The sequence below is a fragment of the Streptomyces cadmiisoli genome (assembly GCF_003261055.1).
GTDB classification, from domain to species: Bacteria; Actinomycetota; Actinomycetes; order Streptomycetales; family Streptomycetaceae; genus Streptomyces; species Streptomyces cadmiisoli.
Genome location: NZ_CP030073.1, coordinates 461,372 through 692,057 on the forward strand (window position 1 = coordinate 461,372; position 230,686 = coordinate 692,057).

The window sequence follows — 230,686 nt, forward strand, 5'->3', positions numbered from 1 at the left end:
TCGCCTGTTATTTCCCGGCGGCCGGGAAATTCTTGGGCTTGAACGCTCAGCTTCACACCCCGCTGTTACCGGCGACGCATGTGAGCGCGGGAACGGATACGGACACTAATCCGGGGTCAGCACATCTCTCCTTCCTTCGTGGCTTTCCCACTTAACGTGTGCGACTTCGTGTCGCACTTTGAGGCTGTTAATCACGCGGCAAGGTCAGTCATGGCCCGAACACGGGTGGCAGATGCCGTCAAGTCCTACTTGACGCACGCCAGGAACTTACCCTTTCCCCGCACCCGCACCCGCACCCGCACCCGAACCCGCACCCGCACCCGCACCCGCACCGGGCGACGTCCGGTCCGCGAGGTAGTTGGCCGACCCCGCTTGCCCGCCCCTGCTGAAGCAGGAGCGAACCGCATGTCACAGACGCGGCAGGCGACGTGTCTTATAGGTATGGGAAAAGTTGCAACACGACGCGTACTTCTCGGCACTCTGGTGTTCGCCTGTCTGGGGCATGTATGGGCCTACTTCGCGCCTGAACTCTGGTACGAGACGTTTCCTCACATCGGCGCGCCATGGCAGACTCGCCTCGGTCCGTACAACGAGCATCTGGTCACGGACATGGCCGCGTTGTACATGGCCCTAGCGGTCGTGACAACCGCGGCCATGCGTTTTGCTGACAGCGACCGGTTCGTCACCACGGTTGGCTCGGGCTGGCTCACCTTCTGTGTCTTCCACTTGATCTACCACCTCCAGCACCTCAGCATGTTTACCACGGGTGAACGCGTCGCCCTCTTGACCTTGCTCTCTACACAGACACTGGTATCCGCCGCGCTGCTGGCTCCGTCACCCAGGAAGTAGGCCGGTTCGCGTGCTGGCACCGATGCTTCTTCGATGCAGTGACCGTGCCGACGGGAATCTGATCTCTCGACCGCCTCGAACTCTGGAGATCTCCCATATAGCCCGCCCCAGAGCGAAGTTGGCTCGGTGGTCGTGTTCGTAACCGACCAGGCTCCGGTATCCAATCACGCTGTGTGGGCGGTACGTGTTGCAGAGGCCGGAGCTTCGGGTCGTGATCCGCAGGCCGACTTCGGTGCGGGTGACGAAGGTGTGCCGGTGGACGCACTCTCCCTTCAGCGCACTGTTGAACGTCTCGCTGACGGCGTCACCGGTGACAACGACGAGCCCTGACACGCCGACACCTTCGTCACGCCGACCCGGTCTGTCACGACGGTTCGTCCATCAGGCGGCGGACGACGCCGTCCAAGTCCAGGTGCTGCTCTTCTTCTCCCGGGGGCACTACCTGGTGGGTCCGCTCGACGAATGTGTCGATCGCTCTCGCGGAAGCCGCCAGGACCTCCATCTCCGCCCCCGACCGCAACGAAATGAACACCACCCCGTCGAGTATCTCGGAAGGCCAGACGCGAACATCGCCCGCACCGCTGAGCTCGTGTCGGCCGGCCGACATCAGGTCGCGCCCGAGTACCCACTCGACGGGCGCATCGGTGTTGACGTTGAACAGCACGGACACCGCGTACGGGGCTGTGCTGTCGTAATGGAGCTGCGTCAGGACACGCGAACGCCTGCTTGCCCTGATCAGGCGCATGAGCGTCCGGCACGTCACCGATCTACGCCGGGCGATTACGGGTCGCATGTCGTCGACCTTTCGGCTTCTGTCACCCGCACGATGGGACCAGTGCTCGTCATGGGTATCGAAGGCCTCCCTGCCCGTCAATTTGTTCCTCCCATATTCCTGCCGTCCAATGGCAATCTTCAGGTCTGCATTGATCTGCGCGTCCGCCTGGAACGGCTGCGTGGCAAATGGTTTTCAACCAGTCAGGTCCTTGCGCATCGACCGACAACCGCGAAGCGCACCTGCCTGTCACTCAATTGACCGCGACGGCACGGTCAGATGTGACAAAAGCCAGCGTGTGACACATGTCTCCTTTACCAATTCTTTGCCAGGTCCAGAAAAGCGTGACCAGGGCCTCAGGAACACTGCGGCGCGCCGCCTGGCGCAAACGCAACGGCCAGGTCATGGCACCGCGCCCCACCGGGCTCAGCAGATCGACAGCCACGAGATGCGACCACCGAGCACCTCACGTCGCCCGCATCTGGCCCCATTGGGACAAGGCCCGATTGGGCCAGCCGAAAATACGCATTCCGACCCCTGGCCTGAACCTATAATTGTCTGGCCGACAAGCCGCCCTCTCCGCACAGTTGTGCGGAAATGACGTACGGCATATGCAGAAGGTTCGAAGGTCCTTTCCACTCGGATCACAACCTGATGATTTTCTCGAACCTGCAGGAGTTGCCCGTCCGGGCGCTTGTGATTGGCGACCCTAAATCGGTCGAATGGAGCGGGCGGTCGCCCACCTAAGTGGGGTGCCGCTCGATTGGCATTTCCCCAACGGTGGGTACGGTGCGCATGCCCGGCCACCCGATACAGAATGGATCAATGTTGCCTTCCGACACTGCCGCCACACCATCGCCCTGGCATGCTTTGCCTGCAAGTGACGCGACGGGCCGACTCGTTGTCGATCCCGATGCGGGGCTTTCTTCGGACGAGGCGGCCAGGCGGCTGGCGGAGCATGGGCCGAACCAACTCAAAGAGGCTCCGCGTGAGCCCCGGTGGCGGGCTTTCCTCCGACAGTTCCAGGACCTCCTGATCATCATTCTGCTGGTGGCCGCGCTGGTCAGCCTTGTGGTGTCCCGGGAGTGGGAGACACCGATCGCGATCGCTGTGGTGGTGCTGCTCAACGCGACGATCGGGTTCGTACAGGAGTCCCGCGCCGAAGCGGCTTTGGACGCCCTGCGTGAGATGACGGTCACTCACGCCACGGTCCGCCGCGACGGCCGCCTGATGCAGCTGGCTTCCAGTGAACTCGTCCCCGGGGACGTGGTCACCCTCGCGCCGGGCGACCGGGTACCTGCGGACGGACGGCTACTGACGTCGTTCTCCCTGGAGGTGCAGGAGTCCGTCCTGACCGGCGAGGCGCAGGCTGTGTCCAAGGACGCGGATGCCGAGGTCGCGCAGGACGCCCCGCTGGCCGACCGGCTGACGATGGTGTTCATGAACACCGCTGTGACGCGCGGGCGCGGCGAGGTCACGATCACCGCCACCGGTATGGCCACCGAGACCGGCCGTATCGCCGACATGCTGCACTCGGCCAAACCCGGTCCGACACCCCTGCAGCGTCAGATAGACGCACTCAGCCGCACCCTCGCTCTGATCGCCGGGCTGGTCATCGCCCTGGTGTTCACCCTCGGCTTGGTGCGTGGGCAGGACTTCGGGGAACTGTTCATCAGTGCCGTGTCGCTGGCGGTCGCGGCCATCCCCGAGGGGCTGCCCGCAGTGGTCGCGTTCACCCTGGCGATGGGCACGGGCCGGATGGCCAAGAAGGGGGCGATCGTCAAGAAGCTCGCGTCGGTCGAAACCCTCGGCAGCACAACCCAGATCTGCACGGACAAGACCGGCACGCTGACACTGAACCAGATGACGGCGCGGGAAATGCTGCTGGCCGGCCGTCGGCTCACCGTCTCCGGCGAGGGGTACTCCTCCCAGGGTCGTATCTCCCCCACCGACGAACAACCCCTGCCGCAGGCCCTGGATCACGCACTGGCGGCGATGGCCTTGTGCACCGACGCCGTGATCCGCGACGGCGAGGTCGTGGGTGACCCGACCGAGGGCGCCCTGGTGGTCCTGGCCGAGAAGGGCGGCATCGACGTGACCGGACTGCGGCAGGAACGGCCGCGGCGCCTTGAGGTGCCCTTCGACTCCGACTACAAGTTCATGGCAACCTTCCACGACTGGACGGACGACTCCGGGCGCGCAGTGGTCCGGTGCTTCGTCAAGGGTGCCCCGGACGTCCTCGCAGACCGCGCGGACCGTCTTGTCGGCGAGGAGGGCATCCTGCCGTTCGACGACGCGGCCCGCCGTCGGTTCGAGGGGGACAACGCCGCGCTCGCCGAACAGGGCATGCGGGTCATGGCGCTGGGCATGAAGGATTTCCCCGCCGAGGGCTTCGAGGCTCCCGACGAGCCGAAGGATCTGCTCGACCGAATCGTGCTGACTGCCATGGTGGGCATCGTCGACCCGCCCCGGCCCGAGGCACGCACGGCGATCGCCGAGTGCATCGACGCCGGAATCAAGGTCCGCATGATCACCGGTGACCACGCGGTGACCGCCGGCGCCATTGCCCACGAACTCGGCATCCCCGGAGACGCAGTGACCGGCGCCGACCTGGACCGTATCGGCGACGAAACCGCCCTCGCGGAGCGGCTGGACGAGGTGGGCGTCGTCGCCCGGGTGTCCCCCGAGCACAAGATGCGCATCGTCAAGGCGCTGCAAGCCCGCGGTGACGTGGTCGCCATGACCGGCGACGGTGTCAACGACGCCCCCGCGCTGCGCAAGGCCGACATCGGGGTGGCGATGGGTGTCACGGGAACGGAGGTGACCAAGGAGGCCGGCACGATGGTGCTGACCGACGACAACTTCGCCACCATCGTGTCCGCGGTCCGCGAAGGCCGCGGCATCTACGACAACATCGTGAAGTTCACCCGGTTCCAGGTCTCCACCGCTCTGGGCTTCGTGGCCACCTTCCTGATCGCCTCACTGACCGGTTTGGCCGGCGGGGCACCCTTCACCGCCCTGCAGATCCTGTTCGTCAATCTGGTCATGGACGGCCCGCCCGCCATGTCTCTGGGCGTCGACCCGGTCAGCCCGGACTCGATGAAGCGCGCTCCCCGCGCGGCCGACGAACGGATCCTCAGCCGGCAGCGCCTTGCCCGCGTCCTGCTGGGGAGCACGGTCATGGCGGCCGGCACGCTGGCGGTGCTGGTCTGGGCACCCGGTCCCGAACCGGAACTGGGCGAAGCGACCGTTGCGGGCACGATGGCCTTCGTCACCTTCGTGTTCTTCCAGGTCTTCAACCTGCTCAACGTGCGGCACGACACCCGTAGCGTCTTCAGCCGTGCATCGCTGCACAACACCTCCGCGTTCGTCGCCACGGGCGCGGTGATCGCCCTGCTCATCGTCATCGTCGAGACCGACGCGCTGCACGGCTTCTTCACCACCACCGACCTCACCCCTGGTCAGTGGCTGACGTCCATTTCCGTCGGCTCGGCGATCCTGTGGACCGGCGAGATGACCAAGGCTGTGCTGCGTGCACGCACACGCCGTACGCACGGCACCGTCTCGCAGCAGCCGACGTCCCGGCAGGCGGCGTGACCGCCATGCCCACGGCGGTCCGGTCGGACTGAACGTGACCCCGTCGGGAGACCAGGTGTTCCCCGACGGGGTGTGCCATCCGCCTGCATACTGGGGCTGTTCCGCAGACGTCCGGTTGAGACGGTGAGAGGGCCGTCCGACTGCCGGCCAGTTGAGGCGGTGAGGGGCCGTCCGACTGCCGGTCAGGTCCATGGGCAGGGCGGGCTGTCCAAGGCGCCGGAAGCCCGGAGTGCGCCGCACCGCCGGAAGCGGCCCCTGGGTACGGGCCAACGTGACGCGTGCAGGCAGCGGTAGCGTGCACAGACTTCGTGCCGATGATGCCATCGGCGGCCGCGCGCGCCCGGCAGGGTGCCGCGCGGCCGCACCGCTTGGGCGCAACCGCTCAGGGAGCAAGTTCAGGCGAACTTGACCGGCAGAGCCAGTACCTCGCGCGCGGCATCTCGTACCACCGCGTCCTCATCTGCCGTGAGGCGTTCCAGCGCGGCTCGGGCCTCGGGGGCCGGCCTTCGAGCCAGTGCCCAGGCAGCCCAGTACCGGACCCACCGATCCTGATCGCCTGCGCGGACCACCAGGATGTCGGTGACCATCTCATCGCGCACCGAGCTGAGGGCTCCCACAGCAGCTCTCCTGACCTCCGGCGCGGCATCGGAGGTGCCCGCGATCAGGATGGCCCGGGCCCGCTGGGGATCGCCCGAGCCGAAGATGGAGCCGAGGGTGCTCATCACGTCTGCACGAACCTGAGGGTCCGGGTCGTAGGCCGCGCCGGCGATCAGCTCGAAGTGCCTGGTCCCACCGAAGTCGAGGATGCTCAGGCCCCAGAGACCGACCCGACGCGTCCTGGGCTCGTCCGAGTCGGTGCAGCCCAGAACCAGCCGCAGCGAGGTCTCGGGCCACGCCTCGAACAAGCCAAGAACGTCCAGTTCCATTGTGTCGCCGTCGTCGTTGCGATCTGTCTCTCTCGCCCGCAGCAGGGCGGGCAGAGCGGCTTCGCCACAGGCACCCGCCAGGACGTGGGCTATTCGGTCTCGCGCGAAGGAATCATCGGCGTCGACGTGACGGGCGAGGCGGTGCTCCAACTCGGGTTGCAGGAATGCGGCTGCGGTTGTCCGCAACTGTTCCACCAGAAGCCCGCACCGACGACGTCGTCCGGACCCGCGCTCGGCGTCCCTGGCGAGACACGCATCCAACTCGCTCAATACATCACGCAGCGCCGCGCGCTCCGCCTCATTCTCTGCCCGATCAGTCCCTGCCATGTTCTTCACCCTATGGGCGATGGCGTCACCACCATCCTGCATCAGGAGCGGCCGGGCCACTCGGCGGTCAAGGCAGTTGCGGGGACACCCGACTGTGTTCGTCTCCTGATCACGCTGCCTCGGGCAAAGGGAGTCCCGGTCCGCGGCTCCCCTGACGGTCCGCGATGCCGCCAAGACCAGCTGCCCCAGCAGGCGACCAGTCCTTTGACCAAGAGAAAAAGTGGGAGACGTCGCTCCAGCCGTCGACTAGCCTCGCAAGGTTCTGCTTCGACCTGTCAGGAGGAAGCGTCATGACCCAGCCCTTCCCGTCCGTCGAACCGTATGCCCACGGCCTGCTCGATGTCGGCGACGGCAACCAGATCTACTGGGAGACCAGCGGGAACCCCGATGGGAAGGCAGCGCTGTGCGTCCACGGCGGTCCCGGCAGCGGAGGGCGCCGCGGCAGTCGCGAGATGTTCGATCCCGAGGTCTTCCGGATCGTCCTGTTCGACCAACGTGGCTGCGGCGAAAGTCGGCCTCACGCCTCCGACCGGTCGGTCAGCCTCGATCACAACACCACCGACCACCTCATCGCCGATATGGAGCGGCTTCGGGAGCACTTGGGTATCGAGCGATGGCTCCTCTACGGCGGCTCCTGGGGCTCGACATTGATCCTCGCCTACGCTGAGCGCCATCCCGAGCGGGTGTCGGAGATCGTCATCGCCGGCGTCACCATGACGCGTCCAGAGGAGATCGACTGGCTCTACCACGGTGTCGGACGTCTGCTGCCCGGCCCCTGGGCGGCGTTCCGCGACGCCCTGCCGGGGGAGGAACGAGGCGGCGATCTTGTCGCAGCCTACGACCGGTTGTTGAACAGTCCGGACGAGGCGGTCAGGATGAAGGCGGCGCAGGACTGGTGCGCCTGGGAGGATGCCGTCATCGCCCACGAGGTACTTGGTCGCCCGGGCACCTACAGCGACAAGCCTGACGACGCGCTGTTGGCCTTCGTCCGGATCTGCGCGCACTACTTCGCCAATCATGCGTGGCTCGAGGACGGACAACTGCTCCGTGACGCGCACCGGCTGGCTGGTATCCCGGCCGTGCTGATACACGGGCGACTCGACCTGGGCAGTCCGCTGAAGACCGCATGGGAGTTGTCAGAAGCCTGGCCGGACGCAGAGCTGATGGTGATCGACGACTCGGGGCACACGGGCAGTCCCACGATGCAGGTCGCGATCCTGGAGGCGATCGCACGGTTCGGCAAGAGCAACCGGTGACCGGCTCCACCGTGCCCTGGCGCGTGAACGCGGGGAAGAAGGCGCCATCTGCGACGGACCCAGGAACGTAGGTCGTCGTGCCGGCCCCGCGACCCGCGCCGGAACGTCGTGGCACGGCTCGCCCAGAACCACCGGGGTGCTGCCGTCCCGGCGCGCGGTGCCTCGCTGGACCCGCCCGAAACGGTCGCCTGCGCTCGCAGAGCCTGGGTGGCCGATCGGTGCGGCCGGATGCAGCGACGCTGCCCCGGCCGTACCGACAGCCCTGAGGTTCGACGTGGGTCCTGGTTCGAGCCGGTCAGCGGCGGACCGGCTCGAACTGGAGGTAGTCGAGGTTCCAGTTCTGGTAGGCGTCCGCGGGAAGGTTCACCCGGACGGTGTGGCGTCCTGCGGTGAGGTGCCGGGTCACGCCGCTCGGCTGCAGCACCTGCTTGTTGTGGCTGGTGGTGTTGCGCACGGCGACGCGGTCGCTTTCCGCGCCACCGTCGAACGAGAGCGTGTACGTGCCGGCGGGCGAGTACGGGGACGAGACCCGGGCGGAGACGGCATACGTTCCGGTGCGCGGAACCGTCACCTCGTAGCTGAGCCACTCACCACCTCGCATCCACGAGACCCGCACGTTGCCGTCGGCGTCGCTGAGGTCGACGCCCTCGCCGGGACGCATCCGCAGTCCGCCGGCGTTGGCCGTGTCGTTGTCGTGGTAGCCGATGCCCTCGCCGGGCAGGAAGTCCTCGGCCTGCACCCGTACGCTGCCGTGCGGGACCGGGTCGCCCTCGCCCGTGCGCAGCCAAGCCTCCAGCTTCTCCACGTCGTCGGTCTGGAAGATGCTGGTGTGGAAGCCGCGCACCAGGCCTTCCCAGCCGCGCAGCGGGTCGATCAGCGAGGCTTCGTCGGTCATCCGGTCAGCCAGGCCGTTCCACATCGTGTTGCTCCACACGCGGCTGTGCCGGGCGAGGGAGTCGAGGAACGGCTTGCGGGCCACGGCATCGGCGATGCTGCCGAAGTTGACCTCGTAGGCGACCGGCTGGTCGTCGCCGAACTCGGTGACGTGGGCCAGGTTGTCGTCGTTGATCATGTGCATGTAGACGGCGCCACGGTGGGTGGCGAGAAAGCCCTTGACCTCGGCGACCGGTGCAGAGCTCTTGTATATGCCGTTGCGGACCGTGTCGGTTTCGGCCAGCACGTGCCAGATCTCCTCGCGGAACGGCCAGCCCTTGTCGAGGTTGACCAGCCCGCGGTCCTTCACGAGCGTCATGGCTTCTTCGAGGGTCGGGACCTGCTCGTCCGTGACCGCCGCCTGCGAGCCGCCCAGGCCCTCCTTGAGCCGGAGGCCCTTGACCTGAGCGAGCGTCAGGTCTGCGACCCTGCCGGAACCGTTGGTGGTGCGGTCCACCGTGGTGTCGTGCATCAGAACGGGCACGCCGTCCTTGGTCAGCTGGATGTCGATCTCGGCGATCTCGGCGCCGTGCTGGAAGGCGGCCCGGATCGCCGGCAGCGAGTTCTCGGGGGCGTCGCGCCACTGTCCCCGGTGGGCCGCGGTGAGGATCTTGGCATCACGGCTGTGGTCGAGCAGGTCGCGGTAGGCGCGCTCAGCCGACGTGTGCCCGCCCTTGCCGCCTCCGCCGTAGATGTGTGACACGTCGGGGCCGCCCTGGGCCAGGGCACCGTCCTTGTCCGCGGCCAGTCCGATCCCGGACGAGGGGCCGTCGTCAGACAGGCCCGCGCCGACCACCGCCCCGGTCAGGGTGAGACTCAGTGCGGTCGCCACGAGCGCGCTCCGACGGAGAATTGATCTAGTCATGTCGCGAAATCTAGAGGGATGGCATTGGTCACTACGACGTATGAGTGACCGAAGGACATCCGCCGGCTGAACAATCACCGGAACGAAACGGCGTCTTAGGGACTGGACGGCACGCGGGGCGGAACTGGAACGCATGGAGGAGGTGGCGGAGGGTTTCCCGGTCGGGTGTCCGCGTTGGTCGACTCCGGACCGCTCGGTATCGGATGGCGCCCCTGTCTACGAGACCCTGGACAACTCGTCGGCCCGCGAGGGCAACGAGATCCGGCGCTGGGCGAGGAAAAACCGGGGCGAGCTGCACTTCACCCCGCCCTACGCGTCCTGGGCCAACCAGATCGAGGGTCCCTCCGGGCTCCTACGGCAGTGCACTGTCGCGAGACGGACGAAGGGGGCCGCGTTCCCACCGAAGTGCGTATGGACGCGAGTTGGAGCCAACCATGGGGGTGAGACTCCGGTCCCGAGATGAGTGCCCGGGCCGTGTCGCGCGCCTCGGCCGATGATCATCGAGACCTATTTGTGACCAACCTCATGTCCTCCAACTGAGCGTAAGCACAAGTTATGTAGAGATGACTGATCACAATGTCCCTGGGGCTGGCCTGGGGACGACCCGACGGCGATAGACGGCCATGGCGCGCCAGGGCACAGACGGAGGACCGTGGACACGCAAGGCGGCAGGAACATCGACCCCGCGGACCAGTGGGTCCTCGACCCGCAGACCGGTGAGTACCGGCTGCGGCTGGACGCAGGGGACGTCCCGCCCCCCTCGGTTCCGCAGCAGGGCGGACGTCGGGCGCGCCGCGAGGAGCAGCAGCAAACCGACCCGGATCGTCGTGGCGCCCGCCGCGGGAGAGCGGCGACGCCCCGCAAGGCAAAGCGGTCCACGAAGCGGAAGGCGCTGCTGTGGACGGCCGGCACGCTCGGCTTCGTGCTTGTCGCCGGCGGCAGCGGCGCGTACCTGCTGTACCGGCACCTCGACGGCAACATCACCACGGTGGACATCGGGACGGCCGGCGACAAAGGCGGGGGCAGCGGCGGCGCGCTGAACATCCTGGTCATCGGCACCGACAGCCGGGCCGGCCTCGACGGCAAGTACGGGGACTCCGACAATGTCGGCCACGCCGACACCACGATCCTCTTCCATGTGGCGAAGGACCGATCGCACGCGACCGCGATGAGCATCCCGCGTGACATGGTCACCGGCATCCCGGACTGCCCGACCAAGCAGAAGGACGGTTCGACCAAAGTCATCCCCGGCACGCCACAAGAAAAGTTCGCTCCACGCTTCAATGAGAGCCTCGGTCAGATCGGCCGGGACCCCGGCTGCACGATGCGGACCGTCACCGAGCTCACCGGCCTGCCGGTCGACCACTTCATCCTCGTCGACTTCGAGGCGGTGAAGACCTTGTCCACGGCGGTCGGCGGGGTGCCGATATGTCTCACGCACGCCATCCACGACACCGACTCCAAGGGTGAGGGGTCGCATCTGAACCTGCCGCCCGGCCCGCACACGGTACAAGGCGAACAGGCCCTGGCCTTCGTCAGAACGCGGCACTCGCTGAAGAACGGCAGCGACCTGGACCGCATCGATCTGCAGAAGCAGTTCCTGGGGTCGATGATCCGCCAGATGAAGTCCGGGGACACCCTCACCGACCCGCAGAAGCTGTACAAACTGGCCAACGCGGCGACCAAATCACTCACCGTGGACACCGGCATAGGCGGCGTCGGCAAACTCACCGATCTCGCCAAGGACCTGAGCCGTGTCGACGCCGAGCACATCGCCTTCACGACGCTCCCCGTCAAGGACAACCCGGCAGAGGTCGGCTACCACGCGACCGTCGTCATGGACGAGACCAAGGCACCGCAGCTCTTCACGGCGATCAAGAACGACGTCTCGCTGACCGAGGTCAAGAAGAAGCCCAAGACCGGCGACTCCAAGCTCCGGGGCGTCAAGGCGGACCCCTCCGAGGTGAGTGTCCTCATCTACAACGGAGGCGGCCCCCAGGGTGCGGCCCAGCTCACCTTGAAATGGCTGCAGAACACCAAGGGCGTCATCCACTCGACCAATGGCGGCAACGCATCCAGCGGCAAGCAGGACCGGACGACGTTGGACTACGCTCCCGACCAGGCCGATCAGGCCCGGGCCCTCGCGGCGATAATGGGTCTGCCCGCCTCGGCGCTCCGTCCCGGCAAGAGCGACGCGGGGAACGGAGCGGACATGATCCTCACCTTGGGCCGTGACTTCCAGGCCCCGGGAACCCCGATCACCGCCGCGGACGAGGCCCCGATAGACATACCGAAGGCGACAGCCGACAAGAAGGAATGCGTCGGCTGAGGCCGACGACGAGACGTGCCCTCGATCACCGCTGACGGCCGGCGCCTGGCGGCTCGCTTCTGAAGGGGCCTGGGTGCCTCGCGCAGCGCAGGGTCGGCGAGATGGTCGTCAACAGCCGAGCAATGCGGCGCGGCCCGGGCTCGGATGCATGTGATGGGGGGCCAGAACCCTTCGCAGCGATGACGTGCGCCGGCGCGTCCTGAAGGCGAGCTGCGGGGCGGCCGCGCGGAAGTGAGCCAGGAGGACCTGGGCCGGCCGGCTGTCCGCGTGGAAGAACTGCATGGTCAACGCGGGTGGCACTGCGATGCCGTGCATACGGACCTCATGGCACTTGAAACAGAACGCCGCCTCGAACGGGGCCAGGTCAAGAAAGTCCTGGTAGCCCCGGATGGTCCAGCCCGGCGAGAAGCCGCACCGGTGCTGTTCGCGGAGAGCGGGTTCGGCCCCGCTTCGAAGCGGCAGGTGCACGCTTTCAGCGAGCGTTGTCAGGGCCGGGTTGGCAGGGTGCGGATGGGGCCGAGGTGGATGGTCTCGGCGCAAAGCGCCGGCCGGGGTGGGCCCCGGATGCATGCGGCACTTGGCGGCGGGTGTCCGGCGTGGGGTAGAACGGTTGCGGGCCCTGTTGGGAAGGGGCCGGAGCATGCCCGGATGAAGGGCTGTTCCTGGGCATGAACGAAGGGTTTGTTTGATGGCCAGCGGCACTGTGAAGTGGTTCAACGCCGAAAAGGGCTACGGCTTCATCGCGCAGGACGACGGAGGTCCCGACGTCTTCGCGCACTACTCCGAGATCACGGGCAACGGGTACCGCGAGCTGAAGGAAGGCGAACACGTCACCTTCGAGATCGGACAGGGCCAGAAGGGGCCGCAGGCACAGAACATCGTCCGGGGCTGACCCGACGACACAACCACCGATGAGGCGGCTGCCGGGTCCGGCAGCCGCCTCGCCGTTTCATACGCTGCTGACCGTCCGTGGAGTGTGCGGAGACCGTCGGGGCTTTGCTCCCGGCTGCTGCGGACTTGCGCGGCGCAGGGCGATGCCGCCGTCTCGGCGTTCCTCGGCGAGTGGGCGGCGCTGTGGGCGGCCGGCGTCAGTCGGCCGGCCAGGAGGCGAGGGCTTGGTCGGCGACACGGTACAGGTCCCCACGGCTTGCACCGTCGGCGGCCTGCACCGAGATGCCCTGCCCCACCGCTGTCAGGTAGCGGGCCAGGGCGTCCGCGTCGGCCGAGGACGACGGATCGCCCTCGGCTTGGGCGCGCTCTAAGCGGGCGCGCAGGGCGCCGATCCCGGACTCCCGTCGGGAGGCTGGTGCCGCGGCAGGCAACGTTTGCCCGTCAAGGAGCGGCGTTCGGTGCGTGCTCTCGGTGTGCCGGCCGGAAGTCCTCGTACTGGACGTACTCGGGCTTTCGGCCGGTGCGGCGAGTGGGGGCACCTCCCACGCCTTTCAGGCAGTGGGGGAGCGTGCCGGGCGTCGCGACGGGGCGAACGTTGCCTGCCGCGGCACTAAGTCGCGGCGGGCCGGCTCGCCCTCCGGGCCGCAGGCCAGCGCCGACTGAACCAGCAGGCAGCCGCGTGTGGTGTAGGCGTCGGCGCAGCCGTGCAGCATCGTCTCGGCAACCGCTCGGGCCGTCGGCTGCTCCAGTTCTTCGGCGACGAACGCGCCAGGGCCTTCGAGGTAGCGGTCGACGGCTTTGCGGAACAGCTGTTCCTTGTTGCCGTACGCGGCTTAGATGCTGCGCCGGTTGATGCCCATGGCCTCGGTCAGCTCATTCAGCGAAGCGCCCTCGCAGCCCTCGGTCCAGAACAGCCGCATCGCCTTGTCGAGGGCCTCGTCCGTGTCGAAGGACCGGGGCCGTCCAGTCCTGGCCATCGAAGCCTCCCCTGGCCGGCACCTTCTGGCCTCTCGGCGGCGCCGTCGACGTGAAACTCCCCGGTCACCGGCGCCGCCGTGCTGCCCGCGGCCCTGCGCCCTGCACACCCCAGTGACCACCACCGGCGAGTACGGCCAGAAGGCCGGTGGAGGCGGGCCGCCCCGGCCCGCCTCCACCGGGCCGGCAGCGCTCGGGAAGCCTGCGCACGCCCAGGTGAACTGCGCCGTTCAGGTCGAGTCGCCCGCGCTCGTTCGACGCGGCCCGCACGATCACGGACGAAGAGCGGGTGTCACTGCTGGAGGCTGCCCGGTAGGCCCCCTCCGCCCGCAACTCGCAGCCGTGGCGCTTCCTGGTCGGGCGGCGCCACGACACGACGTACCGGCGGATCTTCGCCACTCTTGTGCCCGGCAACCAACGGTGGGCGGGAAACATTTCGTTGCTGGTCGCGACAGTGGCGGTGGAGCGCCTTGAAGACGGCACGCCGCACCATCGCGCCGCACACGACACCGGGCCGGCAGTCTCCCAACTGTCCCTCCAGGCACACGCCCTGGGGCTGCATGCCGCATGCGGAACTGACGGTGCATCTGGTCCATGACAGCGACTGACCAGCCCTGGACCTCTCGTGCAGCCGTATCGTCCGAGTGCGTGCGTGGACGTGTCCTGGGCGGCGAGGGCACGGTCATCCAGACACCGGGCGGAACCCAGCGGCCTCGGCTCCGGCCCTACAGCCCCGGTCTGGTCGACCGCACCTGGTACGGAGCCGGCAGCCGGCGCTCGGCTCACTGGGCGGGCAAGCAGGGGCTGAGCCTGCTCTGCGGGAACATCGTCGCAGGCGAGGGCACCGATGACTTCTCCACCGCGCAGCGGACACTGATCCGCGAGTACCGTCGCCTGGTGGGACCGGACCGGCCGGGACGGGTGGCGATCGGCCGGGTGATCGTGCCCTTCGACACCGCGGACGCGGCGACCCGGCGGCGTTACGGCGCGTACGCGGCGGGCCGTCACAAGCGGACTCTCAAACCGCAGAGCGAAGGACGACCATGTTCGTCCCCGACCTGGTGGGGACATGGGAGGAGATCGTGGGGCTGTTGAGCGCCGACGCCGCGCTCGCGGAGGTGTCGGAGCTGCTCCTGGGACTGCCGTACGAGTTCGAACGGCGACTACGAGCAGACCCTGCACGTCAGCGCCACCACATCGCGCCCCGGCTGGGCTGGCAGCCCAGGGTGACGAACTCCCTGAGCAGGTGGTGGCGGCCGCCTGGGCCGGACTGGTGTTTGGTCCCCGCCGGGCGCGGTCCCGTCAGGGCCTGTCCGGCGGAGCTTGCCGGACAGGCCCTTGGTCCCGGGGAGGGCTCAGCGCTTGAGCGTGAAGGTGAAGTCCCCGGAGGTCTTGCCGCTCAGGCGGACTGCCGAAACGAGTTTCCCGTCAGTGATCAGTCTCTCGACCTCGGCCCGTGAAAGACCGCAGCCTTCGGCGATCAGCCGTACCGGACGGACAGGGATCCGCGCCGCAAAGCGGACCGAGACATCGATCACCTCGCGGTCCAGGTGAGCCGATCCGCCGGTGTCGAGGCGCCAGGCGTCGTCCCAGTCGAGGGCGATGCGATTGCGGCGCTGCAGGAGCGGATCCTGGAACAGTTCGGCTGTCAGTCCAAGGTCGTTGTCATGCAGCCGGTCCAGCAGCTCGGGTCGGACGGTGCGCACGTGCACCCGCTCCAGGACCGTGAGCTTCGCGGTTTCCCCGCACGCGGTACAGAGCACGAGGAGCCAGGCGTCGATGAGCTTGTGGTTGGCGTTGACGCGGAATTTGCCGCCGGCCCGGAAGCGCTCGCAGGCGCATGCGTGGCAACGGCGGAGAACGAGCGGCAGGCAGGTGGGCACGACCAGCCAGTTGTTGTGCACAGAAGTACACCGGTTTCAGTGAGAAGTCCGCAGCAAAAAGCAGCGCGGCGCGCATGCGCGACGCGCGACAGATCAGCGCTCGGGGGGTCTCACACGGTGTACAACGGCACGTCCTTGCCCAGACGACTTGGTTCGGCAGCACGGTAGTGGCTTACGGCGGCGCCGCTCCACTGGTTTTCGAGCGCCTTGTCGCCAGGGCCGTCCGGCCGATCCTGGGTGGAGCCGGAGCCGGAGCCGTGACGGCGACGTGGTCCGGCGCGTCGTGGTCCGGGAGATGGTCCCCCGTCAGGTCGGCGTGACGGGAACGGGGATGTGCCGCTCGGGCAAGACCCCTGATGGCGACCGCCGCACTGGCCCCCCTCGCCGGTGTTCAGCCAAGAAGCTGTGTCGTCAGTCGGATGAGAGAAACGGCGTGGGGTAGAACGGTTGCGGGCCCTGTTGGGAAGGGGCCGGAGCATGCCCGGATGAAGGGCTGTTCCTGGGCATGAACGAAGGGTTTGTTTGATGGCCAGCGGCACTGTGAAGTGGTTCAACGCCGAAAAGGGCTACGGCTTCATCGCGCAGGACGACGGAGGTCCCGACGTCTTCGCGCACTACTCCGAGATCACGGGCAACGGGTACCGCGAGCTGAAGGAAGGCGAACACGTCACCTTCGAGATCGGACAGGGCCAGAAGGGGCCGCAGGCACAGAACATCGTCCGGGGCTGACCGGACCACATGACCACCAGTGAGGCGGCTGCCGGGTCCGGCAGCCGCCTCACTGTTTCGACAGGGAAGTCGGCGGCAGCCACTGCCTCCCGAAGCAGCGGCGCGCGGGAACCGCAACGGCGGTACCGAGGCCATGGACGAAGGCGCACGCCGGGTGTGCGCCCCGGCTCGGCGCCCCCTTCTCAGGTGTGGTGTCCATCACGGGGCTCGCCGACAGGCGCGCGCCGCCGCAGCCGCCGAGGGCTTGGCCGGGCCGGACCTGACGCCGAGGGCGGCCCCGGCCACCCCATCTCGTGCGTCCATCCCTCGTCTCACCTGTCGAGATCCGCTTGCCATTAGGCGATCTTATGGAAAATAAAAGAGATACTTGGCCACGGATTCACGATCCGTGGCGATCCAGCCCTGCTAGCCGAATGAGTACCGCCGTGTCCGACTCCGCCCCCCTTCCGCCTCGCGACGACCCGAGGGAGAAGTGGGACCTCTGGTGTGCCGAGCGCCGCCGCGCGCTCACCTCACCGACCGGCAACCTGGCCCTCGTCGAGACGCGCTGGCTGCCTGCGGGCGCGGAAGCCGACCCCGACGCAGCCCGCGCCGGGCATCCCGGCTCCGTGACGGTCACCACGTTGAGGCGCACGGACCTGGTCACCGGCGGTATCGAGCACGGCCTGCGCTTGTGGGACGCGGACGCTCCCGCCATCCGTCACTTCGAGGGCGTGGACGTCTTCCCGTACAACCCGGCCTGGGTCCTGGAAGCCACCTACACGCCGGTCCCGGGCGCCCGCCGCATCCCCTTCGAGCACGTCCGGGACAACGGCGGTACCCGTGATCTCGTCGTCCCCGGCGACATCGCGCTCACCGTCGACGATCACGACTACACCCTCAGCGCCTTCGACGACGAGGGCACCCTGCTGCTCGTCTTCGGCGACCCCACCAACGGGACGACCACCTACGGTGCCGGCCGCTTCCTGTTCGTCCAGCGCACCGACGACGACAACCGGGTCGTCCTCGACTTCAACCGGGCCTTCGTACCGCCCTGCGGCTTCTCCGATCAGTACAACTGTCCGATGCCGCCGCGGCAGAACCGCTTCCACGTGCCTGTCCAGGCCGGCGAGAAGCGCCCCGTCTTCCGCGACGGCTTCCTCGCACAGCACTGACCGCGGCACCGACCGCAGCCTTCCTCCCGACGCTCGAAAGTTTCCTCGCGCCATGAGACTGAACAAGCCTGCCCTGTACACCGCCGCGACCACCGCCACCCTCGCGCTGGTCCTCACCGCCTGCGGCGGCTCCACGACCGGCGCCACCGGCGGCAGCTGGGACAAGAACGCCACCGTCGACATCGGCTCCCTGTACGAACCGCAGAACCTCGACAACACCGCGGGCGGCGGCCAGGGCGTCACCGAGGCCCTCAACGGCAACGTCTACGAAGGCCTTTTCCGTCTGACGGACGACGGCAAGGTCGAAAAGCTTCTCGCCCAGGACTACGAGACCAGCGCCGACGGCCTCACCTACACCTTCACCCTGCGCGACGGCGTCAAGTTCCACAGCGGCGAAGAGCTGACCAGCGCCGACGTCAAGTACAGCCTGGAGAAGGTCCTCGCCGACGATTCGCAGTCCGCCCGCAGGAGCAACCTGGAGGTCGTCAAGGACATCGCGACCCCCGACGCGCGCACCGTCGAGGTCACGCTGTCCAAGCGGTCGATCTCCTTCGTCTACAACCTCTCCTACGTCTGGATCATCAACTCCCAGGCGAAGGACCTGAAGACGACCGAGGACGGCACCGGCCCGTACACCCTCGGCAAGTGGACGCGCGGCTCCGCGCTGAGCCTGAACCGGTTCGCCGGCTACTGGGGCGAGGCAGCGGCGAACAAGGAGGTCGTCTTCCACTACTTCAAGGATGCCTCCGCCCTCAACAACGCCCTGCTCACCAACGCCGTCGACGTGGTCACCAGCGAGCAGTCGCCGGACGCCCTCGACCAGTTCAAGAGCAACCAGAACTACAAGGTCAACAGCGGCAACTCGACCACCAAACTGCTGCTCGCCTTCAACGACAAGGCCAAGCCCTTCACGGACGTCAAGGTGCGTCAGGCCGTGTCCGCCGCCATCGACGACAAGAAGCTGCTGGAATCCGTCTGGGGCGGCTACGGCAAGCTCATCGGCTCCATGGTTCCGCCCACCGACCCGTGGTACGAGGACCTCACCTCCGTGGACATCCACGACGTCACCAAGGCCAAGAAGCTGCTCGCCGAGGCCGGTTACGCCAAGGGCTTCTCCTTCACCCTCGACACCCCCAACTACGACCCGCACCCCACCGCCGCCGCCTTCATCAAGTCGCAGCTCGCCAAGGTCGGCATCACCGTCGAGATCAACACCATCACGCCCAACGAGTGGTACACGAAGGTCTACAAGAACCGCGACTTCACGGCCACGCTCCAGGAGCACGTCAACGACCGCGACCTGGTCTGGTACGGCAACCCCGACTTCTACTGGGGCTACGACAACAAGCAGGTCACACAGTGGGTCGAGCAGGCCGAGGAGGCCACCACGACCGCACGGCAGAACGAACTGCTGAAGAAGGTCAACCGCAAGACCGCCGAGGACGCGGCCAGCGACTGGCTGTACCTCTACCCGCAGATCGTGGTCGCCAGCACCAAGCTGTCCGGCTACCCGCTCAACGGCCTCAACTCCCAGTTCTACGCCTACGACATCAAGAAGACGGGCTGATGGGGCGCTACCTCCTGCGCCGTCTCACCTTTCTCGTGGTGTCGCTGGCCCTGGCCAGTGTGGTGCTGTTCGTCCTGCTGCGCCTCCTGCCCGGCGACCCGGCCAACGCGCTGACCTCGGTGGGCGCGAGCCCGGACCAGATCGCCGCGGCCCGCCACTCGATCGGATCCGACCGGCCGCTGCCCGAACAGTTCACCCGCTGGCTCGGGCAGCTGGTGCGGGGTGACCTCGGCACGTCCTTCGTCAGCTCCCTGCCGGTCGGTCCCGAAGTGACCGCCCGCCTGGACCTCACCCTCCCGCTGACGCTCGCCGCCTTCGTGCTGGCCGTCGTCATCGCGGTACCCGTCGGCTTCGTCGCTGCCCACAAGCGGCACACGTGGTACGGCGCTCTGCTCAGCGGCATCTCACAACTCGGCATGGCCGTACCGGTGTTCTGGCTCGGCATGATCCTCATCGCCCTGTTCGCGCTGAACGCCGGCTGGCTGCCCTCCGGCGGCTTCCCCCAGGACGGCTGGGACGCACCCGCCGAGGCCGTGCGCTCCCTCGTCCTGCCCGTGGTCACCATCGCCCTGGTGATGAGCGCCTCACTGACCCGGTACGTCCGCTCCGCCACCCTCGACGTCGTCAACAGCGACTACCTGCGAACCGCCCGCGCCCTCGGCGCCTCCCTCCCGGCCGCCATGTGGCGCCACGGTCTGCGCAACGCCTCCGTGCCGGTCGTCTCCGTCCTGGGCATCGAACTCGCCTCGACCCTGCTCGGCGCGGTCGTCGTGGAGTCCGTGTTCGCGCTGCCCGGCCTCGGCTCCATGCTCGCCACCGGCATCGCCCAGCACGACTACCCCGTGATCCAGGGAGTGCTGTTCGCCTCCACCCTCGCCGTTCTGCTGATCGGCTTCGTCGCCGACCTCGTCCAGCGGATCATCGACCCGCGGCTGCGCGACCGGCTCTCGGGAGTCGCCCGATGACCGCGACCGACGTCCTGCGCCAAGCGCAGACGCCCGCCAAGCGCAGACGCCGCTCGGTGGCCCTGCTCGCCGGCTGCACCCTCACCGGCCTGATCCTGCTGCTCGCCCTGGTCTCGCTGGTATGGCTGCCGTACGCCACCGACGACACCTCCGGCGGCCGGCTCACCGGGCCCGGCGACGGGCACCTGCTCGGCACCGACAAACTCGGACGGGATCTGTTCACGCAGTTGATGACGGGCTCGCGCATCGCTGTCGAGGCAGGACTCGGCTCGGTACTCATCGCCGCGCTGATCGGCGTCACCCTCGGAGTGCTCACCGCTTTCGCCCACGGCTGGCTCGACGACACCCTCGCGGCATTCCTCGACATCCTCATCGCCTTCCCGACCCTGCTGCTCGCGATGCTCGTCGTCGCCGCCCGTTCCGCCACACTCGGCTCGGCGGTCCTCGCGATCGGCCTGGCGCAGAGCACAGTGGTCGCACGGCTGATGCGGATCCTGGTCAAACGCGTCCTCGCACAGGACTACGTCACCGCCGCGCGCACCTCCGGCACCTCCTGGCCACGCATCGTCGCCGGGCACGTCCTGCCGAACATCTGGCCCACCCTCGTGGTCAACCTGGCCCTCCAGTTCGGCCTGGCCGTGCTGGCCGAGGCGGGCCTGTCCTACCTCGGACTCGGCGCGCCACCCCCGAACGCCTCGTGGGGCCGCATGCTGCAGGAAGCGCAGGCCACCTTCATGACCGCACCGGCCGGCGCCCTGGCCCCCGGCGTCCTGCTGGTCCTGCTCGTCGTCGGCGTCAACCTCATCGCCGACGGACTGCGCGACACCCTCGACCCGACGGCCCGGGGAAGGCGGACATGACCCTCCTCGACGTACGCGGCCTGACCGTGCGCACCGCCGGCGGACGCCCCCTGGTCGACGACCTGTCCTTCAGCGTCGAGGCGGGCGAACGCCTCGGCCTGATCGGCGAGTCCGGTTCGGGCAAATCCCTGACCACCCTCGCCCTGCTGGGCCTGCTACCGGACGGGATGACCGCCGAAGGGGGCGTGGAACTGGCCGGCACACAGATCATCGGCGCCACCGAGAAGCAGCTCAGAACAGTTCGCGGACACCGTGCCGCCGTCGTCTTCCAGGACCCGCTGACCGCCCTCGACCCACTGATGCGGGTGGGCCGCCAGATCGCCGAGCCCCTGGCCCGGCGTACCGGTCTCCGGGGCAAGCGACTGCGCACCGCGGTCGGTGAAGCCCTCGACCGGGTGCGGCTGCCCGAACCCGAACGGATCGCCCGCGCCTTCCCGCACGAGATCTCCGGCGGCCAGCGCCAGCGCGTCGCCCTCGCGATGGCCCTCGCCTGCCAACCCGACCTGCTCATAGCCGACGAGCCCACCACCGCACTCGACGTGTCGGTCCAGGCCGAGATGCTCGACCTGCTCGACACCCTCGTGCGCGAGCGGGGCATGGCCGTGCTGTTCGTCAGCCACGACCTCGCCGTCGTCGCGCGGGTGACCGACCACGCCCTCGTACTCAAGGACGGGCGGGCCGTCGAACAGGGCCCCGTCCTGGACGTCGTCGGCGCACCGAAGGCCGAATACACCAGGACGCTCGTCGCCGGCGCCCGCAGGCTGGAGGCCGCCCTGGACCTGAGGAGCACACGATGACCCCCGTACTGCAACTCACGGACGTGACCGTCCGCTACCGGGGCGCGGCCACCGACGTCGTACAGGGCGTGTCCCTGGCCGTCGAACCCGGACAGTCGCTGGCCCTCGTCGGCGAGTCCGGCGCCGGCAAGACCACCCTGCTGCGCCTCCTGCTCGGCCTCACCCGCCCCACCAGCGGCACAGTCCGCTTCGACGGCGAGCCGCTCACCCCGCGCGACCGGCGGCAGATGCGCACCTTCCGACGCAGTGTGCAGTGTGTGTTCCAGGACCCCTACTCCTCCCTGGACCCGCGGCGGCGCGTGGCCGCGATCGTCGCGGAGCCGCTGCGCTCCCTCGGCCTCGACAGCCGTAAGACCGCCGCGCCGAAGGTCGCCACCGCGTTGGAGCGCGTCGGCCTGCCCGCCGACACGGCTTCCCGCTACCCGCACGAGTTCTCGGGCGGCCAGCGGCAGCGCATCGCCATCGCCCGGGCGATCGTGTGCGACCCGCGCGTCCTGCTCGCCGACGAACCCGTCAGCGCGCTCGACCTCACAACCCGGGTCAAGGTCGTCGACCTGCTCGCCGAGCTGAAGCAGGAGCGTGACCTGACTTTGGTGATGGTCTCGCACGACCTGTCCGTCGTCGCCTCGCTGTGCGAGCGCACGGCGGTGCTGGAGCGCGGTCGCCTCGTCGAACAAGGCGCCACCGAGCAGGTGCTCGGCGCGCCGGAACACCCGTACACCCGACGGCTGATCGGCAGCGTGCCCCGCCTGCCCGTCTGACCTGAGCCTCGACGAGGCTCGTCCGAGCGAGAGCACCGCCCGCAGCGAAGCTTGTCGACGTCCTAACCCTGCGAGGGAAACGCCGCCGCACGCCGCTCACTGCGTGACACCTGAAGGACCGCCTTTCCGGACACCCGGCGCCCGTGGAGAGCTTCGGCGGCCTCGGCAAAGCGGTCCCAGGAGCCCTGCCAGCCGATCTCGACCGAGAGGGCACCCTCAGCGGCCAGCGCGGCGAGAACAGCCAGGTCCGGGCCGGCATCGCCCTCGATGACGAAGGACGTCAGCGACTTGGCCGGACCGATGGTCGCGTACGGCGGGAAGACCGCCGGCTCTCCGGAAGTCCAGCCGACGCTCTGCACACTGCCCCCGGGGACGAGCAGACTCCATGCCGCGACCAGTCGAGGGCCGCCGACGCTGTCGATGACGACATCGACGGGTTGCTCAAGTCCGTCCAGGCCGATCAGCACCTCGTCGGCGCCGATGTCGACCAGCCCTGCCCCGCGGGACGTCGAGCCCACGGACGCGATCACGTGGGCACCCGCCCGTGCCGCCAACTGGACGGCGAACCGGCCTACCCCGCCGGAGGCACCGGTGATCAACACTCGCTTGTCCGCCCCGAGCCCGGCGGCGCGCAGCGAGCGCAGCGCGGCCACTCCGGCAACCGGCAGCGCGACCGCCTTCGCCAGGTCCAAACCCTCGGGCACCTCGGCAAGCCCACCCACACCGATCGCGACGCGCTCAGCGAACGCCCCCGAGGCCAGGGCCACAACTCGGGTGCCCACCGCCGGGCCGGTTCCATCCGGGGCAGCCTGCACCACCACCCCGGCGGCATCCGATCCAAGCACCGCTCCCACGGGCACCCGACCGGAGCGAGCGTCGTTGAGGTCTCCGTGGTTCAGGGAGTTATGGGACACGTCCACCAGGACCTGGCCCGGTCCGGGCACGGGGTCGGGAACCTCGGCGAGGCGGACAGCGGCGGGTGCGGACGGATCGACGACGAGAGCACGAACGGACATGCTGTCCCCCTTGGTGCACGACCTGCAACAGCACCCATCATCGGTAACCTTGCTGCCACGCGGAAGGAGGCACATCCATGTCACGCAGTCACACTCATGTTGCGGATGCAGTGAGGGACGAAGCCTGCCCGGTCACCGAGGTACTCGACCGCGTGGCCGGGAAGTGGAGCATCGGGATCCTGATCGCCGCCGCCCACGGCCCGGTCCGCTTCACCGAACTCGAACGCGCCATCAACGGCATCAGCCGGCGCATGCTCACCCTCAACCTGCGTCGGCTGGAGCGGGACGGTCTGCTCATCCGCACCGTCCATCCGGCCGTGCCGCCCAAGGTCGAGTACAGCCTCACGCCCATGGCCCGAGAACTCCACACCTCGCTGACCGGACTGGTGGGCTGGGCCGAGCGCCACCGGTCCGCCGTCGCCGAGGCCCGCGCCGCCTACGACACCGCGGCGAAGCAGAAACCTGACACCGACTGAACCAGCCCGGACCGGATCCCGAGCCCCCAGCCATCAGCCTCTGCCCAGCAGGACACACACGACACCAAGTTCCAGAAGGACCTGACGGAGCACCAGAGGGAAGCGGGGGAAGTAGTGGCGGAATGCAGCAGGTCTCCGGGGGCGGCAAGCGCACTCCTGCTGGTGGCAGTCGTGGTCACCGGCTGTGCCGTCAGTCCCGTCGCCGACGTGAAGGCCGAGGCTTCAAAAGCCCTCGAGATACACACCGACACCGAACCGCTGGCCGAGCGCCTGCCGAAGCTCGGCCGGATCGTCTCGGCACACTGGCAGCAGGAGACTCCCGGCGGGGACAGCCGAGTTCCCGGGCCTACGGACTATCGCGTCAGCGCCCTCATGCGGCTCGCCCCCGGTTCGGTGGCCGACCTGACGGCGTCCACGCAGATGCAGCCGGCGACCGTCGGAACCGCGCCCCAAGGCATCTCCATACCGGCCGCACTCTCCGAGTTCGCACCGCCGGGCGCGCAGTGGGTCCACAGCGGAGTCCTCGACAAGAGCTTGGTGCGCGCCGACTCCGCACAGCTCTGCTTCGACCCGGCCTCGGACACCGTCTACCTCTCTGCCACCAATGTGGACCGGCCGATGGACGTCACGGTCCCGGCCGGTCCGGACGGCAATTAGGACTTGTCGCCGAGGCCGTTCGTCAGGCGACGTGCATCCCCGACCACGACTCGGGTGTGGCCCGGCTGCCGGGTCCCGTTGCCGGGACCCGGCCCGTGCCTCTACGGCTTGGTAGCCCGTAGATGCCGTCGCTCGGCCAGTTCGTCCGCGCTGACCAAGGTCAGAATCGGGGTACCCGGAGGCGCGAACATGGTCAACACCAGCTGGGACTGCGCGTCCGGAAGATTGTTGGCGCCCTGATAGTGGATCACATCGCCTCCGGGCTCGAAGAGAACGTCGCCGGCCTTGAGGACCCGGGGCAGTTGTCCCTCGAGCTCGAAGAGGATCTCGCCCTCGCTGACATAGCCGAAGATCGGCCCAGGGTGGCGGTGCGGCGGCGCGCCGGGATCACCGGGGGAAAGGGTGACGCGGATGCTCCTGGCCTCGGCATCAGCTGGAATCATCGCCGTTGCTTCCGGCCGGGTCGCGATCAGCTCAACACCAGGAGGTAGTTTTGCGTGCTCTGCGCTCATGTGTTCCTCCTCATAAGGACTACTCGCAGTAGAGACCGGACGGCCTCCCCGTCTGTGACAGGTCCACACCGACAACACGCGCCGCGCTGTGCCGCACTGGTGACGGGCAACCCCCTTGTATTCGGGTGGTGCCCGTGTCACAAAGCGCTGCCGGACCCTGTCTAGCTCTATGACGCGGACACGACTCGCCTTGAGCGCGGTTTGACGGAGCGTCAGCAGAATCGGGGATCGCCCGAACGCTCGGCCCGTGCCGGGTGCACACACCAACAGGAGCCCAGGTGCGCAGAGAGCTCATCTTCGCCACCCTCGCCGCCGCTGCGGTGAGTGGTGCGGCAGCGGCGCTGTACGCGGTGGCGTCGGACAGCACCGACCGGGACACCGGCACACCGCCCGGTGGGGACCTGCGGGTCGGCGGCGTTTGCTCGGCCGACTTCACGTTCTCCACCGAGGTCTCCTGCGGCCTGGTGGGCTTCGGTGACGTCCGCTTCCACTGCCGCGACGACGCAGACGCCGCACCCTGCCCCAGAACCCGGTCTGTCACGCTCGAGAACACGGGCAGCACCCGTGTCCGACTGGTCACGATCAGCGGTTCACGACCGGGCGAGCGGCACGAAGCGGTGTCGCAATCCCTGTTCCCTGGCGCCCGCACGATCGTCGACCCCCACGCAGGCGACACCTACCTCTACGACATCGTCCTGCGCACCCCCGGCGGCAGCGCGCGCGTGGAGATCACCGCCGTCTCATGACTGGGCGCCTTCCCCGTGCGGACGCCCGACCGGCATGAACACGAAGATCGCCGCCCACCCGCGCAACCTCACTCTCGCGACGTGACGAGAAGCCCCCGAACCAGGCCCTGACCAGCGAGAACACGCCCTGTGTGCGCGATGATCGCGCCGCCGGGGCCTCGGGCGTGGGCTGCGCGGCGTACCGGGAAGGGGCCGCGGCCCACGTTTCCTGCCGGGCAGCCGCCAGGGCGGCGCGCATCTCCACATCCAGTGGTCCAAGGTCCTTGTTGCGAGACCCGTGGTGTGAATGTGAGCCTGGAATCGGGATCACAGTCACCCTCGAGACAACTCGGTCCGTCCACCCAGAGAGCGACGAGGGACGCAAGATCGTTCGTACCGGGCGGATTTTGCGGAGGTGTGGTGCATGTCGGAGAGGAAATCAGCACACGGGGCCGGCGAGCACTCGTTGCCGCCCGAGGTCAAGGTGCTGCAGGACGTCAAGCCGCCCTTCCTGCCCGAGGGCGCCTCGGGCATGACCATTCTCGTCGAGTGGCCTCCCGGTCACCCTGGGGCCGCTCCGCACCGCCACTCGGGACCGGCGTTCGGCTACGTGATGGAGGGCGTCATCCGGTTCGAGCTGGAGGGTGAGCCGGAACGCGTGATCAAGGCGGGTGAGACGTTCTGGGAGCCGGGCGGGGACGTGATCCACTACCAGGACGGCAACGCCCTGTCGGACGCGCCGAGCACGTTCATCGTGACGATGCTGTGCGCGCCGGGCCAGCCGATGCTCATCTTCGTCGACGACGATGAGCTTGCGCAGCGAGCGCACTTGCGCGCCCCGCGTCCCACCACCTCGTCATAGCCGTTGCTACCAGGGTGGGCAGCATGAGCACGGCGGGTACGCAGCGAGGCCGGGCTTCACCTGACGCGCGACTCCCCGTCCGCGGACGGCACTGCCCCCCGGGTAGGGCGGCATGTGGATCTCAGGAGTTGATCGATCAGATCGGTGGTCTGCGCTGTCGCGGGATCCGTGCCGGCAACAAGCAAAGGAATCCACCATGAAGGTCGTAGTGATCGGCGGAACCGGGCTGATCGGCTCGAAGCTGGTCGGCCGACTGGCCGACCAGGGGCACGAGGCGATCGCGGCGTCGCCCAGCACCGGTGTGAACGCTTCGACAGGTGAGGGCCTGGCCGAGGTCCTTCAAGGAGCCTCGGTCGTCGTCGACGTGTCCAACGCGCCCTCCTGGGAGGAGGAGGCCGTCATGAGCTTCTTCCGCACCGGCACCACCAACCTGTTGAAGGCGGAGGCCGAGGCCGGTGTGCAGCATCATGTGGTCCTGTCCATCGTGGGCACTGAGCGGCTCCAGGAGAAGAACTCCTACATCCGGGCCAAGCACGTCCAGGAGAATCTGATCAAGACGTCCGGGATTCCGTATTCCATCGTCCGCGCCACGCAGTTCTTCGAGCTTCTGGGCATGCTGGCGGAAGCAGAGGCAAGGGACGACGGCGTGCACGTGGCCCCGGTGAAGATCCGGCCCATCCACGCCGACGACGTCGCCGCCGCCATCGCCTGCGTCGCGGTCGGCACGCCTGTCAACGGAACGATCGAGGTCGCCGGCCCCGAGGAGTTCCGGTTCGACGAACTCATCCGCGAGACCCTCTCCGCCAAGAATGACTCCCGCACGGTCGTTCCGGACCCCGGCGCAGGGTACTTCGGCGCCCCGCTGGAGGAGACCACGCTTCTGCCGGCCGCCGGCGCGGGCTTCGGGGAGAACCGGTACGCCGACTGGCTCGCGCAGCAGAAGTAGCTTCGTACGTGGCGATCATGACGCGTCCAGGGCAAGTTCGGCGTGCCGGAACGCGGGAGGCCCCGCCGACTTGGTGATCCTTTGTCGCGACAGTCCCCCATTCGCGTCATAGGAGCGTCATTCGCGGTCCCCAGCGCCGTCCCATGCCGGATGATGCTGCCTCGATCGCATCCATCTTGGGGGACACCATGCGCATCCGTGTCGCCGCAGCCACTCTCGTTGCCGTAGCCCTGCTCACGCTCACGGCCTGCCAACCTGCGGACGAGAACAGCTCCAGCAAGCCGGATTCAGCGAGCCAGGACACCAACGACCAGGCGCAGACGGACACCGAGACGTCCGACACCACCGACGCCGACGACACCGATCCCCGCGCCTCGGTCACCGGAACACTGCCCGATCTGAGGGGCAAGGACCTTCAGGCGGCCCAGGACGCCGCACAGGCCGCCGGCTTCTTCCTGCTCACCTCGTCCGACGCCACCGGCCAGGACCGCATGCAGATCCTCGACCGCAACTGGGTGGTCTGTTCCCAGACGCCGGGACCGGGCAAGCACCCGACGTCCACAACCGTCAACTTCGACTCGGTCAAGGACGGGGAGCCCTGCTGACCCAGCCTCGCCGACCGCCGAGACGGTCCGCAACGGCGGATCTCGCGCTGGTTCCGGCCGACCGGGATGTTCAGCCTGCCTCGGACGATCCCTCGTTCAACTCCCCCGGGTCCGTGGCCTGTCGGCCGTGCTCGGCGCGCGCGGTCTCCAACAGACGCCGCCAGGAGGTCACCGTCGGGCGGCGTCGCAGGAGCGCTCGCCGTTCCCGTTCGGTCATGCCGCCCCACACGCCGTGCTCGATACGCTGATCGAGGGCGTGGGCGAGGCATTCGGTGCGCACCGGGCAGCCGGTGCAGATGGCTTTGGCCCTGTTCTGGGCCGCGCCCACGGCGAACAGTTCGTCCGAATCAGCGGTTCTGCAGACCGCTTGCGTACCCCAGGTCTCCTGATCGTTGTTGACCACCCCGACGCCGTCCTCTCCCCGGTCCGGCCCGCCGCACTCCCCTGGGCGGGCGCAGTCCGCAAACGGTACGGCAACTACGCGGGGCAGGGGGCACCGTCATCCTGCGGCAAGCTCTTTCGGGTGAAAGGGCCTTGACGAGTGCGTCGGATCGCGGACGGGCTCGCTCGGCACGCTGACCGCCCCGTTCGTCCGCGCTCACGCGGGGGTTTCACCCCACGCCGACTGCGCAGGGCCGGGGCGAGTGGCGGCGTCGTGGAAGGCTCGGCGGACTCCGGCAATACCGTCGCCGACGCGCGTCGGATGGACTCGGTTGGTGAGCAGCACGGCGTAGCGCCCGGTGGGGGGATCCATCCACAGGCTCGTACCGGTGAAGCCGGTGTGCCCGTAGGAGTCGGGACCGAAGGCGTCGCCGACGGGAGATCCAGTCGGGTCCTGCCCTTGCCAGGCGAGGCAGCGCCGCAGTGCGAGACCGTCCGTGTGAGCGGCCGTCATCTGCGTGCAGGTGTCCGCGCTCAGCAGTCCACGACCGCCTGCGGCGAGCGCGGCGCCGAGCAATTCCATGTCCCTGAGCGTGGAGAACAGTCCCGCGTGCCCGCCCACACCGCCGAGTACGGCCGCGTTCTCGTCGTGGACCTCACCGACGATGAGCCGGTCGCGCCAGGGACAGTCCTCGGTGGCCACGGCCCGTGCGCGCCACCGTGCACCCGGGCGGAAGAAGGTGTGCTTCATTCCGAGCGGTTCGCAGACCAGGCGGTTCACCAGCGAGTCGAGGGGCTGTCCGCTGGCGGCCTCGGCGATCAGGCCGAGGACGATGAAGCCCTGCGAGGAGTACTCGACACGGGTGCCGGGCCGCGTGGTCACGGGAAGCAGGCGTACCGCGTCGAGCAGTGCCGAACGGGTGGGGTGGTCGCGGTACAGCGGCACCTGACCGGGGATGCCCGAGGTGTGGGTGAGGAGATGGCGTATCGTCAGGTCCTCTTTGTCGCCGCGGCGGTAGGTGGGCAGGTGCGTGCCGACGGTGTGGTCCAGGGTGATCACGCCGCGGTCCACCAGGGCCATGACGGCGAGTCCGACGATCGGTTTCGTCACCGACGCGAGGTCCCACAGGTCCGTGCCGTCCAGGTCCGGGCCGTTCCACGAGCGGGTTCCCGTCCAGCCGCGTTCCAGGGAGCCGTCCGCGTCGCCGACCGACCAGGCGGCGCCGGAGTAGATCCGGGCCTCGCGTCCGCGGGTGAGCACTCGGCGGGCGCCGCTCATTCCTGTTCACCCTTCGGCGCCGTGTGCATCAGGCTCAGCGAGGATGTCGGCGCGCCGAGGCCCGCGGAGACCGTGCGGGCGGCGGCGCGCACCATGGGCCCGAACACCTCCAGGCTGTCTGAGTCCATGGTGAATACCAGCCCGGAGACACCGATGGCGCCGACGACTTCGCCGTGGGCGTTCAGCACGGGTGCGGCCACCGACCGGACATCGGGCTCTTCGTACTCGTCCTCCACGGCGTATCCGCACAGCGCGGCCCGGGCCAGTTCGGCTCGCAGCGCGGCGGGCTCGGTGAGGGTGTGGGGTGTGCGGGCCACCAGGTCGGACGCGTGCAGCGCCGCGGAGGCTTCTTCCGGTGGCAGCGCGGAGAGCATGGCGAGCCCCACTCCGCTGGCGTACAGGGGCGAACGGCGGCCGGGCCGTGCGGCCATCCGGTACTCGCGGGCCGGTTCGGACTGCTCCAGGTACACCGCGTCGGCGTCGTGCCGGACGGCGTAGAACGCGATGTGGCCGGTGCGCCGTCGCAGGTCGTCGAGGACGGGGCGGGCGAGCGCGAGGGCGGTGCTGTCGCTCAGGGCCGCGGCCGCCAGGCCCAGCAGGCGCGGTCCGGCGCGGTAACTGCCACCTTCCGTGGGTTCGGCGAAGCCGTGTTCCGCCATGGTGCGCAGATGGCGGTGGACGGTGGGCTTGGTCAGTCCTGTCCGTCGGGCGATCTCGCCCAGGCGATGGGGGCCGCCGGGCTGGACGAGTGCTTCGAGCACCTCGATCGCCTTCTCGACGGGCCCCTTGGCGGGCTCTTGGTCGACCGATCGGGTGTTGACCGCTTTCACCATGTCGCTTAGCTTAACCCAACCGCATTCCATCTGACGGAACGGAGGTGTTGTTCAATGGAACAAATTCGTCTGGAGCGCACGGCGGACCGGAGTCTTCCGTCTCGGCGCGGCGTCCTGCGGACCGGTGGTCTGCTGCTCGGTGCGCTCACCGCTCCCGCACTGCTGAGCGGGTGCGGCCCCGCTGCGGCCGACGGCGCCGGAAACGTCCTGCGGGTCTCCCAGCCGGGGGACCCCACGACACTGGACCCGCACAAACAGGGCGACATGGTGTCGATGAACGTCCTGATCAACATGTTCGACACGCTCACCACACGAGGGCGGGACAACCAGCTGCACCCCCGTCTCGCCCTGTCGTGGAAGGCCATCGACGCGCGCACCTGGCGGTTCGCCATACGCCCGGGCGTCACCTTCCACAACGGCGAAGTGTGCGACGCACAAGCGGTGGCCTTCAGCATCAAGCGCCTGCTCGACCCCGCGACACAGTCACCGATCGTCGAACTGCGCTTCGTCGAGGACGTCACCGTCGCCGGCCGCCTCACCGTCGACGTGCACACGACCGTGCACGACCCGATCCTGCCGGCCAAGCTCTCGCTGTTCGGCGGTGTGATCGTCCCGCCCCGCCATCTCTCCGAGGTCGGCGACGACGGGTTCGCCGAACGCCCGGTCGGCACGGGCCCGTTCACCTTCGTCAGCTGGCAGCGCGACCACGAGCTGCGTATGCAGGCCTACCCCGACCACTGGAACGGCCGTCCCGGCGTCGACGGCCTCGTCTTCAGCCCAGCCCCCAACGCCTCGTCGTCCCTGGCCGCCCTCCAGAGCGGCGGCGTCGACCTCGTCGCCGGGCTCACTCCGGACGCCGCCCAGCAGTTGGAGGGCTACTCCGGTGTGACACTCGACGGCTACACGGGCATCCGCACGGCCTATCTCTCGCTGAACACGCTGGAGCGGGGCCCGCTACAGGACCGGCGGGTGCGGCAGGCACTCAACCACGCGGTCGACGTGCCACTGCTGATCAAAGCGGTGCTCGGCGGCAAGGCCACCGAGACACCCGCGCTCGTCCCCCGCGGTGCCTTCGGATTCGACCCCTCCGTCAAGCCGTTCACCCGCTCGGTGAAGACCGCCCGCAGACTGCTGGCCGAGGCCGGCCATCCGAACGGCTTCTCCACCACGCTCACCGCCTCCAACGCCGACTCCAACGTCGCGGAGGCACTCTCGGGACTCCTGGCCCGGGCGGGCGTGCGCGCCCGCGTCGATCTGCTCGACCCCGGCACCTACTCGGCCCGTCTCACCTCCGACAACCGGGGCGCGCTCGGCCCCATGTACCTGGCGGCCAGCACCGTATGGACACTGGACGGGCAGAGCATCGTCCAGTCGAACGTACGCAGCGACCGGCGCCAGAGCCGCTGGCACTCCGCGGAGGCCGACCGCCTCATCGACGCCGAGGAACTCTCCGAGGACCCCGAGAAGCGCAAGCAGGCGTTCTCCGACCTGCAGCGGCTGATGCGCGAGGAAGCGCCCTTCGTCTTCCTCTACCAGATCGACAACATCTACGCCCGCAACGAACGGCCCCGCTGGAAACCGGGATCCGCCGGTGTGCTGGCCATGGAGAGCGCGGAGGTCTCCCGATGAGCCTCACCCTCGACAAGCCGCCCGCCCCGGCGGTCTCCCGCCCCTCGCGGAGCGGCGGCGGTCCACGGCTGCTGCGCATGGTTCTCCACCGCCTCGGCACCGCCCTGCTCGTGCTCTTCTGCACGGCGACGGTGGCCTTCTTCCTCGTCCGTCTCTCCGGCGATCCGGTCAAGATCATTCTGCCGCCCGACGCCACGGCCGAGCAGGAGAGCACGCTGCGGGCCTCCCTCGGTCTCGACCGGCCGCTGCTCAACCAGTACCTCGACTTCCTGTGGGGGATCTGCCGCTTCGACTTCGGCGACTCGCTCATCTACAACCAGCCCGTCAGCGAGATCCTCCTCGACCGGCTGCCCGCCACCATCGAACTGGCCGCCGCGGCACTGGTGGTGACCCTGGTCATCGCGATCCCCGCCGGAATCTTCGCCGCCATGCGGCGCGGCCGCGGCTCGGACCACACGGTGATGACCGGCGTCCTGATCGGCCAGTCCACCCCGCCCTTCTGGGTGGGCATCCTGCTCATCCTGGTCTTCGCGGTCTGGCTGCACGCCCTGCCCGCGTCCGGGTACGGAACCTTCGCCCACCTGGTCCTCCCGGCGGTCACCCTCGCCGTCTACTCCGTCGCCGTCGTCGCGCGACTGCTGCGATCCTCACTGATCGACGTCCTGTCCTCCGACCACATCCGCACCGCCCGCGCCAAGGGCTTCGGCCCGCTGAAGGTGGTCCTCACCCACGGCATGCGCAACGCCTCGCTGCCCGTGGTGACCGTGATCGGCCTGGAGGTCGGGAACCTGCTGGGCGGCGCGATCCTCACCGAACGCGTCTTCTCCTGGCCGGGCGTCGGACAGCTCACCGTCGAGGCGATCTCCAACCGCGACTTCCCCCTCGTCCAGGCCACCGTCCTGTTCTTCGCCGCCACCTTCGTCGTGGTGAACCTGCTCGTCGACCTCTCCTACAGCTTCCTCGACCCGAGGGTGAGGACGTCTCGATGACCGTCATGTCACCTGTAGCGACCGACAAGGCCCCCGCACAGGCACCAGCAGGCGACTCCCGGTCCGCCATGCTGCGCGCCCTGCTGCGCAACAAGCTCGCCGTCGCCTCACTCACCGTGCTCGCGCTCCTGCTGGCGGCAGCCGTGCTCGCGCCCCTCGTCGCGCCCTACGACCCCAACACGCAGAACCTACTGCTGCGCCTGCGCCCGCCCGCCTGGCACGACGGCGGCAGCACCGCCCACCTCCTGGGCACCGACCAGCTCGGCCGCGACCTGCTCTCGCGGGTCGTCCACGGCGCACGCGTCTCCCTCCTGGTCGGCGCCGGAGCAGCCCTCCTGGCCGGCGTGATCGGCACGATCGTCGGCCTGTCCTCCGGATACTTCGGCGGCTGGGCCGACCGCACCCTGATGCGGCTCGCCGACGTCCAGCTCGCATTTCCCTCGCTGCTCCTCGCCCTGGCCATCGTCGGCTTCGTCGGCTCCGGTCTGTGGATGGTGATCCTCGTCCTCGGCTTCACCGGCTGGGTCTCCTACGCCCGCGTCGTACGCTCCGAGGTGATGTCGCTGCGTTCACGCGACTTCGTCACCGAGGCCCGCGCCATTGGCGTCACCGACGTCACGATCATGCGCCGGCACCTGCTGCCCAACGTGATGGCGCCCCTGGCCACCATCGGCACTCTGCACGTCGCCGCCGCGATCGTCGCCGAGGCGTCCCTCAGCTACCTCGGCCTGGGCGTGCCCAAGGAGACGGTCACCTGGGGCGGCATGCTCTCCGACGGCCAGCTCTACCTCGGCACTTCCTGGTGGGTCGCCGTCTTCCCCGGCATCGCGCTCATGCTCACCTCCCTCGCCATCAACATCACCGGCGACGCCCTGCGCGACGTCGCGGACCCGAAGGCCTACCGCCGATGACCACGAACCGACCGACCGCCGAACAGAGCCGGCCACCGGCTGCCGGCACACCGCTGCTCGAGATCAAGAACCTCAGTGTCGACTTCCGGCTCGAGACCTCCGTCGTGCACGCCGTCCGGGGCGTCTCCTTCGACGTCCGCGCCGGTGAGACCCTCGCCGTGGTCGGGGAGTCGGGCAGCGGGAAGTCCGCGACCGCGCTGTCCGTTCTGCGGCTGAACCCCAGCCCTCCGTGCATGTACACCGGCGGTGAGATCCGCTTCGAGGGACGCGATCTGCTCAAGCTGTCCGAGAAGGAGCTGGGGCGGATCCGGGGCCGCGACATCGCCATGGTCTTCCAGGACCCGATGACCTGTCTCGACCCTCTGCAGCGGGTCGGAGCCCAGGTCGCCGAGGTGCTCAGGCACCACACCGGCATGTCCCGGGCCGCGGCGAAGGAGGCCGCGCTGGCCGCCCTGGACGAGGTCGGCATCCCCGACCCGGCCCTGCGCTACCGGCAGTACCCCCACGAACTCTCCGGCGGACTGCGCCAGCGCGTGATGATCGCCACCGCGCTGGTCGCGCGGCCCCGGGTGCTCATCGCCGACGAGCCGACCACCGCCCTCGACGTCACCGTCCAGCGGCAGATCCTCGACCTGCTGGTCACCCTCCAGCGCAAGCACGACATGGCCGTCGTCCTCATCACCCACGATCTCGCGGTGGTGGCGGAGACCGCCGACCGTGTCGTCGTAATGAACCAGGGCAGGGTCGTCGAAACGGGCGACGTCCTCGACGTCTTCGACCGTCCGGCCGACGACTACACCCGCAAACTGCTCGCCGCGACACCGCGATTGGAGGCGGCATGACCACCGGCACCGTTACCCGGACGCAGGCGACCACCCCGGTCCTGCTCGAACTGGTCCGCCTGCGCAAGGAGTTCGGCACCGGCGAGGTCAACGTCGCCGTAGACGACGTGTCGCTGGAGGTCCACGAAGGCGAGACCCTGGCCCTGGTCGGCGAGTCCGGCTGCGGCAAGACCACGCTGACCCGCCTGCTCCTGAAGCTCATCGATCCGACGGCGGGCAGCGTGCGCTTCGACGGACGGGACCTCGCCACGCTCTCCACGGCCGAGATGCGCGGCGTCCGCCGTCAGATGCAGGTCGTCCTTCAGGACCCGTACTCCAGCATGAACCCGCGCATGCGCATCAGCGACATCGTTGCCGAACCCCTGGTCACACACGACCCGGCGGCGCGCGGACGGCGTGCCAGGGCCCGCAACCGGGAGCGGGTCGGGGAACTGCTGGAAGCCGTCGGCCTGAGCGCCGGCATCCAGGACCGCTACCCGCACGAGTTCTCCGGCGGCCAGCGGCAGCGCGTGTCCATCGCGCGGGCCCTCGCCCTCGAACCACGCCTGCTGGTACTGGACGAGCCGACGAGCGCCCTCGACGTCTCCGTGCAGGCCACCGTCCTGGACCTGCTCGCGGACCTTCAGCAGCGCCTGGGGCTCACCTACGTCTTCGTCTCCCACAACCTCGCCGTCGTACGCCAGGTCGCCGACCGGGTCGCGGTCATGCGCCGCGGACGCCTCGTCGAAGTCGGCAACGCCGCGACGGTGTTCCGCACCCCCGAACACCCCTACACACGACAGCTGCTGGACGCGGTGCCGGTGCTCGACCCGCGCCGGGGCCGCCGCGCCACGGAACGCGTGCCCGCGACGGGCGAAGAGAGCCGATGACCGCGCCCGTGCTACCCGTGCGACAGCACCAGCCCGGCACAACCGAGCAGCGCGACATCGTCGACGGCCGCGGTACTGACCAGCACCCGCGGCTGCTCGGCACCCGAGAACGCGACAGCGGCCCGCAACCGCTCCTCGACGACCGTACGGAAGCCCTCCCCGCCCTCACGCGCCTCGCCGTGCAGGATGAACAGCCCCGGAGCGAACAGCTGCTGGACGTTCACCAGCCCCAACGCGAGGTTCTGCGCGTACTCCTCGACCACCCGGTCGGCCGCCCCGTCCCCTCGGCCCACCAGCGAGGCCAGCGAGACGTCGTCCCCCAGACCCTCGGCACGTGCCCGGGCACCCAGCCAGCCGGTGGTGGCGACCGTCTTCCAGCAGCCCCGGTTCCCGCAGGTGCAGCGCTCACCGCCCGCCGACACGGTCATATGAGCGCCGCTGCGGCCACCGGGCGGCGCCATCACGTCGCCGTCGTACAGGACACCCACACCGAGGACCTCGCCGGTGGAGACCGAGGCGAAGGTCCGCCGGCCCCGGCCCGCCCCGAACCAGCGGTCGCCCAGCACCTGCAGGCGCGCCCGGTGCTCGACCCGTACGCTCGCGCCGGTGAGCGCGCCCAGGCGCTCCGTCACGGGATAGCCGTGCAGGGCGGGAACGTCGTTGACCTCGCGGATCAGACCCGTCAGCGGGTCGACCAGTCCGGCGGCGGCCACCCCCACGCCCCTGAGGTCCCGCCCGGCGAAGACCGTGGCCGCCTCGGCGAGGGCGGTGTCGATGTCCGCCGGGGTCGCGCCGGACGCGTCGTACGCGGTCTCGACACGTTCCAGGATCCGGCCCGCCCCGGACAGCACCGCCGCCCTGACACGACCCGGCACCAGTTCGACGGCTCCCAGCGTCTGCGGCACACGGGGAGCTGCCGGTTGCGTCTCTGCCTCGGTGACCAGTCGCAACGGAGAACGTTTGTGGACCATGCGCCGACTCTGCCATGGGCCCGATTCGGAGAGGTAGCACCGTGAGCCAATCGAGACTCAGCGAACTGACCTGGCACGAGGTACGCCGGGCCGGCGAGGACGCCGTCGCCCTGCTGCCGATCGGATCGCAGGAGCAGCACGCCGCGCACCTCCCGATGGGCACCGACACACTCCTCGTCGAGGAAGTCGTCGACCGGGCGCTGCGCATACTCGCCCAAGAGGCGTCCGGGCCCGACGTGGTGCGGCTGCCGGTACTGCCTTACGGGCACAGTCCCCACCATCTGTTCGCCGCCGCCGTCTCGCTGTCCGCCGCCACCCTGGGCGCGGTCCTGGAGGAGGTCCTGGACTCGCTCGTGACCAGCGGCTACCGCCGCGTCATGGTCGTCAACGGGCACGGTGGCAACGACGAGATCATGCGGCTCGCGGTGAAGCGGTTCGCGCTGCGTTCCGAGGTCACCGTCGCGGCCTGCTCCTACTGGAACCTCACCACGGGCGATGACGACGCAGGCCGCCCCGACGTCACCCCGGGCCACGCCGGATGGTTCGAGACATCCCTCATGCTGGCGGCCCACCCCGGCCTGGTGCGCACACCGGTACCGGCGCGCACCACCGTGGAACCGCCGCCGCTGTTCGACCGCCCGCCGTATCCGGGCCTGACCGTGGAGCGACACGGGGAGTGGGCCCGGGTCGGCGGTGCCACGGACGACCCCTCCGGCGCCGACGGCGTCCCCGGAGAGCAATTGCTTCAGGACAGAGCCCGCGGTCTGGCCCACGCCATCGCGGCCTTCGACGCGGCCACGCGCTGACGACGACGGCGGCCCCCGCACTGCCGGACGCCGCGCAGACCACCACCCCGCACCTTGCAAGGAGAGAAGATGAAGATCACCGATGTCGACGTGTGGGTGGTCAACCTCCCACTGGTCAATCCCTTCACGAGTTCCTTCGAGACCAAGACGGGTGAGACCCGCACCGTGGTACGCATCCGCACCGACGAGGGCGTCGAGGGCTGGGGCGAGACGATGTGGGGCAGGCCGGTGGCCGCGATCGTGCGGACGATGGCCTCGGACCTGATCGGATCGAGCCCGTTCGCGCTGGAGAGCTTCCACCGCAAGCAGCACATGGTGCCGTTCTTCTACGGCTATCTCGGCTACGCCGCCATCGCGGCCCTCGACGTCGCGTGCTGGGACGCCATGGGCAAGGCCACCGCGCAGTCCGTCACCGACCTGCTGGGCGGGCCCGTCCGCGACGAGGTGCCGATCACCGCCCTGATCACACGGGCCGACGCGTCCGGCGCCGAGCGGGCGGACCTGCCGGACGCCATGGCGGAGCACGCCGTGCGCGTGGTGGGCGAGGGCGGCTTCCAGGCCGTCAAGCTCAAGGGAACCCGGGACGCCGAGGGCGACGTCGCCATCCTGCGCGCGGTACGCGAGGCACTGCCCGAGGTGAACCTGCGCGTCGACCCCAACGCCGCCTGGTCCGTGCCGGACTCGGTACGCGCCGGGATCGCGCTGGAGGAGCTCGACCTGGAGTATCTGGAGGACCCCTGCGTCGGCATCGAGGGTATGAGCCAGGTGAAGGCCAAGGTGCGGATCCCGCTGTGCACCAACATGTGTGTCGTCCGCTTCGAGGACTTCGCGCCCGCCATGCGGCTGAATGCCGTGGACGTCATCCACGGCGACATCTACAAGTGGGGCGGCATTGCCGCGACAAAGGCCCTCGCAGCACACTGCGAGACCTTCGGGCTGGGCATGAACCTGCACAGCGGCGGCGAACTCGGCATCGCCACGGCCGCACACCTCGCCGTCGTCTCGAGCACCCCGGTGCTCTCCAGGGCGATCGACAGCATGTACTACCTGCACGCCGACGACATCATCGAGCCGCTGCACCTGGACAACGGCAGACTGCGCGTACCCGCCGGCCCCGGTCTCGGAGTGACCGTGGACGAGGACAAGCTGCGGCACTACGCCGCGGTCAACGAGCGGGAAGGCGACCTGACCGGATGAGCGAGCCGACGGTCAAGCAGGCAGTTCACACACCCACCGCACCGCGTCCCGCGGGGGCCTACTCCCAAGGTGTGGTGGCGGGCGGATTCCTCTACACGGCGGGCTTCGGCCCCCAGGACCCGGCCACGGGCGAGACACCGAACGGTGTCGCCGCGCAGACCGCCCAGGTACTGCGCAACATCGGCGCGGTGCTCGCCGAACACGGACTGACGATGCGGGACGTCGTCAAGGTCACCGCGCACCTCCAGCACCTGCAGCGGGACTTCCCCGAGTACGACGCCGCCTACCGCGCCTTCTTCGCGGAGCCGTACCCGGTCCGCACCACCGTCGGCTCGGACCTGATGAACATCCTCGTCGAAATCGACGTGGTGGCCGTCCTGCCCGGTCGCTGACGATGCGCCCGACACAACCCGTGTGCGCGTCGTACGCTGAGCAATGATCGAGACCGTGTGGCGGCACTGTCACCGGGTGGCAGTGCCCCACCGGTCCACCGAGGAGACCGAACACCATGCCGCTACTGGAGCCCGAGCCGGCAAGCCTGCGACCCGAGGCGGTCCGCTCCGCAGCCCACGACCGCGTCCCCGACGCCCAGGCCGGAGGCACGCCCCGACAACTCCGCGCGGAACTGACCGACCTGCTGGGAGCGGAAAAAGTCCGATGGAAGGTGTCCGACCTCGTCAAGTACGCCTCCGACGCCAGCCCATACCGGTTCCTCCCCCAGGTCGTCTTGCTCCCCGAGAACGTCGACGACATCGCGGCGATCATGGCGTACGCGCGTGCCAACGGCCGCCAGGTCGTCTTCCGGGCCGCCGGCACCAGCCTGAACGGCCAGGCGCAGGGCGAGGACATCCTCGTCGACGTCCGCCGCCACTTCACCGGCATCACGGTCCTGGACGACGGGGCGCGGGCACGGATCCGCCCGGGCACCACCGTCATGCGGGCCAACGCGACACTCGCCCGCTACGGCAGGCTGCTGGGTCCGGATCCCGCCAGCGCCATCGCCTGCACCGTCGGCGGTGTCGTCGCCAACAACGCCTCCGGCATGACCGCCGGAATCACCCGCAACTCCTATCGCACTCTCTCCTCGCTGACCTTCGTCCTGCCGAGCGGCACCATCGTCGACACCGCGGATCCCGGGGCGGACGAGATGCTCGCACGCGCCGAGCCGGACCTGTCCGCCGGGCTCATGGCACTTAAGGCCGAGATCGAGGCGGACACCGAACTCACCGCCCGTATCCGCGCCAAGTACGAGATCAAAAACACCAACGGGTACCGGCTCGACGCCTTCCTGGACGGTGCCACGCCGGTGCAGATCCTGCGCGGGCTGATGGTCGGCTCCGAGGGCACCTTCGGTTTCATCGCCGACGTCGTCTTCGACACGCTGCCGCTGGACCGCAAGGTCTCCACGGGTCTGCTGTTCTTCCCCACACTCACCGCGGCCGCGGCCGCCGTGCCCCACTTCAACACGGCGGGAGCGCTCGCCGTGGAGCTGATGGACGGCAACACGCTGCGGGCCTCGGTGAGCGTCAAGGGAGTGCCCGCGGACTGGGCCGACCTGCCTCAGGAGACCGCGGCACTGCTCGTGGAGTTCCGTGCTCCGGACGACGCGGGGCGGCAGGCGTACGAGCGGGCCGCGGCCGAGGTCGTCACGGGACTGGACCTCGTCGCGCCGGTCGCCTCCGTGACGAACGAGTTCACCCGTGACGCCCGGACCATCTCCGGCTACTGGAAGGCCCGTAAAGCCTTTGTCGCCGCCGTCGGCGGCTCACGTCCGGCGGGCACGACACTGATCACGGAGGACTTCGCGGTTCCCCCGTCCCGGCTGGCCGACGCCTGCGCGGACCTGCTGCGGCTCCAGGCCGAGCATGGGTTCGACGCGGCCGTCGCGGGGCACGCGGCCCACGGCAACCTGCATTTCCTGCTGGCCTTCGACGCGTCGAAGGCCTCCGACGTCGACCGGTACGCCGCGTTCATGGACGACTTCTGCCGGATGACCGTCGAACGCTTCGACGGCTCACTCAAGGCCGAGCACGCCACGGGGCGCAACATCGCCCCGTTCCTGGAGATGGAGTGGGGACCCAAGGCCACCGAACTGATGTGGCGGACCAAACAGATCATCGATCCCGACGGCGTGCTGGCACCGCGCATCGTCCTCGACCGCGATCCACGGGCCCATCTGCGGGGACTCAAGACCATCCCGCAGATCGAGCGGATCGCCGACCCCTGCATCGAGTGCGGCTTCTGCGAGCCCACCTGCCCCAGCCAGGACCTGACCACCACCCCACGCCAGCGCATCGTGCTGCGCCGGGAAATGCTGCGCCAGCCCGGCGGCTCGCCGGTCGAGGACGAACTGCTGAACTCCTACGGCTACGACGCCGTCGACACCTGCGCCGGCGACTCCACCTGCAAGATCGCCTGCCCGGTGGGCATCGACACCGGCACCATGATGAAGGACTTCCGGCACCAGCGGCACTCCGAACGTGAGGAGCGAATCGCGGCGGCCACGGCGAACCGGTTCAAGACCGTGGAGTCCTCGGCCCGCCTGGCGGTCGCCGCGGCCGACAAGGTGGGCAACCGGCTGCTGAAGTCCGCCACCGGCCTCGCCCGCAGGGCCGTACGGCCCGACCTGGTGCCCGAGTGGCTTCCCGAGATTCCCGGCGCGGCGGCCCGCACCATGCCCCTCACCACCCGTGACGGTGCGAGCGCCGTCTACTACCCCGCCTGCGTCAACCGGATCTTCGGCGGTTCAGGAGGCGACGGAACCCGCTCTCTGCCGGAGGCCGTGGTCGACGTGTCGGCCCGGGCCGGGAAACCGGTATGGATCCCGAACGACGTGAACGGAACCTGCTGCTCCACGATCTGGCACACCAAGGGATACGACGACGGCAACACGGTGATGGCCAACCGCATCGTCGAGGCCGCCTGGCGCTGGACCGACGGCGGGCGCCTGCCGCTGGTCGTCGACGCCTCGTCCTGCACGCTCGGCATCGAGCACGAGGTCGTCCCGTATCTCACCGACGCCAACCGGGAACGGCACGGCCGGCTCACGGTCGTCGACTCCGTCGTCTGGGCCGCCGAACAACTCCTGCCGCACCTGACCATCCGGCACAGGACCGGCTCTGCGGTCCTGCACCCGACCTGTTCGATGCAGCACCTGGGCGACGTCGAGCAGCTGCGCGCCGTCGCCGAGGCCGTGGCGGAGGAGGTCGTGATCCCCGACGACACCGGGTGCTGCGCCTTCGCCGGCGACCGCGGGATGCTGCACAAGGAGCTGACGGCGTCGGCGACGGAGAAAGAAGCCGCGGAGGTCACCTCCCGTGAGTACGACGTCCACCTGTCTGCCAACCGCATGTGTGAGATCGGCATGGACCGGGCCACGGGCCGCACGTACTACTCGGCCCTGATCGAGCTGGAACGCGCGACCCGTCCGTGAAGTCACCGAGGCAGGCGGCCCCGCCTTGCGGGCACGTCGTGCACCGGGCGCCACCGGAACGAACCGAATGGCCTCGCCACGGACAGGGGGATGCCGGGCCGACAACGCCTTGGCCCGGCTCAACGCCGGACCAAGCATGGCAAATGCTTCGATTAACCGTCATATGGGCTAATCGAGCGTACTTCGCGCGTGCGACTCCGACGGACAGGGCATCCATGGCCCGTCCAGCCGAACAGGTACCTGATCCACAGGTCAGACTCACTACCTGGAGTTTTGCATGGAACCAGAGTCCACCGCACGGTACTGCGCATTCGACTTTGCCGAAGCCCTTGAATTCGATCCGACGCTCAAGCAACTCCTGGACGCGGAGACCATCAGCCGTATCCGGCTGCCCTACGGAGAGGGTGAGGCCTGGCTCGTCACCCGCTTCGAGGACGTACGCACGGTGACGACGGACCGTCGTTTCAGCCGTAAGGCCATCATCGGCCACAACTTCCCGCGCATGACTCCTGAGCCGATCGTCCAGGACGAGGCGATCAATGTCATGGACCCGCCCGGCAGCAGCCGACTTCGCAGTCTGGTCTCCAAGGGCTTCGCTCCCCGCCACATGGAGAGCATGGAGAGGCGGGTCCAGCATGTCGTGGACGATTTGCTGGACCGGATGGCGGAACACGGTTCACCGGCCGACCTGATGGAGCACCTGGCGGGGCCACTGCCGCTGACCACCATCTGCGAAGTCCTCGACATCCCCGAAGCCGATCAGTCACAACTGCGCGCTCATGCGCGGACCATGATGGATGTGGGCCTCGACAACAAGGACAACGCGGTGAAGGCGAAGGCGGAACTCCGCTCCTACTTCGCCACGCTGACGGCCCAGCGACGAAAGAACCCCGGCGACGACCTGATCAGCACGCTGGCCACCGCCCGTGACGGGGACGAGATCCTCAACGACCAGGAACTGACCGTCATGGCCATGGTCCTGCTCATCACCGGGCAGGACACCACCACCTACGAGATCGGGAACATCGTCTACACGCTGCTCTCCCGGCCAGAAGAACTCGCCAAACTGCGCTCCCGCCCTGAACTGTTTCCGCAGGCCATCGAGGAGATGCTGCGGTTCATCCCCTTCCGGAAGGGGGTGGGCATTCCCCGGGTGGCCCTCGAGGACGTGGAACTGGGCGGCGTGACGATCAGGCGAGGAGACATCGTCCACGTCTCCTACCTGACGGCCAACCGGGACGACCGGAAGTTCGACCGGCCCGATGAGCTGGATCTGGAACGCGCCACCACCCCGCACATGACGTTCGGCTGGGGTGGGCACCACTGTCTCGGTGCCCCTCTCGCCTCCGCTGAGATCCGGATGGCCGTCGGGTCGCTTCTGGAGCGCTTTCCGGACCTGAAGCTGGCCAAGCCCGCCGACGAGGTGCGCTGGAACACGACTTCGATCTGGCGGTATCCGCTGGCACTGCCCGTCGCCTGGTGACGACAACTCGTGCCGGGGCCGACGGCTCCTGCCAGTCGATGCCTGGCAGGAGCCGTTGCGGTCGCCTGCCCCGGACGAGGTCGCAACGGGGCGGCAGGTCGAGCCGCGGCGAGGGAAGGACTTCAGCCCTCCGCTAGGGAAGGACTTCAGCCCTCGGATTCGGATTCCGAAACCCAGGTTCCCAGCGACATCTCTGCGGTGATGCCCGGACCAAAACCGGCCATCAGACCTCGGTGTCCGTCGAGAGCCGATCCCTCGTCGAACATGCGCGACAGGGCGTCGAGGACCACCGCGCTCGCGATGTTGCCGTACTCCGTGAGCGTGGCCCGGCTGAAGCGAAAAGCCTCGGCCGGCACGTCGAGGAAGTGACTCAGGTCATCCAGGATGCGCGGACCTCCGGCGTGGATGACGTAGAAGTCCATCTTGCTCGCGTTCCAGTCGTGCTCGTCCGCGAGAGCACACAGCACCGGAGCCAGTGGCTCCATGGTCCCGGGCACGCGCTTGTCGAGCTGGAAGTGGAACCCCGTGGAACGCACCGCGTAGGAGATCCAGTCCTCCGTGTTCGGGATGAGGTACGAGCCGTTGCGTTCCAGTCGCACCCCGGTACCGCCGCTCCCCCGGACCACGACGGCGGCGATGCCGTCACCGAAGAGGCCGTTGGACAGCAGCGATCCCACGTCCAGGTCGGTGGGCTGGTAGCACAGCGAGCAGAACTCGCAGGCGATGATGAGGACGTTGGCCTCGGGGTAGGCCTGGCAGAAGTCGTGGGCGCGGTTGACGGCGGCGCCTCCCGCGGCACACCCGAGCTGGGCGATCGGCAGCTGCCGCGTCTCCTGACGGAAACCCATCTTGTTGATGAGCCACGACGTCATCGGCGGCATCATGAAGCCGGTGCAGGAGACATAGACGATCAAGTCGATCTGCTCGGCTTCCAGTTCGGCCTGCTCGAGCGCCTGGCGTACCACCGCGGGTACGCGCTCCTTGGACTGCGCGTCGTAGACGGCGCTGCGGGCATCGAACCCCGGATGTCGCAGCACTTGTTCGATCGGCTGTATCAGATGTCGTTTCTGCACCCCTGTGTTCTCGATCAGGCGGAGCGCCAGGTTGATCTGCGGATGGTCGCCGTGCAACCTCCGCGCCAACTCGAGGGTTTCCTCATTGGTGATGACGTACTCGGGGACCGCGATCGCTGGTTTGCACAAAACCGCCATTGACTTCCTCCTAGCGGAGAACGGTCACACCATGCGGGCCTGGCCGGAGCCGAGGGACAGACCTCTGCCAAATGGCAACCGCACACCGCCACAACACGTCGTCCCGCGTGCAACAACCACAAGCGGGATCCATCAATCCGACGTCAATTTCCTGGGTACGGGCGCGGGTAGACCTGTCATACGCTGCAGTTTCTTCGTTTAGTCGGAATTCTCCTTCGCAGCGCCGGATTCACATTACGGCGGCCGCGAGTGAGCCGCATGTCGAACAGATCGCCATGCAGATGCGCACCACGGGTCGCGCACAATTGCCCGACCCTCCTGCCGCAACCCGTCAATTCCTGCAACTTCACCGCCGATATATCCGGCCGAACCACCCCAATGGGCCAACATATGTTTCCATGCGGCAGCCATTTAGCTATTGAGGCATTTCCGATCCGGTTGAGCAGCCGAGGGCCGACATCGCCACATCGCCCATCCGCGGACGCGTCCCCGTTCACGCGGCTGTTCGAGTGATATCCGAACATAAGTTCCGAACTGGTGATCTTCTACTGTGACTGCGCATCAACTGGGCGCCGACCCTCTGAGCAGCAGGAAATCCCCGTCGCTTTGCTTCACGGCTTGCGCGCTGACACACCTACGCCCAGATCGCCGTACGGCCACCGCCGCACATAGCGGTGGCCGTAGTGCGACTGGCCGCGGTCCAGATGAACCGAACCGCGATCGCATTCCAGGGAGGGCGGCGCGGCAGCGTCAGGCCGTTGCCGGAGTGGCTGCCTTCACCCCGAGGCGGGCGAGCACGTCCGCGACCAGAGGCGCCGTTCGGTCGTCCAGATAGAAGTGCCCACCGGGAAAGGAGCGTGCGACGAAGGTCGACCGGGTCACCGCGGACCAGGCGTTCACCGAGTCCTCATCGATCTCGTCGTCCTGGTCCCCGTAGTAGGCATAGACGGGTAGGTCCAGAGTGGGCGTCGGGACGGACGCCGCATACCGCTCGATCAGGCGGTAGTCGGCTCTCACCGCCGGAAGGAACAGTTCCCGGAGCTCCTCATTGGCGAGGGCCTCCGCGGTCGCGCCGCTCATTGCGATCAGATCCTCGACCAGCTTCTCGTCTGTCGCATCGGCGAGATCCCGGTGACGGTTCCTGCCCGGCCCTGCCCGGCCGGAGACGAACAGCGCCTCGGCCCCGGCGGCACCGGGCGTCCTCGCCAGGCGAACGGTGACCTCGAACGCCACTGAGGCGCCCATGCTGTGACCGAACAGCGCCAGTGGGCTGCCGGTCAGGGTCGCGCAGGCATCCGCAAGCGGCTCCGCCAACTCCTCCATACGTTCAGCGGGCGGTTCGAAGAGTCGGTCTTCCCGCCCCGGATACCGCACTGCCAGAAGTTCCACGTCATCAGGCACAAGATGAGCCCAGGAACGGAAGGAACTGGCCGCACCCCCGGCATGCGGGAAGCAGACGAGACGTAGCCGCGGGTTTCGGCTACCGCGTATCGAACGGAACCATTGGGAAGCGCGCGCCCCGCCGACCGACTTTTCCACCATCGCTCTTCTCAGTTGTGACCGCGAACCAGCATTCTCACCCCAAGCGTTCGGGTAGGCATCCTCAGGGGAGACTCTGCCCAAGGCCCCAAGGCCCCCAAAACGGCCGTAGCGGCCGGACGACCGGCTCGGCACGGCCAACTCGGTGTCCTCGCTGGGCTCTCACTCACCGGCACGAAGGCTGCTCACCCTCCCGTCGTCACCAGGAGGATCCGGACGTGCTGGGGCGACGGAAGCGACCGTACAGGTGGACTCCGCCAATGGCCAGTTGTGCAGTCCCCCGCCCCCGGACTCATGTAATTCCGCCGCCCTGGATTCACAGGTAATCAATCAATGGTTTCCCGGGTCGCCTCCGACTGTTATGAACACCACCGGATCATGACGCACGATCCTGACGCGTTGCCGGGCAGCCCTTCGAACGACTCAGCCATCCGTCCATCGGCCGCCCGCGTCGCACCTGGCCGGTGGTCAACAACGTGCGAAGAAATCACTCGCCGCCCGGGGCGGTCAGCGTGTCTGTTGACTGACCGCGGATGACCGGCCGACGCCGCCGCGGCGTGGCGGCCCGCGTTCGGGTGCGGCACCTGGCCGACGCCGGCCCGCTCACTCCCTCGTTCAAGGTGCTCAAGAGTCAGATGTTCACACGTGCTGGCTTCACGTGACTCGGCACGCGACACCTCCACGCCCCAAGAACGTCAGTTGCGCCCGGGATGCTGCCCGCGTCGGAGACAGTGATATCAAGAGGCAGTCGCTGCCCGAGCTTCCCGACATCGCTGCGCACGTCGGCCAGGCTCGCACTGATCCGAGTGCTTGAGGAGGGATCAGAATTCGCGACCGGCTGGGTGCACAGTGCCGACGCCGACCAATGGCGCCAGGAGGTGCGGCAGATTCTCCAGGCGCTCGAAGCATCCACGCGTCACTGACCGTGCCGCGGAAAGCGACGCCGAACCGGCCAAGGTGAACGACGTCGGCTGACCCGGACGAACCGGGGTCAGAAGTGACGGTGACACCCTCGTCGGCAGTCGTCGCGTCTCGGCCGACCGGACCAACCGCACCGTCAGGCACCGTCCCTCCGACCGCTACCTGATGGTGCGGCTCGGAGCCGCGCCCTACCGGCCGACGTGGATGTGCGCAGCCCACAAGCGTGGTTGGTCGGGAAACGTGGCCCGCATGTGACACACGGCATCGTGCAACGCATACGGAGCTCGCCGTAGATCCTGCGGCAGGGCCGAATAGAAGGCCGCGGTGAGCTGCGCCGCACCGAAGTCGATGATCGGCCACAACGTACCGATGACTTGGCGGTAGCCGGCCAACACGAATGCCGACGTGATGTGCAGGGACTCGTCCAGCAGCGGCATTCCGGACTCCATCGTGCTGCATGCCGACAGGAACGCCAGCTCCGCATCGGCCAGGTGCAGCCGGGAACCTCGATCCGCCAGTGCACGGGCACAGCCGCGTCGCGGGCGGATTCTTCGAACAGGGTGGCTGCCTCAGCGAGGATGGCGGTGTCGCCGGTACGCCGGCCGATCTTGGTGAGAATCCGGCCCAGGTTGGAGCGGTACATCGGCGCCTCGTAGAAGCTTGCTGGGACGGACGCCATCGCGGTGCGATTGGCCTCGAGGGCCTCCTCGAGCAGGCTCACATTGTCTTCGGTCTGTTCACTCAGCAGCTGCAGAGCACCGGAGAGATTGGACAGCGCCCGCGCCCGGTCGATGGCGCCTGCCGACTCTGACGCCGCTTCCCTGCCCACCTCCACAGCCTCTTGGAGGCGCGCCAGGTCGCGCGTGACCTCGAAGAGGCTCATCAGCATCCCGGAGAGGTTGGCCAGCCGCAGGCTCCGGGCGTCGCCCTCGGAGACGGCGAGTCTGCCGTTCTCCACCGCCTCAACCAGCAGTGCTGCGTCCTGGGTCCGCTCGCCCAGCAAACGCAAGCCGTTCGCCAGGTCGGCGGCGATCCTGCCGCGTCGGCGGTCGTTCTCCGTACAGGCGGCCAGCGCTTCCCGGCCCAGCTCGACCCCTTCGGCGAGCCGACGCAGGTCGCCGGTGCGCTCGTACTCCATGCGACGCAGGACACCGGCCGCTGCCAGGGCTCGCGCTCGCCCGTAATGTCCTGACGGAAGCACGGTTGCGATCGTGCGAACGAGGGTGATCGCCTCCTCGATCAGGCGTACGTCGTTGGTCTCCTCGAAGGCAACTCGCAGCTCTTCGGCCAGGTTGAAGGCATGCAGGGCATAATCAGGATGGTTCACTGGGAGGGTTGCCAGCAAGGCGCGGAGCCGGTCGAGGGCCGCCATCCGCTGTGCGTGGTCGCCCGTGAGCGTGGCCAGTTCGAACAGATTGTTGGTGTAGGCGCTGACCAGATTGGGATACATCGGGTCGTCGGCCGGGACCGTCTCCAGCAGCTGCCGAGTGCGATCAACGGACTCGATCAGCAGGTCCGCGTCGTGTGTGGCCGCGCCCAGCATGCGTAGGCCGATGGTCAGGTTCGTCTCGTGCGCGGTGTGCTCTTCGGTACCGCGCTGGAACGCGGCCTTCCGGCCGGCCTCCACGGCCTCGGCCAGAACAGTGAGGTCGGCGTCTCGTTCGTACGTGCGCAGCAGCATGACGGTCAGCAGGGACCAGGCCTTGGACAGTTGTGGAGCGTGGCCGGTCGCCTCGCGGGCGGCTGCTATTGCGCCGTCGAGGCTGCCCGTGTCGTTCGTGCGGGTGTATTGGCGCAGCAGGGCGCGCGCCAAGGTCAGTTGGGCGTGGGTGGCAGCCTCGGCCGTTCCCCCGGCTACCGCGACAGCGCGTTGAGCCCAGGCGACCGCCTCGCCGTGCAGCGCGACATCTGCGTCGGTTTCGCCTGCCAGGCTGGTTGTCTCTGCGAGGTTGGCCAGGTGTGTCGACAGGTCGGGGGACTCTGCGCCTGCCGCCCTGACGGCTGCCTGCGCCGTGTGCACGGCTTCGGTCAGGTAGCGGCGGTCCCCAGTGATGTCGTGCAGGCGGATGAGTTCGGCCACTCGGGCTGAGTGCTGTTCCGCTGAGCCGTCCGGAGGTCCAGGGGACCTGTCCGCTTCGGTCCGCAGCTTTTCCGCGGCCAGCAGCACCTTGGTGCGGCTTGCGTGCTCGCTGTGTCCTGGCGGGGTGCCGGCGACGGCGGCCCGGGCTGCCTGGACCGCCTCGGCTGCCTCGGACGGATCTCCGCTGCGCTGGTACGACAGCTGCAGAAGCTCGCTGAGGATCACGCAGAACCGAGGTCGGTTCGGATCCTGCTCGTCCGCCGAGCGGACTGCTGCCCGCGCGGCCCGGACCGCTTCGGCCAGTACCTCGCCGTCCTGCGAGGCGAGGTAGAGGGTCCGGAGGGCGAGACTGTAGTTCGACACATATCCCGGGTACTCCGGGTGCGTATGCTCGGTGAGTCGGACAGCATCCCCGCCCGCCCGCGCTGCCTCCACGATCAATTCGATCGAGGCGGTGACGGTGCCCAGTTGCAGCAGGGCCAGCTCAAGGTTGGAGAGCAGTCGGCCTCTGCCCGGGCTGTCGTCGGTCAGTGCCGCGACGGCCTCGCGTCCGACGTCGACGGCTTCCCGCAGCACCTCGACGTCACCGTCTGCCTGGTACATCGCGCGCAGTGTGATGCCAAGGTTCGAGAGTGTGTTGGGGTCGGCCGTGACGTCCCGGGCCTTCCTCCCTGCATCCACCGCTTCGAGCAAGGCGTCTCTGTCGCTGGTGCGTTCATAGAGCTCGCGCAGCGTCATGCACAGGTTGGACAGCGCCGGACCGCGTAGCCTGTGGTTTTCGGGAACGGCGGTCGTCGCTTGGCGGCACACGTCGGCGGCCTCGCGCAACGTGTGGACGTTGTCGTTGTAGCGGGAGAGTTCCCACAGGGCGATACCCCGGTCGGACTCCCAGGCAGCCGCCTCGACCGAGCCTCGCTGAGCTGAGCCTGCCGCCCTGTTGAGAACCTCGACGACCTCCTCCAACCAGGAATAGTCGGCCGTGCCGCGGTGCAGGGCCCTCAGCACCGCACAGGTCACCACAGGGTCCAGAGGCTCGTGCCCCGGCATCACCTCGGTCAGTACACGTTGTACCTCCGGAAGCAGCTCATGAGTGGACCGTGGAGTCACCGGATCAGGCACGGAACCGATCAGCATGTCCGATGTGAGCATGCCGCTCGGGGCAAGCAGCTCCGCCGCGAGCTGCGCATCCTCGGCGGTGGCCCCGGCGCTCGATACAGCCGCGGTCCGGAGGCAGAACAGGCAGCCAAGTACATGACTGGCGAACGCCACATCGGCAGCGAGGAACGCGTCGGCCGAGGAAGCCAGTTCCTGGCCGTGCAGCGGCTGAGCCGACTGGGCCCGCACCGCTTCGTGGAGTCGAGCCAGGACAAACGACAGCGCATCGCCGCTCATGGAACCCCCTGACGCAGCAAACTGAGCGTCACAGTCTAAACTCGTAGCGTCACCTCACGCCGGTGAACCGGGTAATGGCAACGGCCGTAACGGCGGCGCACATTGCCGCGACGGCAACCGCTGCCACCGCAGACCAGTTCGGGGGCGCCGCACCACCCGCAGCCCACCACCACCCCGTGCTGGCTGCGAACCAGCCGAGCGGAGCGCCCAGCAGGACGGCACCAACGGCATACCGCCACCGGATCCTGCGCGCGGGCCGCTCCCCGCGTGGCCAGTTCAGCACCCCTGCGGGCAACACCAGAGCCACCGCGGCCAGTAGACACACGAGAGGCGCGAGCAGCGGCTTGGCCAGCGGCACCTGGTACGCCAGGCCCTGAATCGCGGCTAGCGCCGTTACCATCGCCCCCAGCAGCGATGCCTGGATAAGGGTCAGTGCCTCCTGCCTGCTGCGCCGCCGCTCGTCCAGCACGGTGGCGGCAAGTCGGGCCAGGTCGTCGGCTCTGCGCCGTGAGGATTCCAGATAGGCAAGCTCGATGCCGAGTTGTTCCTCGAGCCAACTGCCCGCAGCCCGATCCATGTCCACCGGACCGCCGGACGTGCAGTCGTCAACATCCGCCAGCGCAGCATCCATGTTCCGGCGCGCTGCGCGCACCGTCTCCACCATGTCCGCTGCGTCCGCCGCAGCAGCTATCAGACCACCTTGCTCAGCCTGCACGGTGGCCAACGCGCGTCCTGCCTCCAGCAGTTGCCCGAGTGGCGGATCCCCGGAACGCAGCAGATCGACGAGCGTGTCGCAGGCCTGCTCTGTCTCCTCGATGGCGGCGCGGAGCCTCGGCATCGCTGAGACCAGCACATGCTCCTGACAGCGCAGTTTGGTCGAGTGCAACAGATAGCGGGTCAGCGGCGGCAGCGCCCGCCCATCGGTCAACCATGTCCACCTGTCCATGGCTGCCTCGTCCCGCATCTGCCCCATGAGTACCAGACGCCGTGTCTCCCCCGGCGGCAACTCCCCCAGATGAAGTCCATTGCCGGCTCGGCACCAGCCATCGACGTCCGGATGCCCCGGCAGGTACCTGGACACCTCGCTGTGATCCCATCGGGCCGTGTCCCGCCACCGGCGCCAACTACGATCGCCCCGCAACCCGAGGAAGACCATGGCGCCGCCGAGCGCTTGAGCCGGCAGCGGTACGGCCCACTGCTCAGCGAGATCGCCCCAGCCGACCTCGTCATCATTGGGCGCGAGAAGCAGGCTGATACCCACGACATCGTGGGACCGGTAGGCGAGCGCCTCATAGACCGCACCCGGCACCACCCGCCGACGCGCAGCAAGCAGGTCGAGATGATGTCCGCCCACCCCGTCGACCGACCGCAGCTCAACAGGCCGACGCCCGATCGGCTCATCCAATCCGAGCCGCCCAACGGCTTCCCACAGGCTCCCCCAAGCGGCCGCCGCCTGCCGATCAGCCCGAAAGAACGTGTGGGCGACCAACGCGGGCCTAACCGGCGCCGCCGCCACGCGGCTCCCCACCGCCCCCACTGCCTGAATGGCCGCCCGCCGTACCATCAGCCGACCGACCCAGCCGACGCAGCAAACGGTTCACCAGCTCACGAGTGGGCTCAGGAACCTGACGAGGCCGCTGCGCATCAAGCACGTCAGCAAGCCCTTTCCGGACCCGACGTGGCCCGGCCATCAGAAGCTCCCCCTCGGCGCGTGGCAGCAACTCCCCCCGACCACTGAGCGCCAGATCCAACAGCCCCAGCGCCGTGTCCACTCGGCGCCAGCCACGCTCCGGCAGCTCCCAGAGCACGACGCTCTCAAGTAATCCGACGAGTCGTTCCTCACCCATCCTGCTCCTCCCCCGAGGCGAATCGAGACTACGCCATCCACACACAGAATGCCGCCGGCTGCCCAGAGCGGGTTGCCCGAAGGGGAGTGCACCGGACCGCAGTCCCTCGGGCCCGCGCACCGGCCAGTCACGCGTCACACAGGGGTGGGCACAGCCCTCAGGGAATGACGACCACATACGACCGGCGCGGCCGCCGATCCCGCTTCTGGGAACGGCGAAGGCGGCGTGGTCGGGTTCGAACCCCCGGACTTCCCGAGAGCTGGTTGTGCCGCGCTCAGCCCCAGGGGGCTGAACTGACCGGTCGCCATCCGAGCTGGTCGCGGTCTGTTCAGCCCCCTGGGGTGATGAGTGCGGTGTCAGCGGCCGGGGAACCGCTCGGTGATCTCCTGGAGCACCCAGCCGTTGCCGTCGGGGTCGCGGAAGGTGGCGTAGGAGCAGTAGGTGGCGCGGTCGGGGTGGGGGCCGGCGAGGCGCTCCTGGCCCGGGAGCTCGTGGGTGACGTCTCCGGCGTCGTGGCCGTGGTAGAGCACTCCGTTGGCGTCGTGGAACACCTCGCTGACGTCGATGCCGCGGCCGGTCAGCTCCGCGCGGGCCTCCTCGATGTCGGAGACGATGAGGTACAGGCCCTGGGTGGAGCCGGGCGTGGCGGTGGTGAGCCCGGTGCCGAAGATGATCGAGCACTCGGAGCCGGGCGGTGTGAGGTGCACCGCGCGCCAGTCCTCGTTGGCGTTGACGTCCAGGTCGAGGCGGAATCCCGCCTTCTCGTAGAAGGCCTTGGCCCGGTCGACGTCGGAGACGGGCAGCACGATCAGTTCGAGCTTCAGTTCCATGTCAGTTTCTCTCTTTCGTGAGGTCGGTGAGTCGCGGCAGTCGCGAGGCACCGGTTCCATAGGTGTCCAAGTCGGTGAAGTGACAGGTGTCGCCCACCGGCTGGGTCATGTGATCGGGAGGGTGTCCGCCGTCCCGAGTGAGGGAAAACCGTGGCCGGGACCGGCGCTTCGTACCGCGCGTGGGGTTGTTCCGGTCAATCCCTTTGGGGAGTCACGGTGATGGGGGTATGCACTGTCGGCCGGGTCGGGGGACGCTGACCGAGTTGTGCTTGTTCAGTGGTCCGTCGCGAGCGGGCTGCTCAGTCGTGGAATGCCTTCGGCCCTGCTTGCAAGGCTGGTTGCGGCGTTTGCATTCCCGACGACCTCGGGCGACGGCAGCGCATCGACTTGCGCTGGAAGAGGGGCTGTAGGCAGTGGTGGGTGTCCACGACGCTGTGACACGACCGGCCTATGGTCTGCGGGCCCCGTCCTTGCCGAGCCAGCCGACGGCCGACTACGCGTTGGGCTCCGGGTAGTCGAGCTCGAAGGCCGAGCGGTGTTCAGTGATGAACTCCTCGACCGTCGTGAGCGGCTGCCCGTTGATGCGCGGGGCCGTGTCGGTGATGCCCGCCAGGCGGCCCTCCCGCTGGTCGAGGGTCACCGCCTCGAAGTGCTTGAGCTTGGTGATGTCATCTCCGATACCGAGCATCTCGAGGAACGTGACTGCGGTGACCTGCTCGAACGGAAGGCTCTTGTCCAGTACTCGGCTGACCTCGGCCGCGAGCTCTTCGTGGCTGTACTCCACAGGGCCCGTCAGCGCGTAGATCTGCCCGCCGTGCTCTGCGGGCGAGGCGAAGACGTTGGCTGCGGTCAACGCGATGTCGCGGCCGGCGATCGGGGCGAAGCGGCTCTCCTTGTCGAACGGCATCACATAGCGGCCGTAGCGGATCAGTCCGGATATGTAGAGCAGCCACTGCATGAAGAACGTGACCCTCAGGTGAGTGGTGGGGACTCCCGACCAGTCGAAGATCTGCTCGGAGAGCCAGTGGTTCTGCGTGGTCTTGCTGTGTGCGTGGGGTCGGGACTGGTAATGCGACATGTTCACGATGAGCTCGAGGTCCCGCTCCTTGGCGGCCTGAGCGAACATGACCGCGGCCTCGACGAGTCCTTCACCGATCGGATAGTTGAAGTAGGCGCGCTGGACGCCCTCCATGGCCTTACGAACGTCGCGGAAGTTGAGCAGGTCGCCGAATACGACTTCGGCGCCCTTGTCACGCAGTCGCTGTGCCCGCTCGTCGTCCGTGCGGACCATGGCGCGCACGTGGAAGCCTTCGGTGAGCAGGTAGTCGACCATGGGCCGGCCGGTCTCGCCGTTGGCTGTCGTGATCAGAATCGTGGTCATTGCTTCCTTCTTCTTCGCTTTTCTGGTGCTGCCGGTGCAGGGGCCTGGTCTCCTGGCGCTGTGCCTTCCGGGAGGGCCGCAGAAAGCGGGAGCGCAGGAATGGACTGGGTGCGGTGCGTCCTTCCGGTGGGGATGAGATGTCCCTCTCCAGAGCCGGCCGATGCGTCACCCGGTGGGTATCACTGCCGGCGCCGAGCCGGCGCCTGCATTTAGATTACGAGTGACATCTAAAAAGGGCAAGGGCCCCCGCCCCCCTTTTTTTTGCGGCGGCACACGATCAGCCGGTCGCCGACAGCGCCTCGTGTGCGGCTTGGAGGATCTCGTCGGACAGCGGGGAGTCGTGCGTGGCCCGAGCGAGGAGCAGGGCGCCCACCATGGTGGCCAGGCGGACCAGACCATCGCCTTCACCCTCGGCGCCGAGCCACTCGGCGAAGTCACGCACCCCGTCCGAGTACACCCGATGCGCTGCCGGGTTCCCCGGATCACGGGCCATGTCGACCGCGAGCCCGGCCGAGGCGCAGCCGTCGGCCGCGTCGTCGCGATGCTCGGCCGACAGGTACCAGTCGATCAGTGCCCGGCGGGCCGCGTCACGCTCCCCACCGTGCTCATCGTCCGCCTGCGTGCGACGCCCCTCCAGCTCGACGAAGGCTCGGGCGGTGGCCTCACCGACCAGCGCTTCTTTGGAGGCGAACTGCTTGTAGAACCCGCCGTGAGTCAATCCGGCCGCCTGCATCACGTCAGCAACGCTGATGCCGGTGCCCTTGTCCCGAAACAGCCGGGCAGCGGTGGCCACCACACGCTGCCGATTCTCCTGCGCCTGAGCTTGCGATACACGTCCCATCGGATCCCCACATTCAAATAGATTTCGAGTGTCACCTATCCTAGACGCCTTCTGGTCGGCACGGACCCGGCACCGCACTGCCCGGTGGACGGCATGCCACTGCGCGAACGAGCCTCAACGAGGGGTGTCGTCCATGTCCCGTCGAGGACGGGGCGGTCCCCGGGGGCGTAGACACGTGAACCCTGGCGTGCGAGTGGGACCAGCGGTCTACGCGGCGGGACCTCTTCCCTGTCGGCGTGACGCTGCAGATGGAGGGCAATGGGGCAATGGCTGCCACTGTGCGCCATCGCTTGCTCGCTCTGCTCGATCCGGGGTCGGCAGGTCCCGGTCGGCTTCGGCTCCACCGAGACCCCGCCGGGCCACCGCCGCCGCTGTGTACAGGTCCTCCGGCGGTCCGTGGTCCTCGTAGCAGGACGGTTGCTCGCCTACGGCGCGATCTCCTCGATAAGCTGCGGGCCATTGTTGCGGACGCTGTTGACCGCGGTGGAAACGGGCCGGGCGTCCAGAACGCCACCCGCGGGCTGGGTCAGCAGCCCTCGCAGGTCGCCCGGATCCTGGCGCTCGGGGTCCAGCCAGTCGTCGTAATGGTCGGGGCTGAGTGCGAGCGGCATGCGGGGGTGGACGCGGCCGGCGGCGTCAGTGGCGTCCATGGTGATGATGGTGCACGTCGTCAGCCAGGCGGCGGGGTCGTCGTCCTTGATCTCCGGGTTGCGCCAGTACTCGTAGAGGCCGGCGAGCGCCATGACCTGATCGTCGGTGGGGTGGATGAAGTAGGGCTGCTTACGGACTTTGCCGGTGGCGGGGTCCGTGGCCTGCTGCCATTCGTAGAAGCCGTCGGCCGGCAACAGGCAGCGGCGCTTGGCGAACGCGCTGCGGTAGGCGGGCTTCTCATGCACGGTCTCCACCCGAGCGTTGATCATCCGCGCGCCGATCTTCTCGTCCTTCGCCCAGGACGGCACGAGGCCCCAGCGCAGCGGCCGCAGCTCTCGCCCGACCGTCGCAGCATCGTCCCCATCGCGCGGGGTGCGTTCGAGGACGGCCCACACCTGGTCCGTCGGGGCCACGTTCCAGCTCGGCGCGAGAGTCTCCTCGGCTTGCCAGTCGGTGACCTGGAAATGCTGGACCAGGTCTTGAGGACTGCGGGTGGATGCATAGCGGCCGCACATGCAGCCACTCTCCCACCGCCGCGGTGCCCGCCGCCGCGCCGACGCGCGTGCCGGCCGCGCTCGGTGGGCGAGTGCGCACAGGTCAATACTCTGCGCAGCCGGCTCCATCCGGCGCCGGCTGCGAAGGCCGGAACGGTCCCCCACGAGGTGCTGGGCCCTAGCGGTCGGGACGCCATCGCGGCTACGTCAGCGGCCTACCCTCGGGCCCACCAGGCTGCCGCCAACTTCCCCTGGACACAGGGGAGTTGGCTGGGCAACATAGAGGCGCCACTGCTGTCTGCGTCGGCTGAAAGGTCACGGGAACCCGGATGGACGTCGGCCCTGAGAACGTTCCCCGTGAGTACCGGATCAGCCGGACCCAGGTACGCGCCCTGGTCACCGCGTCCGTCGGTGGTGCGATACCGGTCCTGATTCCTCTCTGGGTCCTTGACGATCTTCCGCTCCTCGCAAGGACCGTCTGCAGCATCCTGCTGGTCACGCTCCTCACATGGCTCATATGGAGTGCGCGGCGTTGCGCGACGATGGCGGACATCAAGGCGTTGAGGGTTCGCGGCGTTCTCCTGCGTCGCAACCTGGCCTGGGAGGACGTGCAGGAGCTGCGTATCGAACCCAACCCGGGCGCGCTTACTCAAAGTAACGCGCCGAGCGTGGTCGTCTGCGCCTACGGACGAGACGGACGCAGGCTTCTCCTGCCTTACATCGACGATCACCATGTGAACGTCGAGCGCGAGTTCGCGACGCTTCAAGCGATCTGGTTTCGGCTGCGCGGCTCCGACTGGGCACCCGACCCGGCTGCGGCCGTTCTCATCGACCGCTCCGACGCACGGCAGTCCGCTCTCGGGTGCGGAATCGGCGCGATGTTCCTGTCGATCATCCCGGTCACTCTCATAGCGCTCCTTCCCCTGTTCGTCGACATGCCGGAGATCCTGAGCACCCTGGCATGGCCCTGGGCCTTCCTGATCGGTCCTCCCGCTGTCTTCTTGCTGACCATGTTCACCGTCTACCGCCGGAGCCTGCGGCGAGTCCCACCCCGGTGAGGACAGGTCATCGTTGCTGCCGGTGGGGACGGCACATGAGGGCCCAAGTCAGTCAGCGTCTGATCCGTCGGGGGCCCGGACTCCCGCCGACGGCGGGCAGCCGGGCTGTGCCGGCGGCTGCGGCCTTTGCGGGACGCTCAGGTGGTATCACTGGTATCGTCAATACCATGTCGGATCCTAAAGCGATGAGTCTGCGCTTCCCGGACCCCGCGCAGCGGGCGGCTATCGCGGCAGCCGCCAAGCAGGCGGGCGTCAGCATGCAGGAGTACATCCTCTCGGCCGCCTACGATCGCGCGACCGCCGTGGAGCAGCGGTTCATCAAGGGATTCCGGGCATCCATGGCCCGTAGCGGCGCGGCTTTCGCGGCCGAACCCGGCGGTGCGGATCCCAGCGCTGAGCAGCGGGCGGCCGAACAGGAAGCGCAGCGGGAGCTTGAGCACCAGAAGCGAGGCCACGCCGCGTGACCGAGCAGGAGCCGCTTCACCCTCTCGACGTCACGTTCCTGCTGCATGCCGCTGAGCTGCTGGACGGCGATCCGCAGGTCGACGACTACGGGCCGCTCTACGCGGCTGTCGCCCGTGTCAATGCCAGGGCGCTGGAACACGACATCTACGGATCCGTGTACCTCAAGGCCGCCGCGTTGCTGCAGACCTTGGCCAAGCTGCCGTGTCTGGAGCACTCCAACGAAGCCTTCGCCTGGCACGCGACCGAGGCCTATTTGATCCTCAACGCCCGCGACCTCGACTATCCGCCGAAGGCGGCCGTCGCGCTTGTACGCGATGCGGCCTCCGGAGCACTCGGCGTCGCCCGGATCGGCCGGCAACTGCGCGACTGGGCCGTCGCCTGATCCGAATCCACCGGGCGACGTGCACCAGCGCCAGGGCATCGTGGTTGCCAACTCCGCTTTGAGCCCGCATCAGCCAGGACGGCAACCGATCACCGCTGCGTCGAGTCCGCTGCGCCGGAGGCGTTCACATTCGCGTGCTGCTCATCGATGGTTCTCTGTCGGTGTGGGCCGCAGAGCATGGCGAACCGGCCCTCAGCCGAGCTCAACAACGATCTTGCCGGGGATGCCGCCGGCCGCCATCGCCCGCTGCGCTTCGGCCGCGCGGTCCAGCGGGTAGGTGGCGCCGACACGGACAGTGAGCCGGCCGGACTCGGCGAGGTGGACGAGCGCGACGAGGTCGGAGCGGTCGAGGCGGCAGAACACCGAGTCGACGCCGGGCACGCCGGTCTCGGCGACGGATGCCGCCCGAGCCCCGGTGCGAGCAGCGGTCGCGTTCCTGGCGAGCGTGCCACCACCCACGGTGTCGAGGACGGCGTCCACTCCCTCGGGAACAAGGTCCCGAACGCTCTCCGCGGCACCTGTCCCGTAGGAGACCGGTTCGACTCCGAGGGTGCGCAGATGGTCGTGGTCGCGGGGGGAGGCGGTGCCGATGACGCGGGTCCCACGTGCTTTCGCAATCTGTACGGCGAGGGAACCCACACCGCCGGCCGCTCCGTGCACGAGCAATGTCTCGTCCGGCTGGACGTCCAGGATGTGCACCACGGCCTGATAGGCGGTCAGTCCCGCCAGGGGAAGTCCGGCCGCCTCGGCACATCTCATGTTGCGGGGTTTGCGGACGAGGGTACGCACGTCGGCGGAGACCAGTTCGGCAAGCCCGCCGTGGGCGCGCTGCACATCGCTGCGGACGTAGCCGATGACTTCTTCCCCCACAGCGAACTCCGGGGCCGCGAGGCCGGGACGTTCCACGACCCCTGCGATGTCCCAGCCGGGTATCACCGGGAAGTACGTCTCGACGGCGCCGTCGAGTGCCCCTGCCTGCAGCGCCAGATCGGCGGGGTTGAGGGCTGCCGCCCGTACCCGCACCAGGACGGAGTCGACGTGCGTCTTGGGTTCGGGCAGCTCGGCCGGTTCCAATACCTCCGGTCCGCCGTAGCGGCGGTAGACCATGGCCTTCATCGTCAGTTCCCCGGGACCGCTATCGGCATGTCCATGAGGACGCGATGGTTGACGATCTTCCACTCGCTGCCGATGCGCCGGAGGTCGGTTTCGTAGTAGCCGGACTCGACGGGCCGCACCGTCCCTTGGGCCCCGAATGCCCCCGCAGGCCAGCCGTGAACCGGACGCGGAGAGGCTTGAACCGCGAACACGACGAACTGGGCGCTGAGACGGGCGCTGTCGCCGTTGACCTCGATGATGTGATCAGAGGTGGTGTGATGGCTGGATCCGCCCTCCGGGTGCGAGGCCATCAGATGCGTGACCGCGTACTCCACGCCCGCCCCGCCGATCAACGGCTCTCCGAAGGGCTCGTAGTCGGATCCGGTCCTGACGAAGATCTGGACGACCGCGTCGTCGGTGAACAGAGCACCTTGCGCCTTGCCGTCGCGCCGGTCGGTCGCCCGAACATACCGGGCCAGGACCTCTTGAACCCTTCGCTCGTCGCTCATCGAACACGCTCCATTCCTTATCGGTTCCGGGCCCCTCGGTGGCGGGGTCCGGGCGGAGGCGGCTGCGAGGAGGGAAGTGCCCCTGCCGGCCGCCACACACAGTGGATCAGGAACGCGACTCGGGAACCATGACGATTCCGATCTGGGACGATACCCTGAAGGTATGGATCGGCTGGAGACCCGGGAACTCGTGTACTTCGTCACCGTGGCTGAGGAGCTTCATTTCAGCCGGGCCGCGCAGAAACTGGGTATCGCGCAGCCGCCCCTTTCCCGGGCCATCACCCGGTTGGAGCGCCGCATGGGAGTCCGTCTCTTGGAGCGCACCAGCCGCCGGGTCGAGCTCACCGAGGCGGGCCGTGTCTTCCTCGACGAGTGCCGCGGCCTGCTTCAGTCCTTGGACGCAGCGGTGCGTCGCACGCAGCAGGCGGCCCTACCTCCCCGGCTTGTCCTCGCGGTCCGCCCCGGGACCGGGTCCGGCGTGCTCGCGCAGCTACTGCGCGCCCATGAGGGTGCCGATCCCGACCTCGTCTTCACCCACGACCGGGTTGCCGCGCTGCTCGAGGGCACCGCAGACGTCGCCTTGTTGTGCGCCGGCACCGACGACCTGGCTGGCTTGGAGACCTGTGAAGTGGCCCACGAAGGCCCCATCGCTCTGCTGCCTCGCGGCCACCACCTGGCCCACCGCGCCACCGTGACCACGGCCGAACTCCGGCAGGCCCCCGCCTTTCGCGAGCAGTGCCCGCCACTGGGCCTGGACGAGATCCTCGATCGGGTCGCACTCGGCCAACTCGTCACCGTGGTCGGTTCGTCGGTCGCCGATCGGCTCGCACGCGAAGTGACAGCTGTCCCGGTGACGGATCTGCCCACCATCACGCTGGTCCTGGGCTGGCGACGACAGGCACTGCGACCGGAGGCCATTTCTTTCATCCGCACCGCCCAACGGGTCACGACCCGACAGGCCCGCATCCCAGACACCGCGTAGGTTCCGCGGGCGACCGGAGGAGAACCACCCCCAGCCGTTCCGCCCGCCGGCACCTCTGCGCGGGTCCTGCGGTCCGCCTCCCTCACCCCCACCTGCCTCGGTGGGTGGACTACGAGGCGCGGCGGAAAATAGCGGCCGGGCCGATGATGCGGGAGCCGAACTTGTCCCGGACCCGGTCGACGGCCGCTTCCGCCACCAGTTGTGCTTCGCGGGCGTCGTCGAGGCTGATCTGCTGCGCGACCTGCCCTGCGTCGACGAGGTCCTCGCCCTTGAGGGCGAGTCCGGTCAGACGGCCCCGTTGCAGGCCGGCGGCATCCATCAGCTGGTAGGCGAGGGCGCGCAGGTCGTCGTCGTGCGCGGACGGCTCCCGCAGACGGCGGGTCTTCTCCCATCGGGTGCCGCCGGCGAAGCGCAGGGTGAGGGTCAGGGCGCGAGGCGCCTGACCTCGGCGGCGCAGCAGCAGTCCGAGCTGGACGACGAGGTCGAGCAGGGTGGCGCGGACTGCGGCGCCGTCCAGGATGTGGTGGTCGAAAGTGTGGCGGACGGTCGCGGCCGGCGGCAGGGTGCGGGGGACGACGGGGCGGGGGTCGATGCCGCGGGCCCGGTCCGCGGCGGTACGGCCGGCGCGGCCGCCCAGAAGCCGCTGGACCGTCGCGGGCGGGACGGCGGCGAGCAGGCCGACGCGGTGGATGCCGTAATCGCGCAGTATCTCGGCCTGGCGCGGCCCGATGCCGTGCAGGGCTTCGACGGGCAGCGAGGCGAGCCATTCGACGGCCTCGCCGGGCTGGACGGCGAGGATGCCGCCGGGGTGGTCGATCCGGGCGGAGGCGGTGGCCGCGACGGTGATCGAGGGCCCGATCCCGACGCGCACGTCGACTCCCAGGCGAGAGAGCGTGCGTACCCGCAGGACCTCCGCCAGGCGGCGACCGTCGGCGCCGTGGTAGCGCAGGGCGCCCTTCAGCTCGACGAGCGCCGCGGTCGGTGGCAGCGCCTGCACGACCGGCGACAGCTCCGCCAGCAGCTCCAGGACCTGCCGGTAGGACTCCTCCGGCAGCCGGTCCGGACACCGCACATGCATCACCGTCGGCTCCTGGCCTGCCGGAACGTCCGCAGTCACGGCGCTCACCTCCCACACCCACGATATCGAACATAAAATCGAACACGCGAGGGTGCGGCGAGTAGATCATGAGCGCGGGCTGAAATCGGGCGGTCGCGGTCAGCCGGGCATCCGGCTGCGCAGCCTCGACCGGTCGCCGCGCGAGGTCCCGGGATCCCGGTCAGTTCTCCGACGGGATGCCGGCAGCGATCTCACGGGCCAGCCGGTCCGCCTCCGCTGACACCTGGCCGTCCTGCAGCACCATCGTCTGCAGAAGCCACAGCAGGTCGTGTGCCTCTTCCACGGTGAGCCTGGCCAGGCACTCCACGGTGTGTTCGGCGGGCGCGAAGTCCATGTCGTCCAAATCAGGGGGCTCGTAGTCGTCGTTCATGGTCTGGGCAACGTACCCGTGCGACGGCCGGTCACGCGCCCCGAACACGCCGCCTCCCAGGGACGGCGAAGGCACCGGCCGGAGCTTGCGGACGAACGTCCGTGGGTCGTGAAGGGCGGTCGCCTACGCGGCGAAAGGCACTGCGGGGCTTCAGCCGAACGATCTTCCCCGCAGGCAATAGGTGAGGCCCGGGGACACTGTCCCCTCCACGACCACGTAGGCCACAACACCCCCGGGGCGCCGGTTGTTCCCCCGCCCGTCGCGACCGTTCGCCCGGCCCGTTCGAGGTACGCCACGGGGTGTGCACCGGACGCGGCCCACAAGTGGCACGGTGTGATGCGCGGGCGTGGAATAGAGGTGGCGGGGGCGGAAACGTGGAGGCGCCGTGGGTGTGACACCGCTGACCCAGATTCTCTCCGGGCCATTCACCGAGCGCTACGCCGTACCGGCTATCAACGTCTTCAACGACCTCACGCTGGAGGCCGTGCTGGCGGCCGCGGTGGAGAATCAGTCACCGCTGATCGTTCAGACCTCGGTCAAGACGGTCAAATCCATCGGCAGCGACGTGCTCTACGCCATGTGGACCGCGATGACCGCCGGCATCGAGGTGCCCGTCACCCTGCACCTGGACCACTGCCCCGAACGCGAGGTCATCACCGAGTGTCTGCGACGCGGGTGGAACTCGGTGCTCTTCGACGCCTCCAAGCTGCCGGTCGAGGAGAACATGCGACAGACCGTAGAGGTCGTCGCGGAGGCTCGTGCCCACGGGGCCGCCGTCGAGGGCGAGATCGAATCGATCACCGGTGTGGAGGACGGCATCGGCAGCGACATCGCCGCCGAGCAGCAGGACCTCGCGGTCGCGCTGGAGTTTCTGCGGACCACACAGGTCGACGTCTTCGCACCGGCGATCGGCAACGCCCATGGGTCGTACAAGCAGGCGCCCGTGCTCGATGCGCAGCGCGTCTCCGACCTCGTGGCGGCCTATCCGATCCCGATCGCACTGCACGGCGGTAGCGGATTGTCCGACGAGCAGTTCCGCGACCTGATCTCCCGAGGGTGCGCGAAGGTCAACATCTCGACCGCCCTCAAGGAGACGTTCATGAAGTCGAATCTGGCCTTCCTCGAAACCGCGGCGGAGCGGCAGAAATGGGATCCGCCCTCGCAGTTCAGGGCGGTCCGTCAGGATGTCGTCGAGTTGGCCGGTTCCCTGATGAGGCTGTTCGGCAGCGCCGGGCGGGCGGGCTGAGACCATGCCCGCGCTCATCTTCGACTGCGACGGCGTCCTCGCCGACACCGAGCGCGACGGCCATCTGCCCGCGTTCAACAAGATGTTCGAGGAATTCGGGCTGCCCGTGCGGTGGAGCGAGGCGGAGTACGCCGAGAAGCTGAAGGTCGGTGGCGGCAAGGAGCGGATGCGGACACTGCTGACCCCTGACTTCATCGCTGCGGCCGGGCTGCCCTCCGAACCGGACGCACTCGAGGAGCAGGTACTCGGCTGGCACCGGCGCAAGACCGAGATCTACACCCATATCATCCGCAGCGGAGACATTCCGCCGAGACCCGGCGTGCGGCGGGTCGCCGCGGAAGCGTACGAGGCGGGGTGGACGCTCGCGGTCGCCTCCACCTCGGCGGAGGCCTCCGTCCGCAGCGTGCTCGAACTCGCCATGGGTTCCGAACTGGCCGGCCACTTCGGCGTGTTCGCCGGAGACATCGTCCAGCGGAAGAAGCCGGCCCCGGACATCTACGCCTTGGCCGTGGACCGGCTCGGCCTCGACCCGAAGAACGTCGTCGCCATCGAGGACAGCCGCAACGGGATGCTGTCCGCGCTCAGCGCCGGGCTGACCTGCGCGGTCACGACGAGTTCCTACACCGAGGAGGAGGACTTCACCGGGGCTTCCCTGGTGGTCAGCTCGCTCGGCGACCCGCCACCGGACGAGACCGTCACCCGGGTGCTGAACGACCCGACCGGTGCCCACCCGGGGTCATGGGTGGTGCTCGCGGATCTGGCTGCCCTGCTAGCCGCCGGCGGCGCAGGCACCACCTCATCAAACCCGCCCGCGGCCGCGCCGCCCGGTCCGGATCCCCGTTCCCACTGACGTCGCGGCAGTCAGGAGAGCCATGTCATCGCCATCGACACCCGTGGGCGACCTCGCCTTCGTCGTCCGGACCGTCGCGCGGACCGCGGTCGACAACGAAAAGGCATTCGGCGACCTGGACGCCGTCGCCGGTGACGGGGACTTCGGGTACTCGCTCGCTCGCGGATTCGAGATCGTGCTCAGCGACTGGGACACCCTCGTATCGGACTCGCCGGCCGAATTCCTGAAGAGGGTCGCTCTGGTGATCTCCAAGCGGGTCGGCGGCACGTCGGGCCCACTGTGGGGCACAGCCTTTCTGCGGGCGTCCACCGCCGTCAAGGACCGGCAGGAGTTGAAGGCCGAGGATGCGGTGGCCATGCTGCGGGCCGCGGCCGAGGGGATCAAGGCACGGGGCAAGTCAGACCTCGGCGACAAGACGCTGCTCGACGCGCTGATACCGATGACCGACGCCCTGGAGCAACGGCTGACCGAGGACGGTGCGGGGGCCGGCCCGGCGGAACTCGCCCGGCTGGCCGCTACGACGGCACGGACCGCGGCCGACGCGACGACACCCATGCAGGCCCGACGCGGCCGCCAGAGCTACACCGGTGAGCGCAGTATCGGCTCGCCGGACCCGGGCGCGGTGGCGATCGCGGTCATGGCGGAACGCGTCGCCGCCGAGTGGGACGCACGCGACTGACGGCGCAACCGGACCTGGCACTCGCACCGCCTCCCGGCACCGAACCGGCACCACGAAGGAGTGAAGGGATGAAGAAGTTCGTCAACGACCCGAAGGACTACGTCGCGGAGATGCTGGAAGGGCTGGCCCTGGCCAACCCAGGCACCCTGAAGTACGTCCCCGAGTACAACCTGATCATGCGCGCCGACGCCCCGCAGGAGAACAAGGTCTCCATCGTTCAGGGCTCCGGGTCCGGTCACGAACCAGCACACGTGATGACCGTCGGCAAAGGGATGCTCGACGCGGCCTGTCCCGGCGACGTGTTCGCCGCGCCCCCGGCCGACTACGTCTACGAGACGGTCAAGCTGGTCGCCTCCCCGAAGGGCGTTCTGCTCCTCGTCAACAACTACACCGGGGACCGGATGGCCTTCGAGATGGCCGAGGAACTGTCCCAGGCCGAAGGGGTGACCGTACGGACTCTCTTCATCGATGACGACGTGGCCGTCCAGGACTCGACGTACACCGTCGGCCGACGTGGTGTGGCCGGAAACTTCTTCGTGATGAAGGCCGTCGGCGCCGCCGCCGAGCGAGGTGCGGACCTCGACGAGGTCCACCGGATCGGCGAAAAGGTCAACTCCGTCACCCGCACCATGGGTATGGCGCTCACCGCCTGTACACCGCCGGCGAAAGGTTCACCGCTGTTCGACCTGCCGGACGACTCGGTCGAGATGGGCGTGGGTATCCACGGCGAGCCGGGCCGCAAGCGGGAGAAGCTCCAGTCGGCGGACGTCATGGTGAGCGAGCTCGTCACCGCCGTGGTGGACGACCTGCCGTACTCCTCCGGTGACCGCGTCGCGCTCATGGTCAACGGTCTGGGCGGCACACCGATCGGCGAGCTGTACCTCGTGTACGGACGGGCCCACAAGCAACTGACCGAGCGAGGGATCGAGATCGCGCGCAGCTACGTGGGCGAGTACTGCACCTCGCTCGACATGGCGGGCGCCTCCGTCACCCTGGTCCGGCTGGACGACGAGATCTCGGATCTGCTCGCCGACCCCGCCGAGATCCCGATCCGGGTGTTCTGACCGTGTTCTGCTGGGCCAGGACCCGGGAGCGGGAGCGTGCCACGGCCGCCTGACACGTCCGCGGACTCAGGTCGTCGGAGCGAAGCGTCAGCCGGCCCGTACGGCATCGGTGGGTCGCGGGCCCAGCGGTCAGTGGTGCCGCATTCCGAGCTGGTTCGCGGCTGCGTCCACGGTCTGCGCGAGCAGGACGGCGATGGTCATCGGCCCGACCCCGCCGGGCACCGGAGTGATCAGACGAGCCCGAGTGACGGCGGTGTCGAAGTCCACGTCACCGACGTTGCCCGGGTTGTATCCGGCGTCGATCACCACCGCGCCGGGTTTGACGTCCTCACCCCGGATCAACCGGGGCCTGCCCACGGCCGCCACGACGACATCCGCTTCTTGGACGATGCCCGACAGGTCCGCCGTGCGGGAGTGGCAGTACGTCACCGTTGCATCCCGGGCGAGCAGGAGCATCCCCACCGGTTTGCCGAGAATCGCGCTGCGGCCGACCACGACGGCGCGCTTGCCGGCGAGGTCGACGTCGTACGCTTCGAGCAGTCGCATGATCCCGCCCGGAGTGCAGGACACAAAGCCCTGCAGCCCGAAGCTCATCGCGGCGAACGAACGCATCGTGACCCCGTCGACATCCTTCTCGGGAGCGATGGCCTCGAACGCCGCCCGCTCGTCGATGTGCGGGCCGCAAGGATGCTGAAGCAGGATCCCATGCACTTCCGGATCCCCGGACAGGCCCGCGAGGGTGTCGATCAGCTCGGCGGTCGTGGTGGTGGCGGGCAGACCGATGTGCCGGGACCGGATTCCCGCTTTCGCGCACCGCGCGCGCTTCATGCGGACATACGTGACCGAAGCGGGGTCCTCTCCCACCAGCACCGTTGCCAGACACGGACTGGTCCCCGCTCGTCGTGAGATCTCCGCTGCCTTGGCTGCAGCCTCTCCGACGATGCGTTCGGCAAGGCCGGTACCGTCCATGAATTGAGCTGTCTGAGTCATGGACACGGTTGCCCTCCAGGCGTTGCTGACCTTTCGCCCAGGCGCACGGCAACGACGTCTCGTCAGACCGCTCCCCGGTGGTACTCCACCTCAGCGCCAGTCACGGCCCGCACCGACTGTAGTAGACGCAGCGAACTCCCAGCAGTCCATGTCCGCAGCCGAGGGGCAACTCGTCGCTGCCCGCCCCCGGTGCTCACCTCCGGCCGGCCTTCAGACGCTGGGCCGCCGTGTCGCCGCGGCGGCCGACCGGTACGACACCTGTTGCGGCACCGAGGCCGTATGCCGGCATGTCGACGTACACCGTTTCGTAGGAGCCTGCCGGAACGATGAATGTCTCGTGCCAGATGCCCACATGGCCCTTGCCGGCGCGTGCCCGTCGGTTGAAGGCTGTCCACGCGGGGCGGTGCTCCATGTCCTGCTGATAGGCATAGGCCAGGAGCTGTTCCTTGCCGGCCCAGTACTGGACGATATAAAAGTCCCGAAGGCTACCGAAGAGCACTTTGTAGCCGAGCAGCCCGCTGCTCCTTTCCTTGGAAAGCTCGCGCAGCATTCGCGGCATCGCCATAAAGGCCGGCAGCCAGTCGGACACTGCGCGCAGACGATTGACCCGCAGCCCGATATGGAAAACGACGACATCACCTTCGGCCGCTGCAGTATTGCGACCCGGGATTACTTTCCTGGACATGTTTCTCCTCTGCCGACCATACGGAGATACCTGGAAGCTGTGATGGTGACATCATCCGCGCTCGATACTGCCACTACCCTGCGTAAGGCGCCTGCGCTACTCCGCCGGAGCACACTTCAAGGGCTCACGCTCCCGGTGCGGCGCCGGCCGGAGGCTGGATCCGTTGCAGCATCTGCTCCATGACGGGGATGGGCAGCGCCGGACCACTACAAGACCTCAGCACCCCTACGGCATCGGCCGTACCCGGGATACGGCACCCTCAAATGTACCTCTGAAGGCCGCCCGGCAGGCTTCAACCACCGTTGCCGACGGGCACACTCCTGGCACATGGGGCCCGCCGGCACGGGGGCGGCGGGCACCAGCTGAGGGGGTGTCACTCCATGACCGCAGCCGGGAGCGTCCGGGGGACGCCGCACGAGATCGCGCTGCTGGCCGGCGGTCCGCGGGCCGCGGTCACGGTGGCCGTCGTCGCCCTGCACCTGCGGGGCGCCGTGGAGGCGGGTGCCCCGGGCACGATACTGATAGCCGACGAAGGCGCGGGGCAGGACCTGCCCCCGCTCCCGCAGGCGGGCTTGCCTCTGGATACGCCGGCGGACTCCGTCGAGGGCCAGGCACCGACCATCACGGGTGCTGTGCGGGCGTCGTACCTGGAGAGCGCGGTGTACCACTGCCTGGACGAGCCGTCCGACATCAGGGAGTTGGTCCGGCACCCGGATGTCCGCTGGGCGCTGGCCGAGGTGCGGGTCGGTCTCGCGGACGCGGGGATGCTGCGGTACCCGCTGCTCCGTCCGAACAGGGCCGCCCGACGGCGGCTGAAGATGCTGCGGAAGGCACACCCGTTGCCGCCGAGCCGACGCGGCCTGCCGGACCACGACAAGCTGATCGCCATAGCCCTGCACGGTGTGCCCGCCCTGCGCGTCCTGGTGCCGCGTTTCGCCCTCCGGGCCGGCCTGACCGACCGGGTCAAGATCACCGAGAAGAACTGGCCTCGGCACTCGCCGCGCGGCGACACCTACGGCGGCAACGGAGGCTACTTCTACTGCGGAAGCGGTGGAGGCGGAGGTGGTGGAGGCGGCTCGGACTGAGCACACACACGGCCGCCGTAGCAGCAGGCGCAGCACGTGCAGATTGCTGTGCTGTTCGGGATCTCCTCGGCGGCCGCGTCCAGCCCTCAAGGCGTGAGACCTGCGGCGGGTACCGGAACATCGCGCGTGTGGCGAAGCGGGGAGCAGAACACGAACCAGCCGGCCGCCCAAGAACCGACGAACGCCATCCCGAGTGCGGGCCGCACGCCGATCAGCGTGCCGAGTGCCCCGCCGAGGATGCCGCCGAGCGGCAGCGTGCCCCATACGACCCAGCGGACGGCCGCGTTCATGCGGCCCATCAACTCCGGTGGTGTCACCGATTGCCGGTAGCTGACCTGCGCGACGTTGTACACCATCCCGGCGAAGTAGGCGATCCCCCGGCCCAGCGGGAACAGCAACACACCCCAGCCTTGCCAAGCGGCCGGGGCGATGACCTGCGGTGCACTGAACACCGGCATCGAGACCCAGATGATCCGCGCCGAGCCGATCTTCTTGGCGAGCCGGCCGGCGAACGTTGCCCCGGCGATGCCGCCGACGGCCGCGCCCGCCATGATCAGCCCGGTCAGCGCGGGACGTACGTGCAGCACCCGGATAAGGAAGACCATTGCAAGTGCCGAACTCATCCCGAAGGAGGTTCGCGGTGCCCGTGCACGCCACGACCATCCGCAATATCTCTGCAACAGCGACGATGTAGAGCTGAAGCCTCGTCAATGTGCCGACGGCAGCGGCCACCGGGAGTGAGCCGGTGATCAGCAGGCGGAGAATGTCGCACACGATCATGATGGACCGCTTGCGACCGCGGTCCACGAGCGCGCCTGCGGGCAGTGCGATCACCGCGAACGCCGCTGTGGTGGCGGCGGTCAGCAGCCCGACCTCGAACGTGCTCGCGTCGAGCACGACCACCGCGAGCAGTTGTGGCCTGTCCTTCTGAACCGGAACTGAACCGGGTCGAGACCGCCTATCGGGCCTGAATCAGCTGATTCGTGGGCTGAGATCCGTCCAACAATCCGTGCTGCGCGGTGATGATCGGCAGTCGGCTCACCAGCGAGGAATCCAGGAGATCGACCTGGGCAAGCACAGCGGCCTGGTCCCAGTAGATGTGCTCGTACGAAATCGCGGTCCCTTCGAATCCCACAATACCGATCACTGGGATGATCACGTGCTTCCCGGTGGCTGGCACACCCGGCAGAATCCAAGGCACTTCGATGTCATGCGTGAACGAGACGAGCATTTCGTCCACGATCGTCACTTCGCCGACCGTTCGGCTGATCGACTGAATCTCCAGATCAGCGGGATTGTGACCCACGAACCAGGTGGTGTAGAAACTGCGGACGCCGCCCAGTCCTACCCCGCCCATACCCGTCGGCAGATGCAGGACCGTCGGATCATCAGTCATGGTCCGCATCGTGGCGTCCACGTCCTGCGTCACGAACTCGGCGGTTGTATGGGCTTCCCACTGGCGCACCATGGCATTCCGATCCGCCATCTTTGCCTCCACCGTTATCCGCAGCGTTTTCCCACTCGGGCCTGAATTGCTGTGAACGGTAACACGTGGGAGTGGTTATCAACGGCCAGGCCGACCTGTTGTCATACGCGTCCTGCGGGTGGTGGCGTGGGGCGAAGAGGCTGTCGAATGTCGTGCTGGATGCGACCGACACCCGGAAGTTCGAGTTCCAGGTGATCGCCGGGGCGCAGCCAGATGCCTTGTTCCATTCCGCTGCCTCCGGTCAGGGTACCGGTGCCGAACAACTCGCCGGGCAGTAGTTGTTCGCTGGCGGAGGCGTGCGCGATGGCTTCGCCGAGGGTGTATTTCGCTCCTTCGGCGCTCGGGCCGGCGACCCGCTCGCCGTTGATCCGGACGCTGCCGGCGAGTTTCTGCCAGACAGGGAGGACCTCTTCAGGTGTGACCGCCGTGTCGGACAGGGAACTGACGAAGTGTTTCGACTTCTGGGGTCCGAAGCCGCTCCTCATCTCCGGGATCTGGACGTCACGGGCTGAGAAGTCGCAGAGCAGGACCAAGGCTCCGATGGCTGCTTCGGCCTCATGCGGGTCTGCGTCGCGCACAGGCCGGTTCAACACAAAACCGATTTCGAGTTCGTAGTCCAGAGCCTGAGAGTAGGAAGGAAAGGAGACCGGGGTACCACTTGGTACGAAGGTGACAGCGTTACTCATGTAGTAGATCGGCTCTTTGTACCAGAGAGGCTTGGGGAGGTAGGGCTTGAAGGTCCGGCCCGTGACCCTTTCTACAGCCTTTGCGAAGCTGGACAGGCGGGGCTGAAACCGTCGAGTGTAACCGCGTGCCGCGTCGATGTTGTGCTGCTCGTAGAACATGAAGTCGCGAAAGGACAGCGGCTGAAAGGGCAGTGCCGCGCCGCCGTCCTGGACCTTTGCGCGCGCGGCGCATTCTGCTTCGTACTCGGCAGTGAATGGGGAGCGGTACCCGAGGGGAGCGGGGTCTTCTGTCACACGCCACGGCCTTGCTGCGTCCTCACGGATCTCCGTGCGCAGGCCGGCCCGTCCGGCGTTGATACGGCGAATTTCCACTGCTCCCTCTTTCCGGTGACGATGGACTGCACTCTTGTGGTGGCCCGTTCGGTGTGGTCAGACGTGGGTGGCCATGGGGCCTCCGTTGAGGGTGATCACATCGCTCCAGGCCTGCTGGATATCGATCGCCTGTCCTGTCCGGTCCGCGTAGGCGCGGTGCAGGTTGAGCACGATCCGCTCCGCGTCGGGCAGGCCCGCGAACTCGTCGAGTGAGACACGGCGGGCAACGGCCAGGGGTGGGAGTCCCTCACTCCTGCCGTTGTCCGCGCTGTTCCGTACGAACTCGTAGTACCGCCGGTGGCTTTCCAGCACGCCGGGCAGGGCGTCCGCGTCAATGACAGGCCCATGGCCAGGTACGACGTGGGCGGGGTCGAATTGCGCGATCCAGTCCAGCGCTCGCAGCGCGCCTTCGAGTTCACCCGAGAGAATCAGGGGCGTGACCTGGTGGAACAGGAGGTCTCCTGTGAACAGGACGCGCTGGTCGGGCAGCCATACGACGAGGTCGCCCGCGGTGTGGGCCGGGTACCCGGGATGCAGTACCTCGATCCGCAGGCCTCCGTGGTGGAGCGTGAGCCTGTCGTCGGTGGTCAGGAGCGGCGGACGGAGCGTGACCTTCCCCCAGCTCGGCATCGGTGACCAAATGGGTGGGCAGGCCTCGAGGAGCGTGTCCTCGCACATCCCGGTGCGCGTGTGCTCATGCCCGATGATCATCGTTTGCTGCGGCAGTAGGCTGTTGCCGTAGGTGTGGTCCCCGTGTGCATGCGTGTTGATCGCCGCCACGATCGGCCCGCTCCGGGTCACCGAGTCGACCGCGTCGAGCAGGGAACGGGTGCGCGTCTCGGTGGCGCAGGTGTCGACCAGGATGACCCCGTCGGCGGTCTCGATCACGCCTGCGTTGTTCATCCACCAGGATCCATCCGGTTGTACCCAGGCGTGGACGCCATCGGCGACCGCGCTGAGAGAGGCCTCGTAGCCGTTCATCAAGTGCCCTTCCATACGTGTGCGTTGAGTGACGACCGCTCCCTGGACGTCATTGGTCCGGCAGGGCGATGACGACGACCGCCCGAGGGCTCCGGCACGGTACGTGCCACGCCTGACTTGAGGAGACGTGGCCGACCATGCAAGCGCCGGGAACTTCGGACGCTACGCGGGTGAAATGATGTGGGAAGCAAGCAACTGCCACCCCTGCGGTGGAGTTCCCGGCAGCCTGCGCCCCTCCTTGGCGACGCGTTCCAGGATGCTGGTGGCGCTGGCATCGGCGGCACCGAGCAGCTGCGGGAGGTCCACGCCGACGAGTGCGCCGTCACGCTTGACGAAGCGGCCTGCGATGAGGACGTGCCGGACGTCCTGGGGGCTGGTCTGGAAGACGACGGTCCCGGCCGGGTTGAGTTGCGGGTGCTGGGAGGTCCCCGGTCCACCGATGACGATGATGTCGGCGTCCAGACCGGCGCTGATCCTGCCGACCCGGTCAGCGAGCCCCACAGCATCGGCCGCGTTCACCGTCGTCCACTCCAGCGCTGCGTCGGCGCTGAGCGTGACCTGTTCGGGACTGACGCCGCGGAGATTCATGTCCTCGGTTTCGGCCCAGCGGTGAAAGCCCAGCCCGAGACGCATCTGTGTGAAGAGGTCCCCGCTGTTGAACGAAGTGATGTCGCACGACAGGGTCGGCTTGATCCCGAACCGCTCCACGGCTCCGAAGACGGGTCGGCCCATTCCCATGTTGAGCTCGGTCTCCGGCGAAATGGACACCTTGGCGCCGTGGTGCGCAAGGAGTCGCCAATCGTCGTCACTGAGCGTGTTGCAGTGCACATGCACCTGGTCCGGGCCCAGGAGGCCTGCCGCGGCGAGATCGGCGATCCCGGTGGGCGCTCCCCACACGCATCCGGTGTGGGTGACGATCAGAGCGTCGTGCTCGCGGGCGGCGAGGATTTCGGCGCTCACGCTCTCGAACGGGACTATCTCCGGTTCGGTGAGTGCTACCCCGAGGGTCAGCAGACAGTCCCTGCTGGGGAACCACTCGCCGGCAACTCTCGACAGATCGGCCAGCCGCTCGTCATGCGTCGAGAAGTGAGGCGGGGCCGCGGGGTTCGACTCGTAGAAGCCGTACCCGAACACGGCCCTGATTCCGGCGTCGCGCAGGCCCGTGACCGCCGCGTCCGCGTGCTCGGGACTGTTGTTGCAGTGGGAGAAGTCCAGGAGCGTGGTCACCCCGGCGTTGATGGCGTCCAGGGAGCCGAGCCGGTTGCCGAGGTACACGTCTTCCGCGGAGTAGGCAGGGGACACACCGAGCCGCACGCCGAAGATGTAGTCGATGAGCGTCCAGTCCGCACAGAGACTGCGCAGCTGCGTCTGCCAGGTGTGGCGATGGGTGTCGATCATTCCCGGCATCACGATGTGGCCGCTCACATCGACGATCTCAGCGTCGGCCTCTATGTGAGGAGCGACCTGCAGGATCCGGCCGTCCTCGATCAGGATGTCCGCGGACGGCAGTGTGCCGTGCCCGGGATCCATCGTGATCACGGTGCCTCCGCGGAGGAGTGTTCGCTGCAATGGCATGAGGGAACCCGCCTTGTGACGTGGTAGTGCGATTCCCTCAAGGCAACCACTCCGCGGCCGTCGCATCATCAGCGAAAAGTGTTGCGATCACCGACCGGGCACCGGCCCGCCGCCGCAACCTGCCTGCAGCCGCCACCAGGAACTCCACGCGCCGATCGCGCTCGTCCCGGACAACCTGAACGTGCGCAGGACGCCCGCCTCCAGGTGTTCATCGACGGCCAGGGAGGGGTCACCTGCCACGTCGTGTCATACCTTCAACGGCACCCGCAAAGCCCCTGCTTCGAATGCCTTGCGGTACCGCAGAAACCTCGTCGAGGGTGCATTCCCGAAATGAGCCTGCCCCCGGCGGCATCACGACAACAAGGCACTACCGGCCGTCACGCAAGGCATGCGAAGTGCCGAGAGCAGGCGCGCGGACTGTCGCACGGTCTCCGTCACGGGTCGCCGATCCGCTGCGCGGGTGGCGACCGCGATCTCGCACGGCGCCCCGTCCATGGGTATGAAACGCACGTCCGGGTGCGGATAGAAGCGGGCCGCGGCAGCGGCATGCAGAGCGAACCGCCCTGTTGCCGCGACGGCATCCGGCAGCGCGGCGGGAGTGCGGACCGGCGGGGTCTCCGACGGAGCCGAACCCCAGCGGCCCGCCCACGGGGAAGGGCCCGCGTGAGGACAGGCCACGGACACCCACCGCTGGTGATCAAGGTCCTCGACAGACAGGTGTTCAGCGTCAGCAAACTCCGACTGTGCGGGGACGACGGCTACACGAGGGCTGATGAGCACCCGCTCGAAGGCCAGGCCTTCAACAGGCCCCGTGTAGTGCACTACGCCGGCGTCCACCCGGTTCTCACGCACGGCGTCGTACTGGTCGACGAAGTCGAGGTCCTCGTAGACAAAGGCACATGAGGGCAGCCGGTCACGAACAAGGTGCACGAAGCGGGGCCAGAGTTCGGCCAGACCGAAGCCGAGGACGCCAATGGTCAGGGCGGGTTCCCGCACATCCTGCGGACGTCCCGCCTCGGGCAGCGCGTCGATGGTGGCCAGGATCGATCGCGCCTGACTGATGAACCGCTCACCGGCCGCGGTGACAGTGACCCGCCTGCTGGTCCGTTTGAACAACAGGACGCCGACTTCGCGTTCAAGGCGTTGGATGCGACGGCCGAAGGGCTGCGCGCTGATGTAGTGACGTCGCGCCGCGCGGCCGAAGTGGAGTTCCTCGGCGAGCGTGACCGCGAACCGAAGCTCTCGGATGTCCATCCCTCACCTCCCTCGATCTGGGGAGTATGACTCAGACGCTCGGCACCCGCCATTTCACGATCACAACCGATTCGGCTCATGATCTGCTGAAGTGGCTGTGCTGAGAGGACGCCCTCCGGCCCTGTCACGTCACTGCGGAACAACGTTTTCCTGAGGCGAGCAGCGCATCCTCCATCCGAGCGGATGCCGACTACGCGCCAGAAGTCGGACGACACCGCGAGCGGCACATTGCTCATGGGTGATGACCAATGCCTGACGGCGGCCGCCGGTTCTTACACCGGGCACGCTCGGCCCGTGAACACCGTCAACTTGTAAAGCCCGCCCTGAGGACTGGACTCGGTACGAACCACGCGGACCTGTCCACTGGCTTCGCAGTACCTTCCGGTCCCCCCGGTGATTGCCAGGAAGTACGGAGGCTGCGCCGACCGGGTGGAGTGCTGCCAGGTGATTTCGCCCCTGCCCGTCAGCACGAAGGACCCGTGGCACGCGGTCGTGCTGGGGTTCCTGATGATGACAGTGCAGTCACTCGTGGCGAAGCCGACCCGCTTGCCGCGCTGGTCGAACAGGTTTGCGGTGAGATCGGGGAACGAGCCGCCGGCCCTCTTTGAAGCCAGTGTGATCTGCTCGGTCCCGCCATTTCCATGGCCCTGCGTCGACGTGTTCCCGTATGCGGACGGAGTGCTGAAGACGAGTGCGAGCGCAGTCAGTGCGACGAGCGGCGAGGCCTTGGATGCCTTCATTGCAGTTCCCTTTCCCACTCAGACGAGGGAGATGACCAGGCCCAGACAGGCAGCATCAGCCGGCGCCGAACAAAGTGTCCGCCAACCGATTCCCCGCTACCTGATGGCGGCTGGCCGGTGAGTTGGTACGTATCATGATTCCTATCATCGCTTCGGACTGACGCCGCAAACATTGCACGGTGTTGCGAGCGCGTACGCCTTTCGGCCGAGCAGCCCGTCTTGAAAGTCGGTGTCAGGCCAAGGCACCGACAGGCCGTTGAGCCGTCACCGCCGCTGGACACATTCGCTGATCCAGCCCGTGCATTGACTCATTCGGAGGCGATCCTCAGAAAAGTACCCCTCCCATGGCTCATCCAGCCTCAGCCATGCGGCAGGCTGGCCGTCCTCCGGTGCCAATGGTGTTCTGCGATCGATGACGGCGACGAATGAAACCCCCATAGTGGGCGACCAATCGGAATGATACGAACGAACGGTGACAGCTGCGGGTGTTGCGAGAATTTCTGCCCTGACCCCGGTTTCCTCGAACAGCTCCCGCCTGGCCGCCTCGCGCGGCGTTTCTCCCGGATCTACTTTCCCACCGGGCGGTACCCATCCCCGCCAACGATGGCGCACGAGCAGAACATGAGTCAGGGCGTTGTCAAACACCCACACCTCACTGGCCAGGGGGCCACTCCGTGGCGCTTCGGGTCTGAGGAGCCACTCCAAGGCATTGTCGTGTTCGATCCGAGCTTGACGGGCATCGCGGATCGCAGCTTCGAGGGTGCGTGGCTCCACCGGTTGGCTTGTCATCGCTCGAACCGTACGGCGAGCCACTGACAGTCGCACCGCGGGAAGGACCGTCCTCACGCCCGACAGGGCTGGTGGTGAGCACCGCTATTCGGCGAGCCTAGCGGCCAACGGTGCTCCAGTCGGCGGGGGCCGGCGGCACTGAGCGGCCCGCGGCGTGTTCGTGGAGGCGCCGGGTCAGTTCCGGCAGGTCGTAGCCCGGGAAGCTCACCTGGAGCAATCGCAGACCGAACCGCGACGGGAGCTCCTCCTGGAACATCGCCGCGTCCATCGGCTTGAGCTTCACGTCCCACGCGTCTGGAGCCGCCCAGTGCGTCATCCGCACATAGAACGCGTCCCGCGGACCGGCGTTCGCCACGGCTGAGAGGAAGGCGAGTCCGCTGTCGACCGGGAAGTCGATGAGCATCCAGCCACGTCGGGACTCCACCCACTCGGCCATGTGCGGCAACTTCTCCGGCCAGTCCGCGTTGCTCTCGGCGAGGTCCTGACAGCAAGTGAATGTGTCGAAGCCGCACTCCCAGATCGCCTGGATCGCGGGTGCGAGCTGCTCGTCGATCTGGGCGTGGCGGCTACCCACCCGGACGGGAGCGGTGGGATGTGTTCCTTCGAAAGACGTCATCCCGGGAGCATAGAAGCGGGATACGACATCGGGTCAGGCAGTAGTTCCTCCTGGGGATCGCTGGGCATGCTCGCTGAGGACGGCTGGAACGGGCATCGGCCGACCGAAGGGTGATGTCAGAAGGGCGGATCGTCGGCGAACCCCTCAGCACTGGGGCGGGCGTCGGTGGGGGTGTTCGCTTCCCGCTGGAAGGGTGTGGTGTCCTCGCCCCAGGCGGCGAGTGCGCGGACCGCGTGGCGCCGATATGGGGTGTCCTCCGTCGCAAGAGCCAGGACGGTGTCACGCAGCTCTGCTCTGTGGTGGGCCAGTTCTGGTGCCGCGAGCAGCGGGAGCAGAGCGGCCAGGGCAGCCTCGCGGATCTCTCGATCGCGGTCTGTGAGGAGGGGCCGTATGGCGTCGTGAAGGGCGGGCCGAAGAGCGCGGAACGCCTCGATGTCGGCTTGGAGGCCGCCGGGTGATTCATCGTTGGCGTCCGCAGCTGTGCTTCTGAGCCAGTTGAGTAGACCTACGCGAAGGAGGAATCGAGGCTTCTCACCGCGGTGAGCGACTTCCCACGGAGTCTGGTCGGTGACTTCGGCGAGAGTCCGGGGGTGCGCGAGAATCGCCGCGACGAACGTCGCCGCCGGGGCCGTGGCACTGTAGAAGGTGTGCTGATGCGTGACGGCTTGATACAGGTTGCGGAGGGCGGCGCCCTGCTTGCCGGTGTCGTCGTCCAGAAGGTGCCGCAGTATCACCGGCGTCGCCGGCGCATCGTTCGGGCAGCAGTGCTCCACCGAGTGCCAGTCCGTGCGCAGCAACGGCTCCTGCGGATCGACGAAGCCCTCTTGTCGGTTCTCCATGCTCATCGAGGGAGTGTGTCAGCTCGCCGGGACAGCAAAGATACGCCGCGCGCGAATCGATCACTGCCCCCGGCAACTTGGGGAGCCGGCGTATGAAGATGGCGCACCACGCCCCGGGAGGCGGGACTCCTGGCGTCACCTGAGCGAGGACGGGTTCGGTTGTGGGTGCGCGAGAATGTCGCGGTGATCTTGCTGCGGTGCTGTGGAGGTGGCTGGTGAACGTGGGCCCTGAGCCGAGGTTGATCCTGCTGTGCGGGCTTCCCGGCTCCGGGAAGACGACGCTCGCCAAACGCCTGGCGAGGGATATCCCGGCAGCGCGGCTGTGCCCGGACGAATGGCTGTCGGACCTCGGCATCGACCCGTTCGACGAGCGGACGCGCGACCGCCTCGAGAGGCGGTTCTGGACTCATGCGCAAGATCTGCTGAGACTCGGACAGACTGTGGTCTTGGAGTTCGGCTTCTGGGAGCGCTCGTCCCGGGACGAGAAGCGATTGGCGGCGCGCGCGCTCGGGATCCCCGTGGAACTGCGCTATCTCGCCGTGTCGATCGATGAATTGTGCCGCCGCCTCGAAGTCCGCGGTCGGGATGGTGAGCCGGGGACTGTTCCCGTCAACCGCGAGTTGCTCGAGGAGTACGTGCAGCTCTTCCAGGCTCCGGACGATGACGAGCTCGGCCTCTTCGACGAGCCGCCTCCGCGTCCGAGTGAATGACCGGTCGTTCCCGACGCGGGCGCGCCCGGACTGTTTGCCGATCTGCCGTTTCTCCCCGAAGTGACGCCAGTGAGACAGCGACCTGCCCCGGGCACAGCCAGGCCCGGACGGGCGCTGCCGCTGTCGCATTGAACGGCTCCGCGCGAGGCGCTCGGCTGGACGTCCTCAGCCGAGCGCCTCGCAGGACTCCTGATCGGAGCCGGTTGATCATCATGTTGCAACCGCCCCCGGAAGTCGCGCGGCTTCGGGGGCAGCGGTGTCCACTATTCGACCGTGTGGTACGCCCGGTCGATCGTCTGGGTCAGTGTGTTCCCGTCGCTGTCGGTGAGCTTGGCCCGGAGGGAGACACTTCCGGGTCGCTCGGGGTGCACCAGCGACAGGTGGGTGCCGTTGGCCGCTTCGGCGGGGGCCCAAGTGCTGCCGTCGTCGTAAGAGACCTCGAAGGCGAGCTTTCGGATGGTCTGGGCCGTGGCGGCGCCCTCCACCGTGAAGGGCACCTGGAACCGCTCGCCCGCCTTCGCGGTGGCGGAGGCCGACAGCTCAGGGGTGAAGCGCACTACAGAGAGCGGCAGTCGGGTCCACTCGTTGTCGGGCGTGTGCTGGGAGCGGAAGGTCCAGTGCGCTCGTACATGCGTACTCACGGGGTGCTGCTGGGGATCTCTGGTGTCTTCCATCACGAGGTCGTAGCGACCGTCGTGTGCCGGGACTTCGTAGCTGACGCCGCCGTAGAAGCTTGTCGGGCTTCCGGTGAGTTCCTGCCCGTCGACGTGGAGCGTGGTCTCAGGGCCTCCCCACCTGTAGGCGAGGTGTCCCTGGCCGTCGCTGAACAGCGGGAGTTCCACCTTTATCTCGTTGCCGCGACGGGCGGCTCCGGCGTTGTTCCAGCCCGGTTCGACATCGGTGGGACGCGCAGGAAGCGCTGGGCCGAAGACGCCCACGTTGTAGCGCTCGGTGTACGTCCGGCCCGGGCGGTAGACCGCGTAGTCCCCGAGGAGGGACACCCCGTCGGTGTGCACCGACGTGAGCCACCTGACGCCGTTGGCGAGGACGTACTCGGTCGTCCGGCGAGGGAGTGGGTGCTCTCGGGGCGTGCTGAAGTCCGCCGCCGGCCCGTCGAGGGGTGGTTCGGGTGCCATCGCTATCTGCGCGGTCGCACCGGCTGTCGGGCTGCCGGCCGTCCAGTCGATCTTGGCGAGCTGCTTCGTCTGGACGGAGGTGGTGAAGGCGCCCAGCGTGCCGGTACGGTTCCACGCCAGACGGTAGTTGACGTCCGTTCCACCGGCGGGAGCGCTGCCTGCCGGCCGGGTCCAGAAGCCGCTGTACTGGGCGTACGCCTCATTTTCCGGCGCTACCGGCCCGAGGTGACCGGTCTTGAAGCCGCTGAAGTCCGTGAAGTTGTACAGCGACACGGAGGGCCGGCTTCTGCCGGAGACGGTGTATCCCACGACCAGTTGCGCGTGGTGGTTCACCGCTTCCGTGTCCGGAACGGTGATCCTCGTGTGCTGCGCCTTGCGCGCGTCCACGACGACGGTGGTGTCCTCGGTCAGCTCGAAGGCCGGCGCCATCACTATCGACAGCGGGTCCGGGGAGACGTCCTCTCCGCCGACGAACCCGGTCAGCGCATAGCCGCCCTTGGGCAGCCGGACCGTGACTTCACCGTCCTCGGCGTCCGACACCGTCGCGAAGAGGTCCGAGTCGCGGCCTTCGATCATGGTGGCCCCGTTGCCGGCCGGCTTGCCGTCGTCGCCGATGTGCCTGACGGTCAGGTCGTACGACTCCTGCTCGTGCTCCACACCTATCGCCGTGCGCACGGAGACCGCGCTGTCGGCTTGTACGGCCGTGACCGCGCCGCCGTAGGAACCTGTCGCGTCGGTGACGCGGGTGTCCGCGGTGACGTCGGCCTTCGCCTCACCTCCTGCGGGGACGGTCAGGCGGCTGGGTGACACCGTGAACAGGCCCTCGGGTGCCGGAGTGCCGTCCGAGCGAACGGCCTCGGTGGCCAGGTCGAGCACCACGGGTCGGGTGCCCACGTTGCGGTAGACGACCTCCTTGGTCACCGGCTCGTCGTCGTGGTGCGGCCACCGCTGCACACCGAAGCTGAGCGGTCCGCCCTCGGTGACGACGGTCTGCTCGATCGCCCGGGAAAGGTCCGTGCGGCCGGTGCCCTGCTGGTAGGCGCTGTACGGTCCCGGCTCGGCCGATCCGGTCAGCGCGGCCTTGATCCGGCGCCCGCTCCAGTCGGGATGCTGCTGCGCGAGCAGCGCCGCCGCGCCTGCTACGTGCGGGGTGGCCATGGACGTGCCGTCCAGCGACTCGTAGCCGGGTTCGGCGGACGGGTCGTCGGTGTCCAGCACGCTGCCCGGGGGAACAGCGGCCGTGATGCCCACACCCGGGGCTGTCAGGTCCGGTTTGACGCCGCTGTCGCCGACGCGGGGGCCACGGCTGGAGAAGTCGGCGAGCACATCCTGCTTGTCCACCGCGCCGACCGTCAGGGCGCTCTCGGCGCTGCCCGGTGAGCCGATGGTGCTCTCGCCGGCCCCGCCGTCGTTGCCGGCCGCGATGACGAACAGCGTGTTTGTGTCGGTGGAGAGCCGGTTGACCGCCTGTTCCAGGGGATCGACGCCGGGGGTGTCCGTGCCGCCCAGGCTCAGGTTGACGATCCGCGCGCCCTCGGCGACCGCCCATTCCATACCGGCGATGACACCGGAGTCCGATCCGCTGCCCTCGTCGCTGAGCACCTTGGCGTCCAGGATCCGCGCTCCCGGCGCGACTCCCTTGAAGCCGCGTCCGGACGCTGCCCCGGTGCCGGCCACCGTCGAGGCGACATGGGTGCCGTGACCGTAACGGTCCGCGTTGTCGGCCGACTCGGTGAAGTTCCGCTCGGCGATCTCCTGTCCGACCAGATCCGGGCGGGTCTGGTCCACACCCGTGTCCAGCACGGCCACCGTGACGCCCTCGCCGTCGAATCCGGCTTCCCAGGCGGTCGGCGCGCCGATCTGCGGGACACTGCGGTCGAGGGAGGCGCGGCGCTTGCCGTCCAGCCAGATCCTCGTCACACCGGTGGCTTCCGTGAGACGAGCCGTCCCCTGTCCGCCGTCAGCACCCTCGGTGACCTTGTCCCAGAAGGTGGCGCCGTCTTCCTTGTCCGCCTCGACCGCGACGCCGGCCACGGAGTGCAGTTCCCGGCTGACCCGCGCTCCCGCGCCGCGCAGGGCCCCCGTGTCAGGCAGCGACCCGCGTGGGCCGGTGACGATGAGCGGGAGGTCGGCTCGGGAGGCGTCGTCGTACCCGTCGGCGAGGAGTTGGGTGATGTCGAACAGCCGGCGGTCGAGTGTCCCGCGGGCGACCGCGGGTAGTGCGTCGACCGGGATGACGTGGTGGTGGCCGTCGATCTCGCGAACCGAGAAGGCTGCCTTCTCGCGGCCCTTTGCCCGTTCGATCCCGGTGACCGAGCCGTCCACCGCCGCGGTCACCTTGTCACCGGTGATCAGCGTCACGGTTTTCACCTGGTCCCGGACGGTTGCCGAGAACCGTGCCGGCACCGCGTCCGACGCTTCGACAGGGACGGTCGCCCAGGCCGTGCCCGGTAGTTGAGTCGAAGCAAGTAAAACTGTCATGGCGAGGGCGCCCAGCGGGGCTCCTGCTCGCGTTCGTCTGCTGCCCATGTCTTCCGATTCCAGTGGGAGAGTTTTACGGGTCATCGGTGTCCGGCGAATTCATCCGAACGCCGTGATGATCAACAGCAGTGAACTAAGCAGCTGTCAGGTTCCGATGAGGTTTCCGTGAAGGCTCCAACTGGCGATGCGGACGGAGACGGTGGCCGTCGCAGTGGGCCGGCATCCCTGTCGCGGCCACCGTCCACCGGTGCTGCATCCCTGCCGGCCGTGCCCGCGGCAGGGTGGTGTCCGGCTCTTCTCGGATCGGCACTCCCCGGGCCGCACTTGGCGGTTGGTCCAGCTCGCGAGGTGGGTGCCGCTTCAAGTCGCCCGTCTTGTAGGTTGATTCACCGTGTCGCGGGTCAGCGTGCCGGGAGTCGGAGCAGTCGGTATTCGGCGACCGCGGTGAAGCCCATGCGGTCATATACGGAGGCGCCCGGACTGCTGGCTTGGAGCGTGCCGATGCGCGCTCCGCGGGCTCTGCCCATGGACAGGGCAGCCGCTGTGAGGGCGGCACCGATGCCCTTCCGGCGGTGGGATTCGAGTGTGGTCACGACATAGACGCCCGCCACTGCGTGGGCGTCGTACAGGAGGGCGGTGCCCACGGCCCGGCCGTCGAGCCGGCCGATGAGCCGCACGATGCGCGAAGCGTCCGGCCTCCCCGACTCGACGCGCAGGATGTCGTCGACGAGGTCGGGTGCGAAGCTGAACGAGGGTGTGTACACGCGCACCCACTCGGCGAGTGCGTCGGCGTCGTCGACCGTTTGCACCTTCAGCCCCGTGGGCCCGTCGGGATCGGCGAGCCGATCGATGTCGACAGCCATGATCGGTACTGAGGCCACCTGGACAGCACCGTGCCCGATGAGACGCTCGGCGGCATCAGGGGCGCTGTCGGGTCCGACCCACCACATCCACGGCACTCCCGCCAGACTCTCGCCGGCTTGGTGCATCGCTCCTTCGACATCATGAGTGCTGCGCAGGCGCAGCACTCCGTTGAGTTGTGGATCGGCCAGCCCGCTGCGGAAGTGGCTGAGGCTGTCGTCCAGCCTGGCGTCGGCTCCCCAACCGAGCCAGTAGTCCCTGCAGTTGGCCACCTGCGGCATCAGATCCGTCATGGAGTTCACGGTCATCGGTCTCACCTGCCTCCCGCACACTCGGGGAACCTGTCGAGCGCCTTCTTGCGTGTCCCGCACATCGCCACGTCGGCGACCTGCGATCGGCTGGCTGCCGCGGCCGGCAGCTCCGCCTCGTGGGTGACGGGCTGGGTCGGAACCGGTCCGCGGATGCCGTCCGGGGTGGGATCGGCTGCCGGCTCCGACCGCTGCGGCTTCTCGTCCGGCCCGGAGGCAAGGGCGGCGGCGAGGGTGGCGTGGACCGGGATCATCGTGTCGAGCGCGGTCAGCTCCAGAAGGAACCTGATCCTCCCGGCCGGGCACACCAGGCGCACCCTGCCGCGTCGTCGGTGGGCGACGTGATGGGCGCGTACCAGCGCACGCAGTCCGCCGGCGTCACAGAAGCGGAGCCCCGAGAGGTCCAGAACGATCGTGAGGGGTCGGTGGTCCGCCGTGATGGCGTCGAGGTGTTCGTCCAGGAGACAGGCGCTCGCGAAGTCGAGTTCGCCCTTGACCTGGACGACAGACCAGCCGTGCCGGTGCTGGGAGGAGACCGTCAACATGTCCATGGGGTCAGCTCTCTCGGCCGTCTGCGGTGCTCGCCGCTTTGGTCTTGTCGTGGGTGGGTGAGCCGTGGGCTACGGCGTTGCGGTGCACGTCGGGGTTCGCTTCCGGTCCGAATTCCGTGGCAGGAGAGGGAGGGAGCGGCGTGGCCGTGAAGTTGCCGTCGGGGTCGAAGCGGGCCTTGGCGGCCAGGAGACGTGCGGTGTGGGGACCGTAGGCGTCCGCGATCTCGGCGTGTTGACGGACGCCGAGCATGTTGGGGTAGCCGCCGGGCAGTGCGTTCGCGGCCAGCATGTCGGCGACCGAGTCGGCCCAGGCCTGGTGCAGGTGGGCGTCCGAGGGTTCCCACGCGGCGACGATCTCCGCCATCAGGTGCTGTCGGCGCGTGCCGAACGCGGTGCTCTCGACGGCCACCCGGGCTGCGGCGCCGTGGAAGTGGTGCAGCAGGATGCCCGACAGGGGGCTGGTGGCGGAACCGATGCCTTCGAGGAGGGCCCCGATGACGTCGGGGGTGAGGGCGGCGACCGACCGTGTGCGGGCGGTGTAGTGCCGTTCGGTGACCTCTCCCTGAGCGGCGTTGAGGTTCAGTAGTTCTTCCGCGCTGGTGAGTCCCATCTGGGTGAGAATCGGGGTTCCGAGCCGTTGGAGGCGGTCGATGTGCGCTTCGCCGGCAGCCGGGTCGCCGTTCCACGCCACCGTCAGGACCAGAACCGGTGCCCCGTCGGTGCCGGTGAGCAGGCCGGTGTGCACGGAGAGGGAGTCCGGCGCCGCCGCCAAGATCGGAGCGAGGCGGGCAAGGACTGTCCCGGCGTGCGGCCAGGGATAGACAATCCGGCCGGCGAGCAGTCCCCGCAGGGTGTGCAGGCGCACCCGCATGGATGTCACGACGCCGAAGTTGCCGCCTCCGCCGCGCAGAGCCCAGAACAGCTCGGGCTCGTGTTCATTGTCGACCGTGACCACCCGGCCGTCCGCGAGGACGAGGTCGGCGCCGAGCAGGTTGTCCAGTGCCAGGCCGTACCGGCCGGTCAACGGGCCATATCCGCCCCCGAGAGTCAGGCCGGTCATCCCGACGCTGCCGACGGTGCCGGTGACGGCGGCAAGACCGTGCGGTGCCAGCGCGCGAACGAGGTCGGCTGCCGTGGCGCCTCCGCCGACAGTGGCCACGCGCGCAGTCGGGTCGACGGCGACCTGTCGCATGTGCGTCAGATCAGTCACCAGCCCGTCCTGGCGCAGGCTGCGGCCGGGAATGTCGTGTCCGCCGGCGCGTACCGAGAACGGCAGGCCGTGTCGGCGGGCCGCGACCACGGTGGCTCGGACATCCTCACGGGAGTGGGCGTGGACGACGAGGGCCGGCCGGGTCCGTGCAGCTGCGTTCCAGATGCGCCGCGTGGCCTCGTAAGCCGGGCCGGATACCGCCACCGTGCCTGGTGCGAGCTGCGCGTTCAGTTCCTGAGCTGCGGCGATGGTCTCGGGTGCTGTGGTCATGATGCGACCCCTTGAAGGTGAATCCCCGAATATCAGAGTGTCACTCCAACAAACAGGCTACTGCTCTAATTCCCAGAGGCAAACAACTTTGAGTAGAGCTGGGCTGTACACTGGGCCACATGAGCCCGCGCAGCAAACCCACCCCCGGCCGGACGCAGGCGAGCGGCCGGCCTTCACGCAGAGCGGAGTACGCGGAGGCGACCCGGCGTGCCGTCATCGACGAAGCGCGGCGGCTTTTCAGCGAACGCGGCTACTTCGCGACGAAGGTCGACGACATCGCGGCGGCCGCACGCGTCTCACCGGCGACCGTGTACGTCGTCGGTGGCAAACAGGGTCTGCTGCGGATTCTGGTCGACCTCTGGTCCGCCGCCCCCGAGGTCGACACCGCCCGCCGGAGCCTCGAGGAGGCGGAGGACGCGGCGGAGATCCTGCGCATCGTCGCCGACCTGACCCGGCGGATGCGCGAGGACTACGGCGACGTCATGCGGGTCGTGCTGAACACGGCCCCCCACGACACCGCGGCCGCGGAAGGCCTCGCCATCGCGACCCAGCGCTACCGGGACGGCACAGCGGCGGCCGCCCGACGCCTGGCGGACCTCGGGGCGCTGCGGGACGGCATCGACGCCGAACGGGCCCTGGACATCCTCTGGTTCTACTTCGGCTACCAGGGCTTCTTCACCCTGATCGACGACAACGGATGGTCACACGCTCAGGCTGAGGAATGGCTCCTCACCGCAGCACGCCAGGCCTTGCTGCGGTCCTGATGTCGCGCGGCGGCGGCGCGAGCGCAGTATCGCCGCCACGCTGAGTGCTTGATGCAAGCATCACCGGCTGCGGACGGAGTGGCGCCTTCCGCGCACGGCTCGCCGCGCGCGGAAGGCGGTCCGTCAGATCCGGGTCAGCACGTGGACCAGGTCGGCAGCCACCTGCCGGTCGATGGGTGCGGGGACTGCCTGGGTGCCGTTGACGAGAGACAGGGCCTCACCGGTGGCGATCGCGGCGAGGCTGCGGGCCTGAAGGGTCAGGCCCAGGTCCATGGCCTGGATCGGGTTTCCCTTCGCGGCGGTCAGGTTGATCATCTTGGTGTCCGCAAGAACGGTGATCTCCCTGCCGTCGTGCAACTGATGCACGCTGCGCTCCTGCCCGCTGGCTCCGGAGCGGCGGACAGAGGTGGTCTGCTCACCGAGGGCGCGGCTGTCCAGCTCCCAGGGCATGTGGCCGACACCGGCGATGAGGGTGCCGTCGCGCAGCGCTTCGATCTCAGTGGAACCGATGACGTCGGGATGGCCGGTCGCCAGGAAAAGGAGCTGGGTCTGAGGAAGGAGGTCGCGCAGGTCTCCTACACGGTGGCCCGCCATGACGGCTTCCAGCGCCCGGTACGGGTCGGTGTCGGCGACACTGACGCGGGCACCGAGCCGGGCGAGGGTGTCGGCGACACCACGGCCGCAGGGGCCGTAGCCGACAACCGTGGCGTGGGCGCCGGGGAGCATGAGGTTGGTGGCGTTCATGAACCCTTGGACGACGCTCTGCCCGACGCCGAACTCGTTCTCGACGAGCAGCTTGAGACGGCTGTCGTTGATGACGATGACCGGAAAAGCCGGCGGGGAGTCCCAGGAGCGGATACGCAGACCGCCGGTGGTGGTCTCTTCCGTGGCTCCGATGAGACCGGGCAGTCCGCCGCGGGCGATGACGGCCTCGATCAGGTCGGCACCGTTGTCGAGGATGAGGTCCGGCTGGGACTCGACGACCTGCTCGATGTTCTTGCGATGCTGGTCGAGGGTGTCGGAGCGGTGGCCGACGACTGTGACGCCGAAGTCGCGCAGAGCGTCGGCGGTGTCCTCCTGCGTGGTGCCGGGAGACCCGGTGATCACGACATCGGCGCCTGCCTGCGCCAGATAGGAGACCAGCACCGCGGTCTTGGGCTCGATGTGCAGACAGATCCCTATCCGGCGACCGGCGAACGCCGCTCCGAACGTCTGCATGGTCGACGCGAGCAACGGCATGTGGCGCGCGGCCCACTGAGTGCCGTCGTGGGGAATGACGCTGCGGGCAGGAGAAGGCTGTGGCATGGCGAAGTTCCTTGGCTGAAGTGAGAGAGAACGCAGTCGTCAGGGCACACCTGTGCCCTCGAGGAGCCGGGGGCGGAGCACACGTGTCCCCTCGCCCAGGCGTCTCGTCAGCCGTAGAACTCGCTGCGGTACGAATGGTCACCGAAGAGGTAGCGGCTCCCCTGGTTGGTGTTCATTCCGGAAGCCTCCTCTCCTGACTCGGCGACGTATCGCAGCTGGCCCGGTGAGGTTATACGCATAACCCAAGGCAGGCAAGGGCGCGGGGCCGCTCGCACGGTGTCGAAGGCAGCGCCTCTCGGGCACCGGGCCCCCAACCGCGGCAGGCATGGGCCGTCGACAGCATGCGGCACCACTGGAAGCGGCCCACCGATCACGCAGAGCGCGGCCGGCCCGAGTGGGGCCAGGTCGGACCGTTGAAGGTCGTCTCGGCACTGGCCCCCGACTCGAACAGGTCAGCGGCCACGAGTCGGACGCAGAGCCTCGCCCTCTGCGCAAAAATTTCTGCCCGCGTCGAGAAAAGAGACGTGGTTCATGGTCACAGGTGACGTCTGCCGCGGATTACGCGTGGCACATTTACGAGTCACAGCTACTCTTAGTGAATATGTGGCCCGCACTTACCGCACCGTCGATGCCTGGCAAGCCGCACGACGATTACGCAGTGAGCGCCGAGTTCTACGACATTCTGCAGGCCCCGAAGGATGCGCTGACGGTTCATCGTCTCTACAGCCATGATGTCGCCCGCGCCCATGTCGGAGTGCTGGACGTCGGAGCCGGAACCGGATGCGTGACGGTGATGAGCGTCGTGGAGTCCCGAGTCGACGTGCACGCTGTCGAGCCTGCTCGTGCCATGCGCGCACCGCTGATGACGCGCCTGGCCTCCCTGCCCGTGGCGCTGCGCGAACGCGTCACGGTGCACCCCCAGATGCTCGCCGAGGCACGGCTGACGGCAGTCGCGGACATCGCGGTCTGCCACAACACGATCGCCTGTATGACGCCGCAATCGCGACGTACTCTGTGGCCGGCGCTCGCCCAGGCACTCGTTCCGGGCGGTTCCCTGCTGCTGCAGCTTCCGCCTGCACGTCTTCCCGACAAAGAAACGGCGCGGGCCTTTCCCGAGCAGAGAGTGGGCCGGCACGAGTACGGCGGCCGAATGGTGATGTCGGCCGACCACGGGCGAATACGCACACGCTTCGAGTACTGGGTGAAAGGGAGAGAAGGTGTGTTGAGAAGGCACACCGAGACCTTTTGGATGTGGCCGGCCCTTCGTGCCGAAATAATTGCCGACCTGACGACATGCGGATTCGTGCCGCGGCCTGGGCAGGTTGATTCGTCGGTGCTCTCGATGCACCTCGGGTAAGCACGGAACGACGGGTAGCGGACAGACAGTTCACCGCTCCAGCCCCGGTAGACATGGAGCGCCCGTTCGCCGGCCTGGCCGCTGTCGCCCGGGGTGAGCAATGCGTACGACATCACTCTTCGGCGCGGCGAGGTGAGCGCGGTGCCGTCTACCAGCGGTACCAGACCGCTTCGGGTGCGTTGTCGCGCGTGTTGGAGTGGTCGTCTCCCGAGACGAAGAACAGGGCCCAGGACACGACGCGGTCCCCGACGCGCTGGGCGCCGAGTTCGAGTTGGAAGCCGTCGCAGGAGATGTCTCCTGTGGGGCTGAACCGCAGGTCGGTGTCGTGTTTGGTCGCGTGGGCTTCCATCTCCTGGGCGAGTTGCGAAGGGGGGCGGCCGATGAGCCGGATTCCTTCGCAGGTCACCTGGGGGCCGAGACGTCCGTCGACCTGGACGTAGGCCAGCTCTCCGTCCGCGTAGAAGTAGCACTCCAGCGCCGCCTGGCTCAGGGGGGAGCCTTCCTTGGCGAAGCGCACGGGGTCCCACCCTGGGCTGTATCCGTCGGTTTTGGCGGTGAAGCCGTGCGTGGCCAGAGCCGCGATGACCTCTTCCTGGTGCATGTCCATGCGCAGGGGCCCCAGGATCCGCCCGGGAAGGTAGTTCCACTGATCCCGTTCCGTGTCCGGGAGCACCGGCCACATACCCGTATCCATCTCCATCGCACGATGATCGCCCACCAGGTGAGCGACACGCATCCAGCGCTGCACCGAACGCGCACTGACCCGCAGGTCGTTCGCGACGACCACGTTCTCATGCCCTTGAGCAAACCGGTCGGCTGCCTCGAGCGGGCGATCGCTCCCGGAACGCTGGGCGTTCGGCGGGGGGCCCGCCGTCCTGCGCGTACCTCATGCATGCCGCATGCCGCATGCCGCACGCCGCACGCCGCACGGATCATGAGCCGTAAGCCCTCTACAACGCCACGCATTCAACCTCAGTAGCTGGCTTGTGTGGCGAAGGGGCCGCCGGAGCCGAACGCGTACCGCGCGAAGTTCTCGCCGATGCGGCGGTGTCCTTCGGGATCGGGGTGCAGCCCGTCAGGCAGCGGGGCTTCGGCGTAGTCCCTCTCGCCGTACAGGTCACGGCCGTCGAGGTAGTGCAGGTTGGGGTCGTCAACTGCCCGCTGTTGGACGACGCGGGCGAGTGCGTCGCGGATGATGTTGAGCGTGAGGCGTCCGGCTGCGCGTTCGGCCGGATCGCCCATGGCCTTGAACCGCAGGCTGTCCCCGTCGGGGTCCGGCGCGAGGGGACCTGGGGTGTCCTCTTGGACCGGGCACAGGATCGGGGACACGACCAGCAGCGGTGTGACCGGATGCCCGTCGCGGATCGTGTCGAGGAAGCCGTGGACCGCGGGGGTGAAGGCGCGCAGGCGCATCACGTCGGCGTTGACGATGTTGATGCCGATCTTGACGCTGATCAAGTCCGCGGGGGTGTCCCGCATGGCACGGGCAGTGAACGGGTCGAGCAGCGCGCTGCCGCTGAAGCCGAGGTTGACCAGTTCCACGCTGCCCTCCGCGGCTGCCAGGGCGGGCCAGATGGCGGTCGGGTGGTCGGCGTTGGAGCCGTGGCTGATGGAGCTGCCGTGGTGCAGCCACACCCGGCGCCCGATGTCGGTTGCCGGCTCGACCGGGGCATCGGTGCGCAGGGCGATCAGCTCGGTGATCTCCGTGTGCGGGAGCCAGATCTCGACTTCTTTGTCGTGCGCCGGCAGACCGGTGAAGCGGGCGGTGCCGGCCGTCCCTTCGCGCAGTTCGGAGGCCTGGGTGATCATGTCGGTGATCGTGCGGACGTTGCCGCCGGCCACGGTGGCCTGGGCCGCGAGACGGCCGTCGACCAGAAGGTCGTAGACGCCGTCCGCCGGGGCCGGGAAGCCTTGGTAGACGCGCTTGGTGGGCAGCGTGTCCAGTTCGACGGCCGTGGCGCGGGTGCGGAAGGCCAGCCGCACGCCGGACGGCTGAGCCTGCGCGACGGCCAGTTGCTCGTCGGGGATCTGCCGGCGCGCCGCAGCGGGCAGCCGGTGCGGGAGCAGGCCATGTGCGGTCTGCTCCAGGTCGAGGAAGCCGCGCAGGATGTCCGCGGTGACGGGTGTGGTGGTCCAGTCGTGCTCGGTGTGCATGGTCCCTGCCTGTTGATCAGGATGTACGGGTTGTTCGGATGCGCGGGTGGGCGGCGTTGCGGAGCGCGTCCGGTGGTGCGGCCCGTTGCCGGTCACGGCGTGCTCCGGTTCCGCGCAGGGCGTCTAGGCCGTCCAGGATCCATAGCCAGGACGCCTGCGAGTCGACGCCGGTGTGGCTGAATCCTCCGGCCGTCTCCAGGCTGACGGAGCCGTGGAAGACGCTGCCCAGCATCCGGACCGCGTGCGTCCGGTCCGGCTCCGACAGGTCGTAGCCGCGCAGGATGGCACGCGTCATCCGTGCGTGGCGGACGCCGGCACTGGCGGCCGCGGTCTCGGGATCGAGTCCGCGCTGGGCGGCGTCGTAGCGACCGGGGTGCTCGCGGGCGTAGTCGCATCGGGCGTCCGCGAAGGCGACCAGGGCGTCCGCGCCCGCACGTCCGGCAAGGGCTGCTGCGACCCGGCCGGCGAGTTCCTCCAGCGCGACCAGGGCGATCCTGGTCCTGAGGTTTTGTGAGCTCGTCACGTGCGAGTACAGACTCGCGACCTTGATGTCGAACCGCCCGGCGAGGGCCGACACGGTCACCTGGACGGAACCGGCCTCGTCGGCCAGTTCCGCGCCGGCCCGGGTCGGCCGCTCCGGAGTCAGCACCGCTCGTGCCATAACCTACCTCCCATCCGGCGATGGTCATTATTCACTTGCCTAAGGGCTTTAGGCAAATTAGCCTGCCGTTTATGAAGCCACTGACCGAGCAAGAGATCCGCAGCGCGTTCGTGAACTGCACCAAGGGCGAGGCGAAACGCCTGTCCGTCCCGCGTGACCTCGCCGAGCGGCCGTGGGACGACCTGGACTTCCTCGGCTGGCGGGACCCGCAGGCCCCGGACCGGGCCTACCTCGCCACCGAGATCGGCGGCCGCCCGACGGCACTCGCCCTGCGCTGCGCCAATGCCGCCTCCTGGCAGACGCGGCGCAGCATGTGCTCGATGTGCATCACCACCCACACCGGCGGCGTCACCCTCATGGTCGCCCCCAAAGCCGGCAAGGCGGGCCAGCAGGGCAACACCGTGGGCGCGTACATATGCAGCGACCTCGCCTGCCCGCTGTACGTGCGGGGCAAGAAGGACGCGGGCATGGGCGCCCGGCTCCACGAGACGCTCACCATGGAGGAGAAGATCCAGCGGACCGTCGCGAACCTCACCGCGTTCATCGCCCAAGTCACCGCGTGACGCAACCCGGCGGGCACGTCACACCCGCCTGTACCGGATGCGACGCCGCGGGAGGGACGCCTTCGCCTGACGCGATCACCCGTCCGACGGCCGGCCACGTCGTAGCACGAGGTCGCCCCAAGGTCGCTGAAGGTCAGTCGGGAAGCAGGCCCGTGCGGAGCTTGGTGAGGGTGCGGTTGAGAAGGCGGGATATGTGCATCTGGGAAAGGTTGAGTTCGCGGCCGATCTCCGCCTGGGTCATCTCCTGTCCGAAGCGCATCTCGATGATGGCCCGTTCCCGGTCGTCGAGTTGCTGCAGCAGAGGGCCGAGCGTGTGCAGGTCCTCGAAGAGGTCCAGGGTCGGGTCGACATCGCCCATGGTGTCCGCGTACTTCAGGCCGCCGTCGCCGGATTCGTCACCGGCCGGGGTGTCGATCGAGCCGGCGACATAGCCGTTGGAGGCTACGAGGCCTTCGATGACCTCGTCCTCGGTCAGGTCCAAGTGGTCGGCGAGCTCCTTCACCGTGGGCGTGCGGCCCAACTCTGCGATCAGGGCGTCCCTGCTCTTGGCGAGGCCGACTCGGAGTTCCTGCAGGCGCCTGGGCACATGGACGGCCCAGGTGGTGTCGCGGAAGAAGCGTTTGATCTCGCCGACGATGTACGGGATCGCGAAGGAGGTGAACTCGACCTCGCGGGACAGGTCGAAGCGGTCGATGGCCTTGATCAGGCCGATCGTGCCGACCTGGATGATGTCCTCCATGTCGCCGCCGCTCCGATTGCGGAAGCGGCGTGCCGCGAAGACCACGAGTGAAAGATTCATCTCGATCAGCGTGTTGCGAGCGTGCTGGTACTCGGGGGTCCCCTCCTCCAGCACCTGCAGCCGGTCGAGGAACAGCTTGGACAGCACGCGTGCGTCCTTGGGGGCGATCTTCCCGCCGTCTTCGATCCACGGCAGGTCGTCCAAGACCTCCGGCGTTCCTGTGTTGCAGGCATCTACTTCGGGGGCGTTCGTGGAGGACGTCACGGTGCCGCCTTAAGTGGAAAGCAAGGTGAGCGTCTCATTCCCGCTCTGAGCCCATGCATGTCCACGCTGGCCCTGCCAATCCGTCCGGGTCCGCAAACGGCCGGCTCGGTTCCGGTACGACCGCCCGCGCGTCTCGAGATGTGATGCCGGGATGCAGTCCGCTCGCTGCATCCCGGGCCCGGACCGGGTATCGCGACTCCCCCGTCTCCCGGGGGCGCCGGCCGGGTGACGTCACCTCCCGTACGCAGTAGGAGAGAACCGGGACTGCAGTACCACCGGCAACAGCCGCTGCGGCGAGGACGTGAAGGCCGCCACGCTGATCTGGGAGGGACGCTGGAGGCCGCGCGCTGGGCTGCAGCAGCCGCGAGAGGCCGCCGTCTGGTCCGTCCGTCGCCTTCGTGTCCGTCCGTCACTGTCGCGCTCTGCAAATCCGGCACCCGTTGTCTGCCACGCCGCCGTCACACAACCCGTTCCACGCAACGCATCCGAATTCCCGGGAATCACGGAAACACGCATCTACGTCTTGAGGGCGTGAAGGAGATTTCGCGGGGCACCTGAGTGTGCGGAGGTTGATAATCATGGTTCCCATACTTCTCGTTCTGCTTCTTGCACTGATCCTTTTCGGTGCGGGGTTCGCCCTCAAGGCGCTCTGGTGGATCGCTGTCATCGTCCTGGTGGTCTGGCTGCTGGGGTTCGTGGTCCGGCCCGCCGGCCACGGCGGCCGCAAGGGCCGCTGGTACCGCTGGTAGACAACTCCCTTGCGAAGGGCCCCGTCGGTCACGGCCGACGGGGCCCTCAGCGCACGGCCTCGGTGCACGTGTCCATGGAATTCCTGATCCGATTCCGTTGGCGGAGCATTCGCGGGGCAGAAGTGACTGTGCGGCCGGAGCGGGCGGTGTTCCGCAGGGAACCTTGCGCCTCCAGCACCATCCGTTCCGGCCGCCTTTCTCGACCGGTCCGTACGGCGTCGTTCCGGTGCTGGACAAGGAGTCTCTCCAGTTCGGGGAACGCCGCGATGGGAGTGTCCAAGACCTGCTCCTCGCCGCGGGTGCGCGGATAGCCGCCTGCAATGGGGCATCTGCATTCAGACGTGGAGGTCGGGCGGAAATCCGGTCCAGCGAAGTTCGGCAGGAAGGTGGCCGGTGTCGTTGAAGAAGAGCACAGCCGGGGTTCGGCCGGGCGCATAACGGATGACGGTCAGCGCGGCGTTGGCGTGGTTTATGCCCGTCCAACGCCACTTCGGGGCGTCGAGGGCGGCCCGGATGAGCCAGCCGATGAGGAAGTTGTGAGTGACGACGAGCTCGTGGCGTGGCTCGACGCCGGCGACGGGTCCCGTGAACTGTGAGAGGGCCTCCTGTGCCAGCCCTGGGCCCTGTTCGCGGTCCGCGGCCGGGAACTGGGCCAGGTGGCCGAGCAAGGAGCCGGCCGATTCCGGCGGCAGCTCCTCACGCCGAGGAATGTAGGGGATGTAGTCGCCGGCCGGAGCGGACCGGTGCAAGGCGACATCGTTGAGCTGCCGGCCGATCAGCTGCGCGGTCTGCTCTGCTCTGGGGAGCGGGCCGTGGAAAATCGCCGTGAGAGGGGCCGTGCGGAGCCGCTTCCCGAGCAGAACGGCCTGACGGCGACCGCTTTCCGTCAGTGCGCTTTCGTCCGATGAGGCCTCACCGTGGCGGGTGAGGTACAGGTAGCGGGCAGCTGTTCCCGTCATGGGCGGGTCCTCCGTCAGCATTCATGATCTTGCAGACGTCTGGACGGACGTCGACATGAGCCATGTGGTTCCGCAGTGAGGAAGCCGGTGGCCAGGACAGCACGGCCGTCGGGGGCCAGAGTGCTACCGCAGTGGCGAGGGAGACCTGGCCCAGCTCACTCAAGCCCAGGATCAAGTCTGCTCTCCCACGGCACGGACGGCTGCCGATACGGCGGAGCAGCGACGTGCACTGCTCTACAGTTCCGTAGAAGTCTCTTCTGGCACCGAATCGCGCAACAGGCACGCTATCCGGTCTCGTCGGCCGGGAGAGCGGCACCGTGCGAGGGAGCAACACAGCAGGATGCTGGACCACCTTGAGCCAAGTGACGCACCGGCGGACACTTCCCTTCGGCGGCAACTGGCGAGTCGCTGCCGCGCCATCACGGAAGCCCCTTGGTTCGCCATTGCCGTCTTCGCGTTGATCCTGTTCAACGCTGCCCTGTTGGGCGCCGAGACCTACCAGGGGCTGGTCGCCGAATGGCACCGCTGGTTACGGCTCGCCGAACACGTATGCCTCGCCGCCTTCACCGTCGAGATCCTGCTGCGCCTCGCCGCTCATGCCGATCGGCCCGGGCAATTCTGGAAGGACCCCTGGAACGTCTTCGACCTGGCCGTGGTGCTGTGCGCGTTTCTGCCTCTCGTTCGCGAGAACACCACGGTGCTGCGGCTGCTGCGCCTCGCTCGCGTGCTGCGAACCGCACGCTTCCTGCCCCAACTCCGCGTCGTACTGACGGCGGTCGCGCGCAGTCTGCCCGGCACGCTCAGTTTCCTGCTCGTCGGCACCCTGCTGCTGTATCTGTACGCCATGGTCGGCTGGGTCTTCTTCAGCAGCCACGACCCGGTGCACTACGGCTCCATCGGTCGCGCCGTGCTCACTCTGTTCCTTCTGATGACGCTGGACGGCATCGGCGACGCGGTCCGTGCCGGCTTGGAAGTCTCCCGCTGGAGCCTGCTCTACTACGGCTCCTACGTTCTGCTCGCCTCCTTCGTGCTCGTCAACGTCCTCATCGGCGTTGTCCTCACCTCCCTGGACGAGGCGCGGCAGACGGAGCAGGACGAGCCTGAACATGCGGCGAGCGCGCCGGACTCCCGACAGCTGAGGGAACGGATCACCGCAGCGCGCCGTGCCCTGGATGCCCTGCAAGCCGAACTCGAGCGCTCCGACCAGCCGTACGCCGAGCCGGCACAACGAGCCGCCATCGATGCGAACGGGCACTCCCATGCCACCAGCGATCAGCGGTGACCAGCGCTCACGGTGAGCCCAGGCGCGAGCAGCACGGAGCATCGCGGCGCGGTGATCGGTGCCCTCGGCCGACTCGTGCCGGGCCGCCGCCCCGCAGCGGCCGATGTGGGCTCCGGCCGCGGACCGCGGCGCCTCCCGGCCCATGACGTCGCGGAACGCGTCACAACCCCGGTGTCCGAAGCAGCATCGGCAGTGACCGGCGGAACTCCCGTGCCCAGTACGGTGGGGAGTGGGTACCGGCGTAGAAATGCGTGGTCACCGGGGTCCCCAGCGAGGCCAGTCGGGTGGCCAGGGCGCTCGACTCTCGCGGCATCAGCGTTTCCGTCGGAGAGATCGCGTTGTCGGGGAACGGCTCGGACGGGTCCTCCAGCCCGGGGACGTGCGGGTCCGGTTCGGTGCCCGGTGGGTCGAGTGGGCCGGCGGTGCCGTCTCCGCTGGAGAGGTACACCGGCAGGGTGCCTAGGCGGGCGGTGAGGTAATAGGGCTCGTGGGCCTGCCAGGTGGCGCGCTGGGCGACCGGGTCGCCCCACAGGGCTTTCCAGACCAGGCCGAGGAAGCACCTCCTTCAGATGGAAGCTCTCCACAGCGGGCGGGCCACCCCGGCCGGCGTTGTGCCAGTCGGTGCAGAAGCCGAACAGCGGCATCTCCGGCATGACGACCAGTACGTTCCGCAGCTCGTGCAACTCCGTCAGGCCGACCGGGTAGTCCTCGGGCCAGGCCTTGTGGTTGCCGTCGCCACCGACCAGCAGATACAGCGTCGGCCAGCTCTGGCCGGGCCTTCGCTGCTCCCAGCCGTCAGGGGTGAGCAACCGGACCGTGGCCGTGCGTCCCAGCGCGGGCGAGTCGATGGTGAGGTCGACGAGCCGGTCACCCGCGTCCTGCGCCAGGAGGACGCACGCACCGTGCGGTGGTGAGGGTGTCGTTCGGGCGTCCGTGGCGGACGCGGTCGCGAGCAGCAGGAGGTCCGCGATCACCAGGGCGAGCAGCAGCCGTGAGCGAGCAGGACTCCATGGCATGACATGACCCCTTTCCTGGTGGCTCAACTGCGGTTCGTCCTGTGTCGACTGCGTTCACAGGTCCCATGCGCGCAGTGCGCCGGCCGCCAGCAGGAGCAGGACCGTGGTTCCGGCCGCCACGAGCATCAGGGAGGGCCACGCGCCGAGACTGCCGACCGTCTCCGAAGTCGCGTCCGAGGTCTGGGTGAGCTTTTGGAGTGCGGCTGTCGGGGAGACTCCCGCGACCCAGGGCTGGGCGTCGCCGAACAACGGGCCGATGAGGGAGGGAAAGAGCATCACGCCGATCACGGCGGTGACGGCGCCGGCAGAGTGCCGTACGAGGGTGCCCACCGCCAGTCCGAGCAGTGCGGCGACGGTGAAGGACGCGGCGATGCCGAACAGGGCGGGCAGCGGCTCTCCTTGGGCGTACCGGCCTTTGTCGAGCAGCGCGCCGCCGACGGCGTAGGCGAGGGTGCAGGACAGCAGCGCCGAGGCGTAGGTCAGTCCAATGAGCAGCGCGGCTTTCGCCGACAGCACGGTGGTGCGGCGCGGGGTGGCGGCGAACGTTGTGCGGATGGTGCCGCTGCCGTACTCGCCGGTGATGACGAGTGCGCCGGTGACGGCCGCCAGCAGTTGGGCGACGACGGAGAGGGTGAGGCTGCCGCCCAGTATCGTGTCGTCCGGTCGCAGGCTCCCGGTGGCCGCGACGAACACGGCGCCCAGGACGGGCACGACGGCGGTCGCGGCGGTCGTCCACACCAGCGAGCGCAGACTTCGGAACTTGATCCACTCGTGGGCCAGGGACTGCTGGAAGCCGATCGTCCGTGTGGTCATCGGGTGGCCTCCTGGCGTTCCTGGGTGCGGAATTCGGACGCTCCCCCTGCCAGGGCCGTGTAGACGTCCTCCAATGAGGAGCGCGCCGGGGTGAGTTCGTGGAGGGCCAGTCCGTGGTCGCGTGCCAGGTCGCCGATGGTGGCGGCGTCCGGGCCGTCGACTCGCCAACCTCCGCGTGCCTCGGGCCGTACAGTCGCGCCCCTGGCCTCCAGCAGGCCGCGGAGCCTTTCCGGCTCGGGGGAACGGACGAGTGTGTGTGCCTGGGAGTTGGCCTCGATGAAGTCGCGCACGGTGGTGTCGGCCAGCAGCCTGCCGCGGCCGATCACGATCACGTGGTCGGCGGTCAGTTCCATCTCGCTCATCAGGTGGCTGGAGAGGAAGACCGTGCGGCCTTGCGTGGCAAGGGTCCTGAGCAGCGTGCGGATCCAGCGGACGCCCTCCGTGTCCAGGCCGTTGACGGGCTCGTCGAGGAGCAGGATCTCCGGGTCGCCGAGAAGCGCGGCGGCGATGCCGAGCCGCTGGTTCATGCCGAGCGAGAAGCCTTTCACCCGGTGGTCGGCCACGTCGGTGAGGCCGGTGAGGTCCAGGACGTCGTCGACTCGGCCGCGCGGGATGCTGTTGCTCGCCGCGAGCCCGGCCAGGTGGTGGCGGGCGGTGCGGCCGCTGTGGGTGCCCCCCGCGTCCAGCAGGGAACCGACCGTGCGCAGGGGGGCGGGAAGTTCGGCGTACGGCCGTCCCGCGACCGTCACCGTGCCGGAGGTCGGGGTGTCCAGGCCGAGAACGACTCGCAGTGTGGTGGACTTGCCGGCGCCGTTCGGGCCGAGGAACCCGGTCACGCGGCCGGGCCGGACGGTGAAGGTCAGCCGGTCGACAGCGGTTCTGCCGCCGTACCGCTTGGTGAGAGCGTGTGCCTCGATCATGCAGGCGACGGTAGGCCACCGGGGCGAAGTGGACATCTGCTGCTGGGAGTCGGCTGCTACTCCCGCGGGAGTAGCGGGGCCTGCTCGCCGGGCCTGACCAGTCCGGTCTCGAAGGCCAGTACCACCAGTTGCGCCCGGTCACGGGCCCTCAGCTTGGTCATCGCGCGGCTGACATGGGTCTTCGCGGTGAGCGGGCTCATCAGCAGCTCGCGGCCGATCTCCTCGTTGCTGAGCCCCGCCGCGACCAGCCCCATCACCTCGCGCTCCCGCTCGGTGAGCGCGGCCAGCCGCTCGGCACCGGCCGCCTCGGGACGCCTGAGCCGGGCGAACTCCTGCACCACAGCGCGTGTGACGGCGGGCGCGAGCAGACTCTGTCCGGCCGCGACCGTGCGGATCGCTTCCCGCAGCGCATCCGGCTCGACGTCCTTGAGCAGGAACCCGGCCGCTCCGTGCCGCAGCGCCTCGAAGACGTACTCGTCGATCTGATAGGTGGTGAGCATGAGGACGCGTACGCCGTCGAGGTCGCTGTCGGCGGCGATACGGCGGGTGGCCTCGATGCCGTCGACGCTGGGCATGCGGATGTCCATCAGGACCACGTCGGGACGGGTCAGCCGCACCGCCTCGACGGCCTGCGTGCCGTCGGCCGCCTCGGCGACGACGACCAGGTCCTCCGTGAGGTCCAGCAGGGCGCGGAAGCCGGCGCGGACTACGGTCTGGTCGTCGGCCAGGACGACACGTACGGTCACGATCGCTCCTCTTCCAAGCTGCCGTCTGCCGGGAGCACCGCCCGCACCCGGTATCCCCCGCCGTCCATCACCCCGTGCTCGAGTGTGCCGCCGGCGGCCATCGCACGCTCGCGCATCCCGAGCAGTCCGAAGCCGCCGGGCATGCCGGGGGCCTGAGGCGGGCTCCCGTCGTCGCGGATCTCGACCGAGAGCCCGCTGCCCTGCCTGTTCACCGATACGACCGCGTGCCGGGCGCCGGAGTGCCGGACGACGTTGGTCAGCGCTTCCTGCACGATCCGGTAGGCGGCCAGCTCGACCACGGGTGGCAGTCCGTCCGCGTCGGCCCCCTGCCGGAGGGTGATCTCGACGCCGCTGCCCGCGAACCGGCCGACCAGCCCGGGGAGACGCGCAAGACCCGGCGTCGGCTCGATCGTGTCGTCCTCCCGCTCCCGCAGCACGGTGACGGTGGCCCTCAGTTCGCGTACCGCCTCCTTGCCGGAGTCCCGCACCTGCCGCATGGCCTGCCGGGCCACTGCGGGTTTCACCTCGAAAGCCTCCAGGGCCACGCCTGCCTGGACGGTCATCGCCGTCACGGTGTGCGCGACGACGTCGTGCAGCTCCCGGGCGATGCGCACCCGCTCCTCACGCACCCGGCGCACGGCCTCCCGTTCCCGGTCCTCCTCGGCGCGGGCGGCTTGGGCGGCGTACTCGGCCAACAGCTGCCGCCGGGTGCGCACCGCTTCTCCGAGCAGCAGCGGAACCAGCGGCCAGAGCATCTCCAGGACCGGCAGTCCCTGCGGATCGACCACGTCGTGGCCGATCCGCAGAGCTACGGCTCCCGACGCCAGGGAGGCGACGAGGCCGGTCCACAGGGTGCGCCGCCGGTCGCCCTGGACCGCCACGGTGTACAGCGCCACGATCGTCGGCAGGTTCAGCAGCTCGCCGATGTGTCCGTACAGGGCCCAGGCCGCGCAGGCCGCTCCTGTGACCGCCGCGACCTGCACGGGCCACCGCCGCCGCCACACCAGCGCCGGCAGCGAGACGGCGAGCAGCAGCCAGGTGAACCAGTCCGCCTGCCGGTACGGCGGTTCGTTCACGGCCACGTCCGGCCCGGTGAACAGCGCGACCGCGGCAACGACGAGGAGGTCCGTGGCCATCGGTGGCAGGGTCCGCAGCCGGGCTGTCTGCCGGTCGTAGAACGTCACGCACTCACGGTAGGAGCGTGGGGCTACGGCTGCATACGACAGCGGGAGTAGTCGGCTCCGGCGGACGATGCAGGGCCCGGCCCCGTACGTGACCCTGAGATGTCCCCCATCCCTCCCTGATATGTGTCAGGAATCTTTGACAGGTACCGGCGAGGCCTGTCAGCCTTTTCTTACAGGTACGACGAAAGGGGCCGCGATGCCCGAGGTCCCGCCTCCGGCACCGACGGGCGACGAGTTGCTGAGAGTGCTCTCCGCACTCGGCAACCCGCACCGCATGCGCATCGTCGCGGCGCTGCTGGAGCGCCGGAACTACGTCAGTGCACTGGCTCGTGAGATCGGGATGAGCCGGCCGCTGCTGCACATGCACCTCCAGCGGCTGGAGGCGGCAGGACTGGTCGTCGGCACGCTGGAGCTCGCTGAGGACGGCAAGACCATGAAGTACTTCGATGTCGCGCCGTTCTTCTACGAGTTGACACCCGAAGTCGTCGCGCGCGCGGCCGCGACACTCACCGAGGCCGAGAAGACCCAGGCCGGGAGAACCGAGGCCGAGAGGACCGAGGCCGAGAGGACCGAGGCCGAGAAAGAGGAAGCGAAGTGAATGCGGAACAGGTGACGCTCGCCGACAGCGCCGAAACCGTGGGCGCGCTGGTCGGGGCCGTGGGCGCGGCCGGGCTCTTCACCCTGCTGATCGTGATCGTCTGGCAGTTCGCCGCCACCTGGCGGGCCCGGATGCTGGCCGCGCGCGAGCAGCAGTACAAGGATCTCGCGGCGAAGTACGCCGAGCTCCTGGAGGACACCGTGGAGCTCCAGCGCCGAACGGCCGAGGAGCAGCGGCAGACCCTGGACGAGCTGACGCGGACCCGGCTCGCGGTGACCTCGATGGAGAAGATGATGCGCGAGATCGAATAGCACCCCGACAGCATCACCGCACGCGCTCGAGACGCGAAGAAGCTCGTACGGCCGGGAGCGGCAACTCCCGGCCGTACGAGGGAAGAACACACCCCTCGGACACACCCACCCGACACCACGGCAGGTCGTCACACCTGCAAGCGCCGTGGTGCGGGCCCGTGCGCCCTGATGCCGGTCGGTAAACGGCCGGCGGCGCGCTCCCTACACAAGGAGACTACTCATGCGTGCGCTGCTCAAGCGCGTCGCCCGTGCCCCCGGCGGGCAGCGCGGCAAATGGCTGGTCCTGGCGCTCTGGCTGATCCTGGCCGTCGCCCTCGGCCCACTGGCCGGCAAGCTCGGCGACGTCGAGGAATCCGGCCCCAACGCCTTCCTGCCGCGCGGCTCCGAGTCCGCGCGGGTCAACACGGAGCTGGAGAGGTTCCGCACGGACACGGTGATGCCGGCCGTCGTCGTGTACGCCGGCGACGGCGCGCAGGCCGCGGCGGCGGCCGACCGTGACGCCTTCGCACGGTACGTCCCTGCCGGTCGGGAAGTGTCGCGGCCCATCCCGTCCGAGGACGGCAAGGCTCTGATGACGATCGTTCCGCTGGACAGCGAGGACGACATCACCGACAAGGTCGACGAGCTGCGCGACCTGGCCGGCGCCAACGCCCCGCCCGGCCTCGACGTCGAGGTCGGCGGCCCCGCCGGATCGCTCACCGACTCCGTGGCGGTCTTCGACGGCCTCGACACCACGCTGCTCCTGGCCACCGGCCTGGTGGTGGCCGTCCTGCTGCTGCTCACCTACCGCAGTCCCGTCCTGTGGCTGCTGCCGCTGCTCTCCGTGGGCTTCGCGGCCGTCCTCACGCAGGTCACCACGTACTTGCTGGCGAAGCACGCCGGACTCCCGGTGGACCCGCAGAGCGCGGGCGTGCTCATGGTCCTGGTCTTCGGTGTCGGCACGGACTACGCCCTGCTCCTCATCGCCCGCTACCGCGAGGAACTGCACCGCCACGAGGACCGCCACGACGCGATGCGGATCGCGCTGCGCCGCTCCGGCCCGGCGATCCTGGCCTCCGCCGCCACCATCGCCGTCGGCCTGTCCTGCCTCGCCCTCGCCGACATCAACTCCTCCCGCTCGCTCGGGCTGGTCGGAGCGGTCGGCGTCATCTGCGGCTTCGTCGCCATGGTCACCGTGCTTCCGGCGCTGCTCGTCATCACGGGCCGCTGGGTGTTCTGGCCCTTCGTCCCACGCCACGGCACGCCCGTCCGCGCACCGCGCACCATCTGGTCCCGTGTCGGTGCCGCCGTGGCCCGGCGCCCCCGCTGGTCGTGGCTCATGTCGGTCGCCGTCACCGGCGTGCTCGCGCTGAGCGCGGTGAGCATCAACATGGGTCTGACCCAAGCGGAAATGTTCCAGGACAAGCCCGAGTCGGTCGTGGCACAGGAGCGCATCTCGCTGCACTACCCGTCGGGCTCGACCGACCCGGCGGACATCGTCACCCGCACCGACCAGGCAACCGCGGTCAGGTCGGCCGCCGCCGGGGTGGACGGCGTGGCCCGCGTCGAGGACGCCACCGACCGCACCCCGGACGGCGAACTCACCACCGTCTCCGTGGTGCTGAAGGACGCGCCGGACAGCCAGGCCGCCAAGGAGACGATCGACGAGCTGCGCACGGCAGTGAACCCCCTGGGCGCCCTGGTCGGCGGCACCACCGCCGAGATGCTCGACACCCGGCGCGCCGCCGACCGCGACCTGACGACGGTCGTCCCGATCGTGCTCCTGGTCGTCCTGGGCGTACTGATCCTGCTCCTGCGGGCCCTGATCGCCCCGCTTCTGCTCCTGGCGACGGTCGTGCTGTCGTACTTCGCGGCCCTCGGCGCTTCGAACCTGCTCTTCGAGCACGTCCTGGGCTTCGCGGGCGTCGATTGGTCGATCCCGCTGATGGGCTTCGTCTTCCTCGTCGCCCTCGGCATCGACTACAACATCTTCCTCATGCACCGCGTGAAGGAGGAGACCGGCAGGCTGGGTTACGAGCGTGGCGTCCTGGAAGGACTGACCAGTACCGGCGGCGTCATCACCTCGGCCGGTATCGTCCTGGCGGCCACCTTCGCGATCTTCGCGGGACTGCCGCTGGTGACGATGGCCCAGATGGGCGTCCTCGTGGGCATCGGCGTCCTCCTGGACACCTTCCTCGTCCGCACGGTCCTGGTGCCCGCCCTCGCGCTGGACTTCGGCCGCTGGTTCTGGTGGCCCGGCCGCCTCTTCCGCGACCAGCCCCCGGGCGCCGCAGCGGGAACCGCTTCCAGCGCAGCACCCGAACGGACCCACGAGGTGGCGTAGACCGCATCCGACCCGGCGCTCTGCGCCGGGTCACACTTTCCCGTCGGGGTCGGGGTCCGTCCAGGTCGGCTCTCCATGCGTGGGCTCGCGTCGTATGACGAACGAGCCGCCGGGCTGCAACCCATGGCCGTGGTGGACGGTGCCGGCACACCAGGCAACCATCTGTGGTCTCTGCGCCAGGGCCGGCAAAGTGTGTCTCACCTGGTATCCAGGAGTACGGGAAGAGCCGTCTGACTGCCACCTTCGTCGGCTCACGGAGGCGTTCGGTCAACGGCGTTGCCTTCAGGTCTGCTGCGGTCAGCCATCCTTCCTTCCGTTCAGGGTTCCGCTCGCCCTCTTGGCGCGTGACCTCCCGGAAGCAGATCCGGCTGCCACGCCGTACGCGGAGCCTGCTCCGTTCCCCGGCTGATCCTGCAGGCGCGAGGGCCGGCAGGCCGTCAGCGCAGCGCACCAGGGACACCGGGGCGGAAGGGGTGAGATGGTCGAGCTGTGTCCCGTCCTCGAGTGAGAGTCGGACGACGGCCTGTGGACGCTTCCTCCACTCGGACCGGACCAGACCGACCCGGGCCGATCGCTCATCCGCGGCGATGACAAGATCCCGACCGCCTTCGCTGTCCTGACGACAGCCAGCACTCAAGCTGGACCTCGTCGAGCGTCGCCAGGATGCTGCCGTCGGACAGTTGCTCGACCGCGCGGACATGGCCCCGCGGATTCCAGTCCGTACTCAGCGAGGAGACCGTCCGGCAATCAAAGCGGTACAGCGCCGCCTACTCCGCATACCTGCCGGCACCGTGAAGTCCCGCCACCACTACGCCCTCAACAGCGTGCGAGCCACCGCCGCGAGGCCCGCCTACCGGGCTTCCCAGTGGCAGGCGACGGCACCTTGGGGAGAAGGTGAGCGGAAACGCGGGACACCGGGTGTCAGCACCAGGCGGCTCCGTCATGGCTGGCCGTGACGTCCAGACCGTAATCGCCGGGGCTGTCGCCGAGATCGCTGGGGAACCACACGGTGAGGTGTGCGGTCGTGCCCGCGACAGGCTTCTCGAAGCAGAGCGCTGACGTGTCGATCGCGAGGCTGCCGGGCGCCGGGGACGGCGAGGAGTCGGCACTCTCGAGTCGCCAGCCGTCCTCCTCGGCAGCCTGGCGATAGAAGGCCAGCACGTCGGCTCGGGATGTTGTGTACCGGTAGTACTGCCCGGCGTAGGCGAACCCGTCATCGTCGTCGCATCCGGAGTACCGCTCGTCCTCGGGCCGCGTCCGGCTCGGGTGCGCGTCGAGGATGGGCAGGGACGCCAGCGTGGGAGCGAGTTCCCGGTCAGCCTTCGTGCAGCCGTAGAGCCCACCCGACAGCGCCCACACGCCTGTTGCCGCGACGACGGCCAGGCCGCCTGCTCCGACGAGCAGCGGCGTGACCGCTCTCCTCGGCTTCATGGCGCGCAGCCGAACGCGTTGGATCTCGGGCGGGGCGTGCGCACTGCGAGGACAGGTGCCGCCGTGTCGGAGTTCACAGCAGCGCCGCCGCGATGTCCTCGACCGTCGACACCGGTACGAGCGCCGACTCCTCGGGGGTCCGCACGTCGTCGTCGGCGTACCAGCCGGAACCGTGGACCACCACGTCGCGGCCCGCTTCGACCAGCCCGCGGTCGATGGCGTTGCACACACCGGTCAGTGCCATGACCAGCGACCACTCGCGCAGGGCCCGCGGATCGTCCGGCAGCGGCCGCGCGTGGTCAGCGACCAGCTCCCGCAGCGCGGGGTAGCGTTCGAGGCACTCGTGGCGCGAGACCACGATGCCGTCGCCGCCGTGCCGGGCGATGATCGCGTTCATCGCCGGAGAGGTGGCGGGGCGGTGGGTGTAGAAGGTCGGGTCGAGGATCTCGTCCACCTCGTCGGCGACGCCCGGGAAGTTGGGGTCGGTCCGCTGCCTCCACAGTCCGTCGTCGCCGCGCTCGTAGCGCGGCAGTCCGGCCCGGTCGAAGCTGCCCCGGCGCAGGCTGAGCACCATGTCCGGGGTGCCCAGGTGCTGGACGAGCAGGCTCGCCGGGCGGCTGGCCGGACGAGCCTCGCCCGCGGCTTCCAGCACGTCCCGGCCGGCGTGGTAGCCGAGCAGTCCGAACGCGCTCGACACGGCGTGTGCGTGCAGCCGCGGCCCGGCGGCGCCGGTCGGATCCGCGTCCTGCTCGAAGAAGGCCCGTGCGGTGTCGGCCACGAGGTAGTTGCGCAGGTCCAGCGAGAACCACAGGTTCAGTCCGTGGCGTCGTTTGAGGTCGGCCGCGTGGGCGTCGGTGAACTGCCGGGCCAGCGTCTTGACGTCCTCGGCGCGCTCGCCGTCGTACACCATCAGCGGGTTGCGGGCGCGCAGTTCCGCGTCGTCGGTGAGGCTTCCGGCGCGCAGCTTGGACCGGCCGGAGGCCGGGGCCAGCGTGGCGATCCGCAGTTGGTCGGGGGTGGCCAGCCCCGCGGCCAGTGCCCGCGCCACGGCGTCGCGGAGAGCGGTCCCCTTGTTCGCCGAGGTGGGTGTGAAGATCATGACCGGTTCGCCCGTGCGGCGGATGTACTCCACGGCGCGGGCGACGATCAGCAGGGAGGGGAAGGTCTTGGTGGTGTGCGTGCCGGGGTTGCCGGCCAGGTCCAGCATGACCAGCCGGTGGCTGCCGTACTTGCCGAGTTCCCGCCACTGGGCCCGGGCCGGCTCGAAGAAGTCGCGGACGCCGGCGTCCGGTTCCGGCAGCGTGAAGCCGGGTGAGAACGCGCCGGGTTCGGTGACCGGCGCCGGGTCGTCCACCAGGGCCGCGACGACCTGCGGCAACCGCTCGTAGTAGTCGAGGATCAGGTTGCGCTCGGCGACGAGTGCGGTGGTCATGCGGGTCCTCCCCGGTCAGCTGCCCGATGGGCCGGCGGATCGATCCAGTGGCGCCGACGCCGGAACGGGTAGGCGGGCAACGTGCAGACCCGTCCCGGGCGGTTCTTGAGGTAACTCGTCCAGTCGGTGTCCTCACCGCGCAGCCAGGATTCGGCGGCCGCATGCAGCTCCGGTCCTGCCGCGGCCGGCAGCGGTGGCCTCTGCGGTCCCGCCGCGGCCCGTCGCAGCGCCGCAGCCGCCTCGGCGGGTTCGTGGGCGGCGATCGCCGCACGGTACGGCAGGACCCGGCGGCCCGTGGCAAGGGTGTAGGCGAGATCGGCCAGGTGCGTGCCGGGGCCGGCGGTCTCCAGATGTTCGGCCAGCCGCCGGCAGGCCTCGGCGAGGGCGGCCGGGGAGTGCGCGGAGAGCGGCAGCAGGTGCCAGCCGGCCGTCGATGCCGGAGCGGGCCGGGCCGCCTGTTCCAGCACCACGTGTGCGTTGCTGCCGCCCAGTCCGAACGAGCTGACGCCGGCCAGTCGGCTGCCGTCGTGCGGCCAGGGCCGCAGCGTCCGCGGCACAGCGAACGGCCCGGTCTCGATCCCGAGTTCCGGGTGGGGCTCGTGGAACTGCACATGGGCGGGCACGGTGCCCTCGGCGACGGCGCGGACGGCGGCCACGAGTCCGGCGATGCCCGACGCCGCGTCCAGGTTGCCGATGTTGGCCTTGACGGTGCCGAGCGCGCAGGACCCGGCAGGTGCCGCGCCGGCCGTCCGCCAGACCTGGTGCAGAGCGGAGAGTTCGATGGCGTCGCCGACGACGGTGGCGCTGCCGTGCGCCTCCAGATAGCCGACCTCGTGCGGGCTCACGGCGGCACGGGCGAGTGCCTCGGCGATCACTGCGGCCTGCCCGTCCGCTCCCGGTGCCTCGAAACCGGCGCGGTGGGCGCCGTCGTTGTTCACCGCCCAGCCGCGCAGCACGGCGTGGACGCGGTCGCGGTCCGGGTCGACGTCGGCGTAGCGCTTGAGGACCACCGCGGCGGCTCCGGTGCTGTATCCGGTCCCGGCGGCCGCCGCGTCGAAGGCCCGGCACCGCCCGTCGGGTGAGACCAGTCCCTCGGGCGTGTGCCGGTGGCGAGGCAGCGAGACGCTCGCGCCGCCGGCGACGGCGAGGTCGCAGGCGTAGTCGAGGAGGCTCTGCGCCGCCACGCAAACGGCGGTGAGCGAGCTGGAGCACGCGGTCTGGACGGCCATCGCGGGCCCGCGCAGTCCGAGCCGGTACGCCACCTGGGCGGGCAGGTAGTCGGCGCCGGGCCGGGTGGCGAGCTGCGCCTCCCAGTCGTCCGGGCGGCCGTCCGAGGCCGCGGGGTTGCCGAGCAGGTGAAAGAGGAAGTAGCGGTTGGTGGAGATGCCGGTGAACACGCCGACGTCGCCGTCGTACCGGCGCGGGTCGCAGCCGGCGTCCTCCAGCGCCTCCCAGGCCGACTCGAGGAACAGCCGGTGCTGCGGGTCGAGCAGGGCGGCGTCGGGGGCGTCGAAGCCGAACAGGTCCGCGTCGAACCCGGCGATGCCGTCGAGCGCTCCGCCGGGCAGTACGCCGCCGGAGCGCACCAGCGCCGGGTCGTCCAGCAGCCCCGGGGCGATGCCGAGTTGGCGCAGTTCCGCCTCGGTGTAGTCGTGGACGGCGTCGACGCCGTCGCGCAGCAGCCGCCAGAGTTCCGGCACGCTGTCCGCGCCGGGGAACCGGCCGGCGAGGCCGACGACGGCGACGCGGTCGTCGTACTCGCTCACCATCGCCCCTTCCCTTCGCGGCGGGCCCGGCGGGCGGCCCGTTCGGTGACCCGGCGCAGATCGGGCGCGGCGGTGGGGGTGGCGTGGCCGTCGAGATGGCGGGCCAGCGCGGCGACGGTCGGATGCCGGTACAGGTCCACCATCTGCACGGGTACAGCGAGGCTGTCCTGCAGCAGCTGTTGTACATCGGCGAGCAGGAGCGAATTGCCGCCGAGGTCGAAGAAGTTGGCGTCGGTGACGACGGCCGGTGTCTTGAGGACCGTGCACCACGCCCGGGCTATCGCCTCTTCGGTCGCGGTGCGCGGCCTTGGGCCCTGTCCCGCGGGCCGGGGTGCCTGCGGAGCGGGCAGTGCCCGGGTGTCCACCTTTCCGGTGCTGGTCAGCGGTAGGGCGTCGAGGACGGTCAGCAGGCGCGGCACCAGATGCTCCGGTACCCGGGCCGCCACTCCGCGGCGCAGCTGGGCGGGATCGAGGAGGGTGCCCGCGACGGGCTGCACGTAGCCGAGCAGTTCCGTGCGGCCGGTGTCGTCGGGACGGGCGACCGCCACTGCCCGCAGCACGCCGGGCTGTGCCGCGAGGTGGTACTCGACCTCGCCGAGTTCGACGCGGATGCCGCGGATCTTCACCTGGCGGTCCAGCCTGCCCAGATACGCCAGCCTGCCGTCCGGGAGCCGGCGTCCCAGATCGCCGGTGCGGTAGCTCGACATGCCGTGTCCGGTGCCGTCGCCGCCGCCGAACCGCTCGGCGGTCAGTTCGGGTGCCCGCCAGTAGCCCGGCGCGACGTACGGGCTGTGGATGACAATCTCCCCCTCGTCGGCCGACGGCTCGTCCCCGGGGCCGAGGAGCGAGATGGTGTATCCGGCCAGCGGGTAGCCGATGGGCAGGACGTCGTGTTCCAGCGCGGCGTCCGGCGGCAGATGGTCCTGCACGGCGAAGCTGGCCTCGGTGGCCCCGTACCCGTTGACGAACACACAGTCCGGCGCGAAGTGCGTGCGGCAGCGCAACGCGTCGTGCCGGGTGACGGTTTCGCCGCCGAGCACGACCGCGCGGATCGTGTCCAGGCGCCGCTCGCCGAGCGCGTCGACCAGATAGCGGTACACGGTCGGTGTGGAGTGGAAGACCGTCGTTCCCCGGTCGGCCAGGGCCTGTGCGAGGTGGGCCGGGCCGTGCCGGCGCACGTCCACGACGACGGTGGCCGCGCCGGCGAGCAGTGCCGCGAAGGTGTCGGTCACCGCCATGTCGAAACTGAAGGAGGACGCCACACTGAGCCGGTCGGCAGGTGTGATGCGGAAGTTCTCGATGTGGTTGGCGACACCGTGCAGCACGTTGCGGTGCGTCTGCGGCACGCCCTTGGGCCGGCCCGTGGAACCGGAGGTGCAGAGCAGATAGGCCACGTCGTCGGGACGGGCCGGCTGTTCGTCGAAGTGGACGTCCGGGTCTCCGGGGGCGGTCGGCTCCGGCGGCGGCACGACGCGCAGGGGTTCGGCCCGCAGCCGGTCCACCGGTCTCGCCGCGTCGGCGATCACGACGTCGATACCGGCCAGCGCGACGAGTTGGGCCAGGCGCGGTTCGGGATGGGCGGGGTCGAGCGGCACGTAGCAGCCGCCGGCGAACAGGACGCCCAGGATCGCGGCGACGGTCTGCGGTGAGTGGTCCAGCAGGATGCCGACACGGTCACCGTGCCGGACGCCGGCGGACCGGAGTGCGGCCGCGGTCCGGTCCGCCGCGTCCGCCAGCATGCGGTACGTCCACGGCTCGCCCTCGCCGAGCACCGCAACGGCGTCGGGTTGCCGGGCGGCCTGTGCCGCGAACGCGGCCGGGATCGTCCCGTGGCGGGCGGGCGGGCTGTAGCCGGTCTGCTGCCGGTGGTGGTCGGCGAAGGGCACGGGCGGTGCGTCGTCCGGTTGCCGAGGGAACCGCCGGTCGCGCGGAGTCGTTGCGGTCATCTGGCCCCACCGTTCCCCTCGGGTACGGCGGGCTGCCCCACCGGTGTGCGGCGCAGGCGCCCGCGCAGCTCGAGCAGCCGACCGCAGACCTCCGGGATCCGCTCGGCCGGGAACTCCTCGTCCTCCCAGCCCGGTTCGGCCTCCGCCAGCGCCGCCGTCGCGGCCGGGGCGAACCTGACCCGCCCGCTCTCGACGACGATGCCGTCGGCCTGCGACCACCGCTGGTTGGCCGCGACCGCCTCGGCCCGGCTCAGTCCGGCCGGCAGCCGCAGGGTGAGGCGGCCGTGGCTGATCCGCACCGGGTAGCCGCCGGGCAGTCCGGCCACGCCCGGCAGGCTGGTGTCCAGCTCCGAGCCGCTCGCGAGCGCGTCGATGAGCATCGCGCCTGCCTGTCCGGTCACCTGGTTGAGGGCCGGACGGTCGCAGGCACGCTGACCGGCCAGCGCCGCGGTGACTCCGTCCAGCGGCTCGTCGTCCAGCCAGCCGAGGGCCTCGCCCGCCGGGCCGGGCGGGTTCAGGTGCACATGGTGGCCGACCACCCGCAGTCGGCGCTGGTCGGGCAGGCCGAGCCGGGCCTGCAGACTCGCGGCGAGCAGCGCCACGTTGCCGATGCCGCACAGCACCGGCACTCTCAGCGCGGCAAGCACCGGGTTGACCGCGTCCGGGAAGCAGGCGTTGACGAACCAGGAGCCGCATTCGGCCGCGGCCCGGCCTGCCACCAGGGCGAGATCCGCCTGCAGCGGGAGCGTCAGCCCGAAGCCACCGCGCCCGAGCAGGGCGGTCCAGGCCGAAGGTGCCCCGCGGCGCTCCCACGGCGACTGGTGGGAAGCGCACAGCAGCACACCGTCCGGGGCCTCCTCGCGGATCACCTCGGGCAGCGCGGCCCGCAGGTCCGGGCCGGTCGTCCGGGGCCGGAACTGCGCGGCGCGACCGGCCAGCGCGGCACGTGTGCCGGCCAGCTCGCACAGGTGGCCGACGCTCTCCCCGCGGGCTGCCACGATCACCCGCAGTGGCGGTCCGGCCGCCGTCGCCAAGCCTGCGCAGACGGAGGCGGCGAGGGAGCCGCTGCCGATGACCACGACGGTGGGCACCGCCGTCATCGCACCGACGCCCGTCCGTGCGGTCTCGCGGTCACGAAAGTGATCTTCGGTATCGGCACGGCTGGATAGTAACCCCTCACCGGCCGCGCGGGAGGGCTCCGCGGCAAGGTATTCGAACACTTCCCAAGCACCGACGGCGTGGTTAGCATGCCCACTCAGTGCTAGATCAACTAAGCCCTGTCCAGCCGGTGTTCCTGGCGGCGGTGCGGTGCCGGCGGCGAACCACCGGACACCTGTGGGCGTTTTCCGGGGGGAGCTTGGCTTGAGGATGTCGCTGACGTCCACACCGGCCGTGCACGAAACCGGCCAGGAGCCGGTCGCACTGGCCGACCTGCCCGGAACCCGCTGGCAGGTGTGGCGCGACGCCGTCCTGCGCTCCACCGGATTCCCCGCCCAGGGCCTGCGCGTCTTCGCCTCCCCCGCCGCCGCCTCGGCCGCCGAGGCCCGTCTTGCCGGAGACATCGACGACGTCGGCTACCGCGCGGCCTTCGCAAAGGCCGCCGCGGTCATCGGCACCCAGCTGTACGAGATAGCGGGCGACCCCCTGTTCCGCGAGGCGATCACCTGGCAGAACCCCGATGTGCTGGCGTTCCTGGACGGTCTGCGCGCGGCCGGCCCCGACGCCGCGCCGGACCGCAAGACCCGCCGCCGGCAGGCGGTGGTGGCCCGCTACTGGCAGCGCTACTGCGCCAAGAACGACACCATCGGCTTCTTCGGCCCGGTGTGCTGGGTCCGGCTGACCGACGACGACGCCGTGGTGACGGCCCGTCCGGGACCCGGCCTGGTGACCGGGCGGCAGGTGTACTTCGAGTGGTGGGCCCTGGCGGCGTTCGCGGACCGGCTGGCCTCCGACCCGCGCTTCCGGCCGCACCTGCCCGTGGCACTGCAACCCCAGCTCTCCGTCCGGGCGGGGATGTTGCACCGCCCCGTGGAGCCGCCCGTGGAGCTCACTCCCGCCGAGGTGTCGCTGCTCGGCCTGCTGACCGGCCCGCGCCCGGCCGCCGGGGTGGTGGCCGAACTCGTCGCGGACAGCGGCAATCCCGTCCGGCGCAGCGCGGACGGTTTCATGCTGCTGGAGCGCCTCACCGAACGCGGGGTGCTGCGCTGGGGCATCGACCTGCCGCTGAACCTGTCCGCCGAAGCGGCCCTGCACGCGGCGATCGACGCGATCGGCGACCCTGCCGCCCGCGAGGCCGCTCGCGAGGAGTTCGGCCGGCTGGACGCCGCCCGCTCCGCGGTGGCCGCCGCGGCCGGCGATCCGGCCGCCCTGCGCGCCGCGACGGTCCGGCTGGACGAGGTGTTCACCGAGCTGACCGGGCTCGACAGCCGACGCAGGGCGGGGCAGACGTACGCCGGACGCACGCTGTGCCACGAGGACGCCGTACGCGACCTGGAGCTGTCGTTCGGCCGGCCGCTGCTCGAGGAGTTGGCACCGGCACTCGGCGTGCTGCTCACGGCCGCGCGCTGGCTGAGCCACACGCTGGCCTCGGCGTACCGGCAGGCACTGCGGGAGGTCTACGCCGATCTGTGCACCGATCTCGGTACCCGGGAGGTGCCGATGGGCGATCTGCGTTATCTCGCGCACGGCTTGTTCTTCGGCGCTGGCCGGCGGCCGGTCGACGACGTCGTGGCCGCCTTCGCCGACCGGTGGGCCCAGCTGACGGGCGGGACGGAACGCGCGCCGGACACGCGCCGGGTGCGGCTGCGCTCCGCGGAACTCGCCGACCGTGCCGCCGAGCTGTTCGACGCGCCGGGCCCCGGCTGGTCCACCGCCCGTATCCACAGCCCTGATCTGCAGATCGCCGCGCCCAGTCTGGAGAAACTGGCCGCCGGCGACTACACGGTGGTGCTCGGCGAGCTGCACGCGGCGTATCTGACGCTGTGCACCGGCGTGTTCAGCTGGGCGCACCCCCGGCCGGGCGCTCTGCGGTCCGCGATCGACCGGGATCTCGGCACGGACCGGGTGCAGCTGCTGCTGCCGGAGGACTTCCCCCGGATGACCGCCCGGGTCGCCGACCTGCTCTGGTCGCCGGACAACTGGCAGCTCGGCTTCGCACCGGCGCCGGGCGCCGAGCACTCCCGGCTGCTCCCGGTCACCGCGTTGACGGTGACCGAGCGGGACGGCGACCTCGTGGCGCGGCACGCCGACGGGCAGGAGTGGCCGCTGCTGGAGCTGTTCGCCGACTTCCTGTCCATGCACACGGCGGACGCGTTCAAACTGGTCTCGGCCGGTCCGCACACCCCCCGGGTGGCGATCGACCGGCTCGTCGTGGAGCGCGAGACCTGGCGCAGCACGGTCGGGGCGACCGGCCTGGCCACGGCCAAGGGCTATGCCGAGCGGTATCTCGCGGCCCGGCGCTGGGCAACGGAACTCGGCCTTCCGGACCGGGTGTTCATCCGCCTCGGCACCGAACTCAAGCCCACCTACGCGGATCTGACCAGCCCGCCGCTGGTGTACTCGCTCGCATCCATGGTGCGCCGCGCCGGTCTGGACGGGGGGCCCGACGTCGAGGTGGTGGTCACGGAGGTGCTGCCGCTCCCCGAGGACACCTGGGTCCCGGATGCCGACGGCCGCACCTACTACTCGGAGTTGCGCGTGCAGGTCCGCGATCCGCTCGTTCCGCCGCACGCCTCCGGGAGCGCCGATGACTGAGGCCGTGCCCGAGGACTGGGGCAGAGGAGAGTCACTGGCCGCGGCAGCGCCGACCGTGCCGCACGCCGTTCTGGCGGCGGCGCGACGGTATCCCGACGCGATCGCCGTACGGCAGGGCCGCCGTGCGGTGACCTACGCCGAACTGGTCGCCTCGGCCGGTGAACTCGCCCGGACGCTGCGTGAACTCGGCGTCGGCCCCGAGGTCACGGTCGGTGTGTCCGGCCGACGCCGACCGGACACGATCGCAGCAATGCTGGGCATCATGCTCGCGGGCGGCGCCTATGTACCGCTGGACCCGACACACCCCCGTGACCGGCTGCTGGCCGTTCTCGACGACGCCGGTGCGGAACTCGTGGTCGTCGACGCCGAGGGCCGCGCGCTGCTCGCCGACGCGGCGCCGGACCGGCTGTTCGTCACCGCGCCGGCCGGCAGCCCGTCCTCCTCGGGCAACCCGGTCCACCCGGTCCCGGAGGCCCTGTCCCCGGACAACCCGGCGTACGTGATGTACACCTCCGGCTCGACCGGCGCCCCGAAGGGCGTGGTCGTCACCCATCGCAGCGTGTCCGCGTTCCTGACGGCCTCCGCGCACCGATTCGGGATCGGTGCCGACACCGTCGCCCTGGCCACCGCGTCGTTCGGCTTCGACGTGAGCGTGTTGGAGGTCTTCACCACGCTGGCCGCCGGCGGCACCGTCGCCCTGGTGCCGGAGGCCGACCGCCGTTCACCGGAGCGGCTCGGCAGCTTCGCCGCCGCACACCACGTCACCTGGGCCACCCCGCCGGTGTCGATGCTGCCCTTGCTGGACCCGGCCCAGTTCGCCGCGCTGCGGGTGCTCGTGGCCACCGCCGAACCGGTGGCACCCGATCAGGTGGGGCGCTGGGCGGGCACCGCCGAGGCGCCGAGGCTCCGCTTCATCAACGCGTACGGCCCGACGGAGACCACGGTCGAGGCCACCGCCCATGACGCCGTCGGCGAGTGGACCCGGCCGGTGCCGATGGGCCGCCCACTGCCGAACCAGCGCGTGTACGTGGTGGACGCGGCGCTGCGCCCGGTGCCCGTCGGCGTGCCGGGCGAGCTGTTGGTCGGAGGCACGGGACCGGCCCGCGGCTACCTCGGACAACCGGGCCTGACCGCGCAGCGGTTCGTCGCCGACCCCTTCGACGGGTCGGGCGGGCGGCTGTACCGCACCGGCGACCTCGCGGCCTGGGAACCCGACGGAGCCCTGCGCTACCTCGGCCGTGTCGACCGGCAGCTCAAGGTCCGCGGTCACCGCATGGAGCCCGGGGAGGTGGAGGCCGCTCTGGCCGGCCACCCCGACGTCCGCCAGGCGGTCGTCGACCTGGTACCGACCACCGCAGGACCCCTGCTGACGGCGTTCCTGACACCCGCGCGGGCGCCGTCGGACACGGCCCTGCGCGAGCACTGCGCCCGGCTGCTCCCGGCCGCCATGGTGCCCTCGCGTTTCGTCCGGCTCGACGCGCTGCCGCGCAACGCGTCCGGCAAGACCGACCGGACGGCACTGCACGCGCTCGCGTCGCCGCCCACCGCGGAACCCGGCTACGGCTGGCAGCCGGACAGCGAGGAGGCGGCCGTGGTCGCCCGGGCCTGGGCCGACGTGCTGGGTGTACCGGCGCGCTCCGGCGACGACACCTTCTTCGACGCCGGCGGCCACTCCCTCGGCGCGATGCGGCTGGTCGCCCGGCTGCGCGCCGACATGGACCGGGACGTACGGATCGAGGACGTCCTGCGCGGCCGTACGGTCGACGGCATCGCCGCCGCGCTGGCCGTCGCCGCGCCGGCCGGACCGGAGCTGACGCGCGGCAACCCGCCCGCGCTGTCGGCGGCGCAACGGCGGCTGTGGTTCCTCGACCAGCTCACGACGGACAGCGGTGCCTACAACATCGCGCTGGCGCAACGGCTGCGCGGCCCGCTTGACCCGGCGGCGCTCCGGTCCGCCCTGACCGAGGTCGCCCGGCGGCACGAGGTGCTGCGCTGGCGGATACCGACCGTCGACGGCGCCCCGACCGTGGTGCTCGACCCACCCGCCGACATCCCCCTGCCGGTCACCGATCTGACGACGCTGCCGCCGGCGGAGCGGGCCGGCGCCCTGGCCGCGCAGCTCGCGCAGGCCGCCGAGGCCCGCTTCGACCTGGCCGCCGACCGGCTCTGGCGGGCCCGCCTGCTCCGGGTCGGCGAGGACGAGCACGTGCTGGCGGTCACCGCCCATCACGCGGTCTTCGACGGCTGGTCGCAGGGACTGTTCCTGCACGACCTGGGCACGGCCTACGGGCGCCGCGCCGCGCCCCTGCCACCCGCGGCGGCCTCGTTCGCCGACTACGTCGCCTGGCGGGCGGACCGGGCGAACCGCCGCGCCGACACCGATCTGCGCTGGTGGCTGGAGCACCTCGACGGCGTGCCGCCCGTGCTGGAACTGCCCGGCGACCACCCCCGCCCGGCCGAGCAGACCTTCCGGGGCGGGCGGGTGGAGACGCTCCTCGATGCGGCGACCACGGCGGCGGTGCACGCGCTGGCCCGTGACTGCGGGGCGACGCCGTCGGCGGTGCTGCTGGCCGTGCTCGGCCAGCTCGCCGGCCGGCTCACAGGCCGGGACGACCTGGTCATCGGCACCCCCGCGGTGGACCGCCGGCACCCCGCGTTCCTGGATCTCGTGGGCTTCTTCATCGAGGTGGTGCCGCTGCGGCTGCGCCCGGCCGCCGGCCGGAGCTTCCGGACGCAGGTGCGGGACACTCGCGACGAGTTGCTCGACGCCCTGGCCCACCCCGAGGCACCCGTCGAGCGCCTGGTGGAGGCGCTGCGACTGCCCCGCGACGCGTCCCGTCAGCCGCTGGTCCAGGTGCTGTTCAACGCCTACAACTTCCCGCAGCCGCGGCTCGAGATGCCCGGACTGGACGTCACGGCTGAGCCGGTACCGGTACCCGGGGCCCCGTTCGACCTGACGCTGTACGCCGCCGAGGCCGACGGGCACTACCGGATCGAACTCGTCCACAACACCGATCGCTTCACGACCGCCCGCGCGGAGCGGCTCCTGGCCGCCTACGTACATCTGCTGAATGGTTTCCTCGGAGCGCCGGACCGCCCGGCCGGGGAGATCGGCCTCGATCCGTACGCCGATCTGTTCGAGGGCACGACAGCCGGGCCCGCACCGGCCGCGCCGCCGGCCCTCCCTGCGCTCCCCAACCCCGGCGGCGGCACCGAGGCGGCCGTCCTGGCCGTCTGGCGGCAGGTCCTGGAGCGCGACGACATCAAGGTCACCGACAACTTCTTCGATGCCGGCGGAACGTCACTGCTGCTCGTCACCGTGCGGCAGCGACTCGAGAAGGCGCTCGGCCGGGAGCTGCGGGTCGTGGACCTGTTCCACCACCCCAACATCCGCGCGCTCGCCGCCCATCTCGACGGTGCCGCACCGGCAGCCGGTGCGGACCGCGGCACCGACCGAGGCCTCGCACGCCGCCGCCGCGCCCCCGCCCGCGCGGTCCGGCGGCGCGGGCCGAACTGAACAACACCGCCCCGCTTCCGGACTCGGAGAGGCAACAATGACGACCCCGCAGGACATCCCCGGCGGCGATGGCGACGTCGAACCGATCGCGATCGTGGGAATGGCGTGCCGCCTACCCGGTGCGGCCGACGTCGACACGCTGTGGCGCAACCTGGTCGACGGTGTGGTGTCGACCCGCACCCTGCCGCGCACCGAGCTGCTCGCCGCGGGAGTGTCCGCCGCGGAGATCGACGACCCGTCGTACGTGCCGGTGGTGTCCTCCCTGGACCACCCCGAGTCCTTCGACTACGGCTACTTCGGAATGACCCGCCGTGAGGCGGAGCTGGCCGATCCGCAGATCCGTCTCTTCCTCGAGCTGGCGAACACCGCTCTGCAGCACGGCGGTTACGACCCGACGCGCTTCGACGGGGACATCGGCGTCTACGGCGGGGTCGGGCCCACCCGCTACTACTGGCGGCACCTCGGTGCCAACCGCGCCGTGACCGACGCCCTGGACGGCTCGATGGCCCTGTCCAACGCCAACCTGGCGGACTACGTCACGACCACCACCTCGTACCACCTCGACCTGCGCGGACCGAGCATCAGTGTGCACACGGCCTGCTCCACCTCGCTGGTCGCCGTGCACACCGCCTGCGAGTCACTGCGCGGCGGCGAATGCGATCTGGCCCTGGCCGGCGGCGCGTCCATCGAGCTGCCACTCAACCACGGCTACCTGCAGACGGACGGCGGGGTGGAGTCCGCCGACGGCCGCTGCCGCCCGTTCGACGCCGGCGCGACCGGCACGGTGTGGGCCTCCGGCGGCGCCATGGTGCTGCTGAAGCGGCTGTCCGACGCCCTGGCCGACGGCGATCACGTGCACGCGGTGATCCGCGGCAGCGCCGTCAACAACGACGGCGCCGGCAAGGTGGGCTTCACCGCGCCCAGCGTGGAAGGACAGGCCGCCGTGGTGTCGACGGCCCTGTCCGTGGCCGGCATCGACCCCCGGACGGTGGGCTACGTCGAGGCGCACGGCACAGCGACGAACCTCGGCGACCCGATCGAGGTGCGGGCGCTGTCGCAGGCGTACGGCCGGCAGCCCGGCGACCGGGGCTGGTGCGGCCTGAGCTCGCTCAAGTCCAACATGGGCCACCTGAGCCAGGCCGCCGGGGCCGCCGGACTGATCAAGGCGGCGCTGGCGCTGCGCCACGGGATGATCCCGCCCAGCGTCGGCTACGAATCGCCCAACCCCGCCATCGACTTCGACACCAGCCCGTTCTACGTCAACGCCACGCTGGCCAAATGGGACACCGACGGCACGCCGCGCCGTGCCGGGGTCAGCTCGTTCGGTATCGGCGGCACCAACGCGCACGTCATCCTCGAGGAGACGCCGACCCCGGCGAGCACCCCGTCGGAGCGGTCCGCGCACCTGCTGCAACTGTCCGCGCGCACCCCCGAGGCCCTGGCCACCGCCGTGGACGAACTCGCCGCGCACCTGGCCGAGCGGCCCGAACTGGCCGTCGCCGACGTGGCGCACACGCTGCGGGTCGGCCGGCGCGAGCACCGGCACCGTACGGCCGTCGTCGCCGCCGACAGCGCGGCGGCGGTGGCCGCGCTCAGGGCGGGCAAGCGCCGGCCGGCCGGTGAGGCCGCACCGGAACGTCCCCGGCTGGCGTGGCTCTTCTCCGGCCAGGGCGCCCAGTACGCCGGTATGGGCGCGACGCTCTACCGCGCCGAGCCCGTCTTCCGCGACGCCGTCGACACCTGTGCCGAACTGCTCGCCCCGGAGCTGGGTCTGGACCTGAGATCGTTGCTCTTCGCCGACGGCAGCGGCCCGGACACCGAAGCGGCGCAGGCCGAACGGGACGCCGCCGACGAGCAGTTGCGCCGCACCGTCCACACCCAGCCGGCACTGTTCACGGTGGAATACGCGCTGGCCGTGCTCTGGCGTTCGTGGGGCCACTCCCCCGACGCGATGGTCGGCCATTCCATCGGCGAGTACGTCGCCGCCACCCTCGCCGGGGTGTTCGAACTCCCGGACGCGCTGCGCCTGGTCGCGCTGCGCGGACGGCTGATGGACGCGCTGCCGGCCGGCGCGATGCTCGCCGTGCAGCAGGCGGCGGAACAGGTGGCCCCGCGGCTGCCGGACGGACTGTCGGTGGCGACCGTGAACGGGCCGGGCGTGTGCGTGGTGGCGGGCCCGGCGGACGCGGTCGCGGACTTCGCCGCGCAGTTGGAGGCCGACGGCGTCCGCAGCCGCGAGCTGCGTACCTCGCACGCCTTCCACTCGGCGATGATGGACCCGATCCTCACCGAGTTCACCGCCGCTGTGGCCGCGGTGCCCCGGCAGGCGCCGCGGTTGCCCTTCCTGTCCAACGTGACCGGCACATGGTTCACCGCGGAAGACGCCGCGGACCCGGCGTACTGGGCACGGCACCTGCGCGGCACCGTCCGCTTCGGGGACTGTGTCGGCACGCTGCTGGCCGACGGCGAGTGGGCGTTCGTGGAGTGCGGTCCGGGCCGGCAGCTCGCCGGACTGGTGCGGATGCAGACCGGCCGTGACGCGCTGGTGCTGCCCAGCCTGCCCGGACCGACCGAGTCCGCCGACGACCCGACCGTCTGCTACACCGCCGCCGGCACGCTGTGGACCCGTGGGTTCCCGGTGGAGGCGGAGTCGTTCGGGCAGCAGGCGGCCCGGGTGCCGCTGCCGGCCTACCCGTACGAGCGGGTCCGCTGCTGGATCGAGCCGGATCCCCCGGCGACCGTGGCCGCGCGGACCGAGGACCCCGCAGGCGCGGGCGCCGACGACCTGGTCCCGGCCGATCCGGCCGACTGGTTCCAGGTACCGGTGTGGCGGCAGCTGGCCCCCACCCCTGCGGACCGGCCCGCCCCCGTCTGCGTGCTCTTCGACACCGAGGACGGCACGGACGGCCTGTTCGCCGCGCTGACCCGGGCCGGAACGGCGGTGACCCGGGTGCGCCCCGGCAGCGGCTACGCCCGCGACGGCGCCGACGTCCACACCGTGCGCCCCGCCGAACCGGACGACTACCTCGCCCTGGTACGGGCCCTGCTGGCCGACGGGGTCCTCACCGAGGGCGTACGGGTCGTCCACGCCTGGTCGGCGGCCCCCGGGAACGGCGAGGGACGTGTCGCGGCCGCCTGGTCGGCCCAGGAGCACGGCTATCTCAGCCTCGTCTGCCTGGCCCGGGCCCTGGCCGCCGAGGCCGCCGACGTCCCCCTGCACCTCGATGTGGTCACCGCCGGGGTGCACGACGTCGTCGGGGGCGACGGGCGGCGCCCGGAGCACGCGACCGTGGCCGGAGCCGTGCTCGCCGTCAACCGGGAGCTGCCCGCCGTCACCGCCCGCCACCTCGACCTCGACGCGGGGCGGACCGGTGCCGACCGGTCCGCCGACCGGTCGGTCGCCGCGCTGTGGCGCGACCCCGGCCACGACCGGGACCGGCCGCTGGCGTTGCGCGGCGGACGGCTGTGGGTACGCGGCTTCGACCGGGTGCCGCTGCCGGACGCCGGGGACGGCCCGTGGCGTACCGGCGGCGTCTATCTGATCACCGGCGGCTACGACGGCCTGGGACTGGCCGTGGCGGAGGACCTGGCCCGCCGCTTCCGGGCACGGCTGGTCCTGCTGGGCCGCTCCGGACTGCCGCCGCGGGACCGGTGGTCCGCGCTGCGCGGCACCTCCGGCCGGGCCGGCACCGCGGTCGCCGCCGTGGAGCGGATGGAGGCCGCGGGCGGGGAAGTGCTGCCGGTGGCCGCCGACGTGTGCGATCCGGCCGCCCTTCGGCGGGTCCGCGAGGAGCTGCTGGCACGGTTCGGGCGGCTGGACGGCATCGTTCACTCGGCGGGCCTGCCGGGCGACGGCATGCTCGAGGTCAAGACTCTCGACGCCGCTCGCTCGGTGCTCGCCCCGAAGCTGGCCGGAACACTGGCGCTGCAGGACGCGTTCGGGGACCTGTCCCTGGACACGGTGGTCCTGTTCTCCTCGGTGTCGTCGGTGGTCGGCGGCATCGGCGACACGGACTACACCGGCGCCAACGCCTTCCTGGACGCCTACGCCACCTCGGAGCACGGCTGGTCGGCCCAGGTGCTGTCCCTGGGCTGGGGCGCCTGGGGGCGGATCGGGATGGCCGCCCGCTCCACCGCCCGCGATCTCCTGGGACGGTCCGACGCCTCCGGCGCCGCGACGGCATCCGCGGCGGCCGGCCGGAGCGGTGCCGTACCGATCACCCACCCGGTGCTGACCGAGCTGGTGCCGGCGTCCGGCGGCGACCCGGCGTACTGCCGCGGCACCGTCTCGGCCGCACAGCACTGGCTGCTGGACGAGCACCGCATCGGCGGGGTGCCGGTGGTGCCCGGCACCGGTCAGCTCGAACTCGTCCGCGCGGCGGTGGCGGCCTGGCGGCCCGCTCCGGACGGGGAGAGCGAACTGGAGCTGTCCGACGTCGCGTTCACGGAGCCGATCACGGTCGCCGACGGCACGCGGACGGAGGTCCGCGTAGCGCTGCGCCCGGACGCCGACGGGGTGGAGTTCACCGTGTCCAGCGTGCACGGCGAGACCGTGCGCACCCACACCCGCGGCCACGCCGCATGGGTTCGGCCGGACAGCACCGCGCCGCTCGACCTCGCGGCGGTCCGCGGGCGGTGCGCCGAGTCCGCCGCGGAGGCCGAGCGCTTCCAAGAGCAGCTCGACAGCAATCCGTTCCTGACGTTCGGGCCGCGCTGGCGCTGCCTTCGCGAGGCGTGGATCGGCGCCGACGAGGAACTCGTCCGCCTGGTCCCGGCCGAGGCGGACGGCACCGACTGGCCGCTGCATCCCGCGCTGCTGGACGTGGCGACCATGCCGGTCGGGCCGGGCGGCGGCGGTACCCGGCTGCCGATCGGCTACGGCCGCGTGCGCATCCACGCGCCGCTCGACTCCGCGGTGTGGGTGCACCGGTGGCGCGACGGCGCGCACGACGACACCGCGGCGGTCGTCTCCTGGGACTTCGTGGTCACCGATGACGGTGGACGGCCGCTCGTGACGGTCGCCGACTTCATGCTGCGCGCCGTCGATCCGGACGCGATTCGCGCGGCGGTCGCCACGACGCCGGAGCCCGCCGCGCCGGACGCCGGTCCCGCGGACCCCTGGGCGATCCAGCCCGCCGACGGCCTGGACGCCCTGCACCGGGTGGTCGCCGCGGCGCCGGCGGCACACGTGCTGATCACCCCGGGCCGGTACGACGCCATGCTGCGCGGCAGCGCCGAGCGGGCCCGGCGGGCCCTGGCCGTGCTGCGCGGTGAGACCCCCGAACCGGTCGCCGCCGGACCGTCCGAGCGGGGCACGTCCGGCGGCGACGACCTGACGGCCACGGTCAGCCGGGTCTGGTCGGCGGTCCTCGGCGAGGAAGACATCGCCGACGACGACAACTTCTTCGAGCTGGGCGGGAACTCGCTCGTGGCCGTGCAACTCGTCGCGCAGATCCGCAAGGCCACCGGGGTACGGCTGCCGATGCGGACGCTGTTCGACGCCCCCACGGTCGCGGGCATGGCCGCACGCATCGCCGAACTGCGGACGGCACAGCCGGAGTCGGCGACCGTGCCGGCCGCGCCGCAGGCGACGACGATTCCGGTCCTGCCGCGCCCGCGCCCGAGCTGAACGGGGGCGGGCCTGCGGTCAGGGCCGGCCGGGCGGCTCCGGATCGATGATCTGGAGCCGCAGCTCGGAGGAGTACCGCCGGCCCTGCCCGTCGGCCAGCCAGGCGTGCTCGGCCGTGGGCAGCGCCTCGGTGACGATCACCTCCACGTCGTCGCCGCCCTTGGCGCGGGCCCCGCGCAGCATGGTGCAGAGCAGGCGCACGTACACCGGGCTGGTGAAGTCGACGAACTGGGGCTTGATGTCGGTGGCGACCCGGACGTAGACCTGCTCGGGCATGTCCTCGGCCCGCCGCCAGCGGCGGGCCGCCACGAACCGCTGCTGCTCGCCGGTGACGTCGGCCAGCCCGCCTGCGCCGATCGTGGACCGCCAGGTGCGGCGGACGAGCACGAGGTCGTCCACCGTGATCCGCGGCGTGTGCCCGTCGGCGCCGGCCAGCTTCCAGGTGTCGAACGCCTGGAGGCCCAGCATGTTCGCGAAGACCTCGAGGATGGGCCACTGCCGGCCGTCCTCCGCCCGGGCGACGAGCCCGTCCGGGGTGTCGGTGACGGTCAGGGCGGTGACCGGCACGAGCCGGTCGGGGTCCGCCCCCGGGGCCGGGACGAAGCCCAGTTCCACATCGTGCGGCCCGTTCATCCAGTACGCGTTGCGGGAGCAGTGCCGCGGCCAGTCGTGCGGCAGCAGCAGCCGGACCCGGCTGTCCGGCAGGTCGGCGGCGAGGGCCTCGCGCAGCACCTGGGGTGCGGGGTGCCCGAGGGCGAAGAACTGCGTGTCGAACGCCGCGGAGGCGATGTGCAGCTCGCCGAGCACAAGGGTGTAGTCGCCGCGGGCGAGCGCCTCGGCGTCGGTGGCGCACAGGTGGACGTCCGGGCTGTGCACCCGTGCCTCGGACCAGCCCGGCCGGTCGGCGGGGAACGCCTCGGCGGCCCGGGCGCCGAGTTCCTCGGCAGTGAACCGCAGTTCGGCGGTGCCGGGGCCGACGTCCTCCAGGCCGAGCACGGCAGTCCACCGGCGCAGGAAGTCGGCGACCACCGGGTCCGCGGGCCGCTCGTCGCCGAAGACCAGCGCCTGGGCCATGAACCACAGCTCCCGCAGCGGCACCTCCGCTCCCCCGGCGTCGGCGGCCAGTTCGCGGTACAGCTCGGTAAGCGCGGCAGTGTAGGCCGCCGCGATCCCGGCCGACAGCCAGCGCGCCGACTGGAGCAGCGGCGCCAGGCCGGCCAGCCGGGCCAGCACGTCGCCGCCGACGGTGACGTCCAGGTCTCGGACGCTGTCCAGGTGGCAGAGCGTGCGGCCGGCGTACGTCTCGCCGGGCCGCCGCCGGGCGTCCTGGCCGGTGATCCGGGTGAAGGTGTCCTCCAACACGGCCATGGAGTTGGCGAGTTCGTCCGGGCCGTCGGCGGCGGCCACCGCGTCACGGGCGTCGCACAGCCGGTCCATCGTCGCCAGCGCCCGCTCCCGGGCTTCCGCGTCTCCGATGCCGTCCAGTTGCTCGCGCAGCAGCCGTTCGGCGCCGAGGTCCATCGGCAGGTCGAAGCCGAGCCGCAGGATTCCCGCGGCGGCGAGCTCGTCGAGCTGGGCGTACACGTCGGCCGGGCGGCGGAAGGTGCCGGCCGCGGTCAGACCGGCGGCGAGTTCACCGGCCCGCCGGCGCCCGTCGCAGCGGGCCACCAGCTCGGCGGCGCCGGCCGGCAGGTCCTGCGGGGGCCGGTTCGGCCATACCAGCCTGCGGCCGTCGAGCCGCAGCTGCGGCTGCCTGGCCACGGGCAGCCAGGGGCGCAGCCGTTCGTCGGTCGCCAGGTGCGCGGCGAGCGCGTCGAGCGCCCACCACTCGAAGTGCACCGCGGTGTCCCGGACGAGCGCCGGCCCGTGCCGGACCTCCAGTCGCGGGCCGCCGTTGTCCACGGTCGACCAGCACATCGGACCGAAGAAGCCGATGGTGTCGTTCTTGGTGCAGTACCGCTGCCAGTACTTGGCGACGATCTCCTCCCGGCGCCGGCGGCGTTCGTTGCGCCGCGCCGCGGGCCCGTCTCGCAGCACGCCGGCCACGGAGCTGAGCGCTCCGGGGTTCTGCCAGGTGACCGCCTGGCGGAACAGCGGATCGGCGCAGACGTCGTGGACGGCGCGGCCCAGCCGGGTCATCGCGTCGGCGAACGCGGTGTCGACCCGGGCGGCTTCGTCGGCGTCTTCCAGGTACCGGTCCACGGTCCGGGCCAGCTCCGGCGCGCAGAACGCGGCGACGCCGTCGGCGGGGAAACCGGCGGAGCGCACCAGGGTGTGCCGCCAGACATTCCAGGTGGTGCCGGGCAGGGGGACGAGATGGTCGGACACGTTGGTCACCGGCTCCTGATCAGTGAATGCTGCGGGTGAAACGACGTACGGCCCAGGCGGCCGACAGACTCCCCACGACGACCACGATCACCAGGGCCCGGATCACCGAGGGGTCGCTGTAGGTGCCTGCGAACACCGCCCGGGAGGCGACCACCGCGTGCTGCACCGGGTTGAACTCGGAGACCAGACGCAGCCAGTCGGGGGCGTAGGCGACCGGGATGAGGATGCCGGACGTCAGCATCAGGGGCAGGTTGATGATGTTGGCCAGGGCCGCGAGGGACATCTCGGAGCGCACGACGGTCGCCAGCGCGTAGGACAGCGAGGTCGCCGCCAGGGCCACGAACGCCATCAGCACGAACGTCAGCAGCAGCGGTCCGGCCCGCAGCGGGAAGCCGAACGGCACGGCGAGGGCCACCAGGACCGAGGCCTGGACGAGCAGCATGAAGATGTCCCGCGCGCACCGGCCCAGCAGCAGCGCCGTCCGGCTGACCGGCGTGACCCGCATCCGCTCCAGCAGTCCCGCGTGGATCTCGCTGACCAGGCCCACGCCGGCGAAGATCGTGCCGAACACGGCGATCTCCACCAGGAGTCCGGGCAGGAACACCGAATAGGACTCGTCGCGCGACATGCCCAGCGAACGCTCCCACAGCGGCCCGAACAGCACCACGAAGTACACGGGCGGAGCCAGCGCGACCAGCACCATGAGCGGTTCGCGCAGGCTCAGCCGCAGGGACCGGGTGAAGACGATCCAGATCTCCCGCGCCAAGGTGATCACGCCGGGCCTTCCTCGTCGGCCAGTGAGCGCCCGGTGTGCGCCATGAAGACGTCGTCGAGGCTGGGCTGGTGCAGTTCGATGGCGACCGGTCTGGTGCCGGCCTCGTGCAGCGCGCCGAGCAGCCCGGGAATCGCCGTGGTGCCGTCGGGTACATGCAGCCGGAGCCGCTGCCGCCCGGCGTCGACCGGCTGCAGTCCCGGTTCCTTCGCCAGCACCGCGGCGGCGGTTGCCGCGTCGGTCCCGTCGGCGAACCGCAGGGTCACCACGTCGCCGCCGACGGCCCGCTTCAGTTCGGCGGGCGAGCCGACCGCGACGACGGTCCCGTGGTCCATGACGGCCACCCGGTCGCACAGTGCGTCGGCCTCGTCCAGGTAGTGCGTGGTGATGAAGATCGTGGTGCCAGCGGCGCGCTGCCGGCGCACCTCCTGCCACACGTCGCTGCGGCTCGCCGGATCGAGTCCCGTGGTCGGCTCGTCGAGGAACAGCAGCACCGGTTCGTGCACGATGCCCAGGGCGATGTCCACCCGCCGCCGCTGGCCGCCGGAGTAGGTGCCGCACTGCCGGTCCGCGAAGTCCGCCATGCCGAGCGCGTCGACGACCTCGGCGGCGCGGCGTGTGGCGGCCGCTTTCGACATGCCGTGCAGTCGCCCTTGCATGACCAGTTCCTCGCAGGCGGTGACGAGCCGCCAGGTGGCCGGGCCCTGGGCCACGTAGCCGATCCGCCGGCGCACCTTGCGCGGGTGCCGGCGCAGGTCGGCGCCGGCCACCGTGGCCTCGCCGCCGTCCGGTGGCAGCAGCGTGGTCAGCATCCGCATCAGGGTCGACTTGCCGGCGCCGTTCGGGCCCAGGAAGCCGAATATCTCCCCTTCGGCGACGTCCAGGTCGAGATCGCGCACCGCCGGAACGCTGACCTTGCGGCCGCGGTAGGTCTTGCGCAGTCCACGGGCCTCGATCACGACGTCGGCCCGGCATCCTCCATCGACCGCACCAGGCTCAGGGGCCGCATGTCCGTCCAGTGCGTCTCGACGTAGTCCAGGCAGGCCTGGCGGCTGTCCTCCGGGTGCGCCACCGTCCAGCCCGCGGGCACCTCGGCGAACGAGGGCCACAGCGAGTGCTGGCCCTCGTCGTTGACCAGGACCAGGAAGCGGCCCTCGGCGTCGTCGAACGGATTGGTCATGGTGTTCTGCTCCTTCAGGGCTGTGTGCTCAGCCGGCTGTCGAGTTCGGCGCCGATCAGGCGCAGGTGCTCGGGCCGGGTCATGTCGTCGTGGGCGCAGGCGATCCGGTGCACGCGGAGGTCGCCGCTGGTGTGCCCGGCCCATGCCTCGGGCCGGGCCGCTCCGGGTTCTCCGGTCGCGTGGAACAGGTCGATGTCCCCGTCGAAGCTCCCGGGGCGGTGCGCCCCGGCGAGCCGGGCGTTGTTGGCCACCACATCGGCCAGTTCGGAGGGCAGGTCGGCGACCGTGTCCGGACCCAGCAGGCGGTGCAGCGCGGCTACCGGGTCGACGGGGGCGTCCAGTTCTCCGTCGGCCACCGGATAGGCGTCGAGCAGGGCCAGCAGTCCGACCGGCGCCCCCTGGTGCCGCAGCCGCACGGCCAGCTCGTGCGCCACCAGCCCGCCGTACGACCAGCCGAGCAGGTGGTACGGGCCGGTGGGCTGTACGGAGCGGATCTGCTCCAGGTGGTCGGCGGCCACCTCCGTGAGCGAGCCGGGCAGTGGGCGGCCGGGAGCCGGGAGCCGGGACTGCAGGCCGTAGATCGGCCGCTCGGGGTCCAAGTGCCGCAGCAGGCCGGTGTAGCACCAGGCGAGGCCGGCGATCGGCGCCACGCAGAACAGCGGCGCCAGGCTTCCCTTGGTGCGGATCGGCAGCAGCACACCCAGCCCGCGTTCGCCGCCGCCGTCCAGCCGCGCGGCGAGACCGCTCACCGTCGGGTGCTCGAACAGCAGGCCGAGGCCCAGTTCGACGTCCAGCTCGGCCCGGATCCGGCCGGCCAGCGTCGCGGCCAGCAGGGAATGGCCGCCGAGGTCGAAGAAGTTGTCGTCGGCGCCGACCCGCGGTACGCCGAGCACCTCGGCGAAGAGCTGGCACAGCAGTTCCTCGCGGTGGCTGCGGGCGGCGAGGCCCGCGCGAGCGGCCGGCGGAGGGGGCAGCGCCCGGCGGTCGAGCTTGCCGTTCGGCGTCCGCGGCAGGGCCGCGAGCGCGACGATCGCGTTCGGCAGCATGTACGGCGGCAGGGTGCGGCCCGCGTGCGCGCGCAGCGCCGCCGGGTCGACGTCCCGGTCCGCGTGCGGTACGACGTAGGCCACCAGCCGCCGGTCGCCGGGCCGGTCCTCGCGCGCGACAACCGCCGCCCGGGCCACCTCCGGATGGGAGACCAGGGCCGCTTCGACCTCGCCCGGCTCGATCCGGAACCCGCGGAGCTTGATCTGCTGGTCGGCACGGCCGCGGTACTCCAGCTGCCCAGCGGACGTCCAGCGGGCCAGGTCGCCGGTGCGGTACATGCGCTCGCCGGGCGGTCCCCACGGGCAGGCCGTGAACCGTTCCGCGGTCAGCGCGGGCCGGCGGAGATAGCCGTTGGCGAGGCCGGCGCCGGCGAGGTACAGCTCCCCGGTCACCCCGGGCGGGACCGGCTGCAGCCGGTCGTCGAGCACGTAGGCACGGGTGTTGGCCAACGGGGTGCCGATCGGCTGCCCGCCCACCGGGCCGGAGAGGCGGGCGGCGGTGGACCACACGGTGGTCTCGGTCGGACCGTACAGGTTGGTGAGCTCCCCGCCGGAGCCGGACAGCCGACCGGCCAGTCCGGCGGGCAGCGCCTCGGCGCCGGTGAACTTCCGCAGCCCGGGCAGCAGTTCCGGAACGGATTCGGCCAGGGACTGCCACAGCGAAGGGGTGGCGTGCACGACGGTGACCGAGGTCTGCGCGCACCGCCGGGCCAGCTCCATCGGGTCGCGGACCGTCCCCGGACCGGCCAGCACCACGGCGGCGCCGCTCAGCAGCGGACCGTAGAGCTCCGGCACCGACATGTCGAAGGCCGCGGTGGTCACCGACAGCATCCGGTCGTCAGGCGTCAGCCGCAGGACGCCGCGCAGTGCGGCCAGCAGGTTGGCGAGGGCTCCCCGGCCGATGACGACGCCTTTGGGCGGTCCGGTGGTCGCCGAGGTGTAGATGACGTACGCGGGGTCGGACGCGGATGTCGGCCGGGCAGGGCGGTGCGCGTCGCCGGGGGCGGTGTCCGGGCAGCCGGCCGCGGCCAGGTCGCCGTCGTCCGGTACCGACTCCAGCACCAGTTCGGGTGCGGCGTCGTCGAGGACGTGACGCAGGCGGTCGGCCGGGTGGTCGGGGTCCAGCGGCAGGTACGCCGCTCCGGCCTTGAGCACCGCGAGCACGGCGACCAGGAACTCCTCGGTCCGCGGGAGCGGCAGGGCGACCAGCGCGCCCGGGCCGGCGCCCCGGCCGATCAGATGGTGCGCGAGCCGGTTGGCCCGCCGGTCGAGACCAGAGTAGCTGAGCGTGCGGGTCGTACCGATGACGGCGTCGGCCTCCGGGGTGCTCAGGACCTGCCGCTCGAACGCGGTCACGACGTCCGGGGCCGCCGGAGCCGCGGTGGCGTTCCACTCGTGGAGCAGGCGCCCGCGCTCGGCGCGGGTCAGCAGCCGCGGGTGGCTGATGGGCTGGTCGATGTCGGCGGCCATGGCGCGCAGCAGCATCCCGAACCACTGGTGGAACGCCTGCGCGGTACCGCGGTCGTACAGGTCGCCGCGGTAGCCGAGGTGGCAGTCCAGGCCCTGCGGTGCGCCGTCGGTTCCGCGCCGCTCGGTGACCTCGAAGAACAGGTCGAACTGGGCGGTGGCCGGTTCGACCGGCAGTTCTTCGAAGCCGCCGTCCGCCGCGGTGGCCGTCTGCAGCGACAGCACCACCTGGAACAGTGGATGCCGGGCCGGTGTCCGGGCCGGGTTGAGCGCCTCGACCAGGGACTCGAACGGCAGGTCCGCGTGCGCGTATGCGGCCAGGTCCGTCTCCCGCACCAGCTCCAGCAGCCGGCGGAACGTCGGATCGCCGCCGGTGTCGGCCCTCAGCACCAGGAAATTGACGAAGCAGCCGACGAGCCGGTCCAGGGACGCGAAGCCGCGGCCGGACAGCGGTGTGCCGATCGGGATGTCGGTGCCCGCGCCCAGCCGGGTCAGCAGGGCGCTCAGCGCCGTCTGGAGCACCATGAACAGCGTGGTCCCGGTGCGCCTGGCGACACCCAGCAGGCGCGCGTGCAGGTCGGCGTCGATTCCGAGGGTGACGGTTCCGCCGTGGTCGCCGGTGGCGGCGGTACGCGGCCGGTCCGTCGGGAGCGGGGTGCAGTCGGGCAGGTCGGCGAGTGTGCGGCGCCAGTGCTCCAGTTGGCGGGAGTGCCGGCTGTCGGGCCGGTCCGGCGCGCCGAGCAGGCCGCGTTGCCACAGGGTGACGTCGGCGTACTGGACCGGCAGCGGCTGCCACGCGGGGGCGCGGCCCGCCAGCCGGGACGCGTACGCGGTGTGCAGGTCGTCGGCGAGGACACCCAGCGACCAGCCGTCACCCGCGATGTGGTGCAGGACGAGCAGCACCACGGATTCGCCGGGGGCGGCGGTGAACAGGTGGGCGCGCAGCGGGGTTTCGGTGGCGAGGTCGAAGCCGCGGCCGAGCGCGGCGGCCAGCGCCGCGGGCAGGTCCTCGGGGGCGCACGGGCGGGTGCTCAGCGGTGCCCGGCCGTCGGCGAGCACATGCTGGTAGGGGACGCCGTCGGGCCCGGTGGGGAACACCGTGCGCAGGCTTTCGTGCCGGGCCACGACGTCGTCGAGGGCCTGTCGCAACGCCGTGGCGTCCGCGTCGCCGGGCAGCCTCAGCGCCAGCGGCATGCTGTTGTTGACGGCGCCGCCGGCGAGCTCGTTGAGGAACCAGAACCGCCGCTGCCCGTGCGAGAGCGGCAGCCGGGCCGGGCGGGCGGCCGGCTCCGGCCGCGGGCGCACCGGGCCGTCCTCGCGGTCGGCCAGCTCCGCCGCCAGGGCGGCCGGGGTGGGGTGCTCGAACAGCGTCCGGATGTCCACGTCCGTCCCGAGGGCCTCCCGCACGCGGCCGGTCAGCCGGGTGGCGAGCAGGGAGTGGCCGCCCAGGTCGAAGAAGTCGTCGTCGGCGCCGACCAGGGGCGCGCCCAGTACGTCCGCGAACAGGTCGCACAGCACCTGTTCGGCCGGGGTACGGGCCGCCCGGGTGCCGGCCGCGGCGGGCGGCGGCGCGGGCAGCGCCTTGCGGTCGAGTTTGCCGTTGGGGGTGACGGGCAGCTCGTTCAGCGCCACCACGGCCGCCGGCACGAGGGCGCGCGGCAGCACGCGGGCCAGGCTTCGCCGCGCTGCGGCCCCGTCCAGCCGGGCGCCGGGCGCCGGTACGGCGTAGGCCACCAGGCGGGCGTCACCAGGCCGGTCCTCGCGGACGACCACGGCCGCCCGCGCCACCGCGGGGAGCGCGGTGACGGCAGCCTCGATCTCGGTGAGCTCGACGCGCACCCCGCGGATCTTCACCTGCTGGTCGGCGCGTCCCAGGAACTCCAGTTGGCCGTCCGCCCGCCGGCGGACCAGGTCGCCCGTGCGGTACATCCGCTCGCCGGGCTCCCCGAACGGGCAGGCCACGAACCGCTCCGCCGTGCGATCGGGCCGGCCCAGATAACCGCGGGCCAGCCCGGCGCCGGTGACGTACAGCTCACCGGCGGCGCCGTCGGCGACCGGCTGCAGGGTGGCGTCGAGCACGTACGCCCCGACGCGCGGCACCGGGCGGCCGATGGGGGCGACGGCGGCGCCCGCCGCGGGGCCGCAGTCGGCGAGGGTGACCGTGTCGGCCGCCTCGGTCGGCCCGTACGTGTTGATCATCCGGCGCCCGGCGGACCAGCGTTCCGCCAGCTCTCCGGGGCACGCCTCGCCCCCGACCACGAGTGTGCCGACGCCGGCCAGCGCGTCGTCGGGCAGCGTGCCGAGGACGGCGGGCGTCAGCTGGACGTGGCTGACCTTGCTCTGCTCGATCCAGCGCGCGAGGGGTTCACCGGCGAGCACGGTTCCGGGCGGGGGCAGGATCAGGGTCGCTCCGGAGAGCAGGGCAGTGCACAGCTCGGACATGGCCGCGTCGAAGCTCCAGGACGCGAGCTGCGACACCCGGCAGTCGGCGTCCACGCCGAACCGGTCGATCTGTACGGCGGCCATGTTGGCCACCCCGGCGTGGGTGACGGCGACCGCCTTGGGCGTGCCGGTCGAGCCCGAGGTGAACAGCACGTAGGCCGGGTTCTCCGGCCGCAGCGGAGCGAGGCGCTCGGTGTCGGTGAGGTCGGTTTCGGTGAGGTGCGTGTCAGTGAGGTCGGTGTCCGCCGGGGCTGCGGTACCGGGTTCGGCGAGTACCTCGTCGAGCAGCAGCGGCACGACCCCCGCGGGGAGTGCCCCGGCCGTCGCGGTGGTGGCCACGGCCAGACACGGCCGCGCGTCGGCGAACATGAGCGCCACCCGCTGTGCCGGATAGTCCAGGTCGACGGGGAGGAACGCGGCGCCGGTCTTCGCCACCGCCAGGACCGCGACGACCGCGTCCACGGAACGCGGCATCGCCACGGCCACCACCTGCTCGGGCCCGGCCCCGCGGGCGACCAGGAGGCGGGCCAAGCGGTTGGCCCGGGCGTTGAGTTCGGCATAGCTGTGGTGCCGGTCGCCGTCTGCGACGGCGGTGCGCTCGGCGCAGGCGGCGGCCCGGGCTTCGAACAGGTCCGGCAGGAGGCCGTCGGCCGGCAACGGGGGCGTGCCTGCCCACGGCCGGGCCGCGCCCTTGGCGAGCCGGCGGGACCGCTCGGCACCGGCCGGTGCCCGCAACCGCCCGACGAGGGCGTCCGGTTCGGACACGACGGTGCGCAGCAGCTCCAGCACCTGGTCGAGGACCGCCTCCGCCGCGGACTGCCCGAAGGTGTCCGGCCTGTGGCGCAGCACGATCCGCAGCCGCTCGTGCGGCACCACGGTCAGGTCCAGTGTGTAGTGCGTGGCGTCGTAGCCGCCCGCCCCGGTGATCTGGAGGGTGTCCGTCGGCGCGGCGTCGTCCTCCGTGTCGACCGGGAAGTTCTCCACGACGACGGCGGTGTCGAACAGCGCGTCGTGCCCGGTCGTGCGCTGGATCTCGCTGAGCGGCACGTGGTGGTGGGCCAGCAGCTCCGCCTGGCCGGCGGCGATCTCCTGGAACAGCCGGGCGACGGTGTCGCCCGGGCGCAGCCGGATCCGCACAGGCACCGTGTTGATGAACAGCCCGAGCATCTCGGCGGATCCGTCGAGTTCGCCCGGCCGGCCCGACACGGTGGCCCCGAACACCACGTCGTCACGGCCGGTCAGCCGGGCCAGCACCGTCGCCCATACGCCGAGCACGACGGTGTGCAGGGTCAGCCCGTGCTCGCGGAGCGTCGCGGTGAGGGCGGCGGTGGCGGCCGCGTCCAGCTCGGCGCTCAGCTCGCGCGGGCGGACCGGCAGGTGCCGCGTGCCGCGGTCGCCGGCCACCAGGGTGGGGCCGTCCAGCTCCGCCAGCGCCCGGACCCAGGCCGCGACGGAGGCCTTCGTGTCCTGGCCGTCGAGCCAGGCGAGGAAGTCGCGGTACGGGCGTACCGGCGGCAGTGCGCCCGTGTCGCCCCCGTCGGCGGTCAGCCTGAGGAGTTCCCGCACGAACAGCGGTGTGGACCAGCCGTCGATCAGCGTGTGATGGTGCGTCACCAGCAGCCGGTGCCGGTCCGGTGCGAGCCGGACGAGGGCCATCCGCATCAGGGGTGCCCGGGTGAGGTCGAACCGGTGGTCGCGGTCGGCGGCCTCCAGCCGCTCCAGCGCCTTCCCGCGCTCCGTCTCGTCCAGGGCGCTCAGATCGGTCTCGTGCCATGCGAAGTCGTCGTGGTCCGTGATCACCTGCACCGGGCGGCGCAGTCCCTGCCAGCGGAACGAGGCCCGCAGGTTCGGGTGCCGGCGCAGCATCAGCCGGCCGGCCCGCCGGACGGCGGCGGCGTCCACCGGGCCGACCAGGTCGACGTAGAGCTGCATCGTGTACAGGTCGGGGCCGTCGTCGTAGCCGCTGTGGAAGAGCAGGCCCTCCTGCAGCGGTGTGAGCGGCAGGATGTCCCGGACGTCCGGCTGCGCACGCGTCACCAGGTCGACCTCGTCCTGGTCGAGCCGGGCGAGCGGGAAGTCCGACGGGGTGCGGCCGCCGCCGTGTGCGCGCACGTGCGCGACGAGGGCGTGCAGCGCCCGCTGCCAGCCGTCGGCGAGTTCGGCGGCGGTCGCGTCGTCGAGCGCGCCGGGGGCCCACGACCAGGTCGCCGCCAGGGCGGGTCCGGAAGGGCCGCCGACCACCATGGCGTTGAGTTCCATCACGTGCGGCATGGCCATGTCCGGGTCGAGCCCGCCGGCCATCTCCGCCGACTCCACCGTCGGACTCCACGCACCGGTACCGGACGGCCCGTCGAACCGGCCCAGGTAGTTGAAGAGGATCTCGGCAGCGGCACGCTCCGCGAGGGCGGTGGCCGTGTCGTGGTCGAGGTAGCGCAGCATGCCGTAGCCGAGACCGCCGTCGGGCGCCGAGCGCAGTTGCTCCTTGACCCGTTTCACGGCGCGGCCGGTCGCGGGACCGCCGTCGAACAGCTCGGCCGGATCCTGCTCACCGAGCCGCAGCCGCACCGGGTACATGCTGGTGAACCAGCCGACGGTGCGGGTGAGATCGACGCCTTCGGCGATCTCCTCGCGGCCGTGGCCCTCGACATCGACCAGCAGGGTGCCGTCGTCGTGTTCCCCGCGGCCTCGGCGGTGCTCGGCGACGGCCATGCCCAGCGCGGTCAGCAGCAGGTCCTGGACGGTGCCGCCGAAAGCGGCCGGGACCGTCGTCAGCAGTTCGGCCGTCAGCTCCGCCGGGACGACGCAGGTGCTGAACCGGGCGCGGCCGTAGGTGTCCAGGGCCGGATCCAGTGGCCGCCGTGCGAGCGCCGGGGCCCCGGTCGGTGCGGTGACCTGGAGCCAGTACGGAAGTTCTGACCGGCGCCGCGGTCCGCCGGCCTGCTCGCGCAGGAGCCGCGCCCACCGGCGCAGCGAGGTGCCCACCGCGGGCAGCCGCACCGGTTCCCCGGCCGCCGCCGAGCCGACGGCCGCCACCAGGTCGGGCACCAGCACCCGCCAGGAGTAGCCGTCGACGGCCAGATGATGGACGGACAGCAGCAGATGGCCTGGCTCCCGCGGGCCTGCGTCGAACCACACCGCCCGCAGCACCACACCCGCGGCGAGGTCGAAGCCGCCCCCGTCGATGGTGCGTTCGGTGTCGATGGCGGTACGCAGAGCCTCCCGGTCCAGCTCTCGCACGTCGACGCGCCGCCAGCAGTCGGCCGCGGACACCGCGCCGCGCGGGGCGATCTCCAGTGTCCACTGCGGCCGCAGCAGCCGGAGCCGCAGTGCGTCGTGCCGGTCGAGCAGCGCGCCGATCGCCGTCAGCAACTGCTCCTCGGTGGTGCCGGCGGGGGTGCCGAGCACGGTCGACTGGGTGAAGCCGTCCAGGGGTGCCGCGCGTTCACGCAGCCAGGCGGCGATGGGCCATGCCTCCAGCGGGCCGACCGGCACGTCCGTGTCGTCCTCGGACCGCAGAGCGGAGGCGACCGCCGCCAGTGCTGCCGCGGTCCGGTGCTCGAAGATCTGCCGGGCGGTCAGCCGCAGACCGGCCGCCCGTGCCCGGGCCACCAGCTGGATCGAGGTGATGCTGTCGCCGCCGATCCCGAAGAAGTCGTCGTCGGGGCCGACGGAGTCCAGGCGCAGGGTGTCGGCGACGGCGGCGCAGAGCACCCGTTCGCGTTCGGTGCCCGGCTCCCGGCGCGCAGTACGGCGCGGCGCCCCCGGGTCCGGCAGGGCGTTCCGGTCGACCTTGCCGTGGCGGTTGAGCGGCAGCGCGGCCAGCGGGACCACGGCCGAGGGCACCAGGTTGCGGGGCAGCACCCCGGCGAGCCAGTCGATCATTTCGGTGGGCGACGGCAGCTCTCGACCCGCGACCGGCGCGGCGTACGCCACCAGCCGCGGCGGTTCGCCCACCGCGAGCACGGCGGCCTGGCCGACTCCGGGGCAGTCGGCCAGCGCGGCCTCGACCTCGGCGGGTTCGATCCGGACGCCGTTGACCTGCACCTGCCGGTCGACCCGGCCGAGGAACTCCAGCTCACCTTCGGCGGTCCAGCGCGCCAGGTCGCCGGTGCGGTACATGCGGGCGCCCGGCGGCCCGAACGGACAGGCCACGAAGCGCTCCGCGGTGTCCGCCGGTCTGCCGAGGTAGCCCCGTGTCACGCCGGGGCCGGCGGCATACAACTCGCCGGGGGTACCGGGCGGGACAGGCCGCAGCGCGGCGTCGAGCACGTGGACCGACGTGTTCGCCACCGGGGTGCCGATCGGCACCCTCGTGGCGGAGCCGTCCGGCCGGCAGTCGGCCAGCGTCACCGTGTCGCTCGCCTCGGTGGGCCCGTACGCGTTGATCATCAGCCGGCCGGGCGACCAGCGGGCCACGAGCTCCGGCGGGCAGGACTCGCCGCCCACGACCAGGGTGCGCACCCCGGTCAGGGAGCCTTCAGGCAACGTGGCCAGGACGGCGGGTGTGAGCTGTACGTGCGTCACCCGGGCCGTGTCGATCCACTGCGCCAGTGCCTCGCCGACCAGGGGTTCTCCGGCGGGCGGCAGGACGAGGGCGGCACCGGCCGCCATGGCCGTGAGCCATTCGGACATCGCGGCGTCGAAGGTCCAGGGGGCGAGCTGCGCCATCCGGCTGTCGGTGTCGAGTCCGAAGCGGCCGAGCTGGGCACGGACCATCGTGTGCGTGCCGCGCCGGGTGACGGCCACCGGCTTGGGGGTGCCGGTGGACCCCGAGGTGTGGAGCACGTAGGCGAGGTGGTCGGGGTGCGGCGGGGCCGGGGGCGTCGTGTCGCCCCGGTGGTCGGGGGTGTCCAGGTTCAGGACCGGCAGGCCGGGCGGCAGTGCCTGGCCGTGGCCCTCCGCCGTCACGGCGAGCGCCGCCTTCGCGCCGGACACCAGCCGGGCCTGCCGGAGCGGCGGGAGGCCGGGGTCGGTCCACAGGAACGCGGCGCCCGCCTTGGCCACCGCCAGCGCGGCCACGATCAGCCCGGCGGACCGGGGCAGCGCCAACGCGACGACCGTGTCCGGTCCGGCGCCGCGTGCGACGAGGAGGCGGGCGAGGCGGTCGGCCCGCCGGTCGAGTTCGGCGTAGCCGAGCACCGTGTCGCCGTCGGTGACCGCGGTGCGGTCGCCCGCGGCCGCGGCCCATCGGGCGACCAGTTCGGCGGGTCCTTCGACGGGGCCGCCGGGCAGGACCGGACCGGCCGCCCGGGCCAGCAGCGCCGTACGTTCGGCCGCGTCGGCCAGCGCCAGTCGGCCGACCGGCGCGTCCGGGGTGCCGGTCATGCCGGCGACGACGCTGCGGAGCCGGGCGGCGATCGATCCGGCCTCGGCGGCGGAACAGAGGTCGGGCCGGTACTCCAGGCGCAGCAGCAGCCGCGTGCCGGGCACCACGGTGAGGCTGAGCGCGTAGTGGGTGGCGTCGTCGACGGTCGCCCCGGTCAGCCGCAGGGCCTCCGCGTGGCCGGCCGACGCCGCGGCGCCCGCGTTCAGGAGCTGTCCGGCGTCGGGGTAGTTCTCGACCGTCGTCATCGTGTCGAACAGGTCGCCGCCGGCGTCGCGCTGGATGTCGGCGAGGGCCGTGTGCTGGTGGGCCAGCAGCTCTGACTGCTCGTCCTGGACGCGCCTGAGCAGATCGGTCAGGGCTTCTTGCGGTCGCACCCGGACCCGTACCGGCACGGTGTTGGTGAACAGGCCGATCATGCGGTCGACACCGGGGATCTCGGGCGGACGCCCCGCCACCGAGCCGCCGAAGACGACGTCGTCACGGCCGGTGAGCTGGCCGAGCACCACCGCCCAGGCGGTCTGCGCCAGGGTGTTGAGGGTGACGCCGGTGGCGCGCAGCGCGGCCGAGAGCGCGGTGGTCTCCTCCGCGGAGAGCGGCACGTCCACTCTTTCCGGCGTGACGGGGCGCCGGGTCGCGGCCTCGCCCGGTGCCACGGCGCACGGGCGCGCTCCGTCCAGGGCCCGCCGCCAGGCCGCTCGGGACCGCTCCGGGTCCTGCGCGGCGAGCCAGGCGAGGTAGTCGCGGAAGGCAGGCGGCGGTGGAAGCTCCGGACCCCCCGCGTAGCCGGTGAGCAGTTCGTCGAGGAGCATCGGCATGGACCAGCCGTCCATCAGGATGTGATGGCTGGTGAGGACGAGGCGGTGCTGGTCGTCGGCCAGCCGCAGCAGGCACATCCGGATCAGCGGAGGTGCGGACAGGTCGAACCGGCGTGCCTTGTCCGCGGCCAGGAAGGAACGTATCTGCTCATCCTGCCGACCGGCGTCGAAGGAGCGCAGGTCCAGCTCCTGCCAGGGCATGGGGCCCGGCGCGGGAATCACCTGCACCGGTTCGGCGCCGTCGCCCCGGAACCCCGCGCGCAGGTTGGGGTACCGGCGCAGCAGTGCGGACCCGGCGGCGCGCAGCCGACCGGCGTCCGGCCGGCCGGAGAGGTCGAGGACCAGCTGAACGGTGTAGACGTCGGGCGCCTGCTCGTCGTACTGGGCGTGGAACAGGAGTCCCTGCTGCAGCGGTGAGAGCGGCAGTACGTCGTGGTGGCCGGGATGTCGGGCGGCCAGCCGGTCACGGTCGGCGGCGTCCAGGCGGACGAGCGGGGCCGGTTCGCCACCGGCCGGGGCGCCGTCGGCCACCGCGCCGGCGACCTGGGCCAGGGCCGCGGGCGTGCGGTGCCGGAACACCTCACGTGCGGTGATCCGCAGTCCGGCGGCGCGCGCCCCGGCCACCAGGGTGATCGCCGAGATGCTGTCGCCGCCCAACTGGAAGAAGTCGTCGTCGGCACCGGCCTCGTCCAGATGCAGGGCGTGCGCGACGGCCGCGCAGAGCACCCTCTCCCGTTCCGTCGCGGGCCGGCGGCCCGCCCCTGGCCGGACCGGGGGCGGGGTGGGCAGCGCGGCACGGTCGAGTTTGCCGTTGGGGAGCAGCGGCAGCGCCTCCAGCACGGTGATCTGCGCCGGCACCATGTGCCGGGGCAGCACCGCGGCCAACTCCGCGCGCAACGCCTCCGGGTCGGGCTCGGCCTCCGGTTCGGCCACGACATGGGCGATCAGCCGCGGCGGGTCGTCGGCCGCCACCACGGCCACGGCCTGCCGGACACCGGCGCATTCGGTCAGCGCCGTCTCGATCTCGCCCGGTTCGATCCGGTAGCCGCGGACCTTGACCTGCCGGTCGGTCCGGCCCAGGAACTCGAGGTCCCCGTCGTGGTTGCGGCGCACCAGGTCACCGGTCCGGTACATGCGCGTGCCCGGCGCGCCGAAGGGGTCCGCCACGAACCGCTCGGCGGTCAGTCCGAACCGCCCGGTGTAACCGCGAGCGACATGAGGGCCGGCGACGTACAGCTCTCCCGGGACCCCGGGCGGCACCGGACGCAGCCGGTCGTCCAGCACGTAGCAGGCGGTGTTCGGCAGCGGTCGTCCGATCGGCGCGACCGCGGTCGGCGGCTGCTGCCGGCCCGGCCATGTGGTGGCGACGACGGTGGTCTCGGTCGGGCCGTACCCGTTGACGAACGACACGTCGGCGCCCAGCCGCGCGACCAGTTCGGCCGGGCAGGCCTCACCGCCGACGAAGATCACCCGGAGGGCGGGCGGCGCACCGGCCGGCAGGGTGGCCGCGACCGGTGTCGGTGCGAGGAGGTGCGTCACCGCGTACCGGCGCAGCCAGTCCGCCAGCTCCGCACCGAGGAGGGCCGGTTCGCGCGGGGTGACGACCAGCGCGGCACCGGCCAGCAGCGTCGACACCAGTTCCAGTACCGAGATGTCGAAGGACCAGACCGACCGGTTGGCCACGCGGTCGTCCGGCCCGATGCCGAGCAGGTCGATGTGCGCGTGGGCGAGGTTGCTCAGCCCGGCGTGCGGGACCGCCACGCCCTTCGGCCGGCCGGTCGATCCGGAGGTGTACAGCACATACGCGAGGCCGGCCGCCCGCAGCGGGGCCGTCCGGTCGGCGTCGGTGAGGTCCGTGTCGTCGGTCTCGGCCAGCTCGGCCAGCACGGCCGGGTCGTCCAGTGCCAGCACCGGCGCCTCGGACAGGTCCTGGTCCGCCGTCGCGGCGAGGGTCAGGACGAGCGCGGGCGCGGAGTCCGTCAGCATGAACTCCCGGCGGAGCCCGGGGAGGTCGGGATCGACCGGTACGTAGGCGGCGCCGGCCTTGAACACCGCGAGCACCGCGACGATCATCTGCGCGGACCTCGGCAGGACCAGGGCGATCCGCCGCTCGGGGCCCGCACCGCGCCGGACGAGCAGCCGGGCGAGCCGGTTGGCGCGGCTGTTCAGCTCGGCGTAGCTCAGGCAGACGTCCGCGTCGATCAGCGCCGGGGCCCCGGGCCTCGCGGCCGCCCGGGCCTGGAACAGATCCGGAAGCAGCCCGGCGGGCAGCTCCCGGTCCGGACCGAGGTCCTGCGCCGAACCCGTTCGCTCCTCCTCGGGACCGGCCAGCGGCAGGTCCGCGAGCCGGGTCTCCGGTGCCGCAGCGGCCAGAAGTCTGACGTAGCGCTCCGCGAGGGCCTGGGCCGTGCGGCGGTCGAACAGGTCGGTGCGGAAGCTCAGCCGCCCTTCCCGCGAGCCCAGCTCCAGAACGAGCTCGTCCTTGGCGGTGCCGGTGTCGACCAGCTCGTTCCCGGAGTCGGGCAGGTAGTTGAACGCGATCTGGTAGAGCGGGGAGACGCTGGGGTCGCGTTCGGGCGACAGCTCCTCGACCAGCTTCTGGAACGGCAGCTCCGAGTGCTCCAGCGCGTCGGCCACCGCATCGCGGGTACGGGCGATCAGCTCGCCGAAGGTCGGGTTCCCGGACGCGTCGGTCCGCAGCACGACCGTGTTGACGAACATGCCGATCAGTGGCGCCACCTCGGGCAGGACGCGTCCGGACACGGGAACGCCCACCACCACGTCCGCGCTGCCCGAGGTACGTGACAGCAGGGCCGTGAACGCCGCGAGCAGCACCGTGAACGGTGTGGTGCCGGCGCGCCGCGCGAGCGCGGCCACCGCGTGACCGACATCCTCCGGCACGGCGAACCGGACGGTGTCACCGGTGTTGCTGCGGACCGGGGGGCGCCGCCGGTCCAGCGGCAGGGCGTGCACGGGCGGCAGCCCGGCAAGCCGCTGTCGCCAGTAGGCCAGGTCCGGCTCGAACTCGCCGTTGTCGTACCTGGAGCGCTGCCAGGTGGAATAGTCGGCGTACTGCACGGGCAGCGACGGGAGTTCAACGGCGCGGCCCTCCGCGGCCGCCCGGCACAGCTCGATGACCTCATGGTCCAGCAGGGCCACCGAGGCGGCGTCGAACGCGCTGTGGTGGACCGACACCAGCAGCAGCCGGTCCGCTTCGGAGAGGCGCACCAGCCGGGCGCGGAACAGCGGTGCCCGCGCCAGGTCGAAGGGCGCCGAGGCCAGCTCGGCGAGGAGTTCCTCGGCCCGGCCGACGGCCGCCGCCCGCTCCAGGGACCGCAGGTCCACCTCGTCCACGGTCAGTTCCACGCGCTCGTGGACGGTCTGCACGAGCGAGCCGTCCGGTGCCTGCGCCAAGGACGTCCGCAGGGCCTCGTGGCGCTGCACGAGGGCGTGCAGGGCCGCGGCCACGTCTCCGGCGTCGAGCGTGATTCCGGACAGCGGCACGACGGTGGGGATGTTGAACGCCGGGGAGTCCGGATCCAGCCGGCTCGCGAACCACACCCGCTCCTGGTCGAAGGAGGCCGGAGTACTCCAACCCGTCATGGCCGCCAACCCCCGGTCCCCGCTCGCCCTCCCGCCGCAGGCCGAATCCCCTCGGCCGTACGCCGGCCTGTCCATTCCCGACCCCGCGTGCGGAGGCACATGGTTCCACCTCCGGAAGCGCTCCCACAAGATCTTGACGACCATGGAAAGCGGCGCGCGGGCCGCGGGGTTGACTGAATCTCGCTTCAGTAACGAGCAAGATCAAGGCAGTTGGCCCGGCGCAGCGCGTGGGCTACGCTCCGACCCCGGGGTATGTGCCTCCGTCTCAGCCCTTCTAGCCGACGCGGAGCACCTCGTGAACATCACGATCGTCTTTCCCCCCGCCGCCGATCCTTCGCTGCCGTACGGCGCTCTGCCGCTGCTCGGCGCGGTCCTGAAGCGGGCCGGCTACGAGGATGTGTCGCTGCGCGACGTGAACCTCGAGGCGTTCGACGACCTCTGGAGACCGGACGCACTGGCCGAGGCGCTGCACCGCGAGGACGTCCCCGGCCGGACCAGCGCCACGGCGGCCGAAGTGATCGCCGACATCGACGCGGCGCGCGCCATCCTGCGCGACCCGGTCGACTTCTACGACCCGATGAAGCTCCTGTTCGCCAAGCGCCTGTTCCACCTCGCCGGCGACCTGCTCTCGGCATCGCACCCGACGGTCCGGTTCGGCAAGTACTCGTATTCGCCGAGCTCATACGACTCCTACGAGGAGATCGAAGCAGCCGTCCGAACCGACGCGGGCCCGCTCGCGCGGTACTTCGAGACGACCACCGTTCCCTCGCTGCTTGCCGCGGCCCCGAAGGTGATCGGCATCTCCGTCCCGTACTTCTCCCAGCTGATCCCCGCGTTCATCCTGGCCGACCGCATCCGCGCGGCGGATCCGGACATCCACCTCACCTTCGGCGGCCCGGTGATCACCTGGGGCAAGGAGGTGCTGATGGCGGACGGACGGTTCGGGCGCTGGCTGGACTCCTTCTTCGTCGGCGAGGCTGACGAGACGTTTCTGCACTTCGTCGACGCGCTGCACGGCAAGCGCGACCTCGGCGCCGTCGCCAACATGGTCCGGTACGTGGACGGCGGGGTCGTCAGCCAGCTCGACGACCACTACCAGCTCGATCTGGACTGGTCGCCCACACCGGACTTCACGATGATGCCGATGGACCGCTACTTCGCGCCCAAGCGCATCATCTGCCTGATGCCCACACGCGGCTGTTACTTCAACAAATGCGCCTTCTGCAACTACGCGTTCATCAAGATGACGCCGTACCGGATGCGTTCGCCGCAGCTCCTCGCCGAGGACGTCGCCACCATCCGGCAGGCCACCGGCGAGGACGTGTTCTCGTTCGAGTCCGACGTCATGCTGCCCCTGCACCTGAAGCAGATATCCGAAGCCCTGATCTCCCGCGGCACCGACATCAAATGGCATGGTGTGGCCCGCTTCGAGAAGGGCATGACGGACGAACTCTTCGCCACCATGCGCCAGGCAGGCTGCGTGCGCCTGTACATGGGGATGGAGAGCGCCAACGAACGCGTACTGAAGGCGATGGTCAAGGGGACCGACCGGCAGCGTATGTCGGACATCCTGCGTATGTGCAGCTCGGCGGGCATCTCCGTGGAGGCCGGGGTGTTCAGCGGCTTCCCGTCCGAGACGGCGGAGGAGGCGGACGACACCTACCGTTTCGTCCGCGACCACCGCCACGTCATCGCCCGGGCGGACGTGGGCACGTTCAGGCTGCTCAAGGGGGCTCCCATCGCCGACACCCCCGAGAAGTACGGGATCGTCGTCCTCGGCGACCCCAAGAAGCGCTGGTACCACCTGGACTTCCGGCACACGGCACCGGAGAAGGTGTCGGTCGGCGCGGCGGCCATGGAACGGATCCAGCGCCTCTACCCGGAGGTCGCCCTGATCGACGTGCCGGAGGACATCCTCTACAACGCCGATGTGGCCCCGGACGCGTTCCGCCGGTTCTTCGCCGCCGCAGGCGAACCCGCGACCCCGTCGGCGGCGGTGCCCGACGAGGCGACGGTCGCCCTGTCCACCGACTGCGAGCTGCAGCGGGTCCATGTGGCCAACTCCGGGGCCGTGCACTTCGACGACCCCGCCACGCAGGACGCGCGCCCCGTCTTCGAGGTGTCGCGTATGACGCTGACCATCGCCGTCGACAGGGCGGCCTCGGCCCTGTACCCCCTCAGCCGTGCGGAGGAGTTCGTCCTGCGCCGTCTCGGGGAGGGCCCGATGACCGCCGCCGGTCTGCGCGCCGAGATCCAGGAGTACGCGGAGTCGGCCCCGGACGGCGATGACAAGGTCGACGTGAGCCTCCTGGACCACTTGGTGGCCCTGGGGGTCGTGGTCGTACGCGTCGCGGGCGTCGTCGCTGTGGCTGCCCCTTGACACCGAGGAACGACAAGACCGCTGCCTCCCACGCAGGCGAAGCAGCGGTCTGTCCGGCCTCGTTCCACCTCTAGGCAGGATCCGTGCGAAGTCGGACCTCGAATCGCCCGATCACCGGGATCATCCGAGACCGAAGGCGCGGATGACGGTCTGGGTGACGCCACCGCCGTTGCGCTGCTTGGCGGTGACGCGTATGGAGGCATGGACCGCGTGTCGCGGGGCGTCGAGTGACGCGTGCCAGGTGCTCTTCTTCTCCTTGAGGTTCTGACGCTGCCAGGTCGCGCCGTCGTCGTAGGAGATGTCCAGCCGGAGTGAGGTGGGCGCGTCCTGTGCGGCGTCGCTGCCGACCACGACGGGCGTGATGGCGAGGTCCGTTCTCCGCTGCGCCCGTCCCTCGGCGTCCAGCTCCGTGGCGTAGTCGAGCTGGACCAGCGGGATGGCCTGCACGCCTTCCGCGGCGCCGGAGGTGAAGCTCCACTCCGTGCGGGTGGTGGTGGAGTAGGGCGTCAGGTCGCTGTCACCCTTGGTGTCGACCACCAGACGGTAGGGAAGCCGTTCGGGTGCCAGTTCACCCGCGCCGATCGTGGGCCAGCCCTCGGCCTTGGCCAGTTGCCGGTCACCTTGGTAGAGCGAGATCGCCTGGTACATGCCCGCGCCGCCGCTGTGGGCGGATCCCGCGTCGCCGAACCCCTGGACGTAGGCGCTCATGGCGCTCTCTCCGCGGTACGGAATGTCGCTGCTGATCAGGCGTGGGCGGGTGATGGGCCCGAACCAGCGGTCCTTGTGCACACTGCCCGGCCGGTAGGTCAGCTGGTCCGTGTTCGAGGAACCCCAGCCCTCCAGTGCGGCACTCTGCTGCCAGGTGACGCCGTCTCCCGCCGTCACCCAGTCGGTGCGGTGTCCGGGGGCGGCGACGTCGGCGGGGAGCGAGTTGGGCGACCCACCCTTGTACGGCGGGTAGTCGTACGACGGCAGGTCGAGCCGCGTTTCGGTGACCTGTCTGCCGCCGGGCGGCGTGAACTCCTGGTCGATCCTGGCCAGGTCGCGCGGATCGGTTGTCGCCGAGGGGTCCTGGGGCACTCCCCCGACGTGGTAGTCGGCCAGGTCGTACAGGTACCGCGGGGCCGGGTGCGACTCGACCTCGAGGCGGATCCGGTTCCCGGCGGCGGCGGTGATCTCCTCGATCAGGTCATCACCCTGGTCCCTGGTCGTCGAGGCGACGGGGATCCGCCCGGCCGACACGCCGTCGGGGTCGCCGTACCAGTCGCTGCCGCGGCCGGCCCCGTCGTTGACCACCAGGAGCATCGCCGCTCCGGCGGCATGTGCCGCCTTCGCCCGGTCGGTGGGTGCGACGGCGTCACTGCGACGGACCACCACGGCCTTGCCGCGGGCGGACAGCCCGCGGTACTCGGCCGGTGAACCGGTACCGGCGAAGACGGCCTCCGGGCGGGAGGTCCCTTCGGGCATCGGCCGGGAGCCGGGCTGCACGAGGGCGTCGTCGAGGCGCAGGTCGCGGTGGGCGATCCGCAGCGGTGGCTGTTCGGCGCGGATCCTGGTGGCGAAGACGAAACTGCCCTTCTTCACCTTCTCCTCGGTCGGCAGTGCCCACAGGCTGTCGTAGGCCGAGGAGGGCCGGATCCGCTCCCGCAGGGCGTTCCCGTCGCTGGGCGTGGGAGTGCTCGACGTGAAGGAGCGGTAGAGGTCGATCCGGGCGTGCGCGACGGTGCTCGGCCGATGCGTCGCCACCTTCACCTGCCGTGCGCGCGAGGCGTCGAACTCGACCGTCCGGTCGGTGGTGAGGTCGACCTCGGGCGCGGTGAGCACCGCGAGCCCGAGGGAGTGGGGGCCGTGGACGCCTCGCACGTCCAGCAGCGAGACGAGTGTGTACGACCCGGGTGCCCAACGGCTGGTCAGCTTGCCGTCCGGGATCCACAGGTAGGTGGAGCGTCCGTCGGCGCTCCTGATCTCGACCTCACCGCTCACGGGCCGGCCGGAGCGGTCCTTGAGGTGGATGGTGAGGGCGTACTTCTCGGATTCGACGGAGACTCCCACGGCCGTGTGCACGGCCCCGGTCGCGTGGCGGGCCGTGACCTGGGCGGCGTACTGGCCCGCCGCGAGGTCTTGCGGGTTCACCACGACCTCCGCGGCCGAAGTGCCGTGCGCGGGCACCGTGATCTGTCGTGCGGCTGTCGTGAACGTCTGCGCCGGCGAGTCGCCGTGGTCGACGGTGAGGTCCAGCACGACGGGCTGGTCGGTGGTGTTGGTGTAGGTGATCTTCCGCTTGATCGGCTGCGGTCGGGTTCCGGGCGACCACGGTACGAGCCCGGCGTCCACCGAGCCGGTCGCGATGATCCTGTCGTGGCGGTAGGCGGCGCCCACGTCCAGCCGGCCGGCGCCCGCCTGGTAAGGGCTGTGATCGGGGGTGGGCGCGCTCGTGCTCATCAGCGCGTCCTTGATCTGCCGCGCGCTCCACTGCGGGTGCTTCTGGGCCAGCAGGGCGGCCGCACCGGCGACGTGCGGCGTCGCCATGGAGGTGCCGCTGTCCGGGCGGTAGTAGCCCTCGCCCCAGGGCATGTGCTGCGAGCGCGCCGCCAGGACGTCCACGCCCGGCGCGGTCAAGTCGGGCTTGAGTCCGTCGTCGTTCAGGCGCGGGCCGGCACTGGAGAACTCGGCGAGGCGGTCGGATCCGTCCACGGCCCCGACGGTGAGCGCCGCATCCGCGGTACCCGGCGCCGCGAGGGTGGTGGGACCGGGGCCGTCGTTGCCCGCGGCGACGACGAAGAGGGCGCCCGTCTCCGCGGTCAGTCGGTTCACGGCCTGACTGATCGGGTCGTCCTGGGTGTGCCAGCCGCTCACGCCCAGGCTCATGCTGATGACTTTGGCGTGTTCGGTGCGCGCGGCCCACTCCATGCCGGCGATGATGCCCGACACCGTCCCGCTCCCGGAGTCGCCGAGGACCTTGCCGACGACCAGGTCGGCGTCCGGGGCGACTCCTCGTTCCTTGCCGTCGGAGGCCGCTCCCGTTCCGGCGACGGTGGAAGCGGTGTGGGTGCCGTGCCCGTTGCGGTCGACAACGTCATCGCCGGGGACGAAACTGCGGGACGCGACGATGCGGTTCACCAGGTCGGGGTGGGTGGTGTCCGCCCCGGTGTCCAGGACGGCCACGCGGACCCCCGTGCCCGTGCCTCCGGCGGCCCAGGCGGTGGGGGCGCCGACCTGGGCGGTGGTGTGGGCCAGGGTCGCCTCGGCCTTGCTGTCGAGCCAGACCTTGTCGACGCCGGCGGCGAATCGCGGCGCGGGGCGTGCGTCCGATGTGCCTGCGGTCCGGCCGCCTGCCGATGCGGCGTTGCCGTCGGCGGCGGTGCCGATGAGGGCGGACCAGAACGCCGCGGCCTTCGGCCGGCTGGCCCGGACGGCCTCGCCGTCGACGGAGGGAAGCCTGAGGGTGGTCCGGGCCCCGGGCAGTACGGCGGAGAGCTCCGTTGCACCACCTCGGGCGGAGGCCCCTTCGGCACGTGTGACGATCAGCGGGAGGGCGCGGGTGTGCGCGTCGTCGTACCCCTGCGCCAGCAGTTGTGTGACGTTGAACAGCTGCTTGTCGAGTCGGCCGGTGGCGATGTAGGGCACCGCCTCGTCGGGGTACACATATGTGTCTCCGCCCTCGGTCGTGATACGCACCGAGCCTTTGGCTCCCGGTGGACGTTCCACATCCACCATGGGAGCTGTTCGCGCGGGTCCCTGATCGACCGTCACCTTGTCACCGGTGACCAGCGTGACCGTGACGGGATCACGTGGGACGCCGCCGGACTCGACCGGGATGGCCGTGGCCGGCTGGGAAGAGGCAGCAGCGGGCGCCGTCGCGGGGGTGACCAGGGCGGCGACAAGGGCTGCGGCGACCGACACTGCAGATCTTCGAGTGGAAGATATTCGCACATCGTCTCCAGAGTTGATGATCGGCCAGATCCGATCACCCTGGAGAAGCGCTGTAAAGTACTTGATTGCGCAAGTCATTGAATGTAGGGTCCGCCTGATCGGCCCGCGCCCGGGACAGGCGATGCGGCGACGGCAACTGCTCGGTGGATCTCGATCACCTTGCGCCGTGGGGTGACGATGTCCGGCCGATGCTCGTCGGCGGCGGTCAAGAAGCCGCGGACCTGGACCAGGCCACTTGCACGCGATACGCGGCAGCCCCGGTCGGTCACCCGGGTCGTGTGAACCTTTCTGCCTCGAATGCCGACTGTCTCGGTGATACATGGCGCGAGGCAGGGAGGTGCGGTGAGCGGCGACGGGCGATGCGAAGGGCTGCTGGTGGTGCGCTGCCAGTTGGGGGAACGCGCAGCGTTCCAGGAGCTGGTGCAGATCTGGCACGCCCCGCTGTGGCGCTACGTGCGGGGCATGGTCGGCTCGCCGCACCTCGCGGACGATCTCGCTCAGGACGCATGGGTCGCCGTGGTACGCGGACTGACGCGCCTGCGACAGCCGGAGCGGTTCGCCCCGTGGCTGTTCACCATCGCTCGGCGCACGGTCGCCGACCATCTGCGGCAGGCGTACCAGGCTTCAGTGACCTCCGTGCAGGAGGCGGACGCCGTCGTGGACGACCCTCTCAGCGGCGTGCTGACCACGATGCAGGTGGAAGCCGGCCTCAACGGGCTGCCACCTCTCGAACGTGAAGTGCTGATCCTGTTCCACCTGGAGGATCTGTCTCTGGCCACCTGCGCGGAAGTGCTCGGCGTACCGCCCGGCACGGTCAAGAGCCGGCTGCACCGCGCGCGCCACATGTTGCGAAGCGTTCTCGCGGAGAGGGGATACGGGCATGAGTGAGCAGAACCCCGCGGCACATCGGGATGTGCCCGACGAACTCGAGCGGGCACTGGCGGCGGAGGTCTCGCTGGGCGCCCGGCTGCGCCATGTGGCCGTGGGACTGGCGGGAGGGTGTACGGCGGCACTGATCGCGGTGCTGTGGGCCACCGAGCCGCATCCCCTTCCCACGCGCACCCAGGCCGCCTTCGCCGGACTGATCGCCATCGGGCTGGCCTGGGCCGCCGTCGCCGGCTGGGTGCTGACCAGACGCCGACCGCTGTTCGCCCGGGACCGGGTCCTGGGGGCCCGGCTCGCGCTCGTGGCCGCGGTGGTGACCGGCGTGGCCGGGACCGCACTGACCGCGGCACGCGCTTCCACGGCCGAGGCACTGGCCACCGCCCTGGCCGGGCTCACGCTCGTCGCGGCAGCAGGACTCCTCCTCGTCCGGGCGAACTCCCGCCGTCGCGAGCTGCTGCGGCTGCGGGACGCTCTGCGGCGGGAAGCCTCCTGAGTCCCCGAATGCATCCGTCCGGAATTGCCGGCTCAGCAAGGAGAGGCCACGAGCAACGAAGTCACCCCGGTCGACCCACGGACCCTTGCCCTACGCATCCGCGGCGCAGGCAAAGGCCGCGATGCTACGGCGTGGCGGTACCGCCGGACACGGTCTGTGCGCGGCCCGCGGCCAGCTCCCGCCGCAACTCCCCCATACCCAGGACGCGGAAGACGCTGAGTCGGCGGATGAGCTGGGAAGCGAGCACGGTCGCCAAGTCGGGGTGGTGAAAGGGCAGTACGTGGTCCGGCCGCTCGACGACGTGCACTTCCTTCCGCGCGTCGAGGCCGTAGATCGCCCCGTGAACGCCGTACAAGGGGGCACTCCGGGCAAGGAAGACCATCGGGTCCTGCTGCAGGTGCGGGCAGAGCGCGGCGGCAGCGCGGGCGTGCTTGACGCATACAGGGGGCTGATTGGTGTAGATCGTGGTCTGTGTGGGGTCCTGGTCCTGCGGACCGGCCAGGAAGACGCACCCCGCAGGGGTTCGGGCCGGTTCCGCACAGACCTGGCAGCGCAGGCCCAGCATCGTGAGCATCTGCCGATACGGGTGCATGAGCTTCCACTGCGGGACACCCGTCGGCATATGGCGGTCGTCCACCGGGTTGAACGCACACCGTGCCCACAGCACACCACGCAGCGGCCGGTCCCTGGGGTCCTCGTCCAGGTAGTACAACCGCGGACCCGCGGAGTGCGGCACGATCGTGAGGTTGTCCGGGGCGGCTTCCTCTCCTTGCCGCTGGGTGACGAAGGGGACCATGCCGGGTTCGGTGGAGGCGCGTGACAAACCGTTGTTCTCTTTCGAATCTCCGGGCGGGCTGTAGGGCAGCGGAGGGACGATCACGCCGCCTCCCTGAGGCACTTGACTGCCACGAGCCGTTCATGCAGCTCGCTGAGCGTCCAGCCCATCCGCCGCAGGTGGCCGACGGCCTTCCAGCGGTCGCCCGGCACCTCGGCAGTACGCAGCACGCGGGCCTGCCGGATGAGCTGTGCCGCCGTGATGTCCTCCTCGGCCCCGGCAGCGACGGCGATGTTCACGAGCTGCATGAGGTGACCGCGAAGCCGTCGGGCGAACTCCTCGATGTGTTCCTCGTTCGGTACGACGTCATCCAGCACAGCCCCGATGTCGTCGAGCAGCGCGTCTCCGTCGAACGGGGTCCAGCGCCGAATCTTCGTCAGGACGCGGTCCAGCTCGGCACCTTGGAGGGGCGGCGACCACTGCGGGGTATGACGCGTAGACCCCGCCAGGGTTGCCGGGGACATCACGAGTCCTCCCGGGACGGTAAGCGAAGGCTGCACCAAACCTCAGTGCCGTCCTCGTTGGTGCCCCAGGTGCCGCGGTTCGCGGCTGCGAGACAGTCGACGATCAGAAGGCCGCGACCACGCTCGGCGTCACCAGCGGCGTCCTGGACGATCGGCTGGCCGGGCATGCAATCAAGCACGGCAAGGCGCAGGAAACCGTCGCGGACCGTCATGGTGAAGGTGACACGTACGCCCCCACTGTGCTGAATCGCGTTGGTGACCAGCTCCGAGACAATGAGCGTGGCGTCGTCGACAAGGCGATCCAGACCGCGGAAGCACAGCAGCGCGGCCGTCGCCCGTCGGGCCATCCGCACACGGCGCGCGCCCCTTTCAGCGACGCCATCACGCGCCCGAGGCCCGGAGATCTCGAAGGACATGCTCGCCAGGACTTCAGCCGAGTGCGCGCACTCGGTCGGTTGATGGATGTCCGATGTACGTTCCGCCAAATCGAAGGTTGACGAAGCGGATTCGCCGGCACCTAAGGCACTTCGACGAGTGCACCCCGATGCTGAGAGATGGGCAGTTGTCATAGTCGTTTACCTCGCGCTCGCGGTCGGTTCGGCGCTCCGTCCGACCCTCCGCTGCAGACGGGGAGTGGACAGAGCCGACGACGGCCTCCCGTACGAGAAGCGGTTGGCCGCTGTATAGACAACTCCCCCGTACAACTTGCTGGTTAGGGCGATGCGGCCCGCATCCGACGCGACGACCTAGGGCGATTTGACGTTTGCTTTACCTCACGCTTGGACGGCAGGAGGCTACGGTGCGTATATGAACACCACGCGCAACGAAGCTCTTGAAGCGTGGATGGACGAGCACGGATACAGCTCCAACAGTCTGGCTGAAGCCGTGAACGGGGCAGTTGAGCGACTGACCGGAAGGCTTGGCGGGCTGGACGGCTCGTCGGTCCGGGACTGGAAGGCGGGCCGAGTCCGATGGCCCAAATCGGCGACCCGCAGGGCTCTTGAAGAAGTCACCGGCTTACACGCAACCGCCTTGGGGTTCAAACCACGGGACCGGGCTCCATCCAACCCAGCCGCACCGCAGGAGGACCCCGACATGAAGCGCCGCACCCTCGTCGGCGGCATCGCTGTCGCAGTCGCAGCAGCAGCTCCCGGCCCAGCAGCACCCCGCCGAATCGGTATGAGCGACGTCGACCGCCTGCAGCGGCGCTTCGCTGAGATCGTTGCAAGCGACCACCGTTACGGTGGTCAGCTCGGTATCGAGCAGCGAGCTGCCGCGCTGGCCGACGAAGCGCTGAACCTTCAGAACGCCGGCAGCGCGACCCAACGTGTGCGCAGCAACCTCTACGCCTGCGCTGCTTCCTTTCGTTCGTCCGCGATGTGGGCGGCGATCGACGGCCGCCGCTACGGCGACGCGCAGGCACACATGCGCGAGGCGCAAGCGCTCGCCGAAATGTCGGGCGAGCAGGCAATCAAATTCCGCATCTGGAGCCACGCTGGGTCCATGTTCAGGCACATCGGCCGCCCGGCCGATGCCCTCGCCGCAAACGACGTCGCGCGCACACTGCACATCACGCGGCGTGACCCAATGTTCGCGTCCCTCGGCCTGGCCCGGCAGGCAGCCATTCACGGTGCGGCGCATGACCGCACCGGCACCCGCCGCGCATACGATCAAGCGCAGGACGCCATGCAACGTGCGAACCCGGACGACTACCGGCCAGTGTGGCTACTCGCCTTCTACGATCAGGCCGAGCTGGATCAACTCGCGCTCTCCGCCTATCTCGCCCTCGGTGACTACCCGACTGCCGAGTTCCACGCCCACCGCTGTTTGTCCGCCCTGCGGCCCCACATGCGCCGGTCCCAAGCCATCACCACCACTCGCCTCGCGCACGCCCAGCTGGCCCAGGGCGACATCGAAGCGGCCACGGCCACTGCGATGAAGGTCCCCTCCGACGCCGCCACCCAGCACCCCCGTGTATCCCGCCTCTTGCAAGAATTCGGGGCTGCGCTGCGCGCGAAGGCGTCGGACAGCTCCGCTGTGGAGACCTGGACCGCGCACACCCACGACGCCTGGAGGGCGGCCACATGACCACGGCACCCACGACCGACCTGCGTACCTTCACCGATCTGGAACCAATCCGCGGCGACGTGATCAATGTGTACGCCGACGTGCGTACTCCGCTGCTGCACCTGCCGAACTATGCGATCACCGCTTTCGGTGAACGTCTGGACCGGCACGGCGCCGAACCCGGTTTCGTCGTCGTCCTTGCCTACGCCGACGGTCATCCGGTCGGCTACGCCTACGGCAACCGCATCGAGCACGGCGACCGGTACTGGCAGCGCACCGCCCCAGAACCAGCGGAGCAGTACACCAACCGTCCGGCCGCAGCTCTGAAGGAGATCGGCGTACGGCCTGCTTGGCGGAAAACGGGAACCGCCCGGCGCATGCACGACGCTTTCCTGGCCACGCGCGACGAGTCGTACGCAACGCTCATGGTCAACCCAGCAGCCGGTGACGGGAAAGTGCACGCCCTCTATCGAACGTGGGGATACGAAGACATCGGGCACAGCCAGCCGTCACCGGCCTCACCCGTGCTCGCCGTGATGATCCGCGCCATATCTCGCCCGGCATGAGCCGGTCCCGGCGCTGAATCCGTTGAGCGGGCGTAATACGGATCAGACAGCCCCGGCCAGCGTTTCGAAGGCCTCGTCGTCCAGCTGGATGGCTGCCGCGCCGACGTTGTCCTCCAGATGCGCCACGCTCGACGTACCCGGGATCGGAAGCATGACCGGCGAGCGCTTGAGAAGCCAGGCGAGGGCGAGCTGGGACGGGGAGGCGCCGTACTGCTGGGACAACGCTACGAGCGGGCCCTCCGGACCGGCGAGCTCACCCGTGGCCAACGGGAACCAGGGGATGAAGCCGATGCCCTGCTCGGTGGAGTAGTCCAGCAGGTCCTCGGCCGTGCGGTTGGCTACGTTGTACAGGTTCTGCACCGTGACGATGTCGGCGATGCGCGCCGCGGCCTTCACTTGGTCGACAACGACCTCGCTGAGACCGATGTAGCGGATCTTGCCCTCTTCCTGAAGCTTCTTCAGCTCGCCGATCTGATCCTCCAGCGGCACGGTGGGGTCGATACGGTGCAACTGGAAGAGATCGATACGGTCGACGCCGAGGTGGCGCAGGCTGAGCTCGGCCTGCTGTCGCAGATACTCCGGCCTTCCCAGGGGGATCCACTGGTCCGGCCCCTGCCGGGTGAACCCGGCCTTGGTCGCAATGACCAGGTGGTCGGGGTAGGGGTGCAGAGCCCGTTTGATCAGGAGCTCGGCGACGAATGGACCGTAGGAGTCGGCAGTGTCGATGAAGTTCACACCCAAGTCGACCGCACGGCGCAGGACCCGGACCGCCTCTTCGGGATCCTTCGGTTCGCCCCACACACCAGGGCCGGTCAGTTGCATCGAGCCGAAACCGAGACGGGTGAGCGTCAGATTACCCAGCGGGAAGGTGCCGCTCGCGCCGGCCGGAGTGTTGTTCATGTTTCCTCCCGAACCGAACAGTAGGCCCAGTCTATTTCTCCTTCTCCGGATAGGCGCGGCAACCCATATCAGGCGCCCTTGAGCCATGGCTGGACCGGCGATCACAAGCTCGGTGCAGCCCGCACGGATCCTGCCGGTGAGCGTGGTGGTCTACGCCCTTGATAGGGAGAAGCCATCAATAGTCTTCAGCAACAAGACGCAGTCCCTGCTGTTCGGTATTCTATGTCGCCGCAACTTCCGTCGGCCCTGTCCAGGTCGCTCTGGCAACCAGTTCCTGCCCCGGATCACGATCGGAAGAGGCAAAGCTGCTGACAAAGCGCAGCCTCCTCAGTTCTTGCGGGCGGTGACCAGAGCGAAGGAGAGAAGCTCCCCGCCATCGGCGGTGAGCATGTCGATGACCGGCCCGTTCATGCGCCCGCCGTCGGGCTGATGCGCGGCCCCCGCCCGGGCCCACAGCAGCCAATCCCGCCAGGCGTCTTTCTGCAGCCTCGCGGACGTGACGTCCACCAGCTCCGTTATCTCCCATTGAAAGCGCCACCACTCCGCTGTGTGCCAGGCGATCGCCTCCCAGCCGACCACCTCTTTGATATGGGGCGGAATGACCCCGAGCTCGCGGATCTCACGCTTCATGGCAGGCGTGGCCATGCCCAACTGCCCGCCAGGACGGAGAAAGCGCACCAGGTACGGCAGATAGCTGTCCGCCGTTCCGAAGTACTCGAACGCGTCGACGCTCACGATGGCGTCGAAGCTCTCCTCCTCGAACGGCAAGGCGTGCGCCTCCGCTCGCACGGCCTCCACCTCATGGCTCACACCCGCGTCGGCGAAGACGGCTGCCGCCTCCTCGGGTGCGGTCCACAAATCGGCCGCGACGACCCGGACGCCGAATTCGCGGGCCAGGAACACCGACGTGGCGCCCTTGCCGGAACCGAGGTCGAGAATGCGCATTCCTGGTCGTAGGTCAAGGTCTTGCGCGAGGTCCTCCAGCAGCCACAACGGATTCGGCCCCATGTCGAGGTCGAGCAACCAGGCGGGGTCGTAGCGGGAAGAACGCGGATAGCGGTCCGGACGTACGAGATCGCTCAAGGCAGTCATGAGCACGAACCCAAGCCGATCGCCCACGTCGGCACAACCCGATTACGGGTCACCGCCCTCGTCCGCGGCCCTTCGGCCCCGGGGACGGTCGAGTCTCCGGGGCCTGTCGGCGCGTCAGCTGAAGATGACCGACCGCACCTTCAGCCGCTCAGACCCGCCGCCCGTCTGCGGGCGCAGGGTGAAGGAGTCGCCCTCACAGTTCGGCTCGGTGAAGACCAATGCCCAGGCGTCCGTGCGGTTCTTCGGTGAATGGCCGGGCTGGGGGTTCTCCTGGCCGACGCCGGGAAGATTCAGGCACTGGCCGCTGGGCGGGTTGTTGAGAAAGCCGCTGGCCTCGCTGCCCTCCACGGTCACGTAGTCGTAGCGGAACTGGCCTGACGCGGCTGATGCGGACGTAGGGACGGCGGCGAGGAGCAAGGCGGCACCGAGAACGGCGGTGAAGGCGGAGCAACGACGCATCGATCGGTCTTTCTGCTGGTGGGAAGGTTGCCGCGGCCATTTCTGCCCGCTGAGCGGGTCCGCATCCGCGCATCACACGAACGGATGGCGCGGAAACGACCCTGCACCCCCCGAACGGCGTCATGACCCGCCCGTACGCCTCGCCGCACCATCGCGTCAGGTCCGACGTGACCTCAGCGCCCTCACCTGCAAGAGGCAGGCAATCGCATATCCCCGGGAAACCGAGACCTGACGCAATCAGAAGCGGCCCTCGACCGATGCATACAGCCTGTCCACACTGCGCCGGGTGCCGTCACCCCCGCCCATGAAGTTCGTACGGGGATTCAGACGGAACGTGCTGCCGTCCGCACGGCGAACGCGAACGTACGTATTGCCGGTGTACATGCCCTGCATGTGCAACTCTCTGGGCCTGTCTCCGAGCGCCACCTCGTCGAGCGGATCGGCCCACAGGAGCCCTTTGTCCCGAACCGACCAATAGGCGCTCTTGACCAGGAGTACCCGGCGTTCGGTCACCCCGAGGACCGCGCGGCGCCACCCGGCGCCGAGGTACACGGAGAGCGCCACCTTGACTGTCTCTTTGCGCAGGTACGGGTGCAGGACCCGCTTCAGCTCGGACTCGCTCATGACGACCCTCCGTCGGTGGTGCGCACGTACCTGGCACAGTGCCGCGCCTGAGTGCACACCCTCACCGTCGTGCGTACTACGACGGGCAACGGTCGCGAGACACCTCCAGCAAATTACCGGACTCACCCGTGGCCCGCACCACCTTCGCATCATCCCTCAAGGGCAACTCGGGTCCACAGTAGGTGAGTTGGAGACCGGGTGTATCGGGGTCAGGGTGCGTGCGCGCGCACAAACACGACAGCAGGGCCTCCCGGAACTGCTCGGTTCGGTTCGCACCTCCGAGCTGCCAAGGGGCCCTGCCGTCATGCCGCGAACCGTGGAACATCATCCGACCTGGATCCCTGCTCGATCCCCCCGGTCCAAGGTCGGTTCAACAGGGCTTCTCAGTAGCTGGCGGTCTGCCCGCTGTACTGATAGCCGGGGCTCGTGTCGCAGTGGGCCTTGACGTACGCCGTCACGCCCGCGTCATACACGGTGTTCGACCACACGGTGGCGTTCGTGGCCCCGAACGCGGGCTTGCGCGAGTACTCCTGGCCGTCCGAGTTGCGGTGCACGGTGACGGTGCAGCCGCCCTGGTCGGCGTCGGTACCCCAAGCGCCGGTCAGGCGTCCCCACACGGTCCGGCAGCTCGAGCTGTAGCGGAGCTCGAGCAACGGACCGTTCAAGGCGCCGTCGTAGCTGCGCTTCAGGCGCGTGGAGTAGATCGTCTGCCCGTCGTTGCCGCACGACGCGGCGAGGACATCGGGGTCCTTGTTGTCGCAGTTGGACGAAGTCCCGGTCTGCCCGGAGTACCAGGAGCAGGTGGCGGCCGCCTGGGCGGGTGTCGCCAGACCGACCCATGCGACACCTGTCACCGCCGTCATGGTCAGCGCGCTCAGCAACGCCTTGACACGCAGTCGCTCCACGGAAATCCCCCTTCTGTCATCGTCCGCGAATGCGGAACGCGGCTATCTTGTCAGCCGGCCCCGGCGGGCCCCAGACTCTGCGAGCAGGCTCGAAGTGTGCAGGCCACGAGGGGGAATTCATTGCTCCGGATCCACTTCACCGAGGTCGATCTGGCCCGGACGCGCCTGGCGTCCCGCCCCGACCCGCTGTGGGAGATCGCATCGAGCCTGCATCGCTTCCAGACCCGCCGCGGCAAGTGGGCGTACTCCGCCTGGTACCGGTCCGCGGCGCACCGGCTGACCGAGTCCGGCCTCGCGCCCACGGTGAAGTCCCTGCTCCTCCCCGCCTTCCCGCGCGCGGCGTACTACCCCGATTTCCTGACACCCCCGGAGTCCCAGGAAGGACTGTCGGCCGGCCTCGAGGCGATCCTGGCGACACCCCGGGACCGCGTGCTCCGCGAGGTGGCCATGGTCGCCGACGCCGCGCACCACCCCTGGCTGCCGCGCCTCGCCGAGCCGGAGCAGCGCAGGATGCTGGCCGACGCCCTGCGGGCGTACCACGAGACGGCCATAAAGCCGTACGAGGAGAAGATGCAGGCCCGCATCGACGCCGACCGGGCCGTACGGGCCCGCGCCTTCCTCGACGGCGGCGCCGAGGGCCTGCTGTCCAGCTTCGCGCCGCGCATGAACTGGCGGCCCCCGGTGCTGGAGGTGGAGCACCACATGGTGGGCGGGGACCTGCATCTGAACGGCCGGGGCCTTGTCCTCCTGCCGTGCTACTTCATCTGGCACAGCCCGGTGACCTTTGCGGACCCCGGCCTCCCCCCGGTGCTCGTTTACCCTCTGCTCCACAAGGCTCCGCCCGACGCGGCGGACGGCGGCGGGCAACCCGCGCTCGACACGCTGCTCGGACGCACACGGACGGCGGTCCTGCTCGCGTCCGCGCACGGCGCGACCTCGACCGAGGCCGCCAGAGCGGCGGGGGTGTCGCCGACCACCGCCAGCTTCCACACCCGCGCCCTGCGCGACGCGGGGCTCATCGCGAGCGAGCGCGTGGCCGCCCACGTGCTGCACACGCTCACCCCGCTGGGGGCGGCGCTGCTGCGCGAGGCGGGACGGGGCCCCCGGCCTGATCCGGTCGCCACTGCGCTCGCCCCCGCGGACGCCGGCGGCGGCACCGCTCGGATGGCGCCCCACCCCTAAGGGCTACCGCCGCGCCCCTCGACCCGCGCCGGGGCGTCTGCCACGTCACCGGATCGACAACGCCCACAGCTTCGAGGATGCGGGCGCAGCGGTGGTCGATGAGCAATCCGCGCTGGTCCACGGCCTGGTCGGAGGTGCTCCGGCCCTCCTCACCCGCGCCGCGCTGCCCGATCGCCAGGGCAGGATCCAGGCCGACATCGACACGACCCGTCGATGACTAATTGCGCAACTAAAGGACATACCAGTAGATTTCTTGCCGCAGCTTCGAGATGTCACTGGCAGACGGGGCAAAGGATGAGGGCGAACGACCGAGTCGCGGTGACAACCGGGATCGCACCACTGCGTTCCTCGCCCGGACTCGCCGGACCCGCCCGGCCCGGCCGAACCACCCCGGTGACCAACCGCACCGGAGCTCTGCCAGACCTGTGCCCGTCCGCACTCGCGCTGCTCGACGCTGTGGGGGTCCGTTCCTTCGCGGCGTGCCGTCGACGCGGACGACGATCCGCTGGGGATGCCGACCGGCCGCCGACTCGGCGTCGGCGTGCCGCCATACCCCTGAAGCCTGCTGTCGCACCACGTGACCTGCTGCTGTTCCCCTGACGGAAGCGGCTGCTGAGGCAGACCGACCGCCGCCACGGACACCCTGGGCCGAGCCCCGAGGCTCCCCGCCGAGCAGCCGGGAGCGGACCGCCGCAACGCCCGCGCGCCCTCATGAACCCGAGCCTGGTCGCCGTGGCGCAGCGCGTCCCACACCAGTTCGCGGCAGCTCCGCAGGTCAGGCTCGACACCGTCCCTGACCGGTGCATGGAAGGACAACCCCGCCGATGACCGATCGCACAACGACATCACGGACCGACATCCGTGGCTTTCGCGCCGGCGACGGACCGCAGGTGGTGGAGGTGTGGCGGCGCAGTGCGCCGGCCGACTCCGTCTCCGCGGACCGCTTCCGCTCCCTGGTGCTGCTCGACACCAACTTCGATCCGGAGGGTCTTCGGGTCGCCGTCGACGGAGACCGTGTCGTCGGCGCGGCCTACGCGGTGCGCCGTCTGACGCCGATGACCGGCACCGACCTGGAGCCCGAGCAGGGCTGGATCCCGTTCTTCTTCGTGGACCCGGACGCCCGCGGGCGCGGCCTCGGCCGCCGACTGCTGGCCGATGCCCTCGCCTGGCTGCACGGCCACGGCCGCACCCAGGTGGACTTCTCCTCGTACACCCCGAACTACGTCCTGCCCGGCCTGGACGCCGAGACCTACCCGGAAGCGGCCCGGCTCCTGGAATCCCTGGGTTTTCGCACGCTGTACGAGGCGGAGGCGATGGACCGCGGTCTGGTGGGCTATCGCTTCCCGGAGGAGGTCGCACGCCGCGTGGAGGAACTGACGGCGCGGGGCTACCGGTTCGGCACCCCGTCCGACGACGACCTGGTGGATCTGTTCGCCCTCGCCGGGAGCCACTTCGGTCCGGACTGGGCGTGCACCATCCGGGCGTGTCTGGCCGCGGGCACACCGCTCGACCGGATCGTCGTGGTCCGGGACCCGGCGGGCCGCATGATCGGCTGGGCGATGCACGGCGCGTTCGACGCGGTGGACGAGCGGTTCGGCCCGATCGGCGTACTGGAGGAGATGCGCGGCACCGGACTCGGCGAGGTCCTCCTGCACCTGGTCCTGGAGAGGATGCGGGCCCGCCGGGCGCACTCCGCGTGGTTCCTGTGGACCGGCGCGCAGTCCCCGGCAGGCCACATGTACCGCAAGACCGGCTTCACCACGACCCGCGTCTTCCGCGTGATGCGCCGGACGGCCGCTCGATGACGCCGGCCCGCCGCACCAGCGGACTGAGCCGGCGTCACTTCGCGCTTGCGCTTCCCTCGGCACTGCTCGCTTCCGGGTGCGCCTCGCACCAGGGCACCGGGCGGCCCGGGGACCCGATCGTCCTCACTCTGCTCTCCCACTACGCGAGCGGAGTGCTCAAGGAGGCCCTGCAAGGCCCGGTCGACGAGTGGAACGCCGACCACGACCGGGTCAAAGTGCAGACCAAGGCCGTGGAGTTCACGGACCTGCTGACCACGTTCATGGTGCGACAGGCCGCGGGCCAGGGCGCCGACATCCTCCACCCGTACTGCCTGTGGAACGGCCAACTGGTCCAGGCCGGCGTCCTGCGGCCCGCTCCGCGCGAGCACGCCGAGGAGATCACACGCGGCTACAGCAAGGCCTCGGTCGACGCCGCCTCGGTGGGCGGCCAGGTCTACGGCTACCCGACCGAGGTGCAGACGTACGCCCTCTACTACAACAAGCGGCTGCTGCGCGAAGCCGGCATCGGCGGCCCGCCACGCACCTGGCGGGAGCTGGAGGAGACCGCCTACCGCACCGCCAAACGTGACCGGTACGGCAACACCCTGGTCCAGGGGTTCGGGCTGTCGACCGCTGACGACTCCACCACCGTCGGCCAGACACTCGCCCTGCTCAACGCCGCCGGCGGCAGGTTCGTCGCCGAGAACGGCAGGAGCACCGCCATCGACTCGCCGGCCGGACGGGCTGTGTTCGATCTGGAGCACCGCCTCGTCGTCAGAGGTGCGAGCGCTCCCGGTGTCAATGTCTACAAGGCGTTCCGGTCCGGACAGGTGGCCATGGTGGTCAGCGCCGGCTGGTGGACCGGGAGCCTGAAGGCCCTGATGGGCAAGGACTACCGCGACGTCGGTGTCGCCCCGCTGCCCCTCCCGGAGGCGGACGGCGAACGCGCGACGCTGTCCACGGGTTTCATGCTGGGAGTCAACACGGCGAGCAAGCACCCACGCGCGGCCTGGGAGTTCCTGCGCTGGCTCAACACCGAGAAAGTGAAGGTCAAGAGCGCCGGGGAGGGTGGGAAAGCGACCCGGATGAGCTCTCTGCAGGTGTCGGTCGGCTCCCTGACCGGCCGCGCCGACGACATGCGCGGGCTCCTGGGCACGCACAGTGATGCGAACCTGCGCCCCTTCCTGGACGCGCTCGCGTATTCGGTGCCGGAACCGAATGTGCCCGGCGCGCAGCAGGCCAAATCGCTGCTGCGCAAGAACATCGAGGCGCTGTGGACCGGTCAGCAGTCGGTCGACCAGGCATTGCGCACCACCCGCCGTCAGGTCGATCGAGAGGTGTCGCGCTCATGGTGAACACACTGACGCCGGCGACGACCGAGCGGGCGGCGCCCAGCACGCGCTCTGCCGGGCCCGTCGTCGACGGCCGCGCCCGGGTCCGGCGCCGCCAAGCCGTCGTCGCCTATCTCTTCCTCGCGCCGACGCTGCTGTTCTTCGCCGTCTTCCTGATCCTGCCGCTCGGTTTCGCGCTGCTGCTGTCGATGTCCCGCTGGGCCGGGTTCGACCTCGGTGGCATCCAACCGGTCGGAACGGACAACTTCGCGAGCCTCTTCGCGGACGGCTCGACGTTCCTGGCGCCGATCCTCACCAATACGCTGCTGTTCGCCCTGGGCACCGTGGTCCTCGCGCTCGCCGGCTCCGTGGTTGTCGCCACCTGCATCGACAACCTGCGGTTCCAGGGTCTGTGGCGCACCCTGTACTTCCTGCCGATCGTGACGACCGTGGTCGCCGTCGGCAATGTGTGGAAGTTCATGTACGAGCCGGGCGGCCTCGTCAACGGTGTGCTCAACACCCTCGGGCTCGGCTCGGTGGCCTTTCTCCAGGACCCGGACACCGCGCTGCCCTCGGTCGTGGTCGTCCACGCCTGGGGCTCGGTCGGCTCGGCCGTCCTCGTACTGACCGCCGGGCTGAAGTCCATCCCCGAGTCGTACTACGAGGCGGCAGCACTCGACGGCGCCGGGCCGGTCGCGGTCTTCTGGAAGATCACGCTGCCGTTGCTGCGGCCGTCCCTGCTGCTGGTGTGCATCACCCAGTTCATCAGCGGCCTGCAGTCGTTCGCGCTGATCACCGTGATGACCAAGGGCGGGCCGGGTGACGCGACCAACGTGGCGGCCCTGGAGATGTACCGGCAGGCCTTCCTGTACGGCCAATGGGGCCCGGCGAGCGCCGCCGCCTTCGTACTCTTCGTGGTGGTCCTCGTGGTCACGCTGGCGCAGTTGTGGATCTTCCGGCGCAAGGAGGAGGACGTATGATCCGCCGCCGTTTCCCGTGGGTGTCGTATCTGGTGGTCGTGACCGGCGCCGTGCTCACCGTGGTGCCGTTCCTCGACATGGTGATGACATCGTTCAAGGGGGCCGGTGAGGCCGGCACGCTGCCGTACCGGTTCCTGCCCGACGCGTTCGACCTGTCGAACTACCGGGCGGCGATCGACCAGCTCGATCTGCCTGTGCTCTTCCGCAACAGCGTCATCGCGACCGCCGTGATCACCGCGTCGGTGCTGGTCACGTCGTCACTCGCCGGCTACGCACTCGCCAAACTCCGGTTCCCCGGGCGGGACTTCATTTTCCGGCTCGTGCTGTCGACGATGATGTTCCCCCCGTTCCTCTTCTTCATCCCGCACTTCCTGATCCTGGTGCACTGGCCTCTTGCGGGCGGCAACGACCTGTTCGGGCGCGGAGGCGCGGGCCTGACCGTCAGCATCGCGGCGCTCGCCATGCCGTTTCTCGTCAACGGCTTCGGCATCTTCCTGATGCGCCAGTTCATGGTCTCGATCCCGGACGAGGTCCTGGAGGCCGCGCGCATCGACGGTGCCGGCGAGTTCGGCGTGTGGTGGCGGATCGTCCTGCCGCAGACCAGGCCGGTCGTGCTGACACTCGGTCTGCTGACCTTCGTCCACGCGTGGAACGAGTACATCTGGGCGCTGCTCATCTCGACCGCCAACCCGGATGTGATGACCCTGCCCGTCGGCATCCAGTTCCTGCAGGACTTCGTGGACCCGACCCGCACGATGCCGATCGTCATGGCCGGTCTCGTCCTGAGCATCCTGCCGGTCCTGATCCTCTTCCTGCTGCTGCAGAAGTACTACATCCGCGGCGTGATGCTCAGCGGCCTCAAGTAGGGAGCGTCGGCACGCACTCCCCGAGGTGCGGATCGGCGGCGCATCGTGTCGTCACGCACGGGCCCACCGGCACGGAAGCTCGTCGCTCCCTGGCGTGCCGGTGGGCGGCGTCGTCAGCTGGACGGGACGGTGACGGCCCGGGCGTTCCATCCGGAGACCCGTACGCGCGGGGCGCGGTCCGAATCGACCGTCCGGTACGAGGCCACCAGAGTTGCCGATTCGCCCGGCCACAGGCTGATCTGATTGTCGCTCCACTGGACGGGGAGCTTCGGGGTCTTCCCGTCCGCGGAGACCAGGTCCACGTCGGTGAGCAGCACGGGCGCGTTCGTGGTGCCCGGGTGGCGGAGGGTCACGGTCGTCGTCGATGTGCCGGCCCTGGTTGCCGCCGTCGCAGCCGTCACGTCCAGGGTGACCTGCGGCATCGCGTTCAGGCCCGTCAGGTCGGCGTAGGAGGTGGTGGGGGTGTAGTACCAGTCCGTCTTGGCGTGGTCGAGGACGTCGTTGCGGGTGGAGAGCCAGTAGACGTTGCGGCTCACCTCCCGGCCCGTGGTGTCGGTGAGCAACAGCCGGGCCAGGTACGTCTTTGCCAGACCGGGGACCGTGGCCGGGACGGCCAGCGAGGTGGTGGTCACGCCGCGGGCCTCGACGTCGACACCGGTCACCGTGCGGTCGTACTTCTTGGTCCCGTCGGTGTTGAACAGCGTGACCTGCGCCTTCAACCCCGACGCGGCGGTGGCGCGGTTGTTGACGATGCTCACCGTGCGGTTGTCGTAGCCGTACTGGATGTGGAGGGGTTCGTTGGCCTTCTTCGCTCCGAAGTAGGACCCGTTCTGGTCGAGATAGCGGTCGATCAGCTGCCAGTGGAGGGAGGTCCAGCCACTGTTGAGCATCCAGTAGATGACACCGGTCGCGGGGGCGGTGGTGTCCTTGGCATTGCGGGAGTACGCCTCGAACTGCGCCCGGACGGTCTCGTACTGCGCGAGCTGAGCCTTGCGCACGTAGTCGCCGAGGTCGGTCGGTCGTCCGTAGCGGCCGGCGAGCGCGGCGTTGTACAGCTTGAGTGTCGAGAACGTGGCCGAGGGAGAGCGGTGGTACTGGGGAGCGGAGGGTTGCTTCCAGAGGGTCTCCAGCTCGGCCGGGGTCATCATCCGGCGCAGCGTGTCGAGGGTGGGGATGTTCGGGCCGGCGCTGGTCTCGGAGTTGAAGCCGGTGGCTCCTCCCTCGCGCTTGTCGTACCAGTAGCCGGGAGGCACCCAGTCGTAGGGGCCGGTCATCCGCATCCCGGAGCGGCCGATGACGGGTGTCGACTTCCCGGAGGCGGAGGGGATCACGGGCACCTTCCAGTCGGCTGCCCGCAGCGCTTGGAGGTATCCCGACTCGATCTTGGCATTGGGCGCCGCGTCGCTGCCGATCAGGAACGAGATCACGCTGGGGTGGTGGCGCAGCCGCGCCGCCTCGGCGGCCATCGACGCCCGGGCGACCACGTGGTCGGCGGCGTCCCACTTCTCCCCGGACTCGGCGGGGTTGACCTCACCTTCCCACTTGTTGCAGCACTCCCAGCCGGCAATCGTGAGAATCCCGTACCGGTCGGCGAGGTCGAAGAACTCGTCGGGCTCGAGGTGGCCCTCCAGACGCAGCGTGTTCAGGCCCAGGTCGCGGACGTACTGCATGCGGTGCTCGGCGTAGGCGGGGTCCCAGCGCAGGAACTCGTCGGGTGACCAGCCCGCGCCCTTGATCAGCAGCGGGCGGCCGTTGATCCGGTACTGGCGCGCGCCGTCGGTGTTGATCGGTGCTTCCACGTCGCGGATACCGAAGGTGGAGTGTGCGGTGTCGGAGGTGGCTCCGTCGACCGTCACGGCCAGATCGAGGTCGTACAGGGGCTGCTCGCCCATCCCGGCGGGCCACCATACGCGTGGTGAAGGCACATGGAGTCCGGGGTGGTCGGCCGGGGAGTAGACCACGGTCCGGCTCTCCCCCGGCTTCAGCGTCACCTGCCGGCTGAGCGCCGCGGGCCCGGCTGTGCCGGACAGGCGCGCCGTGACGGTGTCGGACGAGTCGTTGCGCAGGAGGGCCTTGACGGTCAGGTTGGCGGAGGCCAGCGACGGCACGGCCAGGTCGGTCACGACGTGGGCGTCACGGAGAACCACCGGGCCGCTGCGGCGCACGAGGACATCGCGGACGATGCCCATGTTCCGGTCCGGTGGCGGCTGCAGCCAGTCGAGCCAGCCCACGGTGAGGTGCTTGCGCGGATCATTGGGCTGGATCCGGAACGCCACCGTGTTGGTGCCCGGCCTGACCAGAGCGGTGATGTCCAGTTCGTGCCGGGTGTAGGTCCCGGCGACCGTGCTCGCGGTGGAGACCTGACGGCCGTTGACGAAGACATCAGCGGCCGAGGTCACCCCGCTGAAGTCGAGATACGTACGAGCTCCCCCTCCGTCGACCGAGAAGTCGGACCGGTACCACCACGGAACCGCGAAGTCGGCGGCAGGGATCAGCTTCTGATTGGTCGAGTGGAACGGGTCGGGGTATTTGCCGGCCGCCAGCAGAGCGGCGAGGACGGTGGAGCGAGGGCCGGCCTGGTACCAGCCCTTCGTCGGATAGCCGGGGCTGGACACCTTGGCCGCCGGGTCCGTCACCTCGGCGGTCGACTGGATCATGTACCCGGCCAGAGCCTGGCCGGAGTCATGGCCGTCGCTCACCGCGGCGGCGGCCGGCGTACCGATCGCCGCCCCGCCGGTGAAGCCGACCGGGGTCAGGGCGGGGCCCACGAAGACGAGCAGGCCGAGGAGGGCGAGGACGGCGGACCGGCCGGGTACCCGAGCCCGGCGGTGCGACGGACCACCGGCCTGGATGGACGAGATCAGGTAACCAGGGCGGCACGGTGACACCCGGCTCAGCTGTCGAGGCATATAGTCAGCATGCTGCCGAATCCTTGGCATCCGACGCCTCACATGCCGCGCGTCGCCCGATCGCAGCAACCGGGCAGCGCGGGGAGGAGTGTTCCGCGCAGGCCCGCGAAGACCGCGCGTGCGCGTGCGCGTGCGACGGCGTCGCAGCAGGATGCGGTCGCTGTCCCCCGGAACGAGACATCGGCTCTCGGCGACAGCGGTGCCGTCTGCATCGGCCGTCCGGTCGTGGCCGCCGGCCGGCCACCGCGAGTTCGCTGACGATCACGCTCTACTGCGCAGCCGCCGCCTGAATCTCCCAGGCGTCCGCGGCGTCATGAGCCGACACGGTCAACAACGCACCCGGATGAGCGTGCGTGGGGGCCGGGGTTGCGCAATCTTGGTCCCATCGAGGCACCTTTTATGCTGCTTGTCCTAGATTAGGGAATTCGATGGCCGTAGAGGCGGAGCCGACCACGTTGGTGCCGGTCGAAGGGCGGCGCGGCCCGGGTCGCGTGATCGTCTCGTGGGTGACCACGACGGACCACAAGAGGATCGGGCATCTGTACCTGATCACATCTTTCGGGTTCTTCCTGGTCGGCGGTGTGCTGGCGCTCGCACTCAGGGCCGAGCTGGCCCGCCCGGGCCTGCAGATCCTCTCGAACGAGCAGTACAACCAGGCGTTCACCATCCACGGCACGATCATGCTGCTGCTGTTCGCCACCCCGACGTTCGCCGGATTCGCCAACGCGGTCATGCCGCTGCAGATCGGTTCCCCGGACGTGGCGTTCCCCCGGCTGAACATGCTGTCCTACTGGCTGTTCCTCTTCGGAGGCCTGATCGCGTTCGGCGGCTTCATCACACCTGAGGGTGCCGCCGATTTCGGCTGGACGGCCTACACGCCGCTCAGCGGCCCCACGCGCGCGCCCCAGCTGGGCGGTGACCTGTGGATCATGGGACTGGCCCTGGCCGGATTCGGCACCATTCTCGGCTCGGTCAACTTCATCACCACCGTCATCTGCATGCGAGCACCGGGCATGACCATGTTCCGCATGCCGATCTTCACCTGGAACGTACTGCTCACCTCGGTACTCGTGCTGCTCGCCTTCCCGGTACTCGCCGCGGCACTGCTCGTACTGGAGGCCGACCGGCGCTTCGGGGCACAGGTCTTCGAGGCGGCGAACGGCGGCGCGCTGCTGTGGCAGCACCTGTTCTGGTTCTTCGGCCATCCCGAGGTGTACATCATCGCCCTGCCGTTCTTCGGCATCGTCACGGAAATCTTTCCCGTCTTCTCCCGTAAGCCGATTTTCGGTTACACCGGGCTGATCGCCGCCACCATCGCCATCACCGGACTCTCCGTGACGGTATGGGCGCACCACATGTTCGCCACAGGTGCGGTACTCCTGCCGTTCTTCTCCTTCATGAGCTTCCTGATCGCCGTACCCACGGGCGTGAAGTTCTTCAACTGGATCGGCACCATGTGGAACGGCTCGGTGTCGTTCGAAACACCCATGCTGTGGTCGACCGGATTCCTCGCCACATTCCTCTTCGGCGGTCTGTCCGGCGTGATCCTCGCCTCGCCACCGATGGATTTCCATGTGACGGACTCGTACTTCGTCGTGGCGCACTTCCATTACGTGGTGTTCGGCACCGTCGCCTTCGCCACATTCGCCGGGTTCTATTTCTGGTGGCCCAAGATGACCGGCACGATGCTCGACGAACGGCTGGGGAAGATTCACTTCTGGACCCTCTTCATCGGCTTCCACACCACGTTCCTCGTACAGCACTGGCTCGGCGCCGAAGGCATGCCCCGGCGCTACGCCGACTACCTCGCAGCCGACGGCTTCACCGCGCTCAACACCATCTCCACCATCGGCGCCTTCCTCCTGGGCCTGTCCACACTGCCGTTCCTTTACAACGTCTGGAAGACCGCCCACTACGGCAAGAAGGTCGAGCTCAACGACCCGTGGGGATACGGACGCTCTCTGGAATGGGCCACCTCCTGTCCCCCGCCCCGCCACAACTTCACGACCCTGCCCCGCATCCGCTCCGAATCCCCCGCCTTCGACCTCCACCACCCGGACATCGCTCAACTCGAGCAGCAGCAGTTCACCGGGAAGCGCGACGCCGTGGAGCCGAGCCGATTCGAGGAGGGCGGAGAGTGACGGGAGAGTTCACCTCCGACCGTCCGCAGGCCCGAGCCGCGGCACTGGCAAGCGAGGTGGAGGGCTACCTCATCGCCCGTGCGGAGCGGGACGACGCGCGCCGCGAGGCCGATGCGCTCTGCGCCCGCCTGCCGTGGCTGACCACCGGACAGGCCGAGGACCTCAGACGCCACTACATCGACCAGCGCCTCAACGTGACATGCCGGATTCTGCGCAACGCGATCCGCCGCACCGACCACCTGCACCAGACGTACGAAGCTCGGTATGCATCCCTGCGACGCACCCTGCTGCGCCGTCATGCGGCCGCGGCCTGCGCCGTGCTGGCCTGTACCAGCGCCATCGGCGCAGCGCTGACCGCGCTGAGGCCCTGACGTTCCCGGCTCGACGCCACGGGCGACGCACGGTAGGCGGCAGCAGGGCCTGGATCGCCTCCATGCCCTCTCATGCCGGGCGGCCGGCCCTCACCACCTCAGCTTGACCGGCAACGAGCCGTGACCGTCAGACTCGCGCACTTCGCGCGAGGCGGAACAGCACGTTCGGACGCAGCGGTCCTTCGGGTGCGGCCGGGTCGTCGAAGTCCTCGGCGGGGTCCCGGGTCATGCCGATCCTGCGCATCACCGCCTGAGAACGGAGGTTGGTGGCCGTTGTCACGGCGAGGATCTCAGGGAGTTCGAGCGTGTCGAAGCCGTGGGCCAGGACTGTCAGCGCGGCCTCGGTGGCGTAGCCCTGGCCCCAAGCCGATCGCGCGAGCCTCCAGCCGATCTCCACTCCGGTGAACGGCATACCGTCATCCACCGGGTCGAGGCCCGCGAAGCCGATGAACTCGCTCGTGGCCCGCACCTCAACGGCCCACCACCCGTAGCCCTGCCGGTCGAACTCGGCCTGGAACCGCGCAACAGAGGCATCGCTCTGTTCACGGGTGAGCGGCTCGCCCAAGTGCTCCCGAACCTCCGGATCGGCGTTCATCGCCGCCCAGGGTTCAAGGTCGGAGTCACGCCATCGACGCAGGACGAGTCGGTCGGTACGCAGTTCAGTCATGCGCCCAGCCAACGTGAGTCCTCCCGCCGAGGCAATCCCATTTCCTCGGGTCGACACTGTCACGCAGCGGGACAGGAGCGGATCGCTCGCAACCGAACGAAGCCGCCATCGCCGGTTGCGGCTTAGCCCGCGCCGGCCGACGAGCAGTCCACTCCGAGCCTCTGGCCCACGGACATGCAGTCCGGCCCGAAGCCTCGAGCACTCCAACGCCTGGCTCTGCGCGACCGAGCCCCGATAGCCTCTGGTGAATGCGGATTGTGCACCTGTCGGACACCCACCTCGATCGCACTGACGCACCGAACAAGCACGGCGTCAACGCCACCCGGTCCCTGCGCCGGATGCTTGCCGATCTGCGGCACGTGCACGGCGTCGACGCCATCGTCGTCAGCGGTGACATCGCTGACGACGGCTCCTTGGAGGCTTACGCCGCAGCCCGCGACATCGTGGGTGAGTTCGCGGCGGGGCGGAACATCCCGGTGATCTACAGCACCGGCAACCACGATGAGCGCCGGGCGTTCGCCGAAGTGCTGGGCAGCGGCCATCTCGATCCGGACGGCAGCGACCGGGCCGACACGCTGATCCAGTCCGATGAGACAGAGCGGGCCGCCGTGAGCCTGGTCGGCGGCCACCGGTTCATCACACTCGACTCACTGGTGCCCGGCAAGGGGTACGGCCACGTGAGCCGAACCCAGCTCGACTGGCTGCGCGGCGTACTGGGTGCACCGGCGCCCCATGGCACCGTTCTGGTCTTCCACCACCCGCCGATCAACCTGGACGTGGAAGTCCAGCAGGCTCTGGGACTGCGGAACCCGTCAGAACTGCTCGACACGATTCGTGACGGCGACGTCCGCATCATCCTGTGCGGCCACTTCCACCTGCAGATCTTCGGGTTTCTGGAGACCGTACCGGTGTGGGTCACGCCCGGCGTCGTCAGCCGCGTCGACCTCACCGCCGCCCCAGGCACCGAGCGGGCCGTACGCGGAGCCTCCGCCACCCTGGTGCAACTCGGCACGGCACAGGGCCCGCTGTTCCATACCCTCCATGCCCGTGATCCGCAGGCGGGCGAGACCGTCTACGAACTCGACGAACAGCAGCTCAGCTCCGTCATCGACAAGCTCGGCCACGGAGGCTGACCCCCGGTCGCCAGGCAACTCGGGCACCTCTGGCTGCCGCGCCGCAGAGCCCAGGCAGGCGGCCCGTGTCAGGGCCGCCCCCGTGGCTCCCGGGTACAGCAGTCGCCTGACCACCCCATTCGACGTCATGGAATGCACCACTGCGCTCGAAGCCGCCGGAAGAACGCGACAGCCCCGACGACGACGGGGCCGGAGATCTCGGCGCCGACAGCGTCGGGGCGCAGGGCTGCGCAATGACGGCATGAGCATCGCCTTCCGCGGGCGGCGACGTACCCGAGGCGCCAGGCCGGGAGCGCTCTCAGCGACCGAACGACCTCGGGCAGGCCACCTCCTCGTGGAGGCGCGCCGTCAAGCCGTGGAACAGGCGAGTTCTTCCTCGGTCGGCTTGTCGAGCATCACGATCGTGGCCAGGCCCCTGTCATTGGACCAATCGGGATGGCGCACGAGTTCCGGGTCGGCGCCGACGATGACGGTCAGAGGGATCATGTCGGGAAGCCGGGCCAGCAGGCCGACGAGCTCTCGGGCCGCCTTGTCGGCGCGGTGCAGGTTGTCGATGATCAGGACCAGCGGGCCGTCCTGCGCGGCAGCTTCAAGGAAGTACCGCCAGACGTCCATCCATTCCTGGGCACCCAGCCACTCCGATGGGCGATTGACGCTCTCGAAGAGGGAAGTACACCGGGCGACGAGCCAGTTGGAGCAGCTCTTGGCGGCGTCCAGTCGATCGACGACGGTGCTGATCTTCTGGCGCACCGCCCAGGGCGGATCGGACTCCAGCACCCCGCAGTATCCGGAGATGATCGTACGGTGCAGGTCGAAGGAGCCGGATTCGCCGGCTTCCTCACAGCTCCAGGTCAGCACCTGTGCTCGGTCCAGCACTTCGGTGGCGAAGAGCTGCAACTCGTCGAGCATCCGGCCGCGGCGCGCGTCGGCCGTGCCGAGCACGGTGATCAGGTGCGGTTGCGACCAGCGGCTGCTGTGGGTCATCGCGCCCTGAAGCAGGTCGAGTTCGCGGTGGTGGGAGTCGTCCTGGTCCGTGCCCTCCTCCCTGGGAGGCTCGATCTCCCCCAGCAGCTTCCAGCGGGTGGGGGTGCCGGGAATCTCCTCGTACGAGAAGTGTTCGCGTGTCTCCTGGCGGGTGCGGTCGCAGACATGGGCGTGGCTGGAGGAGGCCAGGTCGAGCAGGGCACCGGACTCGCTCATCACCCGCGCGCCGAACACCTTGGGCGGCGCGCTGCCACTGAGCGACTGGCTCACGAGCACCTCACCGCTCGCGACGGACACACGCAGCCTCACCTGTACGGCCGCGGGCGCGCCGTCCGGCGTCTCGAACGGCACCGCCAGCACTCCGCGCAGCGCCTCGGCGGCCTGGACCGCACGGACGGAACACCCCGTGTCGTCCGGTTCGGCCACGAAAAGGGCGACGGTGAAGTCGCACAGTGAAGAGATGACCACACCGCCCTGGTTCTCGACCTCGCGTTGGACGAGGTGGCTCATGTGGTCGGTCCAGGCGTCGAGTTCGGCGCAGTCGCCCGGCACGGGATCGGGTTCGGCGCGTACCGCGATGATGCTGGCCTGTCTGCGCACGGCGGACGAGACGGTGGACCCGGCGGCGGGCACAGCCGTCGGCAGCGCACGAGCCGTCGCCTGCCGAACCGTTGCTGTGCTCGGTCCGGTCTCGGTCGAGAAGGTCAGGGGCTCGGAGGCCGGGGCGGCAAGGGCGGTGAGAACCTTGGGAGCCGTGTCGAGGACGGGTGCGGAGAGCACCGCCCGCAGAGGCGCCGCAGCCGAGGTCTTCGGGCCGGGTCCCGAGCCCTGGACCGAGAACTGGGGCGGTTTCGGGAATCTGCCCTCGCGGATGTTCTCCGGCACGTGCGGCTGCGGCTCGGTCGCGGCCGCGGTGAGCCCGGCAGGTGCCGGAGGCTCGGCCGCCGCGAGCGAGGCCACGCCTCGCGGCCCGGAAAGCGCTCCGCCCTGAACCAGCGCGAGGTCGGGATCGTGGTTGAGGATCGCCTGTTGGAGCTGCTGGAGTTCACGGCTCGGCTCGAGACCGAGGTCCTCGACCAGCAGGGTGCGCAGCCGGCTGAACACTCCGAGCGCGTCCGATTGGCGCCCGCAGCGGTACAACGCACGCATGAGCTGACCGCACGCGCGCTCGCGCAGCGGCTCTGCCTCCACCACGGACTCGAGCTCCCCGAGCACGGTCTGATGGCGCCCGCAGGCGAGGTGGGCCTCGAAGAAGTCTTCGAGGACGTCCAGCCGCGTGCTCTCCAGGCTGGACAACTCCGGCCACATCAGGCCGGCTTCGGTGATGTCCAGGAGGGCCGGGCCGCGCCACAGGTCGAGGGCGTCACTCAGGAGCTGCACCGCCGTGTCGGGCTCGCCGGCTTCCAGTCGTGAACGCCCGTCCTTCACCCAACGGTGGAAGAGATGCAGATCGATCCGGTCGAGCGGGACGTCCAGGCAGTAGCCGGGTGGCTGCGTCCGCAACGCCACCGGAGCCGTTGCGGCTCCGGTGGGCAGGAGTGCGCGTCGCAGGCCCCAGATGGCGTTCTGAAGGATCTTGCGGGCGGTCATGGGAGCCTCTTCGACGCTCCACAACGCCTCTAACAGTTTGCTGGTGGGAATCGTTCGGTTTGGATGAAGGAGTAGGTATCCGAGTGTCGCTCGCTGCTTGATTCCGCCGAGAGCGATCACATGCTCGTCCGCGATGACCTGGAGTGGACCCAACACCCTGAACCACACAGTTCCCCGCAAGTGGTCGTTGTGAGGCGTAGAGCACATCCCCCCCTACGCCAATTGCACAACCAATGCTACTAACGGATGGCGTCGATCCCGCAACGATTCGTGACCGAATTAACACATTGTTGTCGGAAACTTATTTTGCCCGGGCGGGCCCGGGGTGCGAGCGGCGCCGGACACCGGCGGGTCGACGGCGCGGACACCCCCGGCGACCGCCGATCCGACGCCGAGGAGGCTCGGTTGACAGTTCTACCAGTTCATCCCCCACAAGCAGCGTCGTTACTCGGCCCGCGTGTCGCCGATCAGAAAACAGACATTGTTGAGTCAAGCATGATGAACACACAAAACTGGATGCTTATGTGACGCAAGGCTGGCACACATCTTCTATTCCGACACCTGGGCCGCTGGTATGCTGTTCAAAATCTCGACGGTCGATCTTCCGCCGATATGCAGCGCCATATCGCAGTGTCGATACGGGGGAATTGAGTACCCGTCGAAATAATTCGATGAGAGCGCCGGGATTACGGCCGCAGGTGAAGTCCTCGGCTCGGAGCGGCTCTTCGGCAGAGATGCCCGCCGCCGTCCCCACCCGGTCCCGGGGTCCAGCGAGGCCCCGCCCAAAACCATGTGCCCGCCGTCGAGGACAAGGCCGAGGCCTTCCGACGGCGGGCAGTGCACGGTCTGTCCCACGTCGACCGGACCGAGCGCGGGAGCGATCACGGATTCGCAATGTCCCGCACTTGCGGGGACGGACTACCTGTCAGGCAGCGGCGCACGGCCTGTGCGGGAAGGCTGCGCCGCCTCGTGGTCGCCGGCCGCAGCACACGGCGGCACACCGCTGCCGCAACCGCGTCCGGCCGGCGTCGTCCGGGAACGTCGCGTCGTGGGAACGAGGGCTGGTAATTCCGCTTGTCGATCTCGCGATGGACACCGAACCCACTGACCCTCGTCCGGAATCAAGGACGGCCGGAGCAACAGGCCGTCACCGACGTCCCCGAACAGCACGTGTGACCCTCTCGGGGTGACCGACCGGCGGGTCACGCTCCTACGGTCGGCTCCTTCGACTTCTACGCGGGAGCTCCGGGCCCGCTCAGTCCGGCAGCGATGGCGCCGGCCTGGATGCCCGACTCGATGGCGCCGTCCACGTAACCGGCCCAACCCGTGGCGATGTCGCTGCCCGCGAAGATGAGGCGGCCGTAGGGCTGGCGAACGGTGCGCAGCGAACCGAGGAGCTGTCCCGGGCGCCGGAACGTCCAGCCGCCCTTGGCGTAGGCGTCCTTGCCCCAGTCATGGCCCTTGACGGACAGGACCTCGGTGCCGGGGAGCACCTCGCTGACGGCGCTCTGGATCTGCGACAGGTTGTTGGCGTCCAGATTCGGGTTGACGCTGAAGCCGATCAGCACGCTGCCCTGGCTCGACTTCTCGGCGTTCGCGATGACCAGGTCGAGCAGCGCACCGCTCTTCCCGTTCACCAGCGGGCGGCCGATGTCGCCCTGGACCTGGATGAGGATCTTCTTGGCCGTCGGAACGCCGACGGTCTGCGTACTCATCCGCCCGAACTCGGCGGGCAGGCCCGCGGAGAAGTTGATGGAGTTCCAGACGTTGACCGGCACGGCGACGACCACGGCGCCGGCGTCGTACACGAGGCCGTTGGCCGTCACCTGTACACGGGAGCCGTTGTCGGCGACCTTGGAGACGGGCGCGTTGTATACGATCGTGGCGCCCGTCTCGGCGAGCATCTTGCCGATGACACCGCTCAGCCCGCCGACAGGGCGGGTGACGTTGATGCCGTGGAACGTCTCGGTGTCGTAGCCGCACAGCGCCCACCAGTGGGCGAGCTGGGTCAGAGAGCCGCGCTCGAAGCCCCCGCCGTAGGCGCCGGTGGTGGCACTCACCCAGTTCTGTTCCAGGGTCGACAGGCGCAGCTGGCGGGCCCGGTCACCGAGGGTGAGCTTGTCGAGGTCGACCAGCAGGTCCGCACGCTGGAACGGGTCGTAGGGCTGCGGCAGGTACTGCTCCGCGCCCTCGACGAACCGGCGCAGCAGCGCGTCCTGGTGCTCCAGGAAGGCCAGATCCTGCTTGGCGTAGCCCCCGGACTCCGTGGCGAACACGGTGAAATCGGGGAACGGGTCGTCGACCTTGGCGATGCCCAGACGCTGGACCTCGTTCCAGATCAGGGTCTGGCTGGGGTGGATCCAGGTGGCGCCGAACTCGATCGGCACGCCCGAGAAGGTGCTGGTCCAGGCCCGGCCGCCGACTCGGTCACGAGCCTCGAGGATCAGCGTGCGCTTGCCCTTGGCCTTCAGCTCGCGCGCGGCCGTCACGCCGGCGAATCCACCGCCGATGACGATCACGTCGTAGCTGCGTGAGCCCGCCGGCGGAACCGCGTCGGCGAACGCGGTTCCGGCGGAGGCGACACCGGCGGCGCCGAACGCGCCCGCGGCGGCACCGGCCTTGAGTATCGCCCGGCGCGAGGGATGCGTCCGTCTGAACAACGTCTCTTTCATTCCACTCCCCTTGTGCACGAAGTTGCCCATCGTCCAGGCATCACGAGCTGCCGTGGACGCCTGAATGCGGGACGACCATAACTGCGGTTTGACTGAAAACGATTCGAGTCCTCCCACTGGCCGATAATCGCCCGTTTCCCGGCCGGCGGAGCATGACCGAGAGGACCCGATTACCTGCCGGTGTGTCGGCGATGAGCGGCCGAAGACCACGGGCCCGTTAATCTGTTGGGGAACTCGGTGACCTGTTCTTGGGCAGGCGTCGGGAAGATGACAGGGCGATTACTCGCCGGTGGCATGCGGCTGACCCGCCTCGGTTAGCTTGTCTGGGTCGCGAAATGACAATGGGTGACGAAATCGGACCGGATTCTGCGTCCTTGATTCGACGTGTATTCACATGACAGTTCATTGGCCTGCGCCCGTTGCGTTTCACTCATGCCGAATTGACCGAGGAGCTGGGATGGCCGTCAGGTCGACCGAAGCCGAGAACATTCTCAAAGCAGTCCGCGAAATCGTTCCGACGCTGCGCGCGAACGGTCCCGAGTCCGAGGACCGACGCTGGATCGTCGAGGAGAACATCGACCTCCTGGACAAGGCCGGAGTCTTCCGTGTCGCCGTGCCGAAGCGCTTCGGAGGACTCGACCTCTCCCTGAAGGAGCAGGTCGAGATCCTGACCGAGATCTCCCGAGGCTGCGGCTCCACCGGCTGGGTGGCCGTGGCATGGATCTCCAGCGCCTGGATGGCCACCCTGTACCCGCTCCAGGCGCAGGAGGAGATCTTCAAGGACGGCTCGGTCCGTATCTCCGGCGGCTTCACGCCGACCGCCAAGATGGTCCCCGCCGAAGGCGGTTATGTCCTCAACGGCGCCTGGCGCTTCAACTCCGGTGTCCGCGGCGCTCACTGGGACCTGCTCGCCGCCGAGCTGGAGCACCCCGACGGCACCGTCGAAGAGGTCTACGCCATGGTGCCGGTGGACCAGCTCACGATCGCCGACGACTGGCACGTGTCCGCCGCCATCGCCACCGGCAGCTCGACCTCCAGCGCCGTGGACCTCTTCGTCCCCGCCCACCGCGTCGTCACCCTCGAGCAGGCCGTGCTCGGCACGTCCGGCGGTGGCGCCGTCACCGGCTCCAAGGGACGCGACTACAGCCTGATCAGCTTTGTCGTCGCCGAGTCCGTCGCCGCCTACATCGGCATGGCCCGGGCCGCGTACGAGGAGATCGTCGCCACGGTCAAGGGCAAGCCGCTCGCGTACAGCAACGTGGCCGACCAGGCGCAGCACCCCCTGACCCAGATTCAGATCGCCCTGGCCCACGGCAAGATCGAGGCCGCCGAAGCGCTCGCCGACACCTACCTGACCATGCTCCAGGAGCGCGCGGACGCCGGCGAGCAGCCGACCTGGGCGGAGAAGGCGGAGGTACGCGGCAAGGCCGGCGTCGCGATCATGCTCACGCAGGAGGCCGTCCAGGCCCTCCACTCCATCAGCGGTGCCGGTGCCCTCTCCCGCAAGGCGCACTTCCAGCGCTTCTACCGGGACCTTCAGGGCCTGGCCCGTCACGGCCTCATGGCTCCGAACATGGGTCTCGAGGTGCACGGCCGCACGCTGCTCGGTCTCGACCCCGACAGCCTTTTCCTGTAGGACGCCGCCCCCTCGGGGGCGCTCGTATCAACGAAGAACAACAAGGAGCAAGTCGATGTCGAACACGAACCAGGGTCCGGTGACCGTCCTCGGTCTGGGCATGATGGGCGCCGCCCTGGCCGCCGCCTACGTGCAGAACGGCAACCCGACCACGGTGTGGAACCGTTCCGCCGGCAAGGCGGACGCGCTCGTCGAGCAGGGCGCCGTCTTCGCGCCCGACCTCAAGGAGGCGATCGCGGCCAGCCCGGTCGTCGTGGCCTGTGTCTCCACCTACGAGGTGCTCAACGAGCTCGTCGCGGGCGCCGCCACCGAGCTGAAGGGCAAGGTCGTCGTCAACCTGACCTCGGGTACGCCCGAGGACGCCCGCGCCTTCGCCGCCTGGGCGGAGCAGAACGGTGTGCGCTACCTGGACGGTGCCATCATGGCCGTCCCGCAGATGATCGGTCTGCCCCAGGCTCTGATCTTCTACGCGGGCTCGCAGGACCTGTTCGGCGAGCACGAGGAGCTGCTGAAGGTGCTCGCCGGTACGAACGTGTACCTGGGTGAGGACACCGGCGTGCCGCTGGTCTACGACCTCGGCCTGCTGTCGCTGCTGTGGTCGAGCCTCGCGGGCTACTTCCACGCCGTGGCGCTCGTCAACTCGGCCGGCGTCTCGGCGGAGGCGTTCACCCCGTTCGCCCTGACGTGGATCGAGCACGTCATCACTCCGGCGATCCCGCAGAGCGCCCAGGAGATCGACTCGGCGAGCTTCGAGACCGAGATCTCCAGCCTCAACGTCAACAAGGCCGCGATCGAGCACCTGGTCGCCACGAGCAAGCAGCTGGGCATCAACAGCGACTTCTCGGCCACCATCCAGACGCTGATCGAGCGTCGCGTCGCCCAGGGACACGGCACCCACAGCCTGGCCAGCCTGGTCGAGGCGTTCAAGCAGGGCTGACCGCCCGCGTCACAGCCGTGCCGCCTCGGTGTCACCGCACACACCGAGGCGGCAGCGCGCTGGGCGTGGCCCGGCACGGTTGCCGGGCCACGCCCAGTGGCATGGTGCACGGGCAGGGACCGAGGGGTGCCCTGCCCGTGCGACGCTGTTTTCCGGGAGCGCGGGAATGAGCTCTGCCCGGGTGCGACGTGTGTGAAGGCCGGTGGCCGGGGCGTGGATACCGCCCCGGCCACCGGCCTGTGACCGCCGTCCGCCGCTATGCGCCGGGCAGCGCCAGGGGCCGCTGGTACCCGCCCCGGATGATGTCGCAGGTGTCCCGCAGTGCCGTCTCCAGCCAGCTGATCTCGTCGTCCGACAGCAGGAGGGACGGCTCGAAGCGCAGCGTGTCGGGGGCACTCGCGGTCGGGAACGTACGGAGCCGATGGCCCCGCAGCAGATGCCCCGCGACCAGGTAGCCGAAGAGGCCGGCGCGGGCGGCCTCGGCGACCGGGGCGGCCGGGGCGCCGGACTGGTCGTGGAACTCCAGCCCCAGCAGCAGGCCGCGGCCGCGGACGTCCTTGACCACGTCGGGGTAGTCATCGCGCACGGAGCCCAGCATGGCCAGCAGCCGGTCGCCCAGCTCGGCGGCCCTGCGGTAGGCCGCGCCGTCGTCGGCCTCCAGGAGTTCGAGGACCTTGAGGGCGATGCGGTTGGAGAAGCCGTCCTTGGCGAAGGTCGAGCTGTGGATCAGCTCGAACTGGCCCTGGTAGCGCGAGGAGCGGACCATCAGCACCGAGATCTTGGCCAGGCCGCCGCCCAGGCTCTTGGCGAGGGTGTAGTAGTCGCCACGCAGCCCGAGGCGGGTGCCGGCCAGGAAGTCACCGGTGCGGCCCATGCCGCTCTGGATCTCGTCCACGATGACCGGGGCACCCAGCTCCGCACAGACCTCGTGGATCTCCTCGACGAACTCCCGAGGCATCTCACGGATGCCGCCCTCACCCTGGATCGGCTCCAGGACGAAAGCGCAGACGACGGGCGCTTCGTGCTCGGTCAGCCGGACGAGGCCGTCCACCACCTCCAGGCCGAGCAGCTGGGCCCGCTCCTCGTCGGCGATCTTGCGCAGCGCACCGGGCTGACCGAGCGGGACGAACCGGGCCTGGGCGGCCAGAGCCTTGAACGGGTTGCGATAGCCCTCGTTGTGAGTCAGCTGAACCGTGCTGACCAACTTGCCGTGGAAGGAGCCCTCGGGGGTCAGGAAGACGGGGGGACGCCCGGCCTGGGCCGCGTTGTGCGTGGTGATGTGATGGACCAGCTCGTTCAGCGCTGCGGTGTCCGAGACGCGCGATCCCATGCCGACGCGCGCGAAGACCTCGTCGGGAATGATCGCCGAGCCGTCCCGTACCGCCTCGCGCGCCTCGGTCAGGCCGTCGTCGACGGCGGCCAGGAGCGCCCCGAGGCGGATGACCCGGTCCATTTCCGCGTGCTTGACCGCGGCCTCGTTGGCCTCGGCGCCGGTGTTGGCGAAGACGGCGAAGTACGGCTCGTCGTAGCCGCTCTCGCGCCGCACGATCCGGCTCAGGGCGAGCGCGAGCTCGGCGGCCTCGGGGTGCAGCGAGAACTGCGAGTGCACCGGAACACCGGCGTCCAGCAGCTCCTTCGCGTACGCGACGATCGTCGGGTGGTTGTGGCCCCACATGAGCGACCCGTAACCGCCCGCGTAGTCCAGCACGGGGATCTCACGGCCGTCCTCGGCCCGCTGATAAAGCGTGTTTCCCTCGGCCCTCACATATTCGGCGTCAAGGCCGGCCGAGGCCAGTACGGCCCCCAGATGGGGCTCCGCCAACTGTGTTTCATCAGCCTGGGAATGCGATGCATCGGTCATGAGGCCAACATCCCTGAACCCGCTCCATCATGCGGTCATGGCGTGGTCATCGGGCCGCCCAGCACGCCCCAAGGCCTCTGAATTACCTGACGATTGGGTGCACTAAAGCGGTGAACGGATAACTTCTCTGCCCAGCCCTTGATTGTGTAGGGGCCGCGAACCCGAATCCAAAGAGGGGAAATGACTCCTGCATCCGCAGAGCTTGGGCCCACTGTCTCGCGGACGGGGCTGCGCCCGACTGTCCAGGCCGCATCGCTGCGGGATGTGATGTCCCAGTTCGCCACCGGCGTCACCGTGCTGTCGGTGGGCGGCGAACACATCCACGCCATGACCGCCAACGCCTTCAGCTCCGTCTCGCTGACCCCGCCGACCGTCCTGGTATGCATCGCTCACAGCGCCGTGATGTTCGACGAGCTGACCGCGGACGGGCACTTCGGGGTGAACATCCTGGGCGCCGGACAAGAACCCCTGGCCCGCCACTTCGCCGACAAGAAGCGCACGCTCGGCCTCGCACAGTTCGACGACGTCGAGTGGGTGCCGGGCACCCACACGGGCGCCCCGCTCCTGTCCGACGCCCTGGCCTGGCTGGAGTGTGACGTGATCGACGCTCATGTCTCCGGCGATCACACGATCTTCGTCGGCAGGGTGCTGGACTGCCGGCGAGGCAGCGGGGACCCCGCGCTGACGTTCTTCGACGGGAAGTTCGGAAGTGCTCCCCGCGCCGCATGAGAACGCCGCGCGCCGCTCCGGTGCGCGGATGCACAAGACCAGCCGCATACGACGATCCCTGAATGAAGGAGCAGTCCATGACCGCAGCGACGCCCGACGTCGATCTGTTCAGCCTCGAACTCACCGATGATCCGGAGGTGCAGAACGATGTCTTCCTGAAGATATTCAACTCGGGCAACGGCGCCGCCTTCGACAATCTCTACCGTGCGGACGCCATCTCCAACCTGACGGGCGGCCCGCTCACCGGCGAGGCACGCACCAAGGGCATCATCGAGCTGCTCGCCAAGGGCCCGACTCTGAAGTCCGTCGTCAAGCACTCCTACACCGCCGACGACGTCACGCTGATCGTCGTCGACTTCGAGCTGGGGCTGCCCGGCGAGGACGGCGAACTGGTGCAGATCAAGGGCTCCTGCACCGACGTCATCCGCCGGGTCGAGGACGGCAAGTGGCTGATGGCCGTCGACCGGCCGGTCGCTGACATCACCGTCTGAGTCCCTGAGGCGTCACACGGCGCAGCACACCGGCGCCATCGGGCCGGGCTGCTCCCCGAACACGGGGGCGGTCCGGCCCTCCGCACGATCTGCGGGGAACGCCGAGCACTGCGCGGGTGGCAGGGACGACGAGAGAGCCGCATGACCCGGGGGGCGCCGGGTCATGCGGCTCTCTGCCCATCCGCGCCGGTGAGCCGGCGCCTGGCGGTCGCCCGTGACGTCAGTCGCGGGGCTCCTCGCCGAACGGGTCGTCGACGGCGTACAGCCACGAGCCGTTCGCCTGCTTGCGCAGCACGTCCAGACCGACACCGCGGAGGCTCTCACGGCCCTCGCCGCTCTCCGCGTTGATCTCCATGGTCCAGTCCACGACGAGCAGAGCCGTGTCCCCGGTGACGTAGGCCTCACGGACATCGGTCTCGATGTGCGGCTCCGTGAGGCTCAGGAACTCCTTGATCGCGGCATGACGCTGCTCGCCGCTCACCGGGTTGCCCTTTTCCCACACGATGATGCCGGCGTCCGTGTAGTGGGAGTCGACGCTTTCCGCGTCGCCCGAGTTGAAGGCGGCGACATAGCTTTCGAGGTGCTCCTCGAGCTCCTTGGGAAGTTCAACGGCCTTGGCGTCGTTCGGCATTCTTGTGTCCTCCGGTACGTGTGGATGAAAAGCGCGGCGAAGGCGTGCGAGTGACGGCCCGGGAGGCCGGGGGAAGGCCCCCCGGGCGTGCGTCGTGTACTCCCCTTCACGACTACGCAAGAAAGCTATCCGCACGCTGGAACCGGTGACTCATCGAGAGGTAACGGCCCGCCGGGCAAAGCACCACGGCCGCTCTGATTACCGCGCCGTGATCACTCGTTGGATGTTCAAAAGCCTGCCGTCCTTACCGTCGACCGGGGCTCTCACCGAGCTGTCCGAGATCCCCGTACGCAGACCAAAGTCTTTGACCAGTGCGCCCCGCAGCAGGGAAAGGGCATCTGAAGGTGACACAGAGCAAGCACGACATCCACGGAGAGACCGCCGGGCAGCACGGAACGGCCGGGAACCGCGCTGAGCCGATCGCTGTCGTCGGCATGTCGTGCCGGCTGCCCGGAGCCGGCCATCCGGCCGCGTTCTGGGACCTGCTCTCCCGCGGCGACAGCGCGATCACCCCGGTGCCGGACGGGCGTTGGGGCCCCGACGGAGCCTCCCTCGGCGCCGGAAAGGGAGGATTCCTGGAGTCCGTCGCCGATTTCGACGCGCCGTTCTTCGGTGTCTCCCCGCGCGAGGCGGCGGCGATGGACCCGCAGCAGCGGCTCGTGCTGGAGCTGACGTGGGAGGCACTGGAGGACGCCGGTGTCGTCGCCGCCACCCTGCGCGGCAGCAGGACCGCCGTCTTCGTCGGCACCCTGCGCGACGACTACACCAGCCTGCTGTACCTGCACGGCACCGAAGCCGTCACGCAGCACACCATGACAGGCGTCAACCGGGGCGTCATCGCGAACCGCGTCTCGTACCACCTGGGGCTGCACGGTCCGAGCATGACCGTGGACTCCGCCCAGTCCTCGTCGCTCGTCGCCGTCCACCTGGCCTGCGAGAGCCTGCGGGCCGGAGAGGCCGACAGCGCGCTCGTCGCCGGTGTGAACCTCAACCTGCTCGCCGAGAACGTCGTCACGGAGTCCCGCTTCGGAGCCCTGTCGCCCGACGGGACCACCTACACCTTCGACGCCCGGGCCAACGGCTTCGTGCCCGGCGAGGGCGGCGGCGCCGTCTTCCTCAAGCCCCTGAGCCGGGCCCGCGCCGACGGCGACCGCGTCTACGGCCTCATCCTCTCCAGCGCCGTCAACAACGACGGCGCCACGGACGGCCTCACCGTGCCGAGCGCGGCAGCGCAGGAGGCGGTGCTGCGAGAAGCGTACGACCGCGCCGGCGTCGCCCCCGAAGAGGTCCACTACGTCGAACTCCACGGAACCGGCACGCCGGTCGGCGACCCGTTGGAAGCCGCCGCGCTCGGCGCCGTCCTCGGCACCGGTCGCACGGGGCGGAACGCACTGCGCGTCGGCTCGGTGAAGACCAACATCGGCCACCTCGAAGGCGCCGCGGGCATCGCCGGACTGATCAAGACCCTGCTGAGCCTCCACCACCGCCGGCTTCCGGCCAGCCTGAACTTCGAGACTCCCAACCCGAGGATCGACCTGGACACGCTGGGACTCTCCGTACAGCGTGAGCTGACGGAATGGCCCGACGCGAGCCGCCCGCCGGTCGCCGGTGTCAGCTCCTTCGGCATGGGCGGCACCAACGCCCATGTCGTCGCCTGCCAGGCCCCCGCCCCGCTCGCCGAGGACAACTCCCCGGTCGCTCCCGCCCTCACGCCCTGGGTCGTCACGGGCCATGACGAGGACGCGCTGCGCGCCCAGGCCGCCAAGCTGCGCGCCTTCGTCGCCGAACGGCCCGGGCAGTCGCCGCAGGACATCGGGCGCGCACTGGCCACCACCCGGACCTTCCTGCGCCACCGGGCCGTCGTCGTCGCGGACGGCCGCGACTCCCTGCTCGCCGGCCTGGACGCGCTCGCCACCGCGGCCCCCGCCTCCTCGGTCGTCTCCGGCGCCGTCCGACCGGCCGGGACGGCGTTCCTCTTCACCGGGCAGGGCGCCCAGCGCACCGGTATGGGCCAGGAGTTGTACGACACGTTCCCGGTGTACGCCGCCGCCTTCGACGAGGTCGCCGCCCACCTCGACCCCCTGCTTCCGCGCCCGCTCATCGAGCTCATCGCGGACGACGAGGCGCTGCACGAGACGGGCGCCACCCAGCCGGCCCTGTTCACCGTCGAGGTCGCGCTGTTCCGTCTCCTGGAGAGCTGGGGCCTGCGCCCCGGCCACCTGGCCGGCCACTCCGTCGGCGAGCTGGCCGCCGCCCATGTCGCGGGTGTGCTCTCCCTCGGCGACGCCGCGAAGCTGGTCGCCGCCCGCGCCCGGCTGATGCAGGCACTGCCCGCAGGTGGCGCGATGATCGCCGTACAGGCCACCGAGGCGGAGGTGCTGCCGCTGCTCGTCGGCCGCGAGGACCGGCTCGCCGTCGCCGCCGTCAACGCCCCGGACGCCGTTGTCCTGTCGGGTGACGCGGACGCGGCCACCGAGGTCGCCGACGTCCTGCGGGCCCAGGGGCACAGAACGAAACGCCTGACCGTCTCGCACGCCTTCCACTCCCCGCACATGGACGCGATGCTGGCGGAGTTCCGCACCGTCGCGGCGTCCCTCGACTACGCGGAGCCGGTGCTTCCGGTGGTTTCCACCGTCACCGGTGAACCGGTCACCGCCGGACAGTTCGCCTCGCCCGACTACTGGGTGGAGCAGGTGCGCCGCCCCGTGCGCTTCCTCGACGCCGTCCGCACCCTGGAGAGCGCCGGCGTCAGCACCTTCCTGGAGCTGGGCCCCGAGGGTGTCCTGTCGTCCCTGACCGAGGACTGCGTCGCGGATGCCGAGGCGGTCGCCGCCGTACCGCTGCTGCGCGCCGGACGCTCCGAGGCGCTGACCGCGCTCAGCGCCCTGACGACCGCGTTCACACGCGGCGCCGAGGTCGACTGGACGGCGCTGTTCGGCGACCGGACCGCACGCGGTGTCGAGCTGCCCACCTACGCGTTCCAGCGTCGCCCCCACTGGCTGGACGGCGTGCGCAGGGCGGCTGAACCGCTCCCGGGCAGCGCCGCCGAGACCGGCCCCGACGTCGCCGTGACCCCTCGTGGTGAGCTGGGCCGGCGACTTGCCTCGCTCGGCGAGGAGGAACGCTGGCGCGCCGTCGAAGACCTGCTGCACACCCATATCGCGGCGGTCCTGGAATACGAGCCGGGCCGACGCGTGCCCGACCACACCCCGTTCAGGGAGCTGGGCTTCAGCTCCCTGATGGCGACCGAACTGCGCGGCACCCTCGCCCGGGCCACCGGCCTGAAGCTGCCCGGGGGCCTGCTCTTCGACCACCCCACACCACGGGACCTCACCGAGTTCATCACGGCCGAACTCCTCGGCGTGGCCGCAACAGCGCAGGACACGGCCGTGGTGCCCACCGAGGGCGAGGCCATCGCCATCGTCGGCATGGCCTGCCGGTACCCGGGCGGGGTGGCCTCGGCGGAGGACCTGTGGCGCCTGGTCGCGGACGGCTCGGACGCCATCACCGAGTTCCCGGCCGACCGAGGCTGGCCCGAGGACCTGTACGACCCGGATCCGGACCGGCCGGGCCGCAGTGCCGTGCGCCACGGCGGATTCCTGCACGACGCGGGCGAGTTCGACGCCGCGTTCTTCGGAATCTCCCCGCGCGAGGCCCTGGCCATGGACCCGCAGCAGCGCCTCCTCCTGGAGACCGCCTGGGAAAGCGTCGAGGGTGCGGGGATCGACCCCACACGGTTGCGCGGCACCCGCGCCGGCGTCTTCATCGGCGCGACCGCCCTGGAGTACGGGCCGCGCATGGACGACGCTCCCGAGTCCGTCCAGGGCGGCGTGCTGACCGGCACCACCGCCAGCGTCATGTCCGGCCGGATCGCCTATCAGCTCGGCCTGGTCGGCCCGGCCGTCACGGTCGACACGGCCTGCTCCTCGTCGCTGGTCGCCCTGCACCTGGCCATCCGCTCCCTGCGTTCCGGCGAGACCAACCTCGCTCTCGCGGGCGGTGCCACCGTGATGTCCTCGCCTGGCATGTTCGTGGAGTTCTCCCGCCAGCGCGGTCTGGCACCCGACGGGCGCTGCAAGCCCTTCGCCGACGCCGCCGACGGCACCGGCTGGTCCGAAGGTGTCGGTCTGCTCCTGGTCGAGCGGCTGTCCGACGCGCAGCGGAACGGCCACCGCGTCCTCGGTGTGATCCGGGGTTCAGCCATCAACCAGGACGGCGCCAGCAACGGCCTGACCGCTCCCAACGGGCCCTCGCAGCAGCGTGTCATCCGGCAGGCGCTGGCCGACTCCGGTCTGGCCGCCGCGGACGTGGACGCCGTCGAGGCCCACGGCACCGGCACCCGCCTCGGTGACCCCATCGAGGCGGACGCGCTCAGGGCGACGTACGGCGCCGGACGCGACACCGACCACCCCCTGCACCTGGGCTCGCTGAAGTCCAACATCGGCCACACGCAGGCCGCGGCCGGTGTCGGCGGTGTCATCAAGATGGTGCAGGCGCTGCGGCACGGCGTGCTGCCCAGGACGCTCCATCTGGACCGGCCGAGCAGCCACGTCGACTGGTCCGAGGGCACCGTCACCCTGCTCACCGAAGCCCGGGAGTGGCCCGCGACCGAGGGGCGGCCGCGGCGCGCGGGTGTCTCCTCCTTCGGGATAAGCGGCACCAACGCCCACGTCATCGTCGAAGAGGCCCCGCCGGCCGTGGCCCCGGCCGTGCCCGAGCCCGCCGGGACCGGAACGGCCGGGACCGTTCTCCTCCCGGCCGTGCCGGCGCCGTTCGTTCTCTCGGCGCGCGACCCGAACGCCCTCCGGGAGCAGGCCGCGCGCCTGGCCCGGTACGCGTCGCACACCGAAGCCGGCCCGGCCGACCTCGGACTCTCGCTGGCCACGACCCGTACGGCCTTCGAGCACCGCGCCGTCGTTCTCGCCTCCGAGGCCGAGGACCTGCTCCGCGGGCTGGACGCGCTCGCCGAGGGGACCGAGGCGCCGCACGTCGTGACCGGCCACGCGGCCGCGACCCGCCGTACCGCGTTCCTGTTCACCGGTCAGGGCGCCCAGCGCACCGGAATGGGCCGTGAACTGTACGCGGCCCACCCGGTGTTCGCCGACGCCCTGGACGAGGTCCTCGCGGCCTTCGACGGGCTTCTCGACGTGCCGCTGCGCGAGGTGCTGTTCGGCGAGAACGCGAAGGACGCCGACGAGCAACTCATCGACCTGACCGCCTACACGCAACCGTCACTGTTCGCCATCGAGGTGGCACTGTTCCGCCTGCTGTCACACCACGGCATGTCCCCCGACCTGCTCGCGGGTCACTCCATCGGTGAGCTGGCGGCCGCTCATGTCGCCGGCGTCTTCTCCCTGGAGGACGCCGCGAAACTGGTCGCAGCCCGCGGACGGCTCATGCAAGCCGCACCGGCCGGCGGCACCATGATCGCGATCCAGGGCACCGAGGAGGAGATCGCCGCCTCCCTCACCGGACACGAAACCCACCTGTCCATAGCAGCCGTCAACTCCCCCTCATCCGTCGTCATCTCCGGCGACACCGACCTCGCCGAAAAGATCGCCGAACACTGGCAAGCAGCCGGCCGCCGCACCCACCGACTCACCGTCTCCCACGCCTTCCACTCCCCCCACATGGACGGCATCCTCAACGAATTCCGCGACATCGCCACCACCATCACCTACCACCCACCCCACACCCCCCTCATCTCCACCGTCACCGGCCAACTCGCCACCACCCAACAACTCACCTCACCCCACTACTGGGTCCGGCAGATCCGCGAACCCGTCCGGTTCGCAGCCGCCGCGCGTCGTCTCGCGGCCCAGGGCGCCACCGTCCTCGTCGAGGTCGGCCCGGACGCCGTGCTGACGGCGCTGGCCCGGCGCACCCTGGAGCACGAGCCGTCGATCACCACCCTGGCGCTGCTGCGCGCCGGCCGGCCCGAGACGCAGACCTTCGGCCTCGCGACAGCGGAGGCCTACGCGCAGGGTGCGCCACTCGACGCCGCCTCCTTCTTCCCCGGCGCCCACCGCACGGACCTGCCGCTCTACCCCTTCCAGCGCACGCATTTCTGGCTCAACGCCACCACACGCACCGACGCCCGCAGCCTCGGTCTCGACCCGGCCGGACATCCCCTGCTGACCACAGCGGTGGAATTCGCCGAGCGTGAGGACGCACTGTTCACCAGCCGCATCTCACGCGCCGACCAGCCGTGGCTGGCCGACCACACCATCGTCGGCACCGTCATCGCACCGGGCACCCTGTTCCTCGAACTCGCCCGGGCGGCGGGCGAGCACCTCGGCAGCCCCCACGTCGCGGAGCTGACGCTGGAGGCGCCGCTGCCGCTGCCCGAACGCGGAGCCGTCCGCGTCCAGGTGGCGGTCAGCGCTCCGGACGGCGACGAGCACCGGCAATTCACCGTCCACGCCCGCCCGGACAGCGACGACCGCACCCTGCCGTGGACCCGGCACGCCGCCGGAGTCCTCTCCCCCACGGCCGAGCCGCCCGCCGACGAGGACCTCGCCGTGTGGCCCCCGGCAGGCGCCGAGGCCGACGATCTCGACGGCCTCCACGACCGACTGGCCGCCCTCGGCTACGACTACGGGCCCGCCTTCCAGGGCCTTCGCGCCGTCTGGCGACGCGACGACGACGTCTTCGCCGAGGTGCGCCTGCCCGAGGCGCAGGCCGAGAGCGCGGACCGCTTCCGGCTGCATCCGGCCCTGCTCGACGCCGTACTGCATCCGCTGGTGCTGGACGCGGGTGCCGACAACGACCCGGCGGACATCCTTCTGCCGTTCAGCTGGAATGACGTCGCCCTGCACGCCGTGGGCGCCTCGGAACTGCGCGCACGCATCTCTCCCGCCGGTCCCGGCCGGGCCGCCATCACACTCGCCGACCCGGCCGGCGCCCCTGTGGCCTCTCTGGAGCTCAGCCTGCGCTCCGTGCCCAAGGAGCGTCTCGCGGCAGCACCGGGCGCCGGTGCCGGCGCCCTGTTCACCGTGGAGTGGCCGCAACTGCCGCCGCCTTCGCCGGAAGCCTCCCTCACCTGGTCCGAGGCGTACGACTCCTTCGACTCCGTCGCAGCGGACGACGTCGTGGTCGTGCGCGTACCTGTCTCGGACGGTGAGGACGACCCGGCGCCCGCTGCCCGTCGGGTGCTGCGTCTGGTCCAGGAGTGGCTGGCCGAGGAGCGGTTCACCGGCTCCCGGCTCGCCGTGGTGACACGGCACGCCGTCGCGGCGCGCGCCGATGACGTCGTGGACATCGCAGGCGCGTCGGTATGGGGACTGGTCCGCTCCGCCCAGTCCGAGCACCCCGACCGGATGGTGCTGATCGACGTCGACGACGACGCGGCGGCCGACTCCCTGCTGCCCGCCGCCATCGCAGCCGACGAACCGCAGCTCGCCCTGCGCGACGGCCGCCTGCACGCCCCCCGGCTCACCCGACGCGCCGCGACGCGCGGGGCGTCCGCCCGCCGCCTCGACACCGACGGCACGGTCCTCGTCACCGGCGGCACCGGCGGCCTCGGCGCGCTGTTCGCCCGCCATCTGGTGACCGAGCACGGAATACGGCACCTGCTGCTGGTCAGCCGCCGGGGACCCGACGCGCCAGGCGCCGCCGAGCTGAGCGAGGAACTCGCCGCGCTCGGCGCGGAGGTGACCGTGGCGGCGGCCGATGTCGGCGAACGGGCGGCCGTCGCGGCCCTCATCGCCTCGATCCCGGCCTCGCGTCCGCTGACCGCCGTCGTGCACGCCGCCGGCGTACTGAACGACGCGACCGTTCAGTCGCTGACCGAGACGCAGTTGGACGCCGTCCTGCTGCCCAAGGCGTCCGCCGCCGGGCACCTCCACGAGCTGACCCGTGACCTGGACCTCGCCGCCTTCCTGCTGTTCTCCTCGGTGTCCGGTCTCACCGGCACCGCGGGCCAGGCCAACTACGCCGCGGCCAACGCCTACCTGGACGCGCTCGCCCAGCACCGCGCCGCGCAGGGACTGGCCGCCACCTCACTCGCGTGGGGTCTGTGGGACGGCTCCGCCGGCATGGGCGCCACCCTCACAGAGGCCGACATCGTCCGCTGGGCGCGGCTCGGCATGACGCCGCTCACCCCGCAACAGGGTCTCGCCCTGTTCGACGAAGCACTGACGGCCGACGAACCCCTGCTGGCGCCCGTTGCTCTGGACCCGGGCCGGCTGGCGGCCGGAAACGGGCCGGTCCCCGCGCTCTACCGCGGCCTGGTCCGCACCCGTCCGCGTCGTGCCGCGCAGACCGGCTCGGCCGGCCGCGGATCCGGCTGGGTGCAGCAGACCGCCGGTCTGCCCGAGGCCAAGCGCGGCGACGCGGTCCTGGCCCTGGTGCGCGCCACGGTCGCCTCGGTGCTCGGTCACTCCGGCGCCACCTCCGTGGATCCGGCCCGTGCCTTCAAGGACATCGGATTCGACTCGATGGCCGGCGTGGACCTGCGCAACCGGCTCTCGGCCGCCACCGGCCTGCGGCTGCCCAGCACAGCCGTCTTCGACCACCCGACACCGACAGCGCTCGCCGCCTACCTGCTGACCCAGGTGGTCCCGGCCGAGGCGCCCGGCACCAAGCCCGACCGCCGCCCTCGGACCCGCGCCGACGAGCCGATCGCGATCGTCGGCATGGCATGCCGCTATCCGGGCGGGGTGTCCTCGCCCCAGGACCTGTGGGACCTGGTGGCGAACGGTGTCGACGGGGTCAGCGAGTTCCCGTCCAACCGAGGGTGGGACCTGGACAACCTCTACGACCCGGACCCGGATCACGCGGGGACCTCCTACGTCCGCGAGGGCGGCTTCCTGCACGACGCCGACCTGTTCGACCGGGAGTTCTTCGGCATGTCGCCGCGCGAGGCCACCGCGACCGACCCGCAGCAGCGCCTGCTGCTCGAGACCGCGTGGGAGACCTTCGAGAGCGCGGGCATCGACCCGGCCACCCTGCGCGGCAGCAACACGGGCGTGTTCACCGGCGCCATGTACGACGACTACGCGTCGCGTCTGGACAGCACACCCGAGGAGTTCGAGGGCTTCCTGCTCGCGGGCAACCTCTCCAGCGTCCTGTCCGGCCGCCTCTCCTACACCTACGGGCTGGAAGGCCCCGCGATCACCGTCGACACGGCTTGCTCGTCGTCGCTGGTCGCGATGCACATGGCCGCGAGTGCACTGCGCAACGGCGAGTGCGACCTGGCGCTCGCGGGCGGCGTCACGGTCATGAACAGTCCCCACACCTTCGTCGAGTTCTCCCGTCAGCGCGGCCTGTCGGTGGACGGCCGGTGCCGGTCCTTCTCCGACGACGCGGACGGCACCGGCTGGTCCGAGGGCGTCGGCCTCCTCCTGGTCGAACGACTCTCCGACGCGCGCAAGCACGGCCACCGCATCCTCGCGGTCATCCGCGGCACAGCCGTCAACCAGGACGGCGCCAGCAACGGACTGACCGCCCCGAACGGACCCTCGCAGGAACGGGTGATCCGACAAGCCCTCGCCAACGCCGGCCTCACCACCAACGACGTGGACGCCGTCGAAGCACACGGCACCGGCACACGCCTCGGCGACCCCATCGAAGCACAGGCACTCCTGGCCACCTACGGCCAGAAGCGGCCCGAGGAACGTCCCTTGTACCTCGGCTCGCTCAAGTCGAACATCGGCCACAGCCAGGCCGCGGCCGGCGTCGGCGGCGTCATCAAGATGATCGAAGCCATGCGCCACGGCCTCCTGCCCAAGACACTCCACGCCGAGACCCCCTCCACCCACATCGACTGGGAAACGGGAACGTTGTCCCTGCTCACCGAGGCACGCGACTGGCCCGCCACCGACGGCCGCCCACGCCGAGCGGGAATCTCCTCCTTCGGCATCTCCGGTACCAACGCCCATGTCGTCATCGAGGAACCCCCGGCCGGGCCACGCGCCGACCGGCGGCCGGGGGCGTCCTCCGGCGTCCTGCCCTGGATCATCACGGGCAAGGACCAGAAGGCGGTACGAGAACAGGCCGAGCGGCTGCGCGGGTTCGTCGAGGCGAGACCGGAACTGAACACGGCCGACATCGCGTACTCGCTCGCCGCCGGTCGCACGCTGCTCGACCAGGGCGCCGCCGTCCTGGGCGACAGCCGTACGGCCCTGCTCAAGGGCCTGGCCGCACTCGCCGCTTCGGCCGACGGCGAGCAGGTCGCGGCGGCGGTCGGCACCCGAACCGCCCGCGCCGGCAAGGTGGCCTTCCTCTTCACCGGCCAGGGCGCGCAGCGTCTCGGCATGGGGCGCGAGCTGTACGAGAGCAGCCCCGTGTTCGCCAAGGCACTGGACGAAGTGTGCAGGATCCTGGACCCGTTGCTGGTCCGTCCCATCAAGTGGGTCCTGTTCGCCTCGGAGACGACCGCCGATGCCGCGCTGATCGACGAGACGGCGTTCACCCAAGCCGCGCTGTTCGCGGTCGAAGTCGCCCTGTTCCGTCTCTTCGAGCACTACGGCGTACGTCCGGACTACCTGCTCGGCCACTCCCTCGGCGAGGTCACCGCGGCTCATCTGGCCGGGGTCCTCAACCTCGCCGACGCTTGCGTCCTGGTCGCCGAACGCGGACGGCTCATGCAGGCGGCCCGCGAAGACGGTGCGATGGCCGCGATCCAGGCCACCGAGGACGACGTACGAGCGTCCATGCTGCCGTACGGCGAGCACCGCGTCGCCGTCGCCGGGGTCAACGGTCCGCGCGCCACAGTGATATCCGGCGACGAGGACGCCGTCGAGGAGATCATGGCGGGCTGGCGGGCCCAGGGCACTCCGGTCAAGCGGCTGGCCGTCTCCCACGCCTTCCACTCCCCGCACATGGACGAGATCCTCGACGAATTCCGCGACATCGCCTCGGAGTTGGACTTCCGGGCTCCCGAGATCCCCGTCGTCTCGAACGTCACCGGGGTCCTCGCCACCGACGAGGAACTCACCTCACCCGATTACTGGGTCCGCCATATACGCGGTGCCGTCCGATTCCACGACGGCGTGCGGTTCCTGGAGTCCGAGGGCGTGTCCGAGTACCTGGAACTGGGACCCGACGGGGTGCTGACGGCGCTCGCCGCGGCCTGCCTGTCAGAGGAGGCCGGGGTCCTCGTTCCGGCGCTGCGACGCGACCGGTCCGAGACGGAGACCGTCGCGGCGTCGCTGGCCCTGCTGCGGATGCGGGGTGCCACCCCCGACTGGAACAAGGTCTTCCCCGGTGCCCGGAACATCGAGCTGCCGACGTACGCCTTCCAGCGCGACCGGTACTGGCTGGACGGCCCGGACGCTCGGCCCCACGTGACGGGCCTGGGCCTCGACCCCGCCCTTCACCCGCTGCTCGGCGCCGCGGTGGGTCTGGCCGACCGTGACACCCACGTCTTCACCGGATCGGTGTCGCTGCGCACACATGGCTGGCTGGCCGAGCACGCCGTCGACGGCAACGTCCTGATGCCGGGTACTGCCCTGGTCGAGCTGGCGGTGCGCGCCGGTGAGCAGGTCGGTGCCGACAGACTCGACCAACTGCTCCTGTCGGCTCCGTTGGTGTTTCCGGCGCGGGGTGGTGTGCAGCTTCAGGTGGTGGTCGGTGAAGCCGACGGGGCAGGACGTCGCGCCGTGGAGGTCTACTCCCGGCGCGAGCGGGAGGCGGGATCAGGGGAAGGAGCGTGGACACTCAACGCCCAGGGCTCGCTCGCCCCGGCCGGGACCGTCGAAGGTGAGGGCGAGGGCGAGGTTCTGGCGGTGTGGCCGCCGGCCGGTGCTCAGGAAGTCCCGCTGGAGGGTGCCTACGAGCGTCTCGCGGAGATCGGCTACCAGTACGGGCCGGCCTTCCAGGGACTGAAGCGGGCCTGGCGCGGTGAGGGAGAAGTGTTCGCCGAGGTCGTCCTGCCCGACGGCCCGAATGCCGAAGCCGGTCGCTTCCTGCTGCACCCGGCCCTGCTGGACGCCGCCCTCCACACCCTGCTGCCCGGCGTCGTCGACCCTGACCGGCAGGCCCTCGTCCCCTTCGGCTGGGAAGGCGTCACCATCCACGCGGTCGGGGCCGGAGCGCTACGCGTTCGCCTCACGGTCACCGACCAGGGGGCTGAGTCGCTGGACGTTTCGCTGACGGTGGCGGATGCGGCGGGTGCCCCGGTCGCGACGGTCGAGACGCTGTCACTGCGTCCGCTGTCGAAGGAGGCGCTGCGCTCGGCGGCTGCCACCGGCGCGGGCGACGCCCTGTACGCGGTGCGCTGGAACGCCCTGCCCGACTCCACACCGAAAACTGCCGTCCCCGCGAGCGAGATACTCGAAGTCGTCTCCGGCGACCGCACACCACGCGACGTCACCCACGACACCCTGCTCCAGGTCCAGGACTTCCTGAACGATCAGTCCAAACAGGACACCACACTCATCGTCGTCACCCGCGGCGCCACAGCCGTCGACGACGAAGACATCACCGACCTGCCCGCCGCCGGCGTGACCGGACTCATCCGCGTGGCCCAGACCGAAAACCCCGGACGGATCGTCCTCGCCGACATCCCGACCGGCACCCACATCAACACCACAGCCATCCTCGCCACCGGCGAACCCCAACTCGCCCTCCGCCACGGCACATTCCACACACCACGCCTCACCCCCGTGCGATCCGATGACGATGGCACGCAGGTGCGGTGGGACGAGGGCACCATTCTGATCACCGGCGCCACCGGCACCCTCGGAGCCGTCCTCGCCCGCCACCTCGTCACCGAACACCACGCCAGACACCTCCTCCTCCTCTCACGCCGAGGCGCCCAAGCACCCGGCGCCACCGAACTCGGCACCGAACTCACCGCCCTCGGAGCCGACGTCACCATCACCGCCTGCGACGTCACAGACAAAACCGCCCTCGCAGCCGTCCTCGACTCCCTCCCCACCGACACCCCGCTCAAAGCCGTCATCCACACCGCCGGCGTCCTCGACGACACCATCCTCACCGACCTCACCCCCGAACGCCTCGACACCGTCCTCCGCCCCAAAATCGACGCCGCCCACCACCTCCACGAACTCACACAACACCTCAACCTCAACGCCTTCGTCCTCTACTCCTCCATCGCCGGCCTCATCGGCAACGCCGGACAAGCCAACTACGCCGCAGCCAACACCTACCTCGACGCACTCGCCCACCACCGCACCACCCAAGGACTACCCGCCACCTCCCTCGCCTGGGGCCTGTGGGAACAGACCAGCACCATCAGCGGCGAACTCAACGACGCCGACCTCCGACGCATCAAACGCCTCGGCCTCCTCCCACTCCCCACCCACCAAGCCATGACCCTCTTCGACACCGCCACCACAACAACCCACCCACTCCTCGCCATCAGCCCCCTCGACCACACCACACTGCGGAAGGCGGGCGACGCGCTGCCGCCGCCGCTGCGCGGGCTGGCCCCGGTCGGGCGCCGCCGCACAGCGGCTGCGGCGGAGGGCCGGAGTTCCGGTCCCTCGCTGGCCCAGCGGCTGGGTGCTCTGTCGGACGAGGAACGCACGCAGGCACTCATCGATCTCGTCCGCGCCCAGGTGGCCGCGGTCCTCGGACACGCCGACCCCTCAACCATCGCGGCGGACCGCGCCTTCCAGGACCTCGGATTCGACTCACTCACCGCAGTCGAACTCCGCAACCAACTCAACAAGACGACCGGCCTGCGCCTGCCGAGCACCCTGGTCTTCGACCATCCCAACACCACGGCGCTGGCGACGTACCTGCGTGACCAGATCAAGGTGGAGAAGGTGTCGCCCGCCGACGCGGTCGTCGAACAGCTCGGCAGGCTCAAGACCGTCATCAGGTCGGCGGCCGCCGACCCGGCCGCGTACGAAAGCCTCGCGGGGCAACTGCGAGAGCTGCTGGGTGTCGCGGACGAGGTGAACGGCAGGACGCGGGCCGACGCCACGCCGGACGACAACGATCTGGACGCCGCGAGCGACGCGGAACTGTTCGCGCTCATCGACGACCTGGACTGACCGGCGATGACCGCCTCTCCGAGCCGACAAGGGGGTCGGCTCGAAGAGGCCACGAACACGTGGCATACCGCCCACCACCCACTTATCACTGTACGGGCCACATCATTTCGGGGAGCTGAGAGCAGTGGCGAACGAGCAGGAACTCCGTGACTACCTCAAGAAGGCGATTGCCGACGCGCGCGATGCGCGCAGGCGGTTGCGCGAGGTGGAGGACAAGGCACAAGAGCCGATCGCGATCGTCGGCATGGCGTGCCGCTATCCGGGCGGGGTGTCCTCTCCCCAGGAGCTGTGGAACCTGGTCGCGGACGAGGTGGACGCGGTCAGCGAGTTCCCGTCCAACCGAGGCTGGGACCTGGACAACCTCTACGACCCGGACCCGGATCACGCGGGGACCTCCTACGTCCGCGAGGGCGGCTTCCTGCACGACGCCGACCTGTTCGACCCGGAGTTCTTCGGCATGTCGCCGCGCGAGGCCACCGCGATCGACCCGCAGCAGCGCCTGCTCCTGGAGACCGCCTGGGAGGCGCTGGAGGGCGCGGGCATCGACGCGGCCACACTGCGCGGCAGCCGCACCGGTGTCTTCACGGGCGTGATGTACAACGACTACGGCTCCCGCCCCGACCTGCCCCCCGAGGGCAACGAGGGTTACCTCTTCAGCGGAAGCGCGGGCTCGATCGCTTCGGGCCGGCTGTCGTACACCTTCGGCTTCGAGGGACCGGCCGTCACGGTCGACACGGCTTGCTCGTCGTCACTGGTCGCGATGCACATGGCCGCCAGCGCGCTACGCAACGGCGAGTGCGACCTGGCGCTCGCGGGCGGCGCGGCCGTGATGTCGACACCGACCGCGTTCATCGAATTCTCCCGGTTGCGTGGCCTGGCGTCGGACGGCCGGTGCCGGTCCTTCTCCGACGACGCGGACGGCACCGGCTGGTCCGAGGGCGTCGGCCTCCTCCTGGTCGAACGACTCTCCGACGCGCGCAAGCACGGCCACCGCATCCTCGCGGTCATCCGCGGCACAGCCGTCAACCAGGACGGCGCCAGCAACGGACTGACCGCCCCGAACGGACCCTCGCAGGAACGGGTGATCCGACAAGCCCTCGCCAACGCCGGCCTCACCACCAACGACGTGGACGCCGTCGAAGCACACGGCACCGGCACACGCCTCGGCGACCCCATCGAAGCACAGGCACTCCTGGCCACCTACGGCCAGAAGCGGCCCGAGGAACGTCCCTTGTACCTCGGCTCGCTCAAGTCGAACATCGGCCACAGCCAGGCCGCGGCCGGCGTCGGCGGCGTCATCAAGATGATCGAAGCCATGCGCCACGGCCTCCTGCCCAAGACACTCCACGCCGAGACCCCCTCCACCCACATCGACTGGGAAACGGGTGCGGTCGAGCTGCTGACCGAGGCACGCGACTGGCCCGTCACCGACGGACGTCCTCGCCGGGCAGGAGTCTCCTCCTTCGGGTTCGGTGGCACGAACGCTCACGTGGTGATCGAGGAGCCCCCAGCCGCGGAAGAGGGGGCCGAGCAGGAGTTCTCCGGGGCGGCTGCTCCGGGTTCCGTTGTGCCGTGGGTGCTGTCCGGCAAGACCGAACAGGCGGTGCGTGACCAGGCAGCCAGACTCCTCACCTTCGTGGAGCAGCACCCCGACGTGCCCGTAGCCGACATCGGTCGCGCCCTGGCCACCGAACGGGTCGCCTTCGACCACCGCACAGCCATCACCGGCACCAACCACACCGAACTCACCCACGCCCTGCGCGACATCGCCCACGCCACCACACACACCGCCACCACCGCGCACCCCCACGGCAAAACGGCATTCCTGTTCACCGGCCAAGGCGCCCAACGCATCGGCATGGGCCAGCAGCTCTACACCACCTACCCCGCCTACGCCGCAGCCTTCGACGAAATCACCGCAGCCCTCGACACCCACCTCCCCCACAGCATCCGCGACACCATCCAGCACGGCACAAACCTCAACGACACCCAATACACCCAACCCGCACTCTTCGCCGTCGAAGTCGCCCTCCACCGACTCCTCCAAACCTGGGGCATCACCCCCGACTACGTCACCGGCCACTCCATCGGCGAACTCGCCGCCGCACACGTCGCCGGCGTCTTCTCCCTCCAAGACGCCGCAAAACTCGTCGCAGCCCGCGGACGACTCATGCAAGCCGCACCGGCCGGCGGCACCATGGCCGCCATCCAAGCCAGCGAACAAGAAATCACCCCCACCCTCGCGGCCGACAACGGCACCATCGCCATCGCCGCCCTCAACTCACCCACCTCCACCGTCATCTCCGGCGACACCGACACCGTCGAACGCCACATCACCCACTGGCACAAACGCGGACGCAAAGCCACACGACTCACCGTCTCCCACGCCTTCCACTCCCCCCACATGGACGGCATCCTCAACGAATTCCGCGACATCGCCACCACCATCACCTACCACCCACCCCACACCCCCCTCATCTCCACCGTCACCGGCCAACTCGCCACCACCCAACAACTCACCTCACCCCACTACTGGACCCAGCAGATCCGCCAACCCGTCCGCTTCACCGACGCCCTCACCACCCTCCACACAGCCGGCACCACCACCCACCTCGAAATCGGCCCCGACACCGTCCTCACCACCCTCACCGCACAAACCCTCGACGACGTGGACTCGGCCCCGCCGGTGGCCGCCCTGCGCCGGGACCGCGATGAGGCGGCGACTCTCGTTCAGGCCGTCAGCACCCTGCACTGCCAGGGAGTGGCGGTGAACTGGACGGCGTTCTTCGCCGGAACCGGCGCCCGCCATGTCACGCTGCCTCTGCCCACCTACGCCTTCCAGCACCAGCGCTACTGGATCAAGTCCGGCACCGGTACCTCCGATGCCGCCGGCCTGGGCCTCCAGCCCGGCGGTCACCCTCTCTTCGGCGCGAAGGTGGAGCGCGCGGACGGCGAGGGCGCGCTGTTCACCGGTCGTGTCTCGGCGCGCAGCCATCCGTGGCTGGCCCGGCACACGCTGCACGGCTCCACCGCGTTGCCGCCGGAGGCCCTGGCCGATGCGATCGTGCGAGCTGGGGACGAACTGGGCACGAGTGCCCTGGATTCGCTGGTCCTGCTCACTCCACCGGCACTGCCCGAGGAGGGGCGGCTCGAACTCCAGTTGTCCGTCGAGGAGCCGGGAGCGAGTCCGGCGCGGCCTTTCACGCTGCGTGCCCGGCCCGAGGGCGCCGACCTGCCGTGGACCGTCTGGGCGACAGGACGGCTCACCCCCGGCACCTTCAAGGCGCATTTCGGCCCGGTCGCATGGCCTCCCGCCGGGGCCACCGCCCTCCCCCTCATCGAGTCGGACGCGGACACCGATGCGGACCACGGTGTCATCGCGGCCTGGCGTCTCGGCGACGAGGTGTTCGCGGACATCGTCCTCGACGAGGCGCTGCACGGCGAGGCCGCCGACTTCGGCCTGCACCCGGTCCTGCTTCGTTCGGCCCTGCACGCCGCCGCCCTGACCGGGCCGGACGCGGAGCGGGACGACGAGGTGGTCGCTGTCGAATGGAGCGGCTTCCAGTTGTACGCGACGGGCGCCACCGCTCTGCGCGCCCATCTGGTCCCCGCGGACAATCACACCGTCGCCCTTCGACTCACCGACCGGGCCGGCCAGGCCGTGGCCGCCGCACGGGGCGTCACGTGCCGACCGGTGGGCGCGGACCAGGTGCGCGACGCCCTGGTCCGGGATGCCGACACCGTGTTCGTCGTGGACTGGCAGACAACCTCACTGCCCGCTCCGGATACGGCGCCGGTCTTCGCCTTCGTCGGTGAGAGCGGGAGCGGGACCACCATCACCGAGGCCGCCGCGCTCGCGGAGCTCGGCGAGATCGACGCTGTCGTGGTGCACGGCCCTGCCGTCGACGTACGGGGAACCGACGTCGTGGCCGCCGTTCACTCGCGGACCCACTCCGCCCTCGCCCTGGTCCAGCGGTGGCTGACCGACGAACGCCCCGGCACCGTCCCGCTCGTCGTGGTGACGAGCGGTGCTGTGGCCACCGGCGGGGAGGCGGCGGTGGATCCGGCCGGCGCCGCCGTCTGGGGTCTGCTGCGCTCCGCGCAGTCGGAGTCCCCGGACCGCATCATTCTCGTGGACGCCGACACGGAGGACCTGGAGGCCCTCGCGGACACCCTGTCCGCCGTGGTCGCCGGCGGTGCGGCCCAGGCCGCGATCCGCGACGGCCGCATCCTGCTGCCACGCGTGGTGCGTGTGCCGCGTCGTGAGGAAGGCCGCTCCCGATCCGGCTCCTGGAATCCGGAGGGCACCGTGCTCATCACCGGTGGCACCGGAAGCCTCGGTGCGCTGTTCGCCCGTCATCTGGCGCGCGAGCACGGTGTACGGCACCTGCTGCTGGTCAGCCGTCGGGGCCCCGGCGCGCCGGGCGCCGACATGCTCCGCGACGAACTGGCCGAACTGGGTGCCACCAGCACGATCGTCGCCGCCGACACCGCGGACCCCGCCGCGCTCGACGGCGTCCTCGCCGCCGTACCGGCGGCACATCCGCTGACCGGTGTGGTCCACATGGCAGGCGCCATCGACGACGGCCTGGTCAGCGATCTGACCCCGCAGCGCCTCGACACTGTCCTGGCGCCCAAGGCCGACACCGCCTGGTACCTGCACGAGCGAACCAAGCACATGGACCTGTCGGCGTTCGTCCTGTTCTCCTCCATCGCGGGGGTGATCGGCGGAGCGGGCCAGGGCAACTACGCCGCCGCCAACGCCTTCCTGGACGGGCTCGCCGCGCTGCGCGCGGCACATGGGCTCCCCGCCACTTCCGTCGCGTGGGGCCTGTGGGCTCAGCAGTCCGCCATCACCGGCGACCTCGACGAGGCCGACATCGCCCGGATCACCCGGGCCGGCTTCGGGGCGATCACCGTGGAACAGGGGCCCCGGCTGCTGGACCTCGCCCTGGCCCTGCCTCATCCGGCCTCCGTGGTCACCCCGCTGGACGTCACCGCGATGCGTGAGCGTCCGGCGCAGGTCCCGACGCTGCTCAGCTCCTTGGTGCGCAGGCCGGTGCGTCGCGTGGCCAACAACACCGGCCGCACCGCGGGTGACCTGGCGCTGCGTCTGGCCGGGGTCGACGAACGCGAGCAGATCGGACTCGTACTGGACGTGGTGCTCGCGGGGGCAGCGGCGGTCCTTGGCCATGGCGACCCGTCGTCGTTCGGCAGCGACCAGCCTTTCACCGGGCTCGGTTTCGACTCGCTCACGTCAGTGGAGCTGCGGAACCGCCTCGCCGCCGAGTTGGGCCTGCTGCTGCCCGCCACCCTGGTCTTCGACCATCCCACCCCGCGGGTCCTGGCCGAGTTCCTGCGGACTCGGCTGGTGAGCGGACCGGACGCCGCCGCGGGCGAAACCTCGGGAAGCAGCGCGGCGGAGGACTACGCGGCGGAGATCCACCTGGACGAGGAGATCCGGCCCGCCGCCGAGGTCGTGCACCAGGTGGACGACCCGGCGGAGATCTTCCTCACCGGTGCGACCGGCTTCCTCGGCGCGTTCCTGCTGCGTGATCTGTCGCGCGCGACGCGAGGAAGGCTGCACTGCCTGGTGCGCGCGCGGGACGAGGCGGACGGACTGCGGCGGCTGCGGGAGAACTTGGAGTACTACCGCCTGTGGGACGACGTGGACCCGGCCCGGCTGAACATCGTCGTCGGTGACCTCGCCGAGCCGCGGCTCGGCCTGGGCGAGGAGGAGTTCGACAACCTCGCCCGTACCGTCGACGTTGTCTACCACGGCGGTGCCAAGGTTCACTGGCTGCACCCGTTCAGCTCGTTGAAGGCGGCCAACGTCCGTGGCACGGCGGAGGTACTGCGGCTCGCCGCTCGTCACCGCACGGTTCCGGTCCACTACCTGTCCACCACCGGGGTCTTCGCCGGTGAGCGTGCGGGGGGCAACCCGCTGAAGGTGGACGACCCCACCGGTCCCGCCGAGGCGCTGCCCAGCGGCTATCTGCGCAGTAAGTGGGTGGCCGAGCAGATCATCGGGATCGCCCGCGACCGGGGCCTGCCGGTCTCCGTCTACCGCGTGGACGTCGTCTCCGGCGACCAGGTCAACGGCGCCTGCCAGACGCGCGACTTCGTCTGGCTGAGCCTGCGCGGACTGATCCAGGCCGGCGCGGTCCCGACCGGCCTGATCGCCGAGGTGCCTCTCACCCCTGTCGACTACGTCAGCTCCGCGGTGGTCGCCCTGTCCAGGTCGGCGGAGACCGCCTCGGGCACCTTCCATCTCTACAACCAGAGCCACATGTCCTTCGCCGACTTCATTACCGAACTGAGGATGACGGGTTACCCGCTGAAGGAGATGGACTGGGACTCGTGGCGCACACTCGTGAGGTCGGACCCCGACAACGTGATGCTTCCGCTGCTGGAGGCATTCGAAATGATGGCGCAGAGCGATGGCACCTTCTATCCACCGGTGGACACGAGCGTGGCGGAACTAGCCTTGGAGGGAACGGGAGTCGAGTGCCCCAAGATGGAGCCCGACCTGTTCCGACGGTATGTGACCTTCTTCCGGGAGGCCGGATTCCTGCCGCGGGTGACCGAGGACGCGCTGACCACCTCCTGATCTCCCACAGCCGCACGTGACGACAAGCGGCCGCGCCCGCCTCACTCGGAGGCGGGCGCTCGGCCGCTGGATTGGACCCCCACATGTCCGCAATGGAGAGCCGTTGGTTCAGGCGGTTCGAGAGCACCGAGCGCGGTGAGATCGCCCTGATCTGCTTCCCCCACGCAGGCGGGGCGGCCAGCGCCTATCTGGGCCTGTCACGCGCCTTGGCGCCCGACATCGACGTCCTGGCCGTCCAGTACCCGGGACGCCAGGACCGCCGTCTGGAGCCTGCGCTGACGTCCTTGACCCATATGGCCCGCGCGGTCGCCGAGGAACTGGTCCTCGTCCCGCAGCGTCCGTACGCCTTCTTCGGTCACAGCATGGGTGCGATCGTCGCCTACGAGACGGCGCGCATCCTCTCGGAGTTCGACCTGCCCACCGCACATCGTCTGATCCTCTCGGGCCGTGGTGCCCCGAGTACCTCGCCGAAGGCCACCGACCGTATCGACGGCGACGCGGCTCTGATCGCCGAGATCCGCCGCCTGGGTGGCACGACCGGCCGTGTCCTGGACGACCCCGAACTGCTGGAGATGGTGCTGCCCACCCTCCGCGCGGACTACGGCGCCCTCGGTTCCTACCGCTGGCTGCCCGGGCCGCCGCTCGACATACCGTTGACCGTCATGGTCGGCGCCTCGGACCCGATCGTCCCGGTGGACGAGGCCCGGGGCTGGCTCGCCCATTCCACGAGGCCGGGCGACGTCGTCACCTTCGACGGTGGTCACTTCTACCTCGACGCCCAACTGCCGTCGGTGGCCGACGCGGTGCGGTCGGTCCTGGGTCAGCCCGCGGCAGTTTAGTGTCGTGGCAGGCGCCTCCCGTCAGCTGAGGGACAACAGCATGTTCGTCTGTCCGATGGCCAGCGCTGTCCCTGTCACGAAGAACAATCCCTGGACGACGCTGGTGATCGGCATGCGCATGCGTGCGTGGCTGTAGCAGGACAGGGCGAGCGCCGCGGGAATGATCCAGACGAGCGCGAGGAGAACACCTGGGACGTCCTGGCTTTGCGTGGGGTTCAGCGACCGATCGGACTGCGACATGCCGACCAGGAACATCAACAGGGCGATTCCGGCCAGCGCGCCCACGTCGGCCACGGCAAGCAGCAGAGCGACCGCTGCATCGGTGAGCCGGGAGGGCCGACGCCTTCCGGCTTCGCCTTCCTGGTTCGCCGTGTGGCGCCGATCGGATCGCCGACGCCTACGGGTGCCGTTCCGGATTTCCTCCCACCAGAGCACTGCTCAACTGCACCACGAAGACGCGGATCCGGTACCGGCTCAGGACATAACAACTTGGATGCCATCGACACGGGTCGCGATGAAGGAGCCGAACTCGTGACGAGTCATCACTCACCACGGCGCCGGCACGCCGCCGGAAAGCCCCATGGAGCGTTCAACGAGGTGGCCGTCATGTGGTGCTGTCCGCCTTCAGCTGGGCGACGGCATACGGTCGGGAGCCGAGGGTGAGGAGCCGGAAGAGGGCTGCGGCAGCACGGTGGGCAGGGCTGATGCGCTCCATCACCGCGTGGTCAGCGACGAGGCGCCGGCCAGGCGCGGCCCCGGCGAGGCGTCGGCCGTCCGGCGCGCCGGACCGGAAGTGGGCTCCGGTGGCCTTGACGATGGGGTGGCGGCCGCTCAGCGCGAGTCGGGGATGGAAGTGTCGCCGGCGATTTCGGAACCGGGCCCGAAGGCCGTTCGGCAGGAGCCGAGGAAGAAGCGGAGCTCTTCCTGTTCGAAGTACATGAGCAGCCCTTCGGCGAGGACCAGGACGGGCCGGCCCGCGTCAGTGCGGTGAGGGCATCGTGCCGGCCGGGTCGGGTGACGGACGCGGCGAACAGGACGACTGGATCGTCCGGCGTCAAGTCGCGCCGCAGCCGGATCACTTCGGGCGGTAAGTTCTACGGGTGGGTCAAGAGGCGTGCCGAGCGCCGAGCGCTTCCCCGGCGGCCGAAATCCCGTCGCGGCCGCCGGACTGATCGGCTGTCAGTTACCGGAGGGCCGTTCCGCGGACGTCGGCTCGGCCTTCGTTTCCAGTGCCTTGGCGACGGCGTCGGAGATGGCCCGCGCGACACGCCGGTTGCGTCGCCTGCGCAGCAACAAATAGCCGGACGCGCTCACGGCGACCACCGCGAGGACGATCAGCTGTCCCCACGGCCAGGCCCACACCGACCGGGTCGCGGTGGCCTGGCCGACCTGGACGGGGGGTTGGTCGTCGGAGGCTACCGGCTGCAGGACCACGTCGGTGTTCAAGCGGGCGGTGGGCCAGATTCCGGTGACGGTGACGCTGCGAGTCAACGAGTTCCCGGGCAGGATCTCGGGCAGGTCGGCGAGGCGTGCGTCCTGGTTGACCAGACCGAACAGGCCGCTGGTCCTGATGAGCTGGCGGGCCTTGAGGCGGACATTGCCGGTGTTGGCGACGGTGTAGGTGACCTGCATGCTGCCGCTGCCGGCGGGGTTGAGGGTGCCGCGGTATTCGGCGTGCATGTCGGTGACCTGGAGGGCGGGCTCGAGCGGTCCGCTGACGCGCAGATGGAGACGGGAGCCCAGTCTGCGGTCCAAGCGGACGGTCTTGCCCTCGGTCTCGGTGATCAGTGAGGTGACCACACCGCCCGAGTGGTCACCCGGCGTGGCGTCCGCGGGGACGGTGAGGGTGAAGGGCACCACCGCGGACTTCTGGCTCTTCAGCGTGACGGTGGTCGACTTCATGGTGATCCAGGAGCCCACGTCGCTGGGCTTCTTGTCGGCGGCCAGGAGGTCGATGCCGCCGCTGGGGGTGGTGAAGGCGTCGCTGGCGTAGACCCGGAGCTTGATCGTGCGCTCGCTGCGGTTGACCACGGCCAAGGCGTCGGTGACGCGGGCACCAGGGGGGAGGTTGTAGGTGAAACGGCTGCGGCCCTTGCCGACCCGGGTGTCGGCGGGCGCGGCTCCCCAGGAGATCTGGTCCTTCTCCGCCGCTCGCGCGGAGGTCACCGCGGTGGGTGCGGCGGTGGCGGTCGCCGGTGTCCACAGCAGCGTCACGAGCGCCGTCAGCACGGCGGCGAGCAGATGGCGTGTCGAGACCGGTGGGGCCGCTCTCCTGGTCATGGTTCTCTCCGTCGTCGTCGTGTGGCCGGCCGCGCTGCCTTCCACAGCGCGGCCGGCCGCACGAGTTGTTCTGGGCCCGGCACGGCCCGATCGAAAGGCGCCGTGCCGGGGTGGTTGTTGTGATCGACCTCAGCTGAGTGCGGTGAGGGTGAGGGTGGTGGTGTAGGTGCCGGGTTCGGTGGTGCTGGGTACGCGCAGGTCGAGTGCGGCGCCGAGGGTGCCGGTGCCCTTGGTGTGTCCGGCGGTGGCGGAGGCGGTCAGGCCGTCTCCGGTGTCGATGCCGGGTGCCACCGGTGCTCCGGCCTGGGCTCCGGCGCCGTCGGTGAGGACGGCGGGGGTCCAGCCGAGGTACTTGCCGGACAGGCCGCCGGTGAAGTCGCCGGCCTGTCCGGAGACCGACCAGGCGGGGGCTGCGGCCCGGGTGTCGGTCACCTTGACGGGCTTGAGGTCACCGGTGGACTGGAGGTAGGCGCCCTTGTTGACCGCGTCGGTCAGTGTGACGGCACGGTCCGAGGCGTCGATGGTCCAGGTGAACTCACCGGCCTGCTCCGGAACCGTCGCCGTGATCGTCTGCTCGTTCTCCGACGGCACCGGGTCCGTGCTGTCGATGGTGTAGGCGACGGTGAGGGGGGTGGCGGGCTTGGCCCTGTCACGGGCACCACCCGAGGTGAACCAGTACGACGACTGACCCGTCAACTGCTGGAAGTCCACGAAGCTCTGCGGGAACGCACCCCAGTACGCCTCGTTCGAACCCGACTTCGCCGCCTGACCCGTCGTCCCCGCCGGAACCGTCACCGACTCCCCGAGATAATCCGGCGTGACCGTGAACCCCTGCGGACCCACCTCCACACCCGAAAGACTGGCCAACGTCACCGTGGTCTCCTCAAGCGGAACCCACTTGCCCGGATTATTCATATCCGCGCCATAACCCGAAGCCGTCGCCGTCAACGTCCCCGTGCCATCAGCCTTCACCGTCAACTTCGGATCCGACGCCGACCAATACGTCAGACCACCGTAGAACACCGACGTGAACGACCCCGACCACTCGATCGACGCCGTACCCGCAGCCGGATCCACCGAACCGGTGCCCTCACTGAACACCACCCGGTTGTGCGTCAGCGAACTCGTCGAACCCGCCGACACCGCAACACCGTTCGCATCCTGACACTTCGACGCCCACGACGGCTCCACGAACGAACCACCCGCATCGGGCTTCTCCACCCGCACATTGCCCGAACTCGCCGAATAGAAGCCGTCCGCCTGCGTCCACAAACGACTCGACCCCGTGTTCCCGGCCTTCCCCGCCGACAGGAAGTTGCACCCACCGAAGAAGGCACCACCCCCCTGCTCACCACTGAGCCCCCACGCGAACGACACACCCGACACCGACACCGAAGCCGCCGACGCCGACCCCGCCCCCACACACACCACACCCGCCACCGACAACGCACCCACCACCACACCAGCAACGGAGGTGATGACGCGCCGCACCGGGCCGACGCGGCAGCCGGAGTGGGCGGGGACGGCGCCCTCGGCTCTCACGGTCGTGTTCATGCCGTCTCCTCCTTGATACGCGTCGTGGCGCCGCGGCGCTTGCGGCGTCGGAGCAGCAGCCACAGCACGACCGTCCCGAAGGCCACCGCGGCGCCGATGGCCGGCGCACGGCCCGGTACGGAGGCCGATGAAGCGCTCACGACCGGGTCCGCTGCGACAGGTGCCGAAGGATCGCTGGTTGCCTTCGGCGGGGCGGCCGCCGACTCCGATGCCGCGGACGACGTGTTCGGCGCGGACGATCCGGCACTCGTGGGGGCCTTCGTCTCGTCGGACTGCTTCACGGCGGGTGCCGAGGTCGCGGGTGCGGCCTTCGTGGCCGGGGCAGACCCGTCCGGGACTGCGAAGTCGACCGGGGTGAAGCTCTCGTTGCCGGCGTTGCTCACACCGTGCGCGCCGATGGTGATCACTCCGCATTGCACCTTGCGGCAGTCGATCTGGCGGATGCTGCCGTCGCGGCCCTTGGCCGGGAAGACCGCGCCCGGTATCACCAGGGTCGCGTCCCAGGTCCCGTCCGCTTTGAGAGTGCCTCCGTTGGCGGCGTAGGCCGTCGGGTCGCCGGGGAAGGCCACGAACCGCTGGTAGCCGCGGTTGTCCTTGGTCTCGGAGTCCTGGACATAGACGTAGTCCTCACCGCTCTTGCCGCCCTGGCTGGGGCGCCAGTCACCGCTGACGGTGCCGAAGAGCACATAGACCCCGCCGAAACCGTTCTTGACCGACTGGAAGCCCGAGCCGTGCAGGCGAATCTTCGTGGCGTACTGGGGATCGGCGGTCCCCGGTGTCATGGTGACGCGGCCCGCGGCCGAAGCCGCCGGCGCGGTCACCACAGCGAGCGCCAGCGTGAGGAAAGCGGTCAGCGCGACGGCCGGCACCAGGCGCGGGCCGACTCGTGGCCGTGCCCCGGGGGATGCGACCGGAGAATCCGGAAAGGGCGTAGATGTCATGGGGTTCCTTTGCCAAGCCGTCTCGGTCCGACCATCACCGCGCCCGTGGCGGGATGCCGGAACACCTCGATGGGAAGCTGATAGACCTCTTCGAGCAGCCGCTCGGTCAGCACCTGCTCCGGCTCACCGCGCGCCACGAGCAGACCTGCGCTCAGCACCGCGATCTCGTCGGCGTAGGCAGCGGCCAGTTGCAGGTCGTGCAGGACGGCGAGGACCGCGTGCCCGCTGTCGGCGCAGGCGCGGGCGGTGACCATCAACTGCTCCTGGTGGCGCAGGTCGAGAGCGGCGGTGGGCTCGTCGAGCAGCAGGACGGGCGTCCGCTGGGCCAGGACTCGGGCGAAGGAGGCCCGGGCCTGTTCGCCTCCGGACAGCGTGGGGTACCGGCGGTGCGCGAACGCCGTCATGCCGGTCGCGTCCAGGGCTTCGGCGATCGCCTCCTCGTCCTCCTCCTCGGCGCCGGTGTCCGCCCAGGGCGCCCGGCCCATGGCGACGATGTCGGCCACGGTGAAGGGGAAGGACAGCACGGCCCGCTGCGGCAGGACGGCGCGGCGCCGGGCCGCTTCGGCCGGCCGGGCTTCCCCGGCGGCCAGGTCGCCGATCCGCACGCTGCCGCTGGTGGGTGGCTGGTCTCCGGCCAGCAGGGACAACAGGGTCGACTTTCCGGCGCCGTTGGGCCCCACCACGGCCAGGAACCGGCCGGCGGTCAGGTCGAGGTCCACGTCCCGCACGAGCCAGGTGCCGCCCATCCGCAGACCGAGTCCGCGTGCGGTCAGGGCGACGGTGCCGGGTGCGGGTGGTACGGGCAGGGGCCGGCCGCGGCCGGTGATCCGTTCCAGGACGGTCCGTCTGCTCATATCCATCCTCCCGCCCGGGCGCGGGTGTTGCGCAGCAGCCAGAAGAAGAAGGGGCCGCCCACCGCGGCGGTGAGCATGCCGATCGGGAGGTCGGCGTAGGCGATGGCGGTCCTGGCGACGACATCGGCCGCGGCGAGCAGCACGGCTCCGCCGAGCATGCTGGCCGGGATCAGGACACGGTGGCCGGGTCCGACCACCATCCGCACCAGGTGGGGTACGACCAGTCCGACGAAGCCGATGATGCCGCTGAAGGCGACGGCTGCCGCGGCCATGACGGCGATCAGCACGATCGAGGTCACACGGAGCCGTTCGACGTCGACCCCGAGATGCCGGGCCGCCCGGTCGCCCAGTGCGAGCAGGTCCAGCCGGCGTGCCAGCAGGCAGGCGCCGACGAGCCCGATGAGGGCGAACGGCGCGATGCTGAACACATACGTCCAGCGGCTTCCGTTGAGACTGCCCAACTGCCAGAAGACGATCTGGTCGCGGGCGGTCTGGGAGCCGAAGAACATGCAGAATGCCAGTCCGGCGCCGGCGACGGCGTTGATCGCGACGCCCGTCAGTACGAGGGTGACGACTTCGGTACGTCCGTTGGCGCGGGAGAACGCGTACACGAGGAGCACCGCGGTGAGTCCGGCGAGGAAGGCCGCGGTCGGCACGGTGAACTGGCCGAGGACGTCGAGGCCCGTGACGATGACGACCGCGGCACCGAGCGCCGCGCCGGCGGACACTCCCACGACTCCGGGTTCGGCCAGCGGGTTGCCGAAGACGCCCTGCATCAGGGCGCCGGCTGTCGCCAGTACGGCGCCGACGATCAGTGACATGGTGACGCGGGGCAGGCGGATCTGCCAGAGCGCGGATTCCGCGAAGGGGTCGTCGACGGGGTGGCCCAGACCGAGCGGTCCGGTGAGCCGTCGCAGGATGGAGGCGGCCACGTCGCCGAACCCGATGCCGTACTGGCCCAGTGCGGCTGAGCCGAGGCAGATCAGGATCAGGGCGATGCCGAGTCCGGCGAACAGAGCGACATGAGCCGCCCTGCCCCCGGGTGAGCCTGCGGCGCGGTCGTCCACGGGAGTCTTTCGCGCGGTGGTGCCGCTCTCATCGGTGGTTCGAGGTGCGGTGGTGGTCACGACACTGCTCCCTTGCCGCCGGCCGCCAGCGAGTCGGGCGCGTAGACGGCGCGTGCCAGCGCGTCCAGGACGTGTGCGGTCAAGGGGCCGAAGGACAGCATCTGGTAGTCGCTCATGTCCACGATGCGCCGGTGCTTTCCGGCCGGGGTCTGGGCGACACCGGGCAGGCCGAGTGCGCCGTCGACACCTCCGACGGAGCGGAGCCCTTCGCTCATCATGAAGATGATGTCCGGCTTGGCCTTCGCCATGGCCTCGGCGTTCAGCGGGGTGAAGCCCTTGATGCCGGCTTCGCTCGCCACGTCGACCGCGCGGAGCGCGGAGATGAGGGAGTCCGCACCCGTCCCCTTGCCGAAGAGGTAGTAGACGCCGGCTTGTCCGCGTGCGTAGAGGAACAGGACGCGCGGTCGGCGGGCGGGGTCGGCGGGGACGATCTCGCCGATCCGGGCCTTCTCGGCGGCGATGTCCGAACTCAGCCTGGAGCGCAGCTTCTTGCCTTCGGCCCGCACCCCCAGTGCGGCGGACACCTCGTCGACCAGGCTGCCTACGGTGCCCAGCGAACGCTGGGCGCTCACCACCACCACCGGGATACCGGAATCGCGGAGCTGGAGGACAGCGTTCCACGGCCCGAGCGTGGTGTCGGTGATGAGCACCGTCGGGCGCAGGGCCAGGATCGCCTCGGCGTTCAACTGGTGCCCGCCAGAGGTGACGAGCGGCAGCTTGTCGGCGGCCGGGAATCCCGTGGACTGGTCGCGTCCGACCAGCCGGTCGCCCATACCGAGGCCGTACACGGTGGCGGCGAGGCTGCCGTACAGGTCGAGTGCCAGGATTCTCTCGGCGCTGCGGACGGTGACCTTGGTGCCCTGCGTGTCGGTCACCGTGGCCGGCAGCACCGGACTCGCCTTCCGGGCGACCGGATCGATGTCCGCGTCGTCGATCGTCGCCGTCGACGGCCCGTTGTAGGTGCGGGGGTCGTCCAGCGGTCGCACCTGGTCCCAGGGAACGTTCTGGCCTTCGGCAACCGACCGGGGAGAGGCGCCGTCGTCCATTGCCCGGCAGCCGCTCAGCAGCAGCGGAATCGCCAACAGCACTCCGACGAGGGCACGTTGGCCTGCTGACGTGACCCTGCCCGGCATCAGGCCTCGGGCGGCACTGGACGCCGGTCCGGGGTCCGGGGGCTGGGGCTGGGGCTGTCTGTTGCCCGTCACAGGGCTGCCTCCAAAGTGGCGACGGGGCCGAATCAGGCCTCCGTCCGGTGTTCTTCGCGGCCTGGCCGCGGACGAGGTGGTACGGATTTCGGGCGTGCGGAGCCCACCCCAGGAGTGCCCTGAGCCGGGCATCCCCGCGTAAGTTAGGTAACCCTAACCTAAGTGATGTGGTCGCGATACGACAGGGATTGGAGCAGAACCGCGGTCGACGGCCGGCGGAGTGAGTGATGCGCGATCCCCGCCCTGCGGCCGATGTCAGGCGCTGAGCGGGAACAGCGCGTGCAGTTCGGCGAAGAGCAAACCGTTCAGAGCGAAGGCGGTGCGGCACTCCTCCACCACGCGCTGCTTTTCGAGGTCGTCCACCGGCAGAGCGTCCAGCAGGGCTCGGTACTCACGCCTGAACGCCGCGGGGTTGCCGATGCCCTCGAAGACATAGAGGCGGTCGCCGTCACCCTTGCGATCCAGGCTCCACGTCTTCTCCGCCACGCTCCGGACCACCTGACCCCCGGCGAGGTCTCCGAGGTACCGGGTGTAGTGATGCGCCACATAGCCGGCCGGCCACGTGGCGGCGACCTCGGCGATCCGGGCCGCGTAACGGCGGGTCGCGGGCAGCGGCTCGACGCGGTCGCGCCAGTCCTCCCCGAGGAAGTGCCTCAGGTCTCTTTCCAGTTCGGCGAACCTCATCAGTTCCGGCTTGACGAACGGGCCGGCGACCGGATCCCCGCTCAGCAGGTCGGCGGCGTCCTCCAGCGCACGGTAGACGAAGAGCAGCTGTTCCGAATAGCGGACGTAGGCGCCCACTCCGGACCGGCCGCTCAGCAGGTTGCTGATGAACGGCGCGTCGTTGACTTCGGCGTGCCGATCCTGGGTGGCGGTGCGAATGACCGATGAGAACACCGGTGTTGACAACGTTGCCTCCTTGGCAGTGCCCGCCCGCCAGCTTGCAACTTAGGTCTACCTAAGTCAACGCCTTGCCGACGTTCTGTCGGCATGATAGTTAGATTAGGCTTACCTAAGCGAGCCAGGTTCTGGCGTCGATGTTATCCGGTACGAACATCGTCCAGAAGGGGAGCAAAGGGGGGCTTTCCGGGACGCCATCATGACGCCTGGAGGCTCCCCGGCTCCCGGGGTCGGACAACGCTGTCGACCCTCTCGGCGAAGCCGCGGTGCCGCCTCCGGTCCAGGGCCGACAGGCGCACCGCACCACGGGGCCGGGGCGGAACCCACGACCCCGGCATCAGCCGATTCCCCTGCTACGAGCGGACTTCACTGTGCGTTCCAGACCTCTCCCGGCCCGAATAGCCGTCGGGCTCGTGGCCGCCGCCGCGGCACTCGCGGTCGCGGCCCCCTCCCCCGTCCCACTCCAGTCGGTCGCGGCACAAGCGACGGCGGCCGGGTCCACCGGCGCCGACAGCTCCTCCCTCGCGGTCCTCGCCGCGGCCTCCGACCCGGCGTTCGTGACACAGCCGCAACCGCAGACAGTGCCGGACGGCGGATCGGTGACCTTCTCCGTCGACTTCCCCGGCGCCCTGCACTACACCTGGTTCCGCACGGACGCCGAAGGCAGCGTCCCGATTCCCAACAGCAACGCCCCCAGCTACACCTTCACGGCCGACCACTCGGACAACGGAGCGACCTACTCGGTCCGGGTCTTCGACCGAAACGCCGCCCAGCACCGGTCCGACGAAGCACGGCTCACCGTCACACCGGTAGCCGCCTCCATCGCCGAACCCCCGCACGACACCTCGGTCCTGGCCCACCACCGAGCGCGGTTCACCGTCACCGCCGCCGGTACCGGACCGTTCTCGTACCAGTGGCAGCGCCAGGCCGACGGGCAGGGGACCTGGTCGGACATCGCCGGCGCGACGAGCGACACGCACTCCTTCAAGAGCGCCCCCGGCGACAACGGCGCCCGCTACCGAGCCGTCGTCGACAACGACCACGGCCCCTCCACCACCTCCGCGCCGGCCACGCTCAGCGTGATCTCCGGTGGCGGCAGCCTGGAGCCCGTCGAGCGCGCCAGCCTGGAATGGGGCGTCAACAACATCTACCAGGGCGGCAACCCGGCCAACGCGGACTGCAACTTCTTCTCGGCCGGCACGCAGCAGGAGTTCCGGGCGCAAAAGGGTGACGTACGCATCATCCACCGCGCCACCGACGGCTCCGCACACGGCATCTCCAACGCCACGAAGTGCATTCCGAGTTCGCAGGCGCAGCTGAATCAGCGGGCCCTGTTCACCAACGGCACCGGGACGGCCAACTCCGCCACCGGCGAGGCGACCATCGAGTGGAAGGGCGCCTTCACCGCGAACGCCTACGCCGGCATGGTCACCTGGTACCTGGAGGACCCGACCCTCACCATCGCCGAGGACGGCACCGGCAGGCTCACGGCCACCAGCGGCGGCACCGGCTCCAGCAGGGACAACCCCGGCGAGACCGAACCGGTCCCCCCGCGAGGCGTCACTGTCGCAACGTTCTCCGAGGTACGCCTGAACACCACGGCCGGACCGGACGGCGGGGTACAGATCTCCCCGGAGTTCTCCGGAGTCGACTACTTCCCCCTGACCGACGGCGTCCGCTCCACCACCTCCGCGATCCCCACCGAGGTGAAGGAGGCGGTGCCGGACTGGGGTTCCTGGCCGGAGTCGTTCGTCGACTTCCAGTACGAGACAGGTCTGTCCAGCTACTGGCACACCAGCGGCCTGGGCGCCGACCCGGACAAGCCGCCCTTCGACCTGACCGTGCTGTTCAACTCGGCCCCCGACGTCAAGAACGTCCCCGTCATCCTCGCCAACCCCTCCACCACGGGCACCGCCCCCTACGTCGAGGGCCGCGACCTCAGCATCACCGCGGACATCGACGGTGAAGCGGACCTGCAGTGGCAGCGGTCGGGCTCCGCCGCAGGCGCGTGGACGGATGTCGAAGGAGCCCGCGAGGAAACCCTGACCATCCCGAACCTTGGCTCCTCCTGGAACAACAACCGGGTGCGCATCGTGGCGACCAACAGCGAGGGCGAGGCCGTCTCCGGGGCACTGACCGTCACCACGGCCCCGTACTCCGTCCCCACCTTCTCCCAGCCGCCACGCGATCTTCTGGCCGTCCAGGGAACCAAGGCCGTCGTGCCCTTCCGAGTCACCGGCAACCCGCCCGTGGACAGCAAGAAGATCGTCCTGGAACGCAGCGACGACCAGGGAGCCTCATGGCAACGCTGGGCCGGCGCCGAGTACTCCGAGCCCCTCGCGGGCCAGAAGCAGCAGTTCGCGATCGCGTCGATCCCGCGCAGCGCCGACGGAACCCTGGCCCGTGTCGTCGCGGTCAACGTCGAAGGCACCGAGACGGTATCCGATCCCTTCTCCGTCCGGGTCTTCCGCAGCACCGGCAAGCCGCAGCTGGTGGTCGTACCCGACGCCCCCGTGGATCCGGACGCCACGACGAAGCTCACCGTCCTCGGCGCGGGCTTCGACGTGCCCGACTGGGCGAGCCCCACACTCACCTACTCACTCGACGTCGGCCTGTTCGACGCCGAGGTGTGGCAGCCCGGCCGAACCGGCACGCGCAACTGGATCGCGACCTCACCGGACAGCGTGAGCGGGCAGATCCACCACGGAGTGATGCAGCAAAGCGGAGGCGCCTTCACGATCGGTCTGACCGTTCCGGCCGGCCGGCTCGTCCCCGGACACCGCTACGGAGTCGGCGCCTTCCTACGCCTCACCGACATCACCAACTGGCAGGACACCTTCGACAACCGGTCCCTCGACGCCTGGAGCGCGGTACCGCTGACCACTGATCCGGACTCGTCGGAGAACGAGCAGACGATCACGGCGACGGTTCCGGAGCAGGCCGGTGAGTTCACCTGGACCATCGACGCCTCGGACCGTGCCGTCACAATGACCGACGCGGTCAACAAGGGCGCCTACCTCCAGTCCACCGGTGACCTCAAGCCCGTCAAGGTGACCGACACCCGGGCCGCAGCCCCCGCCTGGTCGATCTCCGGCCAGGCCGGCGACTTCACCGGCGGCCTGTCCGGCAAGTACCTCGGCTGGACCCCCGCCGTCCTCACCGACGGCGCCGGAGCCCATGCCGGAACACCGGTGGCACCCGGCATCGACACCGGAGACGGCCTGACCGCCTCCGCCACCCTCGGCTCCGCCACCGCCGGACACACCAAGGGCACCGGCACCCTCGGCGCCGCACTCGACCTGCGCGTGCCCACCACCACCGAACCCGGCACCTACACCACCACCCTCACCCTCACCGCACTCAGCTGACCGAGCGCGCCCCGGATCGCCGGGGCGCACGAAACAAGGGTCTCGCCGGTCCACACCAGGACCGGCGGGACCCTGAGTGCGTTCCGGATCAGGTCCCGCACTTCCGTGCCGTCACGAGTGTCGCCGGCACGCCTGTCTGTCAGCGCGGCCTCGCTCGCCGATGTGGCGCTGCAACAGCTGGACCGCCAGGTCATGGCCGTACGCAAGGGCAATGCCCAGGGGCGTCTGCCCGTCAGGCCCCGGAAGTCGAGGGTCAGCACCGAAGGCCAAGAGCACCGCGGTGGTGTGCACAGTCAGCGGGCCGCCCCTCTGCAAGGCGCCATCGCCCTCCGCGTCGATGGCATGAATCAGGAGCGTCAAGTTGTCGCACACCTCATCAGGGTCGACCCCCTCGGCCAGCAACTGCGCCAGGATCTCTGCGTCCTCGTTCTCCACCGCCTGATGGGCCGGCGTCCAGGTGTTCTCCACGGCGGCAGTCAACCAACACGGCACCGCACCGGCCAGCGAGTTTCCCCGCCCCTGATTGCCTGCACTTCGACTTGGATGACGAGACACTGTGGAACCCGTCGAACGGTGCCGACCGTCGCTTGCTTCAGCAAGTCGAAGTCTTCGAGCAACGCGCATCCGGTGGACACCACGACGGTTACTCCGCTACCAGTGCCCGCACGATGGTGCTCCGCCCGAGCGAGATCGCGGCTCTCACCTGGATACCTCCTCCCGGAACCTCGGCTCCGGATCAGTAGATGCTGCGGTGGCCGAGGACATCACCCTCGTCGAGCCGCCGACGCCCTTCGGCCCGAACATGTGTCCTGCCTCATGAATACCGACGGAGCGGACATCGAATACGTTCGAGCAGTTGCTGGCCGCCTGGTTGGTGAAGTCGTCGTGGCAAGGCCTCAGAGCAGGTGAGAGCGACAACGCCGTTCTTGAGACGGACGCAGCCGAGGCATCCCTGCGGAGCTTCGAGCCCCGTCGACGAAACGTAGTCATACGACTTCACCCCGCACCTACCGCACATCCCCACGCGCCGGCGTGGGCCGTTCCCGGAGCCAAGCGGATGCGGCACGGCTCTCCGCGTGTGCATGGTGGAGTCGTCCGGGGCCCTGATCCTGGCGCCATGCCGATCCCCCACGACGTCCTGCGGACCCGTATCGGGGTCGAAGTGGTCGGAGTGCAGGACGCTGTCGGCAACGGCGCGAGAATTCCGGAGCCGCCATGTCGTACGACAACTTGGTCATCGTTCTCGCAGTGGCGGCAGGCGTTCCCTTCCTCCTCGCCCTGATCCCCCGCGTTCCCCTCCCAGGTCCAGTACTCGAAATCGTGGCCGGGATCGTGCTGGGCCCATCGGTGCTGAATGTGGTGCAGGTGGACGCCACCGTTCAGGCCCTGTCGATCATCGGGCTGAGCTTCCTGCTGTTCCTCGCCGGGCTCGAGATCGACACCCGGCACCTACGCGGACCCGCGGCCCGCCTCGTGGGCATCGGCCTGGTGGCGTCGCTGGCGCTGGCCGGAGCCGCCGGCTGGCTGCTTCACGCTGCCGGGCTGGTCGAGAGCCCCCTGCTGATCGGCACCGCGCTGGTGGCCACCTCGTTGGGGCTCCTGGTACCGATCCTCAAGGACGCCGGAGCGGTCGAACGGCCTGTCGGCAGACTGACCATCGGCGGCGCCTCGGCAGGCGACATCAGCGCGGTCGTGCTGCTGTCGCTCTTCTTCTCCGAACACGCCTCGGGTACGGCGTCCAGGCTGCTCCTCCTGCTCGGTCTCGCCTGCCTGGCGGTACTCGTCGTGGTCGTCTCCGTCCGTGCGGGCCGTTCCATGGCGGTGTCCCGGACGGTGGTGGAGATGGCGGACACGAGTGCTCAGGTACGGATCCGCCTGACGATGGTCCTCGTCGTCGGCCTGTCCGCGATCGCCCTTCACCTCGGATTCGAGGCCATCCTCGGTGCTTTCGTCGCGGGCGTCGTGCTACGGCTGGTCGACCCCGATGCGAATCGGACCCATCCCCAGTTCCACGTCAAACTCGAAGGCCTCGGATACGGGTTCCTCGTGCCGATCTTCTTCGTGACGAGCGGGATCCAGTTCGACCTCACAGCGCTGTTCGCCGACACCGAGACGGTACTCAGGGTGCCCATGTTCCTCGCCGCGCTCCTTGTCGTGCGCGGACTGCCCGCGCTCGTCTACCGCGCAGCCGGCCTCTCACGTGCCGAGGTCGCGGCCAGCGGTCTCCTGCAGGCGACGTCGCTCCCCTTCATCGTGGCCACGACGATGATCGGCCTGAGGCTGGACGTGATCCAGCCTGCCGACGCAGCTGCGCTGGTCGCCGCGGGTTTGCTGTCCGTGGTCCTGTTCCCTCCGATGGCACTGCTCTTGCTGAACCGAGCACGGAAAGCTCCGGCAGCCGGCCGTGGACGAGGGTGAGGAGGGGCGGGCTGCGCCAACGCCGCCGGCGTCGCCAAGAACGCATCACTCGGACGGGGTCCGTGACCTGCTTGGGTGAACGCCTCGCGTTACCGGCCTGCGGGAAGTACGGCGTGGCTACCAGCCGTGGGACACGTAGGGCCGCGTCCACAGGGCGACCTGCAACGTGACGGCCTTGAACCACGCCTGATGCATCGCCTCCACCTCGTCTTCGGAGTGACCGCCGGCGGTCAAGAAGGGCCGAACCGTGGCGGTGATGGGATAGATGAAGGCGACCAAGTAGCGCATCGCCACGTTCGGCACCGACTCCACGTGGTCCGTCTGGTTCTTCTTCGCAGGGGTGTGACGCAGCGCGATCTCGTCCTGGTAGGTGAGCCAGGTGGTGTCGTACGGGCGTGTGCAGGTGTCCTCGATCCACTTGCCGAAGCGGGGGCGCACGGCGTCCAGGTAAGCACCGATGGGCTGCCCCTCGGGTGTGGAGAAGTAGGCGACGAGATGTTCGTGCGAGCCCACGAACCCGTACCATACGTCGAGAATGCTTTCGACCTGATCCTTCAGGACAGACCACGCCTGGCGCAGAGCCGCTTCATCGGCCTCGGTGAACAGGACCGAGGCCTTCAGCTTTTCGAGGTCGTCAACGGTCACCGGTGACAGTGGGAGTGCAGAGTCGCCGTACTGGTATCCCGGAGGGACCGAGGTGCTCATTTCTTCCTCCAAGGTCACAGAAGATCTCTGGTGAGCCTAGGAGCGCCTGCCTGATCGCTGCCATCGCTGGCAGCCATTCGTGGTCCCGGGAGCGTCTGGCCGATCCGTCACCCCCCGGCCACCGGCAGGGGGGTCGGACACACGGCAAGGGCCGATCAGGTCAGCCGCACCAGTCGATCGCGCACCGGGGTACAGCACATGGATCGGGGCGGCCACCCACACCATGCCAGCCGGCCCCGTCCTCGAAGTGGCGATCCGAACCCGAGTGACGAGCATCGAACTCACGCTCTCAGCTTGGGAAGATCGGGTTCTCTGACCCGATGGAGCCTTGCTGCTGACCGCGCTTTAGAGGTGTCCATTTCTCCGTCGTACGCCGCCCGAGTGCCGGCTGTTCCACGTGGCTTCCCCAACTTGTGCGCCCCGTTCACGCCCTTGCAGCCGTGCCGCACAGCGCTGATCGTGTTCTGCAGGGGGCGTCGCAACAACAGCAGGGGGCTCAGTGGAACGCAGGCTGGACGGCACGATCGGCTGGTTATTGCTGACTCTGGCGGTAGTGCTGCATCGGACAATGGCAGGTGCTGCAGCCCGAGAGCGATTGCAGCAGCGACGTAACACAGCACTGCGTGCGGCACGCCGCCGGGGCGTGGCGGTGCCGGAAATCGCAACGCGGCTGGGCCTCTCGGAAGGGTGGGTAAGGCAGGTGCTGAACGGGAAGAGGCCACCGCCGGTGGAAGAAGTGGCGTAGGCGGGCACGCCCACAGGCCCTCGCCTGCGAAAGGGCTCGCCGTCTCCGGCCGACACCACTAGGGCGACGGGCACTGCAGGGCCACATCAACCCGAGCAGCGGGACGACCCCGCGCCCCTGGCAAACGCGCCGCCGCCGCACGGGGACGCCGTGCAGCACCGTCCGCAGACGATGCGTGGACGCAGCGGATCAGGCCGATTCTGTAGGCGCAGGGAGGGCGGGACAGCGGTCAAACGTCTCGTGGGCGTCAGGCACGAACGCTTGGTGGACCTGACCCGCTGGTGTTGGCGCGGCTGGGCGAAGGATGTGGACGGATGCGATCATGAGCGTGTCCTGTTCATTCGCCCGCGAGGTGATTTCTTGAGGAAGGTGGCACTGCGTACCCACGCTCTGTTGCCTCGGCAGTACGACCACCAGAGGGTCCTGGCGACCACAGTGGACGCCTGGGGCCGAGCCCTTTGGCTGATCTGCCCCGATGCGGAACTCCGTCCGAGTTCGTACGGCAGGCCCCACCCTCAGCCCCGCACCAGTCCTTACGATGCACTTCTGGTCATCGACAGCGGCGGCGCAATCCGGGAACACTCCTTGCACGACGTGAGCTTGAGGGTGACCGACCTGGACGCACTGCCGAATGGCCGGTTCATCCTGCAAGGCTACGGTGCCACAGAGGATCAGAACGCACAGATCTACTGTACGGATGGGCGACGCCGCCACAGTTTCGCGATCGGGTCGGCGGTCGAGTTTCTGATGGCAGACCGGCGGCACCAAATATGGACGGCCTACTTCGATGAAGGCGTCCACGTCGACCCGATCAGCGCCGCGGGACTGGTGCGCTGGGACAGCGGCGGGAACCAGCGATGGAGGTACACGCCTCCGGAGGGCATCGAGTACATCGATACGGTCTATGCCTTCAACGTCGACGACGACGTCGCATGGGCCTGCTACTACCCGACATTTCCCTTGCTCGAAGCCCGGACCAACGGTGAGATTCGGCTCCGGAAGACCCCTGTGGTCGCTCCCGCGGGTATGGCCGTGCACCGAGAGCAGATCATGATGCTCGGTGGCGGCCGGCAACCAGATCGCCTGCATCATTGCCGTATGACAGAGCACGAGGCCTTGCTGGTCGAGGAAGCCTGCCTCACCCTCCCCAACGGCGCTCCCCTCAAGCGGTGCGCATCCCCTGTCGGACGAGGCCGGCACTTGTACTTGCGTGGTACATCGCCCAGACAGTGGTACGTGACGGGTATATGAGCGGCTGCAATCCTTCCGGGGCTTCGAGATGTCGGCACAATGTGGCACAGCGCATTGGTGTTCCGCGAGTGGCACGCCGCTGCTCAGCGGCTTGCCTCAGGGTTCGTCACGACGAGCAGGACACGCAGAGAGTCGTTGGCGCAGGCGGGGTCGCTAGCAAGCAGGGCGAGGATCCGCGATGACTCACCAGTCGCTTTCGCCCGCCTGGCTGGCCTCGTGGGTGAGCCGCGTCTCCGAACCTCTTACTGCCATGACAGACGAGTTCGAGCGCCGGCACGGCTTTCCCCCAGGCACCAATGCGGTCCGGCCGACCGATCACGACGATCGGGCCGCAGCCCGCACGCTTGCCCGAATGACTCTCGTTCCTGCCGATCTGGTCACCTTCTACGACAGCATCGGCGAACTCACTTGGGAGGACGTCGGTAACGGCTACTTCATCGATCCCCCAGGCGCTGTCCTTCTGCTGCTCAAGGACTGCGGCGCAGTCGATGTCGACACGGACCATAGGGCCAGTGGCCTGGCCATCGGCTCGAACGGTGGGGGCCTGTCCTATGTCGTCGGCCCAGGTGGGGTCGTCTACCGGACCCGGACGGCGTCGCTGGACACACCCGAGGTCGACAGAGTGGCTGATGACCTGCGCCATTTTCTGGAACTGTTGGAGCAGTCCCTGACACAGTTCATTGCCAACGGCGAGCCTGGACATCTGTAGGGCGGTTCTCCTCGGTTCTGCATTGCGCGAGCAGTTATGGCCGTTTCGGGTTGGACACCCCTGTCCAGTACGGCTCCGCCCTACTGCGCGGCTTGTCGAGACGTTGTTCAGGCTGGGCTGACTCCGTTCTCAGATCTCAGCCGGCCCTTCCGGGTTCGTGTATTCGAGTAGTGCTCGTCGGGGTGACCATGAGAGATTCCAGCGTATGACGACTTGAAGACCACACGCCGGACGGCAGCGCTGGGTCAAGGACGGAAGCTGGGACACCGTCGTGGAGGGGGACCGGCGAATCTGCGCCGCGTGCGGGACGGCCGTCCGCTCCTACCGATTCCGGTTCCATCCACCTGAGTCCTCGTTGTTCGAGCGAGCTGTGGCTCTGGCCTGGTGTCCCGGGTGTCGGATCTACTCCGGTGCGATGGTGCACGTTCCCCGGACAGTCGTCCTCGCCGACGCTCTGACATCCCTCTCCCCGGTCCAGCGTGAACGACTGCTCCGCAAAGAAGCGGCGTTGATCGATTTCCTGAACAGACAAACCAGCGCGTGAGCCCCTCACTCAGAGGGCATCGAGCCCGCACACTCGGAGCCTCTGCCGCTGCGCGAGCCGGAGGCGGCCGTGTGGGCGGCGGCCTCCGGAGTGCGGTGGATCCGCGCCGCCCCGGCTGTGGCACCGGCCAGGCGGCAGGGTCCCCGGCGCGGGATCACGGCGAGACACACGGACGGATGTGCGCTGGGCCCGTAACGCGTCAGGCGCGGGCCACCGCGATGGAGACGGCCATGCGGTCGCCCGCCTCGTAGATCATGTAGGTGACGCCCCGGTCGGTGCCGAAGGACGGGGACGCCGCGCGGCCGGTGTCGGGGGCTGTGGGACTCGGCGGCGACCGGCCGGTGCTCGGTGAGGACGGTCAGCCGGCCGGCCGCCTGATGTGGGACGAGCATGCTCTCGAGCACTGCCAGGGCGACGCGTGGCTCGTGGCACAGCTTGCTGACCCGGCCCGCACCCGGGTTCAGGTCCGCCAGCGCCAGCGCCTCGGACCGCAGCGGATACCACTGGCGGTAGTACGCCCGGAGGCCCTCTCTTGATCAACTATCGACGGCTGCGTGTCACCAACGTGGTGGCTGAGCACAGCTAGCGCAACCCCATCCTGTCCACGACGTGGGTCGCGAGCGTCCAAGCCGCCTCGTCCTCAATGCCGTCCGTGGCGGATACGTCGTCGGCTCTCAACCGGTCGGCTATCTCCTGGCCGAGGGTTTCCGCTTCTGCGAAAGAGATACGGCTGGCCAGCCCTCGCAACCACTCCGTCACCAGACCAATGCAATACCGGTTGGGCCAGGGTTTGTCGTCGGCCGGCAATGCCAGAAGTTTGATCGCCGCTGCCAGGCGGGCCAGCGGTGAGTCGTGACCATCCAAGATCAGCCCAAGTTCGTTCGGCCGGAGCAATTGGCCGTCTGGGGCCACGCGGACGGCTGGTAGCGGGTGACGCGCGACCGCGGTCAACGCAAGGCTCCGGTCGCCCAGGCCGAAGCCAACATGCACACGCGACGCATGGTCGGGATCGTCGACGCACACCACGACACGTTGCGAGCCGGATACCACCGTCCGGTTGACCCACCGGGTGAGGTTCTCCAGGTCGGCCACGCACACCCGTGACCCCTCCACGTTCAGCACCCCGTCAAAGACGACGTCGCCGATGACAGGCATGGCGCCGTGCCAGATCGATACCCGGGTGAGCGCGCTCTGCCCGCGCGTCCGGACGACGATGTGCTTGCCGTTGCTACAAGCCGGAGCGTCGTCCCAGTCCAGCTCTGGAGGATCGGTGGATCCGATGAAGACCACTGGATGATTCGCGTAGATGTCCACCGCTCCAACCAGCACGATGCCCCTCCTGATCTGCTGAGATGCGCAGAGAGTACCGCCACGCGTCGCTGAGGTCGGGGGACCGGCTTTGCACGGGAGCTGCCATGGGGCGGGAGATCGTGGCCCGTACGCCGGCCGCGAATCGGGCTGGCTCCTGGCCTGCCTGCAGTAGCCCGATGTGGGCCCCGATCTTCGAGGCTCGCCCCATGGTGGCTGTGCAGAACCATGGAGCCGACCGCCCCAGCCACCCCCGCTCTCACCTCATGCCCTCGCCTACCCTTGCTGGCGCACGGCGGCGGACGACGCGCCGAGCGGGACGAGGACTGGAGCCCAGGACCACACCCGGTCGGGCGGGGTGAGTGGCGTTGCGGCCGACGTGGTCCGGCTCGACGGCCGGCTGTGAAGTGTGGCGGGCCACCGTGCAGTTCCGCCTGCTCGACGACCCGTACTGGGGCACCGCCGGAGACAAGTGATGGACTGTCCGGCTCCGCCGGCGGTGAGGCCGACCCGGTGACCGCGAAAAGTTATTCCGGCCGCGTGGCTACCGAACCCGGGATCGGATCCAAGTACCGCCACCTGCGATTTTGCCGCGATTAACAGCCGCCGTGGACAGTGGCGGCGTGGCACTGGACTCAGCAGGAAGGCGACCATGAAGCAGTCAACAGAGGTCTCGCGTGCTCCGCGAACCTTGAGCATTCACCGCGGCGACTCTGTTAAGTTCGAGGACTCTCATCCCAGCGAACCGGGACAGGGCGTCCGTGTCGGGCAGATCCTCGGGCCGGACGATGGTGCCAGTCATCTCTCGATCGCGATCGTCGAGCTTGAACCCGGTGGTCACGTCATCGGACACCGGCACCCCTTCGAGGAATCGTTCTTCGTGCTGGAGGGCAACCCGCTGCTTGCGGTCGCCGACCACAATTTCTCGCTGTGCCCCCAGGACTTCGGCCTCGTGCCCCACGCCGTCGGCCACGCCTGGAGCAACCCCACTGATCAGCTTGTGCGCATGCTGCGCGTACATGCGCCGCAACCGCGACCCATCGACGGCCGCGGGAAGTGGGGGGTGTTCGAGGCGCCGGAAACTCAAGTGCCGACACAGGGCGTCCCCGTGGATGAGCTCGACCCGGCCAAGCCGTATGTCGGTCACTTCGATCAGACGGACATGGCGCCGCCCGGGTCGATCTCGATGCCCGGTTACCACGGCGCGAACGTGCAGAACGTTCAGATCCGCATGATGGTGGACGATCTCATCGGTGCGCGTCATCACGCGATGTTCATCGTGCAGTTCACGCCCGGAGTCGTGGACAACGCCCCGCTGAAGACCGCGAAGGAGCACTTCCACCCGTTCGAGGAGATCTACTACTTGATCTCCGGCCAGACGCGGGCCTTCTGTGACGGCGAAGAGGACCTGGCCGGTGTCGGCGATCTCGTCTTCGCGCCCGTCGGCGCCTCGCACGGCTTCGCGGCCCTGGGCACGGAACCGCTGTGCTGGATCGAGGTGCAGTCACCGATGCCTCCGGCCAGCGGTGGATTCACGTTCCACACCGACTGGACGCGTCACACCAACATCGGTTGACGATCGGCGTCGCGGACGCGACCGGCTGGACGCGGGACCGCCGGCGCCGGGGCAGCACTGCCGGCCCCGGCGCCGCGGCGTGCCTGGCGACCGGCCCGACCACGCCCGTCCGTTCATGAACATCTTGTTGCGGGCTGCCGTTTGCGCGCTCCAATGCACTGATACTGGCCGTTGATCGACAGCCGGGTGAGGATGCGGAGCGGACAGTGGACTGGACGGTACCGGCCGCGCTGGCCGTCGGCCTGCTGATCGCGGCGGTGACCGCTCCGGTCGGCGTCTCCGGCGCCGTGTTCCTCCTCCCGGTCCAGCTGAGCGTCTTCGGCGTGCCCAACCCCGCGGTCACTCCGACCAACCTGTTGTTCAACGTCGTTGCCGGACCCGGTGCCCTGTGGCGGTACCGGTACGACGGCGCCCTGCGCGGAGACCTTGCCGGACGACTCGTGCTGGGCACACTGCCGGGCGTCGTCATCGGTGCGGTCATCCGCGTCTTCGCCCTGCCCGGCCCTGACGTGTTCCGTGTCCTGATCGCCGTCCTGCTCCTGCCGCTCGGCCTGTGGCTGTGCCTGCGTGCCCTCACTCCGGCGCGTCACCGGCCGCCCCACGCGGACAGGCTGCGTCCTCGCACGATCACAGGTCTCGCCCTGGTGGTGGGAGTGGTCGGCGGTATCTACGGCATCGGCGGCGGCTCGCTGCTCGGCCCGATCCTCGTCGGACGAGGTCTGCCGGTCGCACGTGTCGCCCCGGCCGCGCTCGCCGCCACGTTCGCCACCTCCCTCGTCGGCGCCGCTACCTACGCACTGCTGTCGCTCGCCAGTTCCGGCGACGTCGCCCCCGATTGGTGGCTGGGCCTCGCCTGCGGCCTGGGAGGGCTGATCGGCGGCTACCTCGGCGCGCGCCTCCAGCCCCGTCTGCCCGAGCGGTCCCTACGGCTCCTGCTCGGCACCCTCGCCACAGCCCTCGGTGCCCTGTACGCCGTTCAGACCCTGAGGTGATCCCCCCACCCCCGACGAACACCGTCGTGACGACCGGTGCGCCCACCCGACGGGCCCGCTCGAACAGTGGAAGCCGGACTCCTGGGCCGGAAGTCCGGCCGCGGGTTCCATACGCACATCCGGGCCTGTGCACCCGGTCGGACGCGGGAGACGACTGCTGACGACAAGGCTGCTGCCGCCACCCGCAAACGCCGTACAGGCAAGTTGATATTCCCTGCTGTTGGGACCGGACACAACCATTCCGCACCGGCGCACTGTCCCGGTACCTTGTGCCGGTGCGCGAACCGGAAAGCTGGGTCAGGCGGACCGGAAAAGGTCTGCTCTGTGCCTCTGCCTCCCTTTTGCTGGGCGTGGTGGGACACGCGACGGCCGGTGGCCGGCTCCCGGGAACGGGCGCGCTGCTGGTGGTCCTTTGCGTGCTTACGATTCTGGCGACCGCCCTTTTCGGATCTCGCCGACGCAGGTTCGACGTCACCGTGCTGGTGTTCGGCGGTCTGCAATTCACCTTGCACATAGCCCTCCACCTGCTGTCGGCCGGGCACGCGCCCGACACCCACACAGCCCGACACCCCGTCGTACCGCTCGGCCCGACCGGCGACGCGGCCATGACCAGTGATCGCGCACACTCCGCCGCGGGCGAGACTCTCACCGCCGCGGAAACCACAGCTCAGTCCATCACCATGGCGATGACCGCCGGACACGCGCTGGCGACTCTCGGAAGCGCCTTCTGCCTGGTCTTCGGAGAGCGTCTGCTCCGCCGGCTCGCAGCATTGGTGTGCACCGGCTTGCGCCGTCCCGCCCGCCCGGCACTACCCCCTCTGCCGGACAGCCGCCCCCCTGCATTCACGTCGGTCACGTACCACTGCGTCGCTCCCATGCTCACCCGCTGCCGCCCCCGGCGCGGTCCTCCCCTGCTGCGTCCGGCCTGACCACCGTCCTTTCTGTCGGTCACCGCATGACGCACAGAGGGCGATTTCCGCCTGCTCCGACTATCGCCGGACGCGCCGTGCCACGGCGCACAGCACCTGGGGACCTCACATATGACGTCGACCATCAGCAGACAGCCACATGGCGACAAGCCGCCAACGGCCACACAAGAACCGGCCGCCACCACGGGGCGCTCCTGGCAGGGCGTACGCGCCCTCCTCGTCCGTCTGCACTTCTACGCCGGGGTGTTCGTCGCCCCCTTCCTTCTCGTGGCCGCGCTGACCGGCCTGCTGTACACCTTCACCCCTCAGCTCGATCAGCTCGTCTACGGCGAGGAGCTGAGCGTCGAGCAGGTGGGCGAAACTCCGCGACCGCTCGTAGAACAGATCGCGGCGGCCCGGAACGCGCACCCCGAGGGCACGCTCGCGTCGGTGATCACCCCGCCCGGACCGGAGGACACCACGCGAGTGGTGCTGTCGTTGCCCGAACTCGGTGACAAGCAGCGCACGGTGTTCGTCGACCCCTACACCGCGAAGGTGCAGGGCGAGCTGACCACCTGGTTCGGCTCGACCCCGCTCACGACCTGGCTCGACGACCTGCACCGCAACCTGCATCTCGGGGAGACCGGGCGCCTGTACTCCGAGACCGCGGCGAGTTGGCTGTGGGTGGTCGTCACCGGCGGACTCATCCTGTGGATAGGCCGCAGCCGCGGTCAACGCGCCAGGTCCGCCCGCGGCGTGCTGATGCCTGACCGATCCGCGCAAGGCGTCCGACGCACCCGCAGTCTGCACGCGGCGACCGGGGTCTGGCTTGCCCTCGCGTTGTTCTTCCTGAGCGCCACGGGCCTGACCTGGTCGCACTACGCGGGCGAGCGATTCGGCCAACTCCTCAGCGCGGCGAACGGCAGCGCCCCCGAGCTCGACACCAGCCTGCCGGGCGCCACCCCGCCGGCAGAGGATGAACATGCCGGTCACGCCGAGCACGGTGGCGCAGCGGGCGGTGAACAGACCGACGTCGATCCCGCCGCCTTCGACTCCGCCCTGGAAGTCGCCCGCGACACCGGGCTCGGCGGGACTGTCGAGATCACGCCACCGGCGGACCCGTCCAGCACCTGGGTCGTCGCGCAGAACGACAACACCTGGCCCGTGCACTACGACCGAGTCGCCGTCGACGTCCAGAACAGCGAGGTCACCGCGCACACCAGGTGGGCCGACTACCCCGTCCTTGCCAAGCTCAGCAAGCTCGGCGTCCAAGGGCACATGGGCATTCTCTTCGGCATCGTCAACCAGATCCTGCTCGCCGCCGTCGCGATCGGGCTGATGTCGGTGATCTTCTGGGGTTACCGCATGTGGTGGCAGCGCCGTCCCACCCGAGCCGATCGCAGAGCGTCCTTCGGCAAGGCACCCGCCCGCGGAGCCTGGCGCCAACTTCCCCTACCGGTACTGATCCTCGGGATACCGGCAGTGATCGCCCTCGGGTGGGCATTGCCCGTACTCGGCGTGACACTGCTCGGGTTCGTCCTGGCGGACGTCGCCGTCGGCCTCATCCTCAGGCGCCGCACCGCTGACGTGGTTCGATCGCCCGGGTCGTAGCCGCCCCGTCTCGACAGCCGAAGGGCTCCCGCAAGCGCCCTGCTCGCGGGGGCCCTTCGTCGTGCCGGCTGCCGTGAGGCACGCCCTTCGTCGTCGGCGGGGTCGCCGCCCGTTGTCGGGTGCGGACG

At 69.7% G+C, this 230,686-nt stretch carries 172 protein-coding genes, 1 pseudogene and 1 riboswitch; of the genes and pseudogenes, 81 read left to right on the forward strand and 92 right to left on the reverse strand.

All coding sequences use genetic code 11. From position 1 onward, the window contains the following. Positions 1–405 precede the first annotated feature (405 nt). On the forward strand, positions 406–849 hold the full coding sequence (locus tag DN051_RS01960; protein ID WP_162624791.1) for a hypothetical protein: 444 nt from the start codon (positions 406–408) through the stop codon (positions 847–849). Between the two features lie 126 nt (positions 850–975). Further along, positions 976–1,179 carry a hypothetical protein gene (locus tag DN051_RS44835; RefSeq protein WP_162624792.1) on the forward strand — a complete coding sequence of 68 codons (204 nt, stop codon included), beginning with the start codon at positions 976–978 and terminating at the stop codon, positions 1,177–1,179. A 34-nt stretch (positions 1,180–1,213) separates the two neighbouring features. Here DN051_RS44835 and DN051_RS01970 read toward each other — a convergent pair whose 3' ends face one another. Continuing rightward, positions 1,214–1,513, reverse strand: coding sequence for an SsgA family sporulation/cell division regulator (locus DN051_RS01970; protein WP_246040851.1), 300 nt, complete (start codon positions 1,511–1,513; stop codon positions 1,214–1,216). 30 nt (positions 1,514–1,543) lie between these two features. Between DN051_RS01970 and DN051_RS44840 the strand changes: the two genes are divergently transcribed. Then, positions 1,544–1,882 carry a hypothetical protein gene (locus tag DN051_RS44840; RefSeq protein ID WP_162624707.1) on the forward strand — a complete coding sequence of 113 codons (339 nt, stop codon included), beginning with the start codon at positions 1,544–1,546 and terminating at the stop codon, positions 1,880–1,882. Here the strand turns inward: DN051_RS44840 and DN051_RS44845 are convergent. Beyond that, the gene (locus DN051_RS44845) at positions 1,875–2,066 is read right to left on the reverse strand and encodes a hypothetical protein (protein WP_162624794.1); all 192 of its coding nucleotides are present in this window, start codon (positions 2,064–2,066) and stop codon (positions 1,875–1,877) included. The genes DN051_RS44840 and DN051_RS44845 overlap by 8 nt on opposite strands. Positions 2,067–2,446: 380 nt before the next feature. Between DN051_RS44845 and DN051_RS01975 the strand changes: the two genes are divergently transcribed. Further along, entirely contained in the window at positions 2,447–5,218 is a 2,772-nt protein-coding gene (locus DN051_RS01975) for a cation-translocating P-type ATPase (RefSeq protein ID WP_112437751.1), read from the forward strand. A 395-nt stretch (positions 5,219–5,613) separates the two neighbouring features. On the opposite strand, the gene DN051_RS01980 is transcribed toward DN051_RS01975, so the two are convergent. Beyond that, entirely contained in the window at positions 5,614–6,471 is an 858-nt protein-coding gene (locus DN051_RS01980; protein ID WP_162624795.1) for a HEAT repeat domain-containing protein, read from the reverse strand. Between the two features lie 290 nt (positions 6,472–6,761). Here DN051_RS01980 and pip point away from each other — a divergent pair, with 290 nt between their 5' ends. Beyond that, on the forward strand, positions 6,762–7,727 hold the full coding sequence (pip, locus tag DN051_RS01985) for a prolyl aminopeptidase (RefSeq protein ID WP_112437753.1): 966 nt from the start codon (positions 6,762–6,764) through the stop codon (positions 7,725–7,727). Positions 7,728–8,022: 295 nt separating this feature from the next. On the opposite strand, the gene DN051_RS01990 is transcribed toward pip, so the two are convergent. Further along, entirely contained in the window at positions 8,023–9,492 is a 1,470-nt protein-coding gene (locus DN051_RS01990) for a glycerophosphodiester phosphodiesterase family protein (RefSeq protein ID WP_246040855.1), read from the reverse strand. A gap of 685 nt (positions 9,493–10,177) precedes the next feature. Between DN051_RS01990 and DN051_RS02000 the strand changes: the two genes are divergently transcribed. Next, complete coding sequence (locus DN051_RS02000; RefSeq protein WP_112437755.1) at positions 10,178–11,854, forward strand: LCP family protein; 1,677 nt, start codon at positions 10,178–10,180, stop codon at positions 11,852–11,854. A gap of 108 nt (positions 11,855–11,962) precedes the next feature. Here the strand turns inward: DN051_RS02000 and DN051_RS46315 are convergent, their stop codons facing one another. Then, positions 11,963–12,322, reverse strand: coding sequence for a hypothetical protein (locus tag DN051_RS46315; protein WP_246040856.1), 360 nt, complete (start codon positions 12,320–12,322; stop codon positions 11,963–11,965). 220 nt (positions 12,323–12,542) lie between these two features. Here DN051_RS46315 and DN051_RS02010 point away from each other — a divergent pair, with 220 nt between their 5' ends. Next, a complete protein-coding gene (locus tag DN051_RS02010) occupies positions 12,543–12,746 on the forward strand; it encodes a cold-shock protein (protein WP_053760623.1) in 204 nt (67 codons plus the stop codon). Between the two features lie 196 nt (positions 12,747–12,942). Here DN051_RS02010 and DN051_RS02015 read toward each other — a convergent pair whose 3' ends face one another. Together DN051_RS02015 and DN051_RS47505 are read right to left on the reverse strand one after the other, a co-directional pair. After that, complete coding sequence (locus DN051_RS02015; protein ID WP_246040858.1) at positions 12,943–13,176, reverse strand: hypothetical protein; 234 nt, start codon at positions 13,174–13,176, stop codon at positions 12,943–12,945. Positions 13,177–13,578: 402 nt separating this feature from the next. Continuing rightward, the gene (locus DN051_RS47505) at positions 13,579–13,722 is read right to left on the reverse strand and encodes a hypothetical protein (protein WP_342781526.1); all 144 of its coding nucleotides are present in this window, start codon (positions 13,720–13,722) and stop codon (positions 13,579–13,581) included. A gap of 646 nt (positions 13,723–14,368) precedes the next feature. Here DN051_RS47505 and DN051_RS02030 point away from each other — a divergent pair. After that, on the forward strand, positions 14,369–14,815 hold the full coding sequence (locus DN051_RS02030) for a hypothetical protein (protein WP_112437756.1): 447 nt from the start codon (positions 14,369–14,371) through the stop codon (positions 14,813–14,815). Between the two features lie 260 nt (positions 14,816–15,075). Here DN051_RS02030 and DN051_RS02035 read toward each other — a convergent pair whose 3' ends face one another. Further along, the gene (locus DN051_RS02035) at positions 15,076–15,624 is read right to left on the reverse strand and encodes a DUF1062 domain-containing protein (protein ID WP_112437757.1); all 549 of its coding nucleotides are present in this window, start codon (positions 15,622–15,624) and stop codon (positions 15,076–15,078) included. A 504-nt stretch (positions 15,625–16,128) separates the two neighbouring features. On the opposite strand from DN051_RS02035, the gene DN051_RS02040 reads away from it, so the two are divergent. The 7 genes from DN051_RS02040 (at position 16,129) to DN051_RS02070 (ending at position 22,436) form a co-directional block, all read left to right on the forward strand. Beyond that, complete coding sequence (locus tag DN051_RS02040) at positions 16,129–16,332, forward strand: cold-shock protein (protein WP_053760623.1); 204 nt, start codon at positions 16,129–16,131, stop codon at positions 16,330–16,332. Positions 16,333–16,745: 413 nt separating this feature from the next. Beyond that, positions 16,746–17,486 carry a DUF1684 domain-containing protein gene (locus DN051_RS02045; protein ID WP_112437758.1) on the forward strand — a complete coding sequence of 247 codons (741 nt, stop codon included), beginning with the start codon at positions 16,746–16,748 and terminating at the stop codon, positions 17,484–17,486. 52 nt (positions 17,487–17,538) lie between these two features. Next, positions 17,539–19,053, forward strand: coding sequence for an ABC transporter substrate-binding protein (locus DN051_RS02050; protein WP_112437759.1), 1,515 nt, complete (start codon positions 17,539–17,541; stop codon positions 19,051–19,053). Then, positions 19,053–20,018, forward strand: a complete 966-nt coding sequence (locus DN051_RS02055) for an ABC transporter permease (RefSeq protein ID WP_112437760.1) — start codon at positions 19,053–19,055, stop codon at positions 20,016–20,018. Before DN051_RS02050 ends, DN051_RS02055 begins: the two co-directional genes overlap by 1 nt. Then, entirely contained in the window at positions 20,015–20,878 is an 864-nt protein-coding gene (locus DN051_RS02060) for an ABC transporter permease (protein WP_112437761.1), read from the forward strand. The genes DN051_RS02055 and DN051_RS02060 overlap by 4 nt, the downstream gene beginning before the upstream one ends. Continuing rightward, positions 20,875–21,675, forward strand: coding sequence for an ATP-binding cassette domain-containing protein (locus DN051_RS02065; protein ID WP_112437762.1), 801 nt, complete (start codon positions 20,875–20,877; stop codon positions 21,673–21,675). The genes DN051_RS02060 and DN051_RS02065 overlap by 4 nt, the downstream gene beginning before the upstream one ends. After that, positions 21,672–22,436, forward strand: coding sequence for an ABC transporter ATP-binding protein (locus tag DN051_RS02070; protein ID WP_053762647.1), 765 nt, complete (start codon positions 21,672–21,674; stop codon positions 22,434–22,436). Before DN051_RS02065 ends, DN051_RS02070 begins: the two co-directional genes overlap by 4 nt. A 62-nt stretch (positions 22,437–22,498) precedes the next feature. On the opposite strand, the gene DN051_RS02075 is transcribed toward DN051_RS02070, so the two are convergent. Next, on the reverse strand, positions 22,499–23,452 hold the full coding sequence (locus tag DN051_RS02075) for a zinc-binding dehydrogenase (protein ID WP_112437763.1): 954 nt from the start codon (positions 23,450–23,452) through the stop codon (positions 22,499–22,501). 77 nt (positions 23,453–23,529) lie between these two features. On the opposite strand from DN051_RS02075, the gene DN051_RS02080 reads away from it, so the two are divergent. Together DN051_RS02080 and DN051_RS02085 are read left to right on the forward strand one after the other, a co-directional pair. Then, the gene (locus DN051_RS02080) at positions 23,530–23,928 is read left to right on the forward strand and encodes a winged helix-turn-helix transcriptional regulator (RefSeq protein ID WP_112437764.1); all 399 of its coding nucleotides are present in this window, start codon (positions 23,530–23,532) and stop codon (positions 23,926–23,928) included. Positions 23,929–24,090: 162 nt separating this feature from the next. Continuing rightward, positions 24,091–24,585 carry a hypothetical protein gene (locus DN051_RS02085; protein WP_162624796.1) on the forward strand — a complete coding sequence of 165 codons (495 nt, stop codon included), beginning with the start codon at positions 24,091–24,093 and terminating at the stop codon, positions 24,583–24,585. 101 nt (positions 24,586–24,686) lie between these two features. Here DN051_RS02085 and DN051_RS02090 read toward each other — a convergent pair whose 3' ends face one another. Further along, positions 24,687–25,097: a cupin domain-containing protein gene (locus tag DN051_RS02090; RefSeq protein WP_112437766.1), complete on the reverse strand. Its 411-nt coding sequence runs from the start codon at positions 25,095–25,097 to the stop codon at positions 24,687–24,689. Positions 25,098–25,375: 278 nt separating this feature from the next. Here DN051_RS02090 and DN051_RS02095 point away from each other — a divergent pair, with 278 nt between their 5' ends. The 4 genes from DN051_RS02095 (at position 25,376) to DN051_RS02115 (ending at position 28,235) form a co-directional block, all read left to right on the forward strand. Beyond that, entirely contained in the window at positions 25,376–25,843 is a 468-nt protein-coding gene (locus DN051_RS02095; RefSeq protein ID WP_112437767.1) for a hypothetical protein, read from the forward strand. 403 nt (positions 25,844–26,246) lie between these two features. Then, positions 26,247–26,684: a cupin domain-containing protein gene (locus DN051_RS02105; RefSeq protein ID WP_112437768.1), complete on the forward strand. Its 438-nt coding sequence runs from the start codon at positions 26,247–26,249 to the stop codon at positions 26,682–26,684. Positions 26,685–26,880: 196 nt separating this feature from the next. Next, entirely contained in the window at positions 26,881–27,630 is a 750-nt protein-coding gene (locus tag DN051_RS02110) for an SDR family oxidoreductase (RefSeq protein WP_112437769.1), read from the forward strand. A gap of 188 nt (positions 27,631–27,818) precedes the next feature. Then, positions 27,819–28,235, forward strand: a complete 417-nt coding sequence (locus tag DN051_RS02115; RefSeq protein WP_112437770.1) for a hypothetical protein — start codon at positions 27,819–27,821, stop codon at positions 28,233–28,235. Between the two features lie 70 nt (positions 28,236–28,305). Here DN051_RS02115 and DN051_RS02120 read toward each other — a convergent pair whose 3' ends face one another. From DN051_RS02120 to DN051_RS02130, 3 genes are all read right to left on the reverse strand, one after another. Further along, positions 28,306–28,638: a WhiB family transcriptional regulator gene (locus tag DN051_RS02120; RefSeq protein WP_112437771.1), complete on the reverse strand. Its 333-nt coding sequence runs from the start codon at positions 28,636–28,638 to the stop codon at positions 28,306–28,308. A gap of 195 nt (positions 28,639–28,833) precedes the next feature. Beyond that, positions 28,834–29,895 (reverse strand): serine hydrolase domain-containing protein, encoded by a 1,062-nt coding sequence (locus DN051_RS02125; RefSeq protein WP_112437772.1) that lies wholly within the window; start codon positions 29,893–29,895, stop codon positions 28,834–28,836. Beyond that, positions 29,892–30,728, reverse strand: coding sequence for an IclR family transcriptional regulator (locus DN051_RS02130; protein ID WP_053762637.1), 837 nt, complete (start codon positions 30,726–30,728; stop codon positions 29,892–29,894). The genes DN051_RS02125 and DN051_RS02130 overlap by 4 nt, the downstream gene beginning before the upstream one ends. Before the next feature lie 54 nt (positions 30,729–30,782). Here DN051_RS02130 and DN051_RS02135 point away from each other — a divergent pair, with 54 nt between their 5' ends. The 5 genes from DN051_RS02135 to DN051_RS02155 are packed head-to-tail and all read left to right on the forward strand — an operon-like array spanning position 30,783 to position 35,968. Beyond that, a complete protein-coding gene (locus DN051_RS02135) occupies positions 30,783–32,357 on the forward strand; it encodes an ABC transporter substrate-binding protein (protein ID WP_112437773.1) in 1,575 nt (524 codons plus the stop codon). Next, entirely contained in the window at positions 32,354–33,346 is a 993-nt protein-coding gene (locus DN051_RS02140; RefSeq protein ID WP_112437774.1) for an ABC transporter permease, read from the forward strand. The genes DN051_RS02135 and DN051_RS02140 overlap by 4 nt, the downstream gene beginning before the upstream one ends. Further along, the gene (locus DN051_RS02145; RefSeq protein ID WP_162624797.1) at positions 33,343–34,257 is read left to right on the forward strand and encodes an ABC transporter permease; all 915 of its coding nucleotides are present in this window, start codon (positions 33,343–33,345) and stop codon (positions 34,255–34,257) included. Before DN051_RS02140 ends, DN051_RS02145 begins: the two co-directional genes overlap by 4 nt. Further along, complete coding sequence (locus DN051_RS02150; RefSeq protein ID WP_112437775.1) at positions 34,254–35,099, forward strand: ATP-binding cassette domain-containing protein; 846 nt, start codon at positions 34,254–34,256, stop codon at positions 35,097–35,099. Before DN051_RS02145 ends, DN051_RS02150 begins: the two co-directional genes overlap by 4 nt. Continuing rightward, positions 35,096–35,968, forward strand: a complete 873-nt coding sequence (locus tag DN051_RS02155; RefSeq protein ID WP_112437776.1) for an ATP-binding cassette domain-containing protein — start codon at positions 35,096–35,098, stop codon at positions 35,966–35,968. The genes DN051_RS02150 and DN051_RS02155 overlap by 4 nt, the downstream gene beginning before the upstream one ends. 11 nt (positions 35,969–35,979) lie before the next feature. Here the strand turns inward: DN051_RS02155 and DN051_RS02160 are convergent, their stop codons facing one another. Continuing rightward, positions 35,980–36,939, reverse strand: coding sequence for an ROK family protein (locus tag DN051_RS02160; protein WP_112437777.1), 960 nt, complete (start codon positions 36,937–36,939; stop codon positions 35,980–35,982). Between the two features lie 41 nt (positions 36,940–36,980). Between DN051_RS02160 and DN051_RS02165 the strand changes: the two genes are divergently transcribed. From DN051_RS02165 to DN051_RS02185, 5 genes are all read left to right on the forward strand, one after another. Then, the gene (locus DN051_RS02165) at positions 36,981–37,745 is read left to right on the forward strand and encodes a creatininase family protein (protein WP_112437778.1); all 765 of its coding nucleotides are present in this window, start codon (positions 36,981–36,983) and stop codon (positions 37,743–37,745) included. Positions 37,746–37,814: 69 nt separating this feature from the next. Further along, positions 37,815–38,942 carry a mandelate racemase/muconate lactonizing enzyme family protein gene (locus DN051_RS02170; RefSeq protein WP_112437779.1) on the forward strand — a complete coding sequence of 376 codons (1,128 nt, stop codon included), beginning with the start codon at positions 37,815–37,817 and terminating at the stop codon, positions 38,940–38,942. Further along, positions 38,939–39,334: a RidA family protein gene (locus DN051_RS02175; protein WP_112437780.1), complete on the forward strand. Its 396-nt coding sequence runs from the start codon at positions 38,939–38,941 to the stop codon at positions 39,332–39,334. The genes DN051_RS02170 and DN051_RS02175 overlap by 4 nt, the downstream gene beginning before the upstream one ends. A 116-nt stretch (positions 39,335–39,450) precedes the next feature. Then, complete coding sequence (locus DN051_RS02180) at positions 39,451–42,375, forward strand: FAD-binding and (Fe-S)-binding domain-containing protein (protein ID WP_112437781.1); 2,925 nt, start codon at positions 39,451–39,453, stop codon at positions 42,373–42,375. A 277-nt stretch (positions 42,376–42,652) separates the two neighbouring features. Then, positions 42,653–43,858 carry a cytochrome P450 gene (locus DN051_RS02185; RefSeq protein ID WP_112437782.1) on the forward strand — a complete coding sequence of 402 codons (1,206 nt, stop codon included), beginning with the start codon at positions 42,653–42,655 and terminating at the stop codon, positions 43,856–43,858. Positions 43,859–44,004: 146 nt separating this feature from the next. Here DN051_RS02185 and DN051_RS02190 read toward each other — a convergent pair whose 3' ends face one another. The 9 genes from DN051_RS02190 to DN051_RS02245 all read right to left on the reverse strand — a co-directional run bounded on the left by DN051_RS02190 (position 44,005) and on the right by DN051_RS02245 (position 57,066). Continuing rightward, entirely contained in the window at positions 44,005–45,069 is a 1,065-nt protein-coding gene (locus tag DN051_RS02190; protein ID WP_053762625.1) for a type III polyketide synthase, read from the reverse strand. A 750-nt stretch (positions 45,070–45,819) separates the two neighbouring features. Then, the gene (locus DN051_RS02195) at positions 45,820–46,611 is read right to left on the reverse strand and encodes a thioesterase II family protein (RefSeq protein WP_112437783.1); all 792 of its coding nucleotides are present in this window, start codon (positions 46,609–46,611) and stop codon (positions 45,820–45,822) included. A gap of 1,054 nt (positions 46,612–47,665) precedes the next feature. Beyond that, the gene (locus DN051_RS46320; protein WP_246040860.1) at positions 47,666–51,001 is read right to left on the reverse strand and encodes a hypothetical protein; all 3,336 of its coding nucleotides are present in this window, start codon (positions 50,999–51,001) and stop codon (positions 47,666–47,668) included. Between the two features lie 49 nt (positions 51,002–51,050). Then, entirely contained in the window at positions 51,051–52,517 is a 1,467-nt protein-coding gene (locus DN051_RS02225; RefSeq protein ID WP_162624798.1) for a CATRA conflict system CASPASE/TPR repeat-associated protein, read from the reverse strand. Further along, entirely contained in the window at positions 52,498–53,025 is a 528-nt protein-coding gene (locus DN051_RS47725) for a CATRA system-associated protein (protein ID WP_425471717.1), read from the reverse strand. The genes DN051_RS02225 and DN051_RS47725 overlap by 20 nt, the downstream gene beginning before the upstream one ends. A 179-nt stretch (positions 53,026–53,204) precedes the next feature. Beyond that, positions 53,205–53,678 carry a VOC family protein gene (locus DN051_RS02230; RefSeq protein WP_053762620.1) on the reverse strand — a complete coding sequence of 158 codons (474 nt, stop codon included), beginning with the start codon at positions 53,676–53,678 and terminating at the stop codon, positions 53,205–53,207. A 493-nt stretch (positions 53,679–54,171) separates the two neighbouring features. Next, complete coding sequence (locus tag DN051_RS02235) at positions 54,172–55,059, reverse strand: NmrA family NAD(P)-binding protein (protein ID WP_112437790.1); 888 nt, start codon at positions 55,057–55,059, stop codon at positions 54,172–54,174. Between the two features lie 277 nt (positions 55,060–55,336). Continuing rightward, a complete protein-coding gene (locus tag DN051_RS02240) occupies positions 55,337–55,900 on the reverse strand; it encodes a TetR/AcrR family transcriptional regulator (protein ID WP_053762618.1) in 564 nt (187 codons plus the stop codon). Positions 55,901–56,325: 425 nt separating this feature from the next. Then, positions 56,326–57,066: an SOS response-associated peptidase gene (locus DN051_RS02245; protein WP_112437791.1), complete on the reverse strand. Its 741-nt coding sequence runs from the start codon at positions 57,064–57,066 to the stop codon at positions 56,326–56,328. Positions 57,067–57,374: 308 nt separating this feature from the next. On the opposite strand from DN051_RS02245, the gene DN051_RS02250 reads away from it, so the two are divergent. From DN051_RS02250 to DN051_RS02260, 3 genes are all read left to right on the forward strand, one after another. Next, positions 57,375–58,103: a hypothetical protein gene (locus DN051_RS02250; protein WP_112437792.1), complete on the forward strand. Its 729-nt coding sequence runs from the start codon at positions 57,375–57,377 to the stop codon at positions 58,101–58,103. Positions 58,104–58,288: 185 nt separating this feature from the next. Further along, on the forward strand, positions 58,289–58,567 hold the full coding sequence (locus tag DN051_RS02255) for a type II toxin -antitoxin system TacA 1-like antitoxin (protein WP_112437793.1): 279 nt from the start codon (positions 58,289–58,291) through the stop codon (positions 58,565–58,567). Continuing rightward, positions 58,564–58,950 carry a fic family toxin-antitoxin system, toxin component gene (locus DN051_RS02260; RefSeq protein ID WP_112437794.1) on the forward strand — a complete coding sequence of 129 codons (387 nt, stop codon included), beginning with the start codon at positions 58,564–58,566 and terminating at the stop codon, positions 58,948–58,950. The genes DN051_RS02255 and DN051_RS02260 overlap by 4 nt, the downstream gene beginning before the upstream one ends. Before the next feature lie 192 nt (positions 58,951–59,142). Here the strand turns inward: DN051_RS02260 and DN051_RS02265 are convergent, their stop codons facing one another. After that, positions 59,143–60,066 carry an NADP-dependent oxidoreductase gene (locus tag DN051_RS02265; RefSeq protein ID WP_112437795.1) on the reverse strand — a complete coding sequence of 308 codons (924 nt, stop codon included), beginning with the start codon at positions 60,064–60,066 and terminating at the stop codon, positions 59,143–59,145. A 2-nt stretch (positions 60,067–60,068) separates the two neighbouring features. Next, complete coding sequence (locus tag DN051_RS02270; protein WP_112437796.1) at positions 60,069–60,554, reverse strand: nuclear transport factor 2 family protein; 486 nt, start codon at positions 60,552–60,554, stop codon at positions 60,069–60,071. 190 nt (positions 60,555–60,744) lie between these two features. Here DN051_RS02270 and DN051_RS02275 point away from each other — a divergent pair, with 190 nt between their 5' ends. Then, positions 60,745–61,536 carry a LysR family transcriptional regulator gene (locus tag DN051_RS02275; RefSeq protein ID WP_246040861.1) on the forward strand — a complete coding sequence of 264 codons (792 nt, stop codon included), beginning with the start codon at positions 60,745–60,747 and terminating at the stop codon, positions 61,534–61,536. 109 nt (positions 61,537–61,645) lie between these two features. Here the strand turns inward: DN051_RS02275 and DN051_RS02280 are convergent, their stop codons facing one another. After that, positions 61,646–62,614, reverse strand: coding sequence for a DNA polymerase Y family protein (locus DN051_RS02280; RefSeq protein WP_112437797.1), 969 nt, complete (start codon positions 62,612–62,614; stop codon positions 61,646–61,648). Positions 62,615–62,813: 199 nt separating this feature from the next. Continuing rightward, entirely contained in the window at positions 62,814–63,023 is a 210-nt protein-coding gene (locus DN051_RS02285) for a DUF6417 family protein (RefSeq protein WP_063797295.1), read from the reverse strand. A gap of 385 nt (positions 63,024–63,408) precedes the next feature. On the opposite strand from DN051_RS02285, the gene DN051_RS02290 reads away from it, so the two are divergent. From DN051_RS02290 to dhaK, 4 genes are all read left to right on the forward strand, one after another. Further along, on the forward strand, positions 63,409–64,269 hold the full coding sequence (locus DN051_RS02290) for a class II fructose-bisphosphate aldolase (RefSeq protein ID WP_112437798.1): 861 nt from the start codon (positions 63,409–63,411) through the stop codon (positions 64,267–64,269). Positions 64,270–64,273: 4 nt separating this feature from the next. Beyond that, on the forward strand, positions 64,274–65,119 hold the full coding sequence (locus DN051_RS02295; protein ID WP_112437799.1) for an HAD-IA family hydrolase: 846 nt from the start codon (positions 64,274–64,276) through the stop codon (positions 65,117–65,119). 22 nt (positions 65,120–65,141) lie between these two features. Beyond that, the gene (dhaL, locus tag DN051_RS02300; RefSeq protein ID WP_053758911.1) at positions 65,142–65,798 is read left to right on the forward strand and encodes a dihydroxyacetone kinase subunit DhaL; all 657 of its coding nucleotides are present in this window, start codon (positions 65,142–65,144) and stop codon (positions 65,796–65,798) included. Between the two features lie 68 nt (positions 65,799–65,866). Beyond that, positions 65,867–66,862, forward strand: coding sequence for a dihydroxyacetone kinase subunit DhaK (gene dhaK / locus DN051_RS02305; protein ID WP_112437800.1), 996 nt, complete (start codon positions 65,867–65,869; stop codon positions 66,860–66,862). Positions 66,863–66,991: 129 nt separating this feature from the next. Here the strand turns inward: dhaK and DN051_RS02310 are convergent, their stop codons facing one another. Beyond that, positions 66,992–67,858 carry a bifunctional 5,10-methylenetetrahydrofolate dehydrogenase/5,10-methenyltetrahydrofolate cyclohydrolase gene (locus DN051_RS02310; protein WP_281289052.1) on the reverse strand — a complete coding sequence of 289 codons (867 nt, stop codon included), beginning with the start codon at positions 67,856–67,858 and terminating at the stop codon, positions 66,992–66,994. 22 nt (positions 67,859–67,880) lie between these two features. Next, positions 67,881–67,966, reverse strand: a riboswitch (ZMP/ZTP riboswitch). Between the two features lie 79 nt (positions 67,967–68,045). Continuing rightward, complete coding sequence (locus tag DN051_RS02315; protein ID WP_112437802.1) at positions 68,046–68,537, reverse strand: DUF4188 domain-containing protein; 492 nt, start codon at positions 68,535–68,537, stop codon at positions 68,046–68,048. Positions 68,538–68,917: 380 nt separating this feature from the next. Between DN051_RS02315 and DN051_RS02320 the strand changes: the two genes are divergently transcribed. Further along, on the forward strand, positions 68,918–69,622 hold the full coding sequence (locus tag DN051_RS02320; RefSeq protein ID WP_112437803.1) for a TIGR04222 domain-containing membrane protein: 705 nt from the start codon (positions 68,918–68,920) through the stop codon (positions 69,620–69,622). Positions 69,623–69,708: 86 nt separating this feature from the next. Here the strand turns inward: DN051_RS02320 and DN051_RS46325 are convergent, their stop codons facing one another. The 10 genes from DN051_RS46325 to DN051_RS02370 form a co-directional block, all read right to left on the reverse strand. Continuing rightward, entirely contained in the window at positions 69,709–70,173 is a 465-nt protein-coding gene (locus DN051_RS46325; protein WP_246040862.1) for an MFS transporter, read from the reverse strand. A gap of 407 nt (positions 70,174–70,580) precedes the next feature. Continuing rightward, positions 70,581–71,108, reverse strand: coding sequence for a nuclear transport factor 2 family protein (locus tag DN051_RS02330; protein WP_234388788.1), 528 nt, complete (start codon positions 71,106–71,108; stop codon positions 70,581–70,583). Between the two features lie 101 nt (positions 71,109–71,209). Continuing rightward, positions 71,210–72,166 carry a fumarylacetoacetate hydrolase family protein gene (locus DN051_RS02335; protein ID WP_112437804.1) on the reverse strand — a complete coding sequence of 319 codons (957 nt, stop codon included), beginning with the start codon at positions 72,164–72,166 and terminating at the stop codon, positions 71,210–71,212. Between the two features lie 57 nt (positions 72,167–72,223). After that, positions 72,224–73,069, reverse strand: a complete 846-nt coding sequence (locus DN051_RS02340; RefSeq protein ID WP_246040864.1) for an MBL fold metallo-hydrolase — start codon at positions 73,067–73,069, stop codon at positions 72,224–72,226. A gap of 240 nt (positions 73,070–73,309) precedes the next feature. Beyond that, entirely contained in the window at positions 73,310–74,677 is a 1,368-nt protein-coding gene (locus tag DN051_RS02345; protein ID WP_246041187.1) for an amidohydrolase family protein, read from the reverse strand. 396 nt (positions 74,678–75,073) lie between these two features. Further along, positions 75,074–75,976 (reverse strand): LysR family transcriptional regulator, encoded by a 903-nt coding sequence (locus DN051_RS02350; protein ID WP_112437807.1) that lies wholly within the window; start codon positions 75,974–75,976, stop codon positions 75,074–75,076. A 272-nt stretch (positions 75,977–76,248) separates the two neighbouring features. Beyond that, positions 76,249–76,716, reverse strand: coding sequence for a hypothetical protein (locus tag DN051_RS02355; RefSeq protein WP_053758920.1), 468 nt, complete (start codon positions 76,714–76,716; stop codon positions 76,249–76,251). A 264-nt stretch (positions 76,717–76,980) separates the two neighbouring features. Then, positions 76,981–77,505, reverse strand: a complete 525-nt coding sequence (locus DN051_RS02360) for an NUDIX domain-containing protein (protein ID WP_112437808.1) — start codon at positions 77,503–77,505, stop codon at positions 76,981–76,983. A gap of 97 nt (positions 77,506–77,602) precedes the next feature. Further along, complete coding sequence (locus tag DN051_RS02365; RefSeq protein WP_162624800.1) at positions 77,603–78,121, reverse strand: hypothetical protein; 519 nt, start codon at positions 78,119–78,121, stop codon at positions 77,603–77,605. Positions 78,122–78,237: 116 nt separating this feature from the next. Continuing rightward, positions 78,238–78,966 carry a hypothetical protein gene (locus DN051_RS02370; protein ID WP_112437810.1) on the reverse strand — a complete coding sequence of 243 codons (729 nt, stop codon included), beginning with the start codon at positions 78,964–78,966 and terminating at the stop codon, positions 78,238–78,240. Between the two features lie 209 nt (positions 78,967–79,175). Between DN051_RS02370 and DN051_RS02375 the strand changes: the two genes are divergently transcribed. After that, positions 79,176–79,670 carry a P-loop nucleotide/nucleoside kinase family protein gene (locus tag DN051_RS02375; protein WP_112441967.1) on the forward strand — a complete coding sequence of 165 codons (495 nt, stop codon included), beginning with the start codon at positions 79,176–79,178 and terminating at the stop codon, positions 79,668–79,670. Between the two features lie 263 nt (positions 79,671–79,933). Here DN051_RS02375 and DN051_RS02380 read toward each other — a convergent pair whose 3' ends face one another. From DN051_RS02380 to DN051_RS02395, 4 genes are all read right to left on the reverse strand, one after another. Beyond that, the gene (locus DN051_RS02380; protein ID WP_162624801.1) at positions 79,934–83,167 is read right to left on the reverse strand and encodes a S8 family peptidase; all 3,234 of its coding nucleotides are present in this window, start codon (positions 83,165–83,167) and stop codon (positions 79,934–79,936) included. A 521-nt stretch (positions 83,168–83,688) separates the two neighbouring features. Then, positions 83,689–84,456: a GNAT family N-acetyltransferase gene (locus DN051_RS02385; protein WP_112437812.1), complete on the reverse strand. Its 768-nt coding sequence runs from the start codon at positions 84,454–84,456 to the stop codon at positions 83,689–83,691. A 5-nt stretch (positions 84,457–84,461) separates the two neighbouring features. Then, positions 84,462–85,007: an STAS domain-containing protein gene (locus tag DN051_RS02390; protein ID WP_112437813.1), complete on the reverse strand. Its 546-nt coding sequence runs from the start codon at positions 85,005–85,007 to the stop codon at positions 84,462–84,464. 4 nt (positions 85,008–85,011) lie between these two features. Next, the gene (locus DN051_RS02395) at positions 85,012–86,487 is read right to left on the reverse strand and encodes an FAD-binding oxidoreductase (protein WP_112437814.1); all 1,476 of its coding nucleotides are present in this window, start codon (positions 86,485–86,487) and stop codon (positions 85,012–85,014) included. A gap of 119 nt (positions 86,488–86,606) precedes the next feature. On the opposite strand from DN051_RS02395, the gene DN051_RS02400 reads away from it, so the two are divergent. Further along, on the forward strand, positions 86,607–87,251 hold the full coding sequence (locus tag DN051_RS02400; RefSeq protein WP_053758926.1) for a TetR/AcrR family transcriptional regulator: 645 nt from the start codon (positions 86,607–86,609) through the stop codon (positions 87,249–87,251). Positions 87,252–87,374: 123 nt separating this feature from the next. On the opposite strand, the gene DN051_RS02405 is transcribed toward DN051_RS02400, so the two are convergent. Both DN051_RS02405 and DN051_RS47210 read right to left on the reverse strand, forming a co-directional pair. Further along, complete coding sequence (locus DN051_RS02405) at positions 87,375–88,556, reverse strand: adenosylhomocysteinase (protein ID WP_053758927.1); 1,182 nt, start codon at positions 88,554–88,556, stop codon at positions 87,375–87,377. Positions 88,557–88,663: 107 nt separating this feature from the next. Continuing rightward, positions 88,664–88,795 carry a hypothetical protein gene (locus DN051_RS47210; protein ID WP_281289053.1) on the reverse strand — a complete coding sequence of 44 codons (132 nt, stop codon included), beginning with the start codon at positions 88,793–88,795 and terminating at the stop codon, positions 88,664–88,666. A 419-nt stretch (positions 88,796–89,214) separates the two neighbouring features. Between DN051_RS47210 and DN051_RS02410 the strand changes: the two genes are divergently transcribed. Beyond that, positions 89,215–89,913 carry a methyltransferase domain-containing protein gene (locus DN051_RS02410; protein WP_246040866.1) on the forward strand — a complete coding sequence of 233 codons (699 nt, stop codon included), beginning with the start codon at positions 89,215–89,217 and terminating at the stop codon, positions 89,911–89,913. A 148-nt stretch (positions 89,914–90,061) separates the two neighbouring features. On the opposite strand, the gene DN051_RS44850 is transcribed toward DN051_RS02410, so the two are convergent. The 3 genes from DN051_RS44850 to DN051_RS02425 all read right to left on the reverse strand — a co-directional run bounded on the left by DN051_RS44850 (position 90,062) and on the right by DN051_RS02425 (position 92,728). Then, positions 90,062–90,613, reverse strand: coding sequence for a hypothetical protein (locus tag DN051_RS44850; protein WP_162624802.1), 552 nt, complete (start codon positions 90,611–90,613; stop codon positions 90,062–90,064). 272 nt (positions 90,614–90,885) lie between these two features. Further along, entirely contained in the window at positions 90,886–92,067 is a 1,182-nt protein-coding gene (locus DN051_RS02420; RefSeq protein WP_112437815.1) for a GDSL-type esterase/lipase family protein, read from the reverse strand. A gap of 16 nt (positions 92,068–92,083) precedes the next feature. Continuing rightward, positions 92,084–92,728 carry a TetR/AcrR family transcriptional regulator gene (locus DN051_RS02425; protein ID WP_112437816.1) on the reverse strand — a complete coding sequence of 215 codons (645 nt, stop codon included), beginning with the start codon at positions 92,726–92,728 and terminating at the stop codon, positions 92,084–92,086. A 71-nt stretch (positions 92,729–92,799) separates the two neighbouring features. Between DN051_RS02425 and DN051_RS02430 the strand changes: the two genes are divergently transcribed. Continuing rightward, positions 92,800–93,291, forward strand: coding sequence for an FBP domain-containing protein (locus DN051_RS02430; protein WP_112437817.1), 492 nt, complete (start codon positions 92,800–92,802; stop codon positions 93,289–93,291). Positions 93,292–93,424: 133 nt separating this feature from the next. On the opposite strand, the gene DN051_RS02435 is transcribed toward DN051_RS02430, so the two are convergent. Beyond that, complete coding sequence (locus DN051_RS02435) at positions 93,425–94,234, reverse strand: SigB/SigF/SigG family RNA polymerase sigma factor (protein WP_112437818.1); 810 nt, start codon at positions 94,232–94,234, stop codon at positions 93,425–93,427. A 638-nt stretch (positions 94,235–94,872) separates the two neighbouring features. Between DN051_RS02435 and DN051_RS02440 the strand changes: the two genes are divergently transcribed. Beyond that, positions 94,873–95,043, forward strand: a complete 171-nt coding sequence (locus tag DN051_RS02440; protein ID WP_053758933.1) for a hypothetical protein — start codon at positions 94,873–94,875, stop codon at positions 95,041–95,043. Positions 95,044–95,378: 335 nt separating this feature from the next. On the opposite strand, the gene DN051_RS02445 is transcribed toward DN051_RS02440, so the two are convergent. Continuing rightward, positions 95,379–96,002, reverse strand: coding sequence for a histidine phosphatase family protein (locus DN051_RS02445; RefSeq protein ID WP_112441971.1), 624 nt, complete (start codon positions 96,000–96,002; stop codon positions 95,379–95,381). 340 nt (positions 96,003–96,342) lie between these two features. Here DN051_RS02445 and DN051_RS02450 point away from each other — a divergent pair, with 340 nt between their 5' ends. After that, a complete protein-coding gene (locus DN051_RS02450; protein ID WP_112437819.1) occupies positions 96,343–97,284 on the forward strand; it encodes an ion transporter in 942 nt (313 codons plus the stop codon). A 160-nt stretch (positions 97,285–97,444) separates the two neighbouring features. On the opposite strand, the gene DN051_RS47510 is transcribed toward DN051_RS02450, so the two are convergent. From DN051_RS47510 to DN051_RS02475, 5 genes are all read right to left on the reverse strand, one after another. Further along, complete coding sequence (locus DN051_RS47510; RefSeq protein ID WP_342781527.1) at positions 97,445–97,732, reverse strand: hypothetical protein; 288 nt, start codon at positions 97,730–97,732, stop codon at positions 97,445–97,447. Between the two features lie 622 nt (positions 97,733–98,354). Further along, complete coding sequence (locus DN051_RS02460; RefSeq protein ID WP_112437820.1) at positions 98,355–99,113, reverse strand: ABC-2 transporter permease; 759 nt, start codon at positions 99,111–99,113, stop codon at positions 98,355–98,357. Continuing rightward, on the reverse strand, positions 99,110–100,033 hold the full coding sequence (locus DN051_RS02465; RefSeq protein ID WP_112437821.1) for an ABC transporter ATP-binding protein: 924 nt from the start codon (positions 100,031–100,033) through the stop codon (positions 99,110–99,112). The genes DN051_RS02460 and DN051_RS02465 overlap by 4 nt, the downstream gene beginning before the upstream one ends. A 56-nt stretch (positions 100,034–100,089) precedes the next feature. After that, positions 100,090–100,779, reverse strand: a complete 690-nt coding sequence (locus DN051_RS02470; protein WP_112437822.1) for a response regulator — start codon at positions 100,777–100,779, stop codon at positions 100,090–100,092. Beyond that, complete coding sequence (locus tag DN051_RS02475) at positions 100,776–101,963, reverse strand: sensor histidine kinase (protein WP_112437823.1); 1,188 nt, start codon at positions 101,961–101,963, stop codon at positions 100,776–100,778. Before DN051_RS02475 ends, DN051_RS02470 begins: the two co-directional genes overlap by 4 nt. Positions 101,964–102,159: 196 nt before the next feature. Here DN051_RS02475 and DN051_RS02480 point away from each other — a divergent pair, with 196 nt between their 5' ends. The 3 genes from DN051_RS02480 (at position 102,160) to DN051_RS02490 (ending at position 105,195) form a co-directional block, all read left to right on the forward strand. After that, positions 102,160–102,561 carry an ArsR/SmtB family transcription factor gene (locus tag DN051_RS02480; RefSeq protein WP_112437824.1) on the forward strand — a complete coding sequence of 134 codons (402 nt, stop codon included), beginning with the start codon at positions 102,160–102,162 and terminating at the stop codon, positions 102,559–102,561. Beyond that, positions 102,558–102,872 carry a hypothetical protein gene (locus tag DN051_RS02485; RefSeq protein WP_053758938.1) on the forward strand — a complete coding sequence of 105 codons (315 nt, stop codon included), beginning with the start codon at positions 102,558–102,560 and terminating at the stop codon, positions 102,870–102,872. The genes DN051_RS02480 and DN051_RS02485 overlap by 4 nt, the downstream gene beginning before the upstream one ends. A gap of 220 nt (positions 102,873–103,092) precedes the next feature. After that, positions 103,093–105,195 carry an MMPL family transporter gene (locus DN051_RS02490; protein WP_112437825.1) on the forward strand — a complete coding sequence of 701 codons (2,103 nt, stop codon included), beginning with the start codon at positions 103,093–103,095 and terminating at the stop codon, positions 105,193–105,195. Between the two features lie 921 nt (positions 105,196–106,116). Here the strand turns inward: DN051_RS02490 and DN051_RS02495 are convergent. From DN051_RS02495 to DN051_RS44855, 5 genes are all read right to left on the reverse strand, one after another. Next, on the reverse strand, positions 106,117–106,626 hold the full coding sequence (locus tag DN051_RS02495) for a hypothetical protein (RefSeq protein WP_112437826.1): 510 nt from the start codon (positions 106,624–106,626) through the stop codon (positions 106,117–106,119). A gap of 73 nt (positions 106,627–106,699) precedes the next feature. After that, complete coding sequence (locus DN051_RS02500; protein ID WP_112437827.1) at positions 106,700–108,058, reverse strand: DUF6002 family protein; 1,359 nt, start codon at positions 108,056–108,058, stop codon at positions 106,700–106,702. Continuing rightward, the gene (locus tag DN051_RS02505; RefSeq protein WP_199314852.1) at positions 108,055–109,827 is read right to left on the reverse strand and encodes a beta-ketoacyl synthase N-terminal-like domain-containing protein; all 1,773 of its coding nucleotides are present in this window, start codon (positions 109,825–109,827) and stop codon (positions 108,055–108,057) included. Before DN051_RS02505 ends, DN051_RS02500 begins: the two co-directional genes overlap by 4 nt. Continuing rightward, complete coding sequence (locus DN051_RS02510) at positions 109,821–111,770, reverse strand: non-ribosomal peptide synthetase (RefSeq protein ID WP_162624804.1); 1,950 nt, start codon at positions 111,768–111,770, stop codon at positions 109,821–109,823. Before DN051_RS02510 ends, DN051_RS02505 begins: the two co-directional genes overlap by 7 nt. Next, positions 111,767–112,861: a potassium transporter TrkA gene (locus tag DN051_RS44855; RefSeq protein ID WP_162624805.1), complete on the reverse strand. Its 1,095-nt coding sequence runs from the start codon at positions 112,859–112,861 to the stop codon at positions 111,767–111,769. The genes DN051_RS02510 and DN051_RS44855 overlap by 4 nt, the downstream gene beginning before the upstream one ends. A gap of 277 nt (positions 112,862–113,138) precedes the next feature. On the opposite strand from DN051_RS44855, the gene DN051_RS02515 reads away from it, so the two are divergent. Genes DN051_RS02515 through DN051_RS02525 form a run of 3 tightly spaced genes read left to right on the forward strand, consistent with a single transcriptional unit; the run spans position 113,139 to position 124,669 of the window. After that, complete coding sequence (locus tag DN051_RS02515; RefSeq protein WP_112441975.1) at positions 113,139–115,523, forward strand: lantibiotic dehydratase; 2,385 nt, start codon at positions 113,139–113,141, stop codon at positions 115,521–115,523. Next, the gene (locus tag DN051_RS02520; protein ID WP_162624806.1) at positions 115,516–119,040 is read left to right on the forward strand and encodes a non-ribosomal peptide synthetase; all 3,525 of its coding nucleotides are present in this window, start codon (positions 115,516–115,518) and stop codon (positions 119,038–119,040) included. Before DN051_RS02515 ends, DN051_RS02520 begins: the two co-directional genes overlap by 8 nt. A 37-nt stretch (positions 119,041–119,077) precedes the next feature. Next, the gene (locus DN051_RS02525) at positions 119,078–124,669 is read left to right on the forward strand and encodes a type I polyketide synthase (RefSeq protein ID WP_112441977.1); all 5,592 of its coding nucleotides are present in this window, start codon (positions 119,078–119,080) and stop codon (positions 124,667–124,669) included. An 18-nt stretch (positions 124,670–124,687) separates the two neighbouring features. On the opposite strand, the gene DN051_RS02530 is transcribed toward DN051_RS02525, so the two are convergent. The 5 genes from DN051_RS02530 to DN051_RS02550 are packed head-to-tail and all read right to left on the reverse strand — an operon-like array spanning position 124,688 to position 143,648. Further along, positions 124,688–127,006, reverse strand: coding sequence for a lantibiotic dehydratase (locus DN051_RS02530; protein WP_199314856.1), 2,319 nt, complete (start codon positions 127,004–127,006; stop codon positions 124,688–124,690). A gap of 10 nt (positions 127,007–127,016) precedes the next feature. Beyond that, on the reverse strand, positions 127,017–127,772 hold the full coding sequence (locus tag DN051_RS02535) for an ABC transporter permease (protein ID WP_053758946.1): 756 nt from the start codon (positions 127,770–127,772) through the stop codon (positions 127,017–127,019). Continuing rightward, entirely contained in the window at positions 127,769–128,728 is a 960-nt protein-coding gene (locus DN051_RS02540) for an ATP-binding cassette domain-containing protein (RefSeq protein ID WP_112437830.1), read from the reverse strand. The genes DN051_RS02535 and DN051_RS02540 overlap by 4 nt, the downstream gene beginning before the upstream one ends. Next, the gene (locus DN051_RS02545; RefSeq protein ID WP_053758948.1) at positions 128,725–128,949 is read right to left on the reverse strand and encodes an MbtH family protein; all 225 of its coding nucleotides are present in this window, start codon (positions 128,947–128,949) and stop codon (positions 128,725–128,727) included. Before DN051_RS02545 ends, DN051_RS02540 begins: the two co-directional genes overlap by 4 nt. Before the next feature lie 14 nt (positions 128,950–128,963). Further along, positions 128,964–143,648, reverse strand: coding sequence for a non-ribosomal peptide synthetase (locus DN051_RS02550; RefSeq protein ID WP_162624807.1), 14,685 nt, complete (start codon positions 143,646–143,648; stop codon positions 128,964–128,966). Between the two features lie 295 nt (positions 143,649–143,943). Between DN051_RS02550 and DN051_RS02555 the strand changes: the two genes are divergently transcribed. After that, positions 143,944–146,028, forward strand: coding sequence for a B12-binding domain-containing radical SAM protein (locus DN051_RS02555; protein WP_112437832.1), 2,085 nt, complete (start codon positions 143,944–143,946; stop codon positions 146,026–146,028). A 120-nt stretch (positions 146,029–146,148) separates the two neighbouring features. On the opposite strand, the gene DN051_RS02560 is transcribed toward DN051_RS02555, so the two are convergent. Continuing rightward, the gene (locus tag DN051_RS02560) at positions 146,149–149,706 is read right to left on the reverse strand and encodes a S8 family serine peptidase (protein WP_246040868.1); all 3,558 of its coding nucleotides are present in this window, start codon (positions 149,704–149,706) and stop codon (positions 146,149–146,151) included. Positions 149,707–150,303: 597 nt separating this feature from the next. Here DN051_RS02560 and DN051_RS02565 point away from each other — a divergent pair. Both DN051_RS02565 and DN051_RS02570 read left to right on the forward strand, forming a co-directional pair. Then, entirely contained in the window at positions 150,304–150,849 is a 546-nt protein-coding gene (locus DN051_RS02565) for an RNA polymerase sigma factor (RefSeq protein WP_112437833.1), read from the forward strand. Then, entirely contained in the window at positions 150,842–151,339 is a 498-nt protein-coding gene (locus tag DN051_RS02570) for a transmembrane transport protein (protein ID WP_112437834.1), read from the forward strand. Before DN051_RS02565 ends, DN051_RS02570 begins: the two co-directional genes overlap by 8 nt. A 124-nt stretch (positions 151,340–151,463) precedes the next feature. On the opposite strand, the gene DN051_RS02575 is transcribed toward DN051_RS02570, so the two are convergent. Genes DN051_RS02575 through DN051_RS02585 form a run of 3 tightly spaced genes read right to left on the reverse strand, consistent with a single transcriptional unit; the run spans position 151,464 to position 153,054 of the window. Then, positions 151,464–152,219: a hypothetical protein gene (locus DN051_RS02575; protein ID WP_246040870.1), complete on the reverse strand. Its 756-nt coding sequence runs from the start codon at positions 152,217–152,219 to the stop codon at positions 151,464–151,466. Then, positions 152,216–152,638: a DUF6415 family natural product biosynthesis protein gene (locus DN051_RS02580; RefSeq protein ID WP_112437836.1), complete on the reverse strand. Its 423-nt coding sequence runs from the start codon at positions 152,636–152,638 to the stop codon at positions 152,216–152,218. Before DN051_RS02580 ends, DN051_RS02575 begins: the two co-directional genes overlap by 4 nt. Continuing rightward, on the reverse strand, positions 152,638–153,054 hold the full coding sequence (locus DN051_RS02585) for an ATP-binding protein (protein WP_112437837.1): 417 nt from the start codon (positions 153,052–153,054) through the stop codon (positions 152,638–152,640). Before DN051_RS02585 ends, DN051_RS02580 begins: the two co-directional genes overlap by 1 nt. A gap of 427 nt (positions 153,055–153,481) precedes the next feature. On the opposite strand from DN051_RS02585, the gene DN051_RS02590 reads away from it, so the two are divergent. Beyond that, positions 153,482–154,726: an NsdA family TPR-like regulatory protein gene (locus DN051_RS02590; RefSeq protein WP_484420472.1), complete on the forward strand. Its 1,245-nt coding sequence runs from the start codon at positions 153,482–153,484 to the stop codon at positions 154,724–154,726. Continuing rightward, a complete protein-coding gene (locus DN051_RS02595) occupies positions 154,723–155,271 on the forward strand; it encodes a GNAT family N-acetyltransferase (protein ID WP_112437839.1) in 549 nt (182 codons plus the stop codon). The genes DN051_RS02590 and DN051_RS02595 overlap by 4 nt, the downstream gene beginning before the upstream one ends. A 42-nt stretch (positions 155,272–155,313) precedes the next feature. Here the strand turns inward: DN051_RS02595 and DN051_RS02600 are convergent, their stop codons facing one another. The 5 genes from DN051_RS02600 to DN051_RS02620 form a co-directional block, all read right to left on the reverse strand. Beyond that, on the reverse strand, positions 155,314–156,171 hold the full coding sequence (locus DN051_RS02600; RefSeq protein ID WP_112437840.1) for an aldo/keto reductase: 858 nt from the start codon (positions 156,169–156,171) through the stop codon (positions 155,314–155,316). A gap of 327 nt (positions 156,172–156,498) precedes the next feature. Beyond that, positions 156,499–157,263 (reverse strand): SAM-dependent methyltransferase, encoded by a 765-nt coding sequence (locus DN051_RS02605; RefSeq protein ID WP_053758983.1) that lies wholly within the window; start codon positions 157,261–157,263, stop codon positions 156,499–156,501. Positions 157,264–157,377: 114 nt separating this feature from the next. Continuing rightward, complete coding sequence (locus tag DN051_RS02610; protein WP_053758957.1) at positions 157,378–157,722, reverse strand: hypothetical protein; 345 nt, start codon at positions 157,720–157,722, stop codon at positions 157,378–157,380. Positions 157,723–157,959: 237 nt separating this feature from the next. Next, on the reverse strand, positions 157,960–158,346 hold the full coding sequence (locus DN051_RS02615) for a hypothetical protein (protein ID WP_112437841.1): 387 nt from the start codon (positions 158,344–158,346) through the stop codon (positions 157,960–157,962). A 383-nt stretch (positions 158,347–158,729) separates the two neighbouring features. After that, positions 158,730–159,251 carry a DUF2690 domain-containing protein gene (locus DN051_RS02620; RefSeq protein ID WP_053758959.1) on the reverse strand — a complete coding sequence of 174 codons (522 nt, stop codon included), beginning with the start codon at positions 159,249–159,251 and terminating at the stop codon, positions 158,730–158,732. A gap of 120 nt (positions 159,252–159,371) precedes the next feature. Between DN051_RS02620 and DN051_RS02625 the strand changes: the two genes are divergently transcribed. From DN051_RS02625 to DN051_RS02650, 6 genes are all read left to right on the forward strand, one after another. Then, entirely contained in the window at positions 159,372–160,433 is a 1,062-nt protein-coding gene (locus DN051_RS02625) for a winged helix-turn-helix domain-containing protein (RefSeq protein ID WP_246040871.1), read from the forward strand. A 91-nt stretch (positions 160,434–160,524) separates the two neighbouring features. Further along, complete coding sequence (locus DN051_RS47215; protein WP_281289054.1) at positions 160,525–160,650, forward strand: hypothetical protein; 126 nt, start codon at positions 160,525–160,527, stop codon at positions 160,648–160,650. Between the two features lie 607 nt (positions 160,651–161,257). Further along, a complete protein-coding gene (locus DN051_RS02635) occupies positions 161,258–162,238 on the forward strand; it encodes a GNAT family N-acetyltransferase (RefSeq protein ID WP_112437842.1) in 981 nt (326 codons plus the stop codon). After that, positions 162,235–163,572, forward strand: coding sequence for an ABC transporter substrate-binding protein (locus DN051_RS02640; protein ID WP_199314860.1), 1,338 nt, complete (start codon positions 162,235–162,237; stop codon positions 163,570–163,572). Before DN051_RS02635 ends, DN051_RS02640 begins: the two co-directional genes overlap by 4 nt. After that, complete coding sequence (locus DN051_RS02645; protein WP_112437843.1) at positions 163,566–164,528, forward strand: carbohydrate ABC transporter permease; 963 nt, start codon at positions 163,566–163,568, stop codon at positions 164,526–164,528. Before DN051_RS02640 ends, DN051_RS02645 begins: the two co-directional genes overlap by 7 nt. Continuing rightward, positions 164,525–165,394: a carbohydrate ABC transporter permease gene (locus tag DN051_RS02650; RefSeq protein WP_112437844.1), complete on the forward strand. Its 870-nt coding sequence runs from the start codon at positions 164,525–164,527 to the stop codon at positions 165,392–165,394. The genes DN051_RS02645 and DN051_RS02650 overlap by 4 nt, the downstream gene beginning before the upstream one ends. Before the next feature lie 113 nt (positions 165,395–165,507). Here DN051_RS02650 and DN051_RS02655 read toward each other — a convergent pair whose 3' ends face one another. Then, the gene (locus DN051_RS02655) at positions 165,508–168,303 is read right to left on the reverse strand and encodes a glycoside hydrolase family 2 protein (RefSeq protein ID WP_112437845.1); all 2,796 of its coding nucleotides are present in this window, start codon (positions 168,301–168,303) and stop codon (positions 165,508–165,510) included. 428 nt (positions 168,304–168,731) lie between these two features. On the opposite strand from DN051_RS02655, the gene ctaD reads away from it, so the two are divergent. Further along, positions 168,732–170,444 (forward strand): aa3-type cytochrome oxidase subunit I, encoded by a 1,713-nt coding sequence (ctaD, locus tag DN051_RS02660; RefSeq protein WP_112437846.1) that lies wholly within the window; start codon positions 168,732–168,734, stop codon positions 170,442–170,444. Next, the gene (locus DN051_RS02665; RefSeq protein WP_246040874.1) at positions 170,441–170,815 is read left to right on the forward strand and encodes a hypothetical protein; all 375 of its coding nucleotides are present in this window, start codon (positions 170,441–170,443) and stop codon (positions 170,813–170,815) included. The genes ctaD and DN051_RS02665 overlap by 4 nt, the downstream gene beginning before the upstream one ends. Before the next feature lie 127 nt (positions 170,816–170,942). Here the strand turns inward: DN051_RS02665 and DN051_RS02670 are convergent, their stop codons facing one another. Next, positions 170,943–171,482, reverse strand: coding sequence for a GNAT family N-acetyltransferase (locus DN051_RS02670; protein WP_112437847.1), 540 nt, complete (start codon positions 171,480–171,482; stop codon positions 170,943–170,945). Between the two features lie 248 nt (positions 171,483–171,730). Between DN051_RS02670 and DN051_RS02675 the strand changes: the two genes are divergently transcribed. Then, positions 171,731–172,615, forward strand: a complete 885-nt coding sequence (locus tag DN051_RS02675) for a metallophosphoesterase family protein (RefSeq protein WP_112437848.1) — start codon at positions 171,731–171,733, stop codon at positions 172,613–172,615. 348 nt (positions 172,616–172,963) lie between these two features. On the opposite strand, the gene DN051_RS02680 is transcribed toward DN051_RS02675, so the two are convergent. Beyond that, positions 172,964–175,189 (reverse strand): ATP-binding protein, encoded by a 2,226-nt coding sequence (locus tag DN051_RS02680; RefSeq protein WP_162624808.1) that lies wholly within the window; start codon positions 175,187–175,189, stop codon positions 172,964–172,966. Between the two features lie 1,232 nt (positions 175,190–176,421). Further along, positions 176,422–177,861 carry a flavin monoamine oxidase family protein gene (locus tag DN051_RS02685; protein ID WP_162624809.1) on the reverse strand — a complete coding sequence of 480 codons (1,440 nt, stop codon included), beginning with the start codon at positions 177,859–177,861 and terminating at the stop codon, positions 176,422–176,424. A 457-nt stretch (positions 177,862–178,318) separates the two neighbouring features. On the opposite strand from DN051_RS02685, the gene DN051_RS02690 reads away from it, so the two are divergent. Next, positions 178,319–179,497 carry an acyl-CoA dehydrogenase family protein gene (locus DN051_RS02690; RefSeq protein ID WP_053758967.1) on the forward strand — a complete coding sequence of 393 codons (1,179 nt, stop codon included), beginning with the start codon at positions 178,319–178,321 and terminating at the stop codon, positions 179,495–179,497. A gap of 55 nt (positions 179,498–179,552) precedes the next feature. Beyond that, positions 179,553–180,434: an NAD(P)-dependent oxidoreductase gene (locus tag DN051_RS02695; RefSeq protein ID WP_053758968.1), complete on the forward strand. Its 882-nt coding sequence runs from the start codon at positions 179,553–179,555 to the stop codon at positions 180,432–180,434. A 256-nt stretch (positions 180,435–180,690) separates the two neighbouring features. Here DN051_RS02695 and DN051_RS02700 read toward each other — a convergent pair whose 3' ends face one another. Further along, positions 180,691–182,295: an aspartate aminotransferase family protein gene (locus DN051_RS02700; protein WP_112437851.1), complete on the reverse strand. Its 1,605-nt coding sequence runs from the start codon at positions 182,293–182,295 to the stop codon at positions 180,691–180,693. Positions 182,296–182,562: 267 nt separating this feature from the next. Here DN051_RS02700 and DN051_RS02705 point away from each other — a divergent pair, with 267 nt between their 5' ends. Then, positions 182,563–183,024, forward strand: coding sequence for a flavin reductase family protein (locus tag DN051_RS02705; RefSeq protein ID WP_079000889.1), 462 nt, complete (start codon positions 182,563–182,565; stop codon positions 183,022–183,024). Positions 183,025–183,101: 77 nt separating this feature from the next. After that, positions 183,102–183,515, forward strand: coding sequence for a YybH family protein (locus DN051_RS02710; RefSeq protein WP_112441986.1), 414 nt, complete (start codon positions 183,102–183,104; stop codon positions 183,513–183,515). A gap of 220 nt (positions 183,516–183,735) precedes the next feature. On the opposite strand, the gene DN051_RS02715 is transcribed toward DN051_RS02710, so the two are convergent. Continuing rightward, complete coding sequence (locus DN051_RS02715) at positions 183,736–184,146, reverse strand: YybH family protein (protein WP_053758972.1); 411 nt, start codon at positions 184,144–184,146, stop codon at positions 183,736–183,738. Between the two features lie 434 nt (positions 184,147–184,580). Between DN051_RS02715 and DN051_RS02720 the strand changes: the two genes are divergently transcribed. The 3 genes from DN051_RS02720 to DN051_RS02730 all read left to right on the forward strand — a co-directional run bounded on the left by DN051_RS02720 (position 184,581) and on the right by DN051_RS02730 (position 205,562). Beyond that, positions 184,581–198,113 carry a type I polyketide synthase gene (locus DN051_RS02720; RefSeq protein WP_112441988.1) on the forward strand — a complete coding sequence of 4,511 codons (13,533 nt, stop codon included), beginning with the start codon at positions 184,581–184,583 and terminating at the stop codon, positions 198,111–198,113. A 124-nt stretch (positions 198,114–198,237) separates the two neighbouring features. Next, on the forward strand, positions 198,238–204,723 hold the full coding sequence (locus DN051_RS02725; protein ID WP_112437852.1) for a type I polyketide synthase: 6,486 nt from the start codon (positions 198,238–198,240) through the stop codon (positions 204,721–204,723). An 83-nt stretch (positions 204,724–204,806) separates the two neighbouring features. Beyond that, complete coding sequence (locus DN051_RS02730; RefSeq protein ID WP_246040876.1) at positions 204,807–205,562, forward strand: thioesterase II family protein; 756 nt, start codon at positions 204,807–204,809, stop codon at positions 205,560–205,562. Between the two features lie 21 nt (positions 205,563–205,583). On the opposite strand, the gene DN051_RS02735 is transcribed toward DN051_RS02730, so the two are convergent. The 8 genes from DN051_RS02735 to DN051_RS02770 all read right to left on the reverse strand — a co-directional run bounded on the left by DN051_RS02735 (position 205,584) and on the right by DN051_RS02770 (position 214,432). Continuing rightward, a complete protein-coding gene (locus DN051_RS02735; protein ID WP_112437854.1) occupies positions 205,584–205,856 on the reverse strand; it encodes a hypothetical protein in 273 nt (90 codons plus the stop codon). An 885-nt stretch (positions 205,857–206,741) separates the two neighbouring features. Continuing rightward, positions 206,742–207,842, reverse strand: coding sequence for a WxL protein peptidoglycan domain-containing protein (locus DN051_RS02740; RefSeq protein WP_112437855.1), 1,101 nt, complete (start codon positions 207,840–207,842; stop codon positions 206,742–206,744). Between the two features lie 129 nt (positions 207,843–207,971). Beyond that, positions 207,972–209,396, reverse strand: a complete 1,425-nt coding sequence (locus DN051_RS02745; RefSeq protein WP_112437856.1) for an HtaA domain-containing protein — start codon at positions 209,394–209,396, stop codon at positions 207,972–207,974. Next, positions 209,393–210,337 carry a hypothetical protein gene (locus DN051_RS46080; RefSeq protein WP_162624810.1) on the reverse strand — a complete coding sequence of 315 codons (945 nt, stop codon included), beginning with the start codon at positions 210,335–210,337 and terminating at the stop codon, positions 209,393–209,395. The genes DN051_RS02745 and DN051_RS46080 overlap by 4 nt, the downstream gene beginning before the upstream one ends. Then, positions 210,334–211,191 carry a heme ABC transporter ATP-binding protein gene (locus tag DN051_RS02755; RefSeq protein ID WP_199314861.1) on the reverse strand — a complete coding sequence of 286 codons (858 nt, stop codon included), beginning with the start codon at positions 211,189–211,191 and terminating at the stop codon, positions 210,334–210,336. The genes DN051_RS46080 and DN051_RS02755 overlap by 4 nt, the downstream gene beginning before the upstream one ends. Next, positions 211,188–212,318 carry a FecCD family ABC transporter permease gene (locus DN051_RS02760; RefSeq protein WP_079000379.1) on the reverse strand — a complete coding sequence of 377 codons (1,131 nt, stop codon included), beginning with the start codon at positions 212,316–212,318 and terminating at the stop codon, positions 211,188–211,190. The genes DN051_RS02755 and DN051_RS02760 overlap by 4 nt, the downstream gene beginning before the upstream one ends. Beyond that, positions 212,315–213,406 carry a heme/hemin ABC transporter substrate-binding protein gene (locus tag DN051_RS02765; protein WP_234388660.1) on the reverse strand — a complete coding sequence of 364 codons (1,092 nt, stop codon included), beginning with the start codon at positions 213,404–213,406 and terminating at the stop codon, positions 212,315–212,317. Before DN051_RS02765 ends, DN051_RS02760 begins: the two co-directional genes overlap by 4 nt. A gap of 372 nt (positions 213,407–213,778) precedes the next feature. Further along, positions 213,779–214,432: a biliverdin-producing heme oxygenase gene (locus DN051_RS02770; RefSeq protein ID WP_112437859.1), complete on the reverse strand. Its 654-nt coding sequence runs from the start codon at positions 214,430–214,432 to the stop codon at positions 213,779–213,781. 362 nt (positions 214,433–214,794) lie between these two features. On the opposite strand from DN051_RS02770, the gene DN051_RS47220 reads away from it, so the two are divergent. Then, on the forward strand, positions 214,795–217,791 hold the full coding sequence (locus DN051_RS47220) for a hypothetical protein (RefSeq protein WP_162624811.1): 2,997 nt from the start codon (positions 214,795–214,797) through the stop codon (positions 217,789–217,791). A 111-nt stretch (positions 217,792–217,902) separates the two neighbouring features. Here the strand turns inward: DN051_RS47220 and DN051_RS02780 are convergent, their stop codons facing one another. Next, positions 217,903–218,259 (reverse strand): ankyrin repeat domain-containing protein, encoded by a 357-nt coding sequence (locus DN051_RS02780; RefSeq protein WP_053756960.1) that lies wholly within the window; start codon positions 218,257–218,259, stop codon positions 217,903–217,905. A gap of 747 nt (positions 218,260–219,006) precedes the next feature. Here DN051_RS02780 and DN051_RS02795 point away from each other — a divergent pair. Further along, a complete protein-coding gene (locus DN051_RS02795; protein WP_112437863.1) occupies positions 219,007–220,209 on the forward strand; it encodes a cation:proton antiporter in 1,203 nt (400 codons plus the stop codon). Positions 220,210–220,326: 117 nt separating this feature from the next. Here the strand turns inward: DN051_RS02795 and DN051_RS02800 are convergent, their stop codons facing one another. Further along, positions 220,327–220,854, reverse strand: coding sequence for a protoglobin domain-containing protein (locus DN051_RS02800; RefSeq protein WP_199314863.1), 528 nt, complete (start codon positions 220,852–220,854; stop codon positions 220,327–220,329). A gap of 1,411 nt (positions 220,855–222,265) precedes the next feature. On the opposite strand from DN051_RS02800, the gene DN051_RS02810 reads away from it, so the two are divergent. Together DN051_RS02810 and DN051_RS02815 are read left to right on the forward strand one after the other, a co-directional pair. Beyond that, positions 222,266–222,910, forward strand: a complete 645-nt coding sequence (locus tag DN051_RS02810) for a hypothetical protein (protein ID WP_246040878.1) — start codon at positions 222,266–222,268, stop codon at positions 222,908–222,910. A gap of 178 nt (positions 222,911–223,088) precedes the next feature. Further along, complete coding sequence (locus tag DN051_RS02815; protein ID WP_246040880.1) at positions 223,089–223,619, forward strand: SMI1/KNR4 family protein; 531 nt, start codon at positions 223,089–223,091, stop codon at positions 223,617–223,619. A gap of 864 nt (positions 223,620–224,483) precedes the next feature. On the opposite strand, the pseudogene DN051_RS46340 reads toward DN051_RS02815, so the two are convergent. Both DN051_RS46340 and DN051_RS02830 read right to left on the reverse strand, forming a co-directional pair. Further along, positions 224,484–224,696: pseudogene (locus DN051_RS46340) on the reverse strand (FAD-dependent oxidoreductase); the annotation flags it as partial. 49 nt (positions 224,697–224,745) lie between these two features. After that, positions 224,746–225,492: a hypothetical protein gene (locus DN051_RS02830; RefSeq protein ID WP_112437867.1), complete on the reverse strand. Its 747-nt coding sequence runs from the start codon at positions 225,490–225,492 to the stop codon at positions 224,746–224,748. 631 nt (positions 225,493–226,123) lie between these two features. Here DN051_RS02830 and DN051_RS02835 point away from each other — a divergent pair. The 4 genes from DN051_RS02835 (at position 226,124) to DN051_RS02850 (ending at position 230,558) form a co-directional block, all read left to right on the forward strand. Beyond that, complete coding sequence (locus DN051_RS02835) at positions 226,124–227,047, forward strand: cupin domain-containing protein (RefSeq protein WP_112437868.1); 924 nt, start codon at positions 226,124–226,126, stop codon at positions 227,045–227,047. A gap of 206 nt (positions 227,048–227,253) precedes the next feature. Next, positions 227,254–228,039, forward strand: a complete 786-nt coding sequence (locus DN051_RS02840) for a sulfite exporter TauE/SafE family protein (RefSeq protein ID WP_112437869.1) — start codon at positions 227,254–227,256, stop codon at positions 228,037–228,039. A 416-nt stretch (positions 228,040–228,455) separates the two neighbouring features. Next, complete coding sequence (locus tag DN051_RS02845) at positions 228,456–228,968, forward strand: hypothetical protein (RefSeq protein WP_246040881.1); 513 nt, start codon at positions 228,456–228,458, stop codon at positions 228,966–228,968. Positions 228,969–229,079: 111 nt separating this feature from the next. Next, positions 229,080–230,558, forward strand: a complete 1,479-nt coding sequence (locus DN051_RS02850; protein ID WP_112437871.1) for a PepSY-associated TM helix domain-containing protein — start codon at positions 229,080–229,082, stop codon at positions 230,556–230,558. Positions 230,559–230,686: the final 128 nt, after the last annotated feature.

Bases quoted from the DNA above. Each gene is read 5' to 3' on its own strand.
- DN051_RS01960 (WP_162624791.1), top strand. From the start codon at position 406: ATGTCACAGACGCGGCAGGCGACGTGTCTTATAGGTATGGGAAAAGTT.
- DN051_RS44840 (WP_162624707.1), top strand. From the start codon at position 1,544: ATGGAGCTGCGTCAGGACACGCGAACGCCTGCTTGCCCTGATCAGGCG.
- DN051_RS01975 (WP_112437751.1), top strand. From the start codon at position 2,447: ATGTTGCCTTCCGACACTGCCGCCACACCATCGCCCTGGCATGCTTTG.
- DN051_RS01980 (WP_162624795.1), bottom strand. From the start codon at position 6,471: ATGGCAGGGACTGATCGGGCAGAGAATGAGGCGGAGCGCGCGGCGCTG.
- pip (WP_112437753.1), top strand. From the start codon at position 6,762: ATGACCCAGCCCTTCCCGTCCGTCGAACCGTATGCCCACGGCCTGCTC.
- DN051_RS02010 (WP_053760623.1), top strand. From the start codon at position 12,543: ATGGCCAGCGGCACTGTGAAGTGGTTCAACGCCGAAAAGGGCTACGGC.
- DN051_RS47505 (WP_342781526.1), bottom strand. From the start codon at position 13,722: ATGGCCAGGACTGGACGGCCCCGGTCCTTCGACACGGACGAGGCCCTC.
- DN051_RS02040 (WP_053760623.1), top strand. From the start codon at position 16,129: ATGGCCAGCGGCACTGTGAAGTGGTTCAACGCCGAAAAGGGCTACGGC.
- DN051_RS02045 (WP_112437758.1), top strand. From the start codon at position 16,746: ATGAGTACCGCCGTGTCCGACTCCGCCCCCCTTCCGCCTCGCGACGAC.
- DN051_RS02050 (WP_112437759.1), top strand. From the start codon at position 17,539: ATGAGACTGAACAAGCCTGCCCTGTACACCGCCGCGACCACCGCCACC.
- DN051_RS02055 (WP_112437760.1), top strand. From the start codon at position 19,053: ATGGGGCGCTACCTCCTGCGCCGTCTCACCTTTCTCGTGGTGTCGCTG.
- DN051_RS02060 (WP_112437761.1), top strand. From the start codon at position 20,015: ATGACCGCGACCGACGTCCTGCGCCAAGCGCAGACGCCCGCCAAGCGC.
- DN051_RS02065 (WP_112437762.1), top strand. From the start codon at position 20,875: ATGACCCTCCTCGACGTACGCGGCCTGACCGTGCGCACCGCCGGCGGA.
- DN051_RS02070 (WP_053762647.1), top strand. From the start codon at position 21,672: ATGACCCCCGTACTGCAACTCACGGACGTGACCGTCCGCTACCGGGGC.
- DN051_RS02075 (WP_112437763.1), bottom strand. From the start codon at position 23,452: ATGTCCGTTCGTGCTCTCGTCGTCGATCCGTCCGCACCCGCCGCTGTC.
- DN051_RS02080 (WP_112437764.1), top strand. From the start codon at position 23,530: ATGTCACGCAGTCACACTCATGTTGCGGATGCAGTGAGGGACGAAGCC.
- DN051_RS02090 (WP_112437766.1), bottom strand. From the start codon at position 25,097: ATGAGCGCAGAGCACGCAAAACTACCTCCTGGTGTTGAGCTGATCGCG.
- DN051_RS02105 (WP_112437768.1), top strand. From the start codon at position 26,247: ATGTCGGAGAGGAAATCAGCACACGGGGCCGGCGAGCACTCGTTGCCG.
- DN051_RS02110 (WP_112437769.1), top strand. From the start codon at position 26,881: ATGAAGGTCGTAGTGATCGGCGGAACCGGGCTGATCGGCTCGAAGCTG.
- DN051_RS02115 (WP_112437770.1), top strand. From the start codon at position 27,819: ATGCGCATCCGTGTCGCCGCAGCCACTCTCGTTGCCGTAGCCCTGCTC.
- DN051_RS02125 (WP_112437772.1), bottom strand. From the start codon at position 29,895: ATGAGCGGCGCCCGCCGAGTGCTCACCCGCGGACGCGAGGCCCGGATC.
- DN051_RS02130 (WP_053762637.1), bottom strand. From the start codon at position 30,728: ATGGTGAAAGCGGTCAACACCCGATCGGTCGACCAAGAGCCCGCCAAG.
- DN051_RS02135 (WP_112437773.1), top strand. From the start codon at position 30,783: ATGGAACAAATTCGTCTGGAGCGCACGGCGGACCGGAGTCTTCCGTCT.
- DN051_RS02140 (WP_112437774.1), top strand. From the start codon at position 32,354: ATGAGCCTCACCCTCGACAAGCCGCCCGCCCCGGCGGTCTCCCGCCCC.
- DN051_RS02145 (WP_162624797.1), top strand. From the start codon at position 33,343: ATGACCGTCATGTCACCTGTAGCGACCGACAAGGCCCCCGCACAGGCA.
- DN051_RS02150 (WP_112437775.1), top strand. From the start codon at position 34,254: ATGACCACGAACCGACCGACCGCCGAACAGAGCCGGCCACCGGCTGCC.
- DN051_RS02155 (WP_112437776.1), top strand. From the start codon at position 35,096: ATGACCACCGGCACCGTTACCCGGACGCAGGCGACCACCCCGGTCCTG.
- DN051_RS02160 (WP_112437777.1), bottom strand. From the start codon at position 36,939: ATGGTCCACAAACGTTCTCCGTTGCGACTGGTCACCGAGGCAGAGACG.
- DN051_RS02170 (WP_112437779.1), top strand. From the start codon at position 37,815: ATGAAGATCACCGATGTCGACGTGTGGGTGGTCAACCTCCCACTGGTC.
- DN051_RS02175 (WP_112437780.1), top strand. From the start codon at position 38,939: ATGAGCGAGCCGACGGTCAAGCAGGCAGTTCACACACCCACCGCACCG.
- DN051_RS02180 (WP_112437781.1), top strand. From the start codon at position 39,451: ATGCCGCTACTGGAGCCCGAGCCGGCAAGCCTGCGACCCGAGGCGGTC.
- DN051_RS02185 (WP_112437782.1), top strand. From the start codon at position 42,653: ATGGAACCAGAGTCCACCGCACGGTACTGCGCATTCGACTTTGCCGAA.
- DN051_RS02190 (WP_053762625.1), bottom strand. From the start codon at position 45,069: ATGGCGGTTTTGTGCAAACCAGCGATCGCGGTCCCCGAGTACGTCATC.
- DN051_RS02195 (WP_112437783.1), bottom strand. From the start codon at position 46,611: ATGGTGGAAAAGTCGGTCGGCGGGGCGCGCGCTTCCCAATGGTTCCGT.
- DN051_RS46320 (WP_246040860.1), bottom strand. From the start codon at position 51,001: ATGAGCGGCGATGCGCTGTCGTTTGTCCTGGCTCGACTCCACGAAGCG.
- DN051_RS47725 (WP_425471717.1), bottom strand. From the start codon at position 53,025: ATGTGGTCGTCATTCCCTGAGGGCTGTGCCCACCCCTGTGTGACGCGT.
- DN051_RS02230 (WP_053762620.1), bottom strand. From the start codon at position 53,678: ATGGAACTGAAGCTCGAACTGATCGTGCTGCCCGTCTCCGACGTCGAC.
- DN051_RS02235 (WP_112437790.1), bottom strand. From the start codon at position 55,059: ATGACCACGATTCTGATCACGACAGCCAACGGCGAGACCGGCCGGCCC.
- DN051_RS02240 (WP_053762618.1), bottom strand. From the start codon at position 55,900: ATGGGACGTGTATCGCAAGCTCAGGCGCAGGAGAATCGGCAGCGTGTG.
- DN051_RS02245 (WP_112437791.1), bottom strand. From the start codon at position 57,066: ATGTGCGGCCGCTATGCATCCACCCGCAGTCCTCAAGACCTGGTCCAG.
- DN051_RS02250 (WP_112437792.1), top strand. From the start codon at position 57,375: ATGGACGTCGGCCCTGAGAACGTTCCCCGTGAGTACCGGATCAGCCGG.
- DN051_RS02255 (WP_112437793.1), top strand. From the start codon at position 58,289: ATGAGTCTGCGCTTCCCGGACCCCGCGCAGCGGGCGGCTATCGCGGCA.
- DN051_RS02265 (WP_112437795.1), bottom strand. From the start codon at position 60,066: ATGAAGGCCATGGTCTACCGCCGCTACGGCGGACCGGAGGTATTGGAA.
- DN051_RS02270 (WP_112437796.1), bottom strand. From the start codon at position 60,554: ATGAGCGACGAGCGAAGGGTTCAAGAGGTCCTGGCCCGGTATGTTCGG.
- DN051_RS02280 (WP_112437797.1), bottom strand. From the start codon at position 62,614: ATGCATGTGCGGTGTCCGGACCGGCTGCCGGAGGAGTCCTACCGGCAG.
- DN051_RS02285 (WP_063797295.1), bottom strand. From the start codon at position 63,023: ATGAACGACGACTACGAGCCCCCTGATTTGGACGACATGGACTTCGCG.
- DN051_RS02295 (WP_112437799.1), top strand. From the start codon at position 64,274: ATGCCCGCGCTCATCTTCGACTGCGACGGCGTCCTCGCCGACACCGAG.
- dhaL (WP_053758911.1), top strand. From the start codon at position 65,142: ATGTCATCGCCATCGACACCCGTGGGCGACCTCGCCTTCGTCGTCCGG.
- dhaK (WP_112437800.1), top strand. From the start codon at position 65,867: ATGAAGAAGTTCGTCAACGACCCGAAGGACTACGTCGCGGAGATGCTG.
- DN051_RS02315 (WP_112437802.1), bottom strand. From the start codon at position 68,537: ATGTCCAGGAAAGTAATCCCGGGTCGCAATACTGCAGCGGCCGAAGGT.
- DN051_RS02320 (WP_112437803.1), top strand. From the start codon at position 68,918: ATGACCGCAGCCGGGAGCGTCCGGGGGACGCCGCACGAGATCGCGCTG.
- DN051_RS46325 (WP_246040862.1), bottom strand. From the start codon at position 70,173: ATGGCGGGCGCGGCCGTCGGCGGCATCGCCGGGGCAACGTTCGCCGGC.
- DN051_RS02330 (WP_234388788.1), bottom strand. From the start codon at position 71,108: ATGGCGGATCGGAATGCCATGGTGCGCCAGTGGGAAGCCCATACAACC.
- DN051_RS02340 (WP_246040864.1), bottom strand. From the start codon at position 73,069: ATGAACAACGCAGGCGTGATCGAGACCGCCGACGGGGTCATCCTGGTC.
- DN051_RS02345 (WP_246041187.1), bottom strand. From the start codon at position 74,677: ATGGATCCCGGGCACGGCACACTGCCGTCCGCGGACATCCTGATCGAG.
- DN051_RS02350 (WP_112437807.1), bottom strand. From the start codon at position 75,976: ATGGACATCCGAGAGCTTCGGTTCGCGGTCACGCTCGCCGAGGAACTC.
- DN051_RS02355 (WP_053758920.1), bottom strand. From the start codon at position 76,716: ATGAAGGCATCCAAGGCCTCGCCGCTCGTCGCACTGACTGCGCTCGCA.
- DN051_RS02360 (WP_112437808.1), bottom strand. From the start codon at position 77,505: ATGACAAGCCAACCGGTGGAGCCACGCACCCTCGAAGCTGCGATCCGC.
- DN051_RS02365 (WP_162624800.1), bottom strand. From the start codon at position 78,121: ATGACGTCTTTCGAAGGAACACATCCCACCGCTCCCGTCCGGGTGGGT.
- DN051_RS02370 (WP_112437810.1), bottom strand. From the start codon at position 78,966: ATGAGCATGGAGAACCGACAAGAGGGCTTCGTCGATCCGCAGGAGCCG.
- DN051_RS02385 (WP_112437812.1), bottom strand. From the start codon at position 84,456: ATGACCGTGAACTCCATGACGGATCTGATGCCGCAGGTGGCCAACTGC.
- DN051_RS02390 (WP_112437813.1), bottom strand. From the start codon at position 85,007: ATGGACATGTTGACGGTCTCCTCCCAGCACCGGCACGGCTGGTCTGTC.
- DN051_RS02395 (WP_112437814.1), bottom strand. From the start codon at position 86,487: ATGACCACAGCACCCGAGACCATCGCCGCAGCTCAGGAACTGAACGCG.
- DN051_RS02400 (WP_053758926.1), top strand. From the start codon at position 86,607: ATGAGCCCGCGCAGCAAACCCACCCCCGGCCGGACGCAGGCGAGCGGC.
- DN051_RS02405 (WP_053758927.1), bottom strand. From the start codon at position 88,556: ATGCCACAGCCTTCTCCTGCCCGCAGCGTCATTCCCCACGACGGCACT.
- DN051_RS47210 (WP_281289053.1), bottom strand. From the start codon at position 88,795: ATGCGTATAACCTCACCGGGCCAGCTGCGATACGTCGCCGAGTCAGGA.
- DN051_RS44850 (WP_162624802.1), bottom strand. From the start codon at position 90,613: ATGGAGATGGATACGGGTATGTGGCCGGTGCTCCCGGACACGGAACGG.
- DN051_RS02420 (WP_112437815.1), bottom strand. From the start codon at position 92,067: ATGCACACCGAGCACGACTGGACCACCACACCCGTCACCGCGGACATC.
- DN051_RS02425 (WP_112437816.1), bottom strand. From the start codon at position 92,728: ATGGCACGAGCGGTGCTGACTCCGGAGCGGCCGACCCGGGCCGGCGCG.
- DN051_RS02430 (WP_112437817.1), top strand. From the start codon at position 92,800: ATGAAGCCACTGACCGAGCAAGAGATCCGCAGCGCGTTCGTGAACTGC.
- DN051_RS02440 (WP_053758933.1), top strand. From the start codon at position 94,873: ATGGTTCCCATACTTCTCGTTCTGCTTCTTGCACTGATCCTTTTCGGT.
- DN051_RS02445 (WP_112441971.1), bottom strand. From the start codon at position 96,002: ATGACGGGAACAGCTGCCCGCTACCTGTACCTCACCCGCCACGGTGAG.
- DN051_RS02450 (WP_112437819.1), top strand. From the start codon at position 96,343: ATGCTGGACCACCTTGAGCCAAGTGACGCACCGGCGGACACTTCCCTT.
- DN051_RS02460 (WP_112437820.1), bottom strand. From the start codon at position 99,113: ATGACCACACGGACGATCGGCTTCCAGCAGTCCCTGGCCCACGAGTGG.
- DN051_RS02465 (WP_112437821.1), bottom strand. From the start codon at position 100,033: ATGATCGAGGCACACGCTCTCACCAAGCGGTACGGCGGCAGAACCGCT.
- DN051_RS02480 (WP_112437824.1), top strand. From the start codon at position 102,160: ATGCCCGAGGTCCCGCCTCCGGCACCGACGGGCGACGAGTTGCTGAGA.
- DN051_RS02490 (WP_112437825.1), top strand. From the start codon at position 103,093: ATGCGTGCGCTGCTCAAGCGCGTCGCCCGTGCCCCCGGCGGGCAGCGC.
- DN051_RS02495 (WP_112437826.1), bottom strand. From the start codon at position 106,626: ATGAAGCCGAGGAGAGCGGTCACGCCGCTGCTCGTCGGAGCAGGCGGC.
- DN051_RS02500 (WP_112437827.1), bottom strand. From the start codon at position 108,058: ATGACCACCGCACTCGTCGCCGAGCGCAACCTGATCCTCGACTACTAC.
- DN051_RS02505 (WP_199314852.1), bottom strand. From the start codon at position 109,827: ATGGTGAGCGAGTACGACGACCGCGTCGCCGTCGTCGGCCTCGCCGGC.
- DN051_RS02510 (WP_162624804.1), bottom strand. From the start codon at position 111,770: ATGACCGCAACGACTCCGCGCGACCGGCGGTTCCCTCGGCAACCGGAC.
- DN051_RS02515 (WP_112441975.1), top strand. From the start codon at position 113,139: ATGTCGCTGACGTCCACACCGGCCGTGCACGAAACCGGCCAGGAGCCG.
- DN051_RS02520 (WP_162624806.1), top strand. From the start codon at position 115,516: ATGACTGAGGCCGTGCCCGAGGACTGGGGCAGAGGAGAGTCACTGGCC.
- DN051_RS02525 (WP_112441977.1), top strand. From the start codon at position 119,078: ATGACGACCCCGCAGGACATCCCCGGCGGCGATGGCGACGTCGAACCG.
- DN051_RS02545 (WP_053758948.1), bottom strand. From the start codon at position 128,949: ATGACCAATCCGTTCGACGACGCCGAGGGCCGCTTCCTGGTCCTGGTC.
- DN051_RS02550 (WP_162624807.1), bottom strand. From the start codon at position 143,648: ATGACGGGTTGGAGTACTCCGGCCTCCTTCGACCAGGAGCGGGTGTGG.
- DN051_RS02570 (WP_112437834.1), top strand. From the start codon at position 150,842: ATGAGTGAGCAGAACCCCGCGGCACATCGGGATGTGCCCGACGAACTC.
- DN051_RS02580 (WP_112437836.1), bottom strand. From the start codon at position 152,638: ATGTCCCCGGCAACCCTGGCGGGGTCTACGCGTCATACCCCGCAGTGG.
- DN051_RS02585 (WP_112437837.1), bottom strand. From the start codon at position 153,054: ATGTCCTTCGAGATCTCCGGGCCTCGGGCGCGTGATGGCGTCGCTGAA.
- DN051_RS02590 (WP_484420472.1), top strand. From the start codon at position 153,482: ATGGACGAGCACGGATACAGCTCCAACAGTCTGGCTGAAGCCGTGAAC.
- DN051_RS02595 (WP_112437839.1), top strand. From the start codon at position 154,723: ATGACCACGGCACCCACGACCGACCTGCGTACCTTCACCGATCTGGAA.
- DN051_RS02600 (WP_112437840.1), bottom strand. From the start codon at position 156,171: ATGAACAACACTCCGGCCGGCGCGAGCGGCACCTTCCCGCTGGGTAAT.
- DN051_RS02605 (WP_053758983.1), bottom strand. From the start codon at position 157,263: ATGACTGCCTTGAGCGATCTCGTACGTCCGGACCGCTATCCGCGTTCT.
- DN051_RS02610 (WP_053758957.1), bottom strand. From the start codon at position 157,722: ATGCGTCGTTGCTCCGCCTTCACCGCCGTTCTCGGTGCCGCCTTGCTC.
- DN051_RS02615 (WP_112437841.1), bottom strand. From the start codon at position 158,346: ATGAGCGAGTCCGAGCTGAAGCGGGTCCTGCACCCGTACCTGCGCAAA.
- DN051_RS02635 (WP_112437842.1), top strand. From the start codon at position 161,258: ATGACCGATCGCACAACGACATCACGGACCGACATCCGTGGCTTTCGC.
- DN051_RS02640 (WP_199314860.1), top strand. From the start codon at position 162,235: ATGACGCCGGCCCGCCGCACCAGCGGACTGAGCCGGCGTCACTTCGCG.
- DN051_RS02645 (WP_112437843.1), top strand. From the start codon at position 163,566: ATGGTGAACACACTGACGCCGGCGACGACCGAGCGGGCGGCGCCCAGC.
- DN051_RS02650 (WP_112437844.1), top strand. From the start codon at position 164,525: ATGATCCGCCGCCGTTTCCCGTGGGTGTCGTATCTGGTGGTCGTGACC.
- DN051_RS02655 (WP_112437845.1), bottom strand. From the start codon at position 168,303: ATGCCTCGACAGCTGAGCCGGGTGTCACCGTGCCGCCCTGGTTACCTG.
- ctaD (WP_112437846.1), top strand. From the start codon at position 168,732: ATGGCCGTAGAGGCGGAGCCGACCACGTTGGTGCCGGTCGAAGGGCGG.
- DN051_RS02670 (WP_112437847.1), bottom strand. From the start codon at position 171,482: ATGACTGAACTGCGTACCGACCGACTCGTCCTGCGTCGATGGCGTGAC.
- DN051_RS02675 (WP_112437848.1), top strand. From the start codon at position 171,731: ATGCGGATTGTGCACCTGTCGGACACCCACCTCGATCGCACTGACGCA.
- DN051_RS02680 (WP_162624808.1), bottom strand. From the start codon at position 175,189: ATGACCGCCCGCAAGATCCTTCAGAACGCCATCTGGGGCCTGCGACGC.
- DN051_RS02685 (WP_162624809.1), bottom strand. From the start codon at position 177,861: ATGAAAGAGACGTTGTTCAGACGGACGCATCCCTCGCGCCGGGCGATA.
- DN051_RS02690 (WP_053758967.1), top strand. From the start codon at position 178,319: ATGGCCGTCAGGTCGACCGAAGCCGAGAACATTCTCAAAGCAGTCCGC.
- DN051_RS02695 (WP_053758968.1), top strand. From the start codon at position 179,553: ATGTCGAACACGAACCAGGGTCCGGTGACCGTCCTCGGTCTGGGCATG.
- DN051_RS02700 (WP_112437851.1), bottom strand. From the start codon at position 182,295: ATGACCGATGCATCGCATTCCCAGGCTGATGAAACACAGTTGGCGGAG.
- DN051_RS02705 (WP_079000889.1), top strand. From the start codon at position 182,563: ATGTCCCAGTTCGCCACCGGCGTCACCGTGCTGTCGGTGGGCGGCGAA.
- DN051_RS02710 (WP_112441986.1), top strand. From the start codon at position 183,102: ATGACCGCAGCGACGCCCGACGTCGATCTGTTCAGCCTCGAACTCACC.
- DN051_RS02715 (WP_053758972.1), bottom strand. From the start codon at position 184,146: ATGCCGAACGACGCCAAGGCCGTTGAACTTCCCAAGGAGCTCGAGGAG.
- DN051_RS02720 (WP_112441988.1), top strand. From the start codon at position 184,581: ATGTCGTGCCGGCTGCCCGGAGCCGGCCATCCGGCCGCGTTCTGGGAC.
- DN051_RS02730 (WP_246040876.1), top strand. From the start codon at position 204,807: ATGTCCGCAATGGAGAGCCGTTGGTTCAGGCGGTTCGAGAGCACCGAG.
- DN051_RS02740 (WP_112437855.1), bottom strand. From the start codon at position 207,842: ATGACCAGGAGAGCGGCCCCACCGGTCTCGACACGCCATCTGCTCGCC.
- DN051_RS02745 (WP_112437856.1), bottom strand. From the start codon at position 209,396: ATGAACACGACCGTGAGAGCCGAGGGCGCCGTCCCCGCCCACTCCGGC.
- DN051_RS46080 (WP_162624810.1), bottom strand. From the start codon at position 210,337: ATGACATCTACGCCCTTTCCGGATTCTCCGGTCGCATCCCCCGGGGCA.
- DN051_RS02755 (WP_199314861.1), bottom strand. From the start codon at position 211,191: ATGAGCAGACGGACCGTCCTGGAACGGATCACCGGCCGCGGCCGGCCC.
- DN051_RS02795 (WP_112437863.1), top strand. From the start codon at position 219,007: ATGTCGTACGACAACTTGGTCATCGTTCTCGCAGTGGCGGCAGGCGTT.
- DN051_RS02815 (WP_246040880.1), top strand. From the start codon at position 223,089: ATGACTCACCAGTCGCTTTCGCCCGCCTGGCTGGCCTCGTGGGTGAGC.
- DN051_RS02835 (WP_112437868.1), top strand. From the start codon at position 226,124: ATGAAGCAGTCAACAGAGGTCTCGCGTGCTCCGCGAACCTTGAGCATT.
- DN051_RS02850 (WP_112437871.1), top strand. From the start codon at position 229,080: ATGACGTCGACCATCAGCAGACAGCCACATGGCGACAAGCCGCCAACG.